Genomic DNA, 161,769 nt, shown 5'->3' on the forward strand with positions numbered 1-161,769 from the left:
CGACGGTGTCGGTCATACCGCCCAGTCGGTCGCCGAGACGGTTTGCGCCGGTGCGCCGCGCGGGTGTCGGGCGACAATCGATTCGGGTGCCCATATGTTCAGCGTCATGTCCTGCTGGCAGGCCGAAGCGCCTTACGGAGTCCTCAAATCGAACGGGCTTTCGACGATGGGCTACGCGCTGCCGGCGGCGATCGCCTCAGCGCTGGCGGAGCCCGACCGCCGGACGGTTGCGATCACCGGCGACGGCGGACTGATGATGTGTCTGGGCGAGATGGCGACCGCCATCGAACGCGGCTGTCGCGTCACGGTCGTCGTGCTCAACGACGCGGCGTTGTCGCTGATCGACATCAAGCAGCAGCGCCAACAACGGCAGAGCCGGGGCGTGCGGTACCCATGCGTGGACTTCGCTGCCGCCGCCCGGGCGCTAGGCTGTCCGGCGTGGCGCGTCGCCGCGGAGGATTCGCTCGAGCCGGTGCTGGCGGAAGCCTTTGCGATCGACGGGCCGGCGCTGATCGACATCGTGACCGACCCCAGCGGCTACGGCGATCAATTGGTGAATCTTCGCGGTTGAATGAGCGGTCAAGTCTTGGCCGTCACAGCGACCCGGCGGCGGGCCGGTCCTATGCAGGATTATCCTCAGCAACCACTTTCAAGAGGCTCTCGACATCCATGATCGGCGTGATGTGATTGACATTTAAATCGGTCCATTGATGGAACAGTTTGGTCACCGACGCCGCGTCCGCCGCCTCGAATATTACCCATCCCTCGAGTTGGGTGACCGACAGCCATGACCCCAGGATTTTGACGTCCGCCGGCTGCCCGATCATCATCTCCTGCAGTCGCCTCAGATTCTCGTCGCGATGTTCGGGTTCGATCAAGCAATGCAGTATGAACATCATCATCGTTCTCCGTGCTGTCCGTTCTCGATCACGGGTATCCTAGACCGTCAGGATGATCTTGCCGATATGGGCGCTCGAATCCATCAGCGCATGCGCCGCCGCGGCTTCGGCGAGGGGATAGGTCGCGTGGACGACCGGACCGATTTGCCCGGAATCGAGGAGCGGCCACACGTTGTCCTCGAGCGCCGCGGCGATGGCGGCTTTCTGGGCGATGGAGCGCGGCCGCAGGGTCGAGCCGGTTATGGTCAATCGCTTCATCATCATCGGGCCGAAATTGACTTCGGCCTTGGCGCCGCGGAGGAAGGCGATTTGCACCAGACGCCCTTCGACGGCGAGCGCGCTGATGTTGCGCTGGATGTAATCGCCGCCGACCATGTCGAGGATAAGATCGACTCCCTTGTCATCGGTGAGGCCGCGGACGACCTCGACGAAGTCTTCGTCGCGATAGTTGATGCCCCGCTCGGCGCCGAGCTCCTCGCAGGCGCGACACTTGTCGGCCGAGCCGGCGGTGGCGAAGACGCGGGCGCCGAAGGCATTGGCCAATTGAATTGCGGTGGTGCCGATTCCGCTCGACCCGCCATGCACCAGAAAGGCTTCGCCGGGGACCAGCCGGCCGCGTTCGAACACATTGGTCCACACGGTGAAATAGGTCTCCGGCACTGCCGCCGCGCGAATCGGATCGTAGCCGGTGGGGAAGGGGAGGCATTGCAGCGCCGGGGCGACGCAGTATTCGGCGTAGCCGCCGCCGGCGACCAGGGCGCATACCTGATCGTCGACTTTCCACCGATCGTTGTTGTCGCCGACAGCGACGATGGTGCCCGCAACCTCGAGCCCGGGAATGTCCGTGGCGCCCGGCGGCGGCGCATAATTTCCCTCGCGTTGCAGCACGTCGGGTCGATTGACTCCGGCCGCCGCCACCTTGATCAAGACCTCGTTGTCGCCGGGGACCGGGAGATCCCGCGCGCCCGCCACCAGGACGTCCGGTCCGCCGGGCTCGGTGATTTCGATCGCGGTCATCATGTCGGGCAGGGCGGATGTCATAGGCGGCTCTTTTCGTGTGCGCGTGTGGACGGTGTTGCAGGTCTAGTCTCTCCGCGCCAGACTGACAACCCCCGCACCGACGAGGTATGGATCATGGAGCCGGACGACCTGGAACCGCAGAAACAAGCGAAGCCCAAAAAGAACCTGGATCCGATGTCGATCGACGAATTGGAGGGCTATATCGCGGAACTCGAGACCGAGATCGAACGCGTCAGGGGCGACATTCGAAAGAAGCAGGCGCACCGCGCCGGCGCCGATGCGTTTTTCAAGAAGTAGCTTGGCCGGGTAGCCCGTTCGCCGGTGGTCGGCGACAAGGAACTGAATTTAGAAGCGAAGGAGTTGTCGGGTGTTGAAGGGAAAATCCGCGTTGATTACCGGGTCGACCAGTGGAATCGGATTGGCGATCGCGACCGCGCTTGCCCGAGACGGTTGCAACGTGATGTTGAACGGGCTGGCGGACGCCGCCGAGATGGCGGATATCGCGGCCGGGCTGACGCGCGACCACGGCGTCAAAGCCGCTTTCAACGATGCCGATATGAGCAAGCCGGACGAGGTCGCCGCGCTGGTCGGCGCGACCGCCGAGGAATTGGGTGGGGTCGATATCCTGGTCAATAACGCGGGGATTCAGCATACCGCGCCGGTGCATGAATTCCCGACCGAGATGTGGGACGCCATCATCGCGATCAATCTGTCGGCGGTGTTCCATGCGATACGCGCGGCGCTTCCCCCCATGCGGGAAAGAGGCTGGGGTCGCGTGGTGAACACAGCATCGGTCCACGGTCTGGTGGCATCGGTCAACAAGGCCGCCTACGTCGCGGCAAAGCATGGAATCGTCGGCCTGACCAAATCCGTCGCTCTCGAGAACGCCGGCACCGGCGTTACCTGCAACGCGGTCTGTCCGGGCTGGGTGAGGACGGAATTGATCGAGCGGCAGATTGCGGCGCGGGCGGCCGAGCAGGGCATCGAGATTGAGGCCGGTGCCCGCGACATTCTGCAGGAAAAACAGCCGTCCCAGCAGTTCGTGACCGTCGAACAGGTCGCCGGGCTGGTCGTGTTCCTGTGCAGCGATGCCGCCGCCCAGATTACCGGCGTGGCGGTCCCCATCGATGGCGGATGGACGGCGCAGTAACGATTTCACGGGATCCAGGCCAGGATCTACCCGGTCCCTGACGGCGGCGCGCCGTATCGATTCCGAATTTTTGGCTTAAAATCAGGCGTTTGGCGTGATTTTGACGCGGGTTGGCCGTTGCCGCGCTCATCGAACGTTAACCTTTGGCAGGTATCGTGACGGTGCCGGTTCGAGGCCCGATTTGGCTAAAATATTGCTATAATTTCAATCAATTATCAGAATAATACAGAATAAAATTCCTTAAAATGTGGCTAGACATGGTTAATTCATTAACTTTATGTTAACGTTTAGCCGTTAGGGTGGCAATTGCGGGGAGAACACCACTACCGGCAACCCGGACGACATCCAACCCTCGTTGACGCCTCCCTGTGATCCTTGGAGCCGCCCTGACCCCGGCGGCTCCAAGTCTTTCTGGGTTCCGAAAAATCTAATTACCTGATTTTAAAGAATTTTCTCGATTAGGCGTCGGCGCCGCGAGGACGCCGGACGCGGTCTGAGTGGGACCGTTCAGCGGGCCGATTGCGACCGGCGGGCCGGCGATTTCGCGCACCAATTTGTGCAGGATCGCCTTGGCGAAATCGAAATAATCGTCGGCGCGAACGACGAATGCGGCGTGGCCGCCGATGACATTGTTGATGTAGTAGTCGTCGAGCCGGAAATTGTCGTTGAGGATCGTCAATCCGTTGATCGTGATGCCTTTGGCAACGGCGATGTCGCGGAAATCACCGGGTTGCGCGCCCTGATTGGCGGAGCCGTCGCCCGAGACGTCGATCGCCAGCCGCGCGGCATCGTAGTCGTTGATCTCGAGTTGGCGGGTGGCGAATTGGAGCGCGCCGGCGATCGCCGTGCTGCCGCCGTTGCCGTAGCGGGCGACGCCATCGATCTCGGTGGCGAAGACGGCGGCGCCGGCGGCGTCATTGATATGCATCCAGTCGATCGACAGTTCCTGGTTGTACCAATCCGACCATTGAATCAGCGACACCGCGATCCCGTTGGGGCCGGCGAGCTCGATCGCGTCGAGAACCGCGGGGTCGCGAAACGCCTGGGCGAGCCCCTTCATTTGTAAGTGAAATTCCTGAAGGTCGACACTCGACGACACGTCGACGGCCAGGACCAGCTCCAGGTCGACCAGCTTGCGGGCACTATTTTCGGTCTGAGCCGGTGCATGGCTTGCGGCCAAGAGCACACCGAGCGCGATGAGCGGAAGGAGCGGTCGCGGTCCCATCGGCCCACTCTAGCTTGAATCGGGCCGGCAGCCCAACCCGTCGCTGGTCGTTCATGCGGGTGTCGGAGTGTGCAATCCGGAATTCGCCTGCTATAAGGTGGCGCGCCCGGAACCGGGGCGTTTCCATCACTAACGGCGGACAGGAAATGGTCGAGCCCAACTACCTGAAATTCGACACCTTGAGCCTTCACGCGGGGCAGCATCCGGACCCCGATTTTGGCGCCCGCGCGGTGCCGATCTTTCAGACCACCAGCTATTTGTTTCCGGACACCGAATACGCCGCCTCGCTGTTCAATCTCGAACGCGCCGGCCACATCTATTCGCGCATTTCGAACCCGACCGTGGCGGTTCTCGAGGAACGACTGGCCGCGCTCGAAGGCGGCGTCGGCGCGGTCTGCACGGCCAGCGGCCAAGCGGCACTCCATCTCGGCGTCGCCACGCTGATGGGCGCGGGCGACCACATCGTCGCCTCGTCGTCCCTCTACGGCGGCAGCCACAACATGTTCACCCATACGCTGCCGCGCTTCGGCATCACCACCAGCTTCGTCGAACCGCGCGACACCGATGGGTTCGCCGCCGCGATCCGCCCGGAAACGCGCCTCGTCTTCGGCGAGACCCTGGGCAACCCGGGCCTCGAGATCATCGATCTCGAAGCGGTGACGGCGATCGCCCATGCGGCCGGCGTTCCGGTCATGGTCGACAACACCTTCGCGACCCCCTATCTGTGCCGGCCGTTCGACTACGGCGTCGATATCGTCATGCATTCGGCGACCAAGTTCATCGGCGGGCACGGCATCGCCATCGGCGGCGTCCTCATCGACAGCGGCAACTTCGATTGGGAAGGTTCGGGCCGATTCCCGACCCTCACCGAGCCCTATGCCGGCTACCATGGACTCGACTTCGCCGAGGAATTCGGACCCGCCGCCATGATCATGCGCGCCCGCGCCGAAGGGCTGCGCGATTTCGGCGCCTGCATGAGCCCGGCCAACGCCTTCTATTTGCTGCAAGGCGTCGAGACCCTGCCGCTCCGCGTCCAGCGCCATGTCGAGAATACCCGCAAGATCATCGAGTTCCTGATGAATGCGCCGGAGGTGGCATGGGTCAGCTATCCAGAGCTGCCCGATCATCCCGATCACGAGCGGGCCAAGCACTATTTGCCCAAGGGATCGGGAGCGGTCTTCAGCTTCGGCATCAAGGGGGGACGCACGGCGGGCCGTAAGTTCATCGAGGCGCTGCGCCTGTTTTCCCATCTCGCCAATGTCGGCGACGCCAAGTCCCTGGTCATCCACCCGGCGAGCACCACCCATCAGCAAATGGATGCCGACGCGCTCGCCGCCGCGGGTATCGGCGAAGAGCTGGTTCGTCTGTCGGTTGGCCTCGAAGACGCCGACGATTTGGTCGACGATTTGCGCCAGGCCCTGCGCGCGTCCCAGAAGGCCTAGGACCGGCATGGAGATCGCCGTCAACGACCGCCGCGTCTATGCCCACACCGGTGGACGCCCGTTCGACCCCGCCCAGCCGGCGCTGGTCCTGGTCCACGGCGCCGGCATGGATCACACGGTGTGGTCGCTGCAGACCCGCTACTTCGCCCACCATGGCCGCAGCGTACTGGCGGTCGACCTGCCCGGCCACGGGCGGTCGGAAGGGCCACCGCTGGCATCGGTCGAGGCGGTGGCCGACTGGATCGCCGAGCTGGTCGCGGCGGCCGGGTGTGAGCGCGCGGCGCTCGCCGGCCATTCGCTCGGCGCCCTGGCGTCACTGGAATGCGCGGCGCGGCATCCCGAACGGGTGCGCGCCCTGGCATTGCTCGGCTGCACGGCGGCGATGCCGGTTCACCCCGATTTGTTGAACGCGGCCCAGACCGGCGATCACCTGGCCATGGACCTGGTGACGGACTGGGGCTTCGGCCGGCCGGCCCACGTCGGCGGCCATCGCGCGCCGGGCATGTGGATGACAGGTGGCGGACTGCGCCTGCTCGAAGAAGGTCCGAGCGGTGTCTTGGGCGTCGACATGGCCGCGGCCAATGCCTATCAGGGCGGCCTCGAGGCGGCGCGCGCGGTGCCCTGCCCGACTCTGCTGATCGGCGGCGCCGAAGACCGCATGACCCCGGTCAAGGCCGGCCGCAAATTGGCCGAGGCCATCGCCGGCGCCGAGATGGTCGTGCTGCCCCGGGCCGGGCATATGATGATGGTCGAGGCCCCCGACGCCACCCTCGACGCCATGGACGGGTTTCTATAGGCGTTGCGGGCAGGTCAGTCGCGCGTCAACCGCCATCGAAGGCTGAGGATGAAGAAGGCCAGCGCCGCCAAAGCGGCGATGGACTGCAGGGTGCCGACAAGTATGAACACCCAGCGCGCTTGGTTCCATGCAACGGCCAAGCCCGGCGGCGGATCGTAGGTCGGCGACCAAATCCAGAACGGGCGCAGAAATTGATCGGCGGCGTAGAAGAATGCCGCGCCGGCCGCGGAAGCGCCATAGGCGCTGAGGACCAAGGAATAGATGAGCCACGGCAACAGCGCGGCCATGACGAATAGCACCACCGGGCGCGCCAGGCTCTGTCCGTAGTTCGATCCCAGCTTGTAGAGATAGGAACGGATCCATCGGAAGCCGGTCGCCGCGCCGGAACGACGCATGGCGTCCTGCTGATAGCCGAAGAATCGTCGCTGTTCCCGCCGATTGCCGACCCTCTCCATGGTGTCCTGCAATATCTGGTAGGCGGCGGCATCGACGTCCGCGGTTCCTTTGCGGTTTCCGAAATGCGCACCCTGGAAGGTGGTGCCCTCGGGCAGGGCGGCGCCGAAAAATTCGGGTGCGACGTGAAATCTGCTGCCATGGAAATCCGCCGCGCCAAGAAAGCGGCGCCCGCGGAATATCGCCCGTCCCTTGAACGTCGTCGTTCTGAAAGATGCGTCGCGGAGGGCCATGGAATCTCCAGCGTCGGTTTCCAGGCCGGCGGACAGATCGCAATCGCCCTCGAAGGTCGCTCGGTCGAAACGCAGGTCGGCGGCGAACGCCGCGCCGGCGAAAGAGGCCGGGCCGAGAAAAACGGAATCGGCGAGGCCGAGTTGGCGGCCGAACTTGCAATCGACAAACCCCGCACCTGGACCGAATGAGCATAGTGTCCACCGGCATCGGTCGCCGAAAATGTCGGCCGTGAAATTCGCGTCGGGACCGAATTGACAGGCCTCGAACTGGAGCTCATCACCGAACCGGCTGTCGTCGAAGGTCACGCCGGCGCCGAATGCGCAGGTCTTGAACGTAACCTGTTTGCCGAAGTCATTCGATTGAAAGGAGACACCGTCACCGACGACAATGTTCCGAAATGCCGTCGTGTGACCGAACCGGGATTTGGCGATCCGCGAACCGTCCCCGACGCGCAAGCCCCGGAATAGCGAGCTGGGGCCGAATTCGCAGTCGGTCAAGGTGCAATTCGGCCCCAGGGACATCGGCGCATCCTTCGCGGCGCTGACCGCGGCACCATATTCGAAGCGGACGGCCGCGATTCGCGATCGCTCGCCGATTTCCAGGCCTGAAATGATTCCGGGACGGGCGATCGAGATTCGGTCGAATGCCGAATGCGGCCCGACCATGACCCCGCCGATATGGGCGAAACCGGCGATCGTCCAGTCTTCGAATCGCGTATTCGGTCCAAGCCGCAAGTCCGACAGGCGCAGTTTACCCTCGCAGTCGAGCGATCGGATAATCGTCGGTCCGGCGACCTGGGACCCGGCCACCTCGAGGCCGGAACAGGCACAGGATTCGATTGCCAGCGATTGGGCGAAATGGTTGCGATCGAGGCCGAGCCCGCCGCCGCTCCGGCAGTCGCTGATCGCCGCTGGGCCCTCGAACACGTTGCCGGCCAGCGTACAATTCTGGCCCAGCGCGGCGTCGCGGATCGCGAATTCCGATCGAAAGACCGATTCGGAAATCAGGGTCTCGCCGTCGAGGGTCGCGCCCTGCAATGAAAAACGGCGCGAGAAAATGGCATCATGGACCAGGAATTGGAGTTCGGCTTCGCCGTCGATCGTCACCGAAACGGGACATACGAGACCGGTCAGGTCGACGATGCGGCCCCGATTCCGCGCGTCAGCGATGTATCGGTCCAGAGCCGCCCCGAACTTCGCTTCCTCCGCGTCGGCCCAGTCCCCCTTTCTTGCACCGCGTCGGTCGGCGATATCGCTCGGAAGATGAAAGGCGCAGAACTGGTCGTTGCCGAGGTCCGGCGATACCGCAGCATTCGTGAACTGGCATCCGGGCGGCTGTTCGCCATAGGGCGCGGGGCGTTCGCAAGTGAACGTGCATGGCATCGGTTGCCGGTCTCTCCAGCCTATCAATTGTGACGAGTATAGTTGAAAAAGATTTGAATTCAACCAACTAAAAATTGTAAATTCAAACCAAGATAGAAATCCGCCATGGCCAGTTTGCGCATGGCTATAGCCGGGCTTCGACGGTCTTTGCTATTAAGACGCCGGCAGCGTTCGCCCTGTCCTTGAATACTGGAAAGCCACGATGTCCGACGACGCCTGGCGCAAGACGCGCGACAAGTACAAGCACTTCCTGGCCATCCCGACGCGGTGGATGGACAACGACATCTATGCCCATGTCAACAACGTGGTCTACTATTCCTACTTCGATACCGTGATCAACGCGTACTTGGTCCGCGAAGGCGGGCTCGACATCGTCAATGGCCCCGTGATCGGTCTCGCCATAGAAAATAGTTGCCGCTTCTATCACGAGCTGACGTTTCCGGAGACCGTTCAGGCCGGGCTCTGCGTCGGCCATATCGGCAATTCGAGCGTGCGCTACGAGATCGGCCTGTTCGGGGAAACCTATGACGAGGCGGCGGCGGCGGGCCACTTCGTCCACGTCTTCGTCGACCGCCAGAGCCGCCGCCCGACCCGGGTTCCCGACCCGATCCGAAGCGCGTTGCAGCGGCTGAAAATCGACGGTTGAGCTAGAAAGACGGCCACATCCCGATCGGCCGGCGGCCGCACCCGCAGCCACGCCCGGTCAAGGCGAGGGCGAGCGGGATGAAGCCGAGCAGTCCGAGCCACATCAGCGACCCGGGAAACACGAAAAACAGGGAAAACAGAACCGCCGCCGGGATCAGGCGCCAAGCCAGGGCGATCGCCCCAATCGGCCCGAACCCGATCCCCGACGGCGTCATTTTGGTTTAGGCGGCCTTGGCTTCGACGGTCTTGACGTCGTTACCGGCCTTGGTCTCGATGGCGATCGTCCGCGGCTTCATGGCCTCCGGAATCTCACGCACCATGTCGACGTTCAACAGCCCGTTGACCAGGCTGGCGCCCCGCACCTCGATGTGGTCGGCGAGGTCGAACCGGCGCTCGAAGGCGCGCCGCCCGATGCCGCGGTGCATGTACTGGGCGTTCTCGCTATCGGCCTTGGCCTTGCCCCGGATGATCAAGGTGCTTTCCTTGACCGTGAGGTCGAGGTCGTCCTCGGCAAAGCCGGCAACCGCCATCGTCAGGCGATATTCGTTGTCGCCGACTTTCTCGATGTTGTAGGGCGGATAGGTAAACGCGCTGTCGTCCAGGCGGGTCGCCGCCTCGAGGACGCGATTGACACGGTCGAAACCGATGGAAGAACGAAGAAGGGGATTCAGATCGAATGTACGCATGGCTGCATATCCTCCTATGAGCAACATGTCAGTTTCGGACCCACCCGATTGTGCGGTCCTGTCATTTCTTGGAACCCGCGGATGCGGCGCTCCAATAATTGGAATCTAGGTGGTGTGGGAACAATTACAAGGCCTGAACTCGGGGCCCGAAATGCGAAAGGGCGCCGTCACCGGCGCCCTCGATCGGCCGTTCCCGCGCTTCGCCTATTTGAGGCCGAAGCTCTCGAAGCGCTTGTTGAAACGCGCCAGCTGGCCGCCGCTGTCGACGAGACGGTGCACACCGGTCCACGCCGGATGCGACTTCGGATCGATGTCGAGCCGCAATACGTCACCCGGCTTGCCCCAGGTCGAACGGGTCGTGAATTCAGAGCCGTCGGTCATGACCACGGTGATCTCATGGTAGTCGGGATGGATGTCCTGTTTCATATCGCAGCTCCGGCAAAAAGACCGGCGGTGTATATCGGATGTCGGGCCCAGGTTCAACCCCGAAGCGCGTGCCGCCCCGCGATGCGGTGGATAGTTGTTGTCGCCGGGGCCGACTGGTATTAGGGGGCGGCGAACGGCTCGCGCGTCGACGCGACAGCCATCGCGCAGGTGTCATACCGCACAAAGGAGCACGATCGGTGTCACTTCGGGTACTGCCGGTCCGAAAGAGCCTCGAATCCCCGCCCAGTCGGGATTTGGGGCAGCTGCGCCATATCGTGCCCTTCGTCGTCCCCTATCGTGCGCGTGCTCTCATCGTGCTGATCGCCTTGATCCTCGCCGCCGGCGCCGTTCTCGCCTTCGGCAGCGGCCTCCGCTGGCTGGTTGACAGGGGACTGCAAGGCGGCGGCGAAGGGCTTTTGGACCAAACGCTCGGACTGATGTTCGTGATCATCGGCGTACTCGCCGTGGCGACTTTCTTGCGTACCTATTACGTGTCGTGGATTGGCGAACGGGTTGCCGCCGACCTGCGGCGGGCCGTTTTCGACAACATCTTGCGACTCGGCCCGGCGTTCTACGAATCGGTGCGCGGCGGCGAGGTGCTGTCGCGAATAACGACCGATACGACGGTCCTGCAATGGGTCGTCGGATCGACCGCATCGATGGCGATGCGAAACGTGCTGATGATTATCGGCGGCACGATCATGATGGCGGTAACCAGTCCCAAGCTGACCGGCCTGACGTTTCTCGTCGTACCCGTCGTCATCGTTCCGATCATCTTCTTCGGACGCCGCTTGCGGCGCCTGTCGCAGACGGCCCAGGACCGCATCAGCGACATATCGGCCTATGCCGGCGAAACCATCGGCGGTATCGAGACCGTGCAGGCCTTTACCCATGAGCCCGAGGATCGGCGCCAGTTCGGCAAGCTCGCCGAGGAGGCGTTCCGAATTGCGGTAAAGCGCACGAGAGCGCGGGCGTCGCTCGCGGCGACGGTCATCCTGCTGGTCTTCTGCGCGGTCGGGGTCATCATCTGGGTCGGCGGGCACGATCTGCAGGACGGGTCGATCAGTGCCGGGGACCTGTCCGCTTTCGTCTTCTTCGCGGTCGTCGTGGCGTCGGCCTCGGCCACCACCAGCGAATTCATGGCCGACCTCTATCGGGCGGCCGGCGCCAGCGAGCGCCTGGTCGAGTTGTTCCAGGTCGAGCCGGATATTCAAGTGGTCGACGTGCCGACCCCGTTGCCGAAACCGCCCGGCGGTGCGGTCGAATTCGAGGCGGTCAGCTTCGCCTATCCGACCCGCGCCACCATGCCCGCACTCAGGGATTTCACGCTGCATGTCGAGCCCGGCCGCCGTGTCGCCCTAGTCGGCCCTTCGGGCGCCGGCAAGAGCACCGTCTTTCAGTTGATTCAGCGCTTCCACGACCCCCAGGCCGGCCGCATCCTATTCGACGGGGTCGACCTGCGGCAGGTCGACACGGCGGAACTGCGATTCCGTATCGGGGTGGTGCCCCAGGAACCGGCGATCTTCGCCACCAGCATCGCCGAAAACATTCGTTACGGCCGACTCGATGCATCGCATGACGAGATTGTCGCGGCGGCGTCGGCAGCAGCAGCGCTGGATTTCATCGAACGGCTTCCCAACGGCTTTGCCACCACCACCGGCGAAGACGGCGCCGGACTATCGGTCGGCCAACGTCAGCGCATCGCGATCGCCCGGGCAATCCTTCGCGACCCCGCCTTGTTGCTCCTCGACGAGGCGACCAGCGCGCTCGACGCGGAAAGCGAGCTTGCGGTTCAACGCGCGTTGGAGAAGCTGATGGCGGGGCGGACGACGATCGTCATCGCCCATCGCCTGGCGACGGTATTGAAGGCCGATCGTATATTCGTGATTGACCAGGGCCGCATCGTCGCCTCCGGAACCCATGACGAATTGGTCCGTGAGGGTGGCCTCTATGCCAGGCTGGCGCAACTGCAGTTCGAGACCGGCGATGAATCCGCCGAGAAGCAAGCGCTCCTCGTTTGAACGCCACCGGGTCGCGGCCTTATCGCTGATCGAACTTGAGCTCGATGCGCCGGTTGCGCGCCAGCGCCGCCGCGCTGTCGCCGTCGACAAGCGGATGAAATTCGCCAAAGCCCGCCGCCACCAGACGATTCTCGTCGATCCCCTGTTCGGCCAGGAAGCGCACGACGCTTAAGGCGCGGGCCTGGGAAAGCTCCCAGTTCGATGGGAAGGCGGCGGTGCTGATCGGACGCGTGTCGGTGTGCCCGTCGATCCGCAGGTTCCAGTCCAGATCGTCGGGTATTTCGGCCGCAATTTCGACCAAGGCGTTGGCCAGGCGCGCCAACTGAACCTTGCCCTCCGGTTCGAGCTCCGCCGATCCCGACGGGAACAGCACCTCGGATTGGAACACGAAACGGTCGCCGACGATTCGGATATCGTCGCGCTCGCCGATGACCTCGCGCAGTCGGCCGAAGAACTCGGAGCGGTATTTGGCCAGCTCCTCGACGCGGGCGGCCAGCGCCAGATTGAGCCGCTGGCCGAGATCGGCGATCTCGATCTTTTGCTCCTCGGCTTTTGATTCGGCGACGTCGAGCGCGGCTTCCAGACGCGACAATTGGCGTCGCAGGGCGGCGAGCTGGCGATTGAGAAGGACGACCTCGAGCTTGGCTTTCTCCGACAACTCCTGTTCGGCCAGCAACAGCTCGCCACTTTCTTCGAGGCTGCTTTCGATCTCCCGGATGTTCTTATCGCGATCCTCGAGATCGGATTCGGCCTCGGCGATTGCCGCCAGCAGATCTTCCTTGGTCGTCTCGGAGGCCTGCAGATCGGCCGACAGCCCGGTCAGCGTGCTGCGCAGGTCGTCGGCGGTCTGCTGTTCGACGACCAACAGATCGACCAATTCGTTGATCCGGCTGTTGAGCCGTTCAAGCGCGGTGTCGCGGCTCGACAAGGTCTCGTTCAAATAGAACTGGGCGACCATGAACACCATGAGGACGAAGATGATGATAATCAGCAACGCGGCCAGCGCGTCGACGAAGCCGGGCCAGATATCGAGAATGCGCCCTTGACGGCGCGCCGTGCGGACACTCATGGGGGCTCGCCCCTGCGGCTATCCGTCGACCCGCTCGGCCTGGGCGCCGACGGTGCGGGCGAGCAGCTTGATCTCCCGGCGCAGATCTTCCGTCATCTGCGGACGGCCGGTCGACAGCTCCTCGAGGATGCGTGACATGTAGATTTCCAGATTGCGGATATGAGCCCGCGTCGCCTCGTCGACGCCGGTCTCGGCTTGGCGCTGCGCCATCTTGATCTGCAGATCCTGCTGCGCCCGCAATTGGTCGTTGAGGGTCCCGAGTTGCTCGGTGAGCTGCAACATCGACCGGCCGGTACTGGCCTGCCTCTCTTCACCGGATTCCATGATGCGCTGAAGATTCGACAAACTCTCGGCGGTCTGTTCGAGCAGGGCCTGGATGTACGCCGGTACCGACTGGTCGCCTTCGGCGAGAAAGCCGCCGGACGACAGCCGGGTCAGCCCAGATAGCCACTCTTCCAGGTCGTTGTAGAAGCGATTCTGCGCTTGCGACGCCTGCAGGTCGAGAAAGCCCAGGATGAGCGAACCGGCAAGGCCGAACAGCGACGAACTGAAGGCCGTGCCCATGCCGCTCAACGGTGCCTCCAAGCTGACCTTCAAATCCTCGAACACGACCGCGAAATCGCCGCTGCCGAAATTCAAGCTGGTGATGGCCTGGCCGACCGAGGTCACCGTCTGCAGCAGGCCCCAGAAGGTCCCCAACAGGCCGAGAAAAATCAGCACGCCGATCATATACCGGGAGATGTCGCGGGATTCGTCGAGACGGGCGCTGATACTGTCCAGCATCGACCGCGTCGAGGTCGCCGAAAGGCTCATCTTTTCCCGGCGTTCGCCGAGCATATTCGACATCGGCGACAGTAGGCGTGGCGGTGGCGATTGTGTCTCGGCCGGTTGGTCGGCGCGGAAATCCTCGATCCAGCGGATTTCCGGCCGTAGCACCAGAACCATGCGGAAAGTAATCAAAACGCCGAATACAAACACCGCGACGATGATGCCGTTCAGCACCACGTTGGCCATGAAGGCCCCGGAAAGCCCCTGATAGAGCGCAAATCCGGCAACCGCGACGACCAGCAAAAAGAGCAGCATGCGGGTGAGGTAGAGGCCGATACCGGTCATCTTGTTACGTTCCGGGATTTATGCGGGGTGCGCGGCTCGATGGTCGCGACCGCTCGGTCACCGCGTGACTACCATCACGTCGACACGGTCGGGATCGCCACCTTCGACCTTGTTGCCGAGCGCGCGAACATCCATGCGGGTGCTCCTGACGCCAAGCTTGATCAGGTGACCGCGAACGGCGAGCGCCCGAGACAGCGACAACCGCCGGGCTTTGCTGGCTTCCTCGTCGCTGCCATCGGCATAGGCAACGAGCCGTACGCGAAGACTCTCGTCGTCGCCGAGCTGAGCCGCAACGGCTTCGAGCTCTACGCCGTCGCCGAATTCGGCACTGCCGGGATCGAACCGAACCGACAGTGTGTCACCATCGACGGTCTGAGCGGCCGGCGTCCGCGCGGCGACCTGGACCTGCTCCGTCGCCGCCGCTGGTGGTGGCACTTCCACCGCTGCCGGCGCTTGCGCCACCGCAGCCGGCGCCTGTGCCAGGGCGGGCACAGCGGCGGGTTCGGGCGCCGTCGCCGACGGCGGCGCCTTCGGCTGCGAAGGTTGCACGATGGGGCTCGGCGGAACGGCGATCGTCGCGGCGCTCGCCGCCGGCATCTCATCGGCCGCCGGTTCGGTGTCCGCCGGATCGGCCGATCCTTCGGCTACCGCCGGGGCCGGCATCGTGGTTGCGATACTGGTGGCCAGCGCCGGCGGCGCGGCGGGCACCGCTTGTGGTGCCGGTTTGGCCTGAGCCACCGGTGCCGCAGGCGGTTGTGCGACCGCGGGCGCCACCGCAGCGGTTGCCGTGGGTGTCGCTTGACGAACGGCCGGCACCAAAGGCGTCGGGGAAGTGGTTCTCGGCGCGCTGGCGACCGCCGACGATGGCGGCCGTATTTGCGGTGCCAACAATGTCGGTTGCGGTGGTCCGAACCCGGAGTTCGGCACCAGCAGATAGCCGCCGTAGGTCGGTCCAGTCTGGGCCACCGCCGGAGGCGGGGAGTAGGCCGGCACCCGACCATAGGTCGGTGCGGCGCCATAAGGCTGCGGTACGGCACCATACCCCTGCGGTACGGCAACATAGCCCTGGGGCGCGGCGCCATAACCCTGCGGTGGGGCGCCATAACCCTGTGGCGCGGTGCCATAAGGCTGCGGCGCGGCGCCATAACCCTGCGGTACCGTGCCATACGGCTGCGGCGCAGCATAAGCCGGTGCGCCGCCATAGTTCGGTGGCGGATAAGGGGCGTAGCCGCCCTGAACATTCAGGACACTGAGGTCGACGATGACATTGGGCGTCGATTGGGCGACCGCGGAATTACCCGCAGCCATCGCCACCAAGACGGTCACAGCGACCGAACCCGCCATTGCCGAAAATTGCCGTGCACGACGTTCAGATAATTTTCCGGTCATGTCCCGTCGCCGCCCCGCGGCGGCCTCCACCCTGTCCCAGTATGCATGCTATCGCTATGCACAATAGACCAAGGTTCGTATGGCGACAACCGGTTTGGCGGTTGCAGGGCGGTCTGCATTTGATATTCTAACTTCTTCATACTTAACGATTCTTCACGATCTTCACGAATTCCTCGTGGAGTTGGTAGTTGCCGGCGACAATCGATCGGCTGGAAAGCGTAACGGCGCGGCCGTCGGCCTCGCTAACAAAGCCTCCGGCTTCGCGTATCAACACCAATCCGGCGGCGATATCCCAAGCCGAAAGACCGACCGCCCAATAGCCATCGAATCGGCCGGCCGCGAGATAGGCGAGGTCGAGCGCGGCCGAGCCGCTGCGCCGGTAGCTCGCGGTCGCTTCGATAAGCGGTGCCAGGGTTTCGCCATAGCGAGTATGGCCGCCTTCCGCGTGCAGCGGGCCGCCGACACCGACCAGGGCGTCCTGCAGACGTTTTCGCGCGGAGACCCGCAATCGGCGCTCGTTGAGATAGGCACCGCGACCGCGGTCGGCCCAGAACAATTCATCCCGGATCGGATCGTAGATAACACCGGCCTCCAGCCTGCCGGCGACCTCGGCGGCGACGGATATGGCGAAATGGGGCAATCCGTGCAGATAGTTCAGGGTTCCGTCCAAGGGGTCGATGATCCATCGGCTCCCGGCGTCGCGACCGGTGGTCGCGGCGCCCTCTTCGGTCAGGAACCCGAACGTCGGCCGTGCCTCTCCCAACATCTCCCGCAACATCCGATCGGCGGTAATGTCCGCGGTGGTGACGAAGTCGCGCGGGCCCTTCTCCGAGACTTGAAGCTGTTCGACCTCATTGAAGTCGCGAAGCAGCTTGCGCGCCGTCTTGAAGACGGCGCCGACCATCACATTGATAAGAGCGGAACGGGTCGCCAAGGGGTCCGTTCAATCCCGCGCGCGTTCGGCGTAGGTTACGTCGGCCGTGTTTACGACGATACGTGTGCCGGTCTCGATATGCGGCGGCACCATGACGCGCACGCCGTTTTCAAGCACGGCCGGCTTATAGGACGAGGCGGCGGTCTGACCCTTGACCACGGCATCCGCCTCGACGACGGTCAGGACCACCTTCTCGGGCAATGCGACGCCGAGCGGGCTCCCTTCATGGCTTTCGATGGTGACCATCATGCCGTCCTGCAGGAACGAGACTTGATCGCTGCCGATCAGGTCCTCGCTCAGCGAGATCTGCTCGTAGGTGTCGGTGTCCATGAAGGTGTATCCGTCGGCGTCCGCGTAGAGATACTGATACGGCTTCTGGTCGAGCCGCGCGCGCTCCACGGTTTCGCTCGAGCGGAACCGCTCATTCAGCTTGGTGCCGTCGCGGATATCCTTCAATTCGACTTGCAAATACGCGCCGCCCTTGCCGGGCTGGACGTGCTGCGTCTTTACCGCCCGCCACAGCCGACCCTTGTGCTCGATCACATTGCCGGGACGGATCGCATTTCCGTTGATTTTCATGACTTTAGAATGATGTAGGAAGAGCTTTCGATCTCGGGCGCGGAACCTATCAGGTTGCCTGTCCCAAGGCAATGCTAGCGCTCGAACGCGCGCTCGATCTCGCGGTTGAAATCGCGGACCGCCGCCGCCGCACCCTCGGCATAGTCCCAGACCCCCGTGACCACGGCGACGAAATCGGCGCCGGCGCGGGCAAGGACCCGGCAATTGTCGACCTTGATGCCGCCGATCGCCACCGCCGGAACGGTCATCACCGCGTGCCAATCTTCGAGAATTTGCGGCGTCGGATGACCGCGGGCCTCCTTGGTACGCGTCGCGTAGAAGGCGCCGAAGGCGACATAATCGGCGCCCGCTTCGGCGGCGACCATGGCCAAGTGTGGCGAGGCGTAACACGACACGCCGAGGATGGCGTCGGTGCCGACGAGGCGACGGGCCTCGCCATAGGTCATGTCGTCGGCGCCGACATGGGCACCGTCACACCCGGCCGCGGTGACCAAGTCGACGCGATCGTTGAGGATGAATGCCACGTCGCGCTCCTGCGCGATGGGCCGCAAGATATCGCACGCCCGCATGAATTCGTCGTCGTCGGCCGATTTCAACCGCAGTTGAACGGCGGCGACGTCACCGGCATCGAGCGCCGCCGCAAGCACGTCGCGAAATGCCGTCGGGTCGAAGCGGTCCGGCGTAATCAGATAGAGCCGGCATTCGCCATGGGGACTGGGGGTGCTCAGGCCTTGCCCTTATAAATGCCGATGATCGTGTCGAGCATCGCCAGCGCCTCTTGCCGCGGACGCTGAAAGGTGTTGCGGCCGATGATCGAACCGGTCCCGCCTCCGTCGCGTATCGCCCGCACTTCGTCGTAGAGCCCGTCGAGATCCTTCGCCGCGCCGCCGGAAAAGACGACCAGGCGCCGGCCGTCGAAGGCGCATTGAACGACGTGGCGGATACGGTCGGCGAGCGTCGCAATCGGAATGCCCTGCTGTTGATAAACCTTCTTCGCGGCCTCGAGTTCGAGCGCTTCGGTCGGCGGCTTGACCTTGATGATATGGGCGCCGGCCAAGGCCGCCATATGCGCCGCGTAGGCGACGATATCGACGGCCGTCTCGCCGTCCTTGCTGAGGTTACCGCCGCGCGGATAGGACCACACCACCACCGCCAGCCCAACCGCTTTCGCCTCCTCGGCCAGATCGCGAATTTCCTCGATCATGTCGTAGGCCAGATCCGAGCCGGGATAGATGGTGAAGCCGATCGCCGAGCAGCCCAGGCGCAGCGCGTCGTCGACCGATCCGGTCACGGCCTGGGTCGGTGCCTCGTTGTCGCGGGACAGGCTATTGGCGCTATTGACCTTGAGGATCGTCGGGATGGCGCCGGCGAAGGTGTCGGCGCCGGCCTCGATCATGCCGAGCGGTGCGGCATAGGCGTTGAGCCCGGCGTCGATCGCCAGCCGGAAGTGGTAGTGCGGGTCGTAGGCGGCGGGATTGGGCGCAAAACTGCGCGCCGGCCCGTGTTCAAAACCCTGGTCGACCGGCAGAATGACGACATGCCCGCTACCGCCGAGCCGCCCATGCATGAGGATGCGGGCCAGGTTGGCCTTGGTACCGGGGCAGTCGCTTTCATAGCCAGTGAGGATTTTGCGTACGCGAGGACTGATTTTCATCGCCATTTCCTGGATCGCTCGGGGTCGGAATTGGGCGACTGAATAGCCCACCGTTGGGCAATTAGCAACGGCCCGAACCAGCTATTTTCTTGGCCGATCGTTTTCGCGCCAGCCACGCCCGGCAAGTTCGCTCCGGATCCTCGGCGCCGGCGAGATCGAGCCCGCCGCGAATCGGTGAAATGACCTCGGCGCGATAGGCCTTGGCGATCGCCTGCAGGCGCGTCCGCCGGTCCTTGGGCAAGCGGACCGAGACGCAGGCCACGCCTTCGCGGAACGCGGCAAGCGCGTGGCCGGCGGCACGGCCGCAATCGAGGACGGCGCAATAGCGAACGTCCGCCGAGCCTTCCGCGGCGGCACGGATCATCGCGACGAAATAGGCCGCACCCCCGTAGGCCGCGAAATTGCGCGGCGAAATCAGAGTTACCGAGACGTCGAGCGCCGCCGCGGCGGCCAGCGCGGCGCGGGCGTGCGCCAACTCATGAACAATAACAGCGGGTGAGGCTTTGGGATCTTTCCGCGTCTCCGCCTCCTTCGCATCCTATGCGGCCGAGTCCAGGGCTTGGGTTAAGGACGACTAGGACGGTTTGTCAATGTTCGGGAGCCGGTCGGCGAAGAAGGCGTTCTCCACGCTCGCTGTTTGGGCCCTCGCCATTTCGTCGTCCCTGATGCGATGCGGCACGACGTGACGCTTCGCTGATCCGGGGTCGATCCCGGTTCTGCGCCGCACCGTTACCCGCTGCGCCGCGCCCGGGATGACGAAGATTGCGGGTATCCGGCGGTCAGCCGAGCTTGCCGATCGCGACCGCGGTATCGCTCATCCGGTTGGAAAAGCCCCACTCGTTGTCATACCAGCTCAACACGCGCGCCAGCTTGCGCTCGACGACCTGGGTCTGGGTCAGGTCGAAGGTCGAGCTCGCCGGATTGTGATTGAAGTCGACCGACACCAGCGGCGCATCGTTCGTGTTCAGGATGCCCTTGAGTCGTGGCGTCTTCGATGCCTTGACGATGGCGTTGTTGATCGCCTCCGCATCGGTCTTGCGCTTGGCGACGAAATGGAGGTCGATCAGGGACACGTTGCCGGTCGGCACGCGGATCGCGGTGCCATCGAGCCGGCCCTTGAGTTCCGGTAGCACGAGGCCGACCGCGCGCGCGGCCCCGGTCGAGGTCGGGATCATCGACAGGCTCGCGGCCCGCGCCCGGCGCAGATCGCTGTGCAGGGTGTCGACGGTGCGCTGGTCGCCGGTTAAGGCATGGATCGTGGTCATGAATCCTTCTTCGATCCCCACCGCCCGGTTGAGCACGTGGGCGACCGGGGCCAGACAATTGGTCGTGCAGGACGCGTTGGAGATGACTTTGTGGCTCTTGCGCAATTTGTCGTCGTTGACCCCATAGACGACGGTGAGGTCGGCGTTCGAGCATGGCGCGGAAACCAGCACGCGCTTGGCGCCGGCATCGAGATGCGCGCCGGCTTTGTCCTTGGAGGCGAACAAGCCGGTGCATTCCAGGGCCACGTCGATCCCGAGTTTGTCCCACGGCAGTTTCGCCGGATCCCGCTCCGCCAGCACCGAAATCGATTTGTTGCCGATCCGGATTCCGCTTTTGGTCGCGCGCACCGCGCCCGGAAACGTGCCGTGGATCGAATCGTATTTGAACAGGTGGGCATTGGCCTCGGCGGTGCCGAGATCGTTGATCGCCACGAAGTCGATATCCCGCCGCCCGGAAGCCAGCGCGGCCCGCAACACGAGCCGGCCGATGCGCCCAAAACCGTTGATCGCGACCCGAACCGCCATAAGACTAATCCTCCGCTGAACCTTACAATTTTTCGCGCGCGGCATCGGCGACCGCCTCTGCGGTAATGCCGAAATGCCGATACAAATCCGCCGCCGGCGCCGAAGCGCCGAAACCGTGCATGCCGACAAAAGCACCGTCGTCGCCGATGATGGCGTCCCAGCCCTGCCGGACCCCGGCCTCCACGCAGACACGCACCGAATCTTCGCCCAGAACCGATGACCGATAGGCGGCATCCTGGCGCGCGAAGGCCTCGAGACAGGGCGCCGAAACCACGCGCGTCGGAATATTGTCGGCCTGCAGCATAGCCCAGGCGGTGACCGCGATTTCGACCTCCGAGCCGGTCGCGACCAGGGTGACGCGAGGCTCGCCTTCGGACGCGCGCAAGATATAGGCCCCGCGCGCCGACAGGTTTTGCGCTCCATCCACACCGCGCAGGGTGGGAACGCCCTGACGGGTGAGCGCCAGGACCGATGGGGTGTTGCGCGATTCGAGCGCCAATTCCCAGCATTCGGCGGTCTCGATCGCGTCGGCCGGCCGGTAGACGTCGAGGTTCGGTATCGCCCGCAACGAGGCGAGGTGTTCGACCGGCTGATGCGTCGGCCCGTCCTCGCCGAGACCGATCGAATCATGGGTCATGACATAGATGACGCGGACCCCCATCAGCGCCGACAGACGGATCGAGGGGCGGCAATAGTCGGCGAAGATGAGGAACGTGCCGCCGTAGGGAATGAGGCCGCGGTGCAGGGCGATGCCGTTCATCGCCGCCGCCATGCCATGTTCGCGGACGCCATAGAAGATGTATTGGCCGTCGTAGGAATCGCGGGTGACGACGGATTGGTTCTTGGCTTTCGTGTTGTTTGACCCGGTCAGGTCGGCCGATCCGCCGAGCAGTTCCGGGATGCATTCGCTCAGTATGTCGAGAACCGCGCCGGACGATTGACGGGTGGCTTGTTTGGGCTGAGCCACGGCGATCTCGTCTTTGAACGCGGTCAGCTTTTCTTTCCAGCCGTGGGGCAGATCTTCGGCTTGGATGCGTTCGAATTCGCCGCGCCGTTCCGCGTCTGCTTCTTCGACCCGGCGCGTCCATGCCGCATAAGCGGCCGTTCCCCGGGCGCCTGCCTCGAGCCACCACGACCGAATCTGGTCGGGGATCTCGAACGGGGGGTGGGGCCAGTCGAGCGTCTCGCGCGCGCCGGCGATTTCGTCGGCGCCAAGCGGCGCTCCATGCGCGGCCGCGGTCCCCGCTTTGGTCGGCGCGCCATAGGCGATCCGCGTGCGGCAGGCAATAAGTGACGGCTGCGGCGAACGCCGTGCGGCGTCGATGGCGGCGGCGATTGCCCCCGCGTCGTGGCCGTCGACCGCGGTGACATCCCAGTTGCTGGCGCGAAACCGCGCCAATTGATCGTCCGAGACCGAGAGATCGGTTGGCCCGTCGATCGATATCCCGTTGTCGTCGAACAGCACGATCAGTCGGCCCAAGCCAAGATGGCCGGCGAGCGAAATTGCCTCGTGGCTGATACCCTCCATGAGGCATCCGTCTCCGGCGACGACATAGGTGTAGTGAGCGACCAGGTCGTCGCCGAAGCGGGCATTGAGGATGCGTTCGGCCAACGCCATCCCGACCGCGTTGGCCAGCCCCTGGCCGAGTGGGCCGGTGGTGGTTTCGATTCCAGCCGCATGACCGTATTCGGGATGTCCCGCGGTGCGGCTGTCGAGCTGTCGGAAATTCCTGATCTCCGCAACCGTTACGTCCTCATAACCGGTGAGGTGGAGCAGCGCGTAGAGCAGCATCGAGCCGTGGCCCGCCGACAGGATGAACCGGTCCCGGTCAGGCCACTCCGGATGGCCGGGGTCATAGGACAGAAACCGCGAGAACAGGACGGTGGCGACATCGGCCATGCCCATCGGCATCCCCGGATGGCCCGATTTAACGGCTTCGACTGCATCCATGCTCAATGCGCGTATGGCATTGGCCATCAGAGTGTGGCGCATTGGGTCGTGTGTCGCAGCTGAAGCGCTGGAGACGGCGGCGCTCATGATCGGTGGCAATGATCGCTTGGAATAAGGCGTTGCGTTAGACCCCTCGCCGGGGCCGGCTGGCGCGAACATGCCGTCCGCCGGGGGCATCGTCAACCGAATCATTTCGGGGTGCTGTTGACGGCCGCTGGGGGCGAGGAGTATCGTCCTCGCATATGGCAATCGACAACGGCCTCTACGGTACGGAGTATCGTTAGGATGACGGATTTGGGGACCGCGCAAGAGCGCCTCGAAGCGGCAATCGTGCAACTGGAGAAGGCGCTGGATTCGCGCTCACGCAAGAACCGTGACGCCGACAAGGATGCCGCCGCGATCAAGAAGGCGAATGCAGCGGTGGCCAAACGCCTCGACTCCGCCATCGAGCGACTTCGCGCGCTGCTCGACGGGTAGCGCCGGTGGGACAAGTCACGATCAAGGTTAACGGCCGCGACTACGATATCGCTTGCGGCGATGGCGAGGAGAAGCATGTCGCGGAACTTGCGGCCTATCTCGATGGGCGCGTGCGCGAGTTGGCCGGCGGCAAACGGACCGTCGATGGTGACAGCCTGGTCCTGATCATGGCCAGCCTCATTATCGCCGACGAGTTGCTCGAGACCCAACAAGAGCTCAAGCGGGTCAGCGCGTCGTCGAAAGAGAGCGGCAAGTCGGCCGACGCGCTGGCAGCCGGAGTGGTCGCCCTGGCCAAACGCATCGAGAGTGTTGCCGAAAGGCTCGCGGCTCCCTAGATTCCCCTTGGGGCGGATGCTGCGCTGCGCGTCAGGCCTCGTGCATCCCTGGGGCCAACTCCAATCTCTACAGGGAGCTGTCCCTGCCGGAGCCGTGGCTTCGGTATACGGCGCCCACCTGCACTTTGCAGGCCACAGAGGATCAGGTTGGGCCAACGGCATGTGCGGCACGCCCCGTTCTTTCGCCAATTCCTTCTTTGACGGATTTCCCGCGGATGACGCTCGACCAGGACAAACAGGCCGTACGCGAGCGCGCCGCGGCCAACCGCGACCGATTCGAACCCGACGCCCGCGATCGGGCGGCGGCGGCGTTGCCGAGGATTTTTTTGGAGAAGATTGTCCTGACCCCAGGGTCGCGCGTCTCCGCCTTCTGGCCGGCAAAAGGAGAGATCGACGTACGGGTGCTGCTGCGCCGCTTGCACGAAGCGGGTCACGTTTGCGGGCTTCCCGTCGTCGCCGGCCACGGCCGGCCGCTTCTGTTCCGGCGCTGGACCCCGGACACAGTCATGCGGCCCGGCAACTTCCGTATCCCGGTGCCACCCGAGAGTGCCGAGCTCTTGACGCCTGACGTTGTTCTCGTTCCGTTGCTCGCCTTCGATCGCAATGGAAACCGTCTCGGTTGGGGCGCCGGCTTCTACGACCGCACGCTCGCCGCGCTGCGCGCCGACCACTCGGTGGTGGCGATCGGGATTGCCTTCGCCGGGCAGGAGATCGAGCGCGTGCCCCACGGAAGCCAAGACGAGAAATTGGACTGGATCGTCACCGAGCAGGAAGCGATTCGCGTCGGGAGCGGGACATGAAGATTCTATTCTGCGGCGACATCGTGGGCCGGTCGGGACGCGATATTGTGGTTGAACAGGTGCCGCTGCTTCGCCGCCGCCTCGACCTCGATTTGGTCATCGCGAACGGCGAGAACGCGGCCCACGGTTTCGGCATCACCGACAAGATTTGCCGCGAGCTCTACGATGCCGGGATCGATGTGATCACCAGCGGCAACCACGTTTGGGACCAGCGCGAGGTCCTCGGCCACATCGACGGCGATCGTCAATTGCTGCGGCCGATAAATTATCCAAAGGGTACGCCGGGCCGAGGCGCCGAGACCTATTCGACGCCGAGCGGCAAGAAAGTGCTGGTGATCAATGTCATGTGCCGCCTGTTCATGGACCCCTTGGACAATCCTTTCGAAATGCTCGAGGCGGAAATGGCCAGGCACCGTCTTGGCGGTAGTGTCGACGCTATCGTTGTCGACGTTCATGGCGAGGCGACCAGCGAAAAGCAGTCCTTCGGTCATATCCTCGACGGCCGGGTGTCGCTGGTTGTCGGAACCCATACCCATGTGCCGACAGCCGATGCGCAGATCCTCGTCGGCGGCACCGCTTATATGAGCGATGCCGGAATGTGTGGCGACTACGATTCGGTCATCGGCATGATCAAGGAACCGGCCATCGAGCGCTTCGTCCGCAAGCTGCCGACGGAACGTTTGTCGCCGGCGACCGGACCGGCCACGCTGTGCGGGCTGTACCTCGAGACCGACGACGCGACCGGCTTGGCGCAACGGATCGAGCCGGTCCGCATCGGCGGCCGCCTCGTGCAGACCCTGCCCGACGCAGGGTGACCTTTGGCGTTCCCGTAATCGGCACACGGGCGGGGAAATCGATCGGCGACCGGGGCTTTCCTTTGACTGTCGATTGGGCCATAAATCGGCCCGGCCTGACATCAAATGGACACATCCCCAACGTCCCGGCCACCACACATTTGCCATAAACCGAGGATAGCCCGTATTAGCGGTGAAAGCGGGTCAGGGACCACAATATGTGGTATACACAGAATTGAAACATACGCTGTCTAGGGGCTGACGGATATATGGCCGGCCATTCGCAATTCAAGAACATCATGTATCGGAAGGGCGCGCAGGACGCCAAGCGCGCCAAGGTCTTCGGCCGCATCATCCGCGAGCTGACCGTCGCCGCGCGCGGCGGCGACGATCCGGACGCAAATCCGCGGCTTCGCGCGGCGATCGCTACAGCGCGCACCAACAACATGCCGAAAGACACAATGGAACGCGCCGTCAAACGGGGTGCCGGCGGCGGCGACGCCGACGCCTACGAAGAAATTCGTTACGAAGGCTATGGCCCGGGCGGGGTCGCGATCATCGTCGAAGCGCTGACCGATAATCGCAACCGCACCGCCAGCGAGATCCGGGCCGCGTTCAGCAAGCACGGCGGATCGCTGGGCGAGACCAACAGCGTCGGGTTCATGTTCAATCGGGTCGGCCAGATCCAATACGGGACCGATGTCGGAAACGAGGAGGCGGTATTCGAGGCGGCGCTGGAAGCCGGTGCCGAGAACGTGGAATCGGCGGCCGACGGCCACGAGATCACCTGTGCGGTCGAAGATCTCAACGCGGTTCGCGAAGCGCTCGAACAGAAGTTCGGGCCGGCGCGCGATTCGGGTTTGGTCTGGAAGCCGCAAAACACGGTTCCGGTCGCCGGTGCGCAGGCCGAATCGCTCCTCGGGCTGCTCGAGACGCTCGACGACAATGATGATGTCCAATCGGTATCGGCGAATTTCGACATCGCCGACGACGTCTTGGCCAAGTTGAGCGCATGACCCGGCGCGGGGCCGTCATGATCGACAAAGGAATGGCGCCGATATGATGCGAGTTCTCGGCCTCGATCCCGGCTTGCGCGCCACCGGTTGGGGTATCGTCGATGCCGGCAGCGGGCGCCTCACTCATGTCGCCAACGGCACCGTGCGATCACGGGGCGAATCGACCGCGGAACGGCTGCGCTCGCTGTATGACGCGATCGCATTGGTGATTGTCGACCATCATCCCGAAACCGCCGCGGTCGAAGAGACCTTTCTCAACAAGAACCCGGGTTCGACCCTCAAGTTGGGATTGGCCCGCGGGGTGGTGCTGCTCGCGCCCGCCCGCGCCGGCCTGCCGGTCGCCGAATACTCCGCCAACCACGTCAAGAAATCGGTCGTCGGGGCCGGCCACGCCGCCAAGGAGCAAGTGGCGATGATGGTCGGTACCCTGCTGCCCGGATGTTCCATCGACGGGGCCGATGCCGCCGACGCCCTGGCGGTCGCGATTTGCCATGCCCACCATCTCGAAACCGCGCGTTCGTGGCTGGCGAACGATGTGCTGACGGCGTCGTCGTGATGTTTGCGAAGCTTACCGGCATAGTCGATTCGACCGCCGACGATCGGACGGTCATCGACGTCAATGGGGTCGGTTACCTGGTCTTCTGCTCGGCACGAACACTGGACCGGCTGCCGATGCAGGGCGAGGTCGCCGTGCTCCACATCGAGACCCACGTACGCGAGGACCACATTAATCTCTACGGATTCGGCGACGACGGCGAGCGGCAATGGTTTCGTTTGCTGATCACCGTGCAAGGCGTCGGCGCCCGCCATGCGATGGCGGTCCTTGGCATCCTCTCGCCCGAAGAGCTCGCGCAGGCGATCGCCGCCCAGGACAAGGCGACGATCAGTCGCGCCAGCGGGGTCGGACCGAAACTGGCGCAGCGTATCGCGAGCGAATTGAAGGACAAGATCGGCGATCTCGCTCTTGGTCCGGCGGCCGGGCTCGGCCCGATCGAAGCCGGCGACGAGCCGGCTGCGGCCGACGCGGTCTCGGTGCTGGTCAATCTCGGTTATCGCCGTACCGAGGCCCATGGCGCCGTCGCCCACGCCCGTCGCGAGCTCGGCCAGCAGGCGGCGACCGAGGACTTGGTCAAAGCGGGATTGAAGGAGCTTGGCGCATGACCGACGACCGCGTCATCGCCGCCGAGTTCGACAATGACGATCTTGGCGAGACCTCATTGCGACCGCTCACCTTGGATGCCTTCGTCGGACAGGAGAAGCTGCGCCAGAACCTGGCCGTGTTCATTTCCGCCGCCCGGCGACGCGGCGAGCCGCTCGATCACGCGCTGTTCCACGGCCCGCCCGGCCTCGGGAAAACGACACTGGCTCAAATCGTAGCCCGTGAACTCGGTGTCGGATTCCGCGCCACGTCGGGGCCGGTCATCGCGCGCGCCGGCGATTTGGCGGCGTTGCTCACCAATCTGCAGCCGCGCGACGTGCTGTTCATCGACGAGATTCACCGCCTCAATCCGGCGGTCGAGGAAATCCTCTATCCGGCGATGGAGGATTTTCAGCTCGACTTGATCATCGGCGAAGGTCCGGCGGCGCGATCGATCCGGATCGATCTTCCGCCGTTTACGTTGGTCGGCGCGACCACGCGGTCGGGACTGATCACCTCGCCTCTGCGGGAACGGTTCGGCATTCCCATGCGGCTATCGTTCTATAGTGCCGAGGAACTCGAGCAGATCGTGCGCCGCGGTGCGCGATTGCTGCAATTCGACCTGCTGCCGGACGGCGCCGCCGAGATCGCCCGGCGGTCGCGGGGCACGCCCCGGGTCGCCGGCCGCCTGCTGCGCCGGGTGCGCGATTTTGCCTCGGTCGGGGATGTCGCTACGGTCGATGCCGCGACCGCCGATGCGGCGCTGACCCGCCTCGAAGTCGACGCCCTCGGCCTCGATGCCATGGATCGCCGCTACCTGGCCTGCCTGGCGGAAAACCATGGCGGCGGACCGGTCGGCGTCGAAACGCTGGCCGCCGCCCTGTCCGAGCAGCGCGACATGCTCGAGGATGTCATCGAACCCTATCTGCTGCAGCAGGGCTTGTTGCAGCGGACCCCGCGCGGGCGCCTGCTCAGCGACGCCGGCTATCGCCATCTCGGCCTTTCACCACCCACCGAACGGCCCGATCAGTTGGTCTTGCTCGGTTCCGAGCCCGATACGGAGGACGGGTAAGGTGACCGCGATGACTGGCACGGTCTCGGCCGGTATTTTCGTATTTCCCGTTCGGGTCTATTACGAAGACACCGACGCGGCGACCATCGTCTATCACAGCAACTACCTGAAATTTGCCGAACGCGCCCGGACCGAACTCATCCGCGCATTCGGTGACGACCACGGCGCGCTGCGCCGTCGATTTGGTATCGCGTTTGTCGTCAGCAAATGCGATATGCACTGCCTGTCGCCGGCCCATCTTGACGAACTCATCGAGGTGCGGACGACGTTGAACGGGTTGGGGGGCGCCTCGATCGATTTGCAGCAGGACATTTGGCGCGGCGATACACGCCTCGTCCGCCTCCGGGTCCTGCTCGCTTGCACCAATGCCGACAGCCGTGCCGTACGCATCCCGGCCGAGGTGCGGCAGCGTTTCGTTGCATGGGAAACCGGAACATCGCGGAATTGAGAGGATATGGAACAGACCGTCATCGAAACCGTAAATCTAGCTGGCAGCGCGCCGACCGATCTCTCTATGTGGGGTCTGTTCCTTCGCGCCGATCTTGTCGTGAAGGCCGTATTGGTTGTGCTGCTGGTCGCATCATTCTGGTGCTGGGCGATTATCTTCGAAAAGCTAACGAAGGTACGGCGCATCGGCCGCAAAACCGCCCAATTTGAGGATACATTCTGGTCCGGCAATCCGCTCGACGAGCTCTATCAGCGCCTCGCCGGCCAAGCGGTCGATCCGATGGCAGCCATGTTCACGGCGGCGATGCGCGAGTTGGAACGGTCGTCGCAGCGGGGCCTGACGCTGACCGAGACCAAGCGAATCGGAATCCAGCAGCGCATCGATCGGGCCATGCAGGCAACGATGAGCCGGGAGATGGACAAGCTCGAACGGCACATGACGTTTCTCGCCTCGGTCGGCGCCACCGCGCCGTTCATCGGCTTGTTCGGGACGGTGTGGGGGATCATGAACAGTTTCCAAGCGATCGCGCTGCAAAAGAACACCAGCCTGGCGGTGGTCGCGCCGGGGATCGCGGAGGCGTTGTTTGCCACCGCGCTAGGGTTGGTGGCGGCGATCCCGGCGGTGATCGCGTTCAACAAGATAAACAATGATCTCAGCCGCTATGCCAGCCGGCTCGAAACCTTCGCCGGCGAGTTCGCCGCCATATTGGGTCGCCAACTCGAGGAGCGCAGCGTCTGATGAGTGTATCGCTCGGTGGCGACGGACCCCGGAGCGGCGTCAGGGTCTATAAGCGGCGCACCTACCGGCCGATGAGCGAGATCAACGTGACGCCGTTCGTCGACGTCATGCTCGTCCTGCTCATCATCTTTATGGTCACCGCACCGCTGCTGACAGTCGGGGTGCCCGTCGATCTGCCCAAGAACGAAGCGGCGCCGATCAACGAACCGGAAGAGCCGCTGGTGGTGACCATGGATATCGAGCGTCGCGTTTACATCCAGGAGACGCCGGTCGAGATCGACAATCTGGTGTCGCGGCTCGCGGCGATCACCGAAACCAGTCCCGACACCCGCATCTATGTGCGCGGCGATCAGGGTCTGCCTTACGGCGAGGTGATGGGTTTGATGGGACGGCTGGCGGCCGCCGGCTTCAACAAGGTGGCCCTGGTCGCCGAGACGCCGAAGCCCGACGAAACGCAATAGGCGGACGGATCACGAGGAGATGGGTCGCGCGGCCATATATTCGGCGATCTTGCACCTGACGGTATTCGTGCTCGCCCTGGTCGGGCTGCCCTCATTGTTTAGCGACGAGCCGCTGGTCGTTCGCGCCATTACGGTCGAGGTGGTCACCATCGACGAGGAGACCGCGGCGCCCAGCATAGATCCCGATCCGTCGCCGCCGAAGGCGGAGCCCGAGCCCCAGGAACAGGCGGCGCTGCCGCCGCCGGAGCCGCCTGAAATCGCGGCACCGGAGCCGGTTCCCGAGCCGCCGCCGGTGGAAGCGGAGGTCCCGCCGCCACCGCCAGAGAAGCCGCCCGAGCCCGAGCCGGCGCCGAAGAAAGAAGTGACCGAAAAGAAAGAGGACATAAAGCCGCCGCAAACGACACCCAGATTGAAGCCCGAATTGGCGGTTAGGAAGAAGAAGGAGCGCAAGAACACCGATTTCGATTCCGTACTGCGATCCGTCGCGGAACCGGAATCAGAGCAGCAACGCGCGGCGCCCCAGACGGCCTCGGCATTCAGCGAGCGGTTGACGCTTAGCGAACTCGACGCTATTCGCCATCAGATCGAACTGTGCTGGAATGTCCCGGTTGGCGCGCGTGACGCCAAAAATCTGGTGGTCGAGTTGAACCTCGATATGAACCCCGACGGCAGCGTGCGCCAGGTCCGCCTGATCGACGGTAGCAATCGCTACCAGACCGATGCATTTTACCGGGCGGCCGTGGACAGCGCGATGCGGGCTGTTCTCAATCCGATGTGCAATCCCTTGAAGTTGCCGCCGAATAAGTACAACACTTGGAGAAACTTCACTCTGAACTTCAATCCCAGGGATATGCTTTGACGATGAAAATGGCCGTGCCCTCCTCACGATGGTTGGCGGTTCTTGCCGCCTTGTTGTTCTTAATCCTGCCGCAGGACGGGCGGGCCGAGCTGCGCATCGACATAACCCGCGGCAATGTCGAGCCGCTGCCGATTGCCATCGTCGCGTTTCACGGCGATGTCGAGGAAGCGGCCCGCATCGGCGCAGACATCTCATCGGTCATATCCAGCGACTTGGAGCGATCGGGCCTATTCAGGATGTTGCCCGAATCGGCGTTCATTCAGAAAATCGTATCGGCCTCGGTGCAGCCGCGTTTCGCCGACTGGCGGCTGATCAACGCCCAGGCCCTGGTGTCCGGAGGCGTGCGGCTTTTGGTCGACGGCCGCCTGCGCGTCGAGTTTCGTCTGTGGGACGTGTTCGCCGGACAGCAACTGGTCGGCAAGGCGTTCGAGACGCCGCCCGAAAACTGGCGCCGGGTGTCGCACATCATCGCCGACGAAATCTATCAGCGCCTGACCGGGGAGGAAGGGTATTTCGACACCCGCATCGTCTATGTCGCGGAATCGGGACCCCAGGACGCGCGCGTCAAAAAGCTGGCCATCATGGACCAAGACGGCGCCAACCACCGCTACCTGACGAACGGCCGCAATCTCGTCCTGACGCCGCGTTTTTCGCCGACGACCCAAGAAATCACCTATATGTCGTATATCAACAACCGGCCTCGGGTGTACCTGTTCAATATCGACACCGGCCAGCAAGAGGTGCTCGGCGATTTTCCCGGCATGACGTTCGCGCCGCGCTTTTCGCCCGACGGCAATCGGGTCATCATGAGCATGGCAAGCGGCGGCAACAGCGAGATCTACACGATGGATCTGCGCACCCGCCAGGTGCGGCGTTTGACCAACAACCCGGCGATCGACACCTCGCCGTCCTATTCGCCCGACGGATCCCAGGTCACCTTCAACTCGGACCGCGGCGGCAGCCCGCAGATTTATATAATGGATCGCGACGGCAACAACGTGAAACGGATCAGCTTCGGCAAGGGCCAATACTTGACACCGGTGTGGTCGCCGCGCGGCGATCTGATCGCATTCACGAAGCTTCAGCAGGGCCGATTCTTTATCGGAATCATCCGGCCCGACGGCACCGGGGAACGGCTGTTGGCCGAAGATTTCCTCGTTGAATCACCGACTTGGGCGCCCAATGGGCGGGTTTTGATGTTTTTTCGACAGCAACCTTCGAACAGCGACGGCGGCGGTGGCGGCAGCAGGCTCTATTCCATCGATTTGACGGGATATAACGAGCGCGTGGCGGAGACCCCGCTCGACGCTTCCGACCCGGCATGGTCGCCCTTGATTCCGTGACTCGGCCAATCTATAGTTCCCAGGCGTTAGCTATTGGAATATATGGCATTTTTACACACTCCGAATCACGGGACCCGGGAATCGGTTTGTGACCATACGAGGCGGCGGTGGTCATGCTCGTAAATGTTCAAGCCGCTTGATTTCATGCCTTCGACTGGAAAGGGGCCACCCATGCGCTTTAAGGAACTGATCAGTGTTTTCGCAGTTGTCCTTCTGTTGACCGCCTGTGCCAGCGACGATGAAATGGCAGACCCCGACGTGGTTTCCACCGAATCGGGTTCATCCGGCTCCGGATCGACCTCGGCCTCCGATCTCACGGCCCAGGAGCAACTCGAGCAAATCGGCGACCGGGTCTTCTTCGAATTCAATCGTTACAACCTGACCCCACAAGCCCAGCAGGCGATTCAGGGTTGGGCGAAGTGGATGCAGGGAAATCCTGCCGTTACGGTGGTTGTCGAAGGTCACGCCGACGAGCGCGGAACGCGCGAGTACAATTTGGCGCTGGGCGAACGCCGCGCCGACAGCGCGCGCAACTATCTTGTCGCCCTGGGCGTCCAGCCCGGCCGCATATCGGTCGTCAGCTATGGCAAGGAACGCCCGGCGGTGGTCGGATCGAACGACTACGCCTGGGCCCAGAACCGGCGGGCGGTCATCGTCGTACAATAGCGCGAATGCGGGGCCTGCCAAACCGGCCCTGAGAGCGATGGCGGGCTATCCGGTGGCGGTTATCCCGGTTTTCCGTGCGCCTTAGTTTTGCCGAAAAAATTGCGCACGCTGGTGTCTGTCGAATGGCGGCATGGAAAGACCCGGAGGCGAAGATAAAGCGATGATTGGATTGTCGGCGCGCCGCAATGTGGCCGCAGCGGTGTTGGCCGTGGCGGCGTGCCTTGTTACCGGTCCGCTGTCCGCCCAGACCGGTCAGCCCCTGTCGCCGGCCGCCGCGGCTCAGTTTGAAATCAGGCTTCAGCAGCTCGAACAGGAAGTCCGTGCGCTCACCGGCATGATCGAGGAGTTGAGCTTCAATGTGCGCCGCTTGGAGGGACAGTTCGAACGGAACCAGGCCGATCTCGAAATGCGCTTACAGCCGGGGACGGGTGGAAGCTCGAACGAAAACCTCGCTGCCGACGCGGCGCTGCCGGCGCCCACCGCGCGGGCGGTGATCCCCGAACCGTCCGCGGCCCCGCCCCAGATCGTCACGCCGCAAGGTGTGACCTTGGGCGCTGCCCCGAACAATCCCGCCAACTCGACCACGGTAACGGCCGCGCCGACGCTGACGGTGACCCCGCCGGCCAGCGGCGGAAGCGCCACCGTCCTTCCGCAAGGAGCGCCGGCGGAAGACTACAACAACGCCTATGCCTTGCTCCAACAAGCCGATTATGGCGGTGCCGAGCGCGCCTTCGGATCTTTTCTCGCCACATACCCAAGCGATCCATTGGCGGGAAATGCCCAATATTGGCTGGCCGAGACCTTTTATGTTCGTGAGAATTACCATCAGGCCGCGGTCCAATTCGCGGAGGGGTACAAGAATTACCCGACCGGGCCCAAGGCGGCGGCGAATCTCCTCAAACTCGGCATGTCTCTCGGCCGCCTCGGCAAGAACAGGGAGGCCTGCGCGTCGCTTGACGAACTCGACCGCCGTTTTCCCGATGCCCCGGGCAATGTCCAGCAGTATGCGAGGACCGAGCGGCAACGGCTCGGTTGCGGCTGATTGGAACCCCGGCGGGGACCGCGCAAACCAGACCACGGGCTGTCGTCGACGAAGTTCGGCCGCTTGATGGCGGCGGTCGGGCCGTTCGAGCCCAGGCCGCGGCTCGCGGTGGCGGTTTCGGGGGGCGTTGACAGCGTCGCGCTTTGTTTGCTGGCCGACCAATGGGCGCGGCGGCGCGGCGGCGGTGTTGTCGCCCTCACCGTTGACCATCGTCTCAGGCCCGAATCCCTTGGCGAGGCAAGACAGGTCGGGGCTTGGTTGTCGCCGCGGGGAATCCCCCACAAGATCCTGTCCTGGACATCCGATAGCCCGGGCTCGGGAATTCAGGCGGCGGCGCGTTCGGCGCGTTATCGTCTGCTCTCGGAATGGTGCGCGCGCAACGGCGTGTTTCACCTGTTGCTTGCCCACCACCTCGAAGACCAAGCCGAAACTTTCTTGATGCGGTTGGCGCGCGGTAGCGGCGTCGACGGACTGGCGGCGATGGCGCCGGTTTCGGCGCTGCCGCACACGCGGCTCTTGAGGCCGCTTCTCGGGGTGACGAAATCCGACCTCATGGCTGTGCTGCAAGACCGCAGTCAGGATTGGATCGAGGATCCGTCGAACCAGGATCATAGTTATCACCGCGTGCGCGTCCGCGCCGAGCGGGATCGCCTCGATGGGCTTGGCATGACCGCACGAAGATTGGCCGAGACCTGCCGGCGGATGGCCGATGCCCGGGCATTGCTGGAGGAGCTGACGACCTCCCTCATGGCCCGCGCAATCTCGATTCACGCGGCCGGCTACGCGAACCTCGACCGAGGCGTATTCACCGCTGCACCGAGCGAAATCGGACGCCGCGCACTGGTCCGGACCCTGACGACGATCGGCGCCACGTCGTACGGGCCGCGAGCGGACAACGTATCGGCGCTCTATCACGATCTGGCCATGGGCCGGGTCGGGCGTCCCCGAACCCTTGGCGGGTGCCGGTTGGTGCCAACCCGTTCAAGCCTTCTGATTTGCCGCGAGCCGGCCGCGGCGAAGGAAGAAATCGAGCTTGGCGGGCGCGGCGAGGTGGTCTGGGACCGGCGCTATCGCTTGAAATTGACCCCCGATCTCGGCACCCGGGTCCGGGGTACCAAGCTGCGGCGGTTGGGCGTCAAGGGGTGGACGCAGGCCGTCGCTGATCGGCCCGATTTGCGCCCCAACGCGATCCCCAATCCTGCAATTCCGTCGTTGCCGGCGATATTCGACGCGGGGGGCGTTGTCGCGGTGCCCCACCTCGGTTATGGACGGCACGGGTCGGAACTTGGTAAGCTCTTGTTAAGCAAGATCGATTACGAGCCTATGAGGCCGTTATCGGCGGCCCGATTTTCGGTTGCGCTTTGGGGAGAACGCCCCATTTCTAGTTAACCGGCCACCCGGGTCCTGTGGAAAGGGACGGGGTCTGTAGCCGTGCCTGACCAAGCGAGGGATTGAATAGGTGAACAATTTCGGCAAGAACCTTGCGCTGTGGCTGGTTATCGGCCTTCTTCTGATTGCCTTGTTCAATCTATTCCAAGGCTCGACCAGCCGGCAGACGCCGACCCAGTTGGCCTATTCCGATTTCCTCGCCGAGGTCGACAAGCGCCAGGTCAAGGAGGTCACGCTGCAGGGCGACATGCTCACCGGCACACTGACCGACGGCAGTGATTTCAAGACCTACACGCCCAACGATCCCAACCTGGTCGAGAAACTGGAAGGGTCCGGTGTCCGCATCACGGTCTCGCCGGAAGATGACGGCATGCATCCGTTGCTCGGCGTGCTGGTTTCCTGGTTCCCGATGCTGCTGCTCATCGGTGTGTGGATTTTCTTCATGCGCCAGATGCAGTCCGGCGGCGGCCGCGCGATGGGGTTCGGCAAGTCGCGCGCCCGGCTGCTGACCGAAAAGGTCGGCCGGATCACGTTCGCCGACGTGGCCGGCATCGACGAAGCGAAACAGGAAGTCGAAGAGATCGTCGAGTTCCTGCGCGATCCGCAAAAATTCCAACGCCTCGGCGGCCAGATCCCGAAGGGGGTCTTGTTGGTCGGCCCTCCGGGCACCGGCAAGACGCTGCTTGCGCGAGCCATCGCCGGCGAGGCGAATGTTCCGTTCTTCACCATTTCGGGGTCCGATTTCGTCGAGATGTTCGTCGGCGTCGGCGCCAGCCGCGTCCGCGACATGTTCGAGCAAGGCAAGAAGAACGCGCCCTGCATCATCTTCATCGATGAGATCGACGCTGTCGGCCGCCACCGTGGCGCCGGCCTCGGCGGCGGCAACGACGAGCGCGAGCAAACCCTGAACCAGCTGCTGGTCGAGATGGACGGGTTCGAGGCCAATGAGGGGGTGATCCTGATCGCCGCCACCAACCGGCCCGATGTGCTCGATCCCGCGCTGCTGCGGCCGGGTCGCTTCGACCGTCAGGTCGTGGTGCCCAACCCGGATGTGCTCGGCCGCGAGAAGATCCTCAAGGTTCACCTGAAAAAGGTCGAGGTCGGGCCCAATGTCGACCCTAAGATCATCGCCCGCGGCACGCCCGGATTCTCGGGCGCCGATCTGGCCAACCTGGTCAATGAAGCGGCTTTGCTCGCGGCCCGCAAGAGCAAGCGCATGGTGACCATGGATGAGATGGAAGAGGCCAAGGACAAGGTGCTGATGGGTGCCGAACGCCGCTCCATGGTCATGACCGAACATGAGAAGGAAATGACCGCGTACCACGAGGCCGGTCATGCCCTGGTCGCGGTATACACGCCGAGCCACGATCCGCTACACAAGGTGACGATCATTCCGCGCGGACGGGCGCTTGGCGTCACCATGTCGCTGCCGGAGCGGGACAAGTACGCGCTGTCGAAGCGCGAGCTCGAGGCCAAGATCGCCATGGCATTTGGCGGCCGGGTCGCCGAAGAGTTGATCTACGGTCCCGAGAACATCACGACCGGTGCCGGCAACGATATTCAGCAGGCGACCGGATTGGCGCGCCGCATGGTAACCGAATGGGGCATGAGCGAGATCCTCGGGCCGCTGCGCTATAGCGATAACGAGGAGGAAATCTTCCTCGGCCATTCGGTGACGCAACGCAAGAACGTGTCCGATGCCACGGCCAAGATTATCGATGAAGAGGTGCGGCGTCTGATCGAGGAGGGCGAGGCGCATGCGCGCAAGGTGCTCGGCGATCACATGGACGATCTCCACCTCGTGGCCAAGGGCCTGTTGGAATACGAGACCCTGAGCGCCGACGACATCAAGGCGCTGATGAAGGGCGAGCCGGTCCAGCGGCCGGACGCGGACGACGATCAGCCACGGACAAGCGGCAAGCGTGCGTCGGTGCCGACGACCGGTGCCAAGCGTAATCCGGGGTCCGAAGACGCCGGCGGCATGGAGCCGGAGCCGCAGCCCGGAACCTGACGCAGACCCCATCTGCTCACCTTCACGACGGCCCGCGATGGCGGATCGCATCTATCTGGAACCGATTGGACTGGTTGATCCGAGCGTGACGGGCTTGGCGGGAGAGCCGTTTCTGGGCGGCCCGCGGCGCTTCATCGCCTGCCGCCAATTCCGGCGCGGCGAGGACGGCGCCGTCGTCGAAAGTGTTTTTCCGATCTCCGATATAGCCGCCGCGGAAGAGGCCGATAGAGACCTTCGCCCGCTTCTCGATCGCTTGGTCGCCGTGCGGCCGCCTTTTGCCGATGTGCCGCTGGATCGCCCCGTCCTCATGGGCGTGTTGAACGTTACACCCGACAGTTTTTCCGACGGCGGCGATAATTGGGATTTCGAGCGCGCGATCGAGGCCGGTTTGGCCATGGTCGAGGCGGGCGCCGGCATCATCGATGTTGGCGGCGAATCGACCCGGCCCGGCGCGCGGGAAATCGACCCGGCGGAAGAAATCGAGCGCACCGAAGCCGTGGTACGGGCCCTGGCCGACGCCGGCGCGACGGTGTCGATCGATACCCGCCATGCCGCCGTCATGGCGGCCGCCCTTTCCGCCGGGGCGCGGATCATCAATGACGTCTCCGCCCTGACTCAGGATCGGGACAGCCTGGCGCTGGCGGCGGACAGCGACGCCGGCGTGATCCTGATGCATATGCGTGGCACCCCCGCGACCATGCAGAACAATCCCGCCTACGCCTGTGCGCCGCTCGACGTCTATGACGCGCTGGCCGGTCGCGTCGCGGCATGTCTCGAGGCCGGGATCCCGAGGACGCGCCTCGCCGTCGATCCCGGTATCGGCTTCGGCAAGACCATGCAGCACAATCTGGAGATTCTTCGCCATATCGGCTTGTTCCACGGCCTCGGCTGCCCGATCGCGCTAGGCGTCTCGCGCAAGTTGAAGATCGGACCGGCGAACAGTGGCATAGCGCCGAAATCCCGCGGCTCCGGGACGCTGGCCGCGGTGCTCGCGGCGGCCGATCTCGGCGTCCAGATTCTTCGCGTTCACGATGTTGGCGAGACGATCCAGGCGTTGGAAATTCAGGCCGCCATCGCCACCACGGCGTAAAGCCGGCCGAGAAGCGACGCTGGAAATTGAAAAGTAACGAATCTTTGGTATAAGACATTGTTTCTCTAACTTGATTCAGAAGAATGAGCCGTAAACTGTTCGGCACGGATGGTATCCGCGCCGCCGCCAATACCGAGCCGATGACCGCGGCGACGATGCTGCGCCTTGCCATGGCGGCGGGGCGTTATTTTCGCCGCGGCGACCATCGGCACCGCGTCGTCATCGGCAAGGACACGCGGCTTTCGGGTTATATGATCGAACCGGCATTGACTTCGGGGTTCGTCGCCATGGGCATGGATGTCGTCCTCGTCGGTCCCATGCCGACGCCGGCGGTGGCGATGCTGACCCGGTCGCTGCGCGCGGATTTGGGCGTCGTGATCTCCGCCTCGCACAATCCCTACCAGGACAATGGGATCAAGCTTTTCGGGCCCGATGGTTTCAAGCTTTCGGATTCGGTGGAAATCGAAATCGAGCGTCTGATGGACAACGGCGTCGACGAGGACGCCGCGGTCGCCAAAGACCTCGGTCGCGCCCGCCGTCTCGACGATGCGCCGGGACGCTATATCGAGTTCGTCAAGAATACATTCCCCCGCGAACTTCGCCTCGATGGCCTCAAGATCGTCATCGATTGCGCCAACGGCGCGGCCTATCGGGTGGCGCCGACCGTCCTCTGGGAACTGGGCGCCGATGTCATTCCCATGGCGGTGTCTCCGGATGGGCTCAATATCAACGATCGCTGCGGGGCAACCGACACCACGCACCTGCGGGAGCAGGTCATTACCCATGGCGCCGATCTCGGCATCGCACTCGATGGCGACGCCGACCGCCTGGCGTTGGTCGATGAGCATGGCGCGCCCATAAACGGCGATCAGATGATGGCCCTGATCGCCCGCTATTGGCAGCAGATGGAACGCATACGGGGCGGTGGCTTGGTCGCCACTGTGATGTCGAACCTCGGTCTCGAACGCTTCCTGCAAGGCTTGGGGCTGCGGCTCGAACGCACCCAGGTCGGCGACCGGTACGTGGTCGAGCATATGCGCGCCGGGGGCTACAACATCGGCGGCGAACAATCCGGCCACCTCATCCTCAGCGACTACGCGACGACCGGGGACGGGCTGATCGCCGCGCTGCAGGTCCTGGCCGTTCTGGTCAAAGGGGAAAACCCGGTCAGTGATGTCGCGCATGTCTTCGATCCGTTGCCGCAGTTCCTGCGCAGTGTTCCGGATGCCGGTCGGGACTCGCTCGCCGACAGCCGAGTGAAGGATCGGATCGCGGCGGCGACGGCGCAGCTTGGCGACCGCGGCCGGCTTGTCGTTCGCCAATCGGGCACCGAACCCATCATCCGCGTGATGGCGGAAGGTGAGGACGCGGAGATCGTGACCGGCGTGATCGACGATATCGCGAACGCCATCGCCGAAGCCGCGATAAGCACTCGTTAGGTTGTGGACGGGCGGGTTCTTATAATCGCCGGGTCCGATTCCGGCGGCGGTGCCGGAATCCAGGCCGACATAAAAACCGTCACCGCGCTGGGCGGCTATGCGGCGACCGCGATCACCGCCCTGACCGCACAGAACACCTTGGGCGTCTTCGGCGTCCACGCGGTGCCGCCCGCCTTCATTGCCAAGCAGATGGAGTTGGTGCTCGAGGACATCGGCGCCGACGCGATCAAGACCGGGATGCTGCATAGCAGCGAGGTGATCGAGGCGGTAGCCGACGTAATCGACGCATCCAACTCAGCGGTGCCGCGCGTCGTCGACCCGGTGATGGTCGCCAAGGGTGGCGCGCCGCTGCTCGAGCCGTCGGCGGTGGCGGCTCTCACGACCCGGCTGATTCCGGAGGCCGCGATCATCACGCCCAATCTTCCGGAAGCGGGGGTGTTGCTCGGCCGTACGATCGAAACCGTCGACGTGTTGCCGACGGCGGCCGAGGATCTCCTGGCGCTCGGGCCACGGGCCGTGCTGCTCAAGGGCGGACATCTTGCCGGCGACCGTATTGTCGACGTGCTGGCCACTGCGGATGGGATCGAGAGGTTCGAGGGACCGCGCATCGACACCCGGCATACCCACGGCACCGGTTGCACGTTGGCGTCGGCCATAGCCACCGGTCTGGCCCAGGCGCTGGACCTGCGGGACTCGGTAATACGCGCGCGGGCCTATGTCGCCGAGGCGATCCGCAACGCGCCCGGTTACGGTGGCGGGCACGGTCCCCTCGATCACGGCCACACGGTCAAGGCGTAGTCAGCGCCGGTTCGTTCCGGCCGCGAGGCGTCGCCGAAATCTCAGTATCGCTACACGATCGAGCGCTCCGCCGGAGGCCCGGACCCGAGCAATTCGGCGAGCCGTCGCAGGCCGGTTTCGAGCGCGGCGCGCGTCGCCGGTGGGCCGAGGCAAATACGGATGGCCTGATTTTCGTCGGGCCGGCCGACCCGAAACGCCGCGTCGGGGGCGACCGCGACACCGTGGCGCCGTGCCGCGGCAGTGAATTCGATCGCGTTCCAGCCACCGGGCAGGGTGAGCCAAAGGTGCAGGGCACCGGCCTCGGCGGCGACCCGATAATCGGCCAGGAGCTTGCGTCCCAGGTCTAGTCGCGCCGCCGCTTCCTGGCGCAATCCAGCCAATATGCGCGCCGCCGTACCGTCGCCGATCCAGCGCGAGGCGATCTCCGCCGGCAGCGGCGCGGCCATCCAGCAGGTCGCACGGATGGCCGATGCGACGTTGTCGCGCAGCCGCGCCGGGGCGACGACATAGCCGGTCCGTAGTCCGGCGGCGACCGTTTTCGAAACACTGGTGACATAGATCACCTGGTCTGGCGCCAAACTGGCGAGCGGCGGCGGCCCATCGGGGTGGAAATAGGCGAATAGATCGTCCTCGATGACGACAACGCCGTGACGCGCGGCGATCTCGACAACGGCCGCCCGGCGCTCCGCCGGCAGGACCGTAGTGGTCGGGTTCTGCAGGGTCGGAATGCAATACAGCGCTTTGATGCCGCTGCGACAGGCCTCCTCGACCGCTTCGGGGATCATGCCGTTCGCATCGAGCGCGATCGGCTCCACCTTGTGCCCGAGCATCCGCGCCGAGGCCAGAAAACCGGGATGGGTAAACGCCTCGGCGGCAATGCGGTCGCCGGCCGGCACGGCGGCGGCAAGGGCCACGGTGATGCCATGCTGCCCCCCCGAGGTGATTGCCACTTGCTCGGCGCCGACATGCAGGCCGCTGCGGGCAATCCACCGCGCGCCGGCGGCGCGATGCTCGTCGCGGCCGAGATGGGGTTGATAATCGAGCACCGACGCGACCTTGGGATCGGCGGCAAGCGCGCGGAGGACGGCGGCGACATCGCCGCCGTCGGGTCCCTTGGGCGGGTAGTTGAGGCTGAGATCGACAATGCTGTGTTCTTGTGCCGCGGTCTGCGGCGCCAGGTCTTCGGGCCGCGGCCCGCGAACGAAGGTACCGCGGCCGATCTCGCCGACGGTCAGACCGCGGCGCTCGAGTTCGGCGTAGGCGCGGGTCACCGTGCCGACCGTCACGCCGACCCGCCACGCCAGGTCGCGATGCGTCGGCAAGCGTTCACCGGGGGTCAGGGCGCCGGCGCCGATCTTGGCGGCAATCACGTCGGCGATCGCGAGATAGCGCGGGCCTAGGCTTCCGGCGATATCTTTTGGAAAGATTGTCATGGGTACAATTATTACATTGACTTGGAAATCTCGCCGATTTAGGTGAGATTATCGATACAATTTCGCCTGCATGGCTGAGATTTACGACAATTTGCCGGTCATTCGAAAATTGTCTCGGCTTGAGCGGCCCGGTCGGTGGAACATGGCGGCTATCGGGATAGCGGAATTCACCCTGCGAGGAGGTCCAGCATGAGAATCCCCATCTATCAGGTCGACGCGTTCTCGGCCGCGGTCTTCGGCGGGAACCCGGCCGCGATCTGTCCCCTGGATCGTTGGCTGCCCGACGAGGTGATGCAGTCGATCGCCGCCGAGAACAATTTGTCCGAGACGGCGTTCATCGTGCGCCGCAACGAGGGCGACTCCGTCGCCTTCGATTTGCGCTGGTTCACGCCGGCGATCGAGGTCGACCTCTGCGGCCATGCGACCTTGGGCGCCGCGCACATCGTGTTCGACAGGATCGATCCGGACGCCGAAGCGATCGAATTCTTCACCCGCAGCGGGCCCCTTTCGGTGACCCGCGAAAATGGACTGCTGGCGATGGATCTTCCGTCGTCGCCGCCGATTCCGGACTCGGACCTCGGCGACGTTGCGGGCGCTCTCGGTGCCGCTCCGCGTGAGGTTCTGAACGCCATGTACGGCTTGGCGATCTTCGATGATGCCGACGACATTCGCGCACTGACGCCCGATATCGACCGCATCGCGGCCTTGAATTGCGAAGCGATTATCGCGTCGGCGCCCGGCGATCCGGGCTCGGGCGTCGATTTCGTATCGCGTTTCTTCGCGCCCAAGGCGGGCATTCCGGAGGACCCGGTGACCGGATCGGCGCATTGCGTCTTGACGCCCTACTGGTCCGCTCGATTGGGCAAAAAAGACCTGGTCGCCAAGCAGATTTCTCGCCGCGGCGGCGAAGTTCATTGTCGCGACCTCGGCCCGCGGGTACGTATTGCCGGGACCGTATCGCCTTACCTCGACGGGATGTTGAATTTGTGACCAGCGTGTCGAGTCTTGCCGCGCCGCCCCGCGCCCTGGTCCTCGGCGCGGTTTTTCTGACGCTGATTCTGTGGAGCGGCACGGCGATCGCCAACAAGCTTGCGGTCGGGCACATGGATGCGATGACCGCCGGCGTGTTGCGCTCGTTGTTGGCCGGCATCATCGCCGGCGCCATCGCCTGCGTCGTTCGGCTGCCATTGCCGGCGAACCGGAACCAGTGGGTTCTGCTGGTGGTCTCGGGCGTCGCCAGCTTTGCTGCGTGGCCGATGCTGCTGAGCCTCGGTCTCGGCGCGACCTCGGCCAACCGGGCCGGCCTGATCATGGCCATGTTGCCGGTCTTTACCGGACTGATCGCCGCGTTGTTCGATTGGCGTCCGCCGTCGGTGACGTGGTGGGTCGGTGTGTTCATAGCCGGCGTCGGCACGGTGATTCTGATCACCCACCAGGACACCGGCCAGGTGCTCGATAGCGAGGGCACTCTGGGCGGCGACCTGCTGATTCTCGGCGGCGTGATCATCTGTGCGCTGGGCTACGTCGCGGGCGGACGCCTGTCGCCGATCCTGGGCACATGGGCGACCACGTTCTGGGGGCTTGCGCTGGCGACGGCGATCACCATCCCGACTTTAATTTTGCTGGCGCCGCGTACGGATTGGTCGGCGGTCGGTACCCATGGCTGGATGGCGATCGCCTATCTCACACTGATGTCCTCGATCGTCGGTTATTCGTTATGGTTCTGGGCCCTCGGGCGCGGCGGCATCGCCCGCATCGGGTCGTTCCAATTCGCCCAGCCGGTCCTTACCATGGGCTTCGCGGTGCCGATATTGGGCGAACGACTCACCTGGACATTGGTCATTTCGGGCATCGTGATCCTGGCCGGGGTCGCGATCGCGCAACGGCAACCCCGTTGAGGCGGGGCCGCACCGGCGAGGAGGATTCGAGCGATGGAACATAGCCTGGCGGAACTGGAAAGTGCGGCCGATCTGGTTCACCGCTTCGTTCAGCCGTCGGCGCAAATCGAGTGGCCGCTGCTGTCGGCGCGGGCCGGGGCCGAAGTCTGGGTCAAACACGAAAATCACAACCCGACGGGCGCTTTCAAGATTCGCGGCGGGCTCGTCTACATGGACGATGTTCGTCGTAATCGGCCCTCGGTTAAGGGGGTGATTTCGGCGACCACCGGCAATCACGGTCAAAGCGTTGCCCTGGCCGCGGCGCGGGTCGGACTGACCGCGACCATCGTCGCACCGCTCGGCAACAGCCCGGAAAAGAACGCCGCGATGCGCGGCTACGGCGCCGAGTTGATCGAACACGGGCACGACTTTCAGGTCGCCTACGAATATGCCCAGGAGCTGGCGTCGGAGCGCGGGTACCATTTCGTCGATTCCTTCAATCCGCTCCTGGTGCGCGGGGTGGCGACCTATAGCCTGGAGTTCCTTCGCGCCGCCCCCGACCTCGACACGGTCTATGTGCCGATCGGCATGGGGTCGGGGATTTGCGGCATGATCGCGGCGCGCGATGCGCTGGATTCGAAGACCCAAATCGTCGGCGTCGTCGCCGATCGCGCACCGATGTACGCGCTCTCTTTCGAGCAAGGCAAACCGGTCGCGACCAACAGCTGCGACACGATGGCGCTCGGCATGGCGTGCCGGGTTCCGGTCGATGCCGTCGTCGACATCCTCCTGCGCCGCGCCGACCGTATCGTGCGTGTCACCGAGGACGAGATCGGCGCCGCCATGCGCCACTATTTCACCGACACCCACAATGTCGCCGAGGGCGCCGGGGCCGGCGCCCTGGCGGCGCTGTTGGTGGAGCAAGAGCGGATGCGGGGCCGGAAGGTCGGCCTCGTCCTTTCCGGCGGCAATATCGACCGCGATCAATATGCGGAAATCTTGGGCGCCGCCGCCTGACCCTCGATTCGCGCAGGAGGGGTCTGCGGCAGCAGCGGTGCCTTATTATTCTCCGGCATGATATGCAGGAGTCCGGAGCGAGGAGAACGCCATGACGGAAGAGCTTTTTCGCGAGGATGCATACGCCAGAACGTGCGACGCGACTGTCACCGCGGCCGACGCTGCCGGAATACGGCTCGACCGAACCGTCTTCTATCCGATGGGCGGCGGGCAGCCGGGCGACGTCGGCGTGCTGCGCCTTCCCGACGGGCGCGAGATCGCGATCACCGATACGCGCAAGGGCGAGGGGACCGGCGATATCGTTCACGTCCCGACGGCGGGCGCTACCCTGCCGGCTCCGGGCGATGCGGTGGTTGCCGAGATCGATTGGGACCGCCGCTATCGGCTGATGCGGATGCACACTTGTTTGCACCTGTTGTGCGCGATCATCGAGGGCGACGTCACCGGCGGTCAGATTGGCGACGGCAAGGGACGGCTCGATTTCAACCTGCCCGACACCAGCCTCGACAAGGAGGCAATTGCCGTCGCGCTCAGCCGCTTGATCGAGGAGAATCATGGCGCCGAGGTGCGCTGGATCAGCGACGAAGATTTGGCCGCGCGGCCGGAACTGGTGCGCACCATGTCGGTGAAACCACCGAGCGGTCGCGGCAGGGTTCGGCTTCTCGATATCGGCGGGGTCGACCTGCAGCCTTGCGGCGGCACCCACGTACGGTCGACCGGAGAGATCGGTCCGGTCCGGATCGGCAAGATCGAGAACAAAGGGCGGCAGAACCGGCGCGTCAATGTCCTGTTCGCGGAATAGGGGTCGCCGCGCGACGCCGGCATCGGTCGCATTGAACGCGGGAGCCGGTCGCAATCGGCGCGCATCCCGGCCCGAAAGGCACGATTGAATGGGTGGCGAGGAACAGATCTATCGGGTCGCCTGGGTGCCGCATGAGGTGAACCAGGATGCCTACGCGTCGCTCAGCGGACTGGACGTCCTACGGAAGGTCGTCGATGGGTCGCTGCCCCACGTGCCCTATGCCGCCATCATCGGAATCCGTCTCGTCGAAGTCGAGTCGGGATACGCCGTCTTCGCCACCGAGCCCGCGGAGCACCTCTACAATCCCTTGGGGACCGTTCACGGTGGCGTCGCCGCGAGCTTGATCGACAGCGCGACGGGCTGCGCCGTTTACGCGACACTCGGCGCCCAAGACAAATGGACAACCCTGGAGCTCAAGGTCAATTACGTGCGCGCGATGACGGAAGCGGTCGGCGAGGTGCGGTGCACGGGCACGATCATTCACGCCGGCGGCAGCATCGTCACCGCGGAGGCCCGGGTGACCGACCGTGAAGGCCGGCTCTACGCTCACGGAAATTCGACCATTCTGGTCAAACGCGCGGCGAATGGAAATCGCTGACATGAGCCGTCGAAAACCAATCGATGTGCCCGATGACATCGGGATTTGCACGGCCCGCACAGGCACGGAAATATCCGAAATCCGATCGCTCTTTCTCGAATACGCCGAGTCGCTCAATTTCGACCTTTGCTTCCAGGGCTTCGACGAGGAAGTGGCGACATTGCCGGGACGCTACGCGGCACCCGATGGGGAACTGTTCCTCGCCACCGTCGATCGAGCCTATGCCGGCTGTATCGGCGCCCGCCCGATCGGCGACGGTATTTGCGAGATGAAGCGCCTCTACGTCCGCCCCGCCTATCGCGGCGTTGGCCTCGGCCGGATCTTGGCCTGCCGCATCATCGACTGGGCGCGACGCGCCGGCTACCAGGCGATGCGGCTGGATACCGTCGACACCATGGTCGCCGCCAAGGCGCTCTACCGCGACCTCGGCTTTCACCCGGTCGCCGCCTATTACGACAATCCGGCCGATCAACTGGAATATTACGAGCTCCGGTTTTAGGCGCCGAGTTCTGATATAAATAGCTGAAATATAAAAGGAAATTGCCTATTTCCTCGAGCCCGGCACGGGTTCGGGCAATACTCAGCGCGCACGTCCTGTGATAGACTCGCCGCGGATGCGGGCCTGCGCCCATCCAACCCATACGGGGGACAAGAGACGCCATGGCGGTCGTCGATCCGACCTTTCACATGTGGGTGACCCTGGCCATCATCGTGCTGGCAATGGTGATGTACGGGCTCGAAAAGACCCCGCTCGATCTGACCTCGCTGGCCATCATTTGTGTCCTGATGGCATTTTTTCACTTCTTTCCCATGGTCGGTCCGGACGGCGTCAACCGCCTCCGGCCGGAACGGCTCCTCGAAGGGTTCGCCAATCCGGCGCTGCTGTCGGTGCTCGGCCTGCTCGTCATGGGGCAAGGCATCGTGCGGACCGGCGCGCTCGATCAGGTCGGCCGGGCGGTCTACAACACGACCCGCGGGCATCCGTTGGCGGCAACCGGGTTGGCCCTTGTCGTCGTGGTCGTGGTCAGCGCATTTCTCAACAACATCCCGGTCGTCGTGATCTTCATTCCGATCATGCAGGCCTTGGCCGACCAGCTCGGCCGTACGGCGAGCCGGCTGATGATCCCGCTGAGCTACGCCGCCATCCTCGGCGGCATGACCACCTTGATCGGCTCGAGCACCAACTTGCTGGTGTCGAGCGCCTTGATCGAGATCGGCGAGGAGCCGTTCGGTTTTTTCGATTTCACGATTCCCGGCATCCTCATGGCGATCGGCGGTTTGGTCTATATTCTGCTCGTCGCGCCGCGGCTGCTGCCCGACCGGCAGGCCTTCACGCGGGTGCTTGTCGACGACGCCGGCAAACAATTCATCGCCCAGATCGTCGTCGCGCCGGATTCCAGGTTGGCCGGCGAAAAGGCGGTCGGCGGCTTCTTCCCCCGGCTCAAGGGTATGACGGTTCGTCTCGTCCAGCGCGGCGAACACGCGTTCCTGCCGCCGTTCGAGGACTTCTCCTTGATTCCCGGCGATGTGGTGGTGATCGCCGCGACACGAAAGGTGTTGACCGAAGCGATTCAGGACTATGGCGGCGAATCGATGGCCGACGACGTCGCGCCGAGTCCGGAGAAAGGCGGTCGCCGCGTTACCGAGCAGGTCCTGGCCGAGGCCATGGTAGCACCCAGTTCGCGCATGATCGGCCAGAATCTCGAATTGATCGGGTTTCGTTACCGGTATCACTGTCTGGTCCTCGGCATTCAGCGCCATGCCCGGATGATTCGGGCGCGCATGACGGAAATTCGCCTGGAGGCCGGCGACGTGTTGTTGATCCAGGGTCATCCCGACGACGTCGCCGCCCTGCGTGCGAACCGCGACATGGTGCTCCTCGAATGGTCGGCCAAGGATATGCCGTCGCCGGCCCATGCCCGCCGCGCCGGACTTATTTTCGCGGTGACGATTGGCCTCGCCGCCTTCGGCATATTGCCGATCGTCATTTCGGCGCTCGGCGGTGCCGCGGCGATGGTCGCGACGGGATGCCTCAATATGCGCCAGGCGATCCGCGCCATCGATTCGTCGATCGTGTTCATGATCGGTGCGGCACTCGCCATGGGGACCAGCCTGCAAGCGACGGGTGGAGCCGACTATATCGCCATGCTGCTCATCGACGGCTTCGGCGATTCGGGACCGGTGGTCGTCCTGTCCGCCTTCTTTCTGACCGTCGCGATCCTGTCGAACATCATCAGCACCAAGGCTTGTGCGGTGCTGTTCACGCCGATCGCGATCGGCATCGCCCACGGCTTGGGCGCCAACCCCGTGGCCTTCGCGGTCGCCGTTGTCTTCGCCTCCAATTGCTCGTTCGCCTCGCCGGTCGGCTATCAAACCAACCTGCTGGTGATGGGTCCCGGGCATTACCGTTTTTACGATTTCGTTCGTGCCGGGGCGCCGATGATCATTTTCGCGTGGATCATCTTTACGATCGTCGTGCCGTGGTACTACGGCGTCTGACGGCGGGCATCGATTTTTGCATTGCAGCATCGAATTCGGACCGAGCTTGCGGGATTAACCATATTGACGCCGTTCAGATTGACGCGGTGCAACACGCGCCGTAAACTTCGCCCGCCAAACCGTGAGCCGCTCCCTGGACCCGTCATTCCATGAAACCTTCGGTCAAACCGGGCGATCCCAGATTTTCATCGGGGCCCTGCGCCAAGCGCCCGGGATGGTCCCTCGATGCCTTGCGCGGCGCGGTCGTGGGCCGCTCCCATCGTGCCGCCGCGGGCAAGGCCAAATTGGCGGAGGTGATCGAGCGCAGCCGTGACATTCTCGGACTGCCGGCGGATTACCGGCTCGGCATCGTGCCGGCGTCGGACACCGGCGCCATCGAGATGACGCTGTGGTCGCTGCTCGGCCCGCGCGGTGTCGACATGCTGGCGTGGGAGAGTTTCGGCAAGACATGGGTGTCCGACGTGCGTTCGCAGCTCCGGCTCGACGACGTCAGGGTGTTCGAGGCCGATTACGGCGACCTCCCCGATCTCGACGCCGTCGATTGCGATCGCGACGTGGTGTTCACCTGGAACGGGACCACATCGGGGGTTTGCGTGCCTGACGGCGGGTGGATCGATCCCAATCGTGCCGGACTGACGATCTGCGACGCGACGTCCGCGGTTTTCGCCATGGATTTGCCCTGGCAGCGGCTCGATGCGGCGACGTTTTCGTGGCAGAAGGTTCTTGGCGGCGAAGCGGCGCACGGCATGATCGTGCTCGGCCCCCGCGCCATCGAGCGGCTCCAGTCCCACGTGCCGCCGTGGCCGCTACCGAAAATCTTTCGGCTGACCAAGGATGGTGCCCTGATCGAGGGCATCTTCCAGGGAGAGACAATCAACACGCCGTCGATGCTGTGCGTCGAGGACCTGATCGATGCCCTGAAATGGGCGGAGTCGATCGGCGGCCTTCCGGCCCTGGTTGAACGCGCCCGCGCGAACTTGGCCGCCGTCGCGGCCTGGGTCGGCGATACACATTGGTGTGATTTTCTGGCCCGCGTGGCGGCGACCCGCTCCTGCACCTCGATCTGTCTGCGCTTTTCCGATGCGGCGCAATGCGGCAACGGCGCCGCGGCGCAGAAGGCTGTGGCGAAGGGTATTTGCGCGCTGTTGGAACGGCACGGTGCCGCCTATGATGTCAACGCCTATCGGGACGCGCCCGCCGGTTTCCGGCTGTGGGGCGGGGCGACGGTCGAGACCGCCGACCTCGAAGCCGTTTTGCCGTGGCTCGATTGGGCTTATGGCGAGGTCGCCGCGACGTCGCCGCAACCCGCGTGATCGCCATGGCCAAGGTTCTCATCGCCGACAAACTCAGCCAGCGGGCAATCGACAGTTTCGCCACCGGTGGCGTTGAAGCCGATGTGATGACCGGCCTCGATCCGGATGCGCTGAAGGCGGTAATCGGCGACTATGACGGCCTGGTCATCCGCTCCGCCACGAAGGTGACGGCGGACGTCCTGGAAGCCGGACGAAATCTCAAGGTTGTCGGCCGCGCCGGGATTGGTGTCGACAACGTCGATCTGGCGGCGGCGACCGAGCGCGGCATCGTCGTCATGAACACGCCGTTCGGCAATACGATCACGACGGCCGAACACGCGATTGCTTTGATGCTGTCATTGGCGCGCAGCATCCCGCAGGCGAATCAATCGACTCACCAAGGCAAGTGGGAAAAATCTCGCTTCGTCGGCGTCGAAGTCACCGGCAAGACCCTTGGCGTCATCGGCTGCGGAAATATCGGGTCGATCGTGGCCGACCGCGCCCGCGGCCTGAAGATGAGGGTGCTGGCTTACGACCCGTTTCTGTCCCCGGCGCGGGCCACCGACCTCGGCGTGCAGCGGGTGGAGCTCGACGAACTCTATGCCAAGGCGGATTTCATCACCCTGCACGCGCCCGAGACCGACCAAACCCGTCATATGATCAATGCCGCCGCGATCGCCAAGATGCAGCGCGGGGTCCGCCTGATCAATTGCGCGCGGGGCGGTTTGGTGGTTGAAGCGGATCTCAAGGCGGCGCTTGAAAGCGGCCACGTCGCGGGCGCCGCGCTCGACGTCTTCGAGCACGAGCCGGCGACCGAGAATGGGCTGTTTGGCATGGACAATGTGGTGGTTACGCCACATCTCGGCGCTTCCACCGAAGAGGCGCAGGAGAATGTCGCGACGCAGATCGCGAAGCAGGTGACCGATTTTCTACTCCGCGGCGCCGTCGTCAACGCGCTGAACATGCCGTCGGTCAGCACCGAGGAGGCGCCGCGGATGCGCCCCTACGTCAAACTCGCCGATCAGCTCGGCAGCTTCGCCGGGCAGATCACCCGGCACGGCGTCAGGGGCATCACGATCGAGTATTCGGGACAGGTCGCAGCGCTCAACACACGGCCGCTGACGGCGGTCGTGCTGGAAGGGTTTCTGCGCCCGCTGTTGGATTCGGTGAACATGGTCAACGCACCCATCCTGGCGCGACAGCGTAATATCGAAGTAGTCGAAAAGAAGCGCGATCGGGCCGACGACTATCTGACCCTGATCCGCCTGACGGTCGATACCGAAATGCGGGAACGCACGGTCGCCGGGACCTTGATCGGCGGCGACAAGCCCCGCGTCGTCGATGTCGAGGGCATCTCCGTTGAGGCCAACCTCGGGAGCAACATGCTGTTCGTGCGCAACCGCGACGAGCCCGGATTTATCGGCGCCCTCGGCCAGACCCTTGGCGACGCCAACATCAATATCGGCACGTTCCATCTTGGCCGTTCCGACAAAGGCGGCGATGCAATCGCCTTCGTCGAGGTCGATCAGGCCATACCCCAGGCCACCCTCGATGCGGTCAACAGGATTCCCCATGTCATCCGGGCGCACGTGCTCTCGTTCTGATTCTTGACCGATCGTCGGGGTTTCCATTAGGCAAAGCATTTGCGCCGGCCGGGTAAAATCTCTACATCCTAGCTCGGAAGGACGCGCCATGACCGATCGATCCGAGATGGCTCTGTTGCCGGCGGGCTTGGCCGACAAATTGCCGCCCGCGGCCGCCCACGAGGCGGTGCTTATCGATTCGCTGATCGCATGCTTCGGCGCCCACGGCTATCAGCGGGTGAGCCCGCCATTGGTCGAGTTCGAGGAAAACCTGCTGCGCGACGCCGACGCCGATATGGCCGCCGACACGTTCCGCATCATGGATCCGGTCTCGCAGCGCATGATGGGGCTGCGCTCCGACATGACCATGCAGGTGGCGCGAATCGCGGCCAGCCGGCTCCGCTTGCAGCCGCGCCCGCTGCGCCTCTGTTATGCCGGTGACGTGCTGCGCGTTCGCGGCACGCAGCTCAGGCCGGAGCGGCAATTCGCCCAGGTCGGAGCGGAGCTCATCGGTGCCGCGGGCGAGGCGGCGGACGTCAGGGCCGATGTCGAGATGATCACGTTGGCCGCCGAAGGCTTGGCCGCTCTGGGTATCGATCGCATCAGTATCGATGTCGGGTCGCCGTCGCTGCTGCGGTCGGTCTTTCACGCCTTCGATCTCGATCCGGAGGAGCTGTCGCGGATCCGCGACGCGCTCGACCACAAGGACGTTGCCGCCGTTTCGGCGCATGCGAACAGCGCCGCGCCGCTGTTGTCCCGGTTGTTGGATGCGGCCGGACCCGCCCAAGCCGCGCTCGAGGCGCTGGCGGCGATCGATCTGCCCGACGCGGCACGGCGCGACGCCGATCGGCTGGCCGAGGTCGTCGGTCTCGTCGCCGCGCGGTCGCCGGATCTCACGCTGACCGTGGACCCGGTCGAAAACCGCGGCTTCGAATACCACACCGCGTCGTCGTTCACGATCTTCGCCGCCGGCGTCCGCGGCGAGTTGGGGCGCGGCGGACGCTACGTCGCCGGTCACGACCGCATGGGCGACGAGCCAGGGACAGGATTCTCGCTGTTCATGGACTCGGTGATGCGCGCGCGTCCGGAGACCGCCGCGCCGGGCGGCGTTTTTCTGCCGGTCGGGACGACCAGTGAAGACGCCCGCCGGCTAAGGGCCGAAGGCTGGATCACGGTCGCCGGGCTCGACGCCGAGGTCGAACCGGTCGCCGAGGCGCGCCGTCTCGGCTGCAGCCATGTCTTCCAAGGCAATGCCGCGGTTTCGGTGGAAGGGTAGCGGACAATGGCGAACGTGGTCGTGGTCGGCTCCCAGTGGGGCGACGAGGGAAAAGGCAAGATCGTCGACTGGCTCTCGGAGCGCGCTGAAGTCGTGGTCCGCTTCCAGGGTGGCCACAATGCCGGCCATACCCTGGTCATTAACGGTCAGACCTACAAGCTCAGCCTGTTGCCGTCGGGGGTCGTGCGGCCCGGTAAGCTGTCGATCATCGGCAACGGCGTGGTGGTCGATCCCTGGGCGCTGCTCGGCGAGATCGAAACCTTGCGGGGGCAGGGCGTCGAGATCTCACCGGACAATCTGAAGGTCGCCGAAAACGCCCCGCTGATCCTGCCGCTTCATGTCCGCATCGACAAAGCTCGCGAGGAGGCACGCGGCAGCGAGCGGATCGGCACCACCGGCCGCGGTATCGGGCCCGCCTATGAGGATAAGGTGGCGCGCCGGGCGATTCGAATTTGCGACCTCGGCTACCCCGAAACCCTCGGCCGTAAGGTCGATGCCTTGATCGCCCATCACAACGCGTTCCTGCGCGGTATCGGGCAGGATGAAATCGAGCGCGGGCCACTAATCGAAGCTCTCACGGAGGTCGCGCCGCAATTGCTGCCCTTCGCCGATTGCGTTTGGCAGCGGCTCGATCGCTGGCGCTCGGAGGGACGGCGCATTCTTTTCGAGGGCGCGCAGGGCGCGCTGCTCGATGTCGATCACGGAACCTATCCCTTCGTGACCTCGTCGAACACGGTCGCCGGCCTGGCCGCGGTCGGGAGCGGCATGGGCCCGGGATCCCTCGGCTACGTGCTCGGCATCACCAAGGCCTATACGACGCGGGTCGGCAGCGGGCCGTTTCCGACCGAGTTGGAGGACGAGATTGGCCGGACGTTGGGTGAACGCGGGCGCGAATTCGGCACCGTCACCGGCCGCCAGCGCCGCTGCGGCTGGTTCGACGCCGTCCTGGTTCGGCAATCGGCGAAGATCGGCGGCATCAACGGCATCGCGTTGACCAAGCTCGACGTCCTCGACGGGTTTGCCAACATCAAGGTTTGCGTCGCCTATCGCCATCGCGGCGAAACCCTGCATCACATGCCCGCCGCCGGCGCGGTCCAGGGAGACCTGGAACCGGTCTACGAGGAAATGGAGGGCTGGCGGGAAAGCACGCGGGGCGCGCGGTCATGGGCCGATCTGCCGGCGACGGCGATCAAATACATTCGCCGCATCGAGGAGTTGATCGAAGCTCCGGTGGCGCTGCTGTCGACTAGTCCCGAACGCGACGATACGATCCTGGTTCGCGACCCGTTTGCTAATTAATCCGCGCCCGCTTCGAGCGCGACCTCGGTCATCTCCAACCATCGCGCCGTATCGGCGTTGTCGAACATTTCGTGCGCCGACACGACGTTGGCGCGGTGGCTCTCGGCCAATCGTGCCAGATAGTCCGGCGGAATGGGGTCGCCGCGGCTCACATTGTTGCGGCCGCGGTAGACCTCTTCGGCCGGCAGGTGGGGAACGGCGAGAAAATCGAGAATATTGTTGAGAAACAGATCCGGATCGCGAACCAGTTCGTCATAGAACGAGACATAGATCTGCGCCGACCCGAACCTTGCCCGCCACCGGTCGAGGATCGCAGCATAGTTGGTCCGGCGCTGCGCCTCGGGTCCGAACAGGTATTCCGAAATCAAATGCGGCGGCATCTTGTCGATCGAGCCATAGCGTTCGAGAAGGTAGCGGCGGTTGATCAGCGACCACGACTGCTCGATCGGATTGCGCAGGATGTAGATGAGCTTTAGGCCCGGAATCAGCGCCCGAATATGGTCGATTTCCGCTTCATCGAGCGTGGCATAGGCCGGGGTGATCTCGCCGATCGGGCCATCATGATCGGCCGGGAAGAGGCTTCGATACCATCGCTCGCTGCGGGGCAGCGCGATGAAGCGGGCGATCCAGGCGGCGTGATTCGGCGCCTCGCCGGACATCGCCTTTTTTGATTTCCTTGACCAGGCGGCGGCGATCTGCAAACGGAAAATTGGGGCTCAACAGTTGGCGCGCGACCGGCAGGCGTGGCGCGTTGAAATAGTGGAGTTCCTTCACCGGCGGCACCCACACGCCGGGATGCCGAAGCAGATTGAGAGACAACCAGGTCGTTCCGGCGCGGCTGGTGCCGATGCAAAGAAAAGTCGGAAACACCGGCGCACTTTCGATCGCTGCTTTCGGCCTGTCAATGGGCGGTGGTATTGGCGCCGGCTTGGGGCGGGCGGGTGCTTCGACAAGCCCCCCGAAAATCGGATCAGGCGTTGACCCGTTGCTCGATGGTCAGGTTCTTCATCGCCTTCTGTAGTTTCTCGAAGGCGCGGACCTCGATCTGCCGGACGCGCTCCCGCGAGATGCCATAGACCTTGCTCAAATCCTCGAGGGTCGTCGGGTTGTCCTTGAGACGGCGCTCGGTGAGGATGTGCCGTTCGCGCTCATTGAGGGTGCTCATCGACTTGCTCAGCATCTGGCGGCGGTTGTCCAATTCCTCGCTGTCGGCGAGCCGCGTTTCGGCGTCCTGCTCGTCGTCGACAAGCCAATCGATCCACTCACCGTCGCCGTCCTCGCGCAGCGGCGCGTTGAGCGAGTTATCCTGGGCCGCCAATCGCCGGTTCATCGATACGACTTCGGCCTCCGACACGTTCAGCCGATCGGCGATCTCGGTGACGTGTTCGGCGGTCAGGTCGCCCTCTTCATAGGCCTTCAATTGGCCTTTGACCTTGCGCAGGTTGAAAAACAGCTTCTTCTGGGCGGCGGTGGTGCCGATCTTGACCAGCGACCAGGAGTGCAGGATGTATTCCTGGATCGACGCCCGGATCCACCACATCGCATAGGTTGCGAGGCGGAACCCGCGGTCCGGCTCGAAGCGCTTGACCGCCTGCATCAGGCCGACATTGCCTTCGGATATGATCTCGTTGATCGGCAGGCCGTAGCCGCGATAGCCCATCGCGATCTTTGCGACCAGGCGCAAATGGCTGGTCACCAACTGGTGCGCGGCATCGCTGTCGTCATGTTCGCGCCACCGTTTGGCGAGCATGTATTCCTGCTCTTGCTCCAGCATCGGAAACTTCCGAATCTCCTGGAGGTAGCGGGTCAGATTGCTTTCGGCTGTCAGTGTTGGCACTCGAGGAGTCGCCATCATATTCTCCTTGGATCATCGCGGCCCGAATGGCACCGCAGGGCCTGATAACACGCTCACGATACGAGCCAGTCTATCAGGACGTTTATGAATGTAGCACAACGGCGCGAATTTGCAAGTTTATTGCATGTTTTCTAAACAATGTGTCAACTTCATGATATCGTTAGGATACTTACTTTCAAATTTTAGGGTTTCGGGGCGGGTCGGATGCCGGAACCCGAGTATTCTGGCATGCAGGGCCTGGCGTTTGAAGTTCGCGAACACGGTCCGCGCGGGCTCCGCCATCCGCCCGATGAGGCTGCGCCGGGCGCCGCCGTAGAAGGGGTCGCCGACGACGGCATGGCCGATCGAGGCGAGATGGACCCGGATCTGGTGGGTGCGTCCGGTTTCCAGCCGGCATTCAACCAACGCGGCAATGTCGCCATAGGCCTTCAGGGTGCGGAAGTTCGTGACCGCCGCCTTGCCGCCGCGCGCGACGACCGCCATCTTCTTGCGATTGTGCGGGTCGCGGCCGATCCGGCCTTCGATGCGTCCGCGGCGCGGCGCGGGCACGCCCCAGACCACGGCGATGTAACTGCGCTCGACGCTGTGCGCTGCGAATTGCGCCGACAGGGACTGGTGCGCGGCGTCGGTCTTGGCCGCGACCAGCAGCCCGCTGGTGTCCTTGTCCAGTCGATGGACGATGCCGGGCCGGCGCACGCCGCCGATCCCGGACAACTGGTCGCCGCAATGGGCGATCAGGGCATTGACCAAGGTCCGGTCGGGATTGCCGGGAGCGGGGTGAACCACCAGCCCGGCGGGTTTGTCAACGACGATCACATCCGCATCCTCATAGACGATTGTCAGCGCGATATCCTGCGCGATCGGTATCGCGGCTTCAGGCTCGGGGACGAATAGGGCAACAATTTGGCCGGGTTTGACCCTGTGGTCGGCCTCGGATATCGTTGCGCCGTCCACATGAACGTGGCCACTTTCGATCAGCGCCTTGACGCGCATTCGCGACAAATCGCCGTACCGGCCGGCCAGGAACCGGTCGAGCCGCGTGCCCTTGTCTTCGTCACCGACCGTTGCGGTCTCGACGCGATCGAAAGTGTCTTCCGTCATCGCTGCAGACTGGACCGAATGCATGAACGCGCTCAAGGCCATTGTCATCATCATGGGTGTCCTTATCCTGATCGGATCGGTCGTGGTCGTGGTGACGATCTTCAATCGGCTGACCTCGGGCGGAGACGGCGAGGGCGAGACGCCGACCGCGGCGGAGGCGGTGGCGCCGCGAGCGTTCGGGACCCGCGACCTCGACTTGCCCGCCGGCACCCGCATCATCGACCTGGACGAAGGCGGCGGCCGGTTGTATCTGCAGGCCCTGTTGCCCGGCGGCGAGAAACGCATCCTGGTCGTCGATCCGGACAGCGGCGAAACCTTGGGAACATTGCGCATTCCGGCGCCGCCGTGATCGCCGGCCGCCGGTGTCGAACAACCGAATCGATATCTAAGAAAGACCGAGCGAGATGAACTTTTGCAGTGACAACGTAACCGGCGTCGCGCCGGAGATCATGGCGGCGCTGACGACCGCCAACGAGACGATCGCGGCGATGCCCTATGGCGACGATCCCTGGACCGGTCGCCTTGACGGCCTGTTCAGCGAGATCTTCGAGCGCGAGGTGGCGGTGTTCCCGGTGGCTACCGGCACGGCGGCCAACGTCCTCGGCCTCGCCCTGTTCACGCCGCCCTACGGCGCGATCTACTGCCACACCGATTCGCACATCGTGGTCGACGAATGCGGCGCGCCCGAGCTCTATACCGGCGGCGCCAAGCTGGTCGACCTTCCCGGCGCCGACGGCAAGCTGAGCGCCGGCGATCTCGATGCGGCGATCGGCGCAGCCGGGGCCGGCGACGTCCATCACGTCCAGCCGGCGGCGATCTCGATCACCCAGGCGACCGAGGCGGGGACGGTCTACAGCCTCGACGAGGTCGCCGCGATCGGCGAGGTCGCGAACAAGTATGGGCTCGCCCTGCACATGGACGGCGCCCGCTTCGCCAACGCCGTCGCGGGGCTCGGCTGCACGCCCGCCGCCACCACCTGGCAGGCCGGGGTCGACGTCCTCGCCTTCGGCGCGACCAAGAACGGCGCCCTGGCCGCCGAGGCGGTGGTCTTCTTCGACCCGGCGCGGGCCGAGACCTTCGGCTATCGGCGCAAGCGCGGCGGCCACCTGTTCTCAAAGATGCGCTTCCTGTCGGCCCAGCTCGAAGCCTATGTGAGTGACGGCCTGTGGCTCGACAACGCGCGCCACGCCAACGCCATGGCAACGCGGCTCGGCGCCGGGCTGGCGGCGGTCGACGGCGTCCGCCTGCTCTATCCCGTCGACGCCAACGTGTTCTTCGTCGAGATGCCCAGGGCCATCGCCGACGGGCTCGAGGCCGACGGCTTCCGCTTCTACCGCATGAAAGATAACGGGCGCACGACCGTTCGTCTGGTCACCGCCTTCAACACCCGGGTCGAGGATGTCGACGGCTTCGTCGCCTCGGCCGCTAGCCACGGTGCCGGCGCGCGGCGCGCCTGATCCGCCGCCCTTGATCCCGGCCCGCGCATTCGCTATGTCAGGGGCTCGCGTCCCCTTCGTCTAGCGGCCTAGGACATCGGCCTCTCACGCCGAAAACACGGGTTCGAGTCCCGTAGGGGACGCCAAGTTTCGTGAGGATCGTGAAATCGGGCGGTTATCGCTCCTATACCTGCATTCGCTGCGCCCTCACGGATGCTGATGGAAGAATTTGTTGGTGATCTTCCACTCGCCATCGGCTTTCAGCACCGTGAACAGGTCGGTGAACCGATGACCGGTCCAGTTGTCGAGTTCGAGCCGCATGGTCGCGACCGAGTCGACAGGGTCGATGCTGGCCCATGGTGGGAATATTCTGAACTTTATCGGTGACGCGGTGCTGGCGATATTCCCAATTCGAAAGCGGCGGACGACAGCGAAACAGGCACGCAAATGCGCTCGCCGCAAGCCGTGACGCGCAACGGCGGCTGGCCGCCACCAACGCGAATCGGGAAGGGCTCGGTGCCAAGGCGTTGGCATTTGGCTTGGAGCTACATGTGGGCGACGTGCGCTTTGGCAATATCGGGGTACCGGAGCGCGTTTCATTCTCCGTCATAGGGCCGACGGCAAATGAAGTGGCGCGGCTCGAGGCACTGACGAAGAAGTTGGGCCGCCCGGTACTGGCAACCGAAAGCTTTGCTCGCAACGTGGCGGCTAAAGGGGTTCGGCTGGGGCTTCACAAACTCCGCGGCGTGGGCGAACCGATCGAGGTTTGTGCGCCAGCGCCGCCCGACTTCTTCCGGGCTCAAGATTACTGGCAGCTTGCGTGCCTCGTGAGCGGTGGTAATCCCGGCCTGCGCAGCGTCGCGCCCGGGCTCACGCCGAAAAAGAAGCGCAAGGCCGAGACCGCCGCGTTCATGGTCGTCGCCGAGGCCCCCCGGATCTCATGCCCAGATGAAAGCGCCGCTCGAGCGTCCGCTTCTCGATAGCCAGGATCATTTGTAACGCTTGATCTCGCCCGACTTTAATCGAGCCTGATAGTCGCTGAGGTCTCTTCTCACCTCTCCCATCATCAAATACAGACCGAGCACATTGGCAATGGACATGGCAAAAATGGCCGCATCTGAGAAGTCGATGACCGGACCTAGGCTCATGCTGGCGCCGATGACGACAAACACACAAAAAATGAGCTTGAAGATCAACTCCGTAACCAGCCCTTCGCCAAACAGATAGGTCCAGCATTTGAGGCCGTAGTAGCACCAGGAGATCATGGTGGAGAAGGCAAACAACAGCACGGCTATCGCCAACACGACTCCAAACCAGGGGAAGACTGACTGGAAGGCGGCCGCGGTTAGGTCAACCCCGCCCAACCCTTCGACATTGGCGTAGGTTCCGGTGATAACGATGACCAGGGCGGTCATAGTACAGATCACCACCGTATCAATGAACGGTTCGAGCAGGGCAACATACCCTTCGGTGAGCGGCTCGCTGGTACGTACTGCGGAGTGAGCGATAGCTGCGGAACCGACGCCTGCCTCGTTGGAGAAGGCGGCCCGCTTCAGGCCCTGAATCAGAACGCCTACGATACCTCCACCGACGGCCTCGGGTGCGAAGGCGCCTTGAATGACGGCGCCGAGCGCCGTCGGTATCTCACTGAAGTTGGCGAACAGGATGACCAGGGCTGTCCCCACATAGATGACGGCCATGAAGGGCACGACCTTCTCGGTCACCTGGGCGATGGATTTGATGCCGCCGATGATAACGGCGCCAACAAGGACGGCCAGGATGACCCCAAACAGCCAACCGGTCTCGGTAAAGATCCCAAAGGTATTGGAGATCATTTGATGGGCTTGGTTGCCCTGGAACATATTGCCGCCGCCCAGAGAGCCAAAGATGCACAAGACGGCGAACAGCACAGCAAGCACCTTGCCGAGCCTTGGCTTGCCTTGGTTTGCCAAACCCTTGCTCAGGTAATACATGGGGCCGCCGGAAACACGGCCGTCGGGATATTCGGTACGATATTTGACGCCCAGAGTACATTCGGTGAACTTGGCGACCATGCCGAATAGCCCGGCCACGATCATCCAGAAGGTGGCGCCAGGCCCTCCCAGGCTGACCGCGACTGCGACACCGGCGATATTGCCCAATCCCACGGTGCCGGACAATGCTGTGGCCAGCGCCTGGAAGTGAGACACTTCACCGGCGTCTCCAGGCTTCGAATAGACCCCGCGAAGCAGATCGATAGAGTGTTTAACCCCCGTGAATTGGATAAAGCCCATTCTCACCGTCAGAACAATAGCGCAGATGATCAACCAGCCGACGATCACTGGGAAGCTCACGCCGGCGATGGGCACTGAGTAGAAGATGAAGGACACGAACGGACCGAACACGGTGCCGAAGGTCTCACTGACTATCTGATCAACACTTCTCCCGGTTTCCTGAGCGAAAGCCGACATCGGCATCAACAGGGCAAACACCAGCCCTAGGGCCGCAATAGATTTTGATCTCATTTCCTTGTAGCCCCCTTTGACTATGCGGCGTATTCCTCGGTGTGTTCGGTGTTGTTACGGTACTATGGTAACCGGAATTTCGGCGGCCTGTATCAGCTTCGCGCCCACGCTTCCAAAGAGTAAGGACGAGATAGTCGTATGACCAACCTTGCCCACAACAATCTGGCCGGCACTATGTTCTTTACCAATCTGAAGCAGTACGTCTGCCACATGACCATGGCGTACGATCCCGATTGTCTCGATACCTTTGGATTCGAGTGATTCTAACATCGGGTCCAACACCCGTTCATGTGCGGTCTGGAGTTCCTCCTCCTTACGTTTGTGCCGCTCTTCGTTTTCTTCGGGGGTGTTGAATGTGTAAGGCGACCATTCGATCACAAAAGCAACGACCAGAGTTGCATTGCTGAACTTGGCTAGGGAGATTGCGAAATCTACGGTTCGACGACTGCTTTCGCTGCCGTCAATACCGACCATTATCGTATCAACCATTTGTCGTATCAGTCATTGAGTTCCATCCTTGTGGGATGATGTCGGAGAATATCACTCGTCTCGATTCGCCCAAAATAGAAAACCTGGGAAAAGCCCGGGCCATTTATTTCGAGACATCACTTGATTCACCTTACCTGACCAAATTCCCTGAAAGAGCCTTCTCTTACGTATACGCCCATTTCGACGATCACGCCGGACACATCGCCAGCCTTGTCAAACTCGTGACTGCCGGTCGCGCCCTCATAGTTGATCTCCTTTCCCGCCTTGAGCAGGGCTTTAGCTTTCTTCCATTCACCCGGCAGGATGACCTCACCCGGTGCCGTTGCCACGGCGCGCAAGGCCTCGGCAAGCCTGGCGCGCTCTGCACTGCCGTTCTTCTCGATCGCCAGCGCCAACAGGAAAGCGGCGTCATAGGACTGACCAACAAACGGTGCCGTCGGGTTCAGATCGGCACCCCACGCGAGCTCGTTGAATACTCTCGCGCCTGTCGTATCGGGTTCGCCCGGCTTGGTCGCAATCATGCCTCTCAATTTATCGCTACCGATTGCGTGGATAAGTGTGTTGCTGACCATCCCGTCGCCACCAACAAACCGGTCAAAATCACCCCTTTCCAGCGCCTGGCGAATAATAGTCTGGCCGGAGCCGTTCGCGTAGGCCAGCACAACCAGCGTATCGGCATCCGAAGCGGCCAGTGAGCCGATCTCGGCACGGTAGTCCGCCCTGCCCTCCTCGTGTGCCTCGTTCGCCGCCACCTTGCCACCGGCTGCCTTGAAGGCATCGGAAAGCGCATCGGCAAAGCCCTTACCGTAGTCGTTGTTGACATAGGTGATAGCAATATTATCGATCCCCTTCGACATCAACAGGCGGGCCATGGCGCCGCCCTGATACACATCGGAAGGCGTGGTGCGGAACACCAGATCGTTGTCATCGAGCGATGTGATTGCTGGAGCTGTTGACGCCGGTGACACCACTGTGACGCCAGCGGGAATCGTAACACTATTAGCCATTGCAATCGTCGCGCTCGAACACATTGCTCCGACAACGGCAACGACCTTTTCGGTGTTCACAAGATCGTTGGCGGCGTTTACCGCAGCGGTGGTATCCGCGCAGGTCGTATCACCGTTGGGCATGGCGATTTCCTGACCATCGAGTACGCCGCCCTGATCATTGACGTGCTTGGCAGCTAGCTTTGCGCCCTTGTAAATCCCTGGTGTCAGGCTTTGGAGCGGGCCGGTGAACCCGCCAAGAAAACCGACTCTCACATCGGCCGCGGCGGCTCCCGAGCTCATGAGCGCAGTGGCTACTGCTGCTATTGTCAATGAGCGCTTAAGATTAATTGACATAAACTAATGGTCCTCAGCCGACATTTTCCATATGGCTCTCGTTCTCACATCGATCTTGTTCCTTTTTCGGCTGGGAAGCAATAGCCTGAAGCATTTGCCGACAAGGCACGATGTCGGAGAACGTCCCCATTGTGCGCTCGGTGAACCTTTGATCTAGCGCAATGTTCGCCATCGATCGTGGCACTATTTCTTTTGGAACAGTGAGAGGTAGCATCCGGTAGATGTCGGACGGCGATCTCGTTTGGGTGAGGTCAGTTCAATCAAGGGAATGGGAGGGGGACTGAATGAAGGCGGTGTTTTTCGAGGAGTTCGGCGGCCCTGAAGTTCTCCGGGTCGCGACCCTGCCCGCGCCGGATCTGGAGGATGGGCATCTTCTGATCGATGTTCATTGTGCGGGTGTAAATCCCATTGATTGGAAGGCGCGCAGCGGGGCCTACACTAAGATTTTCGGGCATCAATTCCCGATCGTGGCCGGGTTCGATTACTCGGGCACCGTACAGGCCGTCGGCAGGGGCGTTAGCGGGTTTGCCGCGGGCGACCGCGTGAATGGCATGAATCTCGGCAGCACAATGCGCCACGGCACCTACGCCGAGGTCACGCTGGTGCCGGCCGAGGCCGCCTGCCATATCCCCGACGACCTGTCATTCGAAGCTGCGGCGGCTATCCCAACCGGTGCGCTCACCGCCGACCAAAGCTTGATCGACTTTGGCGGCCTCGCCGCGGGCCAATCGGTGCTGATACAGGCCGGCGCAGGTGGCGTTGGCAGTCTCGCGATTCAACTCGCAAAGCAGCGGGGTGCCACGGTGCTCACGACCGCGCGCGCCGGTGACCTCGACTACGTCCTCAATCTGGGAGCCGATTACGTGGTCGACTTCGAGTCACAGGACTTTGTCCAAATTGCGCGCGAGCACTTTCCGCAAGGGCTCGATTTGGTCGTCGATATGATCGGCGGCGAAACACTTGCCCGAGGCTACGAAACGCTTCGCAAAGGCGGGCGCATGGCGCTTCTGGTCAGTCAGCCGGATCCATCGGTGGATGAGAAATTCGGGATCCACTCCGAGTTTGTCTTTACGGTTTCTAATGTAAAGCGGTTAAGCGAGCTGACGGCCATGTTGGTGCGGGGAGCGATCAAGCTGCCCGAGATCAAGAGCATGGCCATCGAGGATGCCGCCAAGGCCCAAATCGAAAGCGAAGCGGGCAACGTACGCGGGAAGTTGATTCTGAAAGTGCAGTAGACAGTGACGCCTAAGACTTTGGGATCTATATCGATCGCCCAGTTGGACAATAACTCATGACCCTCGATGTCTCTTGTGGGTCCAGGCTGACTTTCGGCGGCTTACCCACGAACGTCCGATATTGGCCGGAACTCCGACATCCTCGATCAGACCTGGAGGTCTGCGACGATGCCGCCTGCGTTCAATTTGACATCACCTTTCTGCGGAACCGCCCAGTCGGTGCATCTCTCATCACCTGAAACCGGCCCGGTCCGGTCAAGCCTCTGAGTCAATCGAGTTTTCGATTGGCTCCATCGGTTCCCGCAGGGGACGCCGAACTTTCCCTCCAGCGTTTTGTTCCCTGGCTCTCCGAGCCGTCGGTCGGCACCTGCCTGTCGCCACGGCCGCTGGCCGCCGGCGGTCGCGGATGATAGGGTGGGCATCGGCACCGGTCCGGGTCTCCGACGACGGTGCCGACGGGGTAATCTGCCGTCGCCCCGTGCCGCATTGGCCGCGGCAGCCGTACTCGGGGTCGCATTGACCGTGCCACCGCCGCCGGGGCGAACGGCAAATCATGAGGAGACCGCCCATGGCCCCAAATCCCGACTTCGGCACCGTCGGTGTCAATTTCAGCAACAGCTTCCAGTCGACCCCGATCGATCCGGTCAGGGCCGCCAAGCAGATCGCTTCCGTCGGCGTCAAAACCGTGAAGATGTTCAATTATACCCAGACCGAATTCCTCGACGCTGCCAGGGCCTCTGGGCTGCGCGTGTTGACCGCGGTCCCAAACGACGGCCTCGCCGCACTGGCCAAAGGCGACACGGCGCCGGTGATCAAGGCCACACAGCCCTATGCCGACATCGTCGCCGCCATCTGCGTCGGCAACGAGCCGTTGGGGGCGTGGCACAAGGGCAAGTACACGCAGGCCTTGGTTCCCGCGGTCACCAATCTGGCCAAGGCCCTCGAGGCGGCCCGGCTCGACGTCAAGGTCACCGTGCCCTTCAACTACGCCATCATGGGGCAGTCGTACCCGCCGTCGCAGGGCGTCCTGAAAGGCGATCTCACCGCCATCATTACACAGGTCTGCACGGTGCTGCGTTCGACCGGCTCCGCGTTCCTGATCAACATCTATCCCTACCTCGACTGGCTGAACAACAGGGATCAAATCCCCCTCGATTACTGCCTGTTCACGGCAGGGCCGGACCACTGGGTGCATGACGGCGACCTCGTCTACAAGAACATCTTCGCCGCGTCCTATGACGCCCTCACCATTGCTTTGGGCCGGATCGGCTTCGACGATCTCGAGGTCGTCGTCGGCGAATGCGGCTGGCCGACTGCCGGCGACGTCAACGCGACCGCCGCCAACGCCGGGACCTTCAATCAGAACCTGATCAACCACTGCGGGGACCCGCAGCCGACGCCGCGCCACTTCGGACCCATCTCGTGTTTCGTCTTCGAGATGTACGACGAGGACCGGAAACCGACCGGGCCTGGAGCATTCGAGCATTACTGGGGCGTCTACACCGCAGCCGGCGGAGCGAAATACCCGATCACGTGGTAGACGACGGCGGCCCGTCGGCGTCAGACGGCCACGATCTTGGCCGCCACGCCGAGGTCATCGAGCGATCGGCGGACCTCGTCGCGGTAGATCGCGTTCATCACGACGATCGTGTCCGGGCGCAGGGTCTTCAGGACGGCGGGAGCGACGATCCCCTGGCCGGTGCCGACGGCGAACTTGCCGTGCTGGGCGGGGTTGATGTTGACGATGCAGTCGACCTGATCCGAAATTCCCAGCGCCAACGAAAAGGCCACGGCCTGCGGCGCGCTGCCCCACAACACCACCCGCTCGCCTCTCGTCCCGGCCGCGATGAAGAAATCCCGCCAATAGGCGGTCCGTTGCTCGACGGCGGCGGAGAATTGCCCGACCGCCGCCAGCATTTGGTCGACGGTCTCCTCTACCGGAAATCGGCTGGGGGATGGCGTGCCTTCGGATGCGCGGCCTTCGATCAACGCATATTGATCGTCGAAACCGAGATAGAGGTCGCCGATGGTCGTCCGAATCAGCCGCAATAGATCACCGACCGGCTGGACGTGTTCGAGTGTGTGTCGGCACGCAACCAAGGCCTCGACCAGGGGGGCGTGCGCCGGCGAGAAATACTCCCTTAGGAATTGGACGTTCGACCCATCGATCGCGTTCGGCCCCGGATCCTCTGCGAAATGGGGATCCAGGCCGGTGCCGCGGTTGCCGCCCATCTCACAGATCAGCTTGAGGAAATGCCCGGGCCCGCAGCCGATCTCAAGCACACAGGTGTGGCGCAGGCCGTGACGCTCGATGAGGCGCCGCGCCAGGGCGTGGCCGAATGCCCGGAAGCGGGAGGAGTGCCATTGGGTCTCCTCGAACACGGCGGCGTAGTCCTGGGCGGCTGGTTCGAAGGAGCGGTTCCAGATGAAGCCGCAACGCTCGCAGACCGCTAGGTCCAGGCGTCCGCCGGGAAAGCCGATTCCCGCCTCGCGGCTTTCGACGAGGCGGCAGGAATCGACGGGCACCGTGGCCTGTGTGTAGAAATCGATGAACGACCGCGCGTCGCAAGCCGGGCATCGCGAGGCGGCGGGATTGGTGGACCCGGTCGCGACGCCCCTCACGCCCGGTAACAGTGTCGGCGTCTCAGGCGGCACGGGCGCAACCGCGTCGGTTGACGCTGCGGTGTCGCCGTCGTGACGAATTCAACCGCGTTCTACACGACGCATGGAAACGAGTATTTGATCGCACCCGACATGCCTTTCGACGACTCGATGGAAGCGTGCGGTGTTGCCGCGCTCGACTTCGACCTCCACCGTCCGAGGCATTGGGGCAGGTATGAGCATTCATTTTATGTGCCCCATGCCAGGCGTTGCAAATAGTCCGTGCGCGGTCGGTGCCGATCCGACAGCAGATGAAAATCCAAAATCGGGAATATCCCGATCTACGTCGCCGAAGAGGCGCACGGATGAAACGGATATCCGGAACGGCCGGGGGATGGCCGAGACCCGTTTTCCTGCCGGTTCCGACGCCACTTGGGGCTTGGGTCGCGGGTGCGTTCGATTTATTGTGCGGCGTCGTTGGCTGCCGATTATCGAAGTGTCCCTCCTTGAAAGCTTCGCCTCTTACGCCTCTCGTGATCCTTGCGGTCTTGTCCCTGCTGCTGGCGGTGGTGGTGACGGAAACGGTGCTCTATTCCCGCGCTACGCCGGCCAATCATCCGGAATGGATTTTGTCCAAGCGGTTGGTACCGTCGGGGGTCATGGGCGGCGCGGAGGCGTTCGAGACGCGCAACCTCCTGCGCAACAACCGGCTCAATCTGCACGAGTGGCATGGCTACCATGAGGTGCTGCTCGATCGAATCTTCGCATTGGGAGAACTGCGGGCGCGATTCAAACTGGGTCCCGACGGCTATCTGATCGCGATCTTCAACAAGAACGCTGCCGGTTATTCGGGCGTTCGAGTGAGCCGCAATCCGCTTTTTCCGAACCTGTTCTTTCGGGCCACGGACACGGGTGAATTTCTGGTATCCGAGGCACTGGAGGACGTGGCCGTCGATAACGGTTGGCACGAACTGCACCTGCGTTTCGAAGGCGGCATGCTCGAGGTCTCCGTCGATGACCTACGTATCGGCCGGATAGAGGAACCGTCCCAGGATGAACAAGTCATCGGATTGCGGTCGGGCCGGCGCAAGGCTGTCATCGACGACATCGAGGTGGCCGCTGCCGATGGATCGCAAATCATCGCGGACGATTTTCGCAACCGTCGTGGGTTCTGGACGACTCTGGTGTCGCTTTTTGCATTCCTGTTTCTGGTCGCCGCCGCAATCTACCTTGCGTCCCGTCGGCGGGGCGGCGACGGCAAGCCGGCGCTCTTTTCGTTGATCATGGTCGAGGCGGTCCTGGCAATTTCGTTTCTGCTCTATTTCTTGTTCGACTACTACGCCTATTCGAAAAAATATCATTTCAAGACGATGGCGGAGTGGGTTGCGACGACCAACGAGGCTCTGACCGTCGAGGCCATGCGCCGTTATGTGTTCACCGAGTTTCCCTTTGCCGATTTCGAAGGCGACGGCCTGCGATCCTATTGGCCCGAACGCGTGATCGAGTTCCTCGGAATCGACCTCTCGGACGTCGGCAAGAAAAGCTGGTTGACGGTATTCCGCGGGCCGCCCGACCGGCAGGAGGTTGACTTTATCGAGGACAGCCGAGAGGGGGTAGATTCCTATCTCGGCCGTAATCCGCTCGGTGCGTCGCTCCGAATCCTCCTGCTCGGCACCTCGCAGACCTGGGGTGTTGGGGCCAACGCCGCGGATGAAAGGATGGCGCCGACGCTGCAGCGCTTTCTATCGCAGCAGCTTGGCCCGGAACATGGGGTCAGTGTCATCAACGCGAGCAAATGGGGGTCTCGTTCGGGCCCCCTGTTGGACCGCTACAAGAGCCATGCCCGCCTCTTCCAGCCCGACGTGGTCGTCGTCAACCTATCCAACAATGGTAGTGCGGATGGGTTCGCGGAAGACCTGACGGAGATGGCTCAAGTCGGCCGGGACATTAGCACCGAGACCGTGTTCGTTCTCGAGGCCAATACCACCGAAGTCGGCAATTTCCTGGGAACCAAGCACGGCATGATGAGAGCGGTCGCGGCCGCCAACGACATTCCCGTGATCGACCTCCACGGCTATATGTCACAGCCGTCCATCTACGACAGCGGCGTGATCTGGTGGGATCGTGTTCACATGACATCCTACGGACAGCGTCTCGCGGCGGAGTTCATCGGCCGCGCCATTGTCGAGAATTTCGATTTGCGTGAAACCAGTGCATCGGCCCCTGCACCGCCAGATGCAGGGAACTAGACGCCTGCGCAGGCTACCGAATAACCGGCGTTCGGCTGGCGCCGGGTTGTGGCCGCGTATCCTTTCTTGTAAGGCGACTTCCAATTGCAACGGCCGAATTGGTGCCCCGTGAGAGTTCCGTTGTTCACACCCCTTGTGATTCTCGCGCTCTTGTCATTGCTGCTGGCGGTGGTGGCGACCGAGACGGTGCTCTATTCCCGCAATACGCCGGCCCATCATCCGGAATGGGTCCTGTCCAAGACACTGGTATCGGGTCCGTTGATGGGCGACTGGGAATCCGTCACAACGCGCAACGTCTTACACAGGAACCGCCTCAGGCTGAATGAGTGGCACGGGTTTCAGGAAATCCTGCTCGACAAGGTCACTGCGCTAGGCTCACTCCACGCCCGCTTCATGCTGGGAGCCGGGGGCTACCTGACCGCGATTTTCAACAAAGATGCTGCCGGCTATGCGGGCGTGCGGGTCAGCCGCAATCCGCTGTTTCCAAACCTATTTTTTCGCGCGTCGGACAAAGGCGAATTCATCGAGACGTTGCCCCTCGGCGACATCCAGATCCATGACGGGTGGCACGATCTCGATCTGCGTTTCGATAGCGGCAGGCTTCAGGTTTCCGTGAACGACGAGGTTATCGGCGAGATTGCGGTAACTTCCCGCGGCGAGCAGGTCGTCGGGCTTAGGTCGGGTCTTCATTTGGCCTCGATCGACAATGTCGAGGTCAGAGCCGCCGACGGGACTCTCCTCATCGCCGAAGACTTTCGCAACGACCGAGGTTACTGGGCCACCCTGTTCGCGCTTTTTGCGGCGGCATTCTTGACCGTCACCGCGATCTACGTGGCCTCACGTCGACGGGGCCGTGATGGGAAGCCGACACTGTATTCTTTGATCTTGATCGAGGCATTCCTCACGGTCGTGTTCCTGCTCTATTTTCTGTTCGACTATTACCACTACTCGGAATTCTACTACGTCAGGAAGAACCCCGACTGGAAAGTGATTCCGGAGAGCACCACGCAGTTGGAGGTGGCGCGGCAGTACATTTTCACGGAACTCCCGTTTGTCGATCTCGAGAAACGCGACCTGCTGTCTCGTTGGCCCGGACGTCTAATCCAATTCCTGGAGGCCGACCCGGATGACAATGAATCGCATAGTTGGCTCAAAGTGGCGCGGGGGCCGGTCGGCCGGCAGGAACTCGATCCGATCGATGATAGTCAAGAAGGCGTCGAGGCCTATCTCGGCCGGAAGCCTCTCGATATCTCGACCCGAATTCTCTTACTCGGAACATCGCAGACTTGGGGCGTTGGTGGTGGCGCGAGGAATGAGCGGATGGCACCGATGCTGCAGCGGGCTCTGTCGGGTCAGCTTGGCCCCGACCACGAGGTTGCCATCATCAACGCGAGCAGATGGGGCTCTCGTTCCGGTCCCCTGTTGGATCGCTACCGAAGCCATCTCCACCTGTTCCGGCCCGATATCGTCATCGTCAATTTGTCCAACAACGACGCCACCGAAGGGTTCGCGGAAAAGCTGACGGAGATGGTCGAGTTCGGCCGGAACATCGGCGCCGAGACGCTGTTCGTGCTCGAGGCCAACAGCAGCGAGGCTGGCGATCGACTGAGCGTAAGACATGAAATAATGCGAAACGTCGCATCCGCCAACGATGTTCCGGTGGCTGATCTACATGGTATTATGAACGATCCCGAGGTCTACGACACCGGAATCATTTGGTGGGACCGCATTCATATGACCTCCTACGGACAGCGTTTGGCGGCCGAATTTATCGGCCATGCCGTGCTCGAGAATTTCAAGCTGGGTGATGAAACGCCGCCGTCGGCCGCCCCATCGGGCACGGGCGACTAGATGCTACTGCGCCCATAGCCGAGCAAGCGGCCGTCCGACGTCGTTCGGTTGTCTTGGCCTGTCGCACCGCAGATCCATGATTCGATTCGGTGCCTGCCGTTTCGGGTTCCGCGAGGAATCCAACGCCGACTCACCCCTATGGCGGTGTCAGATACTCCGGTTGCGGCCACGGGTTCGATGTTGTACGGCAATTAACCACTTCGCCAGCCAAAGTGTCCTCCTTTGAGACCCTCGCCGTTTATACCCCTCGTCATTCTCGCGACATTGTCCCTGCTGCTTGCGGTGGTGGTGACCGAGACGGTGCTCTATTCCCGCAATACGCCGGTCCATCATCCGGAATGGGTCCTGTCCAAGCTCCTGGTGCCGGGAGACCTCATGGGGAGCGCGGAGAGTTTCGAGACACGCAACCTCCTGCGACGGAACCGCCTCAATTTGAATGAGTGGCACGGGTTTCAGGAAACCCTGCTTGACCGGATTGTTGCGTTGGGATCGTTGCGCGCGCACTTTTCGCTGGGTTCCGAGGCCTATTTAATCGCGATCTTCAACAAGAACGCCGCCGGTTATTCGGGCATCCGGATCAGTCGCAATCCGCTTTTTCCGAACCTGTTCTTCAGGGCGGCGGACGAGGGCGGATTCATCGAGACGCTGCCGCTCGAGTCATTTCCAATCGATGGCGGCTGGCACGAGCTGGACCTGCTCTTCAAAGACGGCACGCTTCATGTTTCCGTCAACGATGAGGCGATTGGCGAAATCGAAGAATCGTCCCTCGACCAGCAGCTCGTCGGATTGAGATCAGGTCGCCACACGGCGCTGGTTGACGAAATCGCAGTGGTGGCGGACGACGGCACCCTCATCATCGCGGAAGACTTTCGGAATCGTCGCGGGCTCTGGACGACCCTGCCCTTGGTATTTGCGGCCACATTCTTGATCGCCGCCGCGATCTATCTAGCGTCGCGCCGACCGGGGCGCGATGGCAAGCCGGCGCTTTTTTCAATAATCCTCATCGAAGTGTTTCTTGTCATCGTATTCCTGTTCTATTTCCTGTTCGATTACTACCATTATTCGGAAAATTACTACTACGAATACAACCCGGACTTTGCTGAGATACCCGCGAACAAATTGCGGTTCGAGGCGGCGCGCCAGTACCTGTTCACGCAACTGCCATTCGTCGATTTTGAGAATGACGACCTGGTGTCCCACCGGCCCGAACAAGTGGTTCAGTTCCTCGGGGCCAATCCTTCGGACGAAGGCGCGACGAGTTGGCTAAGAGTGGTGCGCGGGCCGACCGGCGGGCAGGAAATCGACCCGATCGAGGACGATCGCGAAGCCATAGAGGTCTACCTCGACCGCAAACCCCTCGATTCCGCCATCCGAATTCTGGTGCTCGGGTCGTCGCAGACGTGGGGGGAGGGCGCCAAAGCGACGGACGCAAGGATCGCGCCGACGTTGCAGCGGATTCTTTCGCAGCAGCTTGGCCCGAAACATAGTATCGCCGTGGTCAACGGTGCCCGAAAAGGCACGCGTTCTGGCCCATTGTTGGACCGTTACCGAAGCCACCTCTTCCTTTTCCGGCCCGATATCGTCGTCGCCAATCTGTCGAGCAACGACCGCGGCAACGCGTTCGCCGGAAACTTGGCCGAAATCGTCGAAATGGGCCGGGACATTGGCGCCCAAACACTGTTCGTCCTCGAGGCCAATAGTATTGAGCAAAATGAGTCGATAAGGAGCAATCACGAGACGATGCGGGAAACTGCCGCCTCCATCGATGTCGCGTTGGTCGACCTGAACGGTTACTTGGCTCATCCATCGGTTCGTGACAGCGGCATCATCTGGTGGGATTTCGTCCATCTGACGTCTTATGGACAGCGTTTGGCGGCGGAATTTATCGGCCGCGCCTTGTTCGAGAATTTCAAGCTGGGTGATGAAACGCCGCCGTCAGCCGGCCCATCCGGCACCGACGACTAGCCGCTACCGCGCCCCATAGACGAACCGCCGGCTGGTCCAATAGTTCCACAGGAAGGTCGCGATCAGCGCCACGCCCTTGGCCGCGAACACATGCATCGTTTCCTGAAGCGCCCACAGGACGAGATTGGATATGCCAAGCCCGGCCAGATTGAAGACGAGGAACTTCGGAAATTGCCGACTGATGCGGCCGGCGGACCTCGAATCGCCGAAGGTCCAATACTTGTTCATCAGAAAGCTGTTCACGGTGCCGCTGCAATAGCCGATCGTGTTGGCCCACAAGACCGGCGTGCCGGCGCCAAGGTAGAGGGCCGAAAAGACGCCGACGTCGATCGCCGTGTTGGCGACCCCGACGGCGCCGAATTTGGCCATCCGCACGAACGTCGCGGCGAGTGAGGATTTGGAAATCTCGGTCATTCCCATCTCGTCGGATTCCGAAGCCTGCCGGTCCCAGTGCGATCGGTTGCTGGCTCGTGGATTTTCGGAACCGGCGGCGCGGCTATACATGGCACCGTGTTGCTCAACTTGGAAGCGTTATGGCCGGCTTGAGCGCCGCCGGGTCGCAAGGCGGAGGGCAGCGAATCGATAGACCGAAGGTATGGGTCATCAAGGGCTCGTGACCGGCGGCATCGGTAATGTGATTGGATCGCGGCACCGGTCGCGATCATCTTTCCGAGCAGGCCATTATCCGCCCCGCAACCCCGCCGGGTGCCAAACGGCCCAAGCGAAAGGGGATTCCGGTGATGGTGAAGAAGGCTATTCAGGGCGCGTTGATTTCGACAGCGCTGCTGCTCGCCGCGGTGGCGGCATCCACTGCCCAGGCCGCCGACGGCGCGGCCGTGGCGTCGGGAACGTTCGTCGGTCAGAGCGGCCATGCGGCTTCGGGAAGCGTCGCGGTCCACAAGTCCGGGTCGGGCTATACGGTCGTGCTCGGCGAGGATTTCGTCTTCGACGGCGCGCCCGATCCGAAACTCGGATTTGGCAAGAACGGCTACGATTCGGCGAGCAAATTTTCCCATCTCAACGCAAACAGCGGCCAGCAGGATTATACGATTCCGGCCGCGACCGACGTCGCCGGCTATGACGAAGTGTGGATCTGGTGCGAGCAATACAATGTGCCGCTCGGGGTCGCCAAGCTGAACTAGGCCATAGAATGCACTAATGATCGCGGAACAGCCGGCCGTAGCCGTCGATCTTGTCGTCGATACCGGCCAGGCGCAGGGTGTCCCAGATCATCGCCTGATTGCTGACGATCACCGGCTTGCCGAGGGTTGTTTCGATCGAGTCGACGACTTGCAGTGCGCGCAAGGCGCCGCAGCTGATGAACACGGCGTCGGCGTCGGGCCGGTCGATGGCGGCGGCGAATTCAGCGATATAGTTCGGTGCGACCCGCACCATGTCGCTGTCGCGCTCGATGTTGAGCCCGTCGATGGCAAGGATGTCGAAGCCGCATCGGCGCATATATTCGGCTTCGATCCGGTTGATCTCGTCGAGATAGGGTGTGCCGATGACGATCCGTTCCGCGCCGACCGCCCTGAGGGCGCGCACGACCCCGGTGATCAACGACGTCGCCTTGGCCTTGGGCGCGCCGCGGTTGAGCTCGGCAAAGGTGCGGTCCTCGCCGAGGACGACACTGCCCGAGGTGCAGGCATAGGCGACCACATCCAGGGTCCCATCCGGCAGCAGCAGTGCCGCCGCCTCGGCCAGGCTGTCGCCGATATCGCCGAGGGTGGCGACGGTAATGCTGTCGGGGATCGATACCCGCGTGAAATGGACGCCGACGCCATCCGGCCGCAGTCGGTATACATCGTCCTCGATCGTCTGCTCGGTGGCGAGCAGGACATAGCCGATCTTGGCCCGGCCATGGGCGCCATCATCGAAAATTTTGGTCGCGTCCAATCTAGCGACCTCGAAAAGCGGAGAGCGAACCGCTACGCATCAGGCGCCCGGCAAGCGGGCGGCCGATGATGCGCTCGGCGAGGCGCGCCGCCTCGATCAGCGCATCGAGGTCGATTCCGGTCTCGATGCCCAGTTCGTGGCACAGGAAGACCATGTCCTCGGTGCAGATATTGCCGGCCGCCGTGCCGTTGCCGTGACCGGCGAAGGGACAGCCGCCGAGGCCGGCCACCGAGCTCTCGAACAGATCGACGCCAACCTCCAGTGCCGCCAGGACGTTGGCCGCGCCGAGGCCGCGGGTGTCGTGGAGGTGGAGCCCGACCCGCGCCCCGGGGAGCGTCTCGCGCACCGCGCCGACACGCCGTTTGACTTCGTCGGGGCTGGCCCAACCGACCGTGTCGGCGAGAACCAGGACCGGGAGTTCGGCCCCGCGGTCGGCGCATAGGTCGCCAACCCAGCGCGCCAGCTCGGTGACCGCGGCGACCGGCACCGCGCCGTCGAAGTTACAGCCGAAGGCGGTCATGATATAGGCCGATTCGAGGGTCAGCCCGCGCGACCGGTAGAGATCGAGCCAGTCGGCCTGGGCGTCGCGCATCTCAACCGCGGTGCAATTGTTGTTGAGCCGGCTGAAGCCGTCGGTGGTGTAGAACAGCAGCCGCGGGTCGAGGTCGACCTGGGGCACCGCGGCGGCGCGCTCGAAGCCCTTTCGGTTGAGCCACAGCGCGGTGTGGCGCACCCCGTCGCGGCGCTGGATGGCGGCGAACAAATCCTCCGCGTCGGCCATATTGGGGACTGCCTTGGGGCTGACGAAGGAGGCGACCTGGATCCGCCGCAGACCGGTCTCGCCGAGGGCGTCGACCAACGCTGCTCGCTCGGCCAGCGGATAGGCCCGCGGCTCCATCTGGAAACCTTCGCGCGGGCCCTCTTCGTGGAAGTGGACGAAGCGCGGGTAATCCGCCATCGCGTGCTTAGAGCGCTATGTGTCTATGTAGAAGCAATTCTGTTGCGGCTTGGGGGCGGCGGCCCGCGATGCGCCGTCCGAAAAGCGATGCCGAAGCATCGGGTGAGGACGGCAACGACGCGGACGCCCGCCCAAACGCAACCCTGTCGGGCCGGGACCTGTTTCGCCATGACGGCGTCAACCGCCTCGACCGTATGCCGGATACGCTCAGCGGCGCTTTCCTGGTCATGGCGAAAAATGCCTCCGGCAGAATGGTTCTACATGGACACATAGTGCTCTACTTCATGGTCGGGATGACGAATTCGGCGCCGGCGCGGATGCCGGTCGGCCAGCGTGAGGTGATGGTCTTCATCTTGGTGTAGAAGCGCACCCCTTCGGGCCCGTGCATGTTGTGGTCGCCGAACAGCGAGTTCTTCCAGCCGCCGAAGCTGTGATAGGCGACCGGGACCGGGATCGGCACGTTGATGCCGACCATGCCGATCTGGATGTTGCTGGCGAAATTGCGCGCGGCGTCGCCGTCACGGGTAAAGATCGCGGTGCCGTTGCCGAATTCGTGCTCGTTGACCAGGCCGACCGCGGTGTCGTAATCGGGCGCGCGCACCACGGACAGCACCGGACCGAAGATCTCTTCCTTGTAGATCTTCATGTCGGGGGTCACGCGGTCGAACAGGCAACCGCCGATGAAGAACCCATCCTCGTAGCCCTGCATGGTGAAATCACGCCCGTCGACGACGAGATCGGCGCCTTCAGAGACGCCGGAATCGATATAGCCGCGGACCCGGTCGAGCGCCTGGCGGGTGACCAGCGGACCCATTTCAACGTCGCGGTCCATGCCGGGTCCGATCTTGAGCTGCCGCACCCTTGGCGCCAGCCGTTCGACCAGATCGTCGGCGACGGCGTCACCGACCGCGACGGCGACCGAGATCGCCATGCAGCGCTCGCCGGCAGAGCCGTAACCGGCGCCGATCAGCGCATCGGTCGCCTGTTCCATGTCGGCGTCGGGCATGACGACCATGTGGTTCTTGGCGCCGCCCAGCGCCTGCACCCGCTTTCCGTTGCCGCAGCCGGTCTGGTAAATGTAGCGTGCGATCGGCGTCGAGCCGACGAAGCTGACCGCTTTGATATCCGGGTGGTTGAGGATGCCGTCGACCGCTTCCTTGTCGCCCTGGACGACGTTGAAGACGCCCTTCGGCACGCCCGCCTCTTCGAGCAGCTCGGCCAGGATCAGAGCCGTCGAGGGGTCGCGCTCCGATGGCTTGAGGATGAAGGTGTTTCCGCAGGCGAGCGCCATCGGATACATCCACATCGGCACCATGCAGGGAAAATTGAACGGCGTGATTCCGGCGACCACGCCCAATGGCTGGCGCATCGAATAGCTGTCGACGCCGGTGCCGACATTTTCGGTGGTCTCGCCCTTGAGAAGGTGGGGAATGCCGACGGCGAATTCGACGACTTCGATGCCGCGGATCAGCTCGCCGTGGGAATCGCTGATCGTCTTGCCATGTTCGATGGTGATCGCTTCGGCGACCCGGTCGGCGTTTTCTTCGAGCAGGTTCTTGTACTTCCACAGCATCCGAGCACGCTGGATGGGCGGTGTCTTGGCCCAGCCGGGGAAGGCCGCCTTGGCGGCGTCGACCGCGATCTGCAGCTCGGCGGCATTGGCCAGCGGCGCCTCGGCGATCTGTTCGCCGGTTGCCGGGTTGAATACGGGGGATGTCCGCCCGCTGGTGCCGGCGACGCGCTCGCCATTGATATAGTGCTGGATCTCGGAGACCATCGGCTTTCCTCCTCCTATCGGCGTCGGACGCGCCCGGCCAGACGGGCCGTCCGGATCATTTTCCCTGCGTACGCGGTTGATACGCCGCGCGGCGCCCTCTTGCAACCGGCTCGCGACCTCGATCAGCGGCGTTTTCGTCGGATATCAAAACTCGATCACGTTGCGCAGGGCTTCGCCGCGCTTGACGGCGGCGATGGCCTCGTTGATCTGGTCCAACCGATAGCGCCCCGATATCAGCTCGTCGAGCTTGAGGCTGCCGTCGCGGTAGAGGGCGATCAGCTTCGGGATGTCGGTCCGCAGCCGCGTCGACCCCATATTGCTGCCGAGGATGCGCTGCCCGTCAAAGGCGAAGTCGGCCGCCTCGATCTCGAGCTTGACGCCGGAGGCGGGCATGCCAACGACGACCAGCGTACCGGCCCGGCGCAGCAGGCCGAGGCCTTGCTCCATGGCCGCCTTACTGCCGACGGTGACGAAGACGTAGTCGGCACCGCGTCCTTGGGTCAGTTCGCGGACTCTTGCAGCCGCGTCTTGATTGGCGGCATCGATCGCGTGGCTCGCGCCGAAGGCGATGGCCGCCACCAGCTTGTCGGCGGCGAGGTCAATGGCGATGATGGGATCGCCCCCGCTCAGCGCCGCCCCCTGCACGGCGTTGAGGCCGACCCCGCCGGTGCCGATGACGACGACCGAGCTGCCGGCGGGTACCCGCGCGGTATTGACCACTGCGCCGAAGCCGGTGATGACGCCGCAGGCCAGGAGCGCGGCGCTGTCGAGTGGCATGTCGTCCGGCACCGGCTCGATCTGTGACTGATCCACGGTGACGTATTCGGCGAAAGCGCCGGTCTGCATTCCCTGATCGATGGCTTCGCCGTTCGACGCAGTTAGTGGCGAACGGGCGTCCAGGGCCAGGTCGCCGTCGCAGAGATAAGGCGCATCCTGGGCGCAGGCGGGACAGGCGCCGCAGGCGCGGAGCAGGGTGACGATCACCGGATCGCCGGCCTCGACCCGGTCGACGCCGGCTCCGACCACGTCGATGACACCGGCCGCCTCGTGGCCGTAAACCGCCGGCAGGTCGCCGCCCCAGGCGCCATCGGCGTAATGAATGTCCGAATGGCAGATCGCGCAGGCCGCCAGCTTGACCTTGACCTCGCCGGGACCGGGCGGCGCGATCTCGACTTCCTCGATGGTCAGCGGTTGACCGAAGGCGCGGCAGATTGCGGCCTTCATCGGCGTACTCCCGGATCGGTGGCGTGGCACGAGTGGCTCCCGGCGCTCATCGTCATAATGGCTGCTCGACCGTCTCGAGATGCAGCCCATCGCCGGAATAGGGATGCGCGGCGGCCACCTCCTCGTCGAGCTCGACACCGAGACCGGGCGCGCCGGAGGGGATGACGTAGCCGTCCTCCCAGCGCACCCCGGTCTTGAGGATCTCGCGGTGGAATCCGCTCCAATCCTGGATGCCCTCGAGGATCAGGAAATTGGGGCTACAGGTGCCGATCTGGATATTGGCGGCACCGACCACCGGTCCGCAATAGAGATGGGGCGCGATCTGGGCGTAGTGAGCTTCGGCCATGCCGGCGATCTTCTTGGCTTCGAGGAGGCCGCCGCAACGGCCCAGGTTTACCTGCAGGATCGACGCCGCGCCGCTTTCGAGAACCCGGGCGAATTCGTACTTCGATGCCAGCCGTTCGCCGGTGGCGATCGGGATCGTCGTTTGCCGCGCGACTGCCGCCATCGCCTCGGGGTTTTCCGGCGGCACCGGCTCCTCGAGCCACAGTGGATCGTAGGGTTCCAATCGCCGCGCCAGGCGAAGCGCGCTCGATGGGGTCATCTGGCCGTGGGTGCCAAAGAGGAGATCGGCCCGATCGCCGACGGCATCACGGATCTTGCTGGCGAATTGTTCCGCGCGGTCGAGCGATTCCAGGGAAAGCTGGCGCGGATCATAGGCGGTATAGGGCCCCACCGGATCGAACTTGACCGCGGTGAAACCCCGTGCGACGGCTTCGGCGGCACGCTCCGCGGCGAGGTCCGGGTCGCGGTAAACGTCGGTCCTATCGCCGCCCCGCGGATAGAGATAGGTATAGCTGCGCAAGCGCTCGTGAACCCGCCCGCCCAAGAGTTCGTAGGCCGGGCGCCCAACCTCCTTGCCGACGATATCCCAACACGCCATTTCGATGCCGCTCAGGATGCCCATGACCGAGAGGTCGGAGCGTTGCGTATAGCCGGCGGAATAGATCGTGCGCCACAAATGTTCGATGCGAAACGGGTCGGCGCCGATCACCTTGCGGGCGCATACATCTTCGATCATGGCGGCGACCACGTGCGGATCGAACGGCACCGCATAAACCTCCCCCCAACCGACGATACCGCTGTCCGTCCCAAGTTTCAGGAACACCCAGTAGGGTCCGCCGAAATGGGGTGGCGGATTCGCCACGACGTAGGTCTTGATGTCCGTGATCTTCATGCGCGCCGCGTTCCCCGCCAACTACCGATTTCATAGGCGCATTCGCGCGCCGCTTGCAATAATAGTTAGCGGGTCGCGGCCTCGCGGTGCGCTTCTCGGCGCCGGTTTGGGCGCCCGGCAAGCGAAGCGCCGCTGGACATATCGCGGTCATCGCGTGAGGTTGGATGGAATGTGGACGCCTGAAACGCTCGCCGTCATCTGCGCGATTTTTCTCCTCGCCGGATTCGCCAAGGGAATCGTGGGCTTCGGACTGCCAACCGTTTCATTGGCCTTGTTGACCGTGTTGTTCGGGCTGACCGAGGCGATGGCGCTGATGGTCATCCCGGCCTTCCTGACCAACGTATGGCAGGGGGTGGTGGGCCCGGATTTCAAGGTCGTGCTGCGCCGGTTGTGGCCTTTATTGGGTGCCGGTGCGGCGGCGATTTGGCTGGCGGTTATCCTGCTCGCGCAGTGGGATGCCACGATCCTGTCCGGTGTTCTCGGACTCCTGCTCTGCGTCTATGCGGGCTATGGCCTGGCGGCGCCCCGCGTCGACCTGGCCGGCGGATCGGAACGCTGGCTTGGCCCCCTCGTCGGTGCCGTTTCGGGTCTCGTCACTGGGCTTACGGGATCGGCGGTAATCCCCGCGGTGCCCTATTTCCAGGCGCTCGGCCTGTCGCGGCATGCGTTGGTGCAGGCCATGGGGGTATGGTTCGCGCTGGCCACGCTGGTGCTCGGCGTGTCGTTGCGGCGGCATGACATGCTGCCGGCCGATTTGGCCCTGTTGTCACTCGTTGCGCTCGCCCCCGCAATCCTCGGCATGATCGCCGGCCAACGCGTGCGCCATCGCGTATCGGAAGTCCGGTTCCGAATCGTGTTCCTGTGGGCGCTGTTCCTGCTCGGCGCCTATATCGCGATCAGGTCGTTGGTGTGACGGTTGGGGTCGGTGCCGATGTCGAGATTGCCGGTCGGCACTCCTCGGCAGGTGTATTATAGTACGTAACCATCGCGCCAATGCGGATAGGTCGCATCCAGCGGTTGTCGGACGTACCGAGCAAGGAGGTTTTCGGGAAGTCATGGACCACGTGGCTAAGAATCGACTGAACCCGGCTGGCCGGCGTCTCTCGAGGATTCGGGCATTGGCCATTTCGGCGCTGGCGGTGCTCGCCTTCGTCTCATTAGGTGGGCCGCCCGCCGATGCTGAAGTGAAGCGTGTCGGCTGGGTCGTGCAACAGGTCGGCGCCGCAACAAGCGAGCGCGCCGGTCACCGGGTGATCTTGGCGATCGGTGCCTCGGTCTATCGTGCCGACGTAATTCGTACTGCCGAAGACGGTCGAGTCAAGGTGGAGTTCGCCGACGGGACGATCGTCGCAGTCGGCGGTGGCGGCGAACTCGTGGTCGCCGAATATGCCGTCGACGGAGACGACCGCCTTGGCGCGATCCTATCTCTCCTACGCGGGATTATCCGCGCCACCGTCGCGGCCGCCCTGCCGTCGGCCGAGTTCGAGGTCGAGACCCGGGCGGCTGTGGCTTCGGTGCGGTCAACCGACTTCATGGTCGAAGCCGAGGACGGGCACAGCGCGGTGGTCGTTCTCGACGGTCGGGTTGCGGTGGCGGCAGGCGCTGGTGCCGTCGTCCTCGGCCCAGGCGAGGGCACCGACGTCGATCAGGGAGCGTCGCCGACGCAGCCCAAGTCATGGGGACGGAAACGCGTCGATTCGTTTATCGCGCGGACCAGACTGCCCTGAAAAATTAGCCCGCCATGTTGCCCCGGCTGACACACGCCATTATCGCGCTGGCCGTTAGCTTGGCGGTGTTGTTGGCATACATGACTTTGGGCAAGGCACCGCTCTTTGCCGATCTCGAAAGCGAGGCGCTCAACACTCGGTTTCGGCTGCGTGGCACAATCCGGCCGGGTCCCGAGACGGTGATCGTGATGATCGATGACACGACGGTTGCCGAGCTCGGGCAATGGCCGTTGTCGCGCGAATATATGGCCGAGGCGGTCGATAGATTGGCCGCCTCCGGCGCCCGCGTGATCATCTTCGATCTTCTGTTTTCGGAGCCCGAATCTGCATTGTCGCCGGTCCTCGATGCGGCTCTGCGGGCTGCCAGGGAACAGCTGGAGGCCTTCGGATCACCGGTATCGATGGAGCTCGACCGCATCCTGCGCGCCGACGAACCCGATCGCCATTTTGCGAATTCCATCGCGAAGGCGGGGAACGTGTTGATCCCGTATGCCTTCGTCTTCAGCGCCGTCGACGCAAACGAGATGGCAGCGCCCAAGGCGATCGCGGATGCCGCCTATGCACGGTACCGATTGCCGCCCGGCGCGCCTCCCGTCGAATCATTGAAGCCGGTCGGATTTCTCGTGCCACCCGCCGCGATCATCGACACCGCCGCTTTTGTCGCGCACGTAACGATTGCCCTCGACTCAGACGGCAGTCTTCGCTTCGAGCATCCGGTAATCGGTCATGGCGGTGAATGGTACCCGTCATTGCCGGTTGAGGCCGTTCGCGCGTATCTGGGGCTGCCTCGGTCCGAGGTCGCCGCCGCATTCGGCGAGGGGATCGAAATCGGCGGTCGCTTCTTTGCCACCGACGGCAATATGCGGCTGCCGGTTAACCACTATGGGCCGACGGGAACGTTTCCGACCTATTCGTTTGTCGATCTGATCCGCGGACGTTTGCCCGAAGGTGTGTTCCGGGATCGCGTCGTACTCGTTGGTGGCCATGCGCTGGGCATCGGCGACACGCTGCCGTCGCCCTTTACCCAGATGCTTTCGGGCACGGAACACTATGCCACCGTGGTCGACAATTTGCTCCACGGCCGCACCCTCATACGAAACGATTTGGCGGTATCTTTGGATTTCCTGGCTATCGTGATCGGTGGCTTGGCGGCCGCGGCGGTGGCCCGAGTTGGCTCCTTTGGGGTCTCCGCGGTGGCGTTCGTGGCGTTGTTCGCAGGTTGGAGCGGGCTCAATCTGTTCGCCTTCGCATGGGGGCATTTGTGGCTCAACTTCGTCTTTCCAAGCGGGGCGATGATCGTCAATTTTACTTGGTCCGCGCTCTATCGTGCCGTCATCGAAGAGAGGCAACGCCGACAAGCCGAGCGCCACCGGCGCAACCTGCGGCGTTATTTCTCGCCGTCCGTAGCCGATGCCTTGGCCGATCAGGACGAGGTCTTCGCGTTCGACCGCATGCAGGTCGCAGCCGTAATGTTTGTCGACATCATCGGGTCCACGCAATTCAGCGAAAGGATGGCGCCGACCGAAACGATGAATCTTTTGCGCGGGTTTCAGCGCCGCGTCGAGCGGACCGTCTTCGCCAATAATGGCACGGTCGACAAATTTCTCGGTGACGGTGCCATGGCCTGTTTCGGAGTGCCGCAGCCTGGCCCCGACGACCCTGTCAACGCAATCACCTGTGCACGTGCCTTGGCGTCAGAGATCGCCGACTGGCGCGCGTCATTGGCCGCGGAAGGCAAGCCGCTCGTCGAAATCGGAATCGGCATTCACTATGGACCGGTGGTAATGGGCGATCTCGGCGGCGAGCAACAGTTCGCGTTCACGGTCATCGGCGATACCGTCAACGTCGCCAGCCGACTCGAGTCATTGACCCGCACCCACGACGCGACGATCGTCATATCGGAAGCCGTCATGGCGGCGGCGAAATCAGCCGATGCCTCCGAGCGCGTTCTCGATGGCTTTTCGCCTCTGCCGCCGCAGCGGATCCGGGGCCGTGATCAGGTCATGCACCTTTGGGCGTGGCGGGGTCCGACCGCAGGAGCCGAACCGGGGACCGGAAAATGACCGTACGCGGCGTACTTCTCGATCTCGAGGGCGTGTTGTACGAAGGCGACGCGGTCGTCGCCGGTGCGATCGACGTCGCGCGAGGCCTCGCCGCAAGCGGTTATATATTGCGCTATCTCACCAACACGACGACCCGTCCGCGGCAAGCGATCGCCATGCGCTTGGCCGGCATGGGGCTGGTCGTCGATTCGAGGCATCTTTTTACACCGGCGATCGCCGCCCATGCATACTTGTCGGCTCACGATCTGCGCCGCCTGTACTTGGCCTGCCCGCCATCGCTGGGCGAGGATTTCGCCGGTTTCGAGTTCGACGATGAACACCCCCAGGCCGTCATCCTGGGCGACCTCTACAAGGGCTTCACCTGGGACCTGCTCAATCGTGCCTACGGGTTCCTCGAGGCCGGTGCCCGGCTCATCGCCCTGCACAAGAACCGATATACGCGACGCGATGGGGAGGGCCTGTCGCTCGATCTCGGACCCTTTGTCGCGGCGCTCGAATATGCCTCGGGCCAAGACGCGACGGTGGTCGGCAAGCCGTCCAAGACCTTTTTCGAGATGGCGCTGCGCGAATTGAACCTCGGCGTGGACGAGGCCGTCATGGTCGGCGACGACCTCGAATCCGATATCGGCGGGGCCAAGCATGCGGGCTTGCGGGCGATCCAAGTGCGGACCGGAAAATTCACCGACGGCGACGAGAAGCGTACCGACATAAGACCCGACTACCGGATCGACAGCATCCGTGACCTGCCTGGGCTGCTCGACGATTTTGCTGTGGCGGGCACGCGGATTCGCTAGATCCTTGGCCGGTTCCGGCGGGACTTCGGCCACGGCCCCGATTATCATCCCGAGCGTGTCGCCCCCGTAAGGACGCTGTTGTCGATGAATCCAAGCCAAGATGAATATCTCGCCGGCCTGCCCCATTGGTTGCACGACCTGCCGTCGCGCCATGCCCGGGCAGCCCCCGATTCGGTGGCCATCGTCGAAGGCGCGCGCGCTTACACATATCGAGAGCTGAGCGCATTGATCGCGACCGCGGAATCGAAACTCGCTGCCCACGGCGTGCGTCCCGGCGACCGCGTCTTGATGCTGGTCGAGAATACGATTGGCGCGGCGGCGATCCTGTTCGCGCTCAGCCGGCTTGGCGCCTGGGCCATGATTGTCAATGCGCGTTTGACACCACGCGAGATCGATCAAATCCATAGCCATAGCGACCCGCGCCGCGTGATCTACTTCACCGGTGTCTCGGACGAAGCCAAGGCGCACGCCACACGGCACGGTGCGACGGCGGAGACCTGGCCCGGCTTGGGCCCGGTCGCGATCGGTAGCCTACGGGACACGGCCACCGAACCGGTCGCATCGGATCCCGCCGCACGGGCCGCTGTCGTGCTCTATACCTCGGGCACGACGGGCACCCCAAAAGGCGTCATTCTGAGCCATCGCAGCCTGATCTTCGTCGCCTCCGGCGGTGGCATGAAGGCCCGTGTCGGGCCCGACGACCGCATCTACTGCGTCCTGCCGATGTCCCACATATTCGGGCTCGCATCGACGTTTCTGCGCTGCATATTCGCCGGCGCGACCGGAATACTCGCACCTCGGTTCTCTGCCGCCGACCTGGCCGGCCGATTGGGTGCCGGCGAGATCACCGTTCTCAACGGCGTGCCGGCGATGTATGCGCGGCTTCTCGACTATGCCGCGTCGCACGGGCTTTCGCTGCAATCTTCGGCGCTACAATTGCTTACGGTCGGCGGTTTGCCGGTGGATCCCGACCTCAAGGTCCGTATCGAGGCCGCCTTCGACCAGACGGCGGTCATCGGCTACGGCCTGACCGAAACGGCGGCGACGGTGTCCCGCAGCCTACCGCCGGTCGCCGGACCGAACCTCAACGCCGGCCGGCCCCTCGATGCGCTCGAGGTTGGCGTCATGGACGCCACCGGTCAGGCTGTCGCGGCCGGCGAGGTCGGGGAGCTCTGGGTACGTGGGCCCAATGTCATGCTGGGCTATTTTCGCGATCCGGCGGCGACCGAAGAGGTGCTGAGTGGCGACGGATGGCTGCGCACCGGCGATTTGGCGCGCTGCGACAGCGAGGGCAATCTGCATATCGTCGACCGCAGCAAGGACATCATCATCCGCTCCGGCTTCAACGTCAGTCCGGTCGAGATCGAGACCGTGCTCAACGCCCACCCCGACGTCCTGCTCAGCGCCGTCGTGTCGGCGCCGGCCGGCGACGGCGAGGAAGATATTTTCGCCTTCGTCCAATTGGCATCGGGCGCCGAGAGCGACGAAGCGGCACTATTGACGCATGCGACGGCGGAATTGGCCGCCTACAAACGCCCTTCGCGAATCGTCATCGTCGATGCCCTGCCCGCATCGTCGACCGGAAAGGTGATCAAGGCGGACCTCAAGCAGCGAGCGTCGGACCTGATCGGCTGACGTTGAAACCGGTATTCGATTCCCCGCTCGCCCTGAATAGTCCGTTGCCCGCACTCATCCCCGCCGGGGAATGGCCATAGTGACACCGGGCCGTATGTCGCTCTACAATTTCCCCCTCGAGAATGCCTGATAAAGGGCACATACATTGACAGGGAGCGACCGTCATGTTGCGTGGGCAGATGATGGACCGGCCGCTGTTGATCAGTTCATTGATCAAGTATGCGGCGGATTACCAGGGCGACGTGGAAGTTGTTTCGCGTACGGTCGAAGGGCCGATCCATCGCTACACCTACTCCGATTGCCATCGCCGCGCCTGCCGGGTCGCCGGAGCGCTGCGCCGGCTCGGCGTCGAGCCCGGCGATCGCATCGCGACGCTGGCGTGGAACGGGTACCGGCACCTCGAGCTCTATTTCGGCGTCTCCGGGATGGGCGCCGTGCTGCATACCGTCAACCCGCGCCTCTTCGCCGACCAGATCGAATACATCGTCAACCACGCCGAGGACAAATACGTCTTTCTCGATGTGACCTTCGTGCCGCTGCTCGAGCCGTTCGCCGAAATGTTCACCTCCGTGCGCGGCTATGTCGTCATGACCGACCGCGCGAACATGCCCGAGACCACCCTGCCCAACGCGTTGGTCTATGAGGAATTGCTTTCCGCCGAAAAGGACGATCACGACTGGCCCGAGTTCGATGAAAATGCCGCCGCGTCGCTGTGCTACACATCGGGTACGACATCCAGACCCAAGGGTGCGCTGTACAGCCACCGGTCGACCGTCCTGCACACCTATTCCATCTGTCTGGTGGAGGCGCTCGGCCTTTCCAGCGGCCACGCGGTATTGCCGGCGGTACCGATGTTTCACGCCAATGCGTGGGGGATCCCCTATGGTTGCGCCCTGACCGGCAGCAAGCTCGTCCTACCGGGTCAGCACTATGACGGCGAATCGATGTTCGACCTGCTCGAGAACGAAGGTGTGACGATCACCGCGGGCGTGCCGACGATCTGGCAGATGTTGATCGAGCATATGCGAGCGACCGGCAAGTCGTTCAGCCGGCCGCCGTTGGTCTTGATCGGCGGTGCCGCCGCCCCGCTGTCGATGATCCGGGCATTCGAGGAGGAATTCGGCTGCGACACCCGGCATGCCTGGGGGATGACCGAGATGAGTCCGGTCGGCACCTCGGGCCATCTCAAGCCGAGATTGCTTGGCCTGCCCAAAGAGGAGCAATACGCGTACAAGGCCAAGCAGGGCCATGCCATCTACGGCGTCGACCTCAAGATCGTCGACGACGACGGCAAGGAATTGCCGCATGACGGCGAGGCCTTTGGCGAGCTCTTGGTGCGCGGTTCCTGGATCATCGATTCCTATTTCAAGGACGAGGATGCGACGGCGGCCGCTTTCGATGACGAGGGTTGGTTCCGCACCGGCGACGTCACGACGATCGACCCGGATGGCTATATCCACATCGTCGACCGCAGCAAGGACGTGATCAAATCCGGCGGCGAATGGATCAGCTCGATCGATCTCGAGAACATCGCCACCGGCCATCCCGATGTCGCGCAGGCCGCTGTGATCGGGATCGCTCATCCGAAGTGGGGCGAGCGCCCGTTGTTGATTGTCGTCGCCGCCGGAGATCGCCAGCCGACGCGCGACGAAATCCTCACGTTTCTCGATGGCAAGATCGCAAAATGGTGGATGCCCGACGACGTCCAGTTCGTCGATGCCTTGCCGTTGACCGCGACCGGCAAGATCTCGAAATTGCAACTGCGTGAGATGTTCAAGGACTACGCCTTGCCGACGGCATGATCGATCATGCCGCGATGACGCATGACACGCAGACCACCGAACCGGGCCGAACGGGCGTTCCAGGCGCGCTGCTTGAAGTCGAGGACGCGACGCTTCGTTTTGGCGGCGTAACCGCCCTCGACGCGGTTTCGTTTTCCGTCGAGGCGGGACACATCGCCGGCCTGATCGGCCCCAACGGTGCCGGCAAAACGACGTTCTTCAATTGCCTGAGCGGGCTCTATCGGCTCGACCACGGCGAGCTGTATTTCGAAGGCCGGCCGCTGTCCCGCATGCCGGCCCACCGCATCGCCCGGCGCGGCATCGCGCGAACCTTCCAAAACCTTGCCTTGTTCGAGACCTTGTCGGTCATCGACAACGTCTTGATCGGCGGTCACGGGTCGGGACGGACCGGGTTCTTGGGCAACGCGATGAACACGAAGCGCGTCAAAGCGGAGGCCGACGCGCAGCGTCGGCGGGCCCAGGCGATCATCGAGGAACTGAATCTCGGCGCGTCCATGCATGCGCGTGTGTCCGCGCTTCCGTTCGGGACGCGCAAGCGCGTCGAGTTGGCCCGTGCGCTGATGGCCGAGCCCAAGTTGTTGCTGCTCGATGAGCCTGCCGCCGGCCTCAACCTCGAGGAAGTCGATCGTCTGGCCGATACGATCCGCGCCGTCCGGGATCGCTACCGGGTGACGGTCTTGCTCGTCGAGCATCACATGAATCTGGTCATGTCGGTCTCGGACCGTGTGGTCGTTCTCGATTTCGGCCGCAAGATCGCCGACGGCCCGCCGGCGGAGATGCAAAACGATCCCGCCGTGATCGAAGCCTATCTCGGGTCCGGGGCGGCATGACCGTCCTGCTCGAGGCGACGGACCTGTGCGCGTTCTATGGCCAAACGCAGGCCCTTCACGGCATCGGTATTACGGTCGCTCCGCGGGGCGTGACCGCCGTGCTGGGGGCCAACGGCGCGGGCAAGACGACGACTCTGAAGGCGGTCTGCGGATTGGTCGATCGGCGCGGGACGATCCGTTTCGACGGTGCCCGCATCGACGGCTGGCCGACGGCCAAGATCGTTCGCTCCGGCATCGCCCATGTTCCAGAAGGGCGGGGGACCTTCGTCAACCTCACGGTCGAAGAGAATTTGCGGCTCGGCGCCTATACACGTCGCGACAAGGCCGTGTTGGCGGCGGACTACGAACGCATCTATCACTATTTCCCGGTGCTCGCCGAGCGCCGCCGCCAGCAGGCCGGCACCATGAGCGGCGGCGAGCAGCAAATGCTGGCCATCGGCCGTGCCTTGATGCTGCGGCCGCGCCTGCTCGTACTCGACGAGCCTTCGTTCGGATTGGCGCCCAAAATTGTCCAAGCGATCTTCGGCATCCTGGCGGCGATTACCGCCGAACAACGGGTTGGTCTGCTGCTGGTCGAACAGAACGCCGCGCTGGCACTCGATCTCGCAGACCGGATCTATTTGCTCGAAACCGGGCGCGTTGTCCTGAGTGGCCGGTCGGACGACCTCAAGCGCGACCAATCGATCCGCCGCGCCTATCTGGGGTATTAGCTCGTTGGAACTTTTCCTCCAGCAAATCCTCAGCGGACTCGCCGTCGGCGGCATCTATGCCAGTCTCGCCCTCGCACTGGTGATGATCTATCAGGCGACCGAGCATGTGAATTTCGCCCAGGGCGAGATGGCGATGTTCAGTACCTATATCGCGTGGTCACTGATCGACGCCGGTTTGCCCTACTGGCTGGCATTCGCCATCACCGTCGCTGCGTCGTTTGCCGCCGGCGTGCTCATCGAGCGGCTCGTGATCCGCCCGATCAAGGGATCGGTGCTGTCCGTCGTGGTGGTGTTCATCGGCCTGCTGATCATCTTCCACAGTCTGGCCGGCTGGATCTTCAGCTACACCCAGAAGGCCTTTCCCAGCCCGTTCCCGGACCTGCCGCTGTTCGGCATCAATCTGCAGGAGCTGGCGGCGATCGGGGTTACGCTGATCGTGCTGCTGCTGGTCTTTCTGTTCTTCCGTTATACCCCCCTCGGCCTCGCCATGCGGGCCGCCGCGCAGAACCCCGAATCGAGCCGGCTTGTCGGCATTCGCGTTGGCTGGATGCTGGCATTGGGCTGGGGGCTTGCGGCGGCCATCGGCGCCGTGGCCGGAATGACGGTGGCGCCGAAACTCAACCTCGATCCGTCGATGATGGGTTCGGTGTTGATCTATGCCTTCGCCGGTGCACTCCTCGGCGGCATCAGCAGTCCCGGCGGGGCGGTCCTCGGCGGCTTCATCGTCGGCGTTCTCGAGAATCTGGTCGGCACCTACATCCCCGTCGTCGGCAACGAATTGAAGCTGACCGTGGCATTGGTGCTGATCGTGGGTGTCCTCATCGTCCGCCCGCACGGGATGTTCGGCCACCGAATCGTGAACCGGGTCTGACGGATGGCGACTTCAAGCTCCACCGACAACCGGCGCGATATCGCCATGCGACTCAAGCGATGGAACCGCGCCGGCTTCGCGCTGTTGTTGGTGGCGGCCTGTGTGGTGCCGTTCCTGGTCGGCGATTACCGTACCTTCCAGCTCACCCAGGCGATCATCTATGCGATCGCGCTGATGGGTCTCAATATGCTGATGGGGTACAACGGCCAGGTTTCCCTCGGCCACGGCGCGTTCTATGCGATCGGGGCCTACGCCGCGGCGATCCTGATCGATCAGTTCTCGGTACCCTATTACCTGGCCATACCGGCCGCCGCCGCAATCACTTTCGTGTTCGGGTTTCTGTTCGGTATCCCGGCGCTGCGCCTTCATGGCCTTTACCTTGCCCTCGCCACCCTGGCATTGGCTCTGGCGCTCCCTCAGCTGTTGCGTTTCGATGCCTTCGAGCCATGGACCGGCGGGGTCCAGGGCATTTTCGTCGACAAGCCGGATGTGCCGTTCGGTTTGCCGTTGTCCCCGGACCAGTGGCTCTATTTCTTCTCGCTCGCCATCGCCGTCGTCCTGTTTCGCGTCGCCGCCAACCTGATGGGCGGGCGCATCGGGCGCGCGCTGGTCGCGATCCGCGATCATCACATCGCCGCCGGGACCATGGGCATAGACACCGCGCGCTACAAATCGATCACTTTCGGCATCAGCGCGCTCTATACGGGTGTCGCGGGGGCGCTGTCGGCGATCGTGGTGAATTTCGTTGCGCCGGACAGCTTCGACCTCTTCGTATCGATCGCCCTCCTGGTCGGCGTCGTCGTCGGCGGTCTGGCGTCCATTTCCGGCGCCATATATGGCGGTCTTTTCCTGGTTTTCGTGCCGAATATCGCGCAACAGATCTCGGACGCCGCGCCGTGGACGATTTACGGACTTTTCTTGATCCTGCTCATGTTTACCATCCCCTATGGCGTCGCGGGTTTCGTGAAAAAGATGGTATTATGGATCGTGGAACGGGACGATCAGGGCGCCTCGCTTCCAGCCCGGCCCCGCCAAACGATCGGTGAACGCGCGCGCGCGTGGCGCCGCGAGCTTTGGTCGTAGCCGAAAAACGGGTCGTCAGGCGCGGCGCCGAAGGATTTGGGAGGACAGCACCATGCCGATGAATAGCAGGCCATGGATCGTTCTTGCCGGGGCGGCCGCCCTGGCTGTTGCCGCTACCGCGGAAGCGGCCGAATACGGTCCCGGCGCCAGCGACACCGAGATCAAGATCGGGCACACCAATCCCTATAGCGGCCGTGCTTCGGCCTACGGCACCATCGGCAAGGTGATTTCCGCCTATTTCGACAAGGTCAACGACGAAGGCGGGATCAACGGGCGCAAGATCACGTTCATCTCGCTCGATGACGGCTACAACCCGGCGAAGACGGTCGAACAGGTGCGCAAGCTCGTCGAACAGGAGGAAGTGCTGCTGCTGTTCCAGAACCTGGGTACGCCGACCAACAGCGCGGTCCACAAATACGTCGATGGGAAGCAGGTGCCGCATCTATTCCTCGCCACCGGCGCGACGAAATGGGCCGATCCGGACAATTTCCCGTGGACCATGGGGTGGCAGCCCAACTACCAGAGCGAGGCGCGGATCTACGCGCAATACATTCTCGATAATGTCGAGGACCCGAAGATCGGCGTGCTCTATCAGAACGACGATTACGGCAAGGACTATTTGACCGGCCTTCGCGACGGCTTGGGCGACAGGGCCGACGAGCTGATCGTCCTGACGGTTCCCTACGAGACCTCCGATCCGACGATAGACTCACAGATCGTCCAGTTGAAGGAAAGCGGCGCCAACGTCCTCCTCAATGTGGCGACGCCGAAGTGGGCGGCACAGGCGATCAAGAAGGCCCATGATATCGGCTGGCAACCGGTGCATCTGTTGAACAACGTATCCACATCCGTTCCGGCCGTACTGGCGCCGGCCGGGTTGGATAAATCCACCGGTATCGTTTCTTCGGCCTACTACAAGAGCCCGGGCGACCCGACCTGGGCCGACGACCCCGACTTCCAGGACTGGGTTGCGTTCATGAACACCTACTATCCCGACGGCAATACCGGCAGCGGCCTCAATGTCTATGGCTACGCCGTGGCCAAGACACTCGAACACGTGCTACGTCAAGCCGGCGACGAGCTGACCCGGGAAAACATCATGGAACAAGCGGCGAGTATGTCGGATCTGGAAATTCCTATGCTGCTGCCCGGAATCGTCATCAACACGAACTCCGATGATTTTAAGCCGCTGGAACAGATGCGATTGCAACGGTTCAACGGCGAGCGTTGGGAGCTCTTCGGCCCGGTCATGGAGGGTGCGCCCGGCAGCTAGCCGGAAGTCCGTTGTGATGCGGAAGGGCGGGTTCGCGGGACGCCGACGCCGACCGGAATTCAATTTCAACGAACACAGGGGAGAATGGTCGGAATGGCGACGGTCAACCTGGAACTGCGTGATGGAATCGCCCTCGTCACGATCGACAATCCGCCGGTAAACGGTCTTTCGGCGGCGATGCGAACCGGCCTCGCCGATCATTTGGATCGTTGCCTCGCCGATTCCTCGGTCGGCGCGATCGTCCTCGCCGGCGCCGGCCGCATGTTCGGCGGCGGCGCCGATATCCGCGAGTTCAACACGCCATTTGCCTTGCAGGAGCCGGCCCTGCCGCAATTGATCGACCGTTTCGAGGCGGCCGACAAACCGGTCGTCATCGCGCTCCACGGCGTTGCCGCCGGGGGCGCCCTGGAACTGGCCCTCGGCTGCCACTACCGGGTCGCGGCCAAGGGAACACGGCTCGGCCTGCCGGAAGTGACGCTCGGAATTGTGCCCGGCGCCGGCGGCACCCAGCGGCTGCCCCGCCTGATCGGCATCGAGGCGGCGCTCGACATGATCGTCCCGGGGGCGTTGATCCCGGCCGAGAAGGCCGACCGGCTGGGCCTGGTCGATCTGCTGGTCGAGGATGACGCCGCGGCGGCGGCGCTCGACTACGCGCGGTCCGTCCTAACCGAGGGCCGGGGGATTCGGCGCACCTCGGAACTGAACGATCATATCGAAGCGGCCAAGAGCGACTCCGGGATCTTCGACCGCTACCGGGAAAAGATCGTCCGTCGTGCGCGCGGGTTCGAGGCTCCCTATGCTTGTATCGAATGCATCGAGGCCGCGGTGACTCTTCCTTTCGCGGACGGACGCAAGTTCGAACGGGAGACCTTCAAGCGCTGCGTCGAATCGGATCAGTCCAAGGCGCTGCGCCATGCTTTCTTCGCCGAGCGGCAAGCGGCCAAGATCGCCGACGTACCGAAGGATACGCCGGTCGCCGAGATCGCCCGCGCCGCCGTCGTCGGTTGCGGCACCATGGGCGGCGGGATCGCCATGAACTTCGCCAATTCCGGCATCCCGGTGCGGGTGCTGGAGACCGATCGTGACCGGCTCGATGCCGGCATTGATTTGATCCGCAAGAACTATGCGGCGACGGTCTCGAAGGGCCGCCTCGACCAGGCGGAGATGGATCGGCGGATGGGCCTGATCGAGGGCACCGCCGACTACGCCGATCTCGGCGACGTGGATATCGTGATCGAGGCGGTGTTCGAAGAAATGGATGTCAAGAAGGAGGTCTTGGCGAAGCTCGACGAGGCGACCCGGCCGGAAGCGATCCTGACCACCAACACCTCGACGCTCGACGTCGACGAGATCGCCCGGGCGACGCACCGGCCGGCCAAGGTCATGGGCACCCATTTCTTCAGTCCTGCCAATGTCATGCGGCTGATGGAGAACGTGCGCGGCGCGGCAACCGACGCCGAGACGCTGGCCACCGTCATGGGCCTGGCCAAACGCATCGGCAAGGTCGGCGTCCTAGTCGGCGTCTGCGACGGCTTCGTCGGCAACCGCATGCTGTATGCCTATGCGCGCCAGGCCAACTTCCTGCTCGAAGAGGGCGCGCTGCCGCAGCAGATCGACAAGGTTATCTACGATTTCGGCTTTCCCATGGGTCCGTTCGCGATGGGCGATCTGGCGGGGCTCGATGTCGGCTGGCTGGTCCGCAAGGCGCGCGCCAAGATCCGCCCGTCGAATTTCCGCTATTCGCCGATTGCCGATCGCATCTGCGAGATGGGGCGATTCGGACAGAAAACCGGCGCCGGTTGGTACCTTTACGAGGACGGCAGCCGAGCCCCCATACCCGACCCCGAAATCGAAGCCCTGATCGCGGCGGTGTCGGAAGAGCTTGGTTTCGAGCGCCGCCAGATCTCCGACCAGGAGATTCTCGAGCGCTGCCTCTATCCGTTGATCAACGAGGGCGCCAAGATTGTTGCCGAGGGCATCGCCCAACGGCCCTCCGATATCGACGTGATTTGGCTTTACGGCTATGGCTTTCCCCGCTATCGCGGCGGACCTATGTTTTATGCCGACACAATCGGCGTCGACAGGGTGTATGAGGCGATGTCCCGGCTCTACGATATCCATGGCGATTGGCTGGAGCCGGCACCGCTATTGGCCGAATTGGCCAAGACCGGCCGCAAATTCGGCGACATTTAGCCGCGCCCCGTCGCGCCACAGCATGAGGATTACGTGATGCGAGATGCCGTCATCGTTTCGACCGCCAGGACGCCCATCGGCCGGGCCTTCCGCGGCGCTTTCAATAATACCCATGGAGCAACCCTCGGTGGCCACGTGATCAAGACCGCCGTCGAGCGCGCCAAGATCGACGCCGAAGAGGTCGAGGACGTGTTGATGGGCTGTGGCTTTCCGGAGGGCGCCACGGGCCACAACATCGCCCGGCTGTCCTCGATTCGCGCCGGGCTGCCGGCGACCACCTCGGCGGCGACGGTCAACCGGTTTTGCAGTTCCGGCCTGCAAGCGATCAGCATGGCCGCCCAGCGGGTCATCACCGATCAGGTTCCGGTCATGGTCGCGGGTGGATTGGAATCGATCAGCCTGGTTCAGAACAACCAGAACCTGCACCACTACCGCGAAGACTGGTTGATGGCGAACAAGCCCGAGCTGTGGATGAGCATGATCGAGACCGCCGATACGGTCGCCGAGCGCTACGACGTTTCGCGCGAGGCCCAGGACGAATACGCGCTGGCGAGCCAGTTGCGGACCGCTGCCGCCCAGCAGGCGGGGCGGTTCGACGACGAGATCGTCCCCTTGACCACCACCAAAATCGTCACCGACAAGGACAGCGGCGACAGCTGGGAGGAAGAGGTGACCCTGGCCCAGGACGAAGGCAACCGCCCTGGAACGAACCCGGAGGGGCTGGCCGCGCTGATGCCGGTGATGGGCGAGGACAAGTATGTCACCGCCGGAAACGCCAGCCAATTGTCGGATGGGGCCTCGGCCTGCGTCGTCATGGACAGCCAGTTGGCGGAACGCCGGGGATTGGAGCCGCTGGGCATTTGGCGCGGCTTCACGGTGGCCGGCTGCGAACCCGACGAGATGGGAATCGGCCCCGTCTTCGCTGTGCCCCGGTTGCTGAAACGGAACGCGATCAAGATCGACGACATCGATTTGTGGGAGCTCAACGAGGCCTTCGCCGTCCAGGTCGTCTATTGCCGAGACAAACTGGGCATTCCGATGGAGAAACTCAACGTCGACGGCGGCTCGATCTCGATTGGACACCCGTACGGCATGTCGGGCGCGCGGCTGGTCGGTCATGCCTTGATCGAAGGCAAGCGGCGCGGCGCGAAATTTGTCGTCGTCACCATGTGCATCGGCGGCGGCATGGGCGCGGCGGGCCTCTTCGAGGTCGCTTAGTCGAAGCCGGAAACCGGGCGAAACGGATGTCCGACCGCGTTGATCTGTTGGAGTGTCGGCAGTGACCGAAACCGTGCCCGTCATCGATTTAACGCCCTTGATCAAGGGCGCGGATGATGCCGGTTGCGATGGCGTCGCCGGCGAGATTGCCGATGCATGCCGGCATTGGGGTTTCTTCCAGGTCGTCAATCACGGCATTCCCCGGCCGCTGATCGATCGCGTGTGGCAGCAAACCATCGCCTTCTTCGACCTGCCGCTCGCCGAAAAGCGGAAGCTGCTGCGCACCAAGGACAATCCGCGCGGCTATTACGATCGCGAGCTGACCAAGAACGCCCGCGACCTCAAGGAGGTTTTCGATTTCGGTCTCGATCCTTTTCCCGACTTGCCCAGCGACCATCCGGCCAATCACCTGCCGGTGGATGGGCACAACCTGTGGCCTTCCAAGCTGCCGGATTTCCAGCCGACCATGAGCGAATACTTCAGGTCGTGCGACCGATTGGGCCACCGGCTCCTGGAGATGTTCTGCCTCGGTATCGGCGCCCCGCGAGATCGTCTCGACGCCTATTTCGGCCACGACCACACCAGCTTCGTCCGCCTCAACTATTATCCGCTCGAGGACCCGCTCGAGCCGGACCAGTCGGCGCAGGTCACCGCGCTCGGCGACATGGCACTGCACCACCATACCGATGCCGGCGTGCTGACGATCCTGCTACAGGATGAGGTTGGCGGCCTGCAGGTGTTCTCGCGCGGCGCGTGGTGGGATATCGCACCGATCGACGGCGCCATGGTCATCAATATCGGCGACATGATGCAGGTGTGGTCGAACGACGCGTATCCGGCGGCCTTGCACCGGGTGAAGTCGGTCACCGACCGTCCGCGATACAGCCTGCCGTTCTTCTTCAACCCGTCCTACGCCACCGATTGCGCGCCGCTCGAGCCGTTGATCACCGCCGAGGGGCCCCATTACCGCCCGATCAATTGGGGCCATTTCCGCCAGCTCCGCACCGACGGCGACTACGCCGATTACGGCAAGGAAGTACAGCTCGACGATTTCAGGCTGGTGTAGCACCGGAATTGATAACGGCGGCGCGGCTGCGGGTTCCAGGAGCCGGTTGCGTGCGCTGCGCCATTGGCGCACCATCGGATGGGCGAGCCGCGATCATGCCGCTGCACCCGGTGAGCGTTCGTCATCCAGCGAAGCGAGCCCGTGATGGGTCAGGATGTCCGACGATTCCTCAAGACGACGGGTTTCGTTCCCTTCCATAGGGACGCGATCGAAAGCTCTATACCGGAAATCTTTGCCCGCCAGGTGCGCGCCGCGCCCGACCGGTTCGCCGTCCGTTGCCGGCGGACCAGCCTCACCTATGGCGAGCTTGACAGAAAAAGCAGCCTCATCGCCCACGCCATTCTCGACCGCCTCGGCCGCGGTAACGAGCCTGTCGGGCTGCTGTTCGGGCAGGGGGATGCGGCGGTTGCGGCGATCCTCGGCGCCCTCAAGGCCGGCAAGATCTATGTCGCCATGGACCCGGCCTGGCCGGCCGACGACCTGCGCCGGGTCGTCGCCGATTGCCGCCCGCGTTTGATTCTGACCGCCGGGGAAATCCGAAATTTGGCGTTGGATCTCGCCGGCGCCGCGGATCGCTGGCTGGACGTCGAGGAGATCCGACCCGGCACACGGGACGATGACCCCGAACTCGAAATCGCGCCGGCGGATACCTGTTACATCTACTACACCTCGGGCAGCACAGGCCTACCCAAGGGTGTCTACGACAGTCATCGAAACGTCCTCCACAACGTGATGCGATACACCAACAGCCTCGGCATCGGCCCTGCCGATCGCTTGTCGCTGATCCAGTCGCCGGCCTTCAGCGGTACCGTGTCGACCCAGTTTTCGGCGCTGGCGAATGGTGCCGCGCTGTTTCCGTTCGACCTGCATCGCGCCGGCATCGGGCGGCTGGCCGACTGGATTGCCGATGAAGGCGTCACGATCTTCCACTCGGTCCCTGCCATTTTCGAGAGCCTCATGGCAACCGGTCGCAGCTTCGACAGCTTGCGCATCGTTCGCCTCGAAGGCGACCGCGCGGAACGGCGCCAGATTGCTCTTTTTCAGGAGCGTTTCGGCGATCGGTGCATCCTGGTCAATGGATTGGGCGCGACCGAGACCGGGCTCGCGCGGCAGTATTTCATTGGTTCGAAAAGCCAACTCCCGGGCGATGTGGTTCCGGTCGGCTACCCGACCGACGACATGATCGTGCGTGTCGTTGACGATGACGGCGCCGAGGTGCGGCGAGACGACATCGGCGAGATCGCCGTCACCAGCCCCTATCTGGCGCTGGGCTATTGGAACCGCGCCGAGAAGACCTCCGAGGCGTTCACGACCGAAGCCCGGTCAGAGAGCGAGTGGACCTACCGCACCGGCGATCTCGGCCGGATGGGCGACGACGGTTGCCTCGAAGTTCTCGGTCGAAAAGATTTTTGCCCCAAGCTCAATGGCCGCCGGATCGACATTCCGGCGATCGAAGCGGCGCTGCATCGCCTCCCGGCCATAGAGCAGGCGGTGGTCGCGGTCGACGGAAACGGGCACGGCGGGCAACGCCTCGTCGCCTATATCGTGGCCTCCGGCGCCGGGCCGGCGGTCGGGGCCATGCGGCGCGCGCTCGCCGATTCCTTGCCGCCCCACATGATACCCAATCGCTATCTCTTCATCGATGACCTGCCCCTCGACCGCAACGCAAAAGTCGACCGCCGCAGGCTACCGGCCGCTCCGTCGTCACGCCCCAAGCTGGAGGAGCCTTTCGTCGCCGCGCGAGGCGCGGTCGAGGAGGCGATCGCGGCGTGTTTTTGTGAGGTGCTATATATCGACTCCGTCGGCGCCGACGACGATTTCTTCGATCTCGGGGGCGATTCGCTGTTGTACTTGGAACTCCTGACCCGGATCGAGCAGCGCTTCGAGATGTCCACGTTGCCCGACATCCCCGGGGAGCGCTTTACCGTATCCACGTTCGCCCAATCGGTGAACGGGGGAGGCCGATCGACCACGTTGGTTCCGTTCCGCAGCGGCGGAACGGGGCCGGCTCTGTTCTGTATGCACAACCATCCCGGCAATATTCCGGAATACCGCCGCCTCGCCGCCCGCCTGGCGACCGCTCGGCCGGTCTACGGGCTGCAGCGCATCGGCGCTCCCGACAGGGGGTTCGAAGTGCTCGAAATAGAGGATCATGCCGAGATATTTGTGCGGGAAATCTGTGCCCTTCAGCCCGACGGCCCCTATCATTTGTGCGGCAATTGCTTCGACGGCGTGGTTGCGTTCGAAGTAGCGCGGCAGTTGCAAGGGCTGGGCCGAGAGATGGGAAAGGTGATCCTGGTCGACACTGCGTTTCCAGCCCGTGACCCTGGCGCCATCGGGCAGCAGTGGCGCAATCACCACTTCTGGCGATGGTTCGCCGCCCGCCCTTTTGACGAGCAACTCGCTTTTCTAGGCCGCCGCGTGAGAGGCATCGGAAATTTGTCGGTCCGCGCGATCGCGGGGCGATTGCCGGGCACCGGGAAGCAGGCGCGGGAGAGCGATGCCGATGACGGCGGCGGGTTCCGCTCCAATGCGATTGCCGCCCATAAAGCGGCGCTCCGGCGCTATCGCCCGCGGCCCTACGATGGCGAGATCACGCTGATCTGTCCGGGACCCCCGCACAATCAGCGCGGTTGGGCGAAGGTCGCCGACCGCGGGCTGTGCGTTCGCGAGATTCCGGTCGGTCGCGACGTCGGCGGCCGGAAGTTCGAGATGCCCCATCTGACGGCGGACCCGTATCTGACGCCATTGGCGGCCCTGATCGACGAAATTCTCGACGCCTGATCGTCGCCTCGTTGGCGATGCCCGCGAGCCCGCAACGCCGGACGGGCTAAGTATAACGCCCGCTGGCGATGGTGACGCCGCCATCGACGACGATGGCTTGGCCGGTGATCCAGCTCCCGGCGCGGCTCGCCAGCAATAAGGCGGTGCCGGCGATGTCCACGGGCTCACCCAAGCGGCCGAGCGGGTAGTGGCGAACCGCTTCGTCGTGGGTTTCCCGGTCCTCCCACAAGGTGCGCGCCATGTCGGTCTTGACGATGCCCGGCGCGATGCAGTTGGCGCGGATATTGTGCGGCCCCCATTCGACGGCCAGATTTCGCGCCAGCTGCAGGTTGGCCGCCTTGGCCAACCCATAGATGCCCAGTTTGTCGTGACCCTTGAGCCCGCCGATGCTGGAAACGATGATGACCGTCCCGTCGCGCCGCTCCGCCATTTGTGGCAGGACCAGGTTGCACAGCCACAGCGTGCTCTTGACGTTGGTATCCATGATCTTGTCGTAGGCCGCCTCGGAGACGCCGAGCATCGGCCCGTAGTGGGGATTGACCGCCGCGTTGCAGACCAGGATGTCGATGCGGCCCCACTCGGCCAGCGTCCGCTCGACCAGGTTCTCGAGGTCGTCTTGGTGCGACACATTGCACGCGATGTCGATGGCCGTGCCGCCCGCCGCGGCGATGGCTTCGGCGACCGTCTTGCAGGCATCGGCCTTGCGGCTCGAAACGACGACCTTGGCGCCGGCCGCGGCCAGGACCTCGGCGATCGCGCGTCCGATGCCTTTCGTTGCTCCGGTGACGATGGCGACTTTCCCGGAAAGATCGAACAGGTCATGATGGTTCATTGCGGGCAATTCCTTGCGGCGATGGGCCCCGGGATCATATCGCGGGCTGGCGGACGCCGACACCGGTATCCATGTCCGCCGGCCGGATCGCAGGGGAGGGGAGAACCGACGTGGATGTAAAGCTCAATGCCGAGGACGCCGCCTTTCGTGACGAGGTGCGTCAATTCATCGCCGACAACCTGCCCGCCGATATCCGCCGCCGGGTCGAGACCGGCAAGCGGCTGTCGAAGGACGACCATGTCCGCTGGCAGAGGGTCCTGCACCAAAAGGGCTGGATCGCGCCCCATTGGCCGGTCGAGCATGGCGGCACCGGCTGGAGCCCGCTGCGGCGCTATATCTTCGAGGAAGAGCTCGGCCGGGCGCCGACGCCGCGGATCATACCCTTCGGGCTGGCGATGGTCGGGCCGGTGATCATGACCTTTGGCGACGATCGCCAGAAGGCGCATTACCTGCCCCGCATCCTGTCCAGCGAGGATTGGTGGTGCCAGGGCTATTCCGAGCCCGGCGCCGGTTCCGATCTCGCCTCGCTGCAAACGCGAGCGGTCGCCGATGGTGACGATTACATCGTCAACGGGCAGAAGACGTGGACCACGATGGCCCAGCACGCCGACATGATTTTCTGCCTGGTGCGGACCTCGACCGCGGGCAAGCCCCAGGAGGGAATTTCATTTCTGCTCATCGACATGAAGAGCGCGGGGATCGAGGTGCGCCCGATCACCACGCTCGATGGCGGCCAGGAGGTCAACGAGGTCTTTTTCGACGATGTCCGCGTGCCCAAGGCCAATCTGATTGGCGGGGAAAACAAGGGCTGGACCTACGCCAAGTTCCTGCTCGGCCATGAGCGCGCCAATATCGCCGATGTCGGCCGCTCGAAGCGCGAACTGGCCCGCCTCGAAGCGATCGCATCCAGCGAGCTCTCGGACGGGCGGCCGCTGCTCGACGACCCCGCGTTTCGAAGCAGACTGGCGGCGCTCGAGATCGAGCTGATGGCGTTGGAATCGGTGGTCCTGCGCATGCTTGGCGACGGCACGAATTCGGGCCCGCCGGGACCCGAGGCCTCGCTGCTCAAGGTCAAGGGCACCGAAATCCAGCAAAAAATCACCGAGCTGCTGTTCGAGGCCATCGGTCCCTATGCCGCGCCCTTTGTCACCGAGGCGCTCGATGACGGCTGGAACGAGGCGCCGATCGGACCCGATTACGCGGCACCGCTGGCGCCGTATTATTTCAACTGGCGCAAGGCGTCGATCTACGGCGGCAGCAACGAAATCCAGAAGAACATCATCGCCAAAATGGTGCTGGGGTTTTAGGGCGATGGCGATCGCATTGAGCGAAGAGCAGCGCCTGTTGCAGGAAAGCGCACGTCGCTTCGTCGAACGCGATTACGGGTTCGCGACCAGGTCCCGCATCGTCGCCAGCGAAGACGGGATCGACGGCGAGAAATGGAGGCAGTTCGCCGAGCTTGGCTGGCTCGGCGTCGCCGTGCCCGAGGCCTATGGCGGTATGGATGGGGGCCTCGCCGAGATCGCCGTCCTCTTGGACGCGGTTGGTCGCGGCCTGGTCGTCGAGCCGCTGCTGTCGACCATCGTCCTCGGCGGCGGGCTGATCGGCGAGCTCGGCACCGAGGCGCAGAAGCGGGACCTGCTGCCGCCCATGGTGGCCGGAGAGCGGCGCTTCGCGGTCGCGCTCGGCGAGCCGCAGGCGCGCTACGATCTGCACGATGTTACGGCCCGTGCAAGGCCCGAGGGGGACGGCTTCGTGATCAGCGGCCACAAGAGCGTCGTCTATGATGCGCCCGGCGCCGATATGCTTCTCGTCGTCGCCCGCTCGGCGGGCGAGCCGCGCGACGTGGACGGCCTGAGCTTGTTCCTGGTCGCCCCTGGAATGCCCGGGGTTACCCTCAGGCCTTATCCGACCATCGATGGCGGCCGCGGCGCCGATGTCGTCCTCGACGATGTCCGGGTATCCGGCGATGCCATCCTCGGAACACCCGGTTCGGCGCTAGCCGCCCTGACCCGGGCGGTGGACCGGGCGCGGATCGTCCTCGGCTCGGAAGCCGCCGGGATCATGGCGGTTCTCGTCGACGCGACGCGGGACTACCTCAAGACCCGCCGCCAATTTGGCACAACGCTGGAGAAATTTCAGGTCCTGCAACACCGGCTTGTCGATATGCTGATCGCGCAACAGATGACCGAAGCGTTGGTGCTGCGCGTCGCCCTCGAATACGACGACTTGGACAACTCGGAGAAAGCGCGGGCTGCGGCTGCGGTCAAGGCCAAGGTCGGGGAGGCCGGAAAATTCATCGGCCAGCAGGCCGTTCAACTGCATGGTGGCATTGGCATGACCGACGAACTGCCGGTCGGCCACTACTTCAAGCGGCTGTCGATTATCGGAACGATGTTCGGCGACGCGGCGTATCACCTGCGGCGTTTCCGCGACCTGGCCTGAGTATTTCGCTACGAGGCGGGCTTGCCGGTCTGCCATTCGGTGAGCGCGTCGTGGGCGCGAGCCGCCGCTTCCGCGGCATAGCCCTCCGATCCCTCGGCCGGCGCGGCGAGCTCGATGACATAGCCGTTGGGGTCGCGGAAATAGATCGATTGAATAAACCCGTGATCGGCGACACCGCGCGTTTCCCGGCCCTCCGCCCTACCCTTGGCGAACATCGCCGCTTGTGTTTCGGCATCGACTTCCAGGGCGATGTGAAGGTCGTAGTCGTGCTGATCCCTGAACTCGAAGGGCGCGCCCGGCACTTCGAAGAAGGCGAGGAACGATCCGTCGCCGAGGCGATAGAAGCTGTGCAATGCCTTGGTGACGCGCCCGGTCTTGGTCTCGGTGATTTCGAAAGCGTCGGCCAGGGGAAGGCCAAGGAAATCCTCATAGAACTTTCGCGTTTCTTCCGAATCGCGGCAGCGATAGGCGTTGTGATGGAGGCCCTTGATCATGGCGGCATGTCCCGTGCGATTGCTACGCAACCCCGATCTTGAGCGTCCCTGGCGTCGCGTCAAGGGGCGGCCCGACGAGGCTGCCGGTCGACATCGACCGCCGATGTTGGAAAACCAAAGAGTTTCAAGATGTTATCGCCGTCAGGCGTCACCAGTGCCCCGGCCGTCGCGGCCGGATCAGGCTTGCACCCGGCCGTAGAGATAGCCCGCGACCGAGCCCAGAACGGCCCAGAAAATGGCGCCACCGGCGACCGACAGGATGGCAAACTCGGCGGCCAATTCGGGCGGCGCCAAGCCGATTCCGTCACCGAGAGGTAGCGAGAGCAATTGCGGCAGGACGATCGCCGCGACGCCCACGGCCTTCAGCCAGGGCCGCGCGCCGAACGCGATAAGGGCGATACCGCCAGCGGTGGCGACGGCGATGCCGAGCCACGCCATCTGGCGGAGCGATACGTCGATCGCCGCCGCGCCCGGCAACTCCGGCGGCATCTGCAGCGCGGGCGCCAGGACGAAGGCGGCAAACCCCGCCATCCCCCACAGCAATCCGTTGCTCGCGCGGACCGGCCGTCCGGAGAGGATGAACCCGGCGACCAGCAACAAGGCGAAGCCGATGCCGGTCAGGATATTGGCGAGCGAGGTGAAACCGACCCGCTCGATCCCATCCGCGGGGGCCCAGGCGCCGTCGCCGTGGTCATGCTCCGCCGCCACGCCGGCCGCGGGTTCGGCCCCATGCGTGTCACCGGCCGGAGAAGTGGACGCCGCGTGTTCGAACGTTTCCGCCTCGTGGATCAACGGCGTCAGCTTGTAGGATTGCAGCAGCGTTACCGCCAAACCGGCGACGGCGCCGGCGATGACGGCGATCAGGAGCGCGCGCAGAATCACGGGTCGTGGCCTAGTGGCAGGGGAATGCCATGGAATGCCGCGAATCGTGGGCCGCGTTGTGCAGCGTGCTCGACTGCGCGAAGCCGACACCCCAAACAATGAACATTCCCAACAATGCGAGAACGATGACCGCCCCCAGGCGCTCTTGGGTACCGACCGAAAGCCGTCCGTGCTGTGTAGCGTTGGTTTGCATGTGCTTCAGCTCCATCGACTGTGCCCCTGCGGGACGTGGCGCCGCCATCATGGCAGCACGGCCACGTTCATGTCAGCCCGACAGGCAGCCGCGTGTCTAGTTTCTAACCGAACAGAAATTGTCGTCAAGCGATCCCTGCGCCGGTCGATACGATTATACGCGATATTATGCGCCGTGAACCCTGCGCGACGAACGGTTTGCACCCAGTGGCGGTCGGCTGCTATGGAGGACCGTGAGCTGCCCCAGGCTTCGAATACAGGCCCTCGATGATGGATGAAAAGGACGCCCGTCCGCACCACGGCGGCGGATTGGATGCGGTCAGGCCATTGAAGACATCGCGGGGCGATGCCTGGATCGACCTGTCGACGGGAATCAATCCCTGGCCCTATCCGCTGCCCAAGATAGAATCCGCGGCCTGGCACCGCCTTCCCGGCGTCGAGCTTTTGGAGGCGGCGCTGGACGCCGCCCGGTCCTGCTATGGCGCTCCCCAAGACGCCCGGCTCGTCGCGGCGCCGGGTTCGCAGGCACTCATCCAGTGGCTGCCGTGGCTGCGATCACGCGGCCGCGTGGCCGTCTTGGGTCATACCTATGGCGAGCATGCCTATTGCTGGGGTCAAGCGGGTCATGACGTGGCCGTCGTCGACGATCTCGGGGATGCGATCAGGACGGCGGATGTCGTTGTGGTGACTAATCCGAACAATCCCGACGGGCGTGTCCGAGCCCCGGCAGAGCTGCGCGAGGCCGCGGTTCTGCTGGCCGCGCGCGGCGGCTGGCTGATCGTCGACGAGGCCTTCGCCGATCTGCAACCCGATTGCTCGCTTGCGTCGGCGGCCGATACCCCCGGCGTTTGCGTGCTGCGATCGGTCGGCAAGTTTTTCGGACTGGCCGGCTTGCGGCTCGGCTTCCTGATCGGCGCCCAGGATATCGCCGACCGCGTCGAAGCGGCGCTCGGCCCGTGGGCGGTCAGCGGCCCCGCGCTCGCCATCGGTTCGCGGGCCCTCGGCGATCGCGCTTGGATCGACAAGACGCGCGCGCGGCTGTCGGACGCGGCCGCTCAATTGTCGTCTCTTCTCGATGCGGCCGGATTCGAGGACATCGGCGGAACCAGCCTGTTCCGCCTGGTGGCTCACGAACGCGCGGCGGCCATTCATGACGGATTGCTCGGGGCGGGCATTCTGGTGCGGAACTTTCCCGAACAACCGCGCTGGCTGCGGTTCGGGCTACCGGCCAGCGGCCGCGAGCGGACCCGATTGGAGCGGAGCCTGGCGGCAATTATCGGCCCTCAGTCATGAATTCGCCGCTGTGGACAGGCGCGGTTAAAATTGACAGCCGGAGCGCCGAGTCCATAGAGTGGCGCCGCTGGTTTCGGGTCTTCGTTCGCCGCTCGGGGAACGGAGGGTAACAGGGAACACGGTGCGGCGGTGTCGACCGCTCATTCCGTGACTGCCCCCGCAACTGTAAGCGGCGAGCCCGCGCTGCAACGGGCCACTGATCGGGGCGATAGGCCGGGTCGGGAAGGCGCAGCGCAGGGCGACGACCCGCGAGTCAGGACATCTGCCCGGATTCCAGCCTTACGAAACCGTTTCGGGCGGGGTGCACCGATGGGTCTTTTTACGGCATTGCGACGGCGAAGGTCATGGCGCCACTGGCGGCGGCAATGGGTGCCATGCTGCCGCCCTTGACCCTGGTCCTGGGCGGCGCCCGGTCCGGCAAGAGCGCCTACGCCGAATCGCTCGTCGACGATGATGGCCGCCCGCCGGTCTACGTCGCGACCGGCAGTGCCGGGGACGACGAGATGGCGGCGCGCATCGCCCGCCACCGCGAACGCCGCGGCAAGCGCTGGGAAACCATCGAAGAGCCGCTTGATCTCGCCGAAGTCCTGTCGCGGACCGCGGCCCGCGATACCGTTCTGCTGGTCGATTGCCTCACCCTGTGGTTGACCAACGTTCTGCTGTCCGACCGCGATGTCGAGGCCGCGTGCCAAGACCTGGTGGCAGCGCTGCCGGTCCTCGACGGGCCGGTGGTGCTGGTTGCCAACGAAGTCGGTCTTGGAATCGTTCCCGAAGCGCGGCTGGGGCGTGAATTCCGCGACCGCGCCGGCCGCCTTCATCAGGATATCGCGGCCGTGGCCCAGTCGGTGGTTCTGGTCGTCGCCGGTCTGCCCCAACATCTCAAAACAGCATCCTGAACGGAGACCCCATGCCAACCGCTCAAAAGATTCCGGCCACCATCATCACCGGATTTCTCGGCGCCGGGAAGACGACGACGATCCGGCATCTCCTCGAAACCGCGAACGGGCGGCGCCTCGCATTCATCATCAACGAATTCGGCGATCTCGGGATCGATGGCGAGATCATCAAGAGCTGCGGCATCGAGGGCTGCGACGAGGACGACGTCGTCGAACTCGCCAACGGTTGCATCTGTTGCACCGTCGCCGACGATTTCCTGCCGACCATGCAGGCGCTTCTGGATCGGCCCCAGCCGCCGGACCACATCATTATCGAAACCTCGGGCCTGGCGTTGCCCAAGCCCCTGATCAAAGCCTTCAACTGGCCGGAAGTGCGGTCTCGCGTGACCGTCGATGGGGTCATTGCGGTGGTCGATGGTCCGGCCGTTGCCGAGGGGCGTTTCGCCGACGATCCCGATGCGGTGAACGAGCAACGCGCGGCGGACGAGATGCTCGATCACGAGAGCCCGCTCGAGGAGCTGTTCGAGGAACAATTGGCGGCCGCGGACTTGGTCGTTCTCAACAAGACCGACCTGCTCGATCCGCCCGCCCGTGAAAGCGTGACGGCCACCATACACAAAGAGATGCGGCACATGGCGAAGTCGGTCGCCGCCCGGCACGGCAGGATCGACGCCGAAATCCTGCTCGGGCTCGGCGCCGCCGCCGAGGACGATCTCGATACCCGGCCGTCCCATCACGACGACGGCAGCGAGCACGACCATGACGACTTCGTCAGCTTCGACGTCGATCTCGACCCCGATCGCGAACCCGAGACCCTGGTCCGGCGGCTGGCGCCGGCCATCGCGGCCCACGACATACTGCGGATCAAGGGGTTTGCCGCCATCGCCGGGAAGGACATGCGCCTGGTGGTGCAGGCGGTCGGGCCGCGTATCCAGCACTATTTCGACCGCCCGTGGCGCGCCGACGAGCCGCGGCGAACCCGGCTGGTGGTGATCGGCGAGAGCGGTCTCGATCGCGACGCCGTTGCGGCGGCCCTGAAGGGGTAACGGATTGCATCTTCTTCAAGCCCAGGCCGGCGCCATTGCCGACGGATCGGAGGCCGTCGATCTCGGTCAGACGCCGGGCGATATCGTGGTGCTCTCGGCGGCAGACACCGAACTGGCGAATTTGGCTCAAGCCCGAGCCTCCCTGCCGGAGCAGATTGGCCGCGTCCGCATCGCCAACCTCATGCAGCTCGGCCACAATCTATCGATCGACGTCTATACGGATGCGGTGATTCGCAACGCCAAGCTCGTCGTCGTCCGCCTGCTCGGTGGGGTTGGCTATTGGCCTTACGGGGTCGAGCAACTGATCCTTGCCTGCCGCGAGACGGGTGCGATGCTCGCCCTGCTTCCGGGCGACGACCAGCCGGATGTCGAACTCGCCGCGCAGTCGTCGCTGCCGGCGGACGCCTACAACCGGTTGTGGCAGTACCTGGTTCAGGGCGGGCCGGACAATGCGCGCCATTTCCTCGCCTATTGCGCGGACCTGATCGGCAATCCGTCGACCTGGTCCGAGCCGGTGCCGCTGTTGCGGGCCGGCCTCTATTGGCCGGGTCACGACCGGCCGAGCTTGGCCGATCTCCAATCGCGGTGGACCGAGGGAGCGCCCGTCGCCGCCGTGGTGTTTTATCGCGCTCATCTTCAGGCCGGCAATCTCGAACCGATCGACGCCCTCATCGGCGCGTTGCAACGCCACGGCGTCAACCCGCTGCCGTTCTATGCCGCCAGCCTCAAGGACCCGGCCTGCGCCGACCTTGCCGCGCACCTCCTGGGGGAGGCCGGTACCGGTCTTGTCATCAACACCATGGGGTTCGCCCTTTCGCGACCGGGCGGGCCGCGTTCGGAAACACCGTTCGATGCCCTCGACTGCCCGGTTTTACAGGTCGTTCTGTCCGGCGGGGCTGAGGACGGTTGGCGCGCCGGCACGAATGGCCTGTCGCCGCGCGATATCGCGATGAACGTGGCCCTGCCGGAGGTCGACGGGCGCATCCTCGGCCGCGCGATCTCGTTCAAGCATGAAAGCGGCTTCGACGCCGCCACCGAGAGCCTGATCGTGCGCTACCGAAGCGTGCCGGATCGGGTCGAGTTTTGCGCGCGCTTGGCGGCCAATTGGCTCACGTTGGGGCGTACGCCGGTCGCCGCGCGCAAGGTCGCCGTGGTCCTCGCAAATTATCCCAACAAGGACGGGCGCATCGGCAACGGGGTCGGGCTGGATACGCCGGCGGCAACCATCGAACTGCTGGCGGCGATGCAGGGCGCAGGATATGGCGTGCGCGATCGTCCCGCGTCCGGCAACGATCTGATCGCCCGTCTGCAGGCCGGGCCGACCAACGCGGCGGTTGCCGGCCGCAGAGTGGAGACGCGCCTGGCCCTGTCGGACTATGTCTCATTCCTCGCCACGCTGCCGCCGGAGGTTCGCCAACAGGTCGATGCGCGCTGGGGTCCGCCGGAGCAGGACTCGATGTTCGAGGCGGACGCCGAAACGCCATGCTTCGCGTTGCCGGTGATGTGGTGCGGCAATGTCCTGGTCGGCGTTCAGCCGGCGCGTGGTTATAATATCGACCCCGCCGCCACCTATCACGATCCCGCCTTGGTGCCGCCCCATGGTTACCTGGCGTTCTACGCCTATCTGCGGCGCGACGTGGGGGCGGTGATCCACATGGGCAAGCACGGCAATCTGGAATGGCTGCCAGGCAAGTCGCTCGCCTTGTCGGAATTGTGTTTTCCCGACGCCGTGTTCGGACCCTTGCCGCATATCTATCCCTTTATCGTCAACGATCCGGGCGAAGGCACCCAGGCCAAACGCCGCGCCCAGGCGGTGATTGTCGATCATCTGACCCCGCCGCTGACGCGGGCCGAGACCTACGGCCCTTTGGCCGAGCTCGAACGGCTCGTCGACGAGTATTACGACGCCGCCGGCGTCGACCCCCGCCGCCTCGGTCTTCTGCGCCGGGATATCGTCGAACTGTCGGCCCGGATCGGGCTCGACAGCGATTGCGGGATCGCACCGGGCGAGGATGCGGATAGCGCATTGGCAAAATTGGACAATTACCTCTGCGAATTGAAGGAAATGCAGATTCGCAGCGGTCTCCATGTCTTCGGCCGCGCGCCGCAAGGCCTAGCCTTGACCGATCTCCTGGTCGCCCTGGTCCGGGTGCCGCGCGGCGACGGCAAGGACGGTGATGCCTCCTTGATACGGGCCTTGGCCCGCGACCTCGGTATCACCGAGTTCGATCCGCTCGATTGCACGCTCGGCGCTTCGTGGGATGGGCCGCGGCCGGATGCGCTGCGCGAGATACTCGGGCCCGATGTGCGGTGGCGCACCGCCGGCGACACTGTCGAGCGGCTCGAGGCCCTGGCCCAGGCGCTGGTCGGCGGGGACATGGCGGCCGATCCCCAGTGGGCGCGGACTTCGGCGGTCCTGCGGAATGTGGAATCCGATGTGGGTCCGGCGGTGCGGCGGTCCGGCGCCGCCGAGATCGCCGGCGTGCTGACCGCGCTCGACGGCCGGTTCGTGGCGCCCGGCCCATCCGGCGCGCCGACCCGCGGACGGCTCGATGTTCTGCCGACCGGGCGAAACTTCTATTCCGTCGACACCCGCACGGTCCCGACGCCGACCGCGTGGCGGCTCGGCTGGGCCTCGGCGACGGCGCTGGTCGACCGCCACCGCCAGGAGCAAGGGGAATGGCCGCGGGTTATGGCGCTGTCCGCCTGGGGTACTTCCAACATGCGCACCGGCGGCGACGACATTGCCCAGGCGTTGGCGCTGATCGGCGTGCAACCGATCTGGGAGGTCGCCTCGCGCCGGGTCACCGGTTTCGAGATCATGCCGGCCTCGGTCCTCGACCGGCCGCGGGTCGACGTGACGCTGCGCATCTCAGGGTTTTTCCGCGACGCCTTTCCGGCCCAGATCGATCTCTTCGATTCGGCGGTACGCGCGGTCGCCGGCCTCGACGAGACCGACGACGTCAATCCGCTGGCCGCGCGCTGCCGTCGCGAGGTCGCCGAGCTGATCGCCGACGGGCAGGCGCCCAACGATGCCGAGCGACGGGCGGCGACCCGGGTCTTCGGCTCCAAGCCCGGTGCCTATGGCGCCGGGTTGCAGGCCCTCATCGACGAACGCGGGTGGCGCGACGCCTCGGATTTCGCCACTGCCTATCTCGCCTGGGGCAGCTACGCCTATGGTGCCGGTCAACAGGGGCGCGCCGAGGAGGCACTCTTTCGCCGCCGCCTCGGCGGGGTGCAAGCGGTCATCCACAACCAGGACAACCGCGAGCACGATCTGCTCGATTCCGACGACTATTACCAGTTCGAAGGCGGGCTGGCGGCGACCGTGAACCACCTGTCGGGGCGCAAACCGATCGTCTATCACAACGACCATTCGCGGCCCGAACGGCCTGTGGTGCGGCGGCTCGAGGAGGAGATCGCGCGGGTCGTCCGCGCCCGCGCCGTCAACCCGAAGTGGATCGCCGGGGTCATGAACCACGGCTACAAGGGCGCCCTCGAGATGGCGGCGACGGTCGACTACCTGTTCGCCTTCGCGGCGACCACCGGCGCCGTTGCCGACCATCATTTCGACGCCGTCTACGACGCGTATCTGTGCGACCAGACGGTGCGCGACTTCTTCGCCGACAACAATCCGGCCGCCTTGCGCGAGGTCGCCGCGCGCCTACTCGAGGCGCAGCAGCGCGACCTGTGGCGACCGCGTCGCAACACCGCATTCGAACATCTCACGCAATTGGCCGGCGAGGAGGCACGACCATGACCCGCAAGGACATGACCGAAGAGGAGATCGACCGGCGCCACGCCGAGAAGATGGCCAAGAAGAAGGCGGCCCGGGACAAGATCATCGCCACCAAGACCATCGAGAAGGGCCTCGTCATTGTCCACACCGGAAAGGGCAAGGGCAAGTCGACGGCGGCCTTCGGGTTGGTCATGCGGGCGATCGGCCACGGCTTCAAGATCGGCATCGTCCAGTTCGTCAAGGGCCGGTGGGAGACCGGCGAACGCAAGGTGCTCGAGGCATTCGCCGATCAGGTGACGATCCGGACCATGGGCGAGGGCTTTACCTGGGAGACCCAGGACCGGCAGCGCGACATTGCCGCCGCGGCGACGGCATGGGAGCGGGCGCGGGAGATGATCCGCGATCCGAGCTACAAACTGGTCCTCCTCGACGAGCTCAACATCGTCCTGCGCTACGACTATCTCGATGTCGACGAAATCGTCGCCTTCCTTCGCGACGAGAAGCCCGCCGACACCCATGTCGTCATCACCGGCCGCAACGCCAAGGATGCGCTGATCGAGCAGGCCGATCTGGTCACCGAGATGACCATGGTCAAGCATCCCTTCCGCTCGGGCGTCAAGGCGCAGCCCGGCATCGAGTTTTAGGACATAAGCGATGACACCGGTTCAGGTCCCGCGTCATCTCGCTGCCCCCCACCCTCCCGCTATGCGGGTGCCTCCCTCTCCCCGTCGGGGAGAGGGTTGGGGTGAGGGGGAAGGCACCGACTTCATTCGCTAGAGTTTCGTGTCAGACACTCCAGCACTCATGCTCCAGGGCACCGGGTCCGATGTCGGCAAGTCGCTGTTGGTTGCCGGCCTGTGCCGGCTGTTCCGCGATCGCGGCCTGGCGGTGCGGCCGTTCAAGCCCCAGAACATGTCGAACAACGCGGCGGTGACGGCGGACGGCGGCGAGATCGGCCGTGCGCAGGCGCTGCAGGCGCGGGCGGCGGGGGTGGCGCCGTCCGTCGACATGAACCCGGTCCTGCTCAAGCCCGAATCCGAGCGCGGCGCCCAGGTCATCGTCTGCGGCCGGCGCACCGAAACCTTGTCCGCCCGCGATTACGTCGCGGCGAAACCGCGGCTGATGTCGGCGGTGCTGGAAAGCTTCCGGCGACTTCAGGCGGAAGCCGATCTGATCGTGGTCGAAGGGGCGGGCAGCCCGGCCGAGGTCAATCTGCGCGCCGGCGATATCGCCAATATGGGTTTCGCCGAGGCCGCCAATGTCCCCGTCGTGCTGGTCGCCGATATCGACCGCGGCGGCGTGATCGCCAGCATCGTCGGCACTCACGCAGTCCTGAGCGAGGCGGAGCGGCGGCGAATCAAGGGCTTCGTGGTCAACAAGTTCCGTGGCGACCCGACCTTGTTCGACGACGGTCTCGCCGTCATCAGCGATCGCACCGGCTGGCCGAGCTTGGGTCTGGTGCCCCATTTCCCGGCGGCGCTCAAATTGCCGGCGGAGGATGCGATGGTGCTCGACCGGCGTCGGCCGGGGGCGTCCGGCGCGACACGGATCGCCGTGCCGCGCCTCGGCCGGATCGCCAATTTCGACGATTTCGATCCCCTCAGCCTGGAGCCCGAGGTGGCGGTCGATATGGTGGCGCCCGGTCGGCCGCTGCCGGGCGATGCGGACATGATCGTGCTGCCCGGATCGAAGTCGACGATCGGCGATCTCGCCGATTTCAGGGCCCAGGGCTGGGACATCGATCTTGCCGCTTATGTCCGCCGCGGTGGCCGCGTGCTCGGCATCTGCGGCGGCTATCAGATGCTCGGCCGGACGATCCACGATCCCGAGGGGATCGAGGGACCGGCCGGATCGGTCGCCGGGCTCGGCCTGCTCGACGTCGAGACCACGCTGATCGGGGACAAGGCCTTGGTCGAGGTTTCCGGCGTCCACCGACCGAGCGGCAGGACGGTGACGGGCTACGAAATGCATCTCGGCCGAACCCAGGGCCCGGATACGGCGCGGCCCATGCTCGACCTCGACGGGCGGCAAGAGGGGGCGCTCTCGGCGGACGGCCGGATCGCCGGATGCTATCTCCACGGTCTCTTTGCCGCCGACGACTTCCGCCGCGCGTGGCTCGCCGACCTTGGCGCGGCGTCCGCTACCGAGGTCGATTTCGAGGCCGAGATCGAACAAACGCTCGACGCTCTCGCCGCCCATCTCGAGGCCCATGTCGCGGTCGACGAGATCCTCAGGCTGGCCCGGGAACGATAAGCAGCGCCGCGAGGACCGGGGCCCACAACAGACCGGTCGCGGCAACGTAAAGACGCAGCGCGCGGTCGATGTCGGCCGGTTCGGCATCGGTCGCGCCGTCGCGGTTCATCCAGGCGTCGTCGACGACCGCGCTGTCATAGACGCGAGGGCCCGCCAGGGCGAGGCCCAGGGCTCCGGCCATCGCGGCTTCCGGCCATCCGGCATTGACCGAGCGATGACGGCGGGCGTCGTTCCACGCGGCGCGCCACGCCATTACTGGTCCCGCCCGGGGCCGCCGCGTCGGCATCACCACAGCCGCGACCGCGATCAGCACGGCATCGATGCGCGCCGGCAGGTAATTGGCGACATCGTCGAGCCGTGCCGCGGCCCAACCGAACTGGCGGTGACGGGCGTCGCGGTAGCCAACCATCGAATCGGCGGTGTTGAGCATCTTGTAAGCAAACAGACCGGGCAGGCCGAACAGCAGATACCAGAACACCGGCGCGATAACCCCATCGCTGTGGTTCTCGGCCAGCGATTCGATCGCCGCGCGGCAGATTCCGGCCTGGTCGAGTCGCGCGGGATCGCGCCCGACGATGTGGGCCACCGCCTCTCGGGCGTCATCGATGCCGCCGGCCGCAAAGGCGCGCGAGACCGCACGGACGTGAAGGTAAAGGCCGCGCTGGCTAAGCAGGATCGCGACGCAGAATCCCTCGAGCCACCAGCCGTTGGGATTGAGAGCGAGGAAATTGGAAAGGCCGTGTCCGGCGAGTATCGCCAGTGCCAGGACGACACCGATCATCGCCGCGCCGGCCGCATATTGCTGGACCGGACCGCTGTCGCCGCGGTTGAGCAGGCGGTCGCACCAGCCGATCACGACGCCGGCCCAGGCGACCGGATGGGAGGTCCGCCGCCACAGCCAGGCCGGATCGCCGAACAGGGCGTCAAGCATCAGCGCGATCGCGAGCGCAGAGAGGACCGTCGCCGGATCCCATACCGAAAGAAGCATGTAGCCTTGTTCCCCGAATCACTTCGGGGGACGATTTGGCACCGGATCGGCGCCCGACACAATGGTCAACGAGTCAATGGGTCAGTGCGGGCGGAACCCATATAATCGCCGCGAACCGTAAACGCCGCCATAGGCATTGCTACCGCCACTGCTGTATTTGACGTCCGATTTGCTGCCGTCGTCTCCAGTGCCGTCCGCGGCGCAGGCCGATAGCATCAAGGCCATCGCGATCACCAGCGCCGACATGCCGGCGACCGAAATGGCGCTCCGCATCCTGGCGTCGGCTACAACAAATGATGTCCGTTCGATCATTTTGGTACTCTCGCTGTCGTGCGGTGTTGGTTTTATAGGTTGGCCGTTTTTGCCGCCATGGCGAGTGGTGAATGCCACACTTCACACGGGTTTTACCGAACGTGTCCCGACCGTGAGCGGGGGCTCAGGCCTGATCGGCGCGCGTCTAGCGCCGACCGACGAGGAATCGCACGCCGTCGCTACCGACCGTTTCCGTATGCGGCACGCCGATGGCGATCGAATACCTATCGCCGGTCCGGCAGGTCGTCGCGCCGTCCTCGGTCTCGAACGTTATATCGCCGGCGAGGATCAGGAGCGCGCAATCGCAGTCGTGGCTATGGATGTCGTTGAATTTGTTCGCTACCCATTCGACCGCATCGGCGGCGCCGTAGCCCTACTCCGCCAACATTTTCCGGAACGCCGTTTCGTCCATCGATGGACCCTCCGCCTGTCAGAATCCTACGCCGCGTACTCATAAATGCCCGCGCCACAGCTTCCTACATCATTCCCGTTTCCGACGGATCTCCGGACAGGATGAGCGCTGCTTCGCATGTCTCAGAATAGCCAGAAGCAGACATCAACCAAACAGCCCGAATTTAGTCGTCGCCGGAATGCGTCCTTTGGGCCTGCCGCACGTCTACATACACAAAGAAGTGGTTTGATCAGAGGCGCCCGAAATAGGCGGTCCGTCGTGACCGCCTCCAACCGGACAAGGCTCGATATTTGAGCAGCCATCTTATCGAACCCCGGGATAGAGTCGGTAAAATGATGATTACTCCGAAAGAATTCATGGCGATGGACATGAGGGTGGCGGAGATCGTAACCGCCGAGCCCGTGGATGGGACGGACCGCCTCCTCAAAGTGAATGTCGATCTGGGTCAAGAACAGCGGACCTTGGTGGCCGGATTGGCTGCGTACTACCGGCCCCAGGAACTGCTGGGCAAGAAGGTCATAGTGGTAGCCAACATGAAACCCGCCCGCATCCATGGCGTGCTCTCTGAAGGGATGTTGCTGGGTGCGGGGTGCAGCAGCGGTACGGACGTGTCCTTACTGACCGTTGACAAAGCAGTGGACAAAGGAACCCGCGTGGAATGAGCGGTTCCTGTTGGCAAACCGGATCGGGGTAGAAGCGTTGGTCATAACGTTGAAAATTGACAGACCGGCAGCCCACCTGACACTGGACGTGCTGCCGGTCAATGCCCTGGATATGCCCGCCTTGGAGGAACTCGATGGCCTCCTAAAACGCATAGAAGGCAATCGGGACGTCAGGGTGTTAACGATTGCCAGTGGCATCAAGGGGCTGTTCTGTGCCGGTGGCGACATGAAGTTTTGGCCGAGAGAGTTCCCTGACCGACCGGACTTGGTTTGCGATTCGGGGCGGCGCGTTTTCGCCCGAATTGAGAGATTGGCCCAACCGACCATTGCCCTCATTGACGGCAAGGTCATCGGCGACGGTCTATCGCTGGCCCTGGCCTGTGACCTGCGCGTAGCCTCCCATGACTCGTCCTTTCACCTCCCGGAGCTGGACTATGGCTTCATCCCTGGTTGGGGGACCGTAGGCAGGATGATACGGGAGATAGGCAAGGCGGCTGCTTCGGAGTTGTTGCTGATCGGCGAGCCGGTCGATGCTGCGATCGGTCTACGCATGGGCCTCGTCCACCGCGTCTTTGACGCCCAAGAGATTTGCTCGGCGACCCAACACCTAGCCGCCGGATTGGCAAACAAACCGCCCATGGCCATGAGCCAAGCTAAGGCAGCCCTGCGCGGCAGGACAAGTGACTCAACCGATGGCGACTGGGAGTTGGATTGCTTCAAGGCCGTCTGGGGAGGCAAAGAGTGGGCCGCAGGAGTGGCCAGGGCATTCAAGGTCGACGTTTCCGCAATAGAGGAATGACCAGAGGATCCCGGGGAGTTGAATCAGGCGATCAAAGTCATCGACTATTCTTATGGGTTTGATCGCCAACTCGATATTTGACGCAAATGGTTGGTAACCCCACATTTTGTGTATTATGTTAGGTACTTGAGCAGGAAACATGATGATGGCCAGCTTGGATCTCGCGTGGGAGGAATACGGCCCTGCGCTGAAGAATTTCATCCGCCGCCGCGTGTCAGATGAAGCTTTAGTCGAGGACATACTCCAAGACGTTTTTGTCAAGGCGCAGTCGCGTCTGGACAGCCTCAGGGATAAGGCAAAACTGAAGCCGTGGATCTATCAGAATTGCCGTCACACGATCATAGATCATTACCGTCGCAAGAAAATCGTGACCGAACAGCCGGACACACTCTTTGTTGAAACGCAGATAGAGGAAGAGCGGTTCCGCGATGACCTCAATTCGTGCGTCCGGAAATTGACGGAAAACCTGCCGGCCAAATTCGGCCAAGCGTTGTTTCTGACCGCCTATGATGGCCTGACCCAAAAGGAGATGAGCGAACATCTGGGTATATCCGTTTCCGGGGCCAAATCAAGGGTCCAGAGGGCCAGGGAGAGGCTGAAGTCCGAACTGCTGGACTGCTGCAACCTGGAGTTCGATACGTTCGGAAAAATAATCGACTACACACCCAAGGAACGATAGCCGCCAACGCACCGCCCAGCCGGGGTCTGCTGCGACTCCACGCCTATTGATTTCCCTCCTTTTTCCTCGTGCCATTCGCCTCGGTCTGCGGCCAGCGATCGCCTTCGATCCGATCCGTCAGTCCAAGCCATACCGCCAGCCGATTCCCCTTGCGTCCTTTTTCCTCTCTTTTCGTCTACCAATTCAGTCAAGATTCAAATGGACTGGAACGATGAAAGAGCAAGACAGGATGAGGAGCATTGTCCGGCAGCGCTACGGCAGCTTGGCTGGTCAAAACGGAGACTGCTGCGATACGAACGTAACCCGGCAGTCCTCACACTGTTGCACGCAGCCCGAGAGTGCATCTGAGACGACTGCTGCTGCTGGTTTCTTCTACACCGACCAAGAGGTCGGTGCGGCTCCAGAAGGATCCTTTATGGGCTTAGGCTGCGGCAACCCCTTGGCCCTAGCGGGGCTGCGGGCCAGAGAGACGGTTCTGGACCTAGGTAGTGGCGGCGGGTTTGATTGCTTTTTGGCGGCTCAACAGGTTGGACCCGACGGAATGGTGATCGGCGTTGACATGACCCCGGAAATGGTCGCCAGAGCCAGAGCGAATGCCGTGCGGGAGGGATACAAGAATGTTGATTTCCGTCTTGGGGAGTTAGAGAACCTGCCCGTGGCGGACGGATCAGTCGATGTCATCATCTCCAACTGTGTGGTCAATCTCTCGCCGGACAAGCCGCAGGTTTTTGCCGAGTCCTTCCGCGTCCTCAAACCCGGCGGACGATTGATGATCATGGACATGGTCGCCAAGGCGTCCTTGCCGGATCGGTTGCGTGACGATCCGAGCCTCTACTGCGAGTGCGTCTCCGGCGCGGCCGAGGTTGGAGCCGTTGAGGCAATGTTGGCTGAAGCGGGCTTCGGTTCGATCCGGATCAGATTCAAGGATCAAAGTCGGGAGCCGTCCAGCGAAGAGGTGAGTGAGGACAACGTTCATCAATTTGTTTCATCGGCCGGCATCGAAGCGGTCAAATCCGCCCCGGCCGACACCTGACGATCGAGCTGAGGCTGAGACGAGGCCTCCAGCCCATCGGTTGGCAAGAGGTTCCGGTGCCAAGGAATATCCATCGATTACAGCGTGTCGAGCGCGGCCGCCATTGGCCGCGAGAGCGAGAGACGTGAGCTACGGCCCCAACTAGAGCAATGACATCTGGAGTGAAAAAAATGGACGAGCGGATGAAAGAGCTTGTAGCGATAGGTGCCTCAGCGGCAGCCAACTGCCATCCCTGTATCGACCACCACTTGACTAAGTGCGATGAGCTAGGAATTTCTCGTCAAGAGGTTATTGAAGCAGTCAAGGTGGGACTGATGGTCAACCACGGTGCCGAGCGTGCCATTCGCAAGAAAGCACGAGAGCTACTGGGTGAATCGATGATTGATCCAGCTTAGGCGCACGAACACGGCTGTAGATTGGAGGATGAGGAAAATGGCACAAGCGACCCCTATGCCGATGTGCCCGATGGCAGAAACCTGCAAGGGCATGAAGGAGAAGCCTCTTTCCGGCCTGATGATGATCCCAGGGATCGCGTTCATAGCCCTGGGCGTATTGATCATCGTCTGGCAACCTGTCCTGCCGTGGCTGGTGGCCGCCGCGTGCATCCTGGTAGGTGGCGCCATGCTTGTGATGGCCAACCTCATGCGCAGGATTGGCTCCCGATTCAAGGAGATGCACGAACACGGCTCTTCCGCCTGAGATCTATGACGCATCGTTTTGACATTGCGGCGATCGAGGATTGGCTGGTCGAGCAGGGCGTTTTGAGGCCGAAATTCGAAACGCTGATCGAAGACTATTGTGAGCGTTTGGTTGCTGTCGGCCTGCCTATATGGCACGCGTATTTCACCAGTCTGACATTGCATCCAACGACGGCGACGATCGGCTGTTTATGGCACCGCGATAGCGAGGTGGAACGCAGATCATATACTCATGAAGATGCCCGATTCGGCGGTTGGGAGAAGTATCCGCTCCACTTCATGTTCAAGAACAGGGTCAACGTCCTGCGGCGCCGACTTACGGGGCCGGATGCGATGGTGGATTTTCCGCAGCTTGAGGAACTCAAGAAACATGGGGCGACCGATTATGTCGGCCAACTAACCGAATTTGGTTTGGATGGTACGCCGGATCGCGAAACCGGATTCCTGGCGTCCTGGAGTACCGATCGATCGAGTGGGTTCTCCGACGCCGATATCGCAGCGCTGGAATACCTGCAGCCGCGATTGGCCCTAGCACTGCAAAGCCGTATCAGCTACGAAATTGAGGTCAATCTGCTTGATACCTACGTCGGCCCGGATGCCGGCAGACGGATACTCGCGGGCGAGATCAAGCGCGGCAAAGGCAAACGCATCCGCGCGGCAATCATGCTTTCCGATCTTGGCGGCTTCACCGCAATGACCGATCGGCTGCCGTCCGAGCAAGTCATTGCGCATCTCAACGACTATTTCGGGATCATGGCGACCGAGGTGCAAGAGCAAAGCGGCGAGGTGCTAAAGTTCATCGGCGATGGCATGCTCGCGGTTTTCGACATCGAAGGTTCGGCCCATGACAAAGCCTGCTGTCAGGCTATTCATGCCGCCATCGGCGCCGCGAACGCCTTGGCGTCGCTTAACCAGGATCGGGCGGAAAAACTCAATGTCCGAATGGCATTGCATTTGGGTGAGGTGGTCTATGGCAACATCGGCGCCGCTGATCGCCTCGATTTCACCGTTATCGGTGCGGCGGTCAACGAAACGGCCCGGATAGAGGGGCTTTGTCGGGCACTCGACAGGCAAATCTTGACGTCGGCTAGTTTTGCATCGAGCTGTACATGCAAACCGCTCATCTCTGTTGGTTTTCATCATCTCCGAGGTGTAAGCGAACCCCAGGAATTGTTTACTCCAGCTTCAAATTGATACCTGTGCACCAAACCCTACTTCTCGATTCACACCACCCTTGCAGCGATCCCGAACTTCTGGTTTGGGTCAGACTTTACCGTCAGCGTCCGTTCCGGTCTACGTCGGCTGATCGGGGTACAACGGTCGAAGACCACTCAAGCTTCCGGTGTCAGGAGCATTGCCGCCATGATTGCAGGCAGCTCCGGACGGCAAGGTTGTGCCAAGACCTGACATGGCAATGCTGTACATACGGTGCTGACTACGCCGTTGTGGTGGGGACCGGCAGTTCTCGGCCTTCTTGGTTCATCGGTGGCAGCCGCTCATATTCCTGGTAATCTGATTTTGGGTAGAGAATCCGCGATCTTTGAAACGGGAAGCCTCTCATGATCGCTCGTCGTCCATTGTTGGTTCTCGGGAGCGTCATCTTGTCTGTCTCGCTCAACTCGGCGGACGCGGGCCCTCCGCATGACTGGCAACAGATCTCGCCGGCCGAAGCCGGGTTCTTGCCGGACGTGGGGGAGAAGCTTGATGACGCTGTCCGAACGAACGAATTCGCCAATCTCCATGCGGTCGTCGTTGCCCGAGGCGGGAAGTTGGTTCTGGAGCGCTACTATGAGGGCGCAGACGAACGCCGGGGCGATGCTCTCGGCATCGTCAAATTCGGACCCGAGGTCAAGCATGACCTGCGTTCCGTTACCAAGAGCATCGTCGACCTGCTGTACGGGATCGCGCTGGCGGATGGAAGGGTCGCCGATCTGGATCAATCGCTTGTCGACCAGTTTCCGGCTTACGAGGATCTCGCAGCCGATCCGAAGAGAAGGCGAATGACGGTCCTTCACGCCCTATCGATGACGCTGGGAACAGAGTGGGATGAGGATTTGCCCTATAGCAATCCGCGCAATAGCGAGACCGCCATGGATCTGGCCACCGATCGTTACCGCTACGTGTTGGAGCGACCGTTCGTCGCGGAGCCCGGCAGCCAGTGGAACTACAACGGCGGCGCCACCGCGTTGCTGGCGCATTTGATCAGCCGAGGCACCGGACGGCCGCTCCTCGACTTCGCACGCGAGAGACTGTTCGAACCCCTGGGGATCGCCGATGTGGAATGGCTCGCCGGTTCGGACGGCGAGCCGATTGCAGCTTCGGGTCTGCGCATGCGCCCGCGAGATCTCGCCAAGATCGGCCAACTGGTCCTCGATCGCGGAACCTGGGGCGAGTCTCGGTTGGTGCCGTCCGAATGGCTCGACCAATCCTTTACGCCGAGGGTCCATGCGGCCGATGATCTCGACTATGGCTATCACTGGTGGCTGGGCAAAATGAAAGCCAACGATCAACCTTGGATCGGCGCTTTTGGCAATGGTGGCCAGCGCCTTTTCATCATCCCGAGCCTGCAGCTGGTGGTTGTGATCGCCGCCGGCAACTACAATAAGCCAGATCAGTGGAAATTGCCGGTCGCCGTCATGAGCAAAGTTGTCCTGCCGGCGTTGCGCGATAAGTGAACTCCAACACCCTTGAGCAGCCATGAATGTCAGCAGAGGGTCACAACTCACCTTCAGCGACATGTTCGGCCTACGACCAGAATTGGAGTTAGAGCCGTCGAAATCGGCAAGAAAGCGGACTCCGCTTTTCGAACGACCAGAGTTAGGTGAGTCGCTGCCGTGGTTAGGGCCGACACAGATAGGCTGGAACTAGTCAAAACCGGACCGACATGGCCCTTTGCATTAGCTGAGCGCTCACACTACCATCCGAAGACCTTCCCGAATTCCGAGGAGGCGTTCGGTCAGCCAGCGATGACAGAGTTAGCAACATGGCTGGAGAAGCACGGGCTTGGCCAATTTGCCCAAGTCTTAGCCGAAAACGACATCGATTTCGACGTGTTTCCGAGCCTGACAGAGGACGATCTCAAGGAGCTGGGCTTGTCCATCGGACACCGGCGACGGTTTCTCAATGCGCTGCAAAAGTCCGCGCTGAAGTTGGGCCGAAGCGACGCGGCGCAGGCTGAAAGGGTCGATGACCAGGAGAGCGCGGACCGACGCCAGCTCACGGTGATGTTCTGTGACCTGGTCGGATCTACCGAGCTGTCCGAGAAGCTCGATCCCGAAGATATGCGCAGTGTCCTCGGCCAGTATCACAACACCGTGGCGAATACCGTCTCCCAGCATGAAGGTCATGTGGCCAAACTTCTCGGAGACGGAGTCCTCGCTTATTTCGGTTGGCCGCAGGCACATGAGGCCGCCGCCGAAGTCGCGGTTCGCGCAGCCCTGGCCGCTGTCTCGGCAGTAGGCGAACACGAGGTGGCGGGAGAACCGCTCGCTGCGCGCGTCGGGATTGCGACCGGCTCAGTGGTGATCGGCGACATGATCGGAGAATCGGCACAGGAACGGGGGGCCGTCGTCGGATCGACGCCAAATCTCGCGGCCCGTCTCCAGGCCCTGGCACAACCTGGCGAGGTTGCCATCAATGATGGGACGCGTCGCCTGATCGGCGCCGCCTTCGATCTCGAGGACCGCGGTGCGCATGCGCTCAAGGGCTTCGAAGACCCAATCCCGGTCTGGCGAGTGAGCGGCGTCGGGTCGGTGGTGAGCCGGTTCGACGCGCTGCATGGCTCCGGCCTCACCGATTTCGTCGGTCGGACCCATGAGATTGGTCTACTCGAAGATCGTTGGCGTCAAGCCCAGAATGGTGAGGGCCAGGTCGTGTTGCTTTCCGGCGAGGCCGGGATTGGCAAGAGCCGGATCATGCGCGAGTTCGCCCTGGCCCGAACGGCCGAAGAGAGGCAGATCTTGCGCTACCAGTGTTCTCCGCATGAGGTCCACGCCGCCTTCCACCCGATCGTGACCGAACTGTCGGCGGCGGCGGGATTCTTGCCCAACGATCCCCCCGAGCTCCGTCTCGACAAACTGGAGACCCATCTCGGCGAGATCTTCGAGGAGCTCGACGAGGCAGCGCCCCTATTTGCATGCCTCCTGTCCCTGCCGCGTGAACGCTATCCACCGATTGAGATGGGGCCACAGCGTCGCAAGCAGCGCACCGTTGCGCTATTGAGCGAGCGCGTCGCCCGGCTCGCCACTGAACAGCCGGTGCTGATTCTGGCGGAGGACCTCCACTGGGCCGATCCGTCAAGCATTGAGGCGCTCGACGCCGTTATCGAGCGGACGCAGGAGCTTCCGGTGCTCGTGGTCGCGACCACCCGCCCCGAGTATGCCCCTGAGTGGGACGGTCATGGACACGTAACTTTGCACTCGCTCAACCGGCTCGGGCACGGCGACGGCCGGGCAATTGCCGAAGCGGTCGCCGTTGGTAAAGCGTTGCCTAAGGAAGTGCTCGAACGCATCGTTATGCAGACCGACGGCATTCCGCTGTTCGTCGAGGAGCTAACCAAGACGGTGCTTGAATCGGGATTGCTCGAGGAACGCAACGACCGCTACGTCCTGACGGGGCCGCTGCCGGATTTGGCAATCCCGTCGACCCTGCAGGACTCTCTGATGGCCCGCCTTGACCGGCTGGCTCCGGTCAGACAGGTGATCCAGGCGGCGGCCTGCATCGGCCGGGAGTTCGATGCAGGTCTTCTCTCGGCCGCGGTCGCGATGGACAGCGATTCACTTGACGATGCCCTCGATCAGCTTGTGGAAGCTCAGCTGATCTTCAGACGCACTGGTGTCGCCGAAGAAAGATACATCTTCAAGCATGCGCTCGTGCAGGATGCGGCTTATGCGAGCCTGCTCAAGAGTTCGCGGCAACCGCTTCACGCCCGCCTCGCCCGCGCCCTCGAGGAGACCAGGGACCCTGACGCGCTGGAGCTGGCACGTCATCACTTCGCGGCGGGCGCCTACGAACGCTCCGCCGGACTATTTCTGAGCGCCGGACAGAAACTGCTCGAAGCCAGTGCGGTGGCCGAAGCCATCGGCGCTCTAGAGCAGGGGCTCGTTGCCATGCAGGCACTACCCCCGTCGCGCGACCGCGACCGGCTCGAGCTGGACATCCGCATCGCCCTTGGCGCAGGGCGCATGGCAAATTTCGGTTGGGCGCATCCTTCCGTGTCGGAGGCGTTCGAGCCCGCCTATCCGCTGGCAAGAAGCTTTGGCGACAACGTGGCACTCGCCTCGATTTTGTGGGGACTCTGGGTCCACTACCAAACGAGGACGAATTTTCCGCAGGCGCACGAATGGCTCAGCGAATTGAGAACCGTCGCGGGAGAGAACAGTGAAACGGACCTGCCGGTGGTCTACGACATGTCAGCGGGCTGCCAGTACTTCTGGGAGGCCGACTATGAGCATGCCGTCGTCCACACGGATCATTTGAAAGAGATCTACGTTCCCGAGCGGCATGCGCGGATCGCGTCGTTGACCAACCACGATCCACTGGTTTTTTCCCAGCATTGGGCGGGGAGTCTTGCGGAGTGGATTCGGGGATATCCTGACCGCTCAATCGAAAGGCTCGACGAAGCCGTGTCTCTGGCACGGAAGATCGGCCATCCCTTCAACCTCATGTTTGCGCTGACCGCGGGGGCGACAGCCCTCATTTACCGTGGCGAAGCGGACCGGCTTCTCGAATTCTGCGACGAGGCGGAGAAGGTCGTCACCGAGGAGGCGCTTGGTCAGTTTTCGATGAATGTCTGCGTGTACCAGTGGCGTGGTGCCGCCCGTATCCAACAGCGCGAATTCGGGATCGGGCACTCGCTAGCCGTGAAGGGCAATGAGTATTGGACGATGAGCGGTGGAGGAATCTGCACTGCGATGATGCGCAGCTGGATCGTCCTTGGCCTCCAGGGCCTCGGTCGAATCGATGAGGCACTTGGCCTGAACGCGGGCAACATCACTCACTGCCGCGAGACTGGCGATCGGTACATGGAGCCGGAGTGCATCCGCTTGCAGGGCGAACTGATGCTCCGCGTGTCGGATCCGGATCTTGAAGCCGCGGAGCATTTCTTCCGCGAAGCGGTCACTATCGCGGGGGCCCACGACGCTAAGTCCTGGGAACTGCGGGCTGCGATGTCGCTGGCCGACCTGCTAGGGTCCCGGGACCGGCACAAGGACGCCATTGCTTGTCTTGAGCCGGTCCTGGGCTGGTTCACGGAAGGACTGGAAACAGCCGATTTGCGCCGGGCGTGTGCGCTCCTATGCTCGCTCGCATGACACCTGGCGAGAGGCCATGGCGGGGCCGTTCATTGTCCGCTTGGGGTCATTCCGCGACATTGGGCTGCCGCATGCCAATGTCCGCAGGCGAGTGTTCTTCTGACATGGACTGCCCCGCATTGAACTGTCGGGTGGCGCCGTGATTCATGTGTCGACGGGGCCCATTGACCGAGGGATTTTGAGACCACCCGTCCAACTTGACGCGGTTCGGCGCCGCGCCTAGGGTCATGGCGCGACGGCGTCCCGGCAGGGGCTGAGAGAGATCCTGGTGCGATCGACCCAATTCGGGGATCAACGCCGGGGCTGTCTGGCAAATCTGAACGCGGCGGCATCCCCATGCCACCGCCCCATCCCCGGAACGCTATCGGAGACGACGTATTCGGCGCATTTGTGCGCCGATCCGCGGTGAGGGACGAGGCATGGGCGATCGTATGGGCGTGATGATCTGCGGGCACGGCAGCCGCGATGAACGGGCGGTCGCCGAATTCGCCCGCGTCGCCGAGGCCTTGCGCGGGCGCTTCGCCGACTGGCCGGTCGACTACGGTTATCTCGAATTCGCCACGCCGGTCATCCGCGACGGCCTCGACCGCCTGCGCGAACAGGGCGCGACGCGGATCCTTGCGGTTCCCGGCATGCTGTTCGCCGCCGGCCACGCCAAGAACGACATTCCCTCGGTGCTCAACACCTATCGGGCGGAACACGACGGCCTGCGCATCGACTACGGCCGCGAGCTCGGGATCGACCTCAAGATGCTGCGCGCCGCCGGCGCCCGAATCGAAGAGGCGCTGGCGGCGGCGGGCGACGACGTGCCGCGCCATGACACCGCGCTCGTCGTGGTCGGCCGCGGCGCCTCGGATCCGGACGCCAACTCCAACGTCGCCAAGGTCATGCGGATGTTATGGGAAGGGCTCGGCTTCGGCTGGGGCGAGACCTGCTACTCCGGCGTCACGTTTCCCCTGGTCAAGCCGGCCCTCGAGCATGTCGCGCGGCTCGGTTACCGGCGCGTCGTCGTGTTTCCCTATTTCCTCTTCACCGGAATTTTGGTGCGCCGCATCTACGATCATACCGACGCGGTCGCCGCACGTTACCCCGGGATCGAATTCGTCAAGGCGCCTTATCTCAACGATCATCCCCTGGTCATGGATACCTTCGCCGAGCGGGTACAAGAGATCCTCGACGGCGATAACAAGATGAACTGCCAATTGTGCAAGTATCGCGAACAGGTGCTGGGCTTCGAGGACGAGGTCGGACTGCCGCAGGAAAGCCACCATCACCATGTCGAGGGCATCGGCGGCGGTCACGACCATGGCCACGGCCATGCCCACCATCACCCTTATCCCCACGCCGACCATCCGCTCGGGCCGCGGAGTTTCGATAAGCCGGTCGAGCCGGAGTAGGGGCGGCGGCGATGGTTCCCTATCTCAAGGATCCGGCGGCGATCTACCGCAAGTCTTTCGCGACGGTGCGGGCGGAGACCAGTCTCGACGGCATGCCGCCGGAGGTCGCGGACACCGCGCTGCGCATGGTTCACGCCTGTGGCATGCCCGATATCGTCGACGATTTGCGCTACAGCGTCGACGTGGTCGCCGCGGCGCGGACGGCCTTTGATGCCAGTGCTCCCATACTCGCCGACTGCACCATGGTCGTCGCCGGCATCCTGAAGGCGCACCTGGCCGACGGTGTCGGCGTGCATTGCTATATTGATGACCCGGCGGCCAAATGCTTGGCGGCCGACCTGGCGACCACCCGGTCGGCGGCGGCGGTCGAACTGTGGCGGCCGGTTCTCGATGGTGCCGTGGTCGTCATCGGCAATGCCCCGACGGCGCTGTTCCGGCTCCTTGAAGTACTGGATGAAGGCGGTCCCCGGCCGGCCGCGATCGTCGCCTGCCCGGTGGGCTTCGTCGGTGCCGCCGAGTCGAAACAGGCCCTTGCCGATAATCCGCGCGGCGTGCCGTACCTGACCCTTCTCGGGCGCCGTGGCGGCAGCGCCATCGCCGCCGCGGCGATCAATGCCGTGCTGGTGGGAGCCGCGACATGACGCCATGGCTGTCGATCGTCGGGCTCGGCGAGGACGGGCTCGACGGGCTCACCTCCGGTGCCCGGTCATTGATCGACAACGCCGAAGTGCTGGTCGGCGGCGACCGCCACCTCGCCATGGTGCCGCCGGCAGCCGACGAAGACCGGCCGCGTCTGGTCTGGACGACACCGTTGTCGAAGCTGGTCGAGGACATCGTCGGGCGGCGGGGTCAGCGGGTCTGCGTGTTGGCGACCGGCGACCCGTTGTGGTATGGCATCGGTGTCACCCTGGCGCGCCATATCCCCATCGCGGAGATGCGGGTGATCCCGGTGCCGTCGGCGTTCAGCCTGGCCTGCGCGCGGCTCGGCTGGTCGCTGTCCGAGGTTGCGACCTTGACCCTGCACGGCCGCCCACTGTCGCTGCTGAACGGATTCGTCCAGCCGGGAGCGCGGCTTATCGTGTTGAGCGACAGTCGGGATACGCCGGCCGCGGTCGCCCGCATTCTCGACGAGGCGGGTTACGGGCACAGCCCGATCATCGTGCTCGAACACATGGGCGGCCCCGATGAACGAATCGTCAACGCGACCGCCGGAACCTGGCGGGAGACCGAAATTCGCGATTTCAACACGATCGCCATAGATTGTATGGCCGGGCCGGATGCCAAGGTGCAATCGCGTGTTCCGGGCCTGCCCGATGACGCCTATCGCCATGACGGTCAATTGACCAAGCGCGAGGTGCGTGCGGCGACCCTGGCGGCCTTGATGCCGACGCCGGGCGCACGATTGTGGGATGTCGGCGCCGGCGCCGGATCGGTCGCCATCGAGTGGCTTCGCGCCATCGACCATGGTTCCGCGGTCGCCATCGAACGCGATCCGGACCGCGCGACTTGCATCGCCGACAACGCGCTCGCTCTGGGTACGCCGACGCTCGAAGTGGTGACCGGAACGGTCCCGGCGGCACTCGCCGGATTGCCGCCCCCGGACGCGGTTTTCATCGGCGGCGGCCTGACCGAGCCCGGTGTCGTCGACGCGTGCTGGCAAGCTCTCGGTTCCGGCGGCCGTCTGGTCGCCAACGGGGTGACGCTCGAATCGGAAGCGCGGCTGATCGCCCTTAGCTCGGAATACGGTGGGACATTGACCCGGCTTAGTATTGCGCGTGCCGAACCGGTGGGCGGTTTTACCGGATGGCGGCCGCTGATGCCGGTCGTCCAATGGGCGGTGCGCAAGCGATGACCGGTACGCTTTTCGGATTGGGCGTCGGACCCGGCGATCCTGAGCTGCTGACCCTGAAGGCGCTGCGCCTGCTGCGGGCATCGCCGGTCGTGGCCTATCCGGCGCCGGAGACGGGTGACAGCTTCGCCCGCTCCATCGTCGCGGACCATCTTTGCAACGGCGTGATCGAGGTGCCGATCCGCATTCCCATCGCCGGCGGGGCCTTCCCCGACGAGACGATCTATGACAGGGCGGCCAAGACCTTGAGCGAGCATCTCGCGGCGGGGCGGGACATCGCCGTGCTGTGCGAGGGCGATCCCTTCTTCTACGGCTCGTTCATGTATCTGTTCGGCCGTCTCGCCGCGACGCACAAGGTCGAGGTCGTTCCCGGCGTTTCCTCTCTCATGGCCTGCGCCGCGGTCCTCGGCGCGCCGCTCTCGGCACGCAACGACACCCTGGCCGTGCTGCCGGCGCCGCTGCCGGCCAAAGTGCTGCGCGAACGCCTGCGCGACGCCGAGGCGGCGGCGATTATCAAGGTCGGGCGGCATTTCGAGAAAGTGCGCGGCGTGCTGAACGAACTCGGGCTCACCGATTGCGCCCACTACGTCGAGCGGGCGACACTGGAAAACCAGCGCATCGTCGCGATCGAGGCGGTCGATCCGGCGACCGTACCCTATTTTTCCTTGATCCTGGTTCACCGCCGCGGATCGGCGTGGCGGCCATGACGACGCCGGCGATCATCGTTCTCACCCAGGCGGGACTCCCTGTCGCGGAGCGCATTCGGTCCGCGCTGGGCCGGGGCGAGATCCATGTTCTCGTCGGCCGCGTCGACGGCGGCGACGTCGCCTTTGAAACGCCCACCGTGCATTTGCGCGGGCAGTTCCAGGCCGGGCGGCCGATCGTCGGCATCTGCGCCGCCGGGATCCTGGTCCGCGCGTTGGCCCCGGTACTGACCGACAAGCGCGGCGAACCGCCGGTCGTGGCGGTCGCCGAGGATGGCAGCACCGCGGTGCCGCTGCTCGGCGGGCACCACGGCGCCAACGATTTGGCGCGCCGCATCGCGCGCGCGCTCGACGGCGTGGCGGCGGTGACAACGGCGGGGGACCTACGCTTCGGCATCGCGCTCGATACGCCGCCGGCGGGCTATGTCCTGGCCAATCCCGCCGATACCAAGACGGTTTCGGCCGCTCTTCTGGCCGGTGCGACGGTGCGCCTGGAGGGTGAAGCGCCGTGGCTCGCCGACAGCGAATTGCCGTTGGCGCCCGACGGCACCGTGACCCTGCGCGTGACCGCGCGGGCCGAGCCGGGTGCGCCGGACCGGTTGGTCTATCACCCGGCGACGCTCGCCGTCGGTATCGGCTGCGAGCGCGGCTGCGCGCCCGAAGAACTGGTCGATCTGGTCGACCGGACCCTCGCCGAGCACGAGCTGGCGCCGAAATCCGTGGCATTGTTGGTTTCGCTCGATCTCAAGGCGGACGAGCCGGCGGTGCATCGGGTCGCCGCCCATCTGTCGCGGCCGGTCCGGTTCTTCGATGCCGACCGCCTCGAGGCCGAGACACCGCGTCTCGCCACTCCGTCAGACACCGTCTTCCGCGAAGTCGGCTGCCATGGTGTAGCCGAGGCGGCGGCGCTGGCGGCGGCCGGAGCGGACGGCACGCTGCTCGTTGCCAAGCACAAATCGGCCCGCGCCACCTGTGCCGTCGCCGGTGCCCCGGCACCGATCGATCCGGCGGCGGCGGGCCGGCCACGCGGACTGCTGTCGGTGGTCGGCATCGGTCCCGGCGCGGCAACCTGGCGGACGCCCGAGGCCGAACAACATCTCGTGGCGGCCGATGACCTCGTCGGCTATCGCGGCTACCTCGATCTCCTCGGCGACTCGGTGATCGGCAAGACACGCCACGACTTCGACCTCGGCGAGGAAGAGCTTCGGGTCCGCCATGCCCTCGACTTGGCCGCCCGCGGGCAGCGGGTGGCGCTGGTCTCGTCGGGTGACGCCGGCATCTATGCCATGGCATCGCTGGTCTTCGAGGTGCTGGACGGTGGCGAGGATTCTGGCTGGCGCCGCGTCGAGGTCGCCGTGGTGCCCGGTATCAGCGCCCTGCAGGCGGCTGCGGCTCGTGCCGGCGCCCCGCTCGGCCATGATTTCTGCGCCATCTCGCTGTCCGACTTGCTGACCCCGTGGCCGGCAATCGAGCGCCGCGTGCGCGCCGCGGCGGAAGGCGACTTCGTCGTCGCCTTTTACAACCCTGTCTCGCAACGGCGGCGCGACCAGTTGGCGCGGGCCCGCGACATCCTGCTCGACCATCGCTCGCCGACGACCCCGGTGGTGCTGGCACGGAACCTCGGCCGCGATGGCGAGGCGGTGCGCCATTGCACACTCGGTGCACTCGATCCCGGCGACATCGACATGTTGACGCTGGTTCTCGTCGGCTCGACGGAAACCCGGCGATTCGGTGATGGCGATGAACGGGCCTGGGTCTACACGCCACGCGGCTACAGCGGCAAAGGCGAAGCCGATCGCAGGGAGAAGGCGTCGTGACCGTTCATTTCATCGGCGCCGGGCCGGGCGATCCGGATCTGATCACGGTGCGCGGCCAACGTTTGATCGAGAGCTGTCCGGTCTGCCTCTATGCGGGGTCTCTGGTGCCGCCGGCGGTAATCGGGCGAACGCCGCCGGGTGCGCGGATTATCGATACCGCCGCCCTGACCCTCGACGACATCGTCGCCGAATTCGAGAGTGCCGATGCCGCCGGGCTCGACGTGGCGCGGGTGCATTCCGGCGACCCGTCGATCTATGGCGCGATCGGCGAGCAGATGCGCCGCCTCGAAGCGCTCGGCATCGCTTATGACGTGACCCCTGGGGTTCCGGCGTTCGCCGCCGCCGCGGCCCGGCTCGGCGCCGAGCTGACGCTACCCGAAATCAGCCAGACCGTGATCCTGACCCGCACCGCGATGAAATCGTCGGCGATGCCGGCAGGCGAGGAGCTGGGAGGGTTGGCGCGGACCGGTGCGACGCTCGTCATTCATCTTTCGGTGCGCAATTTACGTCATATCGAGGAATCGCTGACCCCTCACTATGGCGCCGATTGCCCCGTCGTTGTCGCCTATCGCGTCGGCTGGCCGGACGAAACCTTCATCCACGGCACCTTGGCCGACATCCGGGGCAAGGTGCGGAAGGCGAAAATCACCCGCACGGCGTTGGTCATCGTCGGCCGTGTGCTGTCGTCATCCCGGTTCCGCGACAGCGCCCTCTATGACCCCGAGCACGTTCATGTGCTGCGTCCGCGCCGGCAAGGCTAGTGTTGTGCGGCGAGCCAGGCGAGCGCGGCTCCGATGTCGCCGACCCGCTTTCCGGGCGGCGGCGGCGGGCGCTCGATCATGATCACGTCGATGCCTCGCTCGCGGGCGGCGTCGAGTTTGGCGCGGCTGCCGTCGCCGCCACTGTTCTTGGTCACCAGCGTATCGATCTCGTGCTCGGCCATGAGTGTTCGCTCGCCGTCGAGCGCGAACGGGCCGCGGGCCAACACCAGCGTGGCGTCGGCGAACGGCAACGGATCCACGGGCGGCTCGATCAGGCGGACGAGGAAATGCACGTCGTCGCGGCCGGCAAAGGCGGGCAGGTCGCGATGGCCGGTGGTGAGCAGGGCCCGCGCGCCCGATGGGAGCGCGGTTGCCGCGGCGTCGGCGCTGGCCACCCGCCGCCAGCGGTCGCCGTCGATCGGAGTCCAGGCCGGGCGGCAAAGAACCAGTCGCGGGCAGGCCGTTTCGGCGCAGGCGACGGCGGCGTTGGCCGAGATTCGGACGGCGAACGGATGGGTGGCGTCGATGACGGCCGCGATCCGGTGTTCGCCGATAAATTGCACGAGCGCCTCGACCCCGCCGAAGCCGCCGACGCGGACCTCCCCGGGCGGAGCGACGGGTGAGCGAGTTCGACCGGCGAGCGAGAAGATGAGATGGACATCGGGAAGGTCGACGGCGCGGCGCGCGAAGGCGATGGCCTGCGCGGTGCCACCGAGGAGGAGCACGGGCCTAGCCATCGGCGCGCCCGCGTATCGCACCGCCGCGGTCGACGACAATGACCTCGACGGCGATGTCGTCTCGGTCGAGGGTATCGCAAACCGTGCGCCGGGCGGCCGCCGCCACGGCATCGCCGAGAGCGACGTTCCGCTGCCGGGCGATTTCGAGGACCTGGTTCGCAGTATTGGCGCCGCGGCATGCCGCAAGCAGAGCAGGCGACGCATCGAGCTCTTCGAGGCGGGCGGCCAGCCAATCGAAATCGACGTGGGAGCGGCCCGAATGAAGGTCGAGATAGCCCTGGGCGAGTTTGGTGACCTTGGCGAAGCCGCCAGCGATGGTCAGGCGCGGCACCGGATGTCGGCGGAGGTACTTGAGCAGCCCGCCGGCAAAATCGCCCATGTCGATGAGCGCCATATCGGACAGCCCGTAAAGCTCGCGCACCGTGTCCTCGGAGGTCGATCCGGTCGACCCGGCGACATGGTCGACGCCGTTGGCCCGCGCCACGTCGATGCCGCGATGGATCGAATGAATCCAGGCGGAACACGAAAACGGATGGACGATTCCGGTCGTGCCCAAGATCGACAGACCGCCGACGATGCCGAGACGCGGATTCCACGTCTGTTGCGCCAATTGTTCGCCGCCGGGGATGGAAATCTCGACCGTGACATCACCGGCGACGCCATGGGCGGCGGCCAGGCGTTCGATCTCCGCCACCATCATGCGTCGCGGCGCCGGGTTGATGGCGGGCTCGCCGACGGCCAGGGGCAGCCCTTCTCGGGTCACCGTGCCGACGCCCTCGCCGGCCGCGAACACCACCCCGCTCCCCGCCGCCGCCGATCTGACAGTCGATATGACCAGTGCGCCGTGGGTGACATCCGGGTCGTCGCCGGCATCCTTGACGATGCCGGCCATCGCCCAATCGCCGTCACGGCCTTCGACGGCAAGCGGAAATTCCGGACGCTCGCCTTTGGGCAAAGTGATCGAGACCGGATCGGGAAAGGTGCCGGTCAGCAGCGCCCCATAGGCGGCCTGGGTCGCCGCCGTGGCGCAGGCGCCGGTCGTCCAACCGCGGCGCAGCGGCGCTTGTTTGGTATCGGGCATTGTGGTCCCGGGTCAGTTGCGCACGGGCCTTGCGGACCGCCTCGCAGGTGCATATGCAGGGCAGGAGTTTAAGAGATTAGAGCATGAATTTCACGACGCTAAACTTTCCCGATTTCGAACCCGGCTGGGTCTGGTTGGCCGGAGCCGGACCCGGCGATCCCGGCCTCTTGACCTTGCACACCGCCCATGCGTTGGCGGTGGCGGATGTCATTGTCTATGACGCCCTGGTCAATCCCGAGATCCTCGAATTGGCCGGCGAAAACTGTACCGTCGAATATGCCGGCAAGCGCGGCGGCAAGCCGTCGCCCAAGCAGCGGGACATTTCGCTGCGCCTGATCGATTTGGCGAGGGCCGGACAGCGCGTGCTGCGGCTCAAGGGTGGCGACCCGTTCGTCTTTGGCCGTGGCGGGGAGGAAGCGTTGGCGCTGGTCGAGGCGGCGATCCCATTCCGCGTATTGCCGGGAATTTCAGCCGGAATCGGCGGCCTGGCCTATGCTGGAATTCCGGTCACCCATCGCGATTTCAACCACGCCGTGACCTTTCTGACCGGACACGACACTACGGGCCTGGTGCCCGACGCGGTCAATTGGCAGGCGATTGCCGACGGCTCCCCGGTGATCGTCATGTATATGGCGTTGAAGCACCTCGCTTCGATCGCCGAACGGCTGATGGCGGCCGGCCGCTCGGGCGACGAGCCGGTCGCGGTGATCAGCCGGGCGACGCTCGGCGACCAGCGGGTCGTGGAGACAGTCCTGGGGTCGGTTGTCGAAGACAGCGCCCGGGCCGGCATCGAACCGCCGGTCATGGTCGTCATCGGCGAGATTGTCCGCCTCCGCGCCGCCCTCGACTGGCTGGGTGCCCTCGCGGGCCGAACGCTGAATGCCGACGTCCGGCGCCGGCGGGCGCCGGCCGATGGCTAAGTCCGTGTCGGGGTCGGATACCGCCCATGGCTTGGTGATCGCGGCGCCGGCCTCGGGCCACGGCAAGACGACCATCACGCTTGGCTTGGTGCGGGCGCTCGGCGCGCGCGGCTGTCGCGTTGCGGTGGCGAAGGCCGGGCCCGACTACATCGATCCGCAATACCATGCGGCGGCCGGCGGTGAGGCGTGCGTCAACCTCGATACCTGGGCGATGCGGCCGGCGCTGGTCGCCCGCCTGGCCCGCGACGCGGCGGTTGGGGCCGACCTGTTCCTGATCGAGGGCGTGATGGGTCTGTTCGATGGCGCCAGCGGCGGCGGTGGCAGCACGGCCGATCTTGCGGTGGCGTTGCGGTTGCCGGTGGTCCTGGTCATCGACGCCCACGCTCAGGCCCAGTCGGTCGCCGCCGTGGTTCAGGGTTTCGCGGCCTATCGCGACGATTGCCACGTCACCGGAATCATCCTCAACCGGGTCGCCAGCCCGCGCCACGAGGAAATCCTGCGGACGGCGTTGGCGCCGACCGGATTGGCGGTTCTCGGGGCGGTGCCGGCGGCCGACGATCTCGCCTTGCCGTCGCGCCATCTGGGCCTGGTTCAGGCCGCCGAGCGGCCAGACCTGGAGGCCTTTCTGGTTCGCTCCGGCACGGCGGTGGCGGCCCATGTGGATCTCGCCGCAATGGCCGATTTGGCGGCGCCCTTGACCTTCGATATCGAAGGCGATGTTGCCGACCTGCCCCCGCTCGGACAACGGATCGCCGTCGCCCAAGACCATGCGTTTTCCTTCGCCTATCCACATTTGCTCGACGCGTGGCGGCGCGCCGGAGCGGAAATCATCCCGTTTTCTCCGCTCGCCGACGTCGCCCCGGACGGGGCGGCCGATGCGGTGTTCCTCCCTGGCGGTTACCCCGAGTTGCATGCCGGTCGCTTGGCGGCGAACGCGATTTTCCTCGACGGTCTCCGCAACGCGGCCCAGCGGGGGATGAGGATCTACGGCGAGTGCGGCGGCTATATGGTCCTGGGCCGGGGCATCGTCGATGCCGAGGGCGACCGGCACGCCGTGGCCGCGCTGTTGCCGCTCGAGACCAGCTTCGCGACGCGGCGTCTCCACCTCGGCTATCGCCAGGCGGAATCCGATTGCGGCATGCCGTGGAAGGGGCCTCTGCGCGGCCATGAATTCCACTATGCGACGGTACTCGAGGAAGGACCGGCGGCGCCCCTCTATTGGATCCGCGACACCCACGGCGGTCCGCCGTCACCGGTCGGTTCGCGCCAGGGGTCGGTCATGGGATCGTTCATTCACATCGTCGATTGCGGCTGAACCACAGCTCAAACCTTTGGCCGTGGATCCTCGGCCGTCGAGTGATCGGTCGGCTGCGGGGTCATGGTCAGGACGGTAACGCCATCCGGCGCATCGAACCGGTGCCAGCAGCCTTGCGGGACGACGGTCACCATGCCGCCGGTCATTTCGAGTACTTCCGGCCCGTCATCGGTGAGCACGGTCAGCGTGGTCTTGCCGGAGAGGACCTGAACCAGTTCGTCTCCTTTGTTGTGCCGTTCCCAGGCGCTGTATCCCTCGAAGCTGCCGGCGAAAACGCCGCCCTCACGATAGGTGGCCAAGGTTGCGAACGCCGCGTCGACGTCGTCCGACGGCGTGTCGGGAACCCGATTGCGCAGCACCTGTCGGGACGCTAACGCCGCTTTGATGTTGACTGCTTCGATCATCGTCCGGATCCTCCTGATACGGTTCCATGCCGCCGTTTCCAATTGGCCGGGCCATCGGCGGGGCGCGGCCGCCAATCCGCGACAGAATTGATTCCACGTGAACACATAGTGTTCTAGCCCCTGGTGGTCAGTGGCGGTTCGGTTTTTTCCGCGGCTGGCGTCGGTGCTCCCGGCGAATCAACCACAGCCGGCCGGCCCGGCGAAAATGCGATCAGCACATAGCCGCCGATTGCGGCCAGGATCGAGCCGCTGAGCACGCCGAGCCGAACATAGGCGGCATGATCCGGATCGTCGAACGCGAGGCCGCCGATAAACAGGCTCATCGTGAAGCCGATCCCGCACAGCAAGGCCAACCCATAGAGCTGTTGCCAGTTGGCGCCCTCGGGCATGCGCGACAGGCCGAGTTTCACGGTCAACCAAATGGCGCCAAAAATGCCGACCTGCTTGCCGACAAAAAGGCCAAGCGCGATACCGAGCGCCAGCGGGTCGAATAGGCTGGCCAGGGTCATGCCGGCGAAGGAGACGCCCGCATTGGCGAAGCCGAAAACCGGCAGAATGCCGAACGCGACCCAGGGATGGAGCGTGTGCTCGAGATGCTTCAGCGGCGAGTGCTGATGGTCTTCGGTCAATTCCGCGTTGTCGCGGCCCTCCATCGGGATAAAGAAGGCCAGGATCACGCCGGCCAATGTCGCGTGCACGCCCGATTTCAGCACCGAAACCCAGAGTACGATGCCGATCAGCATGTAGGGTGCGTAGCGGGCGATCCGCATTCGGTTGAGCATAAACAGCCCGGTCACCGCGGCCACCGCCACGGCCAGCGACATCAATGAGAGGTCGCCGGAATAGAAGATGGCGATGATCAGGATGGCGCCGAGGTCGTCGATGATCGCCACTGCCGTCAACAACACCTTTAGCGACAACGGCGCTTTCGACCCGAGCAGCGCCAATATACCGAGCGCGAAGGCGATATCGGTGGCCGCCGGTATCGCCCAGCCGTCTAGATTCTCGGGAGTGCCAAGGTTGACCAGTACGAAGATCAGCGCCGGCACTGCCATGCCGCCGAACGCGGCAATCACCGGCAGGGTGAGCTGGGCGCGGCTCGACAATTCGCCTTCGAGGAATTCCCGCTTTATCTCAAGCCCGACGAGGAAGAAGAAGACGGCCATCAGGCCGTCATTGATCCACAGCAGAAGGGGCTTCGCGATATCGAGGGTGCCGACGCGGATTTGCAACGGCGTTTCGAGAAGGTCGTCGTAAAGCGATTCGAGCGGTGTGTTGGCCAGGATCAAGGCCAGCGCCGAAGCCGCGATCAGGACGATTCCGCCGGCGGCTTCGAATTTGAAGAATTCTCGCAGGGTCGCTAAGGGCACTTGGGCCTCATCGTTGGGTCGGGGGGTTGCGGTCGGACTCCGATTTGAATGCGGCCAAACTAGTCCAATTGCAAGTGCGGCGCCCAGTCGATCTCGGTCGCGACGTCCTCTTTAACTTGCCACCCCAGCGCCGCCAGCCCCTGGCGCGCACGCGGCGAGGCGTCGCCCAATAGCCAAAGTTCACGGTCGTCGATCGGGTAATCGGCGCTTTCCAGGGTGTAGATCTTGGCCGCCGCCGCGATGCCCGGAGTCCAGGCCATATAGTCGACCGGAAACATGGCGATTTGGCGCCGGTCCGCGGTCAGGCCGACCGGCAGATGAACATCGGGGAGGAAGCGAACCAGTGGGCTTTGGTTGTTGTGAAACCACACCAGCAGGGACAGCGACTCGGTGAAGAAGTAGGCCTCGTCCTCCGATCGGACCGAATTCGCCTGACGAATGACCTGGTCGCGATTTTCGACATCGTCGAGTTCCAAGAGGCCGCTGACGATGATCGTCTGCAACGTAGGACTAACGTCCGGATGGCGGAAGAATTCATCGAGGTCCGCCTCGGCCACGCCGCTTTCGATCAACCGCTCGCGATTGAATTTTTGCAGTTCCCTGTAATCCTTGGTCCACACGGCCTCGACCGCCGTTTCGATGTAGCCCACGCCCGGAATCGAGGGCAAGGGTACGAGTTTCATGCCGTACCGCGCCGCCCGTTCGATGCGGGCGATTTCGTTGAGCGCGCTTTGCAGCGGCTCGTTCGAGGTATACGGGTCGACGCCCAATTCGCGCGCCCGCCGGCGCTGCGCCGAGCGCACGCCTAAGTGGATCTCGAACGCCTTGGTTATTTCGTCTTCGGTGTAACCGTCGTCCTCGCCTTCGCCGCCGGAATCCTCCTTGCCGATACCGGTAATGTCACTGGCGGTCCCCGCCCCGTCGACGATGTCCTCCTCGTAATCGTGGAATATGCGGATGATTCCCTCGGGCAGACCGGCGATCGTTTCGATCGGGTTGGTCGCCGCCTGCCATATCGCCCTGAAACCGCTCACGGTGGTGTTGGCCGCTGATTCGAGAAAGACCTCGGTCTGCGATAAGTCCTGAAGTTGGCCTATCGCCTCGATCTCCGTAATCCTCATGCGCAGCATCGGCGAGCCGTAAGCGGTGAATGGTCCGAAGTCGGACCAGATCTCATAGATGTTGTGGTAGCCGTCATTGGTGACCTGTTCGATCACCCGGTGATGGTCGCCGTTTAACAGGTCCGGCGTCAGGATTTCGCTGGCTTTGAATTCCGGCGGCTGTTCGAAATCCTGCGCCGCGGCCGGGGCGCTGGGCCATGTCATCGAAAGCAGTGCGAGGACCATGGCGGTGCGTCGCATATCCAATCCAAGATCGTGGTCCATGTCGCTTGGCCCCGTCCCGAACATCATTAGTCACCGAACCTCGCCGCCGTCAGTATGTTGTTCGATGCTTCGCCGTGCGCCGCTGGTCGAACTAACGGTCTTCATTCGCGGCGAACCCGGGTGGCAGCTTTTCCCAAGGATAACCGTTGGTCGCCAGCGCGTATCCATAGTCGTACAGTTGGCGCATATATTCGGTATCGAAGCTGTCGCTGTGCTCGACATCGAAATCCGATCCGATGTGGGCGAGGTTGTAGTCGACCTCGTCGCGTTGGGCGATAAGATAGATCTGGTAGAGGTCCCCGATGCCCTGGGTATGGATCAAAGATGATATCGCGCGCCCCGCGATGTCCATGGTACGCCGCTCGACGGTGGCCCAATCGGGATCGATGCGGGCATTGCGAATGAGATAGAGCGCCCGCTCGCGTGCAACTCCAGCCCGCTCGCTGGCCTCGCGCACTTTGAGCGACGGCGGGTACATAAAGATCTGCGACATGGCGCCGCCGTCGACATGCATTTCCTGGTGGGGACTACCGTCGACTTCGACGTCGAACATGACCGGCGGAAAGGCACCTGGTATCGCCGCCGACGCCAGCAAGATATTCTGCACCAGCGAAAGTGCGTTCGAATGGCCGCTGGTGGCAATCGCACCGATACTCCAAATCGCCGGCCGGCGCGCATCCAGGTTGGTCGTCGCGATGAGCAGCAGCCGCCCCTTTTCGTATTCGCGCCCGATGGCGGTCAGCATGTCTTGGTCGAGGAAATGGCGCACCAGGGTCAGAAGGGGCGTGGTATCCGCCATCGCATCGTCGAAGATCGCCGCCCAGAGCGGCCTCTCTTCAAACACGTTTTCGGCCGCGGTCTCGGTAAAGACGCTCGTAAGCTGATGGTCGTAGGCGGACCCGAGAAATGCGAACGGGGCGGTGAGCGCACCGGTGCTGATTCCGGTAACGACCTTGAAATCGGGCCGATCGCCCGCCTCGGTCCATCCGACGAGCAATCCCGCACCGAACGCGCCATTGTCGCTGCCGCCCGAAATCGCCAGAATATTCGACTGCAGCAACGGTCCACTGTGTCCGATTTTTGTGAGGTGATCGCGTTCGTTGTTCAGCGCTTGAAGCCCGATTTGGATCAGGTCCTCGTTGTACTCGTCGTCGAACCAGAAGCGGGCATTGGGAATACCGGAGATTACGGCCTTGTCCGTAGAGCCCTCAGGCACCGCCGTCACGCGGTCCGGATGCAGGTTGCAGCCCGACAACATCATTACCGAGCCGGCGACCAGGGCGGCCATCGATGTGCCCGCGGCACGTCGCGGCAAGATCTTCGGTTCGATGACTATCGGCATTGGCTGCTCATCGCCCAACTCTTACAAAATCCGTCCTCATTTGAGCCCTAATTTATCGCTCGATCGAAGTTGGTGCCAACAGCGAACATGTCTCCGGTCGGCGTGGCTCATGCCGAGATGAAACAGCCGGAAGGCTAGGTGGAACAAAGCGGCAGCCGCCTCTTTTCCCACGCCGAATATCCCACGCCAGAGCCGAGAACCGCCAATTCGGCCTACGCATTAGCCTCACGGCGACCGACTTCATTCCGAGGTATGTTGCTTCGCGCGCAAGCCTGCCATGCGCACGTCCGCCTTGCCTTACCGGACGAAGGGCCTAGTTTTTGGCCAAACGGGAAATCCGCGTCCGTTTCGCAATGCATGGTAGGGGAGAGTATATGTCCGACGCGACCCTGACGCAGTGGCGAACGCCCGCGCTGGTGATTGCCGCCGGCTGCCTGCTCACCGTTCTGGTCTTTGGTATTCGCGCCAGCTTCGGCGTGTTCCTCGATCCGATGACGGCGGAATTCGGATGGGGCCGGGAGGTCTTTGCCCTGTCGATGGCGGTCCAGAACCTGCTGTGGGGCCTCGGACAACCGATCGCCGGCGCGATCGCCGACCGCTATGGCTCGGCGCGGGTGCTGTCGGCGGGATTGGCGCTTTACGGCCTCGGCCTGTTCCTGATGGCCGATGCCTCGACCCCGGCCATGCTCCACGTGTCCGCCGGGTTCCTGATCGGGATCGGCATGTCGGCGGCGTCGTTCTCGGTCGTTCTCGCCGCTTTCGGGCGGTTGGTGCCCGAAGAGCGGCGCTCGTGGGCGTTCGGCGTCGGCACAGCGGCCGGGTCGCTAGGCCAGTTCCTGATGGTGCCGCTGGGCCAGGCCTTCATCTCCGCCTATGGCTGGTCGACGGCGCTGGTCCTGCTCGGTTTCGGCATTATCGCGATGATTGCCGTAACGCCGGTCTTGTCGAGTCGCGCCGGCAACGTCGCCGGTGAGCGCCGGCTATCGATCAACGAGGCGTTGCGCGAATCGCTCGGTCATCGAAGCTATGTCTATTTGACCACCGGCTTCTTCGTCTGCGGGTTCCAGGTCTCGTTCCTCACGTTCCACTTTCCCGCCTTCATCATCGATGCCGGGCTCGACCCGGCGCTCGGCGCGTGGGCGATCGCCATCGTCGGCCTGTTCAACGTCGTCGGTTCCTATTGCGCCGGCCTGCTCGGCGGCCGGCTCAGCAAACGTAATCTGCTGTGCTGGATCTATCTGCTGCGGTCGCTGGTCTTTGCGGTGTTTATCCTGGTTCCGATCAGCGACGTTTCGGTCATGGTCTTTGCGGCGACGATGGGATTGCTGTGGTTGTCGACGGTGCCGCTCACGTCGGGGCTGGTCGCCCAAATGTTCGGGATTGGCAACATGGCGATGCTGTTCGGTATCGTCTTTTTCGGCCACCAGGTCGGCAGCTTCGTGGGCGTCTGGTTCGGCGGCTATATCTTCGATGCGACGGGGTCTTACGATATCATGTGGTGGCTGTGCGTCGCGACCGGGATCGCCGCCGCCTTGATTCACTGGCCGATCGACGAGCGTCCGGTCCGCCGCCTGGCGGAAGCGCGGTAGCGCGTTGGCATGGGGCGTTCCGCGGGCCGCGGGAAATCCGGGCTGCCGGGCCGCCGGTTCCACCTTCTTGCGCTTGGATTGCTGCTCGCCGTTGTAGCGGGCTGGTTGGCGTTGATGCTGATTGCCGCCCGTGACGCCGAGCTGTCCGGCGAGCGAAGCGGTATGGTCACCACGGTATTTCCGGTCGGCGCGAGCCTGAAGGAGGCGTTCCTGGCCACCGACAGAGCGGGGGGCAGCATTGTCGCCGGCACCTGGTTCCCCAACATCTGGGTGCTGTACTCCGATCAGCCGGGATATGCCGGCCGGCTGCGTGCGGCCGGCGCCATATTGGTGTTCGATTCGGCGCCGTTCCAGAGTATGACCATTCCGACCTGCGGCGGCGTGTGACGCCGTGGCGGGCGACGCCGGTGCCTTGGACCTGCCACGTTTGCGGGGCAAGATCGGCGCCTCTCGGATCGCCCCTCGATGGGAGCAGCCGGCATGATTTATCCGCGTCGTATCGTCGGATTGGCCTGTCTCGCAGGCGTCGGAGCCGGCGCCGCTCAGCTGCCGGCCTTCGTCCAGCAATATCTACAACGGCTCGGCGGCCATCTCGACGAGGCCAGGTTCTTGGCGGCGCAGCTCGGCGACAGCGCGATCTATAGTGAACTAACGCCGGCCGCCCGCGCTGCGGTTGCCACCGCGACCGATGCCCGAATTGCCGAGCTGAGCGCGGCCCACGATGCGATCCTCAACGCCAGCGGTCCGATGCGGCCGATCGTCTTATTGACCCATATCGACAACGCGATCGCGGTCGCCACTTGGCGCGTTTTCGAGCCCGGCCTGCCGCTCGGCTGGGGCGGCGCGCTCTACGGTGCGGGTGCGGCGGCGGTCGTGTTTTTGGCCTATGCCGGGTGTCGGCGGCTGCTGCGTCGGCGGCGGCGGAGCCCCGACGAAGCGACCCTGGTCGAGAACTAAGAACGGCGTCGGCGGCGCTGCCGTCGCGCCGCTCAACCGTAGAGGAACCAAACGATAAACACGGCGCCGGCGATACCCGCCAGATCCGCCGTCAGCGCCGCCGCCAGGGCATGGCGCAGGCGCCGCACCTGGACCGCGCCGAAATAGACGGCGATGACGTAGAACGTGGTCTCGGTCGAGCCCTGGAAGGTGCTGACCAGATAGCCGACATAGCTGTCCGGTCCGATCGCCGGGTCGTTGATCAGCGAGGCCAGCACGCCGTAGGCTCCCGACCCCGACAGCGGCCGCAGCAGCGCCATCGGCAGTGCCTCCGCCGGCAGACCGAAGAGGCCGGTAATCGCGCCCAGCGGCCCGATCAGCAATTCCATGGCGCCACTGGCACGGAACATGGCGACGGCAACCAGGATCGCGACCAGATAGGGGATGATGCGCACCGCGACCTGAAAGCCGTCCTTGGCGCCCTCGACGAAACTTTCATAGACGCGGACCCGCCGGGCAACGCCGAAACCGAGCAGGCCGACCATCAACGACGGAATGATCCACGGCGCGATCGACTTGCCGTAAACGATGGCGATCGGGATCAGGGCCACGATGCCCAGAATGACGAGGGTGGAGACCCAAGCCGGATAGGCTTCGGCGGGATTCTCGTCGATCGCATCATCGGTTTCCGTTGGCGTCTCGGCCGCGGCCTCCGCAGCCTCCTCCTCGGATATCGGAACATGGTCGCGCGGCGGAAACGGGAAATACCGCTGGTAGACCTTGGCCGCCACGATGGCGGCGGTGGTCGAGCATATGGTCGCGAACAGGGTCGTCGGCAGAATCCCGGCGGGATCGTTCGAGCCGGCGGCCGCGCGCAGGGCAATGACGCCGGTCGGCAACAGCGTTACGCTTGACGTATTGATGGCGAGAAACAGCGCCATGGCGTTGGTTGCCGTTCCCTTGCAGGGGTTGAGCCGGTCCAATTCCTGCATCGCACGGATGCCGAACGGCGTCGCCGCGTTGCCGAGACCCAAGGCATTCGCCGACATGTTGAGGATCATCGCGCCCATCGCCGGGTGATCGGCGGGCACGTCGGGAAACAGGCGCACCATGATTGGCCTCAAAGTGCGGGCGATAATGCGCAGCAGGCCGCCGGCCTCGGCCACCTTCATCAAGCCGAGAAACAGCGCCATGACACCAATCAGGCCGATGGCCAGGGTTACCGAGCCGGCGGCGGCATCGATCATGCTGCTGCCCAACCGGTCCATCGGGGCCGGCTCGCCGACCACAGCGGGGGACCAGGTCAGTTGACGCCAAGCCGCCATCAGGAACGCGATCAGGACGATCACAAAAAAGACAAGGTTCATGACATACTCCACCCGCCCGGACTGGCGGCCCGCGTTCCCAATGCCGGCGGCCTGAACGGGCGATAGTGCACGCTCGCGTCGGCGCCGGGCAAGCCCGGCAATGAGCAAGCCATGACGAAGAATTGTTCATAACCCACGGGGCTGTCCCCTATAATGAGGAATCGCGCCTCGTGGGACGAATCAGGGGGCCAATGGAGGCCAAGTAATTGGAGGGATCATGACCAAGGGACTAGGGTGCATTTCCATAGTGGTCGCAGCGACGCTCGTATTTCTGGTGCCGTCTTCTCGGGCACAGGAAATGACCATCAACCTGAACCCTCGAGTCATTACCGAAACGCCGTGCACCGAGTTGCTGAGCGGATTCGACATTCAGAACGACAACATCAACGTTGCGATTCAGTCCGCGGCCGGGGGTGGATTTCGATTCGGATACGCGCTCGGGTACCTCCACGGTGTCCTCGATGACGGCGAGAAACGGCGGCCACTGACCGAAGAGGAAGTCGAGACCTTCGTCGGCACCTATCAGTTGTTGTGCAAAGAGAACGGCAATCTCTCGATCTATGAGGCGGCGCGCGATTCGATGTCTTTCCAAACGCGTTGAGCGAAACCGGAGGAGGCATGAGAGACCTGGATGCTGTCCTCGCCGTAAATGCCGAATTCTATGCGGCGTTCACCGAACGCGATTACGAGGCCATGGAGAGCCTGTGGGCGCGAATTTCACCGGTCGCCTGCATTCATCCGGGGTGGCCGCCGATCAGCGGCCGCGACGAGGTCATGGTCAGCTGGCAGCAAATTCTCGGCAATGCCGGCGCCCCCAAAGTCGAATGCGTTTCCCCCGAGCCATTCTTGTGCGGGGATGCCATCTTTGTAATTTGCTACGAACGCATCGACGACGCTTTGCTTGCCGCCACGAATGTTTTCGTGCGCGAGGATGGTATCTGGAAAATGGTTCATCATCAGGCGGGGCCGACCTCGGGCGAGCCCGAAGCGGCGCCTCGGTCATCGGTGGGGACGATCCACTGACCGCGATCGCAAGGAGCGCCACCGCCCGCGTGGAATAATTTTCTAGCCATAGTTCGAGTTTTTCAAGGGATAGTGGATTTTAGCTGAAGTGTAATACTAAATCTGGCACCTTTTCTTGGAAGGCCGTTAACGCTAGTTTGGCGAATCGCGGCTCAATATGACCTGCAGGGATAGATTGTACGCGCGGGCATGAACCCCGGATCAACCGGGATCGGACCCCGGACCGGGCGCGGCGTTGGGCGAGACGCACAGGGGGACGGAAACATGATCCCGATGACTTCCTTGAGACTGAAGGCGGCAGGTGCCGCGGTGGCGGTCATGCTCGCCGGCGGCGGCGGCACGGCCCACGCGGCCGGCTTCGCTGTATATGAGCAGAGCACGACCGGTCTCGGCACCGCCTTCGCGGGCGCGGCGGCGGTGGCGGAAGACGCGTCGACGATCTTTTTCAATCCCGCCGGCATGGTCCATTTGCCGGACAACAACGCCGTGTTCTCGGTGAGCCCGATTTTCCCTAACTCGGAGTTTACCAACAACGGATCGACGACCTTTACCGGACCCGGCACGTCGGTGCCGACGGCGGGGCCCAACAACGCCAATGGCGGTACCCCTGTCGTTGCCGGGGCGTCATATTTTTCGCACCAGCTTTCGGAAGACGTCTGGTTCGGCGTCGGGCTCAACGCGCCGTTCGGGTTGGTCACCGCTTACGATGCCGATTGGGTCGGCCGCTACAACTCCATCCGCTCGCAGTTGTTTGTCTTCAACCTGAACACAGCGATGGCGTTCAAGATCAGCAACTCGTTCTCGATCGGTGTCGGCCTCAACCTCCAATACGCCAACGCGAATCTGACCAATATGATCGATGGCGGCCTGTTGATCCCCCCGGGGTTGGGCGGCCCTCTGCCTGGGGCGTTCGATACTTTCATCGATATTACCGCCGATAGCCTAGGATTCGGCGCCAATGTCGGCGGGTTGTGGGAACCGATCGACGGCACGCGGATCGGCGTCCACTACCGGTCGTCGGTCGACCACGATTTCTCGGGCGACGCCGACCTTATGGTGGCGCCGGGCGGACCGCCTCTGCCCGCCTGGACGACGGCGAGCGCCAACCTGACCTTGCCCGACACGGTATCGATTAGCGTCTTGCAAAACGTGACGCCGGAGCTCGATCTGGTCGCCGATGCGACGTGGACGAACTGGAGCGTCGTGCCGCAAATCGTCATCGAGCTCGGTGACGGATTGGGCGATGCGGCATCTGTCTTCAATTGGGAGGACACTTGGCGCTTTTCCGGCGGGGCAATCTATCGGTACGGCGAAAACTGGACATTCCGTCTTGGCTACGCCTACGACGAATCACCGGTGCCGAACGCGACCTTTCGCTCCGCTCGCGTCCCCGACAACGATCGTCACTGGGCGACGATCGGCGCAACCTATGGGCTCGACGAACATTTCGATCTCAGCATCGCCTACGCCCATCTCTTCTTGCCCGATACACCGATCGCCAGCATCGATACATCGGGGGCCCATCTCTTGGTCGGCAATTACGATTCCAGCGTCGATATCTTCAGCCTGCAGGTGACGACCAGCTTCGAATCCCTGAGCCAGATCCTGGACTGAGTGGGCCGATACCATCGCGGTCCCGCGTACTGATCGATGACCGGAATGAGCCAGTGCCTCGCGTCCTTACGGGCGGGACGCCAATTTGTCTGGACATTGATCGCTTGAGTGCTAGGCATTTGCCCGGATTCATATACGGGCGACGACGTGACCGAGACAATCCACCGATTTGATATTGCCGGACAGGCGTTCAAGCGCGATCCGTTCCCGACTCTGGCCGCGATGCGTGCTGTCGGGCCTGTCGTCACGACACGCGCGCCGATTATCGGGCGCATCACCTTTGTCACGACCCACGCCGCCGTGGAAAAGTTGCTCAAGGATCCTGACCGTTTTTCGGTCGACGTTCGGCGCGCCGGTAATACGCGAATGGCCATAATTGTGCGCTGGCTACCGGGCGGCATAAGGCTCCTCGCCAACAACATGCTGCTAAAGGACGATCCCGAGCATCGAAGGCTCCGCAAGCTGGTTGACGGCACGTTCCGGCGCGCCGAGATCGAAGCCTGGGTTCCCCGCATCGAGGACATCGCCGACCGCTTGCTCGATGACTTGGCCGCCTCCCAAGATCGCGACCTGGTGAAGCACGTTGCACGTGACCTGCCGCTGGCCGTCATCTGCGAAATGCTGGGGCTGCCGCAGGAGGACCGCCCCAAATTCGCCCGCTGGATGGCGTCGATGTCCGAAGCCGCGTCGCTATGGGGCATCGTGCGGCTGGTGCCGGCAATCGGCCGCATCAACCGGTACATGCGGATGAAGTTCGAAGAACGCCGGGCGGAGCGGCGAGACGACCTTATCTCCGGGCTGGTCCATGCCGAGGACGAGGGCGACCGCCTCTCCGAGGACGAGTTGTTGGCGATGTGCTTTTTGTTGTTCGCCGCCGGGCATGAGACCACGACCCATTTGATCAGCGGTGGCGTACTGGCGTTGCTGCAAAATCCAAATCAGTTGGAGCGGTTACGCGCGGAGCCGGATCTGACCCCTTCCGCGGTCGAGGAATTGCTGCGTTTCGTGTCCCCGGTGCAAATGACGAAGCCGCGTTTTCCGATCGAGGATACGGAGTTCGAGGGCGTGGCGTTACGAAAGGGGCAGCCGCTCATGGCGCTGCTCGCGGCGGCGAATGCCGATCCCGATGTGTTCGAAAATCCCGAAGCGCTGGACATCGGACGGCCAAAGAATCGGCACCTCGCCTTCGGCGGCGGCCCCCATTTCTGCCTCGGCGCATGGCTGGCTCGGGCCGAAATGGATGTTCTGCTGCGAAAGTTGTTGGGCCGAACTCGCGTTCTCGAGCTTGCGGTCCCGGAAGACGAATTGCGCTGGACGGAACGAACCGGCATGCGCGCGCTCAAATCGCTTCCGCTTCGGATTTAGCCATCGATGGCCGGTACAGCGCAGCGCTCGGGATAGTGGATGCCGGGCTGGTTCAGGCGCTTTCCCGCACGGCTACCGACGCGTCCTCGAGGCCGCCGAAACGGTCAAAGAAGTAGGGGGCAGCTTCGGGCAGGGGACCGTCGGCAGTTTCCAGGACCGACATCAGGTGCCGTTCCGCGGGATGTTGGGTGAGCCGGTACAGGTTACGACACAGCAATCGCGCCGCAGTCCCGCTCCATCCCGACTGCAGCAATTCGTCGGGGAGCTGGGGGTCGCGCAGCAAGACCCGGCGATATTCGTGAATGAGCAGGGTCCGGATCAGGAAACAGCTCTGTGGATCGGGCCGCTCGTTACCATGGATCGATTGCAGAAGCGGTCGAAACCGCTCGAGGAATCCGCGGTAGCCGTCCTCCAATTGCTCGATATCCCAACACTGGCGGACAAGTTCGAGCAATGGCGGGGAAGCGCCGCCGCCAATATCGTTGGCATCGAGCAGGACGACCCCGTCGGCGACGCCTTGGTCCTGCAGGACATGCCGGACCGCATCGATATCGGCGTCGGGGTGGGCCATGCAATTGGCCCCGATAGTGCCGAACCCGAGCCAGGTCAGCTCGCGACGCAACCGGTCCCGCGATGCGTTGGTGATCGCGCCGGTAACCAGCACCGCTAATGTCCAGCGCCCGTTCCAGGCCGCCCGCGGCACCGAATAGATGCGCCGATGGGCGTCTTCGAAACGGCGGCGGCCGCTTTCGGTAAGACTGTAATAGCTGCGGCGTCCGATCTGATTCGCCGACAACCAGCTATCGCGCGATAGGCGCAGGACGGCGGTACGCACCAGGCGCTCGTTGAGGCCCAGCGGTTCGACCAGCCGAATCAAGCTGCCGAGCCAGACCGTGCCGCCGTGGGGCGCAATCGCGTCGCCGTAAATCGTCACGATGAGAGATTTCGCCCGGGGCGATGTCGAATCGGCGAGATTCTGGGTCAGTTCAGCGAAACGGCGCGGCGTAGACATAGGCGGTTTTGAGATTACTCCAAGCTCCAACCGAGGATCGATGTATAGCCCTATCGTGGTTCTGGCGCAATCGTTCTACGTTCACTTTCAGCCGATTCGTTTGGCTCTTTGTAGTGAAAAATATTTAGCTCATGCGGCGCGAATTTATCTCCCTTATGAGGTATGTGGATATAAAATCATTTGAAGACAGTATTTTACATATCATTATCCGTAAATCGTTATTGCGCTCAGAATCGTTGACAAGAACAATATGATACACTTTTATATGTTTAATACCAAAAACTGTAGTATGTTAGATGATGCCGAAATCGGCACGGGAAGGAAGTGTGATGCGAAAATACGACAAGGGCGACGCGCTCCCCGAGGATTACAAAGCGGCGCTTCTCAATCTGATGTCCTTTCAGGGCGATTCGGAATATGCCGGCGGCCAGCGGGTGGCCGAGAACGCTCAATACGCGCCACGCCCGGAAGAGGCCTATCGATTGGCCAAGAAGGTCATGGAGGAGATGGGCCATGGCTACTACGTGTGGAACCTGATGGCCGACCTCGGCGTCGATGTCGATGCACGGCTTCACGAGCTGGTCACCAATCCCGACAACCCCGACCCCGCCAAGGTCAATGTCATCAACGGTTTTCGTAAGGAAAACTGGTCGCCGATGTTCGATTCCTGGTACGACGTGGCGCTGTTCTCGACTCTCGTCACGCCGGCGGCCGTCGCCTTCCTCGGTCAATACCGGGAATGTTCGTATCTGCCCTGGGCGCGGGTCAACGTGCGCATCCACAAGGAAGAGCACGGTCACCTCGCCTTCGGCGTGTGGGCGGCCAAACGCTGCGTCGAATTCGATGGCGACCGGGGCCTCGAGGAGTTGCAGAAGCGGGCGCCGAAATTCATGAAAATGGGACTCGGCTTTTACGGCCGTCCGTCGTCGGGCGATAAGAAGTCGAAGATGTTCGATATCTACTACGAATACGGCATCAAGACCAAATCCCCGGAGGAGCTGCAGACCGAGTATTGGGAGCTCGTCGAACCGCGGCTCAAGGATGTCGGCCTCGAAATGCCCAGCGAAGCGGAAATCGAACCCGACTACGACATGCGCGTCGGATACGACGCGGCCGACCATGCCGCGGCCTGAGCTGGCGATGATTGCCGGCGGCCGGTTTCCCGACCCATTGGTTGAGGGCGCGCGCAGCGTACTGCGCCAGTATGGCTACCGCCATCTCGAAGAGGGCCGGTCGCGCGACGATTGGGCGGAGATGTGGCCGCTCTTGAGAAGCGACTTCGCGCAGGGCGCGGGACCCGCGGTGCCGCAATACGACGCTTTGCCGGTGGCGATCGGCGAGGCGGCCCGCGAATACATGCGGCGGCGATTGATCGCCGACCATTTGCTCGATGCGTGCCAGGAGGCCCACGCCGCTTTGTTCCGGGACGGTATCGACAGCGCGCGCGTCGAGGCCTATTCCGCCGCCCGCGAAGCCTATGAGCACAGCGTCGAGGATTTCGGCGCCGCAGGCGAGATTGTCGAGGGTCTGCTGCACGGGCACGCCGCCGGCTGACGGTTTTGCCGCCCCGTCGGGGTTGCGGGCGCGCGCGGTCTTGCTATGGTCACGGCTGATCGGAAGGGGCGGGGCGACTCGCGCCGCACCGCCATGTCGATAAGGAGAGTGCGATGACCAAGGCCTTCGCGTCCCAGGCCGACTTGAGCGTCAAGAAAGTAACCTTCGACAAGTTGGCCGACGGTGTCTACGGCTATACCGCCGAGGGCGACCCCAATGCCGCGGTCGTCATCGGCGATGACGGCGTCATGGTCGTCGATACCCTGGCGACCCCGGTTCAGGCCCGCTCCCTGATCCGCGAAATCCGCAAGGTCACGCGCAAGCCGATCAAGTATCTGGTGCTCAGCCATTACCACGCCGTCCGCGTTCTCGGTGCCTCGGCCTACAAGGCGGAGCAGATCATCGCCAGCGGCGGCACCTACGAGTTGATCAAGGAGCGCGGGGCCCAGGATTTCAAATCGGAAACACAGCGCTTTCCACGCCTCTTCGAAAAGGTCGAATCGGTGCCCGGCCTGACCTGGCCGACGATGGTTTTCGACAATGCACTGACGATCTGGATGGGCAAACGCGAGGTGCGCATCATGCATCTCGGCCGCGGCCACACCAAGGGCGACACCGTGGTCTGGCTGCCCAAGGAGCGGATCATGCTGGCCGGCGATCTGGTCGAACGCGGTGCGACACCCTATTGCGGCGATGCCTACCTGTCCGACTGGCCGGCGACGCTCGACCGGGTTCGGGCGTTTGCGCCCCGCAAGCTGGTGCCCGGCCGTGGTCCGGCGCTCAAGAGCCCGGCCAAGGTCAACGAAGCCATTGACGGCACGAAATCCTTCGTGACAGCGATGCTGAAATCGGTCCAAAATGGCGTGGCCAAGAAAGACGATCTCAAGGACGTCTATCGTAGTACCTACAAAAAGCTCAAACCGAAATATGGCGGCTGGGTGATCTTCGACCATTGTCTGCCGTTCAACGTCACCCGTGCCTATGACGAGGCCCAGGGTATCCGCGACCCGCGCATTTGGACCGCACGACGCGACGTGGAAATGTGGAAGGCGCTCGAAACCTGATCGACCGGCAACCAGACCGGCGCGCGACGGTCGCTTGGACAAGGTGAACCCGCCTCGGGACACGGACCGGCCGGCGGTCTCGGTGATCATCCCGGTGTTCAACCGTGGCGCCGAGGTGACCGCGGCGATCGAAAGCGTCGTAGCCCAAACTTTCGTGGATTTCGAGATCGTCGTCGTCGACGACGCCTCGACCGACGACACCGTCGCCACGGTCGAGGCGCATTCCGATTCGCGCATCCGCGTCGCGCGAAATGCCGTAAACCGCGGCCCGGGCGGAGCGCGGAATGCGGGCGTCGCGGCGGCGCGGGCGGATATCGTCGCGTTCCTCGATTCCGACGATTGGTGGCGCCCGGAGAAGCTCGAGCGCCAGCTGTCCTTCATGGCGGAGCACGGAACCGATGTCTGCTGCACCGGATTCGATCTGATCCGTCCTGGCCGGCCGGGGACGGAGCGTCGCCTTCCCGACCCGCCGCGCCTCGGTCCCGCCGATATGGTCGAACGCGGTGACATCTGCATCGGCACGACGATGGCGGTGCGCCGCGACACCTTCGATCGCGTCGGGCCGTTCGACGAGCGCTTGCGGCGGCTCGAGGACTGGGACTGGCTGTTGCGCCTCGGCCGTCATCGGGCGCTCGATTTCGTCCCCGAATCGCTGGCCGTCCATCTCGCCCCGGCGGCGCGCGACGCTGCCGGCGTGACCCGCGCCGCCGCCACGTTGATCCTGGACAAGCATAGCGAAAACCTGGCCCGAATCGATCCCGGGCTGCCACGCCGGCTCAAAGCCATGACCGCCCGCCATGTCGCCGCCGCCGACTGGATCTCGGGCCGGCCGGTGGCGGCGCTCATATCCGGTTTGCGCGCGCTGTCGTTGGCGCCGGCCTCGGGCCTGCGCTTTGTCGCTCGGCGCTTCTGGCCCCGCTAGAGCGCTCTAAATCGGCGGCAGGCGCCGGACCGCGCTGATGGCATGGCCATGCACGCGTTGCGCGCGCGCGACGACGTCGGCCAGGGGGTGGAGCGAAACTGCGCCGGCATGGGAGCTGGCATGGAGGTAGCCGCCGGCGCCGTCGACAAAGCCGACATGGCCGGGAAAGAAGACCAGGTCGCCGCGGCGAAGCTGCGCCGGATCGGCGGGGATATCGACCGCATCGCCGATCTCGGTTTCCTGCATATAGCTGTCGCGCGGCGCGAAAATACCAATCGCCTGGAGCGCGATCTGGACCAGCCCCGAGCAATCGATGCCGAGCATGGTGCGCCCGCCCCATAGATACGGGACGCCGAGGAAGCGCGATGCCACCGCCACGGGATCGTCCTCGAAATCCTCGAACCGGGCGATGTGCGCGCCATGGATCCAGCCGCCGCCGCCAATCGTCCGGTAGCCGTCACGCTCGCCGCCGACGGCGATGCGGGCCATCATCGGCAGCGCGGCGCGCACATCGGATTTGACCGACGGCGTGGCGAACAGAAACGAGCGCGGCACGGCGACGCGATGGGTCGGCGCCGAGATTTCGTCGTCGAGGTCGGCCGGCGCAACATAGCCGACATAGCCGTCATGGGCGCATTGCCCCCATAGCCAGTCGGCGCCACGCTCGAATACGGTGAAGGTCTCGCCCCACAGCAGCTGGCTGGACTGTTCGGACCCGGCATCCGGCGCCGCCATCACGGCGGCGATCTCGGCCCGGCATTGGGCCGGCGCGCCGGCGACATAGCGCGCCGCCTCGATCCGGCCGCGCAAACGGACATCGGCGAGGTCCGGGCGGAACGCATGGCGTTTCGGGTCGAGCGGGGCGTCGGCCATCGGACGCGCATTCATTGCTATCGTTGGCGGCGATTCTAGTGCACCGCCGCGTTGGAGGCAAAGCGCTCCGGGTTTCAGACGATCATGGCGACGAGCACGACGACGAGGAAACCGACATAGATCCGCGCCGAGGTTTTGTCCGTCAGGCGATGCGACAGGCGGGTGCCGATCGGAACCCCGACCAGGGCGCCGATCAGCAGCCCGGGCACCGCCGGCCAGTAGACGTAGCCCGTCGTCCCGGCGGGCAGCCCCGGGTCGCCCCAGCCGGAGGCGGCGTAGCCGATGGCACCGACCACCGCGATCGGAAACGCCAATGCGGCCGAGATCGCCGACGCGTTGACCATCGGCATGCGCGCCCAGCGCATGAACGGTACCGACATCGGATTGCCGCCGATGCCGAGCAGCGCCGCCACCAGACCGATCGCGAACCCGACCGGAAGACAGAGCGTGCGCGACGGCGGGCGGAAATCGGCCAGCGCGTAGTCCGTCGTGAACCCCTTCTTGGTCAGGGCGCGGAAGATCGTGTAGACGACCAGCGCAATGAAGAAATAGCGCAGGATATCGGTCGCGATCCAAGGCGCGCACAAGGCGGCGGCCAGGGCGCCGAGAGCCACCGTCGGCGCCAGCTTGCGCACCTCCGGCCAGACCACGTCGCCCTTGCGGTTGTGGGCGTAAGTCGATTCCATCGTGGTCACGACCATCACCGCCAGCGAGGTGCCGATCGCCAGATGCATGACGACGCCGGGGTCGACGCCGAGCCATGGCAGCGACAAATAGAGGATCGGCACCACGGTCAAGCCACCGCCGATGCCGAACAGCCCGGCCGGCACCCCGCCCGCGAATCCGGCGGCGACAAAGAGCAGGATGATTTCCATCGCCCGGCTCTGGGGTCAGACTTCGGCGACGGCGCCGCCGCGCCGCGCGTCGCCGACGGCGATGAACGTCCGCGACGCCGCATCGAACTCGACCGCATGGACGCCGCCGAAGAACATGTTGGGCGCATCCCAGAGTTTGTGGTCGGGGTAGTCGGCGAGCAAATCTCCGACCGCCCCGGGATCGAAGCCTGGCTCGACGTTCAACACGCCGCCCTCGTAGTGGAGGCGGGGTGCGGTGACGGCGCCGGCCAAGTCGGCCTCGCCGGCCACCAACTGGCGCAACACCTGGAACATCGCGGTGCGGATGCGATTGGATCCACCGGAGCCGAGAGCGGCCAGGCGATCCCGGCCGACCTCGACCAGCGCCGGGGCCATCATCGAACTGATTCGCGTATCGGGCCGCCAGTTGTTGAAGCCGCGCGGGTTGATATCGTCCTCGCCGAGCATGTTGTTGAGCATGGTTCCGGTACCCGGGATCAGGTAACCGCAACCCTCGCCGTTGGATACGGTCAGACTGGCGGCATTGCCGTCGCCGTCGATGACGCTGATCTGGGTCGTGCCGCGGGCGCTGTGGGGACGATCGGCGATGGCGTCGGCATAGCGCGCGACCAGCGCCGGATCGAGGAGGCCAAGAATTTCGTCGCGCGCCGGGTCGTCGTCGAGGCCGCTGTCGATCCGTGCCTTATTGGTCGCCGCCATGATCTCGACCAATGCGCGCGGCGATGCCGCCTGGCGCCGCGCCCACAGGCCGAGGGCGAACAGGACGAGGATGCCGCCCGACGATGGCGGTGGATTGATGGTCACGGTGGCGTCGCCATAGGCTTGCGCGAGCGGCACCCGGCGGGCGACCCGGTAGGCTGCCAGATCGTCGGCCGAAAGCAGGCCGCCGTCGTGGCCGAGCTCGACGATGCGGTCGGCGACGGCGCCGCGGTAGAACAGGTCGACGCCCTCGCGGACCAGGCTCTCGAACAGGTCGGCGAGGTCGGGGTTGCGCAAATCCTCGCCGGACATGAGCAGCCGGTCCGGGTCCTCGCGGCTGGCGAAGACCACGCGCGCCTCGGGCCGGTAGCGGTAGATCGGCGCGACGACCTCGAGGAGGTAGGATTGATAGGGGATCACCGCCACGCCGCGACGGGCGAGTTCGATCGCCGGAGCCATGATCTCGGCCAGCGGCAGGCGGCAGAGCTCGCCGTGGACGGCGAACAGGCCGCGCACCGCGCCGGGCACGGCGATTGCCCCGCGGCCGATATGGAACTCCTGCTGGACGGGGCCGAAATCGGCGGTGATGGGGAAGAAGTCGAGCCCGTCGCCGTCGCCCCGCCGTCGCGGCGTCTGGGGGAAGAAGTCGTAGAGCACCGGCGCCTGGTCCGCCGCGCGGGCGAGCAGGAAGCCGCCGCCGCCGCAGGATGCCAGCACCGGCTCTGAGACGCAGGCGGCACAGAACGCGGCCAGCGCGGCGTCGAAGGCATTGCCGCCCGCCTCCAGCATCAGCCGGCCGGCTTCCGCAGTTGCCGGATGGCCGGCGGCAATGGCGCCCGTTGTCTTGCTCACCTCTCCCCCTTCGGATTGGGCAACGGTTGGCGTAGCGTGGCCGCGACGGGGTGTCAATCGGCGGCACTCGCGCTTGCTTTACAGGGTGCGGCCGTTCGCTAAACTGGCGCCGATGCGTGCGACACGCTTTCGCGGGGAGGAGGGCGCGCCATGGCCGCCGAACACATTCACGACCTGGCCCTGATCATCGACGATCTCGACGCCATGGGCCGGCTGGCCCGGGTCAAGACCGAGGTCGATCCGGCCTACGACCTGGCCGGGCTCGCCTTCGAGCTCGAGGGCGGTCCGCGCGCGGTGCTGTTCGAGAAGGTCAAGGGCCACGACCATCCGGTCTTTACCGGCCTCTATTGGAACCGAGACCTGCTCGCCGACCTGCTGCGCGAGGACGAGCCGACCCTGCCGCAATTCGTCTCCGGCTGCATCAAGCGGTGGCAGACTAAGCCGGTCGATCCGCGGTTGGTCGCCGACGGCCCGGTCCTCGACGTGACCGAGGACGCGCCCGACCTCGACCGGATGCCGATCCCGCTCCACGCGCTGCAGGACGGCGGACGCTATTTCGACGCCGGAGTGGTCATCGCCAAGGACCCGGAGAGCGGCGTCCGCAATGCGTCGATCCAGCGCTTCCTGGTCGAGAACCGCGACACCCTGCACATCAACATCGACGCCGGGCGTCACCTCGAGCTCTATTTGGCCAAGGCCAAGGAGCTCGGCAAGACGCTGCCGATTACCCTCAATATCGGCGTCGGTCCGGGGCTGCACTTCGCCGCCGCCGCGCCCGCTGAGGCCGCGCCCGCCGACACCGACGAACTCGGCATCGCCAGTGAGTTTCACGGCCATCCCTTGCAACTGGTCGCCGGCACCCGCTCCGACGTCGAGACGGTGGCCCACGCGATGTGGGCGCTGGAATGCGAGATCGTGCCGGGCGAGCTCGGCGAAGAGGGACCGTTCGCCGAGGTCACCAACTATTACGCCAAGCGCGCGCAGCGCCCAGTGGTTCATGTCCGTGCGATCCACCGCCGCCGAAATCCGGTGTTCCAGACCATCCTTTCCGGGATCGAGGTGTGGAATTCGGTCGGCCTGCTCGGTGAGGCCAACGTGCTGACCCTGTTGCAACGCCAGGTGCCGGGGGCCGAAGACGTCTATTTCAGCCACGGCGGCTGCGGCTTCTACCACGCCGTCGTCAAGCTGCGTCAGAAGCGGGCGGGGTGGGGCAAGCAGGCGATCATGGCCGCCTTCGCCGCCTTCCCGCCGCTGAAGATGGTCACCGTGGTCGACGATGACGTCGACATCCGCAACCCCAGCGACGTCGAATGGGCGATGGCGACGCGGCTCGACGCGACGACCGGCATCGTCGTCGTCGACAAGGTCTTCGGCCACGGCCTCAACCCCAGCTTCCCCGACTATCTCGGCGCCAAGGTCGGCTTCGATTGCCTGCGCCCGTTCCCGCTCGGCGCCGACTACGACCGCGCGTCCTACAAGAAGATGTCGCTCGATGCGGTCGAAATCGCCGCGCCCGAGATCGCGCGTCCCGGTTCGGCGGGGTCGGGGTCGGGCGCCGCGGCGGACGGTGACGGCGGTTTCAAGGGCGGCGGCATGTGAGCGATCGCAAGACGACGCTCGCCCTCGGCGACATCCGCATCGACCGCCTCGTCGAGATGGAGATGCGCTACAAGACGCCGCTGGAGCTGTTCACCGACGCCACCGCCGAAATCGTCGAAGCGTACCGCGCCTGGATGGAGCCGTGGGCGATGTGCCCCGAGAGCGGCAAGTTGATCATGCCGGTGCAGTCCTATCTGGTGCGCACCCGCCATCACACGATCCTCATCGATACCTGCGTCGGCTGCGCCAAGGACAACCCGCATTTCGAGCCGTGGCACCGGCGCGACGAGGCGTCGTGGCTGGCCGCGCTGGTGGCCGCCGGCGTCGCGCCGGAAGCGGTCGACTTCGTTCTTTGCACCCATTTCCACGCCGACCATTGCGGCTGGAACACGCGGCGGGTCGACGGCCGCTGGGTGCCGACCTTCCCCAACGCATCCTATGTCCTGTCGCGCGACGAGGTCGCCCATTACGCGGCCAATCCCAACAATGCCTACCGCGAAAGCGTGCTGCCGGTGATCGAGGCCGGACAGGCGGTGTTGGTCGACATGGACCACGCCCTCGACGACGAGGTCTGGCTCGAGCCGACGCCGGGCCATACGCCGGGCCATGTCGCGGTGCGGCTCGCCTCCCAAGGCCGCGAGGCGGTGATGTGCGGCGACCTCATCCATGCGCCGATCCAGTGCGTCTTTCCCGATTGGCGGTTCCGTATCGACAGCGACCCGGAGCAGGGACGGGCGACGCGGCGGCACTTCCTCGCCGCCCATTGCGACAGCGGCCGAACCGTGCTGACCGCCCACTTTCCGTCGCCCTCGATGGGCCACGTGGTGGCGGACGGCGACGCCTACCGGTTCGCGTTTCTGTAGAGCGGCTCGGTCGCGGCGATGTCCCCCTCACCCAGCTCCGGCTAGGCTCGGTTCCCCCTCACCCTCCCGCTAAGCGGGTCCCTCCCTCTCCCCCAAGGGGGCGAGGGAACGTGGGTAAGGGGCGAGGGACGATACGCTGCGCTCGGTCCAACTCCCTCTCCCCTCGAGGGAGAGGGTCGGGGTGAGGGGCTGTTACGAACGGTCGCTCAGGCAGGCATCGATGCGGGCCAGGACGCCATCCAGGTTGTCCAGCACGTCGTTGTTCCAGACCCGCAGGACCCGGTGGCGCTGTCGGCGGAGATCGCGATTGCGCAGGGTGTCTTCGCGCGCCGTCAACGCTGCGTGCTGGCCGCCATCGACCTCGATAACAAGCCGTTTCTCGAAACAGACGAAGTCGACGATATACGGACCAATCGGATGCTGACGGCGGAACTTGGCGCCGACCATTTGCCGGTTCCGGAGACGCGCCCACAACCGGCGTTCAGCATCGGTCGGCCGTTGCCGTAGGTCTCGTACGCGTTGGTCGGTCGTCATTGATCCACGTTACCAGTATTGGGCGGCGGATTCGATCGACCTCACCCGCATTGTCGTCCCCTCACCCAGCTCCGGCTGGGCTCGGTTCCCCCTCACCCTCCCGCTGCGCGGTCCCTCCCTCTCCCCGATGGGGCGAGGGATGATTGGTCGCGCTCGGCCGAACTCCCTCTCCCCTTGCGGGAGAGGGTCGGGGTGAGGGGTAAACGAAACGCGCCGCCCGAGAGGGGCGGCACGTCCGCTAGGTTGACTTGTATGACGCCGGCTACGGCAAGAAGGTTTGGGATCCGGTGCCGTCGTAGCTGTATCCGGTGTCCGTTCCGTTGCCCGAGAACGTCGTCGGCCCGATATCGACGAACTGGATTCCGTAGTCCTGGGTGCGCGCATAGACGCCATAGCCCGGGTTGTTGGCGATGTAGTTGCCGCCCGGGGTAAACAGCACCGTTTGGAACGCGTGCAAGTCGTCCGTATCGCCGTCGTTGAACAGGTACACGCCGTCGTCGGTGTTGGCGTTGATGTCGTTGCCGCCGAAGGTCGCGCTCATCACTGCCGAGCCGCCGGTATTGGCCGAATCCCAGACGTTCTGCAGCGCGATGCCGTCGTCGCCGTTGAGGAAGACGGTGTTGTCGGTGAACTCGAGCGCGATGCCGGCGATGCCGCTGTCGAAGACGCTGGACGCCACATAGATGCCGTCGCCGTTACCGCCGTTACCCATGTTGCCGCCGACGGTGTTGCCGATGAAGTCGACATCGACGATCGACACGCTGCCATCGGGCGTATAGGCATCGGTCTGGAAGTACATCTCGATGCCGCTGTCGCCGTTGTTGACGATCGAGTTGTTCGTCACCACCGCGTTGAAGACCCCGCTCGCCGCCGAGCCGAAGACCAAATGATCGACCTCGAAGCCGTCGAACTCGTTGTCGTGGATGACGTTGTTGTAGAACTCGAGGAAGAACGAGCTGGTTGAAAGCGGGTCCTCCGTCTCGATGTCGATCAGGACGCCCTCGACGTCGTTGCCGGCGATCGAGTTGCCGCCGACATCGAAGGTCTGGGTCGAGAACGCGCCGTCGTCGACGTCGAGGTCGATGTTGAGGCCGTTGCCGCCGTTGTTGACTGCCGTGTTATGGCGCACCGTCGCGGTCTGATAGAAGCGGGTGTCGGAGCTGCCCTCGACGCCGGCGTCGATGAAGATACCGTCGCCGCCGTTGCTGGCGACCGTGTTGTTGTCGACGTGGAGCGTCTGGCGCAGGGTGGCGCCGTCGTCGAGTTCGTTGACCACGGCGATGCCGTCGTCGTCCTGGTTGAACACCGAGTTGCCGGAAATGGTGATCGTGTTGTCCTGGAACACGGTGGCGTCGTCGTCGACCTCGGTATGGACGAAGATGCCGTCGGCGTAGCCGGTGTCGACGCTGTTGTTGAGGATGTTGACCGTCTGCCACATCGTCGCCCGGTAGTGATCGACGAAGCTGTCGACCCCGATGCCCTCGCCGCCGCCGAACTGGTCGTCCGGCCCGGTGTTGAGCACCGTGTTGCCGTTGATGTTGACCGTCTGCAGCAGCGTCGTCTCGTCGCCGTTGTTGCTGACGACGTCGTTGATGACCAGGATGCCGTCGCTGTCGACCGTGTCGACGCTGTTGTTGTTGATGGTGATGGTGTTGGCCTGGTCGACGAAGGCGCCGTTATAGACGTCGGTGCTGACCCGGATGCCCTCGTTGTCGGTGTCGAGCACCGTGTTCCGGTTGACGTTCATCGTCTGGACGACC

151 protein-coding genes, 1 tRNA gene, 1 other RNA gene and 1 riboswitch (1 of these 154 cut by a window edge) are annotated in these 161,769 nt (G+C 64.0%); of the genes, 103 read left to right on the forward strand and 50 right to left on the reverse strand.

Features of this window, described 5'->3' with window-relative positions; all coding sequences use genetic code 11:
- On the forward strand, nucleotides 1-571 hold the end of the coding sequence (locus GY791_04795; GenBank protein ID MCP4327738.1) for a thiamine pyrophosphate-binding protein. 1,025 nt of this gene lie to the left of the window's left edge; only the last 571 of its 1,596 coding nucleotides appear in the window; its start codon lies off the left edge, out of view; it ends in the stop codon at nucleotides 569-571.
- A 49-nt stretch (nucleotides 572-620) separates the two neighbouring features.
- Here GY791_04795 and GY791_04800 read toward each other — a convergent pair whose 3' ends face one another.
- Together GY791_04800 and GY791_04805 are read right to left on the reverse strand one after the other, a co-directional pair.
- Complete coding sequence (locus GY791_04800) at nucleotides 621-902, reverse strand: DUF3303 domain-containing protein (GenBank protein MCP4327739.1); 282 nt, start codon at nucleotides 900-902, stop codon at nucleotides 621-623.
- A 36-nt stretch (nucleotides 903-938) separates the two neighbouring features.
- Nucleotides 939-1,940 (reverse strand): NAD(P)H-quinone oxidoreductase, encoded by a 1,002-nt coding sequence (locus tag GY791_04805; protein ID MCP4327740.1) that lies wholly within the window; start codon nucleotides 1,938-1,940, stop codon nucleotides 939-941.
- Between the two features lie 93 nt (nucleotides 1,941-2,033).
- Here GY791_04805 and GY791_04810 point away from each other — a divergent pair, with 93 nt between their 5' ends.
- Together GY791_04810 and GY791_04815 are read left to right on the forward strand one after the other, a co-directional pair.
- Complete coding sequence (locus tag GY791_04810; protein MCP4327741.1) at nucleotides 2,034-2,216, forward strand: DUF1192 domain-containing protein; 183 nt, start codon at nucleotides 2,034-2,036, stop codon at nucleotides 2,214-2,216.
- Between the two features lie 70 nt (nucleotides 2,217-2,286).
- Nucleotides 2,287-3,069, forward strand: a complete 783-nt coding sequence (locus GY791_04815) for a 3-hydroxybutyrate dehydrogenase (protein ID MCP4327742.1) — start codon at nucleotides 2,287-2,289, stop codon at nucleotides 3,067-3,069.
- A 427-nt stretch (nucleotides 3,070-3,496) separates the two neighbouring features.
- Here the strand turns inward: GY791_04815 and GY791_04820 are convergent, their stop codons facing one another.
- Entirely contained in the window at nucleotides 3,497-4,294 is a 798-nt protein-coding gene (locus GY791_04820; protein MCP4327743.1) for a DUF1194 domain-containing protein, read from the reverse strand.
- Nucleotides 4,295-4,440: 146 nt separating this feature from the next.
- On the opposite strand from GY791_04820, the gene GY791_04825 reads away from it, so the two are divergent.
- Both GY791_04825 and GY791_04830 read left to right on the forward strand, forming a co-directional pair.
- Complete coding sequence (locus tag GY791_04825; GenBank protein MCP4327744.1) at nucleotides 4,441-5,736, forward strand: O-acetylhomoserine aminocarboxypropyltransferase; 1,296 nt, start codon at nucleotides 4,441-4,443, stop codon at nucleotides 5,734-5,736.
- A gap of 7 nt (nucleotides 5,737-5,743) precedes the next feature.
- Nucleotides 5,744-6,532: an alpha/beta hydrolase gene (locus tag GY791_04830; GenBank protein MCP4327745.1), complete on the forward strand. Its 789-nt coding sequence runs from the start codon at nucleotides 5,744-5,746 to the stop codon at nucleotides 6,530-6,532.
- Nucleotides 6,533-6,546: 14 nt separating this feature from the next.
- On the opposite strand, the gene GY791_04835 is transcribed toward GY791_04830, so the two are convergent.
- A complete protein-coding gene (locus tag GY791_04835; protein MCP4327746.1) occupies nucleotides 6,547-8,601 on the reverse strand; it encodes a hypothetical protein in 2,055 nt (684 codons plus the stop codon).
- Between the two features lie 202 nt (nucleotides 8,602-8,803).
- Between GY791_04835 and GY791_04840 the strand changes: the two genes are divergently transcribed.
- A complete protein-coding gene (locus GY791_04840) occupies nucleotides 8,804-9,247 on the forward strand; it encodes an acyl-CoA thioesterase (GenBank protein MCP4327747.1) in 444 nt (147 codons plus the stop codon).
- 1 nt (nucleotide 9,248) lies between these two features.
- Here the strand turns inward: GY791_04840 and GY791_04845 are convergent, their stop codons facing one another.
- The 3 genes from GY791_04845 to rpmE all read right to left on the reverse strand — a co-directional run bounded on the left by GY791_04845 (nucleotide 9,249) and on the right by rpmE (nucleotide 10,358).
- Complete coding sequence (locus tag GY791_04845) at nucleotides 9,249-9,461, reverse strand: hypothetical protein (protein MCP4327748.1); 213 nt, start codon at nucleotides 9,459-9,461, stop codon at nucleotides 9,249-9,251.
- A gap of 6 nt (nucleotides 9,462-9,467) precedes the next feature.
- Nucleotides 9,468-9,932, reverse strand: coding sequence for an Hsp20 family protein (locus GY791_04850; protein MCP4327749.1), 465 nt, complete (start codon nucleotides 9,930-9,932; stop codon nucleotides 9,468-9,470).
- A gap of 204 nt (nucleotides 9,933-10,136) precedes the next feature.
- Nucleotides 10,137-10,358, reverse strand: coding sequence for a 50S ribosomal protein L31 (rpmE, locus tag GY791_04855; protein MCP4327750.1), 222 nt, complete (start codon nucleotides 10,356-10,358; stop codon nucleotides 10,137-10,139).
- A gap of 38 nt (nucleotides 10,359-10,396) precedes the next feature.
- Between rpmE and GY791_04860 the strand changes: the two genes are divergently transcribed.
- Entirely contained in the window at nucleotides 10,397-12,379 is a 1,983-nt protein-coding gene (locus GY791_04860; protein MCP4327751.1) for an ATP-binding cassette domain-containing protein, read from the forward strand.
- A 19-nt stretch (nucleotides 12,380-12,398) separates the two neighbouring features.
- Here GY791_04860 and GY791_04865 read toward each other — a convergent pair whose 3' ends face one another.
- The 10 genes from GY791_04865 to tkt form a co-directional block, all read right to left on the reverse strand.
- The gene (locus tag GY791_04865) at nucleotides 12,399-13,448 is read right to left on the reverse strand and encodes a peptidoglycan -binding protein (protein ID MCP4327752.1); all 1,050 of its coding nucleotides are present in this window, start codon (nucleotides 13,446-13,448) and stop codon (nucleotides 12,399-12,401) included.
- 18 nt (nucleotides 13,449-13,466) lie between these two features.
- Nucleotides 13,467-14,561 (reverse strand): flagellar motor protein MotA, encoded by a 1,095-nt coding sequence (locus GY791_04870; protein ID MCP4327753.1) that lies wholly within the window; start codon nucleotides 14,559-14,561, stop codon nucleotides 13,467-13,469.
- A 57-nt stretch (nucleotides 14,562-14,618) separates the two neighbouring features.
- Nucleotides 14,619-15,905: a hypothetical protein gene (locus GY791_04875; GenBank protein ID MCP4327754.1), complete on the reverse strand. Its 1,287-nt coding sequence runs from the start codon at nucleotides 15,903-15,905 to the stop codon at nucleotides 14,619-14,621.
- Nucleotides 15,906-16,092: 187 nt separating this feature from the next.
- A complete protein-coding gene (locus GY791_04880; protein MCP4327755.1) occupies nucleotides 16,093-16,884 on the reverse strand; it encodes an inositol monophosphatase in 792 nt (263 codons plus the stop codon).
- Nucleotides 16,885-16,893: 9 nt separating this feature from the next.
- A complete protein-coding gene (efp, locus tag GY791_04885; protein ID MCP4327756.1) occupies nucleotides 16,894-17,463 on the reverse strand; it encodes an elongation factor P in 570 nt (189 codons plus the stop codon).
- A 74-nt stretch (nucleotides 17,464-17,537) separates the two neighbouring features.
- Entirely contained in the window at nucleotides 17,538-18,191 is a 654-nt protein-coding gene (gene thiE, locus GY791_04890; protein ID MCP4327757.1) for a thiamine phosphate synthase, read from the reverse strand.
- Nucleotides 18,188-19,117, reverse strand: coding sequence for a class I fructose-bisphosphate aldolase (locus tag GY791_04895; protein ID MCP4327758.1), 930 nt, complete (start codon nucleotides 19,115-19,117; stop codon nucleotides 18,188-18,190). The genes thiE and GY791_04895 overlap by 4 nt, the downstream gene beginning before the upstream one ends.
- Before the next feature lie 61 nt (nucleotides 19,118-19,178).
- Nucleotides 19,179-19,592, reverse strand: a complete 414-nt coding sequence (locus GY791_04900) for a hypothetical protein (GenBank protein ID MCP4327759.1) — start codon at nucleotides 19,590-19,592, stop codon at nucleotides 19,179-19,181.
- Nucleotides 19,593-19,896: 304 nt separating this feature from the next.
- Complete coding sequence (gene gap, locus GY791_04905; GenBank protein MCP4327760.1) at nucleotides 19,897-20,907, reverse strand: type I glyceraldehyde-3-phosphate dehydrogenase; 1,011 nt, start codon at nucleotides 20,905-20,907, stop codon at nucleotides 19,897-19,899.
- Nucleotides 20,908-20,929: 22 nt separating this feature from the next.
- On the reverse strand, nucleotides 20,930-22,945 hold the full coding sequence (tkt, locus tag GY791_04910; protein ID MCP4327761.1) for a transketolase: 2,016 nt from the start codon (nucleotides 22,943-22,945) through the stop codon (nucleotides 20,930-20,932).
- 198 nt (nucleotides 22,946-23,143) lie between these two features.
- Here tkt and GY791_04915 point away from each other — a divergent pair, with 198 nt between their 5' ends.
- The 21 genes from GY791_04915 (at nucleotide 23,144) to thiD (ending at nucleotide 40,774) form a co-directional block, all read left to right on the forward strand.
- Nucleotides 23,144-23,335: a hypothetical protein gene (locus GY791_04915; GenBank protein MCP4327762.1), complete on the forward strand. Its 192-nt coding sequence runs from the start codon at nucleotides 23,144-23,146 to the stop codon at nucleotides 23,333-23,335.
- A 5-nt stretch (nucleotides 23,336-23,340) separates the two neighbouring features.
- Nucleotides 23,341-23,670, forward strand: a complete 330-nt coding sequence (gene zapA / locus GY791_04920) for a cell division protein ZapA (protein MCP4327763.1) — start codon at nucleotides 23,341-23,343, stop codon at nucleotides 23,668-23,670.
- Nucleotides 23,671-23,683: 13 nt separating this feature from the next.
- A non-coding RNA gene (ssrS, locus tag GY791_04925) (6S RNA) lies at nucleotides 23,684-23,845 on the forward strand.
- Between the two features lie 40 nt (nucleotides 23,846-23,885).
- Nucleotides 23,886-24,470: a 5-formyltetrahydrofolate cyclo-ligase gene (locus GY791_04930; GenBank protein ID MCP4327764.1), complete on the forward strand. Its 585-nt coding sequence runs from the start codon at nucleotides 23,886-23,888 to the stop codon at nucleotides 24,468-24,470.
- On the forward strand, nucleotides 24,467-25,285 hold the full coding sequence (locus tag GY791_04935; protein ID MCP4327765.1) for a TIGR00282 family metallophosphoesterase: 819 nt from the start codon (nucleotides 24,467-24,469) through the stop codon (nucleotides 25,283-25,285). Before GY791_04930 ends, GY791_04935 begins: the two co-directional genes overlap by 4 nt.
- Nucleotides 25,286-25,533: 248 nt before the next feature.
- On the forward strand, nucleotides 25,534-26,280 hold the full coding sequence (locus tag GY791_04940) for a YebC/PmpR family DNA-binding transcriptional regulator (GenBank protein MCP4327766.1): 747 nt from the start codon (nucleotides 25,534-25,536) through the stop codon (nucleotides 26,278-26,280).
- Nucleotides 26,281-26,326: 46 nt separating this feature from the next.
- Nucleotides 26,327-26,836: a crossover junction endodeoxyribonuclease RuvC gene (ruvC, locus tag GY791_04945; GenBank protein MCP4327767.1), complete on the forward strand. Its 510-nt coding sequence runs from the start codon at nucleotides 26,327-26,329 to the stop codon at nucleotides 26,834-26,836.
- Complete coding sequence (gene ruvA / locus GY791_04950) at nucleotides 26,836-27,441, forward strand: Holliday junction branch migration protein RuvA (GenBank protein ID MCP4327768.1); 606 nt, start codon at nucleotides 26,836-26,838, stop codon at nucleotides 27,439-27,441. Before ruvC ends, ruvA begins: the two co-directional genes overlap by 1 nt.
- A complete protein-coding gene (gene ruvB / locus GY791_04955; protein ID MCP4327769.1) occupies nucleotides 27,438-28,490 on the forward strand; it encodes a Holliday junction branch migration DNA helicase RuvB in 1,053 nt (350 codons plus the stop codon). Before ruvA ends, ruvB begins: the two co-directional genes overlap by 4 nt.
- Nucleotides 28,491-28,500: 10 nt before the next feature.
- Nucleotides 28,501-28,938 (forward strand): YbgC/FadM family acyl-CoA thioesterase, encoded by a 438-nt coding sequence (locus GY791_04960; protein MCP4327770.1) that lies wholly within the window; start codon nucleotides 28,501-28,503, stop codon nucleotides 28,936-28,938.
- A 6-nt stretch (nucleotides 28,939-28,944) separates the two neighbouring features.
- Complete coding sequence (gene tolQ, locus GY791_04965) at nucleotides 28,945-29,676, forward strand: protein TolQ (protein MCP4327771.1); 732 nt, start codon at nucleotides 28,945-28,947, stop codon at nucleotides 29,674-29,676.
- Nucleotides 29,676-30,137, forward strand: coding sequence for a protein TolR (tolR, locus tag GY791_04970; protein MCP4327772.1), 462 nt, complete (start codon nucleotides 29,676-29,678; stop codon nucleotides 30,135-30,137). Before tolQ ends, tolR begins: the two co-directional genes overlap by 1 nt.
- Before the next feature lie 19 nt (nucleotides 30,138-30,156).
- Nucleotides 30,157-30,996, forward strand: a complete 840-nt coding sequence (locus tag GY791_04975; protein MCP4327773.1) for a cell envelope integrity protein TolA — start codon at nucleotides 30,157-30,159, stop codon at nucleotides 30,994-30,996.
- A gap of 2 nt (nucleotides 30,997-30,998) precedes the next feature.
- Nucleotides 30,999-32,339, forward strand: a complete 1,341-nt coding sequence (gene tolB, locus GY791_04980; protein MCP4327774.1) for a Tol-Pal system protein TolB — start codon at nucleotides 30,999-31,001, stop codon at nucleotides 32,337-32,339.
- A 171-nt stretch (nucleotides 32,340-32,510) separates the two neighbouring features.
- Nucleotides 32,511-33,005, forward strand: coding sequence for a peptidoglycan-associated lipoprotein Pal (gene pal / locus GY791_04985; protein ID MCP4327775.1), 495 nt, complete (start codon nucleotides 32,511-32,513; stop codon nucleotides 33,003-33,005).
- A 130-nt stretch (nucleotides 33,006-33,135) separates the two neighbouring features.
- Nucleotides 33,136-34,047, forward strand: coding sequence for a tol-pal system protein YbgF (gene ybgF, locus GY791_04990; GenBank protein MCP4327776.1), 912 nt, complete (start codon nucleotides 33,136-33,138; stop codon nucleotides 34,045-34,047).
- Between the two features lie 66 nt (nucleotides 34,048-34,113).
- Complete coding sequence (gene tilS, locus GY791_04995) at nucleotides 34,114-35,436, forward strand: tRNA lysidine(34) synthetase TilS (protein ID MCP4327777.1); 1,323 nt, start codon at nucleotides 34,114-34,116, stop codon at nucleotides 35,434-35,436.
- A 70-nt stretch (nucleotides 35,437-35,506) separates the two neighbouring features.
- The gene (locus GY791_05000) at nucleotides 35,507-37,447 is read left to right on the forward strand and encodes an ATP-dependent metallopeptidase FtsH/Yme1/Tma family protein (protein ID MCP4327778.1); all 1,941 of its coding nucleotides are present in this window, start codon (nucleotides 35,507-35,509) and stop codon (nucleotides 37,445-37,447) included.
- A 37-nt stretch (nucleotides 37,448-37,484) separates the two neighbouring features.
- Nucleotides 37,485-38,537: a dihydropteroate synthase gene (folP, locus tag GY791_05005; GenBank protein ID MCP4327779.1), complete on the forward strand. Its 1,053-nt coding sequence runs from the start codon at nucleotides 37,485-37,487 to the stop codon at nucleotides 38,535-38,537.
- An 83-nt stretch (nucleotides 38,538-38,620) separates the two neighbouring features.
- A complete protein-coding gene (locus GY791_05010; GenBank protein MCP4327780.1) occupies nucleotides 38,621-39,976 on the forward strand; it encodes a phosphoglucosamine mutase in 1,356 nt (451 codons plus the stop codon).
- 3 nt (nucleotides 39,977-39,979) lie between these two features.
- Nucleotides 39,980-40,774: a bifunctional hydroxymethylpyrimidine kinase/phosphomethylpyrimidine kinase gene (gene thiD, locus GY791_05015; protein ID MCP4327781.1), complete on the forward strand. Its 795-nt coding sequence runs from the start codon at nucleotides 39,980-39,982 to the stop codon at nucleotides 40,772-40,774.
- Between the two features lie 50 nt (nucleotides 40,775-40,824).
- Here thiD and GY791_05020 read toward each other — a convergent pair whose 3' ends face one another.
- A complete protein-coding gene (locus GY791_05020) occupies nucleotides 40,825-42,207 on the reverse strand; it encodes a PLP-dependent aminotransferase family protein (GenBank protein ID MCP4327782.1) in 1,383 nt (460 codons plus the stop codon).
- 189 nt (nucleotides 42,208-42,396) lie between these two features.
- On the opposite strand from GY791_05020, the gene GY791_05025 reads away from it, so the two are divergent.
- From GY791_05025 to GY791_05075, 11 genes are all read left to right on the forward strand, one after another.
- Nucleotides 42,397-43,197, forward strand: a complete 801-nt coding sequence (locus GY791_05025; GenBank protein MCP4327783.1) for a PhzF family phenazine biosynthesis protein — start codon at nucleotides 42,397-42,399, stop codon at nucleotides 43,195-43,197.
- On the forward strand, nucleotides 43,194-44,105 hold the full coding sequence (locus GY791_05030) for a DMT family transporter (protein MCP4327784.1): 912 nt from the start codon (nucleotides 43,194-43,196) through the stop codon (nucleotides 44,103-44,105). The genes GY791_05025 and GY791_05030 overlap by 4 nt, the downstream gene beginning before the upstream one ends.
- Before the next feature lie 33 nt (nucleotides 44,106-44,138).
- The gene (locus GY791_05035) at nucleotides 44,139-45,101 is read left to right on the forward strand and encodes a threonine dehydratase (protein ID MCP4327785.1); all 963 of its coding nucleotides are present in this window, start codon (nucleotides 44,139-44,141) and stop codon (nucleotides 45,099-45,101) included.
- A 91-nt stretch (nucleotides 45,102-45,192) separates the two neighbouring features.
- Entirely contained in the window at nucleotides 45,193-45,903 is a 711-nt protein-coding gene (locus tag GY791_05040) for an alanyl-tRNA editing protein (GenBank protein MCP4327786.1), read from the forward strand.
- Nucleotides 45,904-45,991: 88 nt separating this feature from the next.
- Nucleotides 45,992-46,501: a PaaI family thioesterase gene (locus tag GY791_05045; protein ID MCP4327787.1), complete on the forward strand. Its 510-nt coding sequence runs from the start codon at nucleotides 45,992-45,994 to the stop codon at nucleotides 46,499-46,501.
- A gap of 1 nt (nucleotide 46,502) precedes the next feature.
- On the forward strand, nucleotides 46,503-47,000 hold the full coding sequence (locus tag GY791_05050; protein ID MCP4327788.1) for a GNAT family N-acetyltransferase: 498 nt from the start codon (nucleotides 46,503-46,505) through the stop codon (nucleotides 46,998-47,000).
- A 188-nt stretch (nucleotides 47,001-47,188) separates the two neighbouring features.
- Entirely contained in the window at nucleotides 47,189-49,000 is a 1,812-nt protein-coding gene (locus GY791_05055) for an SLC13 family permease (protein ID MCP4327789.1), read from the forward strand.
- Between the two features lie 149 nt (nucleotides 49,001-49,149).
- Nucleotides 49,150-50,313, forward strand: coding sequence for a phosphoserine transaminase (locus GY791_05060; protein ID MCP4327790.1), 1,164 nt, complete (start codon nucleotides 49,150-49,152; stop codon nucleotides 50,311-50,313).
- Nucleotides 50,314-50,318: 5 nt separating this feature from the next.
- A complete protein-coding gene (locus GY791_05065) occupies nucleotides 50,319-51,896 on the forward strand; it encodes a phosphoglycerate dehydrogenase (GenBank protein ID MCP4327791.1) in 1,578 nt (525 codons plus the stop codon).
- Nucleotides 51,897-51,984: 88 nt separating this feature from the next.
- Nucleotides 51,985-53,151: an ATP phosphoribosyltransferase regulatory subunit gene (locus tag GY791_05070; GenBank protein ID MCP4327792.1), complete on the forward strand. Its 1,167-nt coding sequence runs from the start codon at nucleotides 51,985-51,987 to the stop codon at nucleotides 53,149-53,151.
- A 6-nt stretch (nucleotides 53,152-53,157) separates the two neighbouring features.
- Nucleotides 53,158-54,450 (forward strand): adenylosuccinate synthase, encoded by a 1,293-nt coding sequence (locus tag GY791_05075; protein MCP4327793.1) that lies wholly within the window; start codon nucleotides 53,158-53,160, stop codon nucleotides 54,448-54,450.
- Here GY791_05075 and GY791_05080 read toward each other — a convergent pair.
- From GY791_05080 to GY791_05090, 3 genes are all read right to left on the reverse strand, one after another.
- A complete protein-coding gene (locus tag GY791_05080; protein MCP4327794.1) occupies nucleotides 54,447-55,109 on the reverse strand; it encodes a sulfotransferase in 663 nt (220 codons plus the stop codon). The two genes, GY791_05075 and GY791_05080, sit on opposite strands and share 4 nt — an antisense overlap.
- 311 nt (nucleotides 55,110-55,420) lie before the next feature.
- A complete protein-coding gene (gene rpoH, locus GY791_05085; protein ID MCP4327795.1) occupies nucleotides 55,421-56,302 on the reverse strand; it encodes an RNA polymerase sigma factor RpoH in 882 nt (293 codons plus the stop codon).
- A gap of 120 nt (nucleotides 56,303-56,422) precedes the next feature.
- Entirely contained in the window at nucleotides 56,423-57,460 is a 1,038-nt protein-coding gene (locus tag GY791_05090; GenBank protein MCP4327796.1) for an RluA family pseudouridine synthase, read from the reverse strand.
- Here GY791_05090 and GY791_05095 point away from each other — a divergent pair.
- The 3 genes from GY791_05095 to GY791_05105 all read left to right on the forward strand — a co-directional run bounded on the left by GY791_05095 (nucleotide 57,429) and on the right by GY791_05105 (nucleotide 58,988).
- A complete protein-coding gene (locus GY791_05095) occupies nucleotides 57,429-57,755 on the forward strand; it encodes a hypothetical protein (protein MCP4327797.1) in 327 nt (108 codons plus the stop codon). The genes GY791_05090 and GY791_05095 overlap by 32 nt on opposite strands.
- Before the next feature lie 55 nt (nucleotides 57,756-57,810).
- Nucleotides 57,811-58,863, forward strand: coding sequence for a low specificity L-threonine aldolase (locus GY791_05100; protein ID MCP4327798.1), 1,053 nt, complete (start codon nucleotides 57,811-57,813; stop codon nucleotides 58,861-58,863).
- A gap of 49 nt (nucleotides 58,864-58,912) precedes the next feature.
- Nucleotides 58,913-58,988 (forward strand) — tRNA-Glu (locus GY791_05105).
- 61 nt (nucleotides 58,989-59,049) lie between these two features.
- On the opposite strand, the gene GY791_05110 is transcribed toward GY791_05105, so the two are convergent.
- The gene (locus tag GY791_05110) at nucleotides 59,050-59,376 is read right to left on the reverse strand and encodes a nuclear transport factor 2 family protein (GenBank protein ID MCP4327799.1); all 327 of its coding nucleotides are present in this window, start codon (nucleotides 59,374-59,376) and stop codon (nucleotides 59,050-59,052) included.
- 17 nt (nucleotides 59,377-59,393) lie between these two features.
- On the opposite strand from GY791_05110, the gene GY791_05115 reads away from it, so the two are divergent.
- Nucleotides 59,394-59,825 (forward strand): hypothetical protein, encoded by a 432-nt coding sequence (locus GY791_05115; GenBank protein ID MCP4327800.1) that lies wholly within the window; start codon nucleotides 59,394-59,396, stop codon nucleotides 59,823-59,825.
- A gap of 6 nt (nucleotides 59,826-59,831) precedes the next feature.
- Here GY791_05115 and GY791_05120 read toward each other — a convergent pair whose 3' ends face one another.
- The 3 genes from GY791_05120 to GY791_05130 all read right to left on the reverse strand — a co-directional run bounded on the left by GY791_05120 (nucleotide 59,832) and on the right by GY791_05130 (nucleotide 63,178).
- Complete coding sequence (locus GY791_05120) at nucleotides 59,832-61,346, reverse strand: alanine:cation symporter family protein (protein MCP4327801.1); 1,515 nt, start codon at nucleotides 61,344-61,346, stop codon at nucleotides 59,832-59,834.
- Nucleotides 61,347-61,400: 54 nt separating this feature from the next.
- On the reverse strand, nucleotides 61,401-61,835 hold the full coding sequence (locus GY791_05125) for a universal stress protein (protein ID MCP4327802.1): 435 nt from the start codon (nucleotides 61,833-61,835) through the stop codon (nucleotides 61,401-61,403).
- Between the two features lie 125 nt (nucleotides 61,836-61,960).
- Nucleotides 61,961-63,178: an ABC transporter substrate-binding protein gene (locus tag GY791_05130; GenBank protein ID MCP4327803.1), complete on the reverse strand. Its 1,218-nt coding sequence runs from the start codon at nucleotides 63,176-63,178 to the stop codon at nucleotides 61,961-61,963.
- A gap of 284 nt (nucleotides 63,179-63,462) precedes the next feature.
- On the opposite strand from GY791_05130, the gene GY791_05135 reads away from it, so the two are divergent.
- Nucleotides 63,463-64,413: an NADP-dependent oxidoreductase gene (locus GY791_05135; GenBank protein MCP4327804.1), complete on the forward strand. Its 951-nt coding sequence runs from the start codon at nucleotides 63,463-63,465 to the stop codon at nucleotides 64,411-64,413.
- Nucleotides 64,414-64,981: 568 nt separating this feature from the next.
- Nucleotides 64,982-65,953, forward strand: coding sequence for a hypothetical protein (locus tag GY791_05140; protein MCP4327805.1), 972 nt, complete (start codon nucleotides 64,982-64,984; stop codon nucleotides 65,951-65,953).
- A gap of 20 nt (nucleotides 65,954-65,973) precedes the next feature.
- Here the strand turns inward: GY791_05140 and GY791_05145 are convergent, their stop codons facing one another.
- Nucleotides 65,974-67,068 carry a hypothetical protein gene (locus GY791_05145; GenBank protein ID MCP4327806.1) on the reverse strand — a complete coding sequence of 365 codons (1,095 nt, stop codon included), beginning with the start codon at nucleotides 67,066-67,068 and terminating at the stop codon, nucleotides 65,974-65,976.
- A gap of 452 nt (nucleotides 67,069-67,520) precedes the next feature.
- Here GY791_05145 and GY791_05150 point away from each other — a divergent pair, with 452 nt between their 5' ends.
- The 3 genes from GY791_05150 to GY791_05160 all read left to right on the forward strand — a co-directional run bounded on the left by GY791_05150 (nucleotide 67,521) and on the right by GY791_05160 (nucleotide 73,079).
- Entirely contained in the window at nucleotides 67,521-69,263 is a 1,743-nt protein-coding gene (locus tag GY791_05150) for an SGNH/GDSL hydrolase family protein (protein MCP4327807.1), read from the forward strand.
- 120 nt (nucleotides 69,264-69,383) lie between these two features.
- Nucleotides 69,384-71,114, forward strand: a complete 1,731-nt coding sequence (locus GY791_05155) for an SGNH/GDSL hydrolase family protein (GenBank protein ID MCP4327808.1) — start codon at nucleotides 69,384-69,386, stop codon at nucleotides 71,112-71,114.
- A 222-nt stretch (nucleotides 71,115-71,336) separates the two neighbouring features.
- On the forward strand, nucleotides 71,337-73,079 hold the full coding sequence (locus GY791_05160; protein ID MCP4327809.1) for an SGNH/GDSL hydrolase family protein: 1,743 nt from the start codon (nucleotides 71,337-71,339) through the stop codon (nucleotides 73,077-73,079).
- Between the two features lie 3 nt (nucleotides 73,080-73,082).
- Here GY791_05160 and GY791_05165 read toward each other — a convergent pair whose 3' ends face one another.
- Entirely contained in the window at nucleotides 73,083-73,493 is a 411-nt protein-coding gene (locus GY791_05165; protein MCP4327810.1) for a GtrA family protein, read from the reverse strand.
- A gap of 326 nt (nucleotides 73,494-73,819) precedes the next feature.
- Between GY791_05165 and GY791_05170 the strand changes: the two genes are divergently transcribed.
- Nucleotides 73,820-74,221: a DM13 domain-containing protein gene (locus GY791_05170; protein ID MCP4327811.1), complete on the forward strand. Its 402-nt coding sequence runs from the start codon at nucleotides 73,820-73,822 to the stop codon at nucleotides 74,219-74,221.
- 13 nt (nucleotides 74,222-74,234) lie between these two features.
- On the opposite strand, the gene GY791_05175 is transcribed toward GY791_05170, so the two are convergent.
- Both GY791_05175 and GY791_05180 read right to left on the reverse strand, forming a co-directional pair.
- Entirely contained in the window at nucleotides 74,235-74,960 is a 726-nt protein-coding gene (locus GY791_05175; protein MCP4327812.1) for an arylmalonate decarboxylase, read from the reverse strand.
- Nucleotides 74,961-74,976: 16 nt separating this feature from the next.
- Complete coding sequence (locus GY791_05180; protein MCP4327813.1) at nucleotides 74,977-75,933, reverse strand: hydroxymethylglutaryl-CoA lyase; 957 nt, start codon at nucleotides 75,931-75,933, stop codon at nucleotides 74,977-74,979.
- A 68-nt stretch (nucleotides 75,934-76,001) separates the two neighbouring features.
- Between GY791_05180 and GY791_05185 the strand changes: the two genes are divergently transcribed.
- Entirely contained in the window at nucleotides 76,002-76,295 is a 294-nt protein-coding gene (locus GY791_05185; protein ID MCP4327814.1) for a hypothetical protein, read from the forward strand.
- On the opposite strand, the gene GY791_05190 is transcribed toward GY791_05185, so the two are convergent.
- The 3 genes from GY791_05190 to GY791_05200 form a co-directional block, all read right to left on the reverse strand.
- Nucleotides 76,211-77,710: a CoA-acylating methylmalonate-semialdehyde dehydrogenase gene (locus tag GY791_05190; GenBank protein MCP4327815.1), complete on the reverse strand. Its 1,500-nt coding sequence runs from the start codon at nucleotides 77,708-77,710 to the stop codon at nucleotides 76,211-76,213. The two genes, GY791_05185 and GY791_05190, sit on opposite strands and share 85 nt — an antisense overlap.
- A 144-nt stretch (nucleotides 77,711-77,854) precedes the next feature.
- Nucleotides 77,855-78,934, reverse strand: a complete 1,080-nt coding sequence (locus GY791_05195; protein ID MCP4327816.1) for a Zn-dependent alcohol dehydrogenase — start codon at nucleotides 78,932-78,934, stop codon at nucleotides 77,855-77,857.
- A 52-nt stretch (nucleotides 78,935-78,986) separates the two neighbouring features.
- Complete coding sequence (locus tag GY791_05200; GenBank protein ID MCP4327817.1) at nucleotides 78,987-80,171, reverse strand: mandelate racemase/muconate lactonizing enzyme family protein; 1,185 nt, start codon at nucleotides 80,169-80,171, stop codon at nucleotides 78,987-78,989.
- 169 nt (nucleotides 80,172-80,340) lie between these two features.
- On the opposite strand from GY791_05200, the gene GY791_05205 reads away from it, so the two are divergent.
- From GY791_05205 to GY791_05275, 15 genes are all read left to right on the forward strand, one after another.
- Nucleotides 80,341-81,084 (forward strand): sulfite exporter TauE/SafE family protein, encoded by a 744-nt coding sequence (locus GY791_05205; GenBank protein ID MCP4327818.1) that lies wholly within the window; start codon nucleotides 80,341-80,343, stop codon nucleotides 81,082-81,084.
- 205 nt (nucleotides 81,085-81,289) lie between these two features.
- Complete coding sequence (locus GY791_05210) at nucleotides 81,290-81,898, forward strand: FecR domain-containing protein (protein ID MCP4327819.1); 609 nt, start codon at nucleotides 81,290-81,292, stop codon at nucleotides 81,896-81,898.
- A 14-nt stretch (nucleotides 81,899-81,912) separates the two neighbouring features.
- Complete coding sequence (locus tag GY791_05215) at nucleotides 81,913-83,961, forward strand: adenylate/guanylate cyclase domain-containing protein (protein ID MCP4327820.1); 2,049 nt, start codon at nucleotides 81,913-81,915, stop codon at nucleotides 83,959-83,961.
- Nucleotides 83,958-84,755, forward strand: a complete 798-nt coding sequence (locus GY791_05220; protein MCP4327821.1) for a TIGR01458 family HAD-type hydrolase — start codon at nucleotides 83,958-83,960, stop codon at nucleotides 84,753-84,755. Before GY791_05215 ends, GY791_05220 begins: the two co-directional genes overlap by 4 nt.
- Nucleotides 84,756-84,839: 84 nt before the next feature.
- Nucleotides 84,840-86,390, forward strand: a complete 1,551-nt coding sequence (locus GY791_05225) for an acyl--CoA ligase (protein ID MCP4327822.1) — start codon at nucleotides 84,840-84,842, stop codon at nucleotides 86,388-86,390.
- A gap of 167 nt (nucleotides 86,391-86,557) precedes the next feature.
- On the forward strand, nucleotides 86,558-88,192 hold the full coding sequence (locus GY791_05230; protein ID MCP4327823.1) for a long-chain-fatty-acid--CoA ligase: 1,635 nt from the start codon (nucleotides 86,558-86,560) through the stop codon (nucleotides 88,190-88,192).
- Nucleotides 88,193-88,206: 14 nt separating this feature from the next.
- The gene (locus GY791_05235) at nucleotides 88,207-89,022 is read left to right on the forward strand and encodes an ABC transporter ATP-binding protein (GenBank protein MCP4327824.1); all 816 of its coding nucleotides are present in this window, start codon (nucleotides 88,207-88,209) and stop codon (nucleotides 89,020-89,022) included.
- Complete coding sequence (locus GY791_05240) at nucleotides 89,019-89,732, forward strand: ABC transporter ATP-binding protein (GenBank protein ID MCP4327825.1); 714 nt, start codon at nucleotides 89,019-89,021, stop codon at nucleotides 89,730-89,732. The genes GY791_05235 and GY791_05240 overlap by 4 nt, the downstream gene beginning before the upstream one ends.
- Before the next feature lie 4 nt (nucleotides 89,733-89,736).
- Nucleotides 89,737-90,603 (forward strand): branched-chain amino acid ABC transporter permease, encoded by an 867-nt coding sequence (locus tag GY791_05245; GenBank protein MCP4327826.1) that lies wholly within the window; start codon nucleotides 89,737-89,739, stop codon nucleotides 90,601-90,603.
- Nucleotides 90,604-90,606: 3 nt separating this feature from the next.
- Nucleotides 90,607-91,686, forward strand: coding sequence for a branched-chain amino acid ABC transporter permease (locus GY791_05250; protein MCP4327827.1), 1,080 nt, complete (start codon nucleotides 90,607-90,609; stop codon nucleotides 91,684-91,686).
- Between the two features lie 52 nt (nucleotides 91,687-91,738).
- A complete protein-coding gene (locus GY791_05255; protein ID MCP4327828.1) occupies nucleotides 91,739-92,959 on the forward strand; it encodes an ABC transporter substrate-binding protein in 1,221 nt (406 codons plus the stop codon).
- A 93-nt stretch (nucleotides 92,960-93,052) separates the two neighbouring features.
- Nucleotides 93,053-95,152, forward strand: coding sequence for a 3-hydroxyacyl-CoA dehydrogenase (locus GY791_05260; GenBank protein MCP4327829.1), 2,100 nt, complete (start codon nucleotides 93,053-93,055; stop codon nucleotides 95,150-95,152).
- Nucleotides 95,153-95,188: 36 nt separating this feature from the next.
- On the forward strand, nucleotides 95,189-96,370 hold the full coding sequence (locus GY791_05265; protein MCP4327830.1) for an acetyl-CoA C-acyltransferase: 1,182 nt from the start codon (nucleotides 95,189-95,191) through the stop codon (nucleotides 96,368-96,370).
- A 61-nt stretch (nucleotides 96,371-96,431) separates the two neighbouring features.
- Nucleotides 96,432-97,436 (forward strand): hypothetical protein, encoded by a 1,005-nt coding sequence (locus GY791_05270; protein MCP4327831.1) that lies wholly within the window; start codon nucleotides 96,432-96,434, stop codon nucleotides 97,434-97,436.
- Between the two features lie 144 nt (nucleotides 97,437-97,580).
- Nucleotides 97,581-100,220: an AMP-binding protein gene (locus tag GY791_05275; GenBank protein MCP4327832.1), complete on the forward strand. Its 2,640-nt coding sequence runs from the start codon at nucleotides 97,581-97,583 to the stop codon at nucleotides 100,218-100,220.
- Nucleotides 100,221-100,266: 46 nt separating this feature from the next.
- On the opposite strand, the gene GY791_05280 is transcribed toward GY791_05275, so the two are convergent.
- Entirely contained in the window at nucleotides 100,267-101,052 is a 786-nt protein-coding gene (locus tag GY791_05280) for an SDR family oxidoreductase (GenBank protein MCP4327833.1), read from the reverse strand.
- Between the two features lie 110 nt (nucleotides 101,053-101,162).
- On the opposite strand from GY791_05280, the gene GY791_05285 reads away from it, so the two are divergent.
- Nucleotides 101,163-102,359, forward strand: coding sequence for a pimeloyl-CoA dehydrogenase large subunit (locus GY791_05285; GenBank protein MCP4327834.1), 1,197 nt, complete (start codon nucleotides 101,163-101,165; stop codon nucleotides 102,357-102,359).
- Between the two features lie 4 nt (nucleotides 102,360-102,363).
- The gene (locus GY791_05290; GenBank protein MCP4327835.1) at nucleotides 102,364-103,497 is read left to right on the forward strand and encodes a pimeloyl-CoA dehydrogenase small subunit; all 1,134 of its coding nucleotides are present in this window, start codon (nucleotides 102,364-102,366) and stop codon (nucleotides 103,495-103,497) included.
- A gap of 8 nt (nucleotides 103,498-103,505) precedes the next feature.
- Here GY791_05290 and GY791_05295 read toward each other — a convergent pair whose 3' ends face one another.
- The 3 genes from GY791_05295 to GY791_05305 form a co-directional block, all read right to left on the reverse strand.
- Entirely contained in the window at nucleotides 103,506-103,991 is a 486-nt protein-coding gene (locus GY791_05295) for a VOC family protein (protein MCP4327836.1), read from the reverse strand.
- A 177-nt stretch (nucleotides 103,992-104,168) separates the two neighbouring features.
- Nucleotides 104,169-104,873, reverse strand: a complete 705-nt coding sequence (locus tag GY791_05300; protein ID MCP4327837.1) for a cobalt transporter — start codon at nucleotides 104,871-104,873, stop codon at nucleotides 104,169-104,171.
- 10 nt (nucleotides 104,874-104,883) lie between these two features.
- On the reverse strand, nucleotides 104,884-105,066 hold the full coding sequence (locus tag GY791_05305; GenBank protein MCP4327838.1) for a CbtB-domain containing protein: 183 nt from the start codon (nucleotides 105,064-105,066) through the stop codon (nucleotides 104,884-104,886).
- Between the two features lie 269 nt (nucleotides 105,067-105,335).
- On the opposite strand from GY791_05305, the gene GY791_05310 reads away from it, so the two are divergent.
- The 6 genes from GY791_05310 to GY791_05335 all read left to right on the forward strand — a co-directional run bounded on the left by GY791_05310 (nucleotide 105,336) and on the right by GY791_05335 (nucleotide 114,292).
- A complete protein-coding gene (locus GY791_05310) occupies nucleotides 105,336-106,358 on the forward strand; it encodes a threonine-phosphate decarboxylase (GenBank protein MCP4327839.1) in 1,023 nt (340 codons plus the stop codon).
- A gap of 58 nt (nucleotides 106,359-106,416) precedes the next feature.
- Nucleotides 106,417-106,643, forward strand: a riboswitch (cobalamin riboswitch).
- A gap of 80 nt (nucleotides 106,644-106,723) precedes the next feature.
- Nucleotides 106,724-107,254 carry a bifunctional adenosylcobinamide kinase/adenosylcobinamide-phosphate guanylyltransferase gene (cobU, locus tag GY791_05315; GenBank protein MCP4327840.1) on the forward strand — a complete coding sequence of 177 codons (531 nt, stop codon included), beginning with the start codon at nucleotides 106,724-106,726 and terminating at the stop codon, nucleotides 107,252-107,254.
- An 11-nt stretch (nucleotides 107,255-107,265) separates the two neighbouring features.
- Nucleotides 107,266-108,300 (forward strand): cobalamin biosynthesis protein CobW, encoded by a 1,035-nt coding sequence (gene cobW / locus GY791_05320; protein ID MCP4327841.1) that lies wholly within the window; start codon nucleotides 107,266-107,268, stop codon nucleotides 108,298-108,300.
- Between the two features lie 4 nt (nucleotides 108,301-108,304).
- Entirely contained in the window at nucleotides 108,305-112,060 is a 3,756-nt protein-coding gene (cobN, locus tag GY791_05325) for a cobaltochelatase subunit CobN (protein ID MCP4327842.1), read from the forward strand.
- On the forward strand, nucleotides 112,057-112,683 hold the full coding sequence (gene cobO / locus GY791_05330) for a cob(I)yrinic acid a,c-diamide adenosyltransferase (protein MCP4327843.1): 627 nt from the start codon (nucleotides 112,057-112,059) through the stop codon (nucleotides 112,681-112,683). The genes cobN and cobO overlap by 4 nt, the downstream gene beginning before the upstream one ends.
- Nucleotides 112,684-112,843: 160 nt before the next feature.
- Entirely contained in the window at nucleotides 112,844-114,292 is a 1,449-nt protein-coding gene (locus GY791_05335) for a cobyric acid synthase (GenBank protein ID MCP4327844.1), read from the forward strand.
- On the opposite strand, the gene GY791_05340 is transcribed toward GY791_05335, so the two are convergent.
- The gene (locus GY791_05340; GenBank protein MCP4327845.1) at nucleotides 114,270-115,280 is read right to left on the reverse strand and encodes a cobalamin biosynthesis protein; all 1,011 of its coding nucleotides are present in this window, start codon (nucleotides 115,278-115,280) and stop codon (nucleotides 114,270-114,272) included. The genes GY791_05335 and GY791_05340 overlap by 23 nt on opposite strands.
- A gap of 169 nt (nucleotides 115,281-115,449) precedes the next feature.
- Between GY791_05340 and GY791_05345 the strand changes: the two genes are divergently transcribed.
- The 15 genes from GY791_05345 (at nucleotide 115,450) to cobM (ending at nucleotide 132,714) form a co-directional block, all read left to right on the forward strand.
- Complete coding sequence (locus GY791_05345) at nucleotides 115,450-116,049, forward strand: hypothetical protein (protein ID MCP4327846.1); 600 nt, start codon at nucleotides 115,450-115,452, stop codon at nucleotides 116,047-116,049.
- 287 nt (nucleotides 116,050-116,336) lie between these two features.
- Nucleotides 116,337-116,666 (forward strand): methionine--tRNA ligase subunit beta, encoded by a 330-nt coding sequence (gene metG, locus GY791_05350; GenBank protein MCP4327847.1) that lies wholly within the window; start codon nucleotides 116,337-116,339, stop codon nucleotides 116,664-116,666.
- A 10-nt stretch (nucleotides 116,667-116,676) separates the two neighbouring features.
- Entirely contained in the window at nucleotides 116,677-117,465 is a 789-nt protein-coding gene (locus GY791_05355; protein ID MCP4327848.1) for an enoyl-CoA hydratase/isomerase family protein, read from the forward strand.
- Between the two features lie 139 nt (nucleotides 117,466-117,604).
- The gene (sigZ, locus tag GY791_05360; GenBank protein ID MCP4327849.1) at nucleotides 117,605-118,144 is read left to right on the forward strand and encodes an RNA polymerase sigma factor SigZ; all 540 of its coding nucleotides are present in this window, start codon (nucleotides 117,605-117,607) and stop codon (nucleotides 118,142-118,144) included.
- A gap of 211 nt (nucleotides 118,145-118,355) precedes the next feature.
- The gene (gene arsM, locus GY791_05365) at nucleotides 118,356-119,177 is read left to right on the forward strand and encodes an arsenite methyltransferase (GenBank protein ID MCP4327850.1); all 822 of its coding nucleotides are present in this window, start codon (nucleotides 118,356-118,358) and stop codon (nucleotides 119,175-119,177) included.
- A 170-nt stretch (nucleotides 119,178-119,347) separates the two neighbouring features.
- The gene (locus GY791_05370; GenBank protein ID MCP4327851.1) at nucleotides 119,348-119,572 is read left to right on the forward strand and encodes a carboxymuconolactone decarboxylase family protein; all 225 of its coding nucleotides are present in this window, start codon (nucleotides 119,348-119,350) and stop codon (nucleotides 119,570-119,572) included.
- A gap of 21 nt (nucleotides 119,573-119,593) precedes the next feature.
- Complete coding sequence (locus GY791_05375) at nucleotides 119,594-121,069, forward strand: adenylate/guanylate cyclase domain-containing protein (GenBank protein MCP4327852.1); 1,476 nt, start codon at nucleotides 119,594-119,596, stop codon at nucleotides 121,067-121,069.
- Between the two features lie 365 nt (nucleotides 121,070-121,434).
- Complete coding sequence (locus tag GY791_05380; protein ID MCP4327853.1) at nucleotides 121,435-122,550, forward strand: serine hydrolase; 1,116 nt, start codon at nucleotides 121,435-121,437, stop codon at nucleotides 122,548-122,550.
- A gap of 291 nt (nucleotides 122,551-122,841) precedes the next feature.
- Nucleotides 122,842-126,186: an AAA family ATPase gene (locus GY791_05385; GenBank protein MCP4327854.1), complete on the forward strand. Its 3,345-nt coding sequence runs from the start codon at nucleotides 122,842-122,844 to the stop codon at nucleotides 126,184-126,186.
- A 419-nt stretch (nucleotides 126,187-126,605) separates the two neighbouring features.
- On the forward strand, nucleotides 126,606-127,583 hold the full coding sequence (locus tag GY791_05390) for a sirohydrochlorin chelatase (protein ID MCP4327855.1): 978 nt from the start codon (nucleotides 126,606-126,608) through the stop codon (nucleotides 127,581-127,583).
- Nucleotides 127,584-127,594: 11 nt separating this feature from the next.
- On the forward strand, nucleotides 127,595-128,224 hold the full coding sequence (locus GY791_05395) for a precorrin-8X methylmutase (protein ID MCP4327856.1): 630 nt from the start codon (nucleotides 127,595-127,597) through the stop codon (nucleotides 128,222-128,224).
- On the forward strand, nucleotides 128,221-129,435 hold the full coding sequence (gene cbiE, locus GY791_05400; protein ID MCP4327857.1) for a precorrin-6y C5,15-methyltransferase (decarboxylating) subunit CbiE: 1,215 nt from the start codon (nucleotides 128,221-128,223) through the stop codon (nucleotides 129,433-129,435). The genes GY791_05395 and cbiE overlap by 4 nt, the downstream gene beginning before the upstream one ends.
- Nucleotides 129,432-130,139: a precorrin-2 C(20)-methyltransferase gene (locus GY791_05405; protein ID MCP4327858.1), complete on the forward strand. Its 708-nt coding sequence runs from the start codon at nucleotides 129,432-129,434 to the stop codon at nucleotides 130,137-130,139. Before cbiE ends, GY791_05405 begins: the two co-directional genes overlap by 4 nt.
- A complete protein-coding gene (cobJ, locus tag GY791_05410) occupies nucleotides 130,136-131,953 on the forward strand; it encodes a precorrin-3B C(17)-methyltransferase (GenBank protein ID MCP4327859.1) in 1,818 nt (605 codons plus the stop codon). The genes GY791_05405 and cobJ overlap by 4 nt, the downstream gene beginning before the upstream one ends.
- Nucleotides 131,950-132,714 carry a precorrin-4 C(11)-methyltransferase gene (gene cobM, locus GY791_05415; GenBank protein ID MCP4327860.1) on the forward strand — a complete coding sequence of 255 codons (765 nt, stop codon included), beginning with the start codon at nucleotides 131,950-131,952 and terminating at the stop codon, nucleotides 132,712-132,714. Before cobJ ends, cobM begins: the two co-directional genes overlap by 4 nt.
- On the opposite strand, the gene GY791_05420 is transcribed toward cobM, so the two are convergent.
- Entirely contained in the window at nucleotides 132,711-133,451 is a 741-nt protein-coding gene (locus tag GY791_05420; protein MCP4327861.1) for a cobalt-precorrin-6A reductase, read from the reverse strand. The two genes, cobM and GY791_05420, sit on opposite strands and share 4 nt — an antisense overlap.
- A complete protein-coding gene (locus GY791_05425) occupies nucleotides 133,444-134,532 on the reverse strand; it encodes a cobalt-precorrin-5B (C(1))-methyltransferase (GenBank protein ID MCP4327862.1) in 1,089 nt (362 codons plus the stop codon). The genes GY791_05420 and GY791_05425 overlap by 8 nt, the downstream gene beginning before the upstream one ends.
- Nucleotides 134,533-134,615: 83 nt before the next feature.
- Here GY791_05425 and cobA point away from each other — a divergent pair, with 83 nt between their 5' ends.
- Both cobA and GY791_05435 read left to right on the forward strand, forming a co-directional pair.
- Nucleotides 134,616-135,452: a uroporphyrinogen-III C-methyltransferase gene (gene cobA / locus GY791_05430; protein MCP4327863.1), complete on the forward strand. Its 837-nt coding sequence runs from the start codon at nucleotides 134,616-134,618 to the stop codon at nucleotides 135,450-135,452.
- Nucleotides 135,445-136,767, forward strand: a complete 1,323-nt coding sequence (locus GY791_05435) for a cobyrinate a,c-diamide synthase (GenBank protein ID MCP4327864.1) — start codon at nucleotides 135,445-135,447, stop codon at nucleotides 136,765-136,767. The genes cobA and GY791_05435 overlap by 8 nt, the downstream gene beginning before the upstream one ends.
- Before the next feature lie 8 nt (nucleotides 136,768-136,775).
- Here GY791_05435 and GY791_05440 read toward each other — a convergent pair whose 3' ends face one another.
- The 4 genes from GY791_05440 to GY791_05455 all read right to left on the reverse strand — a co-directional run bounded on the left by GY791_05440 (nucleotide 136,776) and on the right by GY791_05455 (nucleotide 141,184).
- Entirely contained in the window at nucleotides 136,776-137,171 is a 396-nt protein-coding gene (locus GY791_05440) for a cupin domain-containing protein (protein MCP4327865.1), read from the reverse strand.
- 113 nt (nucleotides 137,172-137,284) lie between these two features.
- The gene (gene nhaA / locus GY791_05445) at nucleotides 137,285-138,541 is read right to left on the reverse strand and encodes a Na+/H+ antiporter NhaA (GenBank protein ID MCP4327866.1); all 1,257 of its coding nucleotides are present in this window, start codon (nucleotides 138,539-138,541) and stop codon (nucleotides 137,285-137,287) included.
- A gap of 59 nt (nucleotides 138,542-138,600) precedes the next feature.
- Nucleotides 138,601-139,902, reverse strand: a complete 1,302-nt coding sequence (locus GY791_05450; protein MCP4327867.1) for a hypothetical protein — start codon at nucleotides 139,900-139,902, stop codon at nucleotides 138,601-138,603.
- A gap of 115 nt (nucleotides 139,903-140,017) precedes the next feature.
- Entirely contained in the window at nucleotides 140,018-141,184 is a 1,167-nt protein-coding gene (locus GY791_05455) for a patatin family protein (GenBank protein MCP4327868.1), read from the reverse strand.
- A gap of 458 nt (nucleotides 141,185-141,642) precedes the next feature.
- Here GY791_05455 and GY791_05460 point away from each other — a divergent pair, with 458 nt between their 5' ends.
- From GY791_05460 to GY791_05470, 3 genes are all read left to right on the forward strand, one after another.
- The gene (locus GY791_05460) at nucleotides 141,643-142,857 is read left to right on the forward strand and encodes an MFS transporter (GenBank protein ID MCP4327869.1); all 1,215 of its coding nucleotides are present in this window, start codon (nucleotides 141,643-141,645) and stop codon (nucleotides 142,855-142,857) included.
- A gap of 9 nt (nucleotides 142,858-142,866) precedes the next feature.
- A complete protein-coding gene (locus tag GY791_05465) occupies nucleotides 142,867-143,244 on the forward strand; it encodes a hypothetical protein (protein ID MCP4327870.1) in 378 nt (125 codons plus the stop codon).
- Between the two features lie 93 nt (nucleotides 143,245-143,337).
- Entirely contained in the window at nucleotides 143,338-143,814 is a 477-nt protein-coding gene (locus GY791_05470) for a DUF2937 family protein (protein ID MCP4327871.1), read from the forward strand.
- 32 nt (nucleotides 143,815-143,846) lie between these two features.
- Here GY791_05470 and GY791_05475 read toward each other — a convergent pair whose 3' ends face one another.
- On the reverse strand, nucleotides 143,847-145,160 hold the full coding sequence (locus tag GY791_05475; GenBank protein MCP4327872.1) for a spore maturation protein: 1,314 nt from the start codon (nucleotides 145,158-145,160) through the stop codon (nucleotides 143,847-143,849).
- Between the two features lie 217 nt (nucleotides 145,161-145,377).
- Between GY791_05475 and GY791_05480 the strand changes: the two genes are divergently transcribed.
- The 4 genes from GY791_05480 to GY791_05495 all read left to right on the forward strand — a co-directional run bounded on the left by GY791_05480 (nucleotide 145,378) and on the right by GY791_05495 (nucleotide 149,162).
- Nucleotides 145,378-145,761 carry a hypothetical protein gene (locus tag GY791_05480; protein MCP4327873.1) on the forward strand — a complete coding sequence of 128 codons (384 nt, stop codon included), beginning with the start codon at nucleotides 145,378-145,380 and terminating at the stop codon, nucleotides 145,759-145,761.
- Between the two features lie 17 nt (nucleotides 145,762-145,778).
- Nucleotides 145,779-146,183: a nuclear transport factor 2 family protein gene (locus GY791_05485; protein ID MCP4327874.1), complete on the forward strand. Its 405-nt coding sequence runs from the start codon at nucleotides 145,779-145,781 to the stop codon at nucleotides 146,181-146,183.
- Nucleotides 146,184-146,456: 273 nt separating this feature from the next.
- On the forward strand, nucleotides 146,457-147,797 hold the full coding sequence (locus tag GY791_05490; protein MCP4327875.1) for a transporter: 1,341 nt from the start codon (nucleotides 146,457-146,459) through the stop codon (nucleotides 147,795-147,797).
- 147 nt (nucleotides 147,798-147,944) lie between these two features.
- A complete protein-coding gene (locus GY791_05495; GenBank protein ID MCP4327876.1) occupies nucleotides 147,945-149,162 on the forward strand; it encodes a cytochrome P450 in 1,218 nt (405 codons plus the stop codon).
- Nucleotides 149,163-149,214: 52 nt separating this feature from the next.
- Here the strand turns inward: GY791_05495 and paaX are convergent, their stop codons facing one another.
- Nucleotides 149,215-150,174 carry a phenylacetic acid degradation operon negative regulatory protein PaaX gene (gene paaX / locus GY791_05500; protein MCP4327877.1) on the reverse strand — a complete coding sequence of 320 codons (960 nt, stop codon included), beginning with the start codon at nucleotides 150,172-150,174 and terminating at the stop codon, nucleotides 149,215-149,217.
- A 329-nt stretch (nucleotides 150,175-150,503) separates the two neighbouring features.
- Here paaX and GY791_05505 point away from each other — a divergent pair, with 329 nt between their 5' ends.
- From GY791_05505 to GY791_05520, 4 genes are all read left to right on the forward strand, one after another.
- A complete protein-coding gene (locus tag GY791_05505; GenBank protein ID MCP4327878.1) occupies nucleotides 150,504-151,307 on the forward strand; it encodes a phenylacetate-CoA oxygenase in 804 nt (267 codons plus the stop codon).
- 7 nt (nucleotides 151,308-151,314) lie between these two features.
- Nucleotides 151,315-151,728: a hypothetical protein gene (locus tag GY791_05510; GenBank protein ID MCP4327879.1), complete on the forward strand. Its 414-nt coding sequence runs from the start codon at nucleotides 151,315-151,317 to the stop codon at nucleotides 151,726-151,728.
- 113 nt (nucleotides 151,729-151,841) lie between these two features.
- Nucleotides 151,842-152,792, forward strand: coding sequence for an MBL fold metallo-hydrolase (locus GY791_05515; protein ID MCP4327880.1), 951 nt, complete (start codon nucleotides 151,842-151,844; stop codon nucleotides 152,790-152,792).
- A gap of 34 nt (nucleotides 152,793-152,826) precedes the next feature.
- Nucleotides 152,827-153,714: a glycosyltransferase family 2 protein gene (locus GY791_05520; GenBank protein ID MCP4327881.1), complete on the forward strand. Its 888-nt coding sequence runs from the start codon at nucleotides 152,827-152,829 to the stop codon at nucleotides 153,712-153,714.
- A 6-nt stretch (nucleotides 153,715-153,720) separates the two neighbouring features.
- Here GY791_05520 and GY791_05525 read toward each other — a convergent pair whose 3' ends face one another.
- The 3 genes from GY791_05525 to GY791_05535 form a co-directional block, all read right to left on the reverse strand.
- Nucleotides 153,721-154,587 carry a C40 family peptidase gene (locus GY791_05525; GenBank protein ID MCP4327882.1) on the reverse strand — a complete coding sequence of 289 codons (867 nt, stop codon included), beginning with the start codon at nucleotides 154,585-154,587 and terminating at the stop codon, nucleotides 153,721-153,723.
- A 74-nt stretch (nucleotides 154,588-154,661) separates the two neighbouring features.
- On the reverse strand, nucleotides 154,662-155,462 hold the full coding sequence (locus GY791_05530) for a sulfite exporter TauE/SafE family protein (GenBank protein MCP4327883.1): 801 nt from the start codon (nucleotides 155,460-155,462) through the stop codon (nucleotides 154,662-154,664).
- A 15-nt stretch (nucleotides 155,463-155,477) separates the two neighbouring features.
- Nucleotides 155,478-156,950 carry a gamma-glutamyltransferase gene (locus GY791_05535; protein ID MCP4327884.1) on the reverse strand — a complete coding sequence of 491 codons (1,473 nt, stop codon included), beginning with the start codon at nucleotides 156,948-156,950 and terminating at the stop codon, nucleotides 155,478-155,480.
- Between the two features lie 213 nt (nucleotides 156,951-157,163).
- Here GY791_05535 and GY791_05540 point away from each other — a divergent pair, with 213 nt between their 5' ends.
- Both GY791_05540 and GY791_05545 read left to right on the forward strand, forming a co-directional pair.
- Complete coding sequence (locus GY791_05540) at nucleotides 157,164-158,612, forward strand: UbiD family decarboxylase (protein MCP4327885.1); 1,449 nt, start codon at nucleotides 157,164-157,166, stop codon at nucleotides 158,610-158,612.
- A 56-nt stretch (nucleotides 158,613-158,668) separates the two neighbouring features.
- Nucleotides 158,669-159,475, forward strand: coding sequence for an MBL fold metallo-hydrolase (locus GY791_05545; GenBank protein MCP4327886.1), 807 nt, complete (start codon nucleotides 158,669-158,671; stop codon nucleotides 159,473-159,475).
- 192 nt (nucleotides 159,476-159,667) lie between these two features.
- Here GY791_05545 and GY791_05550 read toward each other — a convergent pair whose 3' ends face one another.
- Both GY791_05550 and GY791_05555 read right to left on the reverse strand, forming a co-directional pair.
- Entirely contained in the window at nucleotides 159,668-160,009 is a 342-nt protein-coding gene (locus tag GY791_05550) for an endonuclease domain-containing protein (GenBank protein MCP4327887.1), read from the reverse strand.
- Nucleotides 160,010-160,271: 262 nt separating this feature from the next.
- Entirely contained in the window at nucleotides 160,272-161,756 is a 1,485-nt protein-coding gene (locus GY791_05555; GenBank protein ID MCP4327888.1) for a hypothetical protein, read from the reverse strand.
- Between the last annotated feature and the right edge of the window lie 13 nt (nucleotides 161,757-161,769).

The sequence above is a fragment of the Alphaproteobacteria bacterium genome (assembly GCA_024244705.1).
GTDB lineage: Bacteria > Pseudomonadota > Alphaproteobacteria > JAAEOK01 > JAAEOK01 > JAAEOK01.

What these genes read in the sequence shown, in the direction of transcription:
- GY791_04800 (MCP4327739.1), bottom strand. Translation starts at nt 902, where the DNA reads ATGATGATGTTCATACTGCATTGCTTGATCGAACCCGAACATCGCGAC.
- GY791_04805 (MCP4327740.1), bottom strand. Translation starts at nt 1,940, where the DNA reads ATGACATCCGCCCTGCCCGACATGATGACCGCGATCGAAATCACCGAG.
- GY791_04810 (MCP4327741.1), top strand. Translation starts at nt 2,034, where the DNA reads ATGGAGCCGGACGACCTGGAACCGCAGAAACAAGCGAAGCCCAAAAAG.
- GY791_04820 (MCP4327743.1), bottom strand. Translation starts at nt 4,294, where the DNA reads ATGGGACCGCGACCGCTCCTTCCGCTCATCGCGCTCGGTGTGCTCTTG.
- GY791_04825 (MCP4327744.1), top strand. Translation starts at nt 4,441, where the DNA reads ATGGTCGAGCCCAACTACCTGAAATTCGACACCTTGAGCCTTCACGCG.
- GY791_04830 (MCP4327745.1), top strand. Translation starts at nt 5,744, where the DNA reads ATGGAGATCGCCGTCAACGACCGCCGCGTCTATGCCCACACCGGTGGA.
- GY791_04835 (MCP4327746.1), bottom strand. Translation starts at nt 8,601, where the DNA reads ATGCCATGCACGTTCACTTGCGAACGCCCCGCGCCCTATGGCGAACAG.
- GY791_04840 (MCP4327747.1), top strand. Translation starts at nt 8,804, where the DNA reads ATGTCCGACGACGCCTGGCGCAAGACGCGCGACAAGTACAAGCACTTC.
- GY791_04845 (MCP4327748.1), bottom strand. Translation starts at nt 9,461, where the DNA reads ATGACGCCGTCGGGGATCGGGTTCGGGCCGATTGGGGCGATCGCCCTG.
- GY791_04850 (MCP4327749.1), bottom strand. Translation starts at nt 9,932, where the DNA reads ATGCGTACATTCGATCTGAATCCCCTTCTTCGTTCTTCCATCGGTTTC.
- rpmE (MCP4327750.1), bottom strand. Translation starts at nt 10,358, where the DNA reads ATGAAACAGGACATCCATCCCGACTACCATGAGATCACCGTGGTCATG.
- GY791_04860 (MCP4327751.1), top strand. Translation starts at nt 10,397, where the DNA reads ATGTCGGGCCCAGGTTCAACCCCGAAGCGCGTGCCGCCCCGCGATGCG.
- GY791_04865 (MCP4327752.1), bottom strand. Translation starts at nt 13,448, where the DNA reads ATGAGTGTCCGCACGGCGCGCCGTCAAGGGCGCATTCTCGATATCTGG.
- GY791_04870 (MCP4327753.1), bottom strand. Translation starts at nt 14,561, where the DNA reads ATGACCGGTATCGGCCTCTACCTCACCCGCATGCTGCTCTTTTTGCTG.
- GY791_04875 (MCP4327754.1), bottom strand. Translation starts at nt 15,905, where the DNA reads ATGGCGGGTTCGGTCGCTGTGACCGTCTTGGTGGCGATGGCTGCGGGT.
- efp (MCP4327756.1), bottom strand. Translation starts at nt 17,463, where the DNA reads ATGAAAATCAACGGAAATGCGATCCGTCCCGGCAATGTGATCGAGCAC.
- GY791_04895 (MCP4327758.1), bottom strand. Translation starts at nt 19,117, where the DNA reads ATGAAAATCAGTCCTCGCGTACGCAAAATCCTCACTGGCTATGAAAGC.
- gap (MCP4327760.1), bottom strand. Translation starts at nt 20,907, where the DNA reads ATGGCGGTTCGGGTCGCGATCAACGGTTTTGGGCGCATCGGCCGGCTC.
- tkt (MCP4327761.1), bottom strand. Translation starts at nt 22,945, where the DNA reads ATGAGCGCCGCCGTCTCCAGCGCTTCAGCTGCGACACACGACCCAATG.
- GY791_04915 (MCP4327762.1), top strand. Translation starts at nt 23,144, where the DNA reads ATGACGGATTTGGGGACCGCGCAAGAGCGCCTCGAAGCGGCAATCGTG.
- GY791_04930 (MCP4327764.1), top strand. Translation starts at nt 23,886, where the DNA reads ATGACGCTCGACCAGGACAAACAGGCCGTACGCGAGCGCGCCGCGGCC.
- GY791_04935 (MCP4327765.1), top strand. Translation starts at nt 24,467, where the DNA reads ATGAAGATTCTATTCTGCGGCGACATCGTGGGCCGGTCGGGACGCGAT.
- GY791_04940 (MCP4327766.1), top strand. Translation starts at nt 25,534, where the DNA reads ATGGCCGGCCATTCGCAATTCAAGAACATCATGTATCGGAAGGGCGCG.
- ruvC (MCP4327767.1), top strand. Translation starts at nt 26,327, where the DNA reads ATGCGAGTTCTCGGCCTCGATCCCGGCTTGCGCGCCACCGGTTGGGGT.
- ruvA (MCP4327768.1), top strand. Translation starts at nt 26,836, where the DNA reads ATGTTTGCGAAGCTTACCGGCATAGTCGATTCGACCGCCGACGATCGG.
- ruvB (MCP4327769.1), top strand. Translation starts at nt 27,438, where the DNA reads ATGACCGACGACCGCGTCATCGCCGCCGAGTTCGACAATGACGATCTT.
- GY791_04960 (MCP4327770.1), top strand. Translation starts at nt 28,501, where the DNA reads ATGACTGGCACGGTCTCGGCCGGTATTTTCGTATTTCCCGTTCGGGTC.
- tolQ (MCP4327771.1), top strand. Translation starts at nt 28,945, where the DNA reads ATGGAACAGACCGTCATCGAAACCGTAAATCTAGCTGGCAGCGCGCCG.
- tolR (MCP4327772.1), top strand. Translation starts at nt 29,676, where the DNA reads ATGAGTGTATCGCTCGGTGGCGACGGACCCCGGAGCGGCGTCAGGGTC.
- GY791_04975 (MCP4327773.1), top strand. Translation starts at nt 30,157, where the DNA reads ATGGGTCGCGCGGCCATATATTCGGCGATCTTGCACCTGACGGTATTC.
- tolB (MCP4327774.1), top strand. Translation starts at nt 30,999, where the DNA reads ATGAAAATGGCCGTGCCCTCCTCACGATGGTTGGCGGTTCTTGCCGCC.
- pal (MCP4327775.1), top strand. Translation starts at nt 32,511, where the DNA reads ATGCGCTTTAAGGAACTGATCAGTGTTTTCGCAGTTGTCCTTCTGTTG.
- ybgF (MCP4327776.1), top strand. Translation starts at nt 33,136, where the DNA reads ATGGAAAGACCCGGAGGCGAAGATAAAGCGATGATTGGATTGTCGGCG.
- tilS (MCP4327777.1), top strand. Translation starts at nt 34,114, where the DNA reads ATGGCGGCGGTCGGGCCGTTCGAGCCCAGGCCGCGGCTCGCGGTGGCG.
- folP (MCP4327779.1), top strand. Translation starts at nt 37,485, where the DNA reads ATGGCGGATCGCATCTATCTGGAACCGATTGGACTGGTTGATCCGAGC.
- GY791_05010 (MCP4327780.1), top strand. Translation starts at nt 38,621, where the DNA reads ATGAGCCGTAAACTGTTCGGCACGGATGGTATCCGCGCCGCCGCCAAT.
- GY791_05020 (MCP4327782.1), bottom strand. Translation starts at nt 42,207, where the DNA reads ATGACAATCTTTCCAAAAGATATCGCCGGAAGCCTAGGCCCGCGCTAT.
- GY791_05025 (MCP4327783.1), top strand. Translation starts at nt 42,397, where the DNA reads ATGAGAATCCCCATCTATCAGGTCGACGCGTTCTCGGCCGCGGTCTTC.
- GY791_05035 (MCP4327785.1), top strand. Translation starts at nt 44,139, where the DNA reads ATGGAACATAGCCTGGCGGAACTGGAAAGTGCGGCCGATCTGGTTCAC.
- GY791_05040 (MCP4327786.1), top strand. Translation starts at nt 45,193, where the DNA reads ATGACGGAAGAGCTTTTTCGCGAGGATGCATACGCCAGAACGTGCGAC.
- GY791_05045 (MCP4327787.1), top strand. Translation starts at nt 45,992, where the DNA reads ATGGGTGGCGAGGAACAGATCTATCGGGTCGCCTGGGTGCCGCATGAG.
- GY791_05050 (MCP4327788.1), top strand. Translation starts at nt 46,503, where the DNA reads ATGAGCCGTCGAAAACCAATCGATGTGCCCGATGACATCGGGATTTGC.
- GY791_05055 (MCP4327789.1), top strand. Translation starts at nt 47,189, where the DNA reads ATGTGGGTGACCCTGGCCATCATCGTGCTGGCAATGGTGATGTACGGG.
- GY791_05060 (MCP4327790.1), top strand. Translation starts at nt 49,150, where the DNA reads ATGAAACCTTCGGTCAAACCGGGCGATCCCAGATTTTCATCGGGGCCC.
- GY791_05065 (MCP4327791.1), top strand. Translation starts at nt 50,319, where the DNA reads ATGGCCAAGGTTCTCATCGCCGACAAACTCAGCCAGCGGGCAATCGAC.
- GY791_05070 (MCP4327792.1), top strand. Translation starts at nt 51,985, where the DNA reads ATGACCGATCGATCCGAGATGGCTCTGTTGCCGGCGGGCTTGGCCGAC.
- GY791_05075 (MCP4327793.1), top strand. Translation starts at nt 53,158, where the DNA reads ATGGCGAACGTGGTCGTGGTCGGCTCCCAGTGGGGCGACGAGGGAAAA.
- GY791_05080 (MCP4327794.1), bottom strand. Translation starts at nt 55,109, where the DNA reads ATGTCCGGCGAGGCGCCGAATCACGCCGCCTGGATCGCCCGCTTCATC.
- rpoH (MCP4327795.1), bottom strand. Translation starts at nt 56,302, where the DNA reads ATGGCGACTCCTCGAGTGCCAACACTGACAGCCGAAAGCAATCTGACC.
- GY791_05095 (MCP4327797.1), top strand. Translation starts at nt 57,429, where the DNA reads ATGAACGCGCTCAAGGCCATTGTCATCATCATGGGTGTCCTTATCCTG.
- GY791_05090 (MCP4327796.1), bottom strand. Translation starts at nt 57,460, where the DNA reads ATGATGATGACAATGGCCTTGAGCGCGTTCATGCATTCGGTCCAGTCT.
- GY791_05100 (MCP4327798.1), top strand. Translation starts at nt 57,811, where the DNA reads ATGAACTTTTGCAGTGACAACGTAACCGGCGTCGCGCCGGAGATCATG.
- GY791_05110 (MCP4327799.1), bottom strand. Translation starts at nt 59,376, where the DNA reads ATGCCAACGCCTTGGCACCGAGCCCTTCCCGATTCGCGTTGGTGGCGG.
- GY791_05120 (MCP4327801.1), bottom strand. Translation starts at nt 61,346, where the DNA reads ATGAGATCAAAATCTATTGCGGCCCTAGGGCTGGTGTTTGCCCTGTTG.
- GY791_05125 (MCP4327802.1), bottom strand. Translation starts at nt 61,835, where the DNA reads ATGGTTGATACGATAATGGTCGGTATTGACGGCAGCGAAAGCAGTCGT.
- GY791_05130 (MCP4327803.1), bottom strand. Translation starts at nt 63,178, where the DNA reads ATGTCAATTAATCTTAAGCGCTCATTGACAATAGCAGCAGTAGCCACT.
- GY791_05135 (MCP4327804.1), top strand. Translation starts at nt 63,463, where the DNA reads ATGAAGGCGGTGTTTTTCGAGGAGTTCGGCGGCCCTGAAGTTCTCCGG.
- GY791_05140 (MCP4327805.1), top strand. Translation starts at nt 64,982, where the DNA reads ATGGCCCCAAATCCCGACTTCGGCACCGTCGGTGTCAATTTCAGCAAC.
- GY791_05165 (MCP4327810.1), bottom strand. Translation starts at nt 73,493, where the DNA reads ATGACCGAGATTTCCAAATCCTCACTCGCCGCGACGTTCGTGCGGATG.
- GY791_05170 (MCP4327811.1), top strand. Translation starts at nt 73,820, where the DNA reads ATGGTGAAGAAGGCTATTCAGGGCGCGTTGATTTCGACAGCGCTGCTG.
- GY791_05180 (MCP4327813.1), bottom strand. Translation starts at nt 75,933, where the DNA reads ATGGCGGATTACCCGCGCTTCGTCCACTTCCACGAAGAGGGCCCGCGC.
- GY791_05185 (MCP4327814.1), top strand. Translation starts at nt 76,002, where the DNA reads ATGCGCCGTCCGAAAAGCGATGCCGAAGCATCGGGTGAGGACGGCAAC.
- GY791_05190 (MCP4327815.1), bottom strand. Translation starts at nt 77,710, where the DNA reads ATGGTCTCCGAGATCCAGCACTATATCAATGGCGAGCGCGTCGCCGGC.
- GY791_05195 (MCP4327816.1), bottom strand. Translation starts at nt 78,934, where the DNA reads ATGAAGGCCGCAATCTGCCGCGCCTTCGGTCAACCGCTGACCATCGAG.
- GY791_05200 (MCP4327817.1), bottom strand. Translation starts at nt 80,171, where the DNA reads ATGAAGATCACGGACATCAAGACCTACGTCGTGGCGAATCCGCCACCC.
- GY791_05205 (MCP4327818.1), top strand. Translation starts at nt 80,341, where the DNA reads ATGTGGACGCCTGAAACGCTCGCCGTCATCTGCGCGATTTTTCTCCTC.
- GY791_05215 (MCP4327820.1), top strand. Translation starts at nt 81,913, where the DNA reads ATGTTGCCCCGGCTGACACACGCCATTATCGCGCTGGCCGTTAGCTTG.
- GY791_05220 (MCP4327821.1), top strand. Translation starts at nt 83,958, where the DNA reads ATGACCGTACGCGGCGTACTTCTCGATCTCGAGGGCGTGTTGTACGAA.
- GY791_05225 (MCP4327822.1), top strand. Translation starts at nt 84,840, where the DNA reads ATGAATCCAAGCCAAGATGAATATCTCGCCGGCCTGCCCCATTGGTTG.
- GY791_05235 (MCP4327824.1), top strand. Translation starts at nt 88,207, where the DNA reads ATGACGCATGACACGCAGACCACCGAACCGGGCCGAACGGGCGTTCCA.
- GY791_05240 (MCP4327825.1), top strand. Translation starts at nt 89,019, where the DNA reads ATGACCGTCCTGCTCGAGGCGACGGACCTGTGCGCGTTCTATGGCCAA.
- GY791_05250 (MCP4327827.1), top strand. Translation starts at nt 90,607, where the DNA reads ATGGCGACTTCAAGCTCCACCGACAACCGGCGCGATATCGCCATGCGA.
- GY791_05255 (MCP4327828.1), top strand. Translation starts at nt 91,739, where the DNA reads ATGCCGATGAATAGCAGGCCATGGATCGTTCTTGCCGGGGCGGCCGCC.
- GY791_05260 (MCP4327829.1), top strand. Translation starts at nt 93,053, where the DNA reads ATGGCGACGGTCAACCTGGAACTGCGTGATGGAATCGCCCTCGTCACG.
- GY791_05265 (MCP4327830.1), top strand. Translation starts at nt 95,189, where the DNA reads ATGCGAGATGCCGTCATCGTTTCGACCGCCAGGACGCCCATCGGCCGG.
- GY791_05275 (MCP4327832.1), top strand. Translation starts at nt 97,581, where the DNA reads ATGGGTCAGGATGTCCGACGATTCCTCAAGACGACGGGTTTCGTTCCC.
- GY791_05280 (MCP4327833.1), bottom strand. Translation starts at nt 101,052, where the DNA reads ATGAACCATCATGACCTGTTCGATCTTTCCGGGAAAGTCGCCATCGTC.
- GY791_05290 (MCP4327835.1), top strand. Translation starts at nt 102,364, where the DNA reads ATGGCGATCGCATTGAGCGAAGAGCAGCGCCTGTTGCAGGAAAGCGCA.
- GY791_05295 (MCP4327836.1), bottom strand. Translation starts at nt 103,991, where the DNA reads ATGATCAAGGGCCTCCATCACAACGCCTATCGCTGCCGCGATTCGGAA.
- GY791_05305 (MCP4327838.1), bottom strand. Translation starts at nt 105,066, where the DNA reads ATGCAAACCAACGCTACACAGCACGGACGGCTTTCGGTCGGTACCCAA.
- GY791_05310 (MCP4327839.1), top strand. Translation starts at nt 105,336, where the DNA reads ATGGATGAAAAGGACGCCCGTCCGCACCACGGCGGCGGATTGGATGCG.
- cobU (MCP4327840.1), top strand. Translation starts at nt 106,724, where the DNA reads ATGGGTGCCATGCTGCCGCCCTTGACCCTGGTCCTGGGCGGCGCCCGG.
- cobW (MCP4327841.1), top strand. Translation starts at nt 107,266, where the DNA reads ATGCCAACCGCTCAAAAGATTCCGGCCACCATCATCACCGGATTTCTC.
- cobO (MCP4327843.1), top strand. Translation starts at nt 112,057, where the DNA reads ATGACCCGCAAGGACATGACCGAAGAGGAGATCGACCGGCGCCACGCC.
- GY791_05335 (MCP4327844.1), top strand. Translation starts at nt 112,844, where the DNA reads ATGCTCCAGGGCACCGGGTCCGATGTCGGCAAGTCGCTGTTGGTTGCC.
- GY791_05340 (MCP4327845.1), bottom strand. Translation starts at nt 115,280, where the DNA reads ATGCTTCTTTCGGTATGGGATCCGGCGACGGTCCTCTCTGCGCTCGCG.
- metG (MCP4327847.1), top strand. Translation starts at nt 116,337, where the DNA reads ATGATGATTACTCCGAAAGAATTCATGGCGATGGACATGAGGGTGGCG.
- sigZ (MCP4327849.1), top strand. Translation starts at nt 117,605, where the DNA reads ATGATGATGGCCAGCTTGGATCTCGCGTGGGAGGAATACGGCCCTGCG.
- arsM (MCP4327850.1), top strand. Translation starts at nt 118,356, where the DNA reads ATGAAAGAGCAAGACAGGATGAGGAGCATTGTCCGGCAGCGCTACGGC.
- GY791_05370 (MCP4327851.1), top strand. Translation starts at nt 119,348, where the DNA reads ATGGACGAGCGGATGAAAGAGCTTGTAGCGATAGGTGCCTCAGCGGCA.
- GY791_05380 (MCP4327853.1), top strand. Translation starts at nt 121,435, where the DNA reads ATGATCGCTCGTCGTCCATTGTTGGTTCTCGGGAGCGTCATCTTGTCT.
- GY791_05385 (MCP4327854.1), top strand. Translation starts at nt 122,842, where the DNA reads ATGACAGAGTTAGCAACATGGCTGGAGAAGCACGGGCTTGGCCAATTT.
- GY791_05390 (MCP4327855.1), top strand. Translation starts at nt 126,606, where the DNA reads ATGGGCGATCGTATGGGCGTGATGATCTGCGGGCACGGCAGCCGCGAT.
- GY791_05395 (MCP4327856.1), top strand. Translation starts at nt 127,595, where the DNA reads ATGGTTCCCTATCTCAAGGATCCGGCGGCGATCTACCGCAAGTCTTTC.
- cbiE (MCP4327857.1), top strand. Translation starts at nt 128,221, where the DNA reads ATGACGCCATGGCTGTCGATCGTCGGGCTCGGCGAGGACGGGCTCGAC.
- GY791_05405 (MCP4327858.1), top strand. Translation starts at nt 129,432, where the DNA reads ATGACCGGTACGCTTTTCGGATTGGGCGTCGGACCCGGCGATCCTGAG.
- cobJ (MCP4327859.1), top strand. Translation starts at nt 130,136, where the DNA reads ATGACGACGCCGGCGATCATCGTTCTCACCCAGGCGGGACTCCCTGTC.
- GY791_05420 (MCP4327861.1), bottom strand. Translation starts at nt 133,451, where the DNA reads ATGGCTAGGCCCGTGCTCCTCCTCGGTGGCACCGCGCAGGCCATCGCC.
- GY791_05425 (MCP4327862.1), bottom strand. Translation starts at nt 134,532, where the DNA reads ATGCCCGATACCAAACAAGCGCCGCTGCGCCGCGGTTGGACGACCGGC.
- cobA (MCP4327863.1), top strand. Translation starts at nt 134,616, where the DNA reads ATGAATTTCACGACGCTAAACTTTCCCGATTTCGAACCCGGCTGGGTC.
- GY791_05435 (MCP4327864.1), top strand. Translation starts at nt 135,445, where the DNA reads ATGGCTAAGTCCGTGTCGGGGTCGGATACCGCCCATGGCTTGGTGATC.
- GY791_05440 (MCP4327865.1), bottom strand. Translation starts at nt 137,171, where the DNA reads ATGATCGAAGCAGTCAACATCAAAGCGGCGTTAGCGTCCCGACAGGTG.
- GY791_05450 (MCP4327867.1), bottom strand. Translation starts at nt 139,902, where the DNA reads ATGCGACGCACCGCCATGGTCCTCGCACTGCTTTCGATGACATGGCCC.
- GY791_05455 (MCP4327868.1), bottom strand. Translation starts at nt 141,184, where the DNA reads ATGTTGTCGGGCTGCAACCTGCATCCGGACCGCGTGACGGCGGTGCCT.
- GY791_05460 (MCP4327869.1), top strand. Translation starts at nt 141,643, where the DNA reads ATGTCCGACGCGACCCTGACGCAGTGGCGAACGCCCGCGCTGGTGATT.
- GY791_05465 (MCP4327870.1), top strand. Translation starts at nt 142,867, where the DNA reads ATGGGGCGTTCCGCGGGCCGCGGGAAATCCGGGCTGCCGGGCCGCCGG.
- GY791_05470 (MCP4327871.1), top strand. Translation starts at nt 143,338, where the DNA reads ATGATTTATCCGCGTCGTATCGTCGGATTGGCCTGTCTCGCAGGCGTC.
- GY791_05475 (MCP4327872.1), bottom strand. Translation starts at nt 145,160, where the DNA reads ATGAACCTTGTCTTTTTTGTGATCGTCCTGATCGCGTTCCTGATGGCG.
- GY791_05480 (MCP4327873.1), top strand. Translation starts at nt 145,378, where the DNA reads ATGACCAAGGGACTAGGGTGCATTTCCATAGTGGTCGCAGCGACGCTC.
- GY791_05485 (MCP4327874.1), top strand. Translation starts at nt 145,779, where the DNA reads ATGAGAGACCTGGATGCTGTCCTCGCCGTAAATGCCGAATTCTATGCG.
- GY791_05490 (MCP4327875.1), top strand. Translation starts at nt 146,457, where the DNA reads ATGACTTCCTTGAGACTGAAGGCGGCAGGTGCCGCGGTGGCGGTCATG.
- paaX (MCP4327877.1), bottom strand. Translation starts at nt 150,174, where the DNA reads ATGTCTACGCCGCGCCGTTTCGCTGAACTGACCCAGAATCTCGCCGAT.
- GY791_05505 (MCP4327878.1), top strand. Translation starts at nt 150,504, where the DNA reads ATGCGAAAATACGACAAGGGCGACGCGCTCCCCGAGGATTACAAAGCG.
- GY791_05510 (MCP4327879.1), top strand. Translation starts at nt 151,315, where the DNA reads ATGATTGCCGGCGGCCGGTTTCCCGACCCATTGGTTGAGGGCGCGCGC.
- GY791_05515 (MCP4327880.1), top strand. Translation starts at nt 151,842, where the DNA reads ATGACCAAGGCCTTCGCGTCCCAGGCCGACTTGAGCGTCAAGAAAGTA.
- GY791_05525 (MCP4327882.1), bottom strand. Translation starts at nt 154,587, where the DNA reads ATGGCCGACGCCCCGCTCGACCCGAAACGCCATGCGTTCCGCCCGGAC.
- GY791_05530 (MCP4327883.1), bottom strand. Translation starts at nt 155,462, where the DNA reads ATGGAAATCATCCTGCTCTTTGTCGCCGCCGGATTCGCGGGCGGGGTG.
- GY791_05535 (MCP4327884.1), bottom strand. Translation starts at nt 156,950, where the DNA reads ATGCTGGAGGCGGGCGGCAATGCCTTCGACGCCGCGCTGGCCGCGTTC.
- GY791_05540 (MCP4327885.1), top strand. Translation starts at nt 157,164, where the DNA reads ATGGCCGCCGAACACATTCACGACCTGGCCCTGATCATCGACGATCTC.
- GY791_05545 (MCP4327886.1), top strand. Translation starts at nt 158,669, where the DNA reads ATGGAGATGCGCTACAAGACGCCGCTGGAGCTGTTCACCGACGCCACC.
- GY791_05550 (MCP4327887.1), bottom strand. Translation starts at nt 160,009, where the DNA reads ATGACGACCGACCAACGCGTACGAGACCTACGGCAACGGCCGACCGAT.
- GY791_05555 (MCP4327888.1), bottom strand. Translation starts at nt 161,756, where the DNA reads ATGAACGTCAACCGGAACACGGTGCTCGACACCGACAACGAGGGCATC.